Source organism: Ghiorsea bivora, assembly GCF_000744415.1.
In the GTDB taxonomy this organism is placed as follows: domain Bacteria; phylum Pseudomonadota; class Zetaproteobacteria; order Mariprofundales; family Mariprofundaceae; genus Ghiorsea; species Ghiorsea bivora.
Genome location: NZ_JQLW01000009.1, coordinates 1 through 220,354, shown reverse-complemented (window position 1 = coordinate 220,354; position 220,354 = coordinate 1). Strand labels below are relative to the sequence as shown.

Annotated in this window: 214 protein-coding genes, 5 tRNA genes, 1 other RNA gene, 4 pseudogenes and 2 riboswitches; of the genes and pseudogenes, 163 read left to right on the top strand and 61 right to left on the bottom strand. The window is 42.5% G+C overall.

The features are described 5' to 3' along the window. Positions 1 to 528: 528 nt before the first annotated feature. The 7 genes from cobA to DM09_RS08270 are packed head-to-tail and all read right to left on the bottom strand — an operon-like array spanning position 529 to position 5,718. The gene (gene cobA, locus DM09_RS08300) at positions 529 to 1,284 is read right to left on the bottom strand and encodes a uroporphyrinogen-III C-methyltransferase (RefSeq protein WP_081881160.1); all 756 of its coding nucleotides are present in this window, start codon (positions 1,282 to 1,284) and stop codon (positions 529 to 531) included. Then, positions 1,284 to 1,931 carry a CbiX/SirB N-terminal domain-containing protein gene (locus DM09_RS08295; protein WP_038249758.1) on the bottom strand — a complete coding sequence of 216 codons (648 nt, stop codon included), beginning with the start codon at positions 1,929 to 1,931 and terminating at the stop codon, positions 1,284 to 1,286. Before DM09_RS08295 ends, cobA begins: the two co-directional genes overlap by 1 nt. Next, a complete protein-coding gene (gene cobO / locus DM09_RS08290; RefSeq protein WP_038249756.1) occupies positions 1,931 to 2,467 on the bottom strand; it encodes a cob(I)yrinic acid a,c-diamide adenosyltransferase in 537 nt (178 codons plus the stop codon). The genes DM09_RS08295 and cobO overlap by 1 nt, the downstream gene beginning before the upstream one ends. Further along, positions 2,454 to 3,200 (bottom strand): ABC transporter ATP-binding protein, encoded by a 747-nt coding sequence (locus DM09_RS08285; RefSeq protein ID WP_038249752.1) that lies wholly within the window; start codon positions 3,198 to 3,200, stop codon positions 2,454 to 2,456. Before DM09_RS08285 ends, cobO begins: the two co-directional genes overlap by 14 nt. After that, entirely contained in the window at positions 3,197 to 4,153 is a 957-nt protein-coding gene (locus DM09_RS08280) for a FecCD family ABC transporter permease (protein ID WP_038249750.1), read from the bottom strand. The genes DM09_RS08285 and DM09_RS08280 overlap by 4 nt, the downstream gene beginning before the upstream one ends. Beyond that, positions 4,140 to 4,949: a helical backbone metal receptor gene (locus DM09_RS08275; protein WP_232507788.1), complete on the bottom strand. Its 810-nt coding sequence runs from the start codon at positions 4,947 to 4,949 to the stop codon at positions 4,140 to 4,142. Before DM09_RS08275 ends, DM09_RS08280 begins: the two co-directional genes overlap by 14 nt. Further along, the gene (locus tag DM09_RS08270; RefSeq protein ID WP_038249748.1) at positions 4,933 to 5,718 is read right to left on the bottom strand and encodes a zinc ribbon domain-containing protein; all 786 of its coding nucleotides are present in this window, start codon (positions 5,716 to 5,718) and stop codon (positions 4,933 to 4,935) included. The genes DM09_RS08275 and DM09_RS08270 overlap by 17 nt, the downstream gene beginning before the upstream one ends. A 204-nt stretch (positions 5,719 to 5,922) precedes the next feature. Beyond that, a riboswitch (cobalamin riboswitch) is annotated at positions 5,923 to 6,067 on the top strand. A 213-nt stretch (positions 6,068 to 6,280) separates the two neighbouring features. Here DM09_RS08270 and DM09_RS08265 point away from each other — a divergent pair. Both DM09_RS08265 and DM09_RS08260 read left to right on the top strand, forming a co-directional pair. Next, positions 6,281 to 9,019, top strand: a pseudogene (locus DM09_RS08265) (ribonucleoside-diphosphate reductase subunit alpha); the annotation flags it as partial. Positions 9,020 to 9,032: 13 nt separating this feature from the next. Then, entirely contained in the window at positions 9,033 to 10,145 is a 1,113-nt protein-coding gene (locus DM09_RS08260) for a ribonucleotide-diphosphate reductase subunit beta (RefSeq protein WP_038249740.1), read from the top strand. A gap of 6 nt (positions 10,146 to 10,151) precedes the next feature. Here the strand turns inward: DM09_RS08260 and DM09_RS08255 are convergent, their stop codons facing one another. Then, the gene (locus tag DM09_RS08255) at positions 10,152 to 11,051 is read right to left on the bottom strand and encodes a LysR family transcriptional regulator (RefSeq protein WP_038249738.1); all 900 of its coding nucleotides are present in this window, start codon (positions 11,049 to 11,051) and stop codon (positions 10,152 to 10,154) included. Positions 11,052 to 11,142: 91 nt separating this feature from the next. Here DM09_RS08255 and metE point away from each other — a divergent pair, with 91 nt between their 5' ends. From metE to DM09_RS08220, 7 genes are all read left to right on the top strand, one after another. Continuing rightward, positions 11,143 to 13,425: a 5-methyltetrahydropteroyltriglutamate--homocysteine S-methyltransferase gene (metE, locus tag DM09_RS08250; protein WP_038249736.1), complete on the top strand. Its 2,283-nt coding sequence runs from the start codon at positions 11,143 to 11,145 to the stop codon at positions 13,423 to 13,425. A 267-nt stretch (positions 13,426 to 13,692) separates the two neighbouring features. Then, positions 13,693 to 14,376: a cell division ATP-binding protein FtsE gene (locus DM09_RS08245; RefSeq protein WP_038249733.1), complete on the top strand. Its 684-nt coding sequence runs from the start codon at positions 13,693 to 13,695 to the stop codon at positions 14,374 to 14,376. After that, complete coding sequence (locus tag DM09_RS08240; protein ID WP_051938321.1) at positions 14,373 to 15,281, top strand: cell division protein FtsX; 909 nt, start codon at positions 14,373 to 14,375, stop codon at positions 15,279 to 15,281. The genes DM09_RS08245 and DM09_RS08240 overlap by 4 nt, the downstream gene beginning before the upstream one ends. A gap of 15 nt (positions 15,282 to 15,296) precedes the next feature. Next, a complete protein-coding gene (gene hslV / locus DM09_RS08235) occupies positions 15,297 to 15,836 on the top strand; it encodes an ATP-dependent protease subunit HslV (RefSeq protein WP_038249841.1) in 540 nt (179 codons plus the stop codon). Between the two features lie 15 nt (positions 15,837 to 15,851). Next, a complete protein-coding gene (locus DM09_RS11160) occupies positions 15,852 to 16,493 on the top strand; it encodes a CPBP family intramembrane glutamic endopeptidase (RefSeq protein ID WP_051938320.1) in 642 nt (213 codons plus the stop codon). 20 nt (positions 16,494 to 16,513) lie between these two features. Then, positions 16,514 to 17,134, top strand: a complete 621-nt coding sequence (locus DM09_RS08225) for a hypothetical protein (protein WP_051938319.1) — start codon at positions 16,514 to 16,516, stop codon at positions 17,132 to 17,134. A gap of 11 nt (positions 17,135 to 17,145) precedes the next feature. Further along, entirely contained in the window at positions 17,146 to 17,676 is a 531-nt protein-coding gene (locus DM09_RS08220; protein WP_157753672.1) for a diacylglycerol kinase, read from the top strand. A 113-nt stretch (positions 17,677 to 17,789) separates the two neighbouring features. Here DM09_RS08220 and DM09_RS08215 read toward each other — a convergent pair whose 3' ends face one another. Further along, positions 17,790 to 18,461 carry a protein-L-isoaspartate O-methyltransferase family protein gene (locus tag DM09_RS08215; protein ID WP_038249730.1) on the bottom strand — a complete coding sequence of 224 codons (672 nt, stop codon included), beginning with the start codon at positions 18,459 to 18,461 and terminating at the stop codon, positions 17,790 to 17,792. 137 nt (positions 18,462 to 18,598) lie between these two features. On the opposite strand from DM09_RS08215, the gene DM09_RS08210 reads away from it, so the two are divergent. The 9 genes from DM09_RS08210 to tolB all read left to right on the top strand — a co-directional run bounded on the left by DM09_RS08210 (position 18,599) and on the right by tolB (position 29,895). Beyond that, positions 18,599 to 19,558, top strand: a complete 960-nt coding sequence (locus DM09_RS08210) for a calcium/sodium antiporter (protein ID WP_038249728.1) — start codon at positions 18,599 to 18,601, stop codon at positions 19,556 to 19,558. 194 nt (positions 19,559 to 19,752) lie between these two features. Beyond that, positions 19,753 to 21,267: a B12-binding domain-containing radical SAM protein gene (locus tag DM09_RS08205; protein ID WP_038249726.1), complete on the top strand. Its 1,515-nt coding sequence runs from the start codon at positions 19,753 to 19,755 to the stop codon at positions 21,265 to 21,267. A gap of 79 nt (positions 21,268 to 21,346) precedes the next feature. After that, positions 21,347 to 22,771: a two-component system sensor histidine kinase NtrB gene (locus DM09_RS08200; RefSeq protein ID WP_038249723.1), complete on the top strand. Its 1,425-nt coding sequence runs from the start codon at positions 21,347 to 21,349 to the stop codon at positions 22,769 to 22,771. A gap of 88 nt (positions 22,772 to 22,859) precedes the next feature. Next, positions 22,860 to 24,317, top strand: a complete 1,458-nt coding sequence (pyk, locus tag DM09_RS08195) for a pyruvate kinase (protein ID WP_051938317.1) — start codon at positions 22,860 to 22,862, stop codon at positions 24,315 to 24,317. A gap of 18 nt (positions 24,318 to 24,335) precedes the next feature. Then, entirely contained in the window at positions 24,336 to 24,536 is a 201-nt protein-coding gene (locus DM09_RS08190; RefSeq protein ID WP_038249720.1) for a SlyX family protein, read from the top strand. Between the two features lie 62 nt (positions 24,537 to 24,598). Next, entirely contained in the window at positions 24,599 to 26,092 is a 1,494-nt protein-coding gene (gene guaB / locus DM09_RS08185) for an IMP dehydrogenase (protein WP_232507787.1), read from the top strand. Positions 26,093 to 26,096: 4 nt separating this feature from the next. Next, the gene (gene guaA / locus DM09_RS08180; RefSeq protein ID WP_038249717.1) at positions 26,097 to 27,656 is read left to right on the top strand and encodes a glutamine-hydrolyzing GMP synthase; all 1,560 of its coding nucleotides are present in this window, start codon (positions 26,097 to 26,099) and stop codon (positions 27,654 to 27,656) included. A 33-nt stretch (positions 27,657 to 27,689) separates the two neighbouring features. Next, the gene (locus DM09_RS08175) at positions 27,690 to 28,397 is read left to right on the top strand and encodes an FKBP-type peptidyl-prolyl cis-trans isomerase (protein WP_038249713.1); all 708 of its coding nucleotides are present in this window, start codon (positions 27,690 to 27,692) and stop codon (positions 28,395 to 28,397) included. Positions 28,398 to 28,617: 220 nt separating this feature from the next. Then, on the top strand, positions 28,618 to 29,895 hold the full coding sequence (tolB, locus tag DM09_RS08170; protein ID WP_038249710.1) for a Tol-Pal system beta propeller repeat protein TolB: 1,278 nt from the start codon (positions 28,618 to 28,620) through the stop codon (positions 29,893 to 29,895). A 44-nt stretch (positions 29,896 to 29,939) separates the two neighbouring features. On the opposite strand, the gene DM09_RS08165 is transcribed toward tolB, so the two are convergent. The 3 genes from DM09_RS08165 to yhbY are packed head-to-tail and all read right to left on the bottom strand — an operon-like array spanning position 29,940 to position 31,641. Next, positions 29,940 to 31,094: a M24 family metallopeptidase gene (locus tag DM09_RS08165; RefSeq protein ID WP_038249708.1), complete on the bottom strand. Its 1,155-nt coding sequence runs from the start codon at positions 31,092 to 31,094 to the stop codon at positions 29,940 to 29,942. Then, positions 31,091 to 31,360, bottom strand: a complete 270-nt coding sequence (locus tag DM09_RS08160) for a BolA family protein (RefSeq protein ID WP_038249705.1) — start codon at positions 31,358 to 31,360, stop codon at positions 31,091 to 31,093. Before DM09_RS08160 ends, DM09_RS08165 begins: the two co-directional genes overlap by 4 nt. Beyond that, positions 31,357 to 31,641 carry a ribosome assembly RNA-binding protein YhbY gene (gene yhbY, locus DM09_RS08155; protein WP_038249704.1) on the bottom strand — a complete coding sequence of 95 codons (285 nt, stop codon included), beginning with the start codon at positions 31,639 to 31,641 and terminating at the stop codon, positions 31,357 to 31,359. Before yhbY ends, DM09_RS08160 begins: the two co-directional genes overlap by 4 nt. A 59-nt stretch (positions 31,642 to 31,700) precedes the next feature. Between yhbY and DM09_RS08150 the strand changes: the two genes are divergently transcribed. Together DM09_RS08150 and DM09_RS08145 are read left to right on the top strand one after the other, a co-directional pair. Next, positions 31,701 to 32,600, top strand: coding sequence for a diguanylate cyclase (locus DM09_RS08150; RefSeq protein ID WP_051938315.1), 900 nt, complete (start codon positions 31,701 to 31,703; stop codon positions 32,598 to 32,600). 58 nt (positions 32,601 to 32,658) lie between these two features. Further along, positions 32,659 to 32,853 carry a hypothetical protein gene (locus DM09_RS08145; protein WP_038249701.1) on the top strand — a complete coding sequence of 65 codons (195 nt, stop codon included), beginning with the start codon at positions 32,659 to 32,661 and terminating at the stop codon, positions 32,851 to 32,853. Here the strand turns inward: DM09_RS08145 and DM09_RS08140 are convergent. Further along, positions 32,843 to 33,277 (bottom strand): NUDIX domain-containing protein, encoded by a 435-nt coding sequence (locus DM09_RS08140; RefSeq protein ID WP_051938314.1) that lies wholly within the window; start codon positions 33,275 to 33,277, stop codon positions 32,843 to 32,845. The two genes, DM09_RS08145 and DM09_RS08140, sit on opposite strands and share 11 nt — an antisense overlap. Before the next feature lie 98 nt (positions 33,278 to 33,375). On the opposite strand from DM09_RS08140, the gene hisS reads away from it, so the two are divergent. The 21 genes and pseudogenes from hisS to DM09_RS08045 all read left to right on the top strand — a co-directional run bounded on the left by hisS (position 33,376) and on the right by DM09_RS08045 (position 49,654). Next, positions 33,376 to 34,614: a histidine--tRNA ligase gene (gene hisS / locus DM09_RS08135; protein ID WP_038249698.1), complete on the top strand. Its 1,239-nt coding sequence runs from the start codon at positions 33,376 to 33,378 to the stop codon at positions 34,612 to 34,614. Between the two features lie 81 nt (positions 34,615 to 34,695). Then, a complete protein-coding gene (locus tag DM09_RS08130; protein ID WP_038249697.1) occupies positions 34,696 to 35,652 on the top strand; it encodes an AAA family ATPase in 957 nt (318 codons plus the stop codon). Between the two features lie 22 nt (positions 35,653 to 35,674). Beyond that, positions 35,675 to 36,574, top strand: a complete 900-nt coding sequence (locus tag DM09_RS08125) for a DUF58 domain-containing protein (protein WP_038249695.1) — start codon at positions 35,675 to 35,677, stop codon at positions 36,572 to 36,574. Next, complete coding sequence (locus DM09_RS08120) at positions 36,571 to 37,083, top strand: DUF4381 domain-containing protein (RefSeq protein ID WP_051938313.1); 513 nt, start codon at positions 36,571 to 36,573, stop codon at positions 37,081 to 37,083. Before DM09_RS08125 ends, DM09_RS08120 begins: the two co-directional genes overlap by 4 nt. After that, positions 37,080 to 37,247, top strand: a complete 168-nt coding sequence (locus DM09_RS11605; protein WP_157753670.1) for a hypothetical protein — start codon at positions 37,080 to 37,082, stop codon at positions 37,245 to 37,247. Before DM09_RS08120 ends, DM09_RS11605 begins: the two co-directional genes overlap by 4 nt. Beyond that, complete coding sequence (locus tag DM09_RS08115; protein ID WP_038249692.1) at positions 37,240 to 38,229, top strand: vWA domain-containing protein; 990 nt, start codon at positions 37,240 to 37,242, stop codon at positions 38,227 to 38,229. The genes DM09_RS11605 and DM09_RS08115 overlap by 8 nt, the downstream gene beginning before the upstream one ends. After that, a complete protein-coding gene (locus DM09_RS08110) occupies positions 38,229 to 40,067 on the top strand; it encodes a VWA domain-containing protein (protein WP_051938312.1) in 1,839 nt (612 codons plus the stop codon). Before DM09_RS08115 ends, DM09_RS08110 begins: the two co-directional genes overlap by 1 nt. After that, the gene (locus tag DM09_RS08105; RefSeq protein ID WP_051938311.1) at positions 40,061 to 41,746 is read left to right on the top strand and encodes a BatD family protein; all 1,686 of its coding nucleotides are present in this window, start codon (positions 40,061 to 40,063) and stop codon (positions 41,744 to 41,746) included. Before DM09_RS08110 ends, DM09_RS08105 begins: the two co-directional genes overlap by 7 nt. A 12-nt stretch (positions 41,747 to 41,758) precedes the next feature. Beyond that, positions 41,759 to 42,655, top strand: coding sequence for a D-hexose-6-phosphate mutarotase (locus DM09_RS08100; RefSeq protein ID WP_038249691.1), 897 nt, complete (start codon positions 41,759 to 41,761; stop codon positions 42,653 to 42,655). A 210-nt stretch (positions 42,656 to 42,865) separates the two neighbouring features. Then, positions 42,866 to 43,123, top strand: a complete 258-nt coding sequence (locus DM09_RS08095; protein ID WP_038249689.1) for a hypothetical protein — start codon at positions 42,866 to 42,868, stop codon at positions 43,121 to 43,123. A 12-nt stretch (positions 43,124 to 43,135) separates the two neighbouring features. Beyond that, positions 43,136 to 43,423 carry a hypothetical protein gene (locus tag DM09_RS08090; protein WP_038249686.1) on the top strand — a complete coding sequence of 96 codons (288 nt, stop codon included), beginning with the start codon at positions 43,136 to 43,138 and terminating at the stop codon, positions 43,421 to 43,423. Beyond that, positions 43,405 to 43,599, top strand: a complete 195-nt coding sequence (locus tag DM09_RS08085) for a hypothetical protein (protein ID WP_157753668.1) — start codon at positions 43,405 to 43,407, stop codon at positions 43,597 to 43,599. Before DM09_RS08090 ends, DM09_RS08085 begins: the two co-directional genes overlap by 19 nt. Before the next feature lie 16 nt (positions 43,600 to 43,615). After that, a complete protein-coding gene (locus DM09_RS11600) occupies positions 43,616 to 43,798 on the top strand; it encodes a hypothetical protein (RefSeq protein ID WP_157753666.1) in 183 nt (60 codons plus the stop codon). Positions 43,799 to 44,211: 413 nt separating this feature from the next. Beyond that, positions 44,212 to 44,469, top strand: coding sequence for a helix-turn-helix domain-containing protein (locus tag DM09_RS08080; RefSeq protein WP_051938310.1), 258 nt, complete (start codon positions 44,212 to 44,214; stop codon positions 44,467 to 44,469). After that, complete coding sequence (locus DM09_RS08075; protein WP_038249682.1) at positions 44,463 to 45,809, top strand: type II toxin-antitoxin system HipA family toxin; 1,347 nt, start codon at positions 44,463 to 44,465, stop codon at positions 45,807 to 45,809. Before DM09_RS08080 ends, DM09_RS08075 begins: the two co-directional genes overlap by 7 nt. Before the next feature lie 55 nt (positions 45,810 to 45,864). After that, entirely contained in the window at positions 45,865 to 46,104 is a 240-nt protein-coding gene (locus DM09_RS08070) for a helix-turn-helix domain-containing protein (RefSeq protein ID WP_038249680.1), read from the top strand. A 445-nt stretch (positions 46,105 to 46,549) separates the two neighbouring features. After that, a complete protein-coding gene (locus DM09_RS08065; protein WP_051938309.1) occupies positions 46,550 to 46,924 on the top strand; it encodes a hypothetical protein in 375 nt (124 codons plus the stop codon). Between the two features lie 136 nt (positions 46,925 to 47,060). Next, positions 47,061 to 47,672, top strand: coding sequence for a DUF6088 family protein (locus tag DM09_RS08060; RefSeq protein ID WP_038249677.1), 612 nt, complete (start codon positions 47,061 to 47,063; stop codon positions 47,670 to 47,672). After that, entirely contained in the window at positions 47,672 to 48,655 is a 984-nt protein-coding gene (locus DM09_RS08055; RefSeq protein WP_038249675.1) for a nucleotidyl transferase AbiEii/AbiGii toxin family protein, read from the top strand. The genes DM09_RS08060 and DM09_RS08055 overlap by 1 nt, the downstream gene beginning before the upstream one ends. Before the next feature lie 37 nt (positions 48,656 to 48,692). Further along, positions 48,693 to 49,286, top strand: a pseudogene (locus DM09_RS08050) (type I restriction endonuclease); the annotation flags it as partial. A gap of 68 nt (positions 49,287 to 49,354) precedes the next feature. Continuing rightward, positions 49,355 to 49,654, top strand: a complete 300-nt coding sequence (locus DM09_RS08045; RefSeq protein ID WP_038249671.1) for an IS3 family transposase — start codon at positions 49,355 to 49,357, stop codon at positions 49,652 to 49,654. A gap of 167 nt (positions 49,655 to 49,821) precedes the next feature. Here the strand turns inward: DM09_RS08045 and DM09_RS08040 are convergent. From DM09_RS08040 to DM09_RS08015, 6 genes are all read right to left on the bottom strand, one after another. After that, a tRNA-Lys gene (locus DM09_RS08040) sits at positions 49,822 to 49,897 on the bottom strand. Between the two features lie 62 nt (positions 49,898 to 49,959). Then, positions 49,960 to 51,240, bottom strand: coding sequence for a phosphoribosylamine--glycine ligase (purD, locus tag DM09_RS08035; RefSeq protein WP_038249668.1), 1,281 nt, complete (start codon positions 51,238 to 51,240; stop codon positions 49,960 to 49,962). 113 nt (positions 51,241 to 51,353) lie between these two features. Further along, positions 51,354 to 51,794, bottom strand: a complete 441-nt coding sequence (smpB, locus tag DM09_RS08030; RefSeq protein WP_038249665.1) for an SsrA-binding protein SmpB — start codon at positions 51,792 to 51,794, stop codon at positions 51,354 to 51,356. 17 nt (positions 51,795 to 51,811) lie between these two features. Further along, on the bottom strand, positions 51,812 to 52,465 hold the full coding sequence (locus DM09_RS08025) for a site-2 protease family protein (protein WP_038249662.1): 654 nt from the start codon (positions 52,463 to 52,465) through the stop codon (positions 51,812 to 51,814). Between the two features lies 1 nt (position 52,466). Further along, positions 52,467 to 52,886, bottom strand: coding sequence for an HIT family protein (locus tag DM09_RS08020; protein ID WP_038249659.1), 420 nt, complete (start codon positions 52,884 to 52,886; stop codon positions 52,467 to 52,469). Further along, on the bottom strand, positions 52,883 to 53,572 hold the full coding sequence (locus DM09_RS08015) for a nucleotidyltransferase family protein (protein WP_038249654.1): 690 nt from the start codon (positions 53,570 to 53,572) through the stop codon (positions 52,883 to 52,885). The genes DM09_RS08020 and DM09_RS08015 overlap by 4 nt, the downstream gene beginning before the upstream one ends. 117 nt (positions 53,573 to 53,689) lie before the next feature. On the opposite strand from DM09_RS08015, the gene rpmB reads away from it, so the two are divergent. Beyond that, positions 53,690 to 53,881, top strand: a complete 192-nt coding sequence (rpmB, locus tag DM09_RS08010; protein ID WP_038249651.1) for a 50S ribosomal protein L28 — start codon at positions 53,690 to 53,692, stop codon at positions 53,879 to 53,881. Positions 53,882 to 54,125: 244 nt separating this feature from the next. On the opposite strand, the gene DM09_RS08005 is transcribed toward rpmB, so the two are convergent. After that, on the bottom strand, positions 54,126 to 55,064 hold the full coding sequence (locus DM09_RS08005) for a M23 family metallopeptidase (protein WP_232507786.1): 939 nt from the start codon (positions 55,062 to 55,064) through the stop codon (positions 54,126 to 54,128). Between the two features lie 156 nt (positions 55,065 to 55,220). Between DM09_RS08005 and DM09_RS08000 the strand changes: the two genes are divergently transcribed. The 4 genes from DM09_RS08000 to prmC are packed head-to-tail and all read left to right on the top strand — an operon-like array spanning position 55,221 to position 58,871. Then, positions 55,221 to 55,643: a hypothetical protein gene (locus tag DM09_RS08000; RefSeq protein WP_038249644.1), complete on the top strand. Its 423-nt coding sequence runs from the start codon at positions 55,221 to 55,223 to the stop codon at positions 55,641 to 55,643. 9 nt (positions 55,644 to 55,652) lie between these two features. Continuing rightward, positions 55,653 to 56,975: a glutamyl-tRNA reductase gene (hemA, locus tag DM09_RS07995; RefSeq protein WP_038249640.1), complete on the top strand. Its 1,323-nt coding sequence runs from the start codon at positions 55,653 to 55,655 to the stop codon at positions 56,973 to 56,975. Further along, positions 56,956 to 58,026, top strand: coding sequence for a peptide chain release factor 1 (gene prfA / locus DM09_RS07990; protein ID WP_038249637.1), 1,071 nt, complete (start codon positions 56,956 to 56,958; stop codon positions 58,024 to 58,026). Before hemA ends, prfA begins: the two co-directional genes overlap by 20 nt. Beyond that, the gene (prmC, locus tag DM09_RS07985) at positions 58,026 to 58,871 is read left to right on the top strand and encodes a peptide chain release factor N(5)-glutamine methyltransferase (RefSeq protein ID WP_038249634.1); all 846 of its coding nucleotides are present in this window, start codon (positions 58,026 to 58,028) and stop codon (positions 58,869 to 58,871) included. Before prfA ends, prmC begins: the two co-directional genes overlap by 1 nt. 49 nt (positions 58,872 to 58,920) lie before the next feature. Here prmC and DM09_RS11660 read toward each other — a convergent pair whose 3' ends face one another. The 8 genes from DM09_RS11660 to DM09_RS07950 form a co-directional block, all read right to left on the bottom strand. Beyond that, positions 58,921 to 59,094 (bottom strand): hypothetical protein, encoded by a 174-nt coding sequence (locus DM09_RS11660; RefSeq protein ID WP_198401660.1) that lies wholly within the window; start codon positions 59,092 to 59,094, stop codon positions 58,921 to 58,923. A gap of 106 nt (positions 59,095 to 59,200) precedes the next feature. Beyond that, a complete protein-coding gene (locus tag DM09_RS07980; RefSeq protein ID WP_038249632.1) occupies positions 59,201 to 59,764 on the bottom strand; it encodes a urate hydroxylase PuuD in 564 nt (187 codons plus the stop codon). Between the two features lie 86 nt (positions 59,765 to 59,850). Continuing rightward, on the bottom strand, positions 59,851 to 60,156 hold the full coding sequence (locus DM09_RS07975; protein WP_038249630.1) for a 4a-hydroxytetrahydrobiopterin dehydratase: 306 nt from the start codon (positions 60,154 to 60,156) through the stop codon (positions 59,851 to 59,853). Positions 60,157 to 60,185: 29 nt separating this feature from the next. Then, positions 60,186 to 61,202: a DNA alkylation repair protein gene (locus DM09_RS07970; protein ID WP_232507785.1), complete on the bottom strand. Its 1,017-nt coding sequence runs from the start codon at positions 61,200 to 61,202 to the stop codon at positions 60,186 to 60,188. Positions 61,203 to 61,254: 52 nt separating this feature from the next. Continuing rightward, the gene (tadA, locus tag DM09_RS07965; protein WP_038249625.1) at positions 61,255 to 61,725 is read right to left on the bottom strand and encodes a tRNA adenosine(34) deaminase TadA; all 471 of its coding nucleotides are present in this window, start codon (positions 61,723 to 61,725) and stop codon (positions 61,255 to 61,257) included. A gap of 1 nt (position 61,726) precedes the next feature. Then, positions 61,727 to 62,548: an ABC transporter permease gene (locus tag DM09_RS07960; RefSeq protein WP_038249623.1), complete on the bottom strand. Its 822-nt coding sequence runs from the start codon at positions 62,546 to 62,548 to the stop codon at positions 61,727 to 61,729. Positions 62,549 to 62,551: 3 nt separating this feature from the next. Beyond that, complete coding sequence (locus DM09_RS07955) at positions 62,552 to 63,922, bottom strand: PhoH family protein (protein ID WP_038249620.1); 1,371 nt, start codon at positions 63,920 to 63,922, stop codon at positions 62,552 to 62,554. 22 nt (positions 63,923 to 63,944) lie between these two features. After that, positions 63,945 to 65,639, bottom strand: a complete 1,695-nt coding sequence (locus DM09_RS07950) for a carbon starvation CstA family protein (protein ID WP_038249618.1) — start codon at positions 65,637 to 65,639, stop codon at positions 63,945 to 63,947. A 48-nt stretch (positions 65,640 to 65,687) separates the two neighbouring features. On the opposite strand from DM09_RS07950, the gene DM09_RS07945 reads away from it, so the two are divergent. Then, complete coding sequence (locus DM09_RS07945; RefSeq protein WP_038249613.1) at positions 65,688 to 66,575, top strand: peptidylprolyl isomerase; 888 nt, start codon at positions 65,688 to 65,690, stop codon at positions 66,573 to 66,575. A 46-nt stretch (positions 66,576 to 66,621) separates the two neighbouring features. Here DM09_RS07945 and DM09_RS07940 read toward each other — a convergent pair whose 3' ends face one another. Continuing rightward, positions 66,622 to 68,187 (bottom strand): protein adenylyltransferase SelO, encoded by a 1,566-nt coding sequence (locus tag DM09_RS07940; protein WP_038249604.1) that lies wholly within the window; start codon positions 68,185 to 68,187, stop codon positions 66,622 to 66,624. 10 nt (positions 68,188 to 68,197) lie between these two features. Further along, entirely contained in the window at positions 68,198 to 68,524 is a 327-nt protein-coding gene (locus DM09_RS07935; RefSeq protein WP_038249603.1) for a DMT family transporter, read from the bottom strand. Between the two features lie 33 nt (positions 68,525 to 68,557). Between DM09_RS07935 and rsmA the strand changes: the two genes are divergently transcribed. Next, complete coding sequence (rsmA, locus tag DM09_RS07930) at positions 68,558 to 69,343, top strand: 16S rRNA (adenine(1518)-N(6)/adenine(1519)-N(6))-dimethyltransferase RsmA (protein ID WP_038249601.1); 786 nt, start codon at positions 68,558 to 68,560, stop codon at positions 69,341 to 69,343. A gap of 216 nt (positions 69,344 to 69,559) precedes the next feature. On the opposite strand, the gene DM09_RS07925 is transcribed toward rsmA, so the two are convergent. The 3 genes from DM09_RS07925 to DM09_RS07915 form a co-directional block, all read right to left on the bottom strand. Beyond that, positions 69,560 to 69,883 carry a DUF6172 family protein gene (locus tag DM09_RS07925; protein WP_038249600.1) on the bottom strand — a complete coding sequence of 108 codons (324 nt, stop codon included), beginning with the start codon at positions 69,881 to 69,883 and terminating at the stop codon, positions 69,560 to 69,562. A 164-nt stretch (positions 69,884 to 70,047) separates the two neighbouring features. Continuing rightward, entirely contained in the window at positions 70,048 to 71,769 is a 1,722-nt protein-coding gene (locus tag DM09_RS07920; RefSeq protein ID WP_038249597.1) for a bifunctional protein-serine/threonine kinase/phosphatase, read from the bottom strand. Positions 71,770 to 71,824: 55 nt separating this feature from the next. After that, a complete protein-coding gene (locus tag DM09_RS07915) occupies positions 71,825 to 72,634 on the bottom strand; it encodes a formate/nitrite transporter family protein (RefSeq protein ID WP_038249590.1) in 810 nt (269 codons plus the stop codon). A 259-nt stretch (positions 72,635 to 72,893) separates the two neighbouring features. On the opposite strand from DM09_RS07915, the gene DM09_RS07910 reads away from it, so the two are divergent. From DM09_RS07910 to DM09_RS07760, 31 genes and pseudogenes are all read left to right on the top strand, one after another. Next, entirely contained in the window at positions 72,894 to 74,162 is a 1,269-nt protein-coding gene (locus DM09_RS07910) for an alginate export family protein (protein ID WP_038249588.1), read from the top strand. A 204-nt stretch (positions 74,163 to 74,366) separates the two neighbouring features. Further along, complete coding sequence (gene dcd, locus DM09_RS07905) at positions 74,367 to 74,936, top strand: dCTP deaminase (RefSeq protein ID WP_038249586.1); 570 nt, start codon at positions 74,367 to 74,369, stop codon at positions 74,934 to 74,936. 7 nt (positions 74,937 to 74,943) lie between these two features. After that, on the top strand, positions 74,944 to 75,816 hold the full coding sequence (metF, locus tag DM09_RS07900; RefSeq protein WP_038249584.1) for a methylenetetrahydrofolate reductase [NAD(P)H]: 873 nt from the start codon (positions 74,944 to 74,946) through the stop codon (positions 75,814 to 75,816). Positions 75,817 to 75,881: 65 nt separating this feature from the next. Further along, a riboswitch (SAM riboswitch) is annotated at positions 75,882 to 76,026 on the top strand. A 155-nt stretch (positions 76,027 to 76,181) separates the two neighbouring features. Further along, complete coding sequence (thrC, locus tag DM09_RS07895) at positions 76,182 to 77,426, top strand: threonine synthase (RefSeq protein ID WP_038249813.1); 1,245 nt, start codon at positions 76,182 to 76,184, stop codon at positions 77,424 to 77,426. Positions 77,427 to 77,570: 144 nt separating this feature from the next. Then, positions 77,571 to 77,849, top strand: a complete 279-nt coding sequence (locus tag DM09_RS07890; RefSeq protein ID WP_038249578.1) for a ubiquitin-like small modifier protein 1 — start codon at positions 77,571 to 77,573, stop codon at positions 77,847 to 77,849. Between the two features lie 139 nt (positions 77,850 to 77,988). Next, complete coding sequence (locus DM09_RS07885; protein ID WP_038249574.1) at positions 77,989 to 78,231, top strand: NIL domain-containing protein; 243 nt, start codon at positions 77,989 to 77,991, stop codon at positions 78,229 to 78,231. Between the two features lie 28 nt (positions 78,232 to 78,259). Beyond that, positions 78,260 to 79,192 carry a cysteine synthase A gene (gene cysK / locus DM09_RS07880; protein ID WP_038249571.1) on the top strand — a complete coding sequence of 311 codons (933 nt, stop codon included), beginning with the start codon at positions 78,260 to 78,262 and terminating at the stop codon, positions 79,190 to 79,192. A gap of 8 nt (positions 79,193 to 79,200) precedes the next feature. Further along, a complete protein-coding gene (gene moeB, locus DM09_RS07875; RefSeq protein WP_038249568.1) occupies positions 79,201 to 80,022 on the top strand; it encodes a molybdopterin-synthase adenylyltransferase MoeB in 822 nt (273 codons plus the stop codon). Between the two features lie 119 nt (positions 80,023 to 80,141). Beyond that, entirely contained in the window at positions 80,142 to 82,475 is a 2,334-nt protein-coding gene (locus DM09_RS07870) for a sulfurtransferase TusA family protein (RefSeq protein WP_038249566.1), read from the top strand. Between the two features lie 5 nt (positions 82,476 to 82,480). Further along, positions 82,481 to 85,102 (top strand): DASS family sodium-coupled anion symporter, encoded by a 2,622-nt coding sequence (locus DM09_RS07865; RefSeq protein ID WP_038249564.1) that lies wholly within the window; start codon positions 82,481 to 82,483, stop codon positions 85,100 to 85,102. Between the two features lie 15 nt (positions 85,103 to 85,117). Next, positions 85,118 to 85,816, top strand: a complete 699-nt coding sequence (locus DM09_RS07860; protein WP_038249560.1) for a phosphoadenylyl-sulfate reductase — start codon at positions 85,118 to 85,120, stop codon at positions 85,814 to 85,816. 9 nt (positions 85,817 to 85,825) lie between these two features. After that, on the top strand, positions 85,826 to 86,326 hold the full coding sequence (locus DM09_RS07855; protein WP_038249558.1) for a DsrE/DsrF/DrsH-like family protein: 501 nt from the start codon (positions 85,826 to 85,828) through the stop codon (positions 86,324 to 86,326). Positions 86,327 to 86,337: 11 nt separating this feature from the next. Then, positions 86,338 to 86,556, top strand: a complete 219-nt coding sequence (locus DM09_RS07850; RefSeq protein WP_038249556.1) for a sulfurtransferase TusA family protein — start codon at positions 86,338 to 86,340, stop codon at positions 86,554 to 86,556. Positions 86,557 to 86,567: 11 nt separating this feature from the next. Further along, positions 86,568 to 87,476 (top strand): sulfate adenylyltransferase subunit CysD, encoded by a 909-nt coding sequence (cysD, locus tag DM09_RS07845; protein ID WP_038249555.1) that lies wholly within the window; start codon positions 86,568 to 86,570, stop codon positions 87,474 to 87,476. A 146-nt stretch (positions 87,477 to 87,622) separates the two neighbouring features. Beyond that, positions 87,623 to 88,903, top strand: coding sequence for a sulfate adenylyltransferase subunit CysN (cysN, locus tag DM09_RS07840; protein ID WP_038249550.1), 1,281 nt, complete (start codon positions 87,623 to 87,625; stop codon positions 88,901 to 88,903). 130 nt (positions 88,904 to 89,033) lie between these two features. Next, positions 89,034 to 89,711, top strand: coding sequence for a DUF2461 domain-containing protein (locus DM09_RS07835; protein ID WP_038249546.1), 678 nt, complete (start codon positions 89,034 to 89,036; stop codon positions 89,709 to 89,711). A 61-nt stretch (positions 89,712 to 89,772) separates the two neighbouring features. Continuing rightward, on the top strand, positions 89,773 to 89,985 hold the full coding sequence (locus DM09_RS07830) for an exodeoxyribonuclease VII small subunit (RefSeq protein ID WP_038249543.1): 213 nt from the start codon (positions 89,773 to 89,775) through the stop codon (positions 89,983 to 89,985). Further along, positions 89,985 to 90,875, top strand: coding sequence for a polyprenyl synthetase family protein (locus DM09_RS07825; RefSeq protein ID WP_038249540.1), 891 nt, complete (start codon positions 89,985 to 89,987; stop codon positions 90,873 to 90,875). The genes DM09_RS07830 and DM09_RS07825 overlap by 1 nt, the downstream gene beginning before the upstream one ends. Beyond that, entirely contained in the window at positions 90,875 to 92,749 is a 1,875-nt protein-coding gene (gene dxs / locus DM09_RS07820; protein ID WP_038249538.1) for a 1-deoxy-D-xylulose-5-phosphate synthase, read from the top strand. Before DM09_RS07825 ends, dxs begins: the two co-directional genes overlap by 1 nt. Beyond that, positions 92,746 to 93,477, top strand: a complete 732-nt coding sequence (locus DM09_RS11155; RefSeq protein ID WP_051938307.1) for a hypothetical protein — start codon at positions 92,746 to 92,748, stop codon at positions 93,475 to 93,477. The genes dxs and DM09_RS11155 overlap by 4 nt, the downstream gene beginning before the upstream one ends. A 68-nt stretch (positions 93,478 to 93,545) precedes the next feature. After that, a complete protein-coding gene (locus tag DM09_RS07810) occupies positions 93,546 to 93,725 on the top strand; it encodes a hypothetical protein (protein WP_038249535.1) in 180 nt (59 codons plus the stop codon). A gap of 3 nt (positions 93,726 to 93,728) precedes the next feature. Beyond that, positions 93,729 to 94,535: a CDP-diacylglycerol--serine O-phosphatidyltransferase gene (gene pssA, locus DM09_RS07805; protein WP_038249532.1), complete on the top strand. Its 807-nt coding sequence runs from the start codon at positions 93,729 to 93,731 to the stop codon at positions 94,533 to 94,535. Between the two features lie 209 nt (positions 94,536 to 94,744). After that, a complete protein-coding gene (locus tag DM09_RS07800) occupies positions 94,745 to 96,289 on the top strand; it encodes a 2-isopropylmalate synthase (RefSeq protein ID WP_038249530.1) in 1,545 nt (514 codons plus the stop codon). Between the two features lie 39 nt (positions 96,290 to 96,328). Continuing rightward, positions 96,329 to 96,619 (top strand): GIY-YIG nuclease family protein, encoded by a 291-nt coding sequence (locus DM09_RS07795; RefSeq protein ID WP_038249528.1) that lies wholly within the window; start codon positions 96,329 to 96,331, stop codon positions 96,617 to 96,619. A gap of 96 nt (positions 96,620 to 96,715) precedes the next feature. Then, entirely contained in the window at positions 96,716 to 97,147 is a 432-nt protein-coding gene (rnhA, locus tag DM09_RS07790) for a ribonuclease HI (protein WP_099098497.1), read from the top strand. 101 nt (positions 97,148 to 97,248) lie between these two features. Beyond that, a complete protein-coding gene (locus DM09_RS07785; protein WP_038249522.1) occupies positions 97,249 to 97,800 on the top strand; it encodes a septation protein A in 552 nt (183 codons plus the stop codon). 16 nt (positions 97,801 to 97,816) lie between these two features. Beyond that, entirely contained in the window at positions 97,817 to 98,326 is a 510-nt protein-coding gene (locus tag DM09_RS11800) for a type IV pilin protein (RefSeq protein WP_081881157.1), read from the top strand. Positions 98,327 to 98,473: 147 nt separating this feature from the next. Then, a pseudogene (locus DM09_RS11865) lies at positions 98,474 to 98,575 on the top strand (type IV pilin protein); the annotation flags it as partial. A 488-nt stretch (positions 98,576 to 99,063) separates the two neighbouring features. After that, positions 99,064 to 99,738, top strand: coding sequence for an ATP-binding cassette domain-containing protein (locus DM09_RS07770; protein ID WP_051938306.1), 675 nt, complete (start codon positions 99,064 to 99,066; stop codon positions 99,736 to 99,738). Then, complete coding sequence (locus DM09_RS07765; RefSeq protein WP_157753664.1) at positions 99,725 to 100,531, top strand: ABC-2 transporter permease; 807 nt, start codon at positions 99,725 to 99,727, stop codon at positions 100,529 to 100,531. Before DM09_RS07770 ends, DM09_RS07765 begins: the two co-directional genes overlap by 14 nt. Before the next feature lie 2 nt (positions 100,532 to 100,533). Continuing rightward, entirely contained in the window at positions 100,534 to 101,205 is a 672-nt protein-coding gene (locus DM09_RS07760; RefSeq protein WP_051938305.1) for a hypothetical protein, read from the top strand. A 9-nt stretch (positions 101,206 to 101,214) separates the two neighbouring features. Here DM09_RS07760 and DM09_RS07755 read toward each other — a convergent pair whose 3' ends face one another. The 6 genes from DM09_RS07755 to DM09_RS07730 all read right to left on the bottom strand — a co-directional run bounded on the left by DM09_RS07755 (position 101,215) and on the right by DM09_RS07730 (position 104,388). After that, positions 101,215 to 101,562: a hypothetical protein gene (locus DM09_RS07755; protein WP_157753662.1), complete on the bottom strand. Its 348-nt coding sequence runs from the start codon at positions 101,560 to 101,562 to the stop codon at positions 101,215 to 101,217. 153 nt (positions 101,563 to 101,715) lie between these two features. Continuing rightward, positions 101,716 to 101,916 (bottom strand): DNA gyrase inhibitor YacG, encoded by a 201-nt coding sequence (locus tag DM09_RS07750; protein ID WP_038249513.1) that lies wholly within the window; start codon positions 101,914 to 101,916, stop codon positions 101,716 to 101,718. Continuing rightward, on the bottom strand, positions 101,913 to 102,635 hold the full coding sequence (locus DM09_RS07745; RefSeq protein WP_232507784.1) for a hypothetical protein: 723 nt from the start codon (positions 102,633 to 102,635) through the stop codon (positions 101,913 to 101,915). The genes DM09_RS07750 and DM09_RS07745 overlap by 4 nt, the downstream gene beginning before the upstream one ends. 56 nt (positions 102,636 to 102,691) lie before the next feature. Continuing rightward, positions 102,692 to 103,327, bottom strand: a complete 636-nt coding sequence (gene can, locus DM09_RS07740) for a carbonate dehydratase (RefSeq protein WP_038249503.1) — start codon at positions 103,325 to 103,327, stop codon at positions 102,692 to 102,694. A gap of 3 nt (positions 103,328 to 103,330) precedes the next feature. Beyond that, entirely contained in the window at positions 103,331 to 103,594 is a 264-nt protein-coding gene (gene grxC, locus DM09_RS07735; protein WP_038249502.1) for a glutaredoxin 3, read from the bottom strand. Positions 103,595 to 103,602: 8 nt separating this feature from the next. After that, on the bottom strand, positions 103,603 to 104,388 hold the full coding sequence (locus DM09_RS07730) for a ComF family protein (protein WP_157753660.1): 786 nt from the start codon (positions 104,386 to 104,388) through the stop codon (positions 103,603 to 103,605). A gap of 19 nt (positions 104,389 to 104,407) precedes the next feature. Between DM09_RS07730 and DM09_RS07725 the strand changes: the two genes are divergently transcribed. Further along, on the top strand, positions 104,408 to 105,538 hold the full coding sequence (locus DM09_RS07725; protein ID WP_038249499.1) for an aminotransferase class I/II-fold pyridoxal phosphate-dependent enzyme: 1,131 nt from the start codon (positions 104,408 to 104,410) through the stop codon (positions 105,536 to 105,538). 68 nt (positions 105,539 to 105,606) lie between these two features. Here the strand turns inward: DM09_RS07725 and yaaA are convergent, their stop codons facing one another. Beyond that, on the bottom strand, positions 105,607 to 106,368 hold the full coding sequence (yaaA, locus tag DM09_RS07720) for a peroxide stress protein YaaA (RefSeq protein WP_038249495.1): 762 nt from the start codon (positions 106,366 to 106,368) through the stop codon (positions 105,607 to 105,609). A 164-nt stretch (positions 106,369 to 106,532) separates the two neighbouring features. Here yaaA and DM09_RS07715 point away from each other — a divergent pair, with 164 nt between their 5' ends. Further along, entirely contained in the window at positions 106,533 to 107,285 is a 753-nt protein-coding gene (locus DM09_RS07715; RefSeq protein WP_038249492.1) for a sensor histidine kinase, read from the top strand. A gap of 8 nt (positions 107,286 to 107,293) precedes the next feature. Here DM09_RS07715 and DM09_RS11150 read toward each other — a convergent pair whose 3' ends face one another. From DM09_RS11150 to DM09_RS07690, 5 genes are all read right to left on the bottom strand, one after another. Beyond that, positions 107,294 to 108,724, bottom strand: coding sequence for a GGDEF domain-containing protein (locus tag DM09_RS11150; RefSeq protein WP_051938303.1), 1,431 nt, complete (start codon positions 108,722 to 108,724; stop codon positions 107,294 to 107,296). Positions 108,725 to 108,854: 130 nt separating this feature from the next. Beyond that, the gene (locus tag DM09_RS07705) at positions 108,855 to 110,396 is read right to left on the bottom strand and encodes a flagellar hook protein FlgE (protein WP_038249488.1); all 1,542 of its coding nucleotides are present in this window, start codon (positions 110,394 to 110,396) and stop codon (positions 108,855 to 108,857) included. Positions 110,397 to 110,425: 29 nt separating this feature from the next. Next, positions 110,426 to 111,091 carry a flagellar hook assembly protein FlgD gene (locus DM09_RS07700; RefSeq protein ID WP_038249486.1) on the bottom strand — a complete coding sequence of 222 codons (666 nt, stop codon included), beginning with the start codon at positions 111,089 to 111,091 and terminating at the stop codon, positions 110,426 to 110,428. A gap of 10 nt (positions 111,092 to 111,101) precedes the next feature. Then, on the bottom strand, positions 111,102 to 112,817 hold the full coding sequence (locus tag DM09_RS07695; RefSeq protein WP_038249484.1) for a flagellar hook-length control protein FliK: 1,716 nt from the start codon (positions 112,815 to 112,817) through the stop codon (positions 111,102 to 111,104). 65 nt (positions 112,818 to 112,882) lie between these two features. After that, entirely contained in the window at positions 112,883 to 115,753 is a 2,871-nt protein-coding gene (locus tag DM09_RS07690; protein WP_038249482.1) for an ion transporter, read from the bottom strand. A 118-nt stretch (positions 115,754 to 115,871) separates the two neighbouring features. Here DM09_RS07690 and DM09_RS07685 point away from each other — a divergent pair, with 118 nt between their 5' ends. From DM09_RS07685 to DM09_RS07560, 26 genes are all read left to right on the top strand, one after another. Continuing rightward, the gene (locus DM09_RS07685; RefSeq protein ID WP_038249480.1) at positions 115,872 to 116,303 is read left to right on the top strand and encodes an FxsA family protein; all 432 of its coding nucleotides are present in this window, start codon (positions 115,872 to 115,874) and stop codon (positions 116,301 to 116,303) included. 196 nt (positions 116,304 to 116,499) lie between these two features. Then, complete coding sequence (locus DM09_RS07680; RefSeq protein WP_038249477.1) at positions 116,500 to 119,310, top strand: SLBB domain-containing protein; 2,811 nt, start codon at positions 116,500 to 116,502, stop codon at positions 119,308 to 119,310. Next, positions 119,310 to 120,284, top strand: a complete 975-nt coding sequence (locus DM09_RS07675) for a Wzz/FepE/Etk N-terminal domain-containing protein (protein WP_038249475.1) — start codon at positions 119,310 to 119,312, stop codon at positions 120,282 to 120,284. The genes DM09_RS07680 and DM09_RS07675 overlap by 1 nt, the downstream gene beginning before the upstream one ends. Next, complete coding sequence (locus DM09_RS07670) at positions 120,277 to 121,680, top strand: mannose-1-phosphate guanylyltransferase/mannose-6-phosphate isomerase (RefSeq protein ID WP_038249462.1); 1,404 nt, start codon at positions 120,277 to 120,279, stop codon at positions 121,678 to 121,680. Before DM09_RS07675 ends, DM09_RS07670 begins: the two co-directional genes overlap by 8 nt. Before the next feature lie 4 nt (positions 121,681 to 121,684). Beyond that, on the top strand, positions 121,685 to 122,089 hold the full coding sequence (mntA, locus tag DM09_RS07665; RefSeq protein WP_099098495.1) for a type VII toxin-antitoxin system MntA family adenylyltransferase antitoxin: 405 nt from the start codon (positions 121,685 to 121,687) through the stop codon (positions 122,087 to 122,089). Continuing rightward, a complete protein-coding gene (gene hepT / locus DM09_RS07660; RefSeq protein ID WP_038249459.1) occupies positions 122,077 to 122,508 on the top strand; it encodes a type VII toxin-antitoxin system HepT family RNase toxin in 432 nt (143 codons plus the stop codon). Before mntA ends, hepT begins: the two co-directional genes overlap by 13 nt. Before the next feature lie 133 nt (positions 122,509 to 122,641). Further along, positions 122,642 to 122,950, top strand: coding sequence for a nucleotidyltransferase domain-containing protein (locus DM09_RS07655; protein ID WP_038249456.1), 309 nt, complete (start codon positions 122,642 to 122,644; stop codon positions 122,948 to 122,950). Beyond that, entirely contained in the window at positions 122,947 to 123,408 is a 462-nt protein-coding gene (locus DM09_RS07650) for a hypothetical protein (RefSeq protein ID WP_051938301.1), read from the top strand. Before DM09_RS07655 ends, DM09_RS07650 begins: the two co-directional genes overlap by 4 nt. Next, on the top strand, positions 123,401 to 123,589 hold the full coding sequence (locus DM09_RS07645; RefSeq protein WP_038249453.1) for a hypothetical protein: 189 nt from the start codon (positions 123,401 to 123,403) through the stop codon (positions 123,587 to 123,589). The genes DM09_RS07650 and DM09_RS07645 overlap by 8 nt, the downstream gene beginning before the upstream one ends. A 202-nt stretch (positions 123,590 to 123,791) precedes the next feature. Continuing rightward, a complete protein-coding gene (gene wecB / locus DM09_RS07640; RefSeq protein ID WP_038249450.1) occupies positions 123,792 to 124,913 on the top strand; it encodes a non-hydrolyzing UDP-N-acetylglucosamine 2-epimerase in 1,122 nt (373 codons plus the stop codon). Beyond that, positions 124,903 to 126,135 (top strand): UDP-N-acetyl-D-mannosamine dehydrogenase, encoded by a 1,233-nt coding sequence (gene wecC / locus DM09_RS07635; protein WP_038249447.1) that lies wholly within the window; start codon positions 124,903 to 124,905, stop codon positions 126,133 to 126,135. The genes wecB and wecC overlap by 11 nt, the downstream gene beginning before the upstream one ends. Before the next feature lie 9 nt (positions 126,136 to 126,144). Continuing rightward, a complete protein-coding gene (locus tag DM09_RS07630; RefSeq protein WP_038249443.1) occupies positions 126,145 to 127,401 on the top strand; it encodes a flippase in 1,257 nt (418 codons plus the stop codon). Further along, positions 127,398 to 127,907 carry an acyltransferase gene (locus DM09_RS07625; protein ID WP_051938300.1) on the top strand — a complete coding sequence of 170 codons (510 nt, stop codon included), beginning with the start codon at positions 127,398 to 127,400 and terminating at the stop codon, positions 127,905 to 127,907. The genes DM09_RS07630 and DM09_RS07625 overlap by 4 nt, the downstream gene beginning before the upstream one ends. Before the next feature lie 52 nt (positions 127,908 to 127,959). Beyond that, positions 127,960 to 128,949, top strand: coding sequence for a sulfotransferase family protein (locus DM09_RS07620; RefSeq protein ID WP_038249440.1), 990 nt, complete (start codon positions 127,960 to 127,962; stop codon positions 128,947 to 128,949). Further along, positions 128,942 to 130,369 carry an O-antigen ligase family protein gene (locus DM09_RS07615; RefSeq protein ID WP_038249438.1) on the top strand — a complete coding sequence of 476 codons (1,428 nt, stop codon included), beginning with the start codon at positions 128,942 to 128,944 and terminating at the stop codon, positions 130,367 to 130,369. The genes DM09_RS07620 and DM09_RS07615 overlap by 8 nt, the downstream gene beginning before the upstream one ends. Next, the gene (locus tag DM09_RS07610) at positions 130,366 to 131,463 is read left to right on the top strand and encodes a glycosyltransferase (protein WP_081881153.1); all 1,098 of its coding nucleotides are present in this window, start codon (positions 130,366 to 130,368) and stop codon (positions 131,461 to 131,463) included. The genes DM09_RS07615 and DM09_RS07610 overlap by 4 nt, the downstream gene beginning before the upstream one ends. Further along, positions 131,460 to 133,178 carry a carbamoyltransferase C-terminal domain-containing protein gene (locus tag DM09_RS07605; RefSeq protein WP_038249429.1) on the top strand — a complete coding sequence of 573 codons (1,719 nt, stop codon included), beginning with the start codon at positions 131,460 to 131,462 and terminating at the stop codon, positions 133,176 to 133,178. The genes DM09_RS07610 and DM09_RS07605 overlap by 4 nt, the downstream gene beginning before the upstream one ends. A 3-nt stretch (positions 133,179 to 133,181) precedes the next feature. Beyond that, positions 133,182 to 133,904: a WecB/TagA/CpsF family glycosyltransferase gene (locus DM09_RS07600; RefSeq protein WP_038249426.1), complete on the top strand. Its 723-nt coding sequence runs from the start codon at positions 133,182 to 133,184 to the stop codon at positions 133,902 to 133,904. A 264-nt stretch (positions 133,905 to 134,168) separates the two neighbouring features. Then, positions 134,169 to 135,818 carry a glycosyltransferase family 4 protein gene (locus tag DM09_RS11145; protein ID WP_051938298.1) on the top strand — a complete coding sequence of 550 codons (1,650 nt, stop codon included), beginning with the start codon at positions 134,169 to 134,171 and terminating at the stop codon, positions 135,816 to 135,818. 83 nt (positions 135,819 to 135,901) lie between these two features. After that, the gene (locus tag DM09_RS07590) at positions 135,902 to 136,621 is read left to right on the top strand and encodes a transposase (protein WP_038249423.1); all 720 of its coding nucleotides are present in this window, start codon (positions 135,902 to 135,904) and stop codon (positions 136,619 to 136,621) included. A gap of 137 nt (positions 136,622 to 136,758) precedes the next feature. Continuing rightward, positions 136,759 to 137,004: a ribbon-helix-helix domain-containing protein gene (locus DM09_RS07585; protein ID WP_038249420.1), complete on the top strand. Its 246-nt coding sequence runs from the start codon at positions 136,759 to 136,761 to the stop codon at positions 137,002 to 137,004. 2 nt (positions 137,005 to 137,006) lie between these two features. After that, a complete protein-coding gene (locus DM09_RS07580) occupies positions 137,007 to 137,354 on the top strand; it encodes a type II toxin-antitoxin system RelE/ParE family toxin (protein WP_038249419.1) in 348 nt (115 codons plus the stop codon). Between the two features lie 184 nt (positions 137,355 to 137,538). Further along, positions 137,539 to 137,727: a hypothetical protein gene (locus DM09_RS07575; protein WP_157753656.1), complete on the top strand. Its 189-nt coding sequence runs from the start codon at positions 137,539 to 137,541 to the stop codon at positions 137,725 to 137,727. Positions 137,728 to 137,821: 94 nt separating this feature from the next. After that, positions 137,822 to 138,067 carry a type II toxin-antitoxin system antitoxin VapB gene (vapB, locus tag DM09_RS07570; RefSeq protein WP_038249417.1) on the top strand — a complete coding sequence of 82 codons (246 nt, stop codon included), beginning with the start codon at positions 137,822 to 137,824 and terminating at the stop codon, positions 138,065 to 138,067. A 3-nt stretch (positions 138,068 to 138,070) separates the two neighbouring features. Beyond that, complete coding sequence (gene vapC, locus DM09_RS07565) at positions 138,071 to 138,472, top strand: type II toxin-antitoxin system tRNA(fMet)-specific endonuclease VapC (protein WP_081881161.1); 402 nt, start codon at positions 138,071 to 138,073, stop codon at positions 138,470 to 138,472. 345 nt (positions 138,473 to 138,817) lie between these two features. Then, positions 138,818 to 140,017, top strand: coding sequence for a Fic family protein (locus DM09_RS07560; RefSeq protein WP_051938296.1), 1,200 nt, complete (start codon positions 138,818 to 138,820; stop codon positions 140,015 to 140,017). Positions 140,018 to 140,439: 422 nt separating this feature from the next. Here the strand turns inward: DM09_RS07560 and DM09_RS07550 are convergent. Then, positions 140,440 to 140,516: transfer RNA gene (locus tag DM09_RS07550), tRNA-Arg, on the bottom strand. Positions 140,517 to 140,637: 121 nt separating this feature from the next. On the opposite strand from DM09_RS07550, the gene DM09_RS07545 reads away from it, so the two are divergent. The 7 genes from DM09_RS07545 to DM09_RS07515 are packed head-to-tail and all read left to right on the top strand — an operon-like array spanning position 140,638 to position 147,544. Then, complete coding sequence (locus DM09_RS07545) at positions 140,638 to 141,441, top strand: ABC transporter ATP-binding protein (RefSeq protein ID WP_038249409.1); 804 nt, start codon at positions 140,638 to 140,640, stop codon at positions 141,439 to 141,441. Between the two features lie 14 nt (positions 141,442 to 141,455). Next, a complete protein-coding gene (locus DM09_RS07540; RefSeq protein ID WP_232507783.1) occupies positions 141,456 to 142,223 on the top strand; it encodes an MlaE family lipid ABC transporter permease subunit in 768 nt (255 codons plus the stop codon). A gap of 12 nt (positions 142,224 to 142,235) precedes the next feature. Next, complete coding sequence (mlaD, locus tag DM09_RS07535; protein WP_038249403.1) at positions 142,236 to 142,688, top strand: outer membrane lipid asymmetry maintenance protein MlaD; 453 nt, start codon at positions 142,236 to 142,238, stop codon at positions 142,686 to 142,688. Between the two features lie 8 nt (positions 142,689 to 142,696). After that, on the top strand, positions 142,697 to 143,296 hold the full coding sequence (locus DM09_RS07530) for an MlaC/ttg2D family ABC transporter substrate-binding protein (protein ID WP_157753654.1): 600 nt from the start codon (positions 142,697 to 142,699) through the stop codon (positions 143,294 to 143,296). A gap of 37 nt (positions 143,297 to 143,333) precedes the next feature. Beyond that, complete coding sequence (locus DM09_RS07525; protein ID WP_081881151.1) at positions 143,334 to 146,366, top strand: YhdP family protein; 3,033 nt, start codon at positions 143,334 to 143,336, stop codon at positions 146,364 to 146,366. Between the two features lies 1 nt (position 146,367). After that, positions 146,368 to 147,096, top strand: a complete 729-nt coding sequence (gene dnaQ / locus DM09_RS07520; protein ID WP_038249395.1) for a DNA polymerase III subunit epsilon — start codon at positions 146,368 to 146,370, stop codon at positions 147,094 to 147,096. Between the two features lies 1 nt (position 147,097). Continuing rightward, positions 147,098 to 147,544 (top strand): arsenate reductase/protein-tyrosine-phosphatase family protein, encoded by a 447-nt coding sequence (locus DM09_RS07515; protein WP_038249393.1) that lies wholly within the window; start codon positions 147,098 to 147,100, stop codon positions 147,542 to 147,544. A 66-nt stretch (positions 147,545 to 147,610) separates the two neighbouring features. Here DM09_RS07515 and DM09_RS07510 read toward each other — a convergent pair whose 3' ends face one another. Continuing rightward, on the bottom strand, positions 147,611 to 149,053 hold the full coding sequence (locus DM09_RS07510; RefSeq protein WP_038249391.1) for a glutamate synthase subunit beta: 1,443 nt from the start codon (positions 149,051 to 149,053) through the stop codon (positions 147,611 to 147,613). After that, positions 149,046 to 153,683: a glutamate synthase large subunit gene (gene gltB / locus DM09_RS07505; protein ID WP_038249388.1), complete on the bottom strand. Its 4,638-nt coding sequence runs from the start codon at positions 153,681 to 153,683 to the stop codon at positions 149,046 to 149,048. Before gltB ends, DM09_RS07510 begins: the two co-directional genes overlap by 8 nt. Before the next feature lie 215 nt (positions 153,684 to 153,898). Here gltB and DM09_RS07500 point away from each other — a divergent pair, with 215 nt between their 5' ends. The 29 genes from DM09_RS07500 (at position 153,899) to DM09_RS07360 (ending at position 185,018) form a co-directional block, all read left to right on the top strand. Further along, on the top strand, positions 153,899 to 154,357 hold the full coding sequence (locus DM09_RS07500) for a MarR family winged helix-turn-helix transcriptional regulator (RefSeq protein WP_038249386.1): 459 nt from the start codon (positions 153,899 to 153,901) through the stop codon (positions 154,355 to 154,357). 36 nt (positions 154,358 to 154,393) lie between these two features. After that, positions 154,394 to 154,846, top strand: a complete 453-nt coding sequence (locus tag DM09_RS07495) for a hypothetical protein (RefSeq protein ID WP_198401658.1) — start codon at positions 154,394 to 154,396, stop codon at positions 154,844 to 154,846. An 81-nt stretch (positions 154,847 to 154,927) separates the two neighbouring features. Further along, entirely contained in the window at positions 154,928 to 155,800 is an 873-nt protein-coding gene (locus tag DM09_RS11400; protein WP_081881150.1) for a c-type cytochrome, read from the top strand. 190 nt (positions 155,801 to 155,990) lie between these two features. Continuing rightward, positions 155,991 to 156,455 (top strand): DUF3565 domain-containing protein, encoded by a 465-nt coding sequence (locus tag DM09_RS07485; RefSeq protein WP_038249384.1) that lies wholly within the window; start codon positions 155,991 to 155,993, stop codon positions 156,453 to 156,455. A gap of 191 nt (positions 156,456 to 156,646) precedes the next feature. Continuing rightward, positions 156,647 to 156,731 (top strand) — tRNA-Leu (locus DM09_RS07480). A 74-nt stretch (positions 156,732 to 156,805) separates the two neighbouring features. Further along, positions 156,806 to 158,140: a trigger factor gene (gene tig / locus DM09_RS07475; protein ID WP_038249381.1), complete on the top strand. Its 1,335-nt coding sequence runs from the start codon at positions 156,806 to 156,808 to the stop codon at positions 158,138 to 158,140. After that, positions 158,137 to 158,751, top strand: a complete 615-nt coding sequence (gene clpP, locus DM09_RS07470) for an ATP-dependent Clp endopeptidase proteolytic subunit ClpP (RefSeq protein WP_038249378.1) — start codon at positions 158,137 to 158,139, stop codon at positions 158,749 to 158,751. The genes tig and clpP overlap by 4 nt, the downstream gene beginning before the upstream one ends. A 2-nt stretch (positions 158,752 to 158,753) precedes the next feature. Next, positions 158,754 to 160,019 carry an ATP-dependent Clp protease ATP-binding subunit ClpX gene (gene clpX / locus DM09_RS07465; protein WP_038249376.1) on the top strand — a complete coding sequence of 422 codons (1,266 nt, stop codon included), beginning with the start codon at positions 158,754 to 158,756 and terminating at the stop codon, positions 160,017 to 160,019. Positions 160,020 to 160,208: 189 nt separating this feature from the next. Further along, entirely contained in the window at positions 160,209 to 162,590 is a 2,382-nt protein-coding gene (gene lon, locus DM09_RS07460; RefSeq protein WP_051938294.1) for an endopeptidase La, read from the top strand. Between the two features lie 84 nt (positions 162,591 to 162,674). Then, positions 162,675 to 162,947, top strand: coding sequence for an HU family DNA-binding protein (locus DM09_RS07455; protein WP_038249371.1), 273 nt, complete (start codon positions 162,675 to 162,677; stop codon positions 162,945 to 162,947). Positions 162,948 to 163,025: 78 nt separating this feature from the next. After that, positions 163,026 to 163,101 (top strand) — tRNA-Val (locus tag DM09_RS07450). 1 nt (position 163,102) lies between these two features. Then, positions 163,103 to 163,179, top strand: a tRNA-Asp gene (locus tag DM09_RS07445). A 40-nt stretch (positions 163,180 to 163,219) separates the two neighbouring features. Further along, positions 163,220 to 163,795 carry a ribosome biogenesis factor YjgA gene (gene yjgA, locus DM09_RS07440; protein WP_051938293.1) on the top strand — a complete coding sequence of 192 codons (576 nt, stop codon included), beginning with the start codon at positions 163,220 to 163,222 and terminating at the stop codon, positions 163,793 to 163,795. 139 nt (positions 163,796 to 163,934) lie between these two features. After that, positions 163,935 to 164,888 carry a class II fructose-bisphosphatase gene (gene glpX / locus DM09_RS07435; protein ID WP_038249368.1) on the top strand — a complete coding sequence of 318 codons (954 nt, stop codon included), beginning with the start codon at positions 163,935 to 163,937 and terminating at the stop codon, positions 164,886 to 164,888. Positions 164,889 to 164,930: 42 nt separating this feature from the next. Beyond that, positions 164,931 to 166,916, top strand: coding sequence for a transketolase (gene tkt, locus DM09_RS07430; protein WP_038249365.1), 1,986 nt, complete (start codon positions 164,931 to 164,933; stop codon positions 166,914 to 166,916). Positions 166,917 to 166,946: 30 nt separating this feature from the next. Beyond that, on the top strand, positions 166,947 to 167,948 hold the full coding sequence (gene gap / locus DM09_RS07425) for a type I glyceraldehyde-3-phosphate dehydrogenase (protein ID WP_038249362.1): 1,002 nt from the start codon (positions 166,947 to 166,949) through the stop codon (positions 167,946 to 167,948). Positions 167,949 to 168,061: 113 nt separating this feature from the next. Continuing rightward, the gene (locus DM09_RS07420; protein ID WP_038249359.1) at positions 168,062 to 169,240 is read left to right on the top strand and encodes a phosphoglycerate kinase; all 1,179 of its coding nucleotides are present in this window, start codon (positions 168,062 to 168,064) and stop codon (positions 169,238 to 169,240) included. Beyond that, positions 169,240 to 170,688 carry a pyruvate kinase gene (pyk, locus tag DM09_RS07415; RefSeq protein WP_038249355.1) on the top strand — a complete coding sequence of 483 codons (1,449 nt, stop codon included), beginning with the start codon at positions 169,240 to 169,242 and terminating at the stop codon, positions 170,686 to 170,688. The genes DM09_RS07420 and pyk (DM09_RS07415) overlap by 1 nt, the downstream gene beginning before the upstream one ends. 34 nt (positions 170,689 to 170,722) lie before the next feature. Then, on the top strand, positions 170,723 to 171,760 hold the full coding sequence (gene fba, locus DM09_RS07410) for a class II fructose-bisphosphate aldolase (RefSeq protein ID WP_038249353.1): 1,038 nt from the start codon (positions 170,723 to 170,725) through the stop codon (positions 171,758 to 171,760). 85 nt (positions 171,761 to 171,845) lie between these two features. Continuing rightward, positions 171,846 to 173,693 carry a polysaccharide biosynthesis protein gene (locus DM09_RS07405; RefSeq protein WP_038249350.1) on the top strand — a complete coding sequence of 616 codons (1,848 nt, stop codon included), beginning with the start codon at positions 171,846 to 171,848 and terminating at the stop codon, positions 173,691 to 173,693. Between the two features lie 2 nt (positions 173,694 to 173,695). Next, positions 173,696 to 175,840: a replication restart helicase PriA gene (gene priA, locus DM09_RS07400; protein ID WP_051938292.1), complete on the top strand. Its 2,145-nt coding sequence runs from the start codon at positions 173,696 to 173,698 to the stop codon at positions 175,838 to 175,840. A 93-nt stretch (positions 175,841 to 175,933) separates the two neighbouring features. After that, positions 175,934 to 176,791, top strand: coding sequence for an HDOD domain-containing protein (locus tag DM09_RS07395; RefSeq protein ID WP_232507782.1), 858 nt, complete (start codon positions 175,934 to 175,936; stop codon positions 176,789 to 176,791). Between the two features lie 24 nt (positions 176,792 to 176,815). Then, entirely contained in the window at positions 176,816 to 177,697 is an 882-nt protein-coding gene (locus tag DM09_RS07390) for an MBL fold metallo-hydrolase (RefSeq protein ID WP_038249344.1), read from the top strand. A gap of 166 nt (positions 177,698 to 177,863) precedes the next feature. After that, the gene (locus tag DM09_RS07385; protein WP_038249343.1) at positions 177,864 to 178,646 is read left to right on the top strand and encodes a hypothetical protein; all 783 of its coding nucleotides are present in this window, start codon (positions 177,864 to 177,866) and stop codon (positions 178,644 to 178,646) included. After that, entirely contained in the window at positions 178,640 to 179,467 is an 828-nt protein-coding gene (locus DM09_RS07380) for a type II secretion system protein N (RefSeq protein ID WP_038249340.1), read from the top strand. Before DM09_RS07385 ends, DM09_RS07380 begins: the two co-directional genes overlap by 7 nt. Positions 179,468 to 179,477: 10 nt before the next feature. Continuing rightward, complete coding sequence (gene gspD / locus DM09_RS07375) at positions 179,478 to 181,460, top strand: type II secretion system secretin GspD (protein WP_051938291.1); 1,983 nt, start codon at positions 179,478 to 179,480, stop codon at positions 181,458 to 181,460. Positions 181,461 to 181,463: 3 nt separating this feature from the next. After that, positions 181,464 to 183,017, top strand: coding sequence for a type II secretion system ATPase GspE (gspE, locus tag DM09_RS07370; RefSeq protein ID WP_038249338.1), 1,554 nt, complete (start codon positions 181,464 to 181,466; stop codon positions 183,015 to 183,017). Positions 183,018 to 183,019: 2 nt separating this feature from the next. Then, positions 183,020 to 184,225 carry a type II secretion system F family protein gene (locus DM09_RS07365; protein ID WP_038249336.1) on the top strand — a complete coding sequence of 402 codons (1,206 nt, stop codon included), beginning with the start codon at positions 183,020 to 183,022 and terminating at the stop codon, positions 184,223 to 184,225. Positions 184,226 to 184,391: 166 nt separating this feature from the next. Continuing rightward, the gene (locus tag DM09_RS07360) at positions 184,392 to 185,018 is read left to right on the top strand and encodes a hypothetical protein (protein ID WP_038249334.1); all 627 of its coding nucleotides are present in this window, start codon (positions 184,392 to 184,394) and stop codon (positions 185,016 to 185,018) included. A gap of 220 nt (positions 185,019 to 185,238) precedes the next feature. Here the strand turns inward: DM09_RS07360 and DM09_RS07355 are convergent, their stop codons facing one another. After that, positions 185,239 to 185,667 carry an Hsp20/alpha crystallin family protein gene (locus DM09_RS07355; protein WP_038249332.1) on the bottom strand — a complete coding sequence of 143 codons (429 nt, stop codon included), beginning with the start codon at positions 185,665 to 185,667 and terminating at the stop codon, positions 185,239 to 185,241. Positions 185,668 to 185,843: 176 nt separating this feature from the next. Between DM09_RS07355 and DM09_RS07350 the strand changes: the two genes are divergently transcribed. Genes DM09_RS07350 through DM09_RS07340 form a run of 3 tightly spaced genes read left to right on the top strand, consistent with a single transcriptional unit; the run spans position 185,844 to position 188,163 of the window. After that, the gene (locus DM09_RS07350) at positions 185,844 to 186,899 is read left to right on the top strand and encodes a hypothetical protein (protein WP_051938290.1); all 1,056 of its coding nucleotides are present in this window, start codon (positions 185,844 to 185,846) and stop codon (positions 186,897 to 186,899) included. Further along, positions 186,899 to 187,429, top strand: coding sequence for an FMN-binding protein (locus DM09_RS07345; protein ID WP_038249330.1), 531 nt, complete (start codon positions 186,899 to 186,901; stop codon positions 187,427 to 187,429). Before DM09_RS07350 ends, DM09_RS07345 begins: the two co-directional genes overlap by 1 nt. Further along, positions 187,426 to 188,163 carry a PepSY domain-containing protein gene (locus DM09_RS07340; RefSeq protein WP_081881149.1) on the top strand — a complete coding sequence of 246 codons (738 nt, stop codon included), beginning with the start codon at positions 187,426 to 187,428 and terminating at the stop codon, positions 188,161 to 188,163. The genes DM09_RS07345 and DM09_RS07340 overlap by 4 nt, the downstream gene beginning before the upstream one ends. 6 nt (positions 188,164 to 188,169) lie before the next feature. Here DM09_RS07340 and DM09_RS07335 read toward each other — a convergent pair whose 3' ends face one another. Beyond that, positions 188,170 to 189,339, bottom strand: a complete 1,170-nt coding sequence (locus DM09_RS07335; protein ID WP_038249327.1) for an NnrS family protein — start codon at positions 189,337 to 189,339, stop codon at positions 188,170 to 188,172. Between the two features lie 592 nt (positions 189,340 to 189,931). Between DM09_RS07335 and DM09_RS07330 the strand changes: the two genes are divergently transcribed. Continuing rightward, the gene (locus DM09_RS07330) at positions 189,932 to 191,149 is read left to right on the top strand and encodes a c-type cytochrome (RefSeq protein WP_038249325.1); all 1,218 of its coding nucleotides are present in this window, start codon (positions 189,932 to 189,934) and stop codon (positions 191,147 to 191,149) included. Position 191,150: 1 nt separating this feature from the next. Here the strand turns inward: DM09_RS07330 and gcvA are convergent, their stop codons facing one another. Beyond that, the gene (gcvA, locus tag DM09_RS07325; protein ID WP_038249322.1) at positions 191,151 to 192,029 is read right to left on the bottom strand and encodes a transcriptional regulator GcvA; all 879 of its coding nucleotides are present in this window, start codon (positions 192,027 to 192,029) and stop codon (positions 191,151 to 191,153) included. A gap of 98 nt (positions 192,030 to 192,127) precedes the next feature. Here gcvA and leuC point away from each other — a divergent pair, with 98 nt between their 5' ends. The 3 genes from leuC to DM09_RS07310 all read left to right on the top strand — a co-directional run bounded on the left by leuC (position 192,128) and on the right by DM09_RS07310 (position 195,093). Beyond that, entirely contained in the window at positions 192,128 to 193,540 is a 1,413-nt protein-coding gene (leuC, locus tag DM09_RS07320; RefSeq protein ID WP_038249319.1) for a 3-isopropylmalate dehydratase large subunit, read from the top strand. Positions 193,541 to 193,634: 94 nt separating this feature from the next. After that, positions 193,635 to 194,273, top strand: a complete 639-nt coding sequence (gene leuD, locus DM09_RS07315; protein ID WP_038249316.1) for a 3-isopropylmalate dehydratase small subunit — start codon at positions 193,635 to 193,637, stop codon at positions 194,271 to 194,273. 46 nt (positions 194,274 to 194,319) lie between these two features. Next, complete coding sequence (locus DM09_RS07310; RefSeq protein ID WP_038249313.1) at positions 194,320 to 195,093, top strand: hypothetical protein; 774 nt, start codon at positions 194,320 to 194,322, stop codon at positions 195,091 to 195,093. A 19-nt stretch (positions 195,094 to 195,112) separates the two neighbouring features. Here DM09_RS07310 and DM09_RS07305 read toward each other — a convergent pair whose 3' ends face one another. Further along, entirely contained in the window at positions 195,113 to 196,261 is a 1,149-nt protein-coding gene (locus tag DM09_RS07305) for a class I SAM-dependent methyltransferase (RefSeq protein WP_051938289.1), read from the bottom strand. Positions 196,262 to 196,323: 62 nt separating this feature from the next. Between DM09_RS07305 and DM09_RS07300 the strand changes: the two genes are divergently transcribed. From DM09_RS07300 to ssrA, 3 genes are all read left to right on the top strand, one after another. Continuing rightward, the gene (locus DM09_RS07300; RefSeq protein WP_038249310.1) at positions 196,324 to 197,274 is read left to right on the top strand and encodes a class 1 fructose-bisphosphatase; all 951 of its coding nucleotides are present in this window, start codon (positions 196,324 to 196,326) and stop codon (positions 197,272 to 197,274) included. 103 nt (positions 197,275 to 197,377) lie between these two features. Beyond that, complete coding sequence (locus DM09_RS07295; RefSeq protein WP_051938288.1) at positions 197,378 to 198,154, top strand: uracil-DNA glycosylase; 777 nt, start codon at positions 197,378 to 197,380, stop codon at positions 198,152 to 198,154. Positions 198,155 to 198,217: 63 nt separating this feature from the next. Next, positions 198,218 to 198,569: a transfer-messenger RNA gene (gene ssrA / locus DM09_RS11395) on the top strand. A 107-nt stretch (positions 198,570 to 198,676) separates the two neighbouring features. On the opposite strand, the pseudogene DM09_RS11595 reads toward ssrA, so the two are convergent. Both DM09_RS11595 and DM09_RS07290 read right to left on the bottom strand, forming a co-directional pair. Then, a pseudogene (locus DM09_RS11595) lies at positions 198,677 to 198,946 on the bottom strand (integrase core domain-containing protein); the annotation flags it as partial. 88 nt (positions 198,947 to 199,034) lie between these two features. After that, positions 199,035 to 199,487 carry a response regulator gene (locus tag DM09_RS07290; protein WP_038249305.1) on the bottom strand — a complete coding sequence of 151 codons (453 nt, stop codon included), beginning with the start codon at positions 199,485 to 199,487 and terminating at the stop codon, positions 199,035 to 199,037. A 167-nt stretch (positions 199,488 to 199,654) separates the two neighbouring features. On the opposite strand from DM09_RS07290, the gene DM09_RS11385 reads away from it, so the two are divergent. Continuing rightward, positions 199,655 to 201,490, top strand: coding sequence for a hybrid sensor histidine kinase/response regulator (locus DM09_RS11385; RefSeq protein WP_081881147.1), 1,836 nt, complete (start codon positions 199,655 to 199,657; stop codon positions 201,488 to 201,490). Between the two features lie 4 nt (positions 201,491 to 201,494). Here DM09_RS11385 and DM09_RS07280 read toward each other — a convergent pair whose 3' ends face one another. Then, complete coding sequence (locus tag DM09_RS07280; RefSeq protein WP_051938287.1) at positions 201,495 to 202,256, bottom strand: YdcF family protein; 762 nt, start codon at positions 202,254 to 202,256, stop codon at positions 201,495 to 201,497. Between the two features lie 14 nt (positions 202,257 to 202,270). After that, positions 202,271 to 202,825 carry a DJ-1 family glyoxalase III gene (locus DM09_RS07275; RefSeq protein ID WP_038249302.1) on the bottom strand — a complete coding sequence of 185 codons (555 nt, stop codon included), beginning with the start codon at positions 202,823 to 202,825 and terminating at the stop codon, positions 202,271 to 202,273. Positions 202,826 to 202,959: 134 nt separating this feature from the next. Between DM09_RS07275 and DM09_RS11140 the strand changes: the two genes are divergently transcribed. From DM09_RS11140 to DM09_RS07230, 9 genes are all read left to right on the top strand, one after another. After that, positions 202,960 to 203,565, top strand: a complete 606-nt coding sequence (locus DM09_RS11140) for a hypothetical protein (protein ID WP_051938286.1) — start codon at positions 202,960 to 202,962, stop codon at positions 203,563 to 203,565. Positions 203,566 to 203,903: 338 nt separating this feature from the next. Beyond that, positions 203,904 to 205,298: an aldehyde dehydrogenase family protein gene (locus DM09_RS07265; protein WP_038249300.1), complete on the top strand. Its 1,395-nt coding sequence runs from the start codon at positions 203,904 to 203,906 to the stop codon at positions 205,296 to 205,298. A gap of 14 nt (positions 205,299 to 205,312) precedes the next feature. Then, complete coding sequence (locus DM09_RS07260; RefSeq protein ID WP_198401657.1) at positions 205,313 to 206,968, top strand: acetolactate synthase large subunit; 1,656 nt, start codon at positions 205,313 to 205,315, stop codon at positions 206,966 to 206,968. 27 nt (positions 206,969 to 206,995) lie between these two features. Then, complete coding sequence (locus tag DM09_RS07255) at positions 206,996 to 208,201, top strand: multiheme c-type cytochrome (protein ID WP_157753650.1); 1,206 nt, start codon at positions 206,996 to 206,998, stop codon at positions 208,199 to 208,201. Positions 208,202 to 208,457: 256 nt separating this feature from the next. Continuing rightward, positions 208,458 to 210,896: a leucine--tRNA ligase gene (gene leuS / locus DM09_RS07250; RefSeq protein ID WP_038249295.1), complete on the top strand. Its 2,439-nt coding sequence runs from the start codon at positions 208,458 to 208,460 to the stop codon at positions 210,894 to 210,896. Then, positions 210,893 to 211,393 (top strand): LPS-assembly lipoprotein LptE, encoded by a 501-nt coding sequence (locus DM09_RS07245; protein ID WP_038249293.1) that lies wholly within the window; start codon positions 210,893 to 210,895, stop codon positions 211,391 to 211,393. Before leuS ends, DM09_RS07245 begins: the two co-directional genes overlap by 4 nt. Positions 211,394 to 211,397: 4 nt before the next feature. Beyond that, positions 211,398 to 212,378, top strand: a complete 981-nt coding sequence (holA, locus tag DM09_RS07240) for a DNA polymerase III subunit delta (protein ID WP_038249290.1) — start codon at positions 211,398 to 211,400, stop codon at positions 212,376 to 212,378. Further along, complete coding sequence (locus DM09_RS07235; RefSeq protein ID WP_051938285.1) at positions 212,371 to 213,780, top strand: phosphomannomutase/phosphoglucomutase; 1,410 nt, start codon at positions 212,371 to 212,373, stop codon at positions 213,778 to 213,780. The genes holA and DM09_RS07235 overlap by 8 nt, the downstream gene beginning before the upstream one ends. Next, positions 213,767 to 215,236, top strand: a complete 1,470-nt coding sequence (locus tag DM09_RS07230; RefSeq protein ID WP_038249287.1) for a hybrid sensor histidine kinase/response regulator — start codon at positions 213,767 to 213,769, stop codon at positions 215,234 to 215,236. The genes DM09_RS07235 and DM09_RS07230 overlap by 14 nt, the downstream gene beginning before the upstream one ends. 36 nt (positions 215,237 to 215,272) lie before the next feature. On the opposite strand, the gene fliS is transcribed toward DM09_RS07230, so the two are convergent. From fliS to DM09_RS07205, 5 genes are all read right to left on the bottom strand, one after another. Further along, the gene (fliS, locus tag DM09_RS07225; RefSeq protein ID WP_051938284.1) at positions 215,273 to 215,722 is read right to left on the bottom strand and encodes a flagellar export chaperone FliS; all 450 of its coding nucleotides are present in this window, start codon (positions 215,720 to 215,722) and stop codon (positions 215,273 to 215,275) included. 136 nt (positions 215,723 to 215,858) lie between these two features. Next, positions 215,859 to 216,242, bottom strand: a complete 384-nt coding sequence (locus DM09_RS07220; protein ID WP_038249284.1) for a hypothetical protein — start codon at positions 216,240 to 216,242, stop codon at positions 215,859 to 215,861. Then, a complete protein-coding gene (fliD, locus tag DM09_RS07215; protein WP_038249282.1) occupies positions 216,242 to 218,578 on the bottom strand; it encodes a flagellar filament capping protein FliD in 2,337 nt (778 codons plus the stop codon). Before fliD ends, DM09_RS07220 begins: the two co-directional genes overlap by 1 nt. After that, a complete protein-coding gene (locus DM09_RS07210) occupies positions 218,578 to 218,982 on the bottom strand; it encodes a flagellar protein FlaG (protein WP_081881145.1) in 405 nt (134 codons plus the stop codon). The genes fliD and DM09_RS07210 overlap by 1 nt, the downstream gene beginning before the upstream one ends. Positions 218,983 to 219,105: 123 nt before the next feature. Beyond that, complete coding sequence (locus tag DM09_RS07205; RefSeq protein WP_038249280.1) at positions 219,106 to 220,266, bottom strand: flagellin N-terminal helical domain-containing protein; 1,161 nt, start codon at positions 220,264 to 220,266, stop codon at positions 219,106 to 219,108. Positions 220,267 to 220,354: the final 88 nt, after the last annotated feature.

Genomic DNA, 220,354 nt, shown 5'->3' with positions numbered 1-220,354 from the left:
CTGCAACAACCCTGCAACAACCCTGCAACAACCCTGCAACAACCCTGCAACACGCTCTGTGTTATAATAATCATTTGAGGGGTGTTTACATGGATTGTGGGGCGCTAAGTGATGAAAAGACAGGTAGTGTCAGAATTTTCGGAAAGTTAAAAATGAAGGTGTTGCCCTCATAAATAGCAGATTCACATCGTGTGTGTACACCCATGTTTTGAAAATTGACTGTACTTAAAATTTAGATGTACGGGGGGGTATAAGTTACACTATCATGATAAAGTGATGGTTTTACTTTGGTGAGACTGTAAATTAGATTGTGTATCAGCTTATATTCCCCAAGGAGATAAGCTGATACACAAAACTGTTTACACTCTAGAGATGAACAAAAAATCATTAGTGAATATATTTACCATCAAATACATCACCCTGAAGATACTCATCATGAACGGTTTACAGACGAATAGTTACAAGAGTCATATTTCCAATATGCGAATGTTTAGGTGAATTCAATAATAAAGTCGTGAACCTATCTTTTTAAGCTTTATTTCGCCAATCAATCCGACAATCTACCACATCACCAACCACCACAATCGCAGGTGATTTGGCAATAATTGTTTTAGACTTGGCTTGAGATAATGTGCCAGTATCGCATGTTTCGTCTTGTGTTCCTGCGGAATGAATGATGGCGATGGATGTATTTGCGTTTAATCCTGCATCAATCAAGCGAGTGGCGATTTGGGGTAAATTTTTTGCACCCATATAAAAGACCAATACAGGAAAGGCTTTAACCAATGCTTTCCAATCCATACGGCTGTTTTCACTGGCTTCGTGTCCTGTTAGAAAGGCAAGTGATGCATTTACGGTTCTATCGGTTACAGGGATACCAGCAAGAGCAGGGGCGGCAATGCCTGATGTGATACCAGGGATAATACGGAAAGGGATATTGGCAGCCGCCAAAGCGCGCATTTCTTCACCGCCACGACCAAAAACAAAGGGGTCACCACCTTTAAGACGAACCACACGTTTACCTTGCTTCGCTAACGCAACCAATGTGGCGCAAATATCTTCTTGGCTGGTGGATGGACGTCCACCACGTTTACCCGCACAAATACATTCTGCATTTGCATCTGCCAATGCCAGAATTTCATCCGATACCAAAGCATCATACACAATCACATCGCAATCGGAGATGAGTTTATGTGCAGCAAAGGTCAATAAACTTGCATCGCCAGGCCCTGCGCCCACCAATGCTACTTCACCAGTATTTAAGGGGCTATCCAACTTCTTCATCATGTATCCTTTTCTCTTTGCTTCAAGACACCCTGCTTCAATATATCTGCAACCAAAGCTGCAAAGCCTTCCGTTTCAATCAATGCAGGTTTGATTTCAATGTCCATATCAATGTCTGCTGCCAATGATTTACACATATCTAAGCTATGCCCATCAAACAACAACACAGGCTGCACAATTACTTTTTTGACACCTTGCGCTTTAATGTTTTCCAATACACTGCTGACATTTGGCGTACCATGCAATGCAGACATCGCAGCCATGGAGCAACCCTTGGCTTGTTTATATAATGCAGCAACAAGCTTTTCAAAACCTGTGAATTGATAGACGACAAATAACACATGAATGCGTTTGGATGTTTGCGTAAGTTGCTCGACAAGCAGCTTGGTGATGTCATCGGCCTTTTCTGCAAGTGCTGGCAGTTCACTGGCTTTGGAAGCTTGCATCAGCGCAGGCACATCTTGCCTTAAATGTTTGCCATGCCCCAAAAATAGCGGCAATACGTCTGTATCTTTGGGTAAGATCTTATCGGATAAAAAAGCCACATCAACGTGTTTTTCCAAGATGGATGCGACTTGCCTTGCCAAAGCATTCACTTGCTCTGCATGTTTGGCATGGCTTGAGCCGTGGGCAAGCAGGGTATACATTAAAATTCAATACCTTGCGCAGCTTTGATGCCTTTATCAAAAGCATGTTTGATGGGTTTCATCTCTGTCACCGTGTCGGCATATGCAACCACTTCTTCGGCTGCATTGCGCCCAGTAAACACCAAATGCATCCAATTTGGGCGCTTGGCTTCTAGGAAATCAACAATCTCTTTGCCATCCAACCAGCCATAACCACAGCAATAATTGATTTCATCCAAAACCACCAAATCAAATTCATGGGATGCGATTTTTTCTTGGGCAAATGCCCAAATTTCTTGGGTGGTTTTAATATCTTGTTCAGGATTTTTGGTGTCCCAAGTGAAACCATCACCCATGGCGTGCCACTCAATATTATCAAATTGGGCAGCAGCTTTTTGTTCCCCTGTTTTCCATTGCCCTTTGATAAATTGAATCACACAAACTTTCATGCCCCAACCCGCAGCGCGAAACACCACACCAAATGCAGAAGATGATTTACCTTTGCCTTCGCCTGTGTTGACCACCATCACACCTTGTCTATTTTCACGTTTCTTCATATTTATCACCTTCTATATTATAACTTGGCATAAGGTTGCGCCCAGAACCTTGCAGTTTGACTTTAAAAATAGGTTCAAGCTTATCTGCTGTAAGTAAGTCTTGGGCTTGTCCGACTTGTACACCACCTTTGCCATCCAATATGACCACCATATCTGCCACTGTTGCTGCTTGTTGCAAATCATGCAGCACGGTAAAAATTAAACGACCTTTTTTAGCTTGTTGTTTTATCAGTTTTAGGCAATCCACCTGATGTTTCATATCCAAGTGAGCAGTGGGTTCATCCATCAGCCACACAGGGCAGTCGCGCATCATCAATGCTGCAATTTCCACCCGTTGCCGTTCACCACTGGATAGCTCGCCCAAAGCGCGATGTTTCAGTGGCTCTAGTTCTAGGTAATTCAATGCCTCTGCCAACTTATCTGCTCCATCTGCTGCTGCAAGCTGCAAGCGTTGCTGCACAGTTAAACCAAATTCTGTGGGCGGCAATTCGCCTTGCCATGCCACAAGCCCAGCAAGCTCAGCGTGTGTGCAGTCGGCAATGGGTTTATCATCAAAGCGAATGCTTCCTTTAAAATCAGTGAGCAAACCCGATAAAGCCAATAATAGTGTGGATTTTCCTGCACCATTGGGCCCTAAGACCACCACAACATCTCCCCCTTTGACTTGGATGATCAAATTGGAAATCAACTGTTTGTTGCCGCGTTTAAGGTTTAAATTATGAACTTTAATCATGTGTTCCGCTTTAAAAGAAGCCATAGGAATACAGGTACACCAATCATCGCCGTAAGCACGCCCACAGGCAGCTCGGCTGGGCTAATCACGGTGCGCGCTGCGGTGTCTGCCAACATCAACAATACGCCCCCGCCAAATGCCGAAGCAATCAATACACTTTTGTGCAATGAGCCAAATAATAAACGCATTAAATGCGGCACAACCAAACCGACAAATCCAATCGTGCCTGCTGCAGTCACGGCTATGGCAGTCACGGCTGAGGCAAGCAATAATAAAAAGGTGCGTAATCGTGGCACATTCACCCCAAGTGATGCGGCATGTTTTTCACCCAATAATAACTTATCCAAAGCCAATGAAAGGACTAAACCACAAACCAACGCCAAGACCCAAGTCAATAATAGCGACCAAACAGGCAATGCAGAGTTCGATAAATCACCCATCATCCATGCATAAGCTCTTACCACGCCGCGCTCAGGCAACAATGCAATCAACAGCATTAAAATCGCAGCCCAAAATGCAGCCAAAACCACGCCTGCCAGTAGCAAACGAACCGAGCCCAAATGTGAAAACGAAAGTACAATCGCAATGCCCACCCACGCGCCAATAAATGCGCCCAAAGATACTGCCCAAGTGGTATCGGGCATCCATGCCATCGCAGACACTGCCCCCACTGCTGCACTTCCTGCCACACCCAAAACATAAGGCTCTGCCAAGGGGTTGCCTAAAAGAACTTGAAACCAAGCTCCTGCCAGTGCCAACATGCCACCAACCGCAAATGCAGTGAGCAATCTAGGCGAACGCAGCTCCCAAAGAATGCGTGAATCCATTTCATTACTTGGGTTAAATGGGTTAATCCAGTGTTCGCCCATACCTAACAAGACCCAAGCAATCGTGATGCTTACAGCCAACAGGGTTATCAGTAATAACCAAGGGTTTTCCTTAATGTTTAACATTCAATTGCTCTTGCAGGTATTCCATACCATCCAATAATCGAGGACCTGGTCTATGTACAAGGTCAGGGTTGACTGTAATGACCTGAATATCTTCACCCAACCACTTGTGCCAAAAAGCAGTTCGTTTTTTGAGGTCTCGATTTTCTGAAGGTACAATAATTAGTTGCGGTTTGGCTGCAATTACAGCTTCAACATTTACTCGCGGCGCTTCAAGTGCAACATCGCCAAACACATTAAACAAACCAAGCTGGGTTAATACATCATCAATAAACGTATGTTGCCCTGCGGTTAATAAAGGGTCTGCCCAAATTTCATAAAATACAGGCGTTTTTGTCTGCTGCCTTTGAAGTTTATCTAATCGTTGCTGTAAATCATCAGCCAGTGTTGTGGCTTGTTGCTCATGTCCCGTGCGTTTGCCCAAGCGGCGAATATCGGCAATCACTTCATCCACCTTTTGTGGATAACTTTGCACGATTTTTACACCCAGTGTTTCCAGCAGCTTGATACCTGGTGTTTGTATATTCATCACAATCGCCATCGTCGGTTTTAAAGCCATGGCAGCTTCCACATTAATACGATTGTATGCGCCCACTCTAGGTAGCTTTTTTGCAGCTTCTGGATAATCGCAATAACTTACAGACCCCACCACATCTTGCCCTGCGCCAATGGCATACAATGTTTCGCAGATATGTGGTGCTAGGGCAAGTATACGCTCATTCGCTATCGCAGAGGTTGTGGTGAGCAACCAAGTTACAAAGAAAAAACTATAGGTAAAAAAATTATAGTTTTTGCGCACTTTTTCTCTGAGAGGGCACAGCATGAAGTAATATATATTGTGTGGTTTGCGGGGCTTCTTCAATCAACAGTAAAAAACCGCGCGTGGATAACATGGGTACAGGGGTTTTATCAACAGGTGGTGACATAAAAGGTACCTTTTGCAAGGTTTCTAAGTCCGCTGGTTCAGTGATGGGGGATACCATTTCAATATTTTGACCAATTTGGGTGACAAAAGTGATTTTGATTTCAGGTGGGGGTAGGGCGGTGCCCACAAGGTTTTGTACTTGCCCTTCAATCACCAACGCCAAGCTACCATCTTTGCGTTTGAGCCATTGGCTTTGTACTGTATTAGCGATGATTTTCCAGTCTCTATCCAAGATGGGGGCATCTTGGTTGGTTTCTATGCTTACAGCACGGGCAATACTATTGAACTTCCAATGTTCCCATTGCACTGCAATGCCCGTAAATATTAAAGCTGAGAGAATGAGAATCATCCATAACCAAATGTATTCTTTTTTGCCGCCCATACCTGCTTGAATGAGGTCTTTTACGCCAAAGGTAGGGGCGTGTTCCTCTTGTTTTTTAAAGACCCCTGCCGTTTTATTGCCTTCAGCGATTTTGTTGCCATATGTATCAAATTCAGTATTGCAGCGATGGCATACCAAAATGGCATTTTTAATAATCGCACCTACTTGATAAGCAGCATGGCATTCAGGACAAACTATACGCATAGGCGAACTCTGACAAAGTTTAACCAGCTTGCCTAGGGAAGGTCTGAATAAAAGCATAAATTCGCACCTTGTGCCCGAAATGTCCAAACTCTGCGTTGCAAATCTTCGCAATAGACCTGTGATTACGGGCGATTTACGCCTTGATTTTGAATATTTCGAATCACAGTCTGCTTCATTGATCAGGCCTTCCTTAGCAAGTGGGGTCTTTCTCCCATTGATAGATGCAGGATGTAGGGCTTGATTTATAAAGTGTGTACCATATATTGCGCCATGTTATTTGGTTAAGCACTATATCATGTGTTTATATGTTTCATAAAGGGAATCTGGTGTAAATCCAGAACTGTCGCGCAACGGTAATAAGGCATAAGCCTTAAAGTCCGATACCTGCCAAATGATGCGCTGATTGAATCAGCATTGTATCCCAACCTCGCGTCAAGGTTCAGGGTGGTAGTAAAAATGGGTTTCCTCCTTTTTTCTTTTATTGCTGTTCTTCCTTTTTCGCCTGTTGGATGAAAAAAGAGGGAGAACCTGTATGCAAAATGAAATCGTTATATTATCTGAGGCTCAACAGCCCGTATTGACACCAAATCAAGCATCTAGTGATAGCTTTGACTGCTTGGTGATGCGCCGCAATGGTAAAGTTACACCTTTTAACCAAAGTAAAATTATGGTGGCGATTACCAAGGCATTTTTAGCTGTAGAAGGTAGTGCTGCGGCAGCGTCTGCACGTGTGCATGAAAATGTAGAAAAATTAACCGTTCAGGTGGTTAAAGTATTGTTACGTCGCCTGCCTGAAAACAGCACCATTCATATTGAAGATATTCAAGACCAAGTGGAGCTAGCCTTGATGCGGGAAGGGCATCATAAGGTGGCACGCGCCTATGTGTTATATCGTGCTGCACGGGCAGAGGAGCGTGAAACCAAACAAACAGAAGACGTGGGTGCAAAGGATAAGACGCTACATATAACAACTGAAGATGGTGTGCGTAAACCTTTGGACATGCAACGCTTGCAAACCCTTTTGGATGAAGCGACACATGATTTAGAAGGCGCAAACCAACAAGCTTTGCAGCAAGCCATTGAGCGCAACTTATTTGATGGCATGAAAGAAGCTGATTACCGCTTGGCATTGGTGATGAGTGCCAGAGCCATGATTGAGCAAGACCCCGCATACAGCGAAGTGGCTGCGCGTATTCTTTTGGATAATGCACGTTATGAAGCATTAAGTTTTATTGAAAACATGCCAACATATGCATCACAACAAGACATGCAAAGCCGGTATGCTGAGTATTTTCCTGCCTATATTCATAAAGCCGTAGAACTTGAACTCTTGGATGAGGAATTAACCCGCTATGATTTGCAAGCTTTGGGGCAGACACTTCAGGCAGATAAAGACCACACATTCAACTACTTGGGTTTGCAAACCTTATATGACCGCTACTTTGTACATTCAGGCAGCATTCGTTTTGAATTGCCACAAGCCTTTTTTATGCGTGTTGCTATGGGTTTAGCCATCAATGAAGTGGATAGAGAAGAACGCGCCATTGAGTTTTACAACTTATTATCGTCCTTTGATTTTATGAGTAGTACCCCGACCTTGTTTAACTCAGGCACATTACGCCCGCAAATGTCATCCTGTTATTTGACCACGGTACCCGATGCTTTGGATGGCATTTATGATGCACTCAAAGATAATGCCTTGTTATCCAAGTATGCGGGTGGCTTGGGCAATGATTGGACATCAGTACGTGGTTTGGGTGCTTATATTAAGGGTACAAATGGAGCATCACAGGGGGTGATTCCTTTCCTTAAAGTTGCCAATGATACGGCAGTTGCAGTCAATCAAGGTGGTAAACGCAAGGGAGCTGTGTGTGCTTATCTGGAAACATGGCATATTGATGTGGAAGACTTCTTGGATTTAAGGAAAAATACAGGTGATGAACGTCGCCGTGCCCATGATATGAATTCAGCCAACTGGATTCCTGATTTGTTCATGAAACGCGTTGCCAATGAAGAAATGTGGACACTCTTTTCTCCTGAAGAAGTACCCGATTTGCATAGTTTGACGGGTAAAGCTTTTGAAGCAGCATATAAGGCTTATGAAGCCAAGGCGGCGCGTGGTGAATTGCGTATTCACAAAGAAGTCTCTGCCTTGGAATTGTGGCGTAAGATGTTGGGTATGTTGTTTGAAACAGGGCATCCTTGGGTCACCTTCAAAGACCCGTGTAATATTCGTTATACCAATCAACATATGGGTGTGGTCAATTCATCCAACCTTTGCACGGAAATCACGCTGCATACCAATGCCTCTGAAATTGCGGTATGTAACCTTGGCTCGGTGAATCTTGCCCAACATGTGAATGTTGATGGCACAGGTTTGGATGAAGATAAACTGAAAAAAACGATTACCACAGCCATGCGTATGTTGGATAATGTGATTGATTATAACTTTTACAGTGTGCCGCAAGCACGGAAATCGAACTTGCGGCATAGACCTGTAGGCATGGGCATTATGGGTTTTACAGATACCTTGCATCAGCTAAACCTTGCTTATGCCTCAGAAGAAGCAGTGGAATTTGCTGACCGCTGTATGGAAGTGGTAAGTTATCATGCGATTCAAGCTTCCAGTGATTTGGCAGCAGAGCGTGGTCGTTATGCCAGCTTTGAAGGCTCACTTTGGAGTAAAGGCATTTTGCCTATTGATTCGATGGCACTGCTTAAAGAAGAACGTGGTGAGCAATATTTACAAGTGGATGAATCAACCACCAAAGATTGGGATAGTCTTCGCCAAAAAGTGCAGCAACAGGGCATGCGTAATTCTAATGTGCTTGCCATTGCACCCACGGCAACCATTGCCAATATTTGTGGCGTATCGCAAAGCATTGAGCCCAGCTATCAGAATTTGTATGTAAAATCGAATTTATCAGGTGAGTTTGTGGTGATGAATAATTATCTTGCGGATGACCTCAAAGCCTTGGGTTTGTGGGATGAAGTGATGATCAATGATTTGAAATATTATGATGGTTCGGTGCAAGCCATGGAGCGTGTGCCTGAGCATATCAAAGCCAAATATGCCACGGCTTTTGAAATTGATTCACGTTGGTTGATTGAAGCGGCTTCCCGTCGTCAGAAATGGATAGACCAAGCGCAAAGCCTGAATCTTTATATGGCAGAACCATCGGGTAAGAAGTTGGATAACCTTTATAAACTGGCATGGGTACGCGGCTTGAAAACCACTTATTACCTTCGTTCTATGGGTGCATCCCATGTTGAGAAAAGTACAGACAGTATCACACAGGTGGATGATGAGCCGAAAGTTTGCTCTATCCTCGATCCTGATTGTGAAGCGTGTCAATAAAGGGGGTATGACGATGTTAAATTGGGATAACCCACTTGATACAAATAGCCATAAAAGCAAGGTTGCACCTGCGGTTCAAAACAGTTCACCTGAAGCCAGTGTGGAAGATATACCACAGCAAGATTTACAACCCATTCGCCCAGAAGATAAGCGGGTGATTGGTGGCATGAGTGATATTAATCAGCTTGCGCCTTTTCGTTACCCTTGGGCATGGCAGTATTTTTTAAATGCCAATAAAAATCATTGGACACCTTTGGACATCAATATGAACCAAGATGTGCATGATTATCATCATAAACTAACGCTGGAAGAAAAACATGTGTATGAAAATGTACTCGCGTATTTGACCACATCCGATATTTTGGCGATGCGTAATATAGGGCTTGCGGTGATGGAGAAAATGACAGCACCTGAGCTACAAATTTACCAAGCGCGCCAAGTTTATGAAGAAGCATTGCATACTTGGACATACCAACATTGTATTGAATCCATTGGCATCGACCAAAGCGAAATTTATAACCGTTATCGCGTTGTACCTGCGATTAATCACAAAATTCAGATTGCGAATAAACGTATGAGTTCGGTGTTGCGTTCAGATATTGATTTTACGGACAGGGATGAGTTGCATAATTTTGTGCTTTCTTACCTTTTCTTTGCGGCTGTGTTTGAAGGAAGCTGGTTTTACAATGGTTTTTCACCCATTTTTTCATTGCAACGTCGTGGTTTGATGAAGGGTACTGCTGAGCAATTGCAATATATTATGCGTGATGAAGTGATGCATGCGGGTTTTGGTATTCGTGTGGTACGCCAAATTATGCGCGAAGAAAACCTTGAGTTGGATAAAGATATGGTGCGTGAAATGTGGTTAGAGGCAGAAGAAGCTGAGTTGGGTTATGCTAAGTTTTTATTGCCTGAGCCAATTCTGGGTTATTGCGCTGAAGACCATATCAATCAGTTTCGTTTTATTGCCAATCGGCGTGCCAAGCAGTTGGATATGGAGCAACCCTTTCCCAATGCAACCAATGCTTTGCCGTGGTTGGATGAACAAGCCAACCTCAAGAAAGAGAAAAACTTCTTTGAAACACGAGTCACGGAATATCAAACGGGAGGCGGTTTAACTTGGTGACACCACTTATTCATGCCGCTGAATCGCTTGCGAAGCCAATGCAATAAAGCTTTGGACAAAGGGTAACTTTTGGTCTGAATGACGCACGGCTGCATAAAGCATGCCGTGTAACCCTTGCTCACCAAGAGGGCATGAATGTATGCGCCCTGATTGCATAGGTTCATGCAATACCCAATCAGGAAGAACTGCTACACCTCGTTTGCTCGCAACCAATTGTAACATCATTGCCGTCAATTCAGCGCTGCGAACGGCAAATGGTTCAATGCCAGCAGGTGTAAGAAAGTGTTTGAATATGTCCAGCTTGTCGCGCGGAACAGGATAGGTAATGAGTGTTTCACCCACGAGGTCAGAAGGTTGAATATAAGGTTTTGTTGCTAATATATGATCTGGCGAGACGGCTAATCTGCCTTCATATGGAAACAAGGGTTCAAAGGTAATCCCTTTCGCTTTCACAGGGTCAGAGCTGATAACCAAGTCTATTTCACCTTGTGATAAAGGTGGTATAGCATCAAAACTCATGCCCATGCGTAAGTCAACTTCAATGTCTGGCCATTGCTTGCGGTATATATCCAATGTACCAATTAACCATTCAAAGCAGGCATGACACTCAATGGTGATGTGCAATCGCCCTAGTTCGCCACCCGCTATACGTGATAGTTCGTATTCAGTTTGAATAATTTCGGGTAAAACATTTTTTGCCAAATCAACCAAACGTTGCCCTGCGATGGTTAAACGAAGTGGTTTACAGCCGCGTAAAAAAAGCTTTGTATTAAAGTGAGATTCAAGTGATTTGATTTGGTGTGATAATGCAGATTGTGTAACATAAAGTTGCTCTGCCGCATGAGCTAATGAAGGACTTTGGGCAATGATTTGCAGGCTGCGAAGGTGTCTGGTTTCGATAAACATGAATTATCCTCATAATAATTATTATTTTCATGAACTTGATTGAATCCTCTGATATAAACATGTTTCGTGCAACATATTTCGGAGGCACGACATGGCAACAACACATAACCTTGGTTTCCCACGCATTGGGGAACAGCGCTCATTAAAAATTGCATTAGAACAATACTGGAATGGCTCAATGACTGAGCATAAGTTATTACAAACAGGTAAAAACTTGCGAAAAAACCACTGGAAAATACAAAGGGATGCAGGTATTAATTATTTACCCGTTGGCGACTTTTCATGGTATGACCATGTGCTTGATACATCTGTGATGCTGGGGGTAGTTCCAGAACGTTTTGCTTGGGATGGTGGCGAAGTTGATTTGAACACCTACTTTAGAATGGCGCGGGGCAGAGCGCCATCAGGAGAAAGCGTTGCAGCATGTGAAATGACCAAATGGTTTGATACGAATTACCATTATATTGTTCCTGAATTTGCTAAAAACCAAACGTTTTCACTTTCATCGAATAAGCTGTTTGATGAAGTTGCCGAAGCCCAAGCCTTGCAACTTAATGCCAAGGCAGTGGTGTTGGGGCCATTAAGCTATCTTTGGTTGGGTAAGGTGAAAGGTGAGCCTTTTGATAAACTTGAATTGTTGGAACGAATTATTCCTATATACCAAACAATATTTAGCCGTTTGAAAGCACAGGGTATCAGTTGGGTGCAAGTGGATGAACCCATCTTGGGTTTGGATTTAGATTCATCATGGCAACAGGCATTTGTCCAGTGTTATCAACAGTTAGCCACTGATCGCCCCAAGCTTTTACTGACCACCTACTTCCATGAACTAAGGGGTAACCTTGCATGGGCATGTCAGCTTGAGATAGATGGACTGCATATTGATGGTATACGCGCAGCCAAGGAGGTGGAGCAGGTAGCAACAGCGTTACCAGAAGACTGTGTCCTTTCGCTAGGATGTGTGGATGGAAGAAACATATGGCGCACTGATTTACAGCAAACATTAGAAACCCTTCAACCCTTGAAAGATAAGCTTGGGGAACGTCTATGGTTGGCACCATCATGCTCGTTGCTGCATGTTCCCATGGATATTGAATGGGAAACGGCACTTGATCCTGAAATTAAGTCATGGTTGGCATTTGCCAAACAAAAACTGGGTGAACTCTCCGTATTGCAACGTGCCTTAAATCAAGGGGAAACAAGCGTTAGCAATCATTTGCAGCAATCCACCGATGCTTGTACACGGCGAAAGAAATCAAGCAAGGTGCACCGTTTAAGCGTTCAAAAGCGTTTGAGTCGTATGAGTAAGGCAGTGCAGAAGCGCCAAAGTCCTTATGACAAACGTGTTAAACTCCAGCATGAATGGTTAAAGCTTCCTTGCTTCCCAACAACAAGCATTGGCTCATTTCCGCAAACAACTGAAATACGTCAACAACGAAGAGCTTTTAAAAAAGGTGCTTTAGACGCTGAGACTTATCGTGTGTACATGCAGAAGGAAATTGAAAAAGTCATACGTTTTCAAGAAAACATAGGTTTAGATGTATTGGTACATGGTGAACCTGAACGCAATGATATGGTAGAATACTTTGGTGAGCAGCTTGATGGTTTTGCTTTCACGCAACATGGATGGGTTCAATCTTATGGTTCTCGCTGTGTGAAACCTCCTATTATTTATGGTGATGTTGCTCGCCCTGCGGCAATGACAGTAGAATGGAGTACATATGCTCAGTCATTAACCGATAAACCTGTGAAAGGCATGTTGACGGGACCTGTGACTATCCTGAACTGGTCGTTTGTTCGCGATGATCAGCCACGAAGCGATACCTGCTTACAAATTGCTTTGGCATTGCAAGATGAAGTTTTGGATTTGGAAAAAGCAGGGGTTCGTATTATTCAAGTGGATGAAGCAGCTTTGCGTGAAGGTTTACCATTGCGAAAATCCGATTGGGATGACTACCTTGCGTGGGCGGTCAAAGCATTTCGAGTCACCGTTTCGGCAGTGAAAGATAACACACAGATTCATACCCATATGTGTTATTCTAATTTTAATGATATTATAACATCAATTGCAGCTATGGATGCAGATGTGATTACCATTGAAACATCACGTTCTGACATGGAGCTTTTGGATGTGTTTAAGTCATTTGCATACCCCAATGAAATTGGTCCAGGGGTATATGATATTCATTCTCCCAATATTCCTACCAAGGAACAAATCGTTTTGTTAATCCGGAAAGCTGCTGAGCGTATTCCTGCCACGCGTCTTTGGGTGAATCCTGACTGTGGTTTAAAAACGAGAGGTTGGAGTGAAGTTGAGCAGGCATTGACCGTAATGGTAGAAGCCGCTGTATTGTTAAGACAAGAATTTGCATAAGATTTTCTACTGTACAATGCAGAGATAGGTTCATATTTATGTGAATAATAAGAGGTGTCGATTGGTCGGCACCTTTTTTTATTATTGTTTGTTGGTCAACGTAAGTTTTTGGTAGTTATATCGAAAGTTATGAAGCATAAAATATTCTCTTAAAAATGCAGATGATGTGTGATGGTCTGGTAAGGTTTTACTTGAGTCTGTATGAGGCTGTAGGGATGTTATGAATCACCTACTGACAGCATCACTTTGTGCAGCTACGCTTAGCCCATGAGCCAAGAAGAAACAATCATACATATGAGTAATTTGATGATGCGGTACAAGACGGGGAAAGTTGCGCTATCGGGATTAAATATGGATATTCCACAAGGAAGTTTTGTTTATCTTGTGGGTGAGAGTGGGGCAGGTAAGTCCACTTTATTACGCATGTTGTATGGTGGTCTTCGCCCAACATCTGGGCAGTTGGAAGTGCAAGGTACGAGTATTCGAGGGGCATCCGATGCGCAGATTCGTGAGCTTAGGCAACGTATTGGTATTATTTTTCAGGGTAATAGGTTGTTGAATGCGCGCACCGTGTTTGAAAATGTGGCGATGCCGCTGCGGGTGCAAGGTTGGGATGCAGAGCGTTTGTTGCCGCGTGTGAGAAAGGTGCTTTCTTTTGTGGGTTTGGAAGATCGATTATGGTCTTATCCTGAAACGCTTTCCGGCGGTGAGCAACAGCGGGTGGCGATTGCTAGAGCTATGCTTGCTAATCCTCCCATGATTTTAGCTGATGAACCAACAGGTAACCTAGATGATGATACTGCACGTCATGTGTTGGATTTACTCATGGCGCTCAACAAGTTGGGGACAACAGTATTGATGGCAACCCATGATTTGCATTTATTAACTTCACACCCTGGGCTGGTGATGCAATTGCACCAAGGGGCATTGATGACGGGGCAATCATCATGAGTAAAGCCGTGAAAAAAAATAAAACCAAGAAAAAAGAGCCGCAACATAAAACATCCATGCGTTTACCGGGTGGCTGGCAATTGCCTCCTTTGGGTATTCATCAAGTTTTGGCGTTGGTGATTGTGGCGGTGGCATTGTGGTCTGTTGGTCTGGTATGGTTAGCATTGCAAGGTGGGCAACAGTGGGTGGGATCCTGGCAGCAAGATATTCAGGTGCATGTATATGTAGAGCAGGAAAATAAAAAACAAATCAACTCTTTGCAAGAACACTTGAAAGAAATTACGGGTGTTGAAGATGTGCGTTTGGTTGCCAAAGAAGAAGCTGAGGCATGGATGGAAAAGTGGTTGGGTGGTAGTGACTTGGATGCCAGTAGCTTTACCAAACATTTACCAGAAAGCTTTGAAGTTACTTTAACGGAGCCTAGAGAAGCAGGGGTATTGCAGCGTATAAAACAAGTTGCAGAAGAATACTATGGTCAAGTCAATGATGATGAGCTGGAGTTGGTAGAAGCGGGTGATATTTTAGGTACAATTGAAAATTTAGCTTGGTTTGCGACTATTGTTTTGGGCTTGGCGATGGCGTTGATTGTGTCCAATACACTACGTATGATTTTATTGGCAAGAGCCGATGAGGTGCATTTGATGCGTTTGATGGGTGCCAAGGAATGGTTTGTACGCCTTCCTTTTGTTTTGGAAGGTTTGTTGCTTGGTGCAGGCGCAGGTTTTTTTGCATGGCTACTGATATGGCCGCTGTTATGGTTTACCGCAGATTGGCAATTGAGTTTGGCTATTGATTTAAGTGGTTGGGCAATGTTCTTACCACTGGTGTTGGGTGGTGCTGTGGTGGGTTGTATGGGTGCGCTGATTGCGACAGCTAATATTGTATCTCCAGAAAGTGAGGCTTAGGTAATTGATATGACAATGGAAACTTGGAAAGCAACAACGATTTGCTGTGTGCGTAAAGGTGATGACGTTGCCATTGCAGGTGATGGGCAAGTATCTTTGGGTGATACGGTGATTAAACATGGTGCTAAAAAGGTACGGTCGATTCGCGATGGTAGTATTTTAACAGGTTTTGCAGGTTCAACTGCCGATGCCATGAACTTATTTGAAAAGTTTGAAGCCAAGCTGGATGAACATGGTGCTAACTTAACGCGTGCGGCAGTGGCTTTGGCTAAAGATTGGCGCACCGACCGAGTGTTACGCAAGCTTGAAGCGATGATGATTGTTGCAGATAAAGAACGTACTTTAATTATTTCGGGTAATGGTGATGTGTTAGAGCCTGATGAAGGTGTAGCTGCAATTGGTTCAGGCGGTTCTTATGCAAGGGCTGCAGCAACAGCTTTGGTACGTAAGAGTGATTTGGATGCTGAAGCTTGTGTGCGTGAAGCGATGAAGGTGGCTGGCGATATTTGTATTTATACCAATGATCATGTGACGGTTGAAGTTTTAGGCGCATAACAGTACTTGTTTCCCATGATGTTAAAACATAGACCTTTTCCTTTGCTGCCCTATCGATTTTTATTATGGGGGTTGGTCTCTTATATTGTTATTGAAACACTGGGTGTTTTAGTTTTGCAATATGTGGATGGTTTTCAAGAACAAACAGTGATTGTATTGATGCGGCTATTGGAGTTGGTAGCGTTTATTATTTTTATTCGTCAGTTTAACGTGTTGTCAAACTTGGGTTTACAAATGCCTAAGCAGTATGCTTTGTTGGTTTTTCTTAAGTTTGCAGCAGTTTGTAGTTTAGGGGCAGCTTTGTTGTATGCATTGCAACCTGTATGGTTTGTTTATATTGCATTGCCTGCATGGTTGCATGGGATAACGGGGTTATTATTGATGGTGGTGCTTGCACCTATTGTTGAAGAGTTAATATTTCGAGGGTTACTTTATAGGATGTTGCGGGAGCGATGGGGTGTATGGCTTTCTGTGACTGTAAGCGCAGCTTTCTTTTCTTTGATTCATCATGGTATGCTTCTTTCCCCGCAGCTGATTGGTGGTATTATTTTTGCACTAGCTTATGAATGGAGCAGGTCACTGTGGGTAAGTATAGGTTTACACATGGGTGCAAATGCTGCGGTTTATGTGTTGGTTGTGTTAGGCTTAGCCGCCTAAGTTAAAAGGAGTGATAAGCGATGGGTAAAAAGATGTTTTGGCTATTGATGGTAGCGGTTGTTGTTTTTGGTGTATTGGCTGCAACACGTAGTATTTGGCAAGACCCTGCTGAGCAAACATGGATGAAAAGCGTTATTCCTAAGGTTAATATTTTGCCTAAAGAAAAAAGTGAGGCTTATGCACAAGCATGTGCATCTTGTCATATGTTATACGCCCCAAGTATGTTGCCTGCTCGCTCTTGGAAACAAATGATGTTGGAGTTAGATAATCACTTTGGTGATAATGCAGAGCTTGAAAGCTCGGTTCGAGAAGAGGTTTCTGCATATCTACAGCGTAATGCAGCAGATAAAGTGGAAAATATTTATGCTCAGCCTATGTTGAACTTATTAAAAGATGATGAGACACCACAACGCATTAGTGATACCGCATATTTTAAACTTGTACATGATATTGTACGTCCAGAAATGGTGAGTGGTAACCCTGATGTAAAATCGGTTGCGCGGTGTGAGATTTGTCATTATGAAGCAATGGATGGACGCTTCAGTCGTTTTTCTGTTCGTATTCCTAACTATTATAAAGAAGGAACTTGGCACAAGGTAAGAGAAAAAAGCAGTGAAAGTGGGAAGGCGGTGCAACAATGATGATTGCGGGTATGAAAAAAGTAGTTGGTTTATTGGTATTATGTGTTTGGGCAACTACGGCAAGTGCAGTGAGTATTGCAAGGGTGGAAGTAGCACCACTTGAGACCAGCAAGGCATACCAACAAGCATGTGCAGCATGTCATATGTTATATGCACCAAGTATGTTGCCAGCGCGTTCTTGGGAAAAAATCATGTCCAATTTAAACAATCACTTTGATGATAATGCAGAAGTGACTGCTGCGGTGAATGCGGAAGTAACTGCATATTTGAAACGTAATGCTGCGGAAAATGATGAGCGTAGATACGCAAAATCCATGTTGGGATTATTAAAAGATGGTGAAACACCAGACTATATCAGTGATACCAAATATTTTAAGCTGATGCATGATGCTGTGAAACCCAAAATGGTGTTAGGTAATCCTGATGTGCGTTCTTTTGCGCGTTGTGAAGCCTGTCATAGTCAAGCCCAAGAAGGGAAGTTTAATAGTATTGAAGCTAGAATCCCTAATTATTTCAGAAAAGCTGGGCGTTTTGTACATTAAACCTTTTGGCTAATTTTGCGTTAGATGTGTTGCTTTGAAAATGTAAAAGGCACGCAACAAAATTTATTGTTGCGTGCCTTTTTAATGCAGTGTTTTTTCTTAGGTGGCGATGTTTAAAAGATAAACTCGCGTTCTTTTGCTATGCCTTCCATAGGCAATAGTCGAGTTTCAGTGATGCCAGTTTTAATGTCCATGCCATTGATGAATTGATGAAGCTCTAGGGTAACAATATCTTTGCCAATAAAAGCAATAAGTTGCCCATTTTCTTTAAGTAATGCTTGGATATGGTTGGGGATGGTTTCTAGGGCTGCGCCGAGTACAATGACATCAAAGTCTTTGCCAATATTGGCAGCTTCTAAGGCAGCTTCATCCATAGCATTCACATGGACAACTTTAACATTATCAGCACCATTTTCTTCTAGGTTTTTCTTGGCTAGATTGACCAACTCTTCATGAATTTCACAGCTGACCACTTCACTGGCTTGTAGGGCTAATAAATGCGTGAGGTAACCTGTGCCTGTGCCAATTTCTAGTACACGTTCAGTGCCTTTGAGAGCAATAGCTTGTAAAATTTGGGCTTCTTGTAAAGGCGTTAACATCTCTTGATTGCAGGGTAACGGCACAGAGCCTTCCATGTATGCAAGGCTAACCACATGTTCAGGAACAAACTTTTCGCGGGGTGAATTTACAAGCATATCAATAAGCTCAGGGTTCAAAACTTTACAACAGCGAATTTGATATTCGACCATATTGCGACGTGCTGAGTGAAGTGTAGCTGCATCCATTCTGTTAAAACCTCCCAAGGCTGAAAGGGGAAGCATGCAGGATGAAAGGCGATGATTCAAGTTCAACTTTTTATTGGGTTCGCAATTTAAGCCTAGATGGTTAAGATGCGTGCTTTGTAAATGAAAGGAGAGTGTGCATGCTGACTGCCAGTATCGTGATTATTGTTGGTCTTGTATTGTTGGTGTGGAGTGCCGATCGTTTTGTGGAAGGAGCATCGGGTATTGCAAAAAACTTTCAAGTATCGCCACTAGTGATTGGTTTAACAATTGTAAGTTTATGTACTTCGCTTCCTGAAATGATAGTGGCAGGTATTGCGGCAATGGAAGGCAACAATAACCTAGGTATTGGTAACGCCATTGGCTCAAATATTGCAAATATCGGCTTGGTGTTGGGTGTAACTGCGCTGATTGCACCGCTTGCGATACAGTCGCATATTTTAAAACGCGAAATTCCTGTTTTGTTTTTAATCATGTTTTTAGCCTTGGTATTATTTTGGGATGGCGAGTTAAGTCAGGTTGACGGCATCATACTCTCTCTTGGTTTGTTTGGTTTTGTTTTTTGGCTGTATAAAATTGGTATGAAAGAACGAGATGCGGTGCTGGAAGCTGAATTTCAAGGTGTTATTCCTGAAAATATGGATATGAAAACATCGGTGATGTGGTTAATCATTGGTTTGCTTGTACTGATTGCGAGTTCACGAATGATGGTTTGGGGCGCAGTGGAGATTGCTACCATGCTTGGCGTGAGTGACTTGGTGATTGGTTTAACCATTATTGCGATTGGTACAAGTTTACCTGAGTTGGTGGCATCGATTGCCAGTGTACTTAAAAATGAGGCAGAATTAGCCGTTGGTAATATTATTGGCTCCAATATGTTTAATATTCTTGCCGTTTTAATGATGCCTGCATTGCTTAGCCCGGGTAAATTTGATGCACCGATTTTAGAAAGGGATATTCCTATTATGTTTGCATTTACGGTTGTTTTGTTTTTGATGGCATATGGGTATAAAAGGGCAGGGCGGATTACCCGTTGGGAAGGCGGTATTTTGCTTTCCAGCTTCTCGGGATACCTGTATTTATTATACCTTCAAAGTTAAAGTGATTTTTTAATAGATTCTTAATTATTAGGGGTTATGTTTCGCAGTATTGAACAATGGCACTCTACGTGCTATAGTGAAATAGGGGCCTGTCAATTTCCCCCCCCCCCCCCCCCAATTGGCAGGTCCCGCTTTTTATAAGCTTAGCTAAAGCATTGCTAGGTTTTCTTGGTAGCCAAGGCTATGATCCCTATATGAAAAACAATATCTTATTAACAACACTTAATGCGCGTTATACACATAGCGCGATTGGTTTGCGTTATCTTTATGCCAATATGCAAGAGCTGATGCCTGATACGTCTATCGTGGAATTTACAATTAATGATAATATTCAAGATATTGCAGAGAAAATTTTGACGGTGAAACCAACCTTGGTGGGATTGGGTGTTTATATTTGGAATGCAGAGCAATGCGCTGATTTGGTTGAAACCTTAAAAAAGATTTCACCAGAAACATTGATTGTTTTGGGAGGGCCTGAAGTTAGCCACTCGCCTTTACGGGTGAACTTTGATGCAGCAGATTATATTGTACAAGGTGAAGGTGACTTGGCCTTTTATCAACTTGTGAAAGCTATCAAGAGTGGTTTAGCACCAATTGAGCGTATTATTCAAGCACCATTGCCTGAGATTTCTGAAATTAAGCTGCCATATGATTATTATACCGATGAAGATGTGTCCAATCGTTATATTTATGTCGAAGCCTCCAGAGGCTGTCCTTTTCAATGTGAGTTTTGTTTATCTTCAATGGATGAAAAAGTACGCAATTTTGATATTGATATATTTTTACAAGCTTTGGGTAAATTATGGCAACGCGGGGTGCGTAACTTCAAATTTATTGACCGAACATTTAACTTGAATGTTAATATTGCCTCACGTTTATTGGATTTCTTTTTAAGTAAACCAACACCTTATTTTGTACATTTTGAAGTTATTCCTGATCATTTTCCTGCGGCATTAAAAGAACGTATGACCCAGTTTGAGCCTGCAACACTTCAGCTTGAGATAGGTATTCAAACATTAAATTTGGGTGTGGCTAAAAATATTCACCGTAATTTAAAAATGAAAAAAATTGAGGAAAACATCCACTTTCTTGAACATGAAACATCCGCACATATGCACTTGGATCTTATCGTTGGTTTACCAGGTGAAGATTTGGCGAGTTTTGGGCGTGGTTTAAACCAATTGTGGGCGATGAGTGCTTCTGAAATTCAAATTGGTATTTTAAAGAAGCTCGCTGGTACAACTTTACACCGGCATGATGACTTATATGGCATGGTCTATGCAGATAAACCACCTTATGATATTCTAAAAAATAATGTGCTTAGCTTTATAGATATTCAAAATATGAAACGCTTCGCTCGGTTTTGGAATTTATATTATAATAGTGGAAACTTTAAACAAAGTATTGTGTTTTTGTGGTCCGATGGCGATGTTTTTCAACATTTCTTTGCCTTTTCTTTATGGGTGTATGAACAAACGAACAGTACATGGAAAATATCTTTAGAACGCTTAGCGCAACTCTTATATATATATCGTACCCAAGTTCAGCAGGCTGCAGAAGAAGATGTGGCAGCATTGTTGCTTAAAGATATCATGAAGCTTGAAGGGCGTAAAGTACCAAACTTCTTAAAACCATTTGCAAAAGGTTTAGATGTACATAGGCGTTTGGTAAAGGGTCATAATAAAAGGCAAATTCGACACCTGTCATAATTAATATAACACATGGCTGAGAAAAAGAAGGGGGGCTAGACAAGGTGACATTAATCACGTTCTATGCTATAACAACCTTATGAAAGAAGATTGTTTGGCGTATCCTTGTTTTGATAAACGCATTGCTTATGTGCAAGTACTGGCGAAGGCGATGTTGGTGGCTATTGTACTTTTTATTCTTTTTTTTGAAGTGTTGTACTTTTTTTATATGCAAGAAAAAGTCCGTGTTATTGATCTGTTAACCGCTGAGCAGTTGTCGCAAAGTATGCAGAATTATACGCAAAGTTTGATGGTGTATGTGTATGGGGTTGGTGCCTTAATTGTGTTGTTATCTTGGTTTATTGCATTCTTTTTTGAGCGTAGGAAAAACATGCGTGAGTATTTGTTTATGTTGTCCAATGCTGTGCAATATTCAGGTGAAGCGATAGCCATTGTTGATGTGAATGGCTTGATTCAATATGTAAACCCTGCATTTACTGCCTTGACAGGTTATGCGGCGCACGAAGCCATCGGTCAACCAGCATTGGACTTGTTGAGCAGCCCAGCTCAATCAGAAAAGCAATTTAATGAAGTGTTAGATATGTTGAAGCGTGGGGAAGCTTGGCATGGAAAACTTGTGAATAAAAAGAAAGATGGTCGTTTCTACCCCGTGAGTACATCCATTTCTCCTGTGCGAAATGTTAAAGGGGTGGTGACGCATTATGTGGTTTTGCAAAACGATGAAACTTTAAGTCAAAAGTTGCATGAAAAAGAAATTCAAGAAGAAAAAATGAAATCGCTTGCCACAGCTGTTGGTGGTATAGCGCATGAATTTAACAATATTCTAACTGGAATTATGGGCACTGCATTTTTGATGAAGTTGAAAGAGCAAGATCAAGATTTAAAGGACAAGCTGGAGACCATTGAAGAGCTAGGCGAGAAAGCGGCAGCGATGGTGCAGCAAATGTTGGTTTATGTGGGGCATGAACTGCAAGCACACACCCATGTTTATATTAATTTAAATAAACTTGTTCAAGCCAGTGTAAATGTGTTTAATCAAGAAACCGGTATGCATTGCCAATTCCAAGCATGTAAAAACGATGTGATGATTAAAGGTGATGTGGCTACATTAAGTGATGCTGTGATGCAAATATTACGCAATGCAAAAGATGCTGTTGCACAGGTCGAATCACCAGAAGTGGTGGTGAATGTTGAGGTGATGCATGCAGATGCTGCAATACAATATCATCCCAATACTGCTAAAGCATATGCTTGTATACGTATTATGGACAACGGACCTAAGGTTCCGCAAGAAATTAAAGAAGCTATTTTTGAACCTTTCTTCACTACCAAGGATGTAGGGAAAGGTACAGGTTTGGGGCTATCTGCGGTTTATGGTATTGCGAAAGAACACCATGGGTTTGTAACCCTAGACGATTCATGTAATTTAGGTTGCACTTTTTTATTATGCATACCTATACATCAAGAAGGTGATGATACAACGTTTATGGGTGAAGCACTTTAATTTGCAGCCGTGTGTTAGCTCTAGTTGAGTAAGTGGTCAAAATAACAGTTTCCTGTTAAGCTAGTCATGCTTGGTTGAGGAGGGTTTGATGAAGTTAGAGCCTAAAATGAAACTGCTCAAACACAAACGTACCAAAATCATTGCTACGCTTGGACCTGCTTGCGCCGATGAAGATAGTATACGCCAGATGATTCAAAAAGGTGTGAATATGTTTCGTTTGAATATGTCACATGGTGAACACGCTGAACATTATGCAAGTTATCAAATGATTCGTAATATTGCAGCAGCGTGCGAAAAACATATTGCAGTGCTTGTAGACTTGTGTGGTCCTAAAATACGCACGGGCACATTTAAGAATAATCAAATTTTATTGGTCAAAGGTGATGGTGTGACCATTACCATGCGTGATGTGGAAGGTAAACCTGGTCTTATTCCTTCGCAATATAAAAGTTTAGCGTATGATGTTGCTGTTGGTCAGCGTATATTTTTAGCTGATGGCGTGATGGAGTTGGTGGTGGAAAAGGTGGAAGGTACGGAAGTGTATTGTCGTGTTCTACAAGGCGGTATGCTGAGTAATCATAAGGGTATCAACCTGCCTGATTCAGTGGTGTCTGCACCCTCGATGACCGAAAAAGATTATGATGATGCTATGTTTGCTGTGGGTTTAGGTGTAGACTTTTTAGCCCTGTCTTTTGTGCGTCATGTGGATGATATTCATTTGTTACGGGCATGGCTGGAACAACAGGGTTCAAATATCGGAATTATTGCCAAAATCGAGCGTCCAGAAGCTTTGGACGATGCTTGTGCAATCATTGAAGCGGCAGATGCAATCATGGTGGCGCGCGGTGATTTGGGTGTGGAGTTACCACCAGAGCAAGTGCCAATTACCCAAGATATGTTGATTAAAGAAGCAAGGAAACAGTGTAAACCGGTGATTGTGGCAACGCAGGTTTTGGAATCCATGATTGAACACGCACGACCCACACGCGCTGAAGCAACAGATATTTTTCATTCGGTAAGCAGCAGTGCCGATGCGATTATGTTATCGGGAGAAACTGCGGTGGGTCATTATCCTGTTAAAGCTGTGGAAATGATGGCTAGGGTGATAATCAATGCTGAAGCATATCTGTGGCATCAAGGAGCTTTTTGTTCGGCAGCGGTAAAAGGCAAAGCACACCAGTCTGCTTTGCCTTTTGGTAACGCTGTAGCTCGCTCAACATCGTTGTTGTCACGGGATTTGATGGTGCATGGTATTGTGGTGTTGTCAGAATCGGGGTGGACAACAGTGACAGTAAGCTCTGAGCGCCCAGAAGCACCAATATTGGCAGTGACCAGTAGTGAGGAGACATGTCGGCGGATGAGTTTGATTTGGGGTGTGATTCCAGTGTTGGCTGAGGTGGAGGATATGGGGAACCATGTGGCGCTGGCGAAAAGGTTGGTGCAAACATATAGCTTGGCAAAAAAAGGTGATCCAATTCTTTTGGTGCAAGGTTTTCATCGTGATGAAGCCAATAATTGCCCATCGATTATGGTATTGAAAGTGTAAAGCGGTTAATGTTTTGCCATGGAAGATAGAATTATTCGTTTAGAGACCAAAAGTGCCTACCAAGAACACTTGATTCAAGAGTTGAATGAGGTGGTGATAACACAGCAAAATCAAATTGATGCTTTAACCAAGTCGTTGCATCAACTTCGTGATTATATGCAAAATAATACAGAACAACAAAGTTCCCCCGATCAGGAAGCGCCACCTCCACATTATTGAAACTTGTGTAATGTGTATGCTATTTATAGTATGCGGCTGACTTCAAGCCTAGGAGGAAGTCAGTGTCTTCATTAACCCCACTTTCAGGAAATATTATTGAGGAAGCATATACATTTGACGATGTGTTGCTTGTGCCTCAAGCCAGTAATGTGTTGCCCGCAACTGTTTCAACACAAGCCCGATTTACCAATAAAATAACACTGAATATCCCTGTGATTTCCGCAGCTATGGATACAGTCACCGAATCAGGCACTGCTATTGCCTTAGCCCAAGAAGGTGGCATTGGCGTGGTTCATAAAAATTTAACACCTGAACAACAAGCTGATGAAGTGCGCAAAGTAAAACGTTATGAAGCTGGTGTGGTGCAAGAGCCATTAACCGCTCGTGAAGACATGACATTAGAAGAAGTGCGTAACTTAGCCCTCTCTTGTGGTTTTTCTGGTTTCCCCGTGTTGGACGGACATGGTAAATTAACAGGTATTATCACCAACCGTGATATTCGCTTTGAAAATGATACGCGCAAACATGTGTCAGATATGATGACCAAACGCGAAAAACTTATCACCATTACTTCAGGCACGAGCATTGAGAAATGCAAACAACTATTCCGTGAACACCGTATTGAAAAACTACCTATGGTGAACAAAAACGGTGAGCTTTGCGGCATGATGACGGTTCGCGATATTGAAAAAGCATCTGAGCATCCTAATGCGGTACGTGATGACTTGGGCAGGCTTTTGGTTGCTGCGGCCATGGGCGTTGGCGAAAAAGAAGTGGCGCGTTTTGAAGCTTTGCATGAAGCAGGTGTAGATGCTGTGATTGTCGATACGGCTCACGGGCACTCGCAAGGCGTGATTCAACAAATTGAAGATTTGAAAAAACAATATGGTGATGATGTGCAAATCATTGGCGGCAATATCGCCACGGCTGAAGCGACCAAAGCATTGATTGATGCAGGTGCGGATGCAGTGAAAGTGGGTATTGGTCCGGGTTCAATTTGTACAACACGTATGGTGGCGGGTGTAGGTGTGCCACAATTGTCGGCCATTATGGCGTGCGCCAATATGGCAGCCAGTGCTGGTGTACCTGTGATTGGTGATGGCGGCATTAAATTCTCCGGTGATTTTGCTAAAGCGATTGCTGCGGGTGCATCGACTTGCATGTTTGGTTCTATGTTTGCAGGCACAGATGAAGCACCGGGCGAAAAGATTTTGTTCCAAGGGCGTACGTATAAGTCTTATCGTGGTATGGGTTCGATTGGCGCGATGGAATTGGGCAGTAAAGACCGTTATTTCCAAGGTGATGTGGATGAAGCGATGAAACTTGTGCCCGAAGGTATTGAAGGCCGCGTGGCATACAAAGGCCCAATTGGCGACACATTGCATCAATTGGTGGGTGGTTTAAGAGCATCCATGGGTTACGTGGGTGCGGCAACCATTGAAGCTATGCATAAAAAAGCCAAATTTGTTCGTATTACAGGCGCAGGTCTGCGAGAATCGCATGTACATGATGTGACCATTACCAAAGAAGCGCCAAACTATAGAATGGAGTCTTAACTTAATGAGTAACAGCAATGATAAGATTCTGATTTTAGATTTTGGTTCACAATACACGCAGTTGATTGCGCGTCGGGTGCGCGAGGCAGAAGTGTTCAGTGAAATTCATCCGTGGGATATGGATGAGGCAGCGATTCAAGCTTTCCAACCATCGGGAATTATTTTGTCTGGTGGTCCGAATTCTGTAAATGATGAAGATACTTTTGCAGCACCTACATGTATATTTGAGATGGGTGTACCTGTGTTGGGCATTTGTTTTGGTATGCAAACCATGGCGGCACAATTGGGTGGTGCAGTTGAAGAAGGTGTTACGCGTGAGTTTGGTTATGCAGAGCTTGTCACTTCGGGTGATTCAAGTTTGTTACGCGGCATTGAAGATAAAGCGGGTGGCTTGCTTGATGTTTGGATGAGCCATGGTGATAAAGTTACCGCATTACCTGAAGGTTTTAAAATTATTTGTAGCAATGATGCAACGCCGATTGCAGGTATGGCGGATGAAGCGCGTAAGTTTTATGCCTTACAATTCCACCCCGAAGTTACACATACCAATCAAGGTACTGCGATTTTATCACGTTTTGTGCATGAAATTTGTGGTTGTGCTAGAGATTGGAATATGCCGCATTATATTGATGAGGCTGTGGCTAAGATTCGCGAACAAGTGGGCGATGAAGAAGTGATTCTTGGCTTATCAGGTGGTGTGGACTCATCGGTGGCTGCAGCTTTGTTGCAACGCGCGATTGGTGACCAATTGACTTGTATCTTTGTGGACAATGGTTTGTTGCGCCTTGATGAAGGCGAGCAAGTGATGGACATGTTTGCGGGTAATTTGGGTGTTAAAGTTGACCGGATTGATGCTGAAAAAGTGTTTTTGGATGCTTTGGCAGGTGTGTCTGATCCTGAAGAAAAGCGTAAAATTATCGGAAGAGAATTTGTGCATGTGTTTCAAGCTGAAGCAGAGCGTTTACCCAATGCCAAATGGTTGGCGCAAGGTACGATTTACCCCGATGTAATTGAATCAGCAGGCGGAAAAAATGGTAAGGCGAAAACCATTAAGAGTCACCATAATGTAGGCGGGTTGCCTGATACACTTCACCTCAAGTTGCTTGAGCCATTGCGTGAATTATTCAAAGATGAAGTTCGAGAATTGGGTGTAGCATTGGGTTTACCGCGTGAAATGGTGTATAGACATCCTTTCCCAGGTCCTGGTTTGGGTGTACGCATCTTGGGCGAAGTGAAAAAAGAATATGCCGATTTATTGCGTAGAGCAGATGCTATTTTTATTGAAGAATTGCGTGCTTCAGGTTGGTATGACAAAACATCGCAAGCTTTTGTTGTATTTTTACCTGTCAAATCAGTAGGTGTGATGGGTGATGGGCGCACTTATGAGTGGGTTGTATCATTGCGCGCAGTAGTGACACAAGATTTTATGACAGCGCACTGGGCAGAGTTGCCATACAGTTTACTGGGTAAAGTTTCAAACCGTATTATCAATGAAGTTCGCGGAATTAATCGGGTCGTTTATGATGTATCGGGTAAACCGCCAGCAACCATTGAGTGGGAATAAGTGTTAAATATTAAAAAATGTAAGGGGAATCATATGAAAGTTAAAATTGCAGTTGCCATGGTTGTATTGGCAGGACTATCGGCATGTAATAATGAAAAATCTGAACAAACATCCGTAGTATTGGACAATGAAGTAAAGAAATTTAGTTATGCTATGGGTATGGATGTAGGGCAATCCATCAAAGGTTTGGGTGCAGAGGTTGACCAAGCGGCATTAAATGCGGCTATTAACGACGTGTTATCGGGCTCACCTTTAAAATTAGAAGCAGCTGAATCCACTAAAATCAAACAAGATTTCTTCCGTAAGAAACAAGAAAAACAAATGGCAGAACGCAAAGCTTCGGGTGCGGAAAATAAAGCTAAAGGTGAAGCTTTCTTGGCTGAAAATGCAAAAAAAGAAGGTGTAACCGTTACAGCAAGTGGTTTGCAATATGAAGTGATTAAACAAGGTGATGGTGTTAAACCCAAACCTACGGATACGGTTAAAGTACATTATCAAGGTACATTGCTTGACGGTACAGAGTTTGATTCTTCATACAAACGTGGCCAACCTATTTCTTTTCCTTTAAATGGTGTGATTAAAGGGTGGACAGAAGGTGTTGCTTTGATGCCTGTAGGTAGTAAATATAAATTTTATATCCCATCCGACTTGGCTTATGGTGAGCGCGGTGCAGGTGCTAAAATTGCACCGAATTCAACGCTGATTTTCACTGTTGAACTTTTGGGTATTGAGAATAAATAATGCATATAAAGGCAGTCAATATTGTTGGCTGTCTTTATGTTAGGAAGGTATGAACAAGTTATGAATTTGCATCTTGTGTCCAGTGCACCCAAATTCTGCGTTGTGCGTTTAAGCAATAGCCTAGCTATTACTTGCAACACACGTCTAGATTTTGAGTGCACTGAACCACAACCTGCTTTGTCCATGACTTATTCAGACCTTCCTTAGGTTGGTATATATCATGAGAATGTTTGTGCTTGGGTTTGTGCTCGGGTTTTATATTTCATCAGCTTCGGCTGTTGAGTTTGAAGTTTATCAATCATCCTATAAACCGCTCAACTTGGCGCTTTTGTTAGATGCAAAGCCTGCTAATCGTGAGCAACAACAATTCTTATCGCATGTTATTTCGCAAGACTTGAGCTCAAGTCGTTCGTTTAAAGTGATGGACCCTTTAAGTTTTTTGAGTGATGCACAACAAGTGCAAACGCATATTGATTATGCAGATTGGCGTATTATTGGTACGGATGTGCTGGTTGTGGCGAAACTTCAAGACACAGGTGACACTTGGTCGGTTGCTGTCAATATTCATGATCCTTTTGGTCAGAAAGGTACAAAACCTCTGGATAGCCAGGTTATTACGCAGTCCAAAAGTAAGCCGTTAAGAATGCTTGCACATCGGGTGGCTGATTATATTTATCATCAGCAAACAGGTTTACCTGGTTATTTCACCTCATATATTTTATTTGTTAAAAAAGAGAATGGTCAATCTGATTTAATGTTGATGGAGCACGATGGCGAAGCATTGCAACGCGTGGGTAAAAATTTCACGCTTTTATTGTCGCCTGATATTTCTCCAGATCGCACCACAGTCGCTTTGAATACATATGTGGGAAATAAACCGAGACTAGAATTCTTTCATTTGGATACGGGTAAACGTACCACTTTTGCAAGCTTCAAAGGTTTGAACAGTACGCCTGCATTTTCACCCAATGGACGTTTGGTTGCTGCTGCATTATCGTTTACAGGTAATAGTGAAATTCATATTTATAATATGCAGACCAAGAAATGGCGACAATTTACTAAAAATGCTGCCATCGATACAACACCAACATGGTCGCCAGATGGCAAGTGGATTGCCTTTACCAGTAATCGCAATGGTTCCCCCCAGATTTATATCAAACCTGTGAACGGTGGTGGTAAAGCAAAACGCATTAGTTTAAAGGGTAATTATAACACATCACCTGTGTGGGCACCCATTGGTGACAGAATTGCGTTTGTCACCAAGAAAAACTGGGAGTATGCAATTGCGACAGTGCATGTCGATGGTACTGGATTACGTTATTTGGCAACAGGTAACCGCATCGAGTCACCAGCATGGTCTCCCAATGGGCAAATGATTTTATACTCTGCGGATGAAGCAGGGCGTAAACATATTTACAATGTACCCATTTGGGGTGGTGAAGCGAGAAGGGTTACGCCGCTAAACATGGATGCTTCTGACCCTACTTGGTCGAAGTAAATCGACGACAAATAAAGAGGTTTTTGTTAAAGCATTTTTAGTGCTTAAGCAAGCTCTAAAGCACGGTGGAAATTGGTAAGATTATCGCACCCATGATCACGAACGACTACCAAATCTTCTAAGCGAACCCCGCCAATGTGTTCATAATACAACCCCGGTTCAATGGTAATCACCATGCGTGGTTCTAATATTGCGCCATTGCTAGAGACGCGTGGTGCTTCATGAATATCCAAACCAACACCATGTCCTGTGCCGTGAAAGAAACCACCTTGTTTGCCATTGACCATGCCAGTCTTAAAACCTTGGGCATCAAAGTGAGCAGTGATACTGTTGTGAATATTCGCCGTATCCACACCCGCCTGCACCATGTTTAATCCCATATCTTGCCCTTCAAGCACGGTTTGATACATGTGTTTGAGTTCGCTAGATGCTTTGCCTTTGACATAGGTGCGTGTCATATCACCCCAATAACCAGACGTGACCAAACGGGGAAAAATATCAATGATGATGGGTTGGTTCGCAGAAATGACACCTGAACCCATATCATGTGGGTCTGCAGATTGTTTGCCGCAAGCGACAATGGTATGCGAGGGCACTGCACCCTGCCCAATGAGGAAAGTTTCAATCACTGCACGAATGGTTTCAGATGTCACCACTTCGCCAGCACATTCATGCTCAGCAGGGAAAGTGACTAAACCATCATTGTTAATACCACATGCCATGATAAATTGTTCAGCTTGCAACATGCTTTGTGCTGTTAATTTCTCGGCATGGGTGAGTTGAACAATTTCATCTTCGGATTTAATAACACGCTCAGGAAACAAACTCGCAGGGCTAGGTGATACATGAAACCCTAATGCTGTCAGTTCTTGCGCATACAAATAAGGAAAGTCGGCAGGCACAGTGATTGTTTTAACATCATGGTTTTGTAAAAAGGCTGCAGCTGCGGTGCTTAAACTACGCTGCCAACCATTGCTTTTGGCTTTATCGTGCCAAATTGTGTCCAAGTGAACTTCATCCAATTTGGATTGAACCTTGGCTCTGTCGACTTCTAGGGGTGATAATAAACCGTGCCAAGTCGTTTGTGAATCATGCTCTAAACCAATCACGATAAATGCATCAGGCACAAATAAACCAGATATATATAACATATCTGCATGATGTTCAGAGCCTGAAATAAGAAGTTTGGCGTTACTCATAAGTTTTCGTCAGGTGTTTGTGCTTTGATACTTAAGGCATGAATCACTGCTGGAAATAAATGTTGGGTTGCTTCATTGACCATGCGATGGCGTTGCACTTTATTTTTACCTGTAAATGCCTTGTCTACGATGTGCACTACATAATGACCACCACCGCTTTTCGCACCTTCATGCCCAGCATGCAGGTGTGATTCATCGATAATATCCAATTGTGTTGGTGAAAAGGTCTGCATTAATGCCTGCTTGATTTTCTCTGTTCCACTCACGTTTGTTTGTCTTCCTTCTTTTTGCGGTAAAATACAAAGGTTTTCCCGATTTTATGAATCAGTTCGGCTTGGGTTTGTTGCCCAAGTAATGCAGCTGCCTTGGCGCGCTCATCTCTATCATCACTTTGAATCTGAACCTTAATTAGTTCATGAATATTTAAAGCATTATTGGTTTCTGCGATTAAGCTCTCAGACACACCATGTTGCCCAACTTGAATAATCACTTTAAGGTGGTGTGCTTGTGCTTTTAGCTCGCGTTTTTTATTATTATCTAAACTCATGAGCGAAGGATAGCGTTATCTTGGTATTTTTGGTACAAAATATGATTAGGGAGAGCATTATGACGAGACTTAACACTGCTCACAGCTTAAAACACCTTCGTGATGACCCTAGCCGCGTGGTTGTTTTGGGCGCTGGGCGAGATGGTGCAGCGATGGTGCGCACCTTTCAAGATGAGAGTTTAATGAAAATTATTGCTGTTGTGGATGTGGATGAACAAGCACCAGGTATGATACTTGCCAAAGAATTTGGCATTAAAACGTACACAGATGTTGAAGAAGCCCTGATGGCATCAGCACCTTGTCTGGTGTTTAACCTTACGGGTAATGAAATGGTTGAAGAAGTTGCAGCTAGCATCTTGGGTGTGGGTGGGGTGATTGGTGGAGCAGCATCACGGTTTGTGTGGCGTATGGTGACAGACTTAAAAGAAACCAAAAATGATTTGGAGTTTCAAGCAACCCATGATGTATTAACCAATTTGGTTAACCGCCGTTATATGCTGGAACAATTGCAGCTTGAAGTAGGGCGCTGCAAACGTTATGGCATTGCCTGTTCTGTGGTGATGGTGGATTTGGATAATTTTAAGCAAGTGAATGATCAGTTTGGTCATGCAGTTGGTGATGAAGTTTTGCGCGTTGTTAGTGCGCGAATTAAAGCCAACCTTAGAGCTACGGATACGCTTGCGCGCTGGGGGGGTGAAGAGTTTTTGGTGTTGTTGCCGCATACTGATAAAATAACGGCAGTAAATGTTGCCGAAAAAAGTTTGGATGTTGTACAAAAATCCCCAGTGAAATGTTGTGACATAAAAGTGGAAGTGAGTTTTTCTGCTGGGGTGGCTTCTTTTGAAGAATTGGATGACAACTTACCTGTAAAAGAGATATTGGACGTACTTCTTGGCAATGCTGACAAACGTTTGTATCAAGCAAAAGAAGGTGGACGGGCACAAGTGGTGAGTGGTTGACGCATGTTTTGTGATGGCTTACGCTTGAGTGAGCAGTTTGCGCTGAAGGAGAAAGGTTATGAAAACAAAACGTTTGGTATTATTGCTTGGCATGGCAGCACTACTCGCATCTTGTGCAAGCAGTGGGAAACCATTGGTGTATAAACATCCTGAAACGAAAAGTATTGTACTATTACAAGGTGATACCTTGAAGTGTGAACCTTTATTTCGTCAGGCAGGCTTTCGTAAAGTGGAAACGGGGTCTATGGAATAGGGCACAAACCTTCATGGTAACAATCTAAAAGCATGGTAACCAATGCTTGATTTGCTTTAGGCATGGTTTGTTTTGATAATTCAGATAATGGACACCACATATATGCGCTTTCTGCATGTAGTGTGGTGTCTTTTTTTATGTTTTTTGCTGTTCGGCAAAAGAAGAAGTAAAAAGCAAGGTTGCGGTCATCATAAACATGGCTGTGTTTCCCAATATGTCGCCACAGCCTACCTTTAAGACCTGTTTCTTCCTTAAGCTCGCGTATTGATGCATCTAAAGGTGTTTCTGAAGCTTTGATTTTTCCGCCAGGGAAAGACCAAACATCAGGGCAATGCACATCAGGCTTTCGTTTTAAGAGTAAAACATCATCATTTTCGTTCAACACGGCAATAAGGGTGATTAAAGCATCAATTTTTTCTGGCATAATTTTTCTTTTCTACTTCCCTTTTGTTGATTGTCGGTGTTTGGCGTATAGTTTGCGGCAAACACTATACGATTAAGAATCATAACGGGTAATTCATCATGGCAAAGCAAAAATTACAAAGTATTCGCGGCATTCACGATGGTTTACCAGCACAAGTGAGTAAATGGCGATACATTGAAGAGGTGGCTAGAGATATATTTTCATCGTATGCTTTTGCTGAAGTACGTTTGCCTATTTTAGAACCAACGGCCTTGTTTGTACGCTCGGTGGGCGAAAAAACCGATATTGTATCCAAAGAAATGTATGCGTTTACTGACCAAGGTGGGGACAATATTTGTTTGCGCCCAGAAGGCACGGCAGGTGCAGTGCGCGCTTATTTGCAAGCAGGTCTAACAAGAGCTGGCGCACAACGCTGGTTTTATATGGGTCCTATGTTTCGCAGAGAACGTCCGCAAAAAGGACGATTACGTCAATTCCAGCAAATTGGTGCGGAATTTTTTGGTGCATCAGCCGCTGTTGAAGATGCGGAAGTGTTGGCAATGGCGCAGCGTTTCCTCGATACATTGGGCATTGAACAAACACGTCTTGAAATTAACTCCTTGGGTTGCACAACATGCCGCCCTTCATACCGCGAAGCTTTGCTGACATTTTTGCAGCGTAAAAAAGATGCTTTGTGTGAAACATGCCATGAACGTATGGACAGCAACCCCTTGCGGGTGCTTGATTGCAAAGTGAAAACCTGCCAAGCAGCGCTGACGGATGCACCTGAAATGGTCAACCATTTGTGCGAAGTTTGTGAAACCCATTTTTCAGGTCTTCAATCAGGTTTAAAAGCATTAAACGTGAAATACACCATCAATCCGCGCATTGTTCGTGGTTTGGATTATTATAATCGCACAGCATTTGAGTTCATCACAGACCAGCTGGGCGCACAAGGCACGGTATTGGCGGGTGGGCGTTATGATGGTTTGGTTGAATCTTTGGGGGGGCCTGCCACACCTGCCATTGGTTTTGCCGCCGGCATGGAACGTTTGGAAATGTTGCTGCCTGATAGAGAAGCCAATCAACCTGATGTTGCTGTGGTGGCGTTGGGTGATGCGGTATCGGGATATGCCTTGCAACAAGCAACGAAACTTCGTGAAGCAGGTTTGTCGGTGGTTCATTGCGGTGGTGGAAGTGCCAAACGCCAATTTAAAATGGCAGACCGTGAAGGTGCAAAGTTTGTGGTTACCATTGGCGAAGATGAGATGAAAGCGGGTAAACTTATGTTGAAAAATCTAAGTACAGGTGAGCAGCAACAGTTAACATTTGATGCCATCATTCAAGAGATATCTTAGCATCATCTTACGTTCATCTTCTCTTGAATATGCTTTGCCCTCGGCTTATATGATATACATAACATTATTCGTGGGGTAAGCATGGACGCAAAGCAAGTTTTTTCAGCACTGCAGGGCAGCATTGAACAACAGATTATCGGGCAATCGCATTTGACCAATCGACTGCTGATTGCTTTGCTTGCCGATGGACATTTATTGGTGGAAGGTGCACCAGGGTTAGCCAAAACGCGAGCGATTCATGTACTTTCCGAACATATTGAGGGTGATTTTCATCGGGTACAATTTACTCCTGACTTGTTGCCATCTGATTTGACTGGTGTGGAAGTCTATCGCCCACAAGATGGAAGCTTTCATTTTCAAAAAGGACCCTTATTTCACAATCTTGTGCTTGCTGATGAAATCAATCGTGCCCCTGCCAAAGTGCAAGCGGCATTGTTGGAAGCTATGGCAGAACGACAAATTACAGTGGGGCGTACGAGTTATCCATTGCCCGATTTGTTTTTGGTGATGGCAACGCAAAATCCTATCGAGCAAGAGGGAACATACCCGCTGCCAGAAGCCCAACTTGACCGTTTTTTATTGCATGTAACCATTGATTATCCAGATGCAGCATCTGAGCAAAAGATTTTGCAGTTATCTCGTGCTGAAGCCAGTGAAAAACCGAAAAAACCTGAAGTGTTGCTAAATCAAGACACCCTTTTTCAAGCGCGTAGAGAAGCATTAAACATTCATGTTGCGCCACAGCTTGAGACTTATATCGTACAATTGATGATGGCAACCCGAGCCAATCATACGCAAGTCGGTGTGGTTAAACATTTGCAATATGGTGCAAGCCCTAGGGCAACCATTGCGCTGGATAGATGTGCTAGAGCACATGCTTGGTTGGATGGGCGAGATTTTGTTGCCCCTGAAGACATTCAAAGCATGGCATTGGATGTATTGCGTCATCGCTTGTTGCTGAATTATGAAGCTGAGGCATCAGGTTTGACCACGGATGATGTAATTCATCAGTTGATTGCAGAAGTTGCTGTTCCTTAATCAAGGAATCGCCGAATAAATCATGTCTGCCACCCATATTAAATTATCTGAACTGATTGCCATGCAGCATCAAGCTGCATCATGGGCAGTGCGGCGCAAATATATTCGCGCAGCCATGAGCGGTGCGCATGTGTCTCGCTTACGTGGGCGAGGCATGGAGTTTGATGAAGTGCGTGTGTATCAGCCCGGTGATGATGTGGGTAGCATTGATTGGAAGGTGACAGCACGCAAAGGTGTGACTCATGTAAAGTTGTATCGAGAAGAGCGGGAACGCCCCGTGTTGGTGTGTTTGGACTATCGCAACAGTATGTTTTTTGCGACCCAAGGCGCATTAAAATCGGTGGTGGCAACACAGGCGGCGGCATTGTTGGCATGGCATGGTATTGGGCATGGTGACCGCTTAGGAGGGATGATTTTTTCAGGTGAGTCGCATGCTGAAATCAAACCCATGCGTGGTAAGCGAGGTGTGTTGGCATTGTTACATCAATGTAGCCAACATCCTGCTTGGCAACATAGAACACAAACGGCGATTCAAGCCGCTTTGGATGCGCTGACGCGTAAGCTGCGTTATACCAGTAAACACGGTAGTCTGATTTATATCTTGAGTGATTTTCGTGGGTTAAATAAGCAAGCCATTGCCGATTTAGTACAATTGGCAAGGCATAATGATGTGGTGCTGATTTCTGTGGTGGATCCATTGGAGCAAAGCTTTCCCAAGTCGGGTACATATCCTGTGTTTGACGGCAAACAGTATTTTCAGATTCAAGCCACACCGCAGCTTCGCCAGCAATGGCAAGCAAGTTTTGAAGCCCATCAAGCCAAGTTGGATGAATTGCAAACCCAATATGGTATCACACATATCACACTGCACACCGATGATGCTATCGCTGATACGCTTGCGCAAAGGCTGCGACTACGATGAACCAAGACCCGTTGCAGCAACTTAAAGATATTCATTTACCTGCGCCTAGCCCTTGGTGGGACTGGGCAATCGGTTGGTGGATACTGCTGGCACTTGCAGTGGCAGCGTTATGGTTTGTGATGCCCAAGTTATGGCGCAAGTGGCAAACATGGCGTAAGCAACGCATGCTCCAACATACCATACATACTGAGTACCAACGCATTTGTGATGCCTATGCAAGACATCAACAAACACAACAATTGGCGGCGGACATCAATACATTGCTACGTCGAGTGGCACTAACGGTTTTCCCCAAGCAGTCAGTTGCAGGTTTGATTGGTGAAGATTGGCTTAAATTCTTAGATCAAGTTTGGCAAGACAAAGCTACATCTTCATTTTCTGAGCAACCGTTTGCGGATATGTTGTTGCATGGCGCATATCAACCCGATGGGGTGATGAGTGAGCAGCAAGCTCAAGCTTTGTGTGACTTGGTTCAAGCATGGCTTAAGGAAGTTCTGAACAAGTCATGAACGTATATATTGTATCCAGTACACCCAAACTCTGCGTTGTGAGTTTGAGCAATAGCCTTGCTATTCCATGCAACTCACGCCTTGATTTTGTATGCCCTGAAATACAATCTACTGCATCCAGACTTATTCAGAACTTCCCTAAGGCGGTCAAACATCATGTTTGAGTTTGTATGGTGGTGGATGTTATTGCTTTTGCCCTTGCCTTGGCTGGTGCAACGATGGTTTGCGGCAAAGCAAGAAGATGAGGTGGTGCAAGCGGGTTTATTTGTACCCTTTGCCGATGACTTAAAAGCGATAAGTCAAAGCCAAACCAGCCATCATCAACATCGTAAGTATAGATTTCTTTTGTGGCTGGCATGGTTGTTTTTGCTGTTGGCAGTGGCGCGTCCGCAATGGTTGGGCGAACCTGTGGAGTTGTCACGAAGCGGTAGAGATTTGATGTTGGCGATTGATTTGTCGGGCAGTATGCAAACCCAAGATTTTGAGCTTTCGGGGCAGTCTGTGGACAGATTGACCGCCACCAAAGTCATCGCCAGCGACTTTATAACACGGCGAGAAGGCGATCGTGTGGGGCTGATTTTGTTTGGTGCCCAAGCATACTTACAAACGCCACTGACGTTTGACCGCAAAACAGTGAATCAATTTTTAAGTGAAGCAGCCATTGGTTTAGCGGGCAAAGAAACCGCGATTGGTGATGCTATTGGTCTGGCAGTCAAACGCTTGCAGCATGTAAAAAATGCATCGGATTTGGTATTGATTTTACTCACCGATGGGGTGAATACCGCAGGCGCACTCAAGCCTGAAGAAGCGGTGAAATTGGCAAAGAAAATAGACTTACGCATTTATACTATTGGCATGGGTGCAGATAGAATGGCTGTGCGCTCATTTTTTGGCACACAAATGGTGAATCCTTCTGCCGATTTGGATGAAGCCATGCTACAAAACATTGCTGATGAGACGGGTGGCAAATATTTCAGAGCCAAGGATACGCAAGGTTTGCAGCAGATTTATAGCCTCATTGATAAGTTGGAACCTGTGGCTAGGGATAGCAAAACATTCCGCCCTGTGCGTGTATTGTTGATGTATCCACTGCTCATAAGTTTTGTTTTGTTGTTGCTTATACTTGGTTTAAGGAAGTGGGGGTAATGATGGATTTTCTTCATAATTTTCATTTTTTGCGCCCTTGGATGTGGTTGTTGCTGATTCCTGCTTTGGCATTGTTGTATGCTCGCAATCAACAAGCTGGTATGGGGGCATGGCAAAAGCTGGTTGCCCCTGAGCTGTTGGCATATTTGCAGGTAGGGCAAGCTCGCGCAGCATCCAAATCAAACATTTTGGGTTTAGCCATGCTGCTTATCTTGATGGTAGGGGCATTGGCAGGGCCTGTATGGCAAAAGCTGCCACAGCCGATTTACAGCCAAGACTCTGCCTTGGTGGTGCTGTTGGACTTATCCGCATCCATGAACGCACAAGACATCAAACCCGACCGCTTAACCCGCGCCAAACAAAAGCTGACCGACCTTTTGCATCAGCGCAAAGAAGGGCAAACGGCATTGGTGGTGTTTGCAGGTTCAGCCTTTGTGGTAACACCACTCACCGATGATAACGCAACGATTTTATCCCAGCTTCAAGGTTTGACCACGGATATTATGCCTGTGCAAGGTGGCGATATAGATGCAGGGCTTGTCAAAGCCAAGCAGATGTTTGTGCAAGCATCCATGCAGCGTGGCAATATTTTGCTGCTTACTGACTCGGATATTTATTCTGAGTCTATGGTTAAGCAAGTCACGCAAGCAGGGTTTCATATCCATGTGATTGGCGTAGGCACACTCGATGGCGCACCCATTCCGCAAGCTGGCGGGGGCTTTATCAGCGATGCTTCGGGGCGCATGGTGATTGCCAAGTTGGATGAACAACGCTTGCAACATTTGGCATTGCTTGGACAGGGTGCATACCATCGCTTAAGCATTGATGATTCGGATATCACCATGTTGACACAACCTTCTGTGCAAGAGCGCCTTCAAGCCAGCAAACCACAAACGGATGCCAGGTTTGATGTTTGGCAAGAAGAAGGGCATTGGTTATTGCTCTTGGTGATACCTTTGTTGGTATTGATGTTTCGCCGTGGTGCGCTGTTGATGCTGTGTTTTATGCTTTGGCAGCCTGCTCCGTCAGATGCTGGTGTGTGGCAAGATTTATGGCAAACACCTGACCAACAAGCGCAAGCTTTGATGCAGCAAAAGGATTATGCCAAAGCGTATCAAACCTTTGAAAATCCAGCATGGAAAGCTGCGGCTGCATACCGTAATCAGGATTACCAAGCGGCAGTTGCTGCATTTAAGCAAATGAAACAGCCACAAGCCGATGATTGGTATAATTATGGCAATGCCTTGGCGCGCGTGGGTAAGTTGGATGAAGCCATTGCCGCATATCAACAAACCTTAAAACTTAACCCCAATCATGCCGATGCCCAAGCCAATAAAACACTGGTTGAGAAACTGAAAGAACAACAAGAACAGCAGCAAGATAAGGACGAAGATAAGAAACAAGACAGCGAAAAACAGGGTGACTCAAAGCAAGGTGATGGTGGTCAATCTCAGAAGAAGCAACAAGAACAAAAGGATAAAAGTCAGCAAGGCAAGACTGAGGAACAACAACAAGCACAGCAAGGTCAGCAGGGAAAACAGGGGCAAGACCAACAACAAGCACAGCAGCAGTCTAGTAATAGCAAGAACAACCAAGACAAAGAAGGTAAACCAACCAAGGCTGCACAGATGAATCAAGACCAAGGTGATGCCAAAGAAAAAGATAAGCAGGCGCAAGCCTTAGTATCGGATGAGCAGCCTAAAAGTGAGGCGCAGCAGGCATTTGAGCAAACCTTGCGTCGTGTGCCCGATGACCCGTCAGGGTTGCTGCGGCGTAAATTCTTATATCAATATCAGCGGCAAGCAGGACAAGTGCCGCAGCGAGGTCAGGCATGGTAAAATGGTATGTGAGTTTGATGTTGGCGTTGTTTGCTGCTGTGCAAACGGCATCTGCCGAGGTGAGCGCAGAGCTGAATCAATATATTGTGCCTTATGGTGAGTCGGTGCAGTTGACCATTACAGTCGTGGGCGATGCCGGTGGTGAGCCAGATATAACGCCCTTAAAACAAGACTTTGATATTTTGGGGCAAAGCCAGAGCAGCAATTACAGCTTTATCAATGGCAGCATGAAGAGCAGTAAAACATGGACGTATGGTTTGATGCCTAAGCGAGAGGGCATGGTGCAAGTGCCTGGGATTCAAGTGGGTCAAGCCAAAACGCATGCCCTGATGTTGAAGGTGATAAGCGCGCAAAGCCAACCCAAGTCAGCGCGTAAAATTTGGTTGGAATCCTCTTTGTCCGACCACGATATATGGGTGCAAGCGCAAACGGTGTTAACCATTAAATTGATACGGGCTGTGAACTTGTCGCAAGCGGATTTGAGTGAGCCTGATATTCCTGATGCTATTGTGCAGCGCATGGGGGATGACCACAATTATGAAGCTGTGGTGGATGGGCGAAGGGTGATTATCAATGAGCGAAAATATGCCGTTTTTCCACAAAAAGCAGGCGATATCACCATTCCTGCGGTGCAGATGGATGGGGTGATAAGCAATGGTCGAAGTATGTTTAGTCAAGGGCGTTCGATTCGTTTGCGTAGTGAGCCGCTGACCCTGCACGTGCAACCCAAACCCAATACATGGAAGGGTGGGCTGTGGCTGCCTGCCAAATCGCTGGCCCTACAAGAGCAATGGCTGGATGATCCTGTACCCACTTATCGGGTGGGTGAGCCATTTACGCGGGTGATTGAATTGCAGGCAGAAGGTTTGACGGCAGCGCAGTTGCCAAGCTTGTTGCAAGATAAATCGGTGCAAGGGTTTAAGCTTTACCCCGATAAACCAGAGTTGGATATGCAGGTGAAAGATGGGAATATATTGGGTATTCGTCGTGAAAAAGTTGCCATGATGCCAACCCAAGCAGGTAAACTATGGCTGCCAGAAATTCGGGTGGCATGGTGGAACACCCAAACCCAGAGTATTCAACATGTCATCATTGCAGGGCGTGAGATAGAGGTATTACCTGCGGTGGGGCAACAAGGGAAAGGCGTAGCAGCGCAACCACCTGCTGCGACACCAGCACAAAATAATGTGCCTGAAACTTCGGTGGAAGAAGTGCCACAGCAAGTTCAAGCCCAGCCATCAAGCTTTTGGCAATGGGTTGCTTGGGGGTTGGCGGGATTATGGCTTGTCACGTTAGGCTTGTGGTGGGCATCAACACGCAAACGAGCTGCAAGCAAACAGCAAGTCAGTGAGCCAGATGTTTCCATTAAACTTTCCAGTGTAGAAAAAGCACTCAAACAAGCATGTCAGGGTGATGATGCGAAACAAGCAATGAAGCTGTTGCCAGCATGGGGTGCTGCATACTTTAAGGATGAGAACATCCAATATTTGGCGAAACTCAAGGGGCAGTCGCAAGCCTTGGATGCTGCTATTGCAGACTTGGAAAGACACTTGTATGCCGCATCAGCATCGAGTGTATGGTCTGGGCAACAACTATGGGATGCGATTGCATCATTGTTGCATGGTGAGGCAAAAAACAATAAGCAGAAGCATAGCCTTCCTGACTTATATCCCAGTTAATCAGGAGACATGATGCCGCAATCTTTGCAAGCTTTACAACAGTGTATCAGCGATAAATATACTCAGGTTCGAGTGTCTGAATATGGTCTAAATATCTTGGACATCAATACAAAGCTTTGCTCGGCAAGCATGGCATTGCAAGGCGCACACGTGATGACGTGGCAGCCCAAAGGTGAAGCGCCTGTTTTGTGGTTATCGCCTGATGCCAAGCTGGAGAAGGGTAAGTCCATTCGTGGCGGTATTCCGATTTGTTGGCCGTGGTTTGGCGACCATGAAACAGAATCTACATACGCAGCCCATGGTTTTGCGCGCACCGCAGACTGGGAGCTGATAAGCACGGCTGAATTATCAGGTGGTGAGATAGAAGTGGTGATGCATTTATCCGACACACGAACACCACAATGGGCTTACGATACACCAGCGGAAATCAAGGTGGTTTTTGGTCATCGCTTAACGATAACTTTAACCACAACCAATCAAAGCAAATCATCGATTCAACTTAGCGAAGCCCTGCACACGTATTTTCAAATACAAGACGTGCGAGACATTGAAATTCACGGCTTGGATGGCTGTGAATGCTTGGATAAATTACAAGCTTATCAGCGTCAAACTCAGCAAGGTACGGTTCAATTTAGCGGAGAAGTGGACAGGATTTATATCCATCAAACGCAAGATATTATGATTCAGGATAAAGCCTTGCAGCGAAGCATTCGCATTACCAAGCAAGGCAGCCAATCCAGCATTGTATGGAATCCTTGGTTAGACAAATGCAAAGCCATGGGTGATTTGGGCGGCGACAACGCATTCCTCAATATGGTATGTGTGGAAAGTGGCAATGCAGCAGAGAATACAGTTGCGCTTGAAGCAGGTGAGGCACACCGAGTATCTGTGACTTACAGTATCGCCTAAAAAATATCTGTGATTGCCGCCTAACGCTAGGGCAATCGCATTAACACAATCTGGAAGCGCGACTTTAGTCGCGCAAGCATTGCCTCGGGCGCGACTAAAGTCACACTTCCAATGACTGCAATGGTATCGTAATGCAAATGCCCTATGCCTAACCCCTTGATTTATTGACACCTATCTTTGGCAAAGCCTATAGTATGGAAGTGCTTCGATATGACAGCCGAGTTGAAGAACTGGGTATTTGAATGGATTGGCAGGTCATCGCGTTCAATGGGCGAGAATGATTCACAGTCTAAGCATATCATGGGTGCCGTGGGTGCTGCGACACGTTCTGCTGAAAGTTCGGCAGGTGCAGGTGCTAGGGGTAGTGCGGATCCGAATAAGGGTAATAAGAGTGGGAAAGACCCTACGCCAAAGGGTGGCGGTCAGGATCAGGGTATTAGCGCACAAGTTAAACAGGTGCATAAGTAAAAGGAGATTGGTATGAGTCATTTTCAACTGGGCATGGATATTGGTGACGCACACGCTAGGCGGAAGCAACGAAACTATGATAATAATGAGATTGATAAGGCAAACGCTGTTATTGAGAGGTGTGCAGTTAGGCTTGAAAAATCCGAACCCCTAGCAGAAGACTATAAAGCATGGTTAGAAAGCAAGAAGTCAGACGGCCCTGATCAGTTTTTTTCGAAATCTACGCTGAAATGCGTCCAGACTTGCGCGATGCCTCAAAGACTAGCCTTGAGCAAAAGCGGGTGTTTAACTTACACTTGATTGCATGGGCTGAATGGTGGGTTGAGTCTGTACGAGGCTCTGACTTGGTTGCCAAAGAGAAGGCACCTAAGCTTAGGGGTTTATCTGAAATGATGAATGACCCTAACTTTAATGCACCAGCGGCATCCAAGGCGTTGGCAGACATTGCAAAGGCTTTAGTTATCAGAAGGGCTTAGTGACCCGCGTAAGTGGGTGAAGAGGCGCGTTGATGGCATGTGGTCAGATGCGGAATGGCAGAAGAATAACCCTGCCGTGCCTGTGATGGCATCCCTTCGTCCGCATATGCCTGCGATGGAAAAGCGTATTAAAGACGGTGATTTTGAGAATCCATTAGATTTTAACCTTTATGGCATTAAAGATATGATGATGGAGTGATGGGTGTATATCCTTGGCTAGTTTGAAAGGGTGTCTTTTTTAACAAGCCGTTTACTTAACGTGTTGAAACTGACTGTGTATAACTAATAAGTCTAAAATGATTTCAAATACTTACACTCATTTTAGACTTGGGGAAATATTTAGTTCCAAGCTTCTTTGAGCTAAGTGACTGTTTTCATTATGGGTAATTACATACAAGGTATGCTTTTCAACTCAACAAGTAAACGGCTTGCTTTTTTAAGGCACCTTTTTTGTTTCAAGAGATTGAGGGGTCGTGAGACTGAGAGGTCGGGTCTTGCTTTGCGCATTTAGCATTGTTTAGACTAAATATATTCTATTTGCATATAAGACCTTTTAAGGTCTATATTTACTTTAGACCTTAATCGTTCTAAGGTTTGTCTTGAGGTGAAGATATGGCATACAAAATTTCTACAGCAACCCAGCTCTCCGATATACTTAAGAGCAAGCGAAAAAGCCTTGGCTTGACCCAAGAAAAAATGGGCAAAAAGCTTGGTGTATCTCAGCGAGTATATGCTAGAAATGAGGCGCACCCTGAGAAAGTGAATTTTGGGCGTATTGTGGATATTCTTGCTGAATTGGATATGGACTTGATTGTGCGTGAGCGTCATACAGACGGTGATGACATCGCAACCGATACAGAATCATGGTAATACAACGCAAAACGCAAAACCGACAAGCCTTGAATGTATGGATGAATGGTGTGTTGGTGGGCACTTGGCTGGTTTCCAAAAACAAACCACAGCAATTTCAATATGCAGAATCATGGCTGACCCATCCATCTCGGCGGGTGTTATCTTTATCTATGCCCTTTAAACCTGGTAACTCAGCTTTCACGGGTGATGTGGTTGAACATTATTTTGATAATTTATTGCCAGACAGCGAAGCCATTCGTCAAAGGATTCAACAGAAGTTTACGACCAAAGATAGGTCTCCTTTTGCACTGCTTGCAGAGATTGGGCGTGATTGTGTGGGAGCCATCCAACTGCTTCCAGCGGGTGAAGAGCCTACAGGCTGGAATCGTATCCAAGTGACCCCGCTTTCTGAAAAGGAAGTTGAAAAGCAGCTTCATGCCGTTGTTCATAAGCCTATGGGTTCTGACAGCCATGATGATTTTCGTATTTCTATTGCGGGTGCTCAAGAAAAAACGGCGCTGACTTGGCATAACAATCAATGGTGCTTGCCTTTGGGGGCGACCCCCACAACACATATATTTAAGCTACCACTTGGTTTGGTGGGCAATATGCGTGCGGATATGAGCACATCCGTTGAAAATGAATGGCTATGCTCAAAAATTATGAATGCTTATGATATACCTATTGCCTCATCTGAGATAGCTCAATTTGGTGATAGCAAAGTATTGGTGGTGGAACGCTTTGATCGCAAGCTTGCTGGGGATGGTCAATACTGGTTACGCTTGCCGCAAGAGGATATGTGTCAGGCATTAGGGAAACCACCATCGCTGAAGTATGAGGCAGACGGTGGTCCTGGTATGGTTGATATACTGAAGCTGTTGCGCGGCTCGTGGTTGTCCAAGCAAGACAGGGTTCATTTCTTTAAAGCACAGGTTCTTTTCTGGATGCTTGCGGCAACGGATGGTCATGCCAAAAACTTTAGCTTTTTTCATGAGAAGGATGGGATGTATCGCATGACACCCATTTACGATGTGTTGTCGGCTTGGCCAATCATGGGCGAAGGCTCTGGTCGCTTGAGTTGGCATGATGCAAAGTTGGCCATGGCGTTTCGCACTAAAAACAAGCATTACAAACTGAAAGATGTTTCACCGAGACATTTTTTTGATGTTGCAGATAAAGTTGGCTTGGGTGATGAAGTGGGTGAAATGATTGACGAGATTTTAGTGACAACGCCTAAGGTGTTGGCAGGTGTGGAAGCAATGTTGCCAGTAAGTTTTCCGCAACCAGTAGCAGAGTCCATATTCAAAGGTTTAGCAGAATCAGCAGACAATATTCGGGCGTATATGACAGTACGTTAAACGTGTTTATTTTCCTTGGGATATTCCCAAACGGTAATGAATTTATTGCTTATCCATGGTTTCATGCTTAGAGCTACCGTACGGGAATATTCAAACAACTGAGAAGTTGGGTGGTTTGGTGCGTGCGTGCCGAAAAGAGCAGCAAGTAATGCAAGCTGAACTTGCAGCACTTAGCAGCGTGAGTATGCGCTTTATTTCTGATTTAGAGAATGGAAAACAAGCCATAGAACTGGGTAAAACACTACACGTACTTCAATGTTTAGGCTTGGATACTGCTGTTACCCCTCACAACTAGGAAAAGAAACACCAAGCAAGCACACTAACCACCAAAGATAAGCAGCCATGAGTATGTCATTGCAGGTATATTTGATGGAAACACATGTGTGTTTTACGCTTGAATCAAAAGAACCCTTTTTCCTGAATAATTCATTTCTTTGATTTTTTTGCATCTTTAGTTTACAGATACTATCTGTGGTCGGCGAAATATGCCGATAATAGAGTTATATGCAAACTAAGGATGTCAATCAGCATATCGAATTTTTGAACGTAAAGAGTCATCACTTGTAAGCTTTAGCCCTTCTTCATGGCTATACTCCCCAATCAATGTTGAGTATATCTATGGTGATAGCACTTCAGGTGAGCTACTTTCAGTCAGTAACCATTGGGAGGATGAAAGCCTATCCAACTACCTAAGTAGTATTCAAGCCCCCATACAATCATGGGAAACACTTGAGAAAAGGATGCAGCAAGAATGCAAACACCTTACTTTCACAGGGGATGCATTTAGTCCATTGCAGCCTCAGCCTTTTGTGTCGGGAGCATGTACTAGGATTGTAGTTCTTCTAAAAGTTCTGGACGAATATGCCCAATGTTTTGATAAGGCAGGTAAAAGAACGAATAAGGGTGATAAAGCGTGTTTTTCAGACTCATCATCTGATGAAAAAGTAAAGTTCAAGAATGAGTTGTCCTTCACTTTACCCAATGGAAGTAAAGAGCTTTGTCCTTTGCATGGTAAAGTTAAAATACCTCAATTAAGAATTCATTTTGCTTGGCCAGAGCAAAAAGGTGCAAATATTAATATTGTGTATATTGGTCCGAAGATTACCAAAAGATAATATGAGAGAGCTGCCAGGTCAGGTATTGCTTTTCGCATTGATGTGAATGTTTGGGCTGGCATTTTCTCTTAAATTCTTGCTTTATAAATTCAGAAGAAGTACCTTATTTTTCTGAAAAAATATTTTGGTGATAATCATGCAAAGCATTGAAGATAAAATAGTTTCAAGAATATATGGTCGCGGAAGGGGTTGGTCATTTAGCCCGAATGATTTCGCGGGTGACTTCTCACGCACAAATATTGATAAAGCACTTTCAAAGCTTACGAAGCAAGGAACAATCCGCCGCATTTATCGTGGGATTTATGATTACCCTAAATACAGCGAACTACTCAAACAAAACCTTAGCCCTGATTATGATCAGGTAGCCCAAGCATTTGCACGTAAGTTTAACTGGCGCATTCAACCTACAGGTGATGCGGCTTTAAACTTATTAGGGCTTTCCACGCAGGTTCCCGGTCGTGCTATATATTTATCGGATGGACCTAGCCGTAGTTATGCAATTTTAGATACATTTACCTTAGAGTTTAAAAAGTCAGCTTTGAAAGAAATCGGTTTTAAAACCCGTGAAAGTGGGTTGGTTGTGCAAGCATTGAAAGCTTTGGGTAAGGAGCGTATTGATGAGCATGTTATCACTACTTTAAAAGAGCGTCTTGATGCCAAGGTGCGTAAGAAGGTGCTTAAAGAGACGGTCACTGCAACAGGCTGGATTTACGATGCTATCAAACGCATCTGCAAGGAAGGAAGCTGATGGATAAGGTTGCCCTGCTTTCGCTTGAAGAGCGTAAAGAGCTGTTTTCTGAAACGGCTGCTCAGAAGAATATGTCGGCTGCTGTAGTTGAGAAAGATTTCTGGGTGTGTTGGTCGCTTTCTAAAATATTTGCACATGATGAGCTTGCAAAGCAATTGATGTTTAAGGGTGGCACGAGTTTATCCAAAGTGTTTCACTTGATTGAACGCTTTTCTGAAGATATTGATTTGATTCTTGATTGGCGAATTGTATCGGGTGAAGACCCCAATGATGAACGCTCAAAATCTAAGCAGGACAAGTTTAATAAAGCCACCAACAAAAATACTCAGGTTTATATTGCAGGTGATTTGTTAACAATGGTGAGGAGTGTAATTTCACCAGTATGCTCATGTGTTATCGCTGAGGATGATTCGCATGTCATCAATATTCAATACCCTGCCGCATTTTCTGATGAATATCTTAGACCTGAAATAAGGTTAGAAATTGGGCCATTGGCATCTTGGTTTCCATCGGATAAATATACGATTCAACCCTATGCAGCAGAAGTATTTCCTGATGTGTTTGACCACGCAGGTTGCCAAGTTAAAGCAATCAAAGCTGAGCGCACTTTTTGGGAGAAAGTGACGATACTTCATCAAGAAGCACATAGACCTAAAGGTAAGGTTCAGCCTGCGCGTTATTCACGGCATTATTATGATTTGGCAATGATGGCGAACTCTGATGTGAAAGATGAAGCCTTAGCCTCAATGGAGCAGCTTGCAAATGTGGTTGCTTTCAAAATGCGTTTTTATCCCAGTGGTTGGTCGCACTATGAAACTGCTGTGCCTGGTACTTTAAAGCTGATTCCTACTGAGCATGTGCTAAAAACATTGAAAAGTGATTATATTGGCATGCAAAACATGTTCTTTGGTGCTTACCCTCCATTTGATGAGATGATACAAACATTGAAAGGTTTGGAAGATGAAATCAATAATATGTCGTGAAGGGTTGGCTTGTGTTTGAGGAAGGGGAGTAGGTATTATGGGCAAGGCGAACGAATTAACATTTCAGAATGATATGATTAGGCAATTGGTGGCGAATGGTTGGCTGCTCGGCAAGCCTGAAAACTATAATCGTGAGCTTGCCTTGTATGAGGAAGACTTGCTTGGTTTTGTGCAAGATACGCAAGCAGAGCAATGGAAGAAATACTGTAAGCTTTACCCCAATAATCCTGAACAAAAATTCGTAGGACGTGTTGCCCAACAACTGGATAAAGCTGACCCCAATGCAGCCCATAAAGAAATACGAACCTTTGGCACGCTTGGCGTACTTCGCCACCCCATCAAAGATAGAGGCACGCGCTTTAACCTTTGCCAGTTCAAACCTGAACATGATTTAAACCCTGATACTTTAGCGCGATATGAGAAAAACCGATTAAGAGTTGTGCCAGAGCTTGTATATTCACCTTGGGCAACGGATGAATACGAGGCTGAAACGGGTGCAAGAGCTAAGAAATGACGCATTGATTTGGTGTTGTTTGTGAATGGCTTGCCCGTTGCCACTTTAGAGCTTAAATCTGAATTTAAACAAGCAGTGCAAAACGCCATTAACCAGTATAAAACAACGCGACCACCCATTGTGTAGTGGTCTAGTGATTGTATAGGATTAGAAAAGGGTAATAATCCAAACTTAGGAGATTACCCATGAGTCAGAGGAAACGAACGACATATACGCAGGAATTCAAGCGAGAAGCAGTTGATTTAATACTTGAGCAAGGCTATTCGATAGCCGAAGCCTCTCGCAACCTTGGTATTAACTACAACATGTTGAGTCGCTGGAAGATTGAACGGGAAAAGAACGGAGAACATGCCTTTCCCAGCAAAGGTCATATGACACCCGAACAAGCTGAACTTGCTCGATTAAAAGCAGATAACAAACGCTTACGTATGGAGCGTGACATCCTAAAAAAAGCCACGGCCTTCTTTGCCAAGGAAATGAAGTGAAGTACTGCTGTGGTTAGAGAAAGTTAAGTGAGGCACTCTTAGGAGTGTCTTTTTTTGTGGCAATTAAATTACGAGTTATAAGCTGATGAAGTTATGCGCGTTGGCACAGATATGACACATATGGAAGCATAAAAAAAGGGGCTACTTTCGTAACCCCTTGTTTTATATGGTGCGCCCACTTGGACTCGAACCAAGGGCCCACGGATTAAAAGTCCGCTACTCTACCAACTGAGCTATAGGCGCATTGTCTTTCAACGCGGCGAAGTATGGTGTTCAAATTCGCGCTGTCAAACATAAAAATTCGACTAGGAGTTTTGCTCTCTTTTAATGGCGCGATAACCAATATCTTTGCGGTAGAAACCACCTTGCCAGTCAAGGTTTTCTAAGGCTTTGTAGACTGTTTGTTGGGCTTCTTGCACGGTGTTGCCTAAAGCTGTTACGCCAAGCACACGACCACCACTATTGATGATAGAACCATTTTGTTCGGCAGTGCCTGCATGGAACACGGTTGTGCCTGCGGTTTCAACGGCATCAAGCCCGCCGATAACTTGTCCTGTTTCGAAGTTTGCGGGGTAGCCGTCTGAGGAGACAACGACGCACAATGCTTTTTTATCGTCCCATTCAAGCTTCACACCGCCTAAACGTGATTCCGCAGCAGCAAGCAAGACTTCACCCAAATCAGATTTAAGGCGGCTCATCAATGGCTGACATTCAGGGTCACCAAAACGCACGTTAAACTCTAAGGTTTTGATGCCTTTGTCCGTTAACATCACACCAGCATACAAAGTTCCGATAAAATTGGCACCGCGTGTTTTAAGGGCGGCAATAATGGGTTTGGCAATGGTGTTTAATACTTCTTGCTCGACTTCGCTTGTGACGCACGGTGCAGGGCTGTATGCGCCCATGCCGCCTGTGTTAGGGCCTTGGTCGCCATCCAATAAGGCTTTGTGGTCTTGGGATGATGCCAAGGGTAAAATCGTATCACCTGACACGATGAATAAACATGAGGCTTCTTCACCCTCTAAAAATTCTTCAATCACTACTTGCGAACCCGCATCACCAAAGCTGTTGCCAGACAGCATATCATTGCTTGCTTCAATGGCTTCTTCTTCGGTTTGGGCGATAATCACACCTTTACCCGCTGCCAAACCCGATGCTTTAATCACAATAGGTGCGCCGATTTTACGAATGTAAGCGGCAGCTTGCTCAGGGTCGGTATGGGTTTCAAAAAATGCGGTGGGAACACCCGCTTCATCCATCAAAGCTTTGGAGAATGACTTACTGCCTTCCAACTCTGCGGCAGCTTGGTCGGGACCATATACAGCAAAACCTTCAGCACGAAGTTTATCAGCCAAACCTAAAACCAAAGGCACTTCAGGGCCAACAACAATAAGTTTTGGTTTTTCTTCACGGGCAAGTTTCATCAAACCATCAATATCTTCTGCACCAATATTGATACAACGTGCTTCACGTTTGATGCCTGGGTTTCCTGGCGCACAAATCACTTCGCTCACAGATTCAGAACGATTGAGTTTCCAACACAATGCGTGTTCGCGTCCGCCGCCGCCAATGACCAATACTTTCATATCTCTTGCTCCTAGATTTAAACCATAGCTACGTCGAATGTACTCATTTACGAGCAGAAAACGCCGCGCTTTCTTCTTGCTCTAGTTTAAATCTAGGGCAAGAGGAGGTTTGTTTACATTTTATATTTGCGTTGCAAGTCGCGTTTGACATCGCGCTCTTTGCTGTCTTGCCGCTTGTCATACAATTTTTTACCGCGTGCTAATCCAATTTCAATTTTGGCATAACCACGTTCATTAAAATAGATTTTGAGGGGAACCAATGTCAGCCCTTTCTCTTTTAATTTACCAATGAGTTTTTCAATTTCTTTTTTGCGCAGTAAAAGTTCTTTGGTGCGCGCAGGGTCAACGGGATTGTTGCGCGATGCAGGTTTGTAAGGGCTGATATGACAACCAATTAACAACAGTTTGTCATTGCGAATCACGCAATGGGCTTCCTTGAGGTTGGCCTGCCCAGCGCGTATGGATTTCACTTCAGGACCAGTTAAAATCATGCCTGCTTCGTAGGTTTCAAGGATGTGGTATTCGTGCCGTGCACGTTTGTTCAAAATTGCCATGAGACGAATGGTATGAATTAAAGGGCTAAAGTCACCAAAGCTTTACTTAAACCGAAAATGATTGGTCCAAGCACGGTCTGAAATACGCCCAACATCAATAAACCAATGATGATAAAAAAGCCATACGGCTCAAGGCGGGAAAGTTGATATGCCCAAGGACCTGGTAGTAAGCCTACGGCAACACGCCCGCCATCTAAGGGTGGTAGAGGAATGAGGTTAAAGATAAACAATACAACGTTGATAAGGATGCTTGCCTGACACATCATCGCCAAAGGCTCAGAAAACCAACGAGAACCATCAGGCATGTGAAATGCAATCCAAAGTATAAGCGTGGATATGAGCGCAAGTGCAAGGTTGGTGAGTGGTCCTGCAAGGGCAACCCATACCATGTCGCGTTTAGGGTTGCGCAACTTATTGAAGTTGATGGGTACAGGTTTAGCGTAACCAAACAAGAAAGGTGCGCCCACAATCAATAAGGCAACGGGGATAAGTATGGTGCCAATGGGATCGATATGGCTGATAGGGTTGAGTGTTAACCTACCCATCCAACGCGCGGTATCATCGCCAAGTTTGTTTGCAACCCAACCGTGGGCGTATTCATGCAAAACAATCGCCAGTAATACGGGCAAAGCCCAAATGCTGATGTTGTGTAAAATTGCGGCAATATCCATGTTATTTTTTAACCTCTTTTAGTGTGGGTAAATGGGCTTTGATGTGTTGAATGACAATATCATGCTCATCATCACGATAAGCAATAGTGGGGTGCACACCCCAAACAGGCTTGGGCCAAGCGATATCATTTTTATAGCGTGCTATATGATGAATATGCAATTGGGGAACCATATTACCAAGGGCTGCAATGTTGATTTTATCTGCTTGAAATGCTTGTTCAATAGCGGTGGCAAGTAAGGAAGATTCTATGATGAGTTGTTGCTGCTCATGGGGTGGCAAGTGATGAATCTCGGAAATATTCTCACGTTGCGGCACCAAGATAAACCAAGGGTATTGGCTATCATTGATAAGCAATAATAAACACAAATCAAATTGCCCGAGTATGAAACAATCTTGTTTAAGTTGGGGGTGTAATATCATAATGCCTCTTGGCTATAATAGAAATGGGCTTGGATGAGGTCGCGTGGTCGACCAATATCAAACCAGTGTCCACGATGAACCATGCCTGTGCAATGTTGTTTTTCAATTTGCTCACGCATGGGCTCAAGCAGTGAGAATTTGGTCTGACTTGGGTATGTTAACAAAGCTTCATCACGCCAAACGGATACACCTGAAAAGGTATAAGGCGTAGGTTGCGCTGTTGAAACCAAACCGTTTTGCAATGAAAAGTCACCTTGGGTATTGTGTTTTGGGTTGGGCACAAGTGCCAAGGCACAGCCTTGTGCAGGGCAGGTTTGTTCGAGGTCTTGTATGTTTGTATGTGCCATAATATCAGTATTGTGAATCAAAACTGTTTCACCAGAGGGTAATAAATCAAGTGCGGTGCGTGCGCCACCACCTGAATCGAGGAGTTGCTCTTCATATGAATAATATATATTGGCATTAAACTTTGCGCCATGACCGATGTACTCTTGAATTTGCCTTGCATGGTGGTGTACATTAATGGCGATGTCGTGGATGCCATTGCTGACCAAATGGCGAATAACACGAGCAATGGCAGGTTCACCTGCGATAAGCATTAAGGCTTTGGGCTTATGTTGGGTAAAGGTTTTCAAACGTGTACCTTTACCTGCAGCAAGTATGATGGCGCGTTGTATTCCAAACATGGCGATATATTGCCGTTTGTAGTGCTGTGCGTCTATGATATCTAGCGAATAAAATTTAGTGCTTGTAATCTTGCAAAGCCTGATTAAAGTGCGGCTCGGTTTTACTGGAGGTTTATCATGGCAAAGCGTTGTGAAATTTGTGATAAAGGCCCTATGAGTGGCAATAATGTGAGTCATGCTCATAATACGACACGTCGTCGTTTTCTACCAAACTTGCATAATGTTCGTGCAGTTGTTGGTAGCAATACGAAGAAAATTCGTGTATGTTCAAGCTGCTTACGTTCAGGTAAAGTTGTAAAAGCAGCATAACCCGCACTTTAAGTTTAAGTCCTATTTAAGAAAGGTGCCAGTTGAAAAGCTGGCACCTTTTTTTATGTGTATTTGTTTTTAGTTTCAGTTTTTTTATGACTAGTTTGGTTGATGTTGTGTCTCCACAACTTAGAGGTATCACTTACGTTGTGTGTTTACGTAATAAAGTGCTTATTTGGTTTGATAAGCAGGAATTTCATACGTTTTGTAGTGTTTTGATCCGCGATCGAATATAAGGATTTTTTTAACTTCTAGGGATGAACTTTTCAGGGTTTAATGCTTGGCTATTGCGGCGTACTTCATAGTGAAGGTGTGGTCCTGTAGAACGCCCAGATGAACCAACACGACCTACCATTTGCCCAGCTTCGACAACATCACCCACAGTAATGGTGATGGCTGACATGTGTCCGTAACGGGTGCGGAAACCATAACCATGTTCAATTTCTACGAGGTAACCATAACCTTTCATCTTGCCTGCATAGACAACAATGCCGCGGCTACCCGCCAATACAGGTGCGCCTAAGCGGTTGGCAATATCAATACCACGGTGCATAGCTTTTTTTCCAGTGAATGGATCCGTACGAATTCCAAAATATGAACTTAACCAGCCACCTTCACTTGGCCATGTGTGTGGGCGCGCATTTTTTTCGTCAATATTATCTTGAAGTATATAATCCACTGCCATGAGTTGTGTGTTGAGCGATGATATTTGTGCATCAATATATTTCACTTGGTCAAACAGTTGGATGTCTGCTGTATGATTTTCATCGGGTATGCGTGGCCCTCCAAAAGCTGGTTGCACATCAAAGTTAAACTCAGATTTTGCCAGTGCTGGGGTTGCTTCAACCAAGCGTTTGCCTAAGGAGTCCAGCCGCGATAGGCGGGCTTGCATTTGCCCTAAAGAGCGCGCGTACACTGACATTTTGTCTTCTTCTTCTTTTAATTGTGTTTCAAAGTCGGACTTTAATTGGGCAAACCGTTGCCGTTCTTTTTGTATGGTTGTTTGTGATAATATGAGATTATCGCGAAGTTTGTAGTTCGAAAAAATACCGTAAATGCCTAGAAAACCGAAAGAAAGCAATAGGAGAGCTGACAAGATTACAAGGCGTAACCTCATCTTGCTTAAACGGTATGTTTTGGTTTGCCCAGTATCAGGCACCAACATGATTGAAAAATGGCTCACAAACACAGTCTCCTATTGGTAAATGTTAGCAGGATTGCGGTTACTAATAAAGACACCTTAGTTCGTCAAGTTTGGCTGTGGCAGAATGCCGCATTTAAAGGCTTATGTATATTGGGTTTGACATGAGGTGAGGTGAGGCATCATGCTTGGCTTTCTATGAGTAAACTATCATCAACACCTACCTATTATATTCGGCGTTCTGCATTCCAATCCATATTGCATCAAGCTTTGACGCAGCAAGAAGGGCAAGCTTTTTTTGGGTTGCTTGGAAGTATAACGGAGCAAACGAACACACTTGATAAAGTGATGGGTTTAACATCAATACAACAAGTGGAAACTGCGCTACAACAGTGGCAAAGCGATGGTATTGTCTGCGTGGGTGTGTTTCTGATGCAGGGCGCGGTATTATGTGATACGATATATAAACATATGCCAAATCCATATGTGCACCTTTCCGTAAAATTGGATGAAAAGGGTAGGTTAGATCTTTTGGCAGACTTGTGTGATCAGACGAAACATAAACAAAGTGTTTTGCCGCTAAGTTTGATTGAAGATGGACAGCAAGTCAGCTATGCATAGGTTCGCCGCATGAGAATCTGTCATATTGGCTTAAATTATAAGACTGCACCTGTTGAACTGCGGGAGCGTTTGGCTGTCCCCGAAGCCGATATTAAAGCTATTTTGCGCTGCAAAATTGCCAATCCTGCGATTCGTGAAGCGGCTTTGTTATCCACATGCAACCGTGTTGAGATGACGTTGGTGACGCATGATCCCGATGCGGCAATTGCAGTTGCCCATGAATGGTTTGCTAAAAAAGCAGGTATGCCTTTGTCAGATGTGATTGAACATTTGTATGCACATACGACAGATGCAGCGATTCGCCACTTATTTTCTGTTGCGTCAGGTTTGGATTCATTGGTTTTGGGTGAACCACAAATTTTGGGTCAGGTTAAAGCGTCTTATGAATTGGCATTAGAAGCCAAAACAGCAGGGCATATTTTGCACCGTTTATACCAATCTACTTTTGCAGCGGCGAAACGCGCGCGAAGTGAAACATCGATTGGTAGGCAAGCTGTGAATATTTCTTCGTGCGCTGTGGAGCTGGCGAAACGTATCTTTGGTGACTTATCAGGAAAAACAGTGTTGTTGGTGGGTGCTGGTGAAATGGCTGAGCTTGCGGCAACACATTTGAAAGCCAATGGTTGTACTGAAATTTTGGTTGCCAACCGAACCCTAGAACGCGCCCGTAAACTGGCGCTTGAATTTGAAGGTCATGCTTTAACCATGGATGAACTTCCGCAATATATGGATAGGGCTGATATTGTGATTTCAGGAACGGGTGCATCGACATATGTGCTTTTGCCTGAAGATGTGAAACCTGCGATGAAAAAACGGGGTGGGCAGCCGATGTTTTTGGTGGATATTGCTGTGCCGCGAGATATTGACCCGCGTATTGCCGATATTGCGGGCGCTTATGTTTATGATATTGATGATTTGCAACAGGTGGTGCAAGGTAATCAAAAGAATAGAGAAAAAGAAGCAGAGCAAGCCAAAGTATTGTTAGAAGAAGAGGCTGTGGCATTTTCCGCATGGTTGAAATCATTGGAATCAGTGCCTTTGATTCGCGGTATTCAGCAGCAAGTTGAAAAAGCGAGGCTTGAAGAAATCGAAAAATCCAAGCGTTATCTCAAAGGTTTAAGTCCTGAGCAAGAAGAAGCAGTAGAGCGTTTGAGCAAAGCATTGATGAAACGCTTTGTGCATCCAACCATGCAAACGCTGAAAACATTGCCCGATGATATTGAAGGTGATTTGTTGATGGGGGCAGCTAGCCGTTTGTTTGCTGCAGAACCCGTGCATGATATAAAGAAAAAAGATAAACCTCGGGAGTCCGATGAACACGCGTCTGGATGAGATTTTAAGAAAAAAGAATGACCTGTCTGTGATGATGGCAGACCCCGAAATCACATCAGACCCCAATAAATACACCAAGATTTCCAAAGAATACTCTGCCATTGAGCCTGTGGCTGATGAAGCGGAACGTTACTTGTCGCTTGAGCAGCAAATCAAAGATAATCAAGAAATGATGGCAGAGGAGGGCTGTGACCCTGAGCTGAAAGATATGGCTCAAATGGAAATCATTGAGCTGAAACAAGAGCTTGAAGCCAGCAAAAAACGCTTGGATACTTTATTATTACCCAAAGACCCCAATGATGACCGCAATGTAATTCTTGAAATCCGTGCAGGTACGGGTGGTGATGAAGCGGCTTTGTTTGCCGCAGATTTATTTCGCATGTATAGCCGTTATGCTGAGCGTAAAGGGTTTAAAGTATCCATTTTGACCAGTAGTGATATTGGTATTGGTGGTTACAAAGAAATCGTGGCGCAAGTGACAGGTACAGATGTGTTTGCTGTGTTCAAGTTTGAATCGGGTGTGCATAGGGTGCAACGTGTACCTGAAACGGAATCGGGTGGTCGTGTTCATACTTCCGCTTGCACAGTGGCGATTTTACCCGAAGCTGAAGAAGTGGAAATCAATATTCGCACGGAAGATTTGCGTATTGATGTGTATCGCGCCTCGGGTGCGGGTGGTCAGCATGTAAACAAAACAGAATCTGCTGTGCGTTTAACCCACCTTCCATCAGGTTTGGTGGTCACCTGCCAAGATCAAGCCAGCCAACATAAAAATAAAGCCCAAGCCATGAAAGTATTGCAAGCAAGGTTGCTCGACAAAGAACAATCCGAAAAAGACTCCGAGCGAGCCGAAGCGCGTAAAGACATGGTGGGTTCTGGCGATAGGTCACAACGCATCCGCACTTACAACTATCCGCAAGGGCGTGTTACCGACCACCGCATCAATCTCACACTGTATAAACTCGACCAAATCATGAATGGTGAAATGGATGAGTTGATTGAGCCTTTGATTACACACCACCAGGCGGAGTTGCTTGCTGGTCAGAGCTAATGAATCCCCGTTTATTGCTACAACAATCTGCCTTACAATTAGAACAAACTGGTGTTGATGCACCACGGAAAGATACAGAATTAATGCTTATGGAAGCTTGGGGTGTCTCGGCAACGGGTTTGATTATTCGCGCCAATGATGAAGTGCCTGAAGTCGTGATTGAGAAATTTAATGTGATGTTGAAGAGACGACTGAATCGTGAACCACTGGCTTATATTTTGGGTAAGAAAGCATTTTGGAAGCATGATTTTGTGGTATCCAAAGATGTGCTTGTACCTCGCCCAGAAACGGAACACTTGATTGAAATAGTGCTCAAATATCGACCGCAACAAGGTGAAAGCTTACAAATTTGCGATATTGGTACGGGTTCGGGATGTATTGCGGTGACTTTGGTTGATGAATATGAGAACAGCCATGTGACTGCATGTGATATTTCGGACGCTGCATTAAGTATTGCCCGAGAAAATGCCAAACAAATTGGTGTTTATGATCGCATGACCTTTTATCAAGGTGATTTATATCAAGCATTACCAGATGGTTCGAAATTTGATGTCATTGTGTCTAATCCGCCCTATGTCAGCCAGGATGAAATGCATGATTTGGAAGCTGAATTAAGCTTTGAGCCGCGTTTTGCACTGACTGATGAGTCTTCGGGTTTAACGCTGTTGGATACCTTGCTCAAGGATGCACATTTGTATCTTAAAGATAATGGGTTGTTGGTATTAGAATCAGGTTTGTGTGGTATGCCAGATACGCCAAACATGCTGAATAAACTTGAAGATTATCATGATTTGGCAGGTAACTTCCGAGGTTCTGTGTTTCAAATGGTTGAAACAAAGACATAAAAAAAGACGCTCGAATGAGCGCCTTTTGTATACCCTTGGAAAGGTAAGATTATTTATCTACTGAGCAAGATAATTCTTCTTCAATTTTTCCAGCTTCTACTTCTTGAATAATTTTATGGTAGTGCTCATTGACTGGGCAACCACAAGTATGTTCAGAAGTTGCATGCAAGCGAGCTTGTTCTATATGCCATTGTGCAACTTTTAGATGTTGATCAACATTCATGTTTTTATACCTTCTTTTTAAAATTTATTGAGCAAACTCAACACAGGCAAAACCTAGCGAAAAGTTTTATTAAATAAAGCCACCTTGTATGCGTGGCTTTACGTATTTACCCAAAAATTTGGAAGTGTGTTGATGAAAACATCAAGAATAACATTGGGATTGAAAGCAATGTGTTGATGCGAGAAGCCATCAATGCTTTTTTGCCCGCTGCTGCTTTTTCATCGGCAGTTGCTTCAACCATGCCAATCACTTTCTTTTGGTTAGGCCAAATGATGAATGTTACATTGAACCACATGATGATTGCAAATGTTGCACCAATCATAATATCAACTGTAATCCCTTTGCCTAAGCTTGCGAGTAAAATGATACCGAAAAGCAATGTTGAATGTGCACCCATGCGGAACCAGAATAAAGCACGGCGAACAATGCTGCCTTCTTTAAAGATGTCGGCTTTGGTTTCAGCTGTTACACCACCCAAAGATGGTACTTGCACGAAGTTAAAATAATACAATAAACCAATCCAGATAATGCCTGAAAGAACGTGGAAATAGCGTGAAAAATCATAAAATTCAGGTAAAGATCCACCTGTGCCAACGGCCGCACCTAAGATAATAGCTAGCAGTATAAAACCAGCAATGATTGTTTTTTTGTGATCTGTTAAAAATCCCATAATTTCTCCTCGAAATAAGCATGTTAATATCAGCCCACTATAGTTGGTTTTGCAATTTTTGTCTTCTTAAAGACAGTAAGGTTATTTTAGGGGCATTTTATGATGTTTTCAATAGCTTGTGCTAAATCAAAGTCGCGGGTTGAAATACCGCCAACTTCATGTGTGGTTAAGTTGATTTCAACACGGTTGTATACATTAAACCATTCAGGGTGATGGTTGGCTTTTTCAGCAAGTATGGCAACTTGGCTCATAAATCCAAAAGCTGTAATAAAATTATTAAATTTGAATGTTTTGTGCAGCTTTTCATCTTGAATATTCCAAGCGTCTGTGCACTGTTGGTTTAAAGCTTGCAATTGCGTGTTTATTTCTGATGCGTCCATTTTTTTATTCATGTTTGCCCTCTTCTTTATTTCGTGTGTGTTTAAGAGGTTAGCAGAAAAGGTTGCTTTGCGCATTCTTGTCCATTGATTATCAACGAGAGTTGATGTTCTCCAGCATAATACTTGCGGGTGGATATGGGTTTGAAGCTGAATGATTTTTGAATGGTTTTAGATGTTTCTTTGAGGCTTGATTCAGATATTTTGAATACTTTGCGTGTCGTTTTTCCATTGGCTTTCATGAAGTCGATGGCAAATTCTAAACGCAGTTTTCCCAATGGTTTATCGCTGTTTAGGGTAGCTGAGAATTTAACCTTACCACCCCATGAAACTTGTGGTGAAACTTTAAAGCTCTGAACTTGAACATGCTCGGCAGGTGTAAAGCCAAACAAGGCTAATGTTTCAGGGTGAGCTTGTTTTAAAAGTGTGCGGCAAGCGTGTTTGACCAGCCAATCTGTATCAGCATCAAAACCCAACCAAGATTTGGCAATGTCACACACGAATTGTGGGTGGTCTTTGGCGATGTCATTCAAATTGTTCGCCACACTACGCCGTACATACAGGCTTTCATCATGTTTAAGTTGCTCAAGGATTTCTAAAACAGGGCTTGGATCTTGCACAAAAGCGGGCAGCTGCATTGCCCAAGGCAGACGTGGGCGGCAGCCTTCCGATGCTAGGCGGCGCACATGTTCATTCTTATGCTTTGCCCATGTTTGCATGTGTTGCATGGTCTCTTTGGGATATTTTATAATAAACGGACGAATGGCAAATTCGGATGATGAGTATTGGGTGAAATGCTCTAGTGCATCCATAGAAATATCGTAATGATTGATGCCATACAGTTCAGCATATTCAGGAAAAAACATGTGTGTAAAAGTATTGGAAAACTGGCTTGAAGCTGCTTTGAGTATGGGAATAGCTTGTTCATAGTCGGGTAAACATTGATGTAATGATTCTGTAATATGTCGCATGCGTTGTTTGAGTTCTTTGTTTTCCCAGTTTCTATCAAAAATGAGTGCGTTAAACTTCTGTGTATCAAATACTGGGTATGTTTGAACCATTGCCTTGTTTAACGAGTAAAAAAAGGTGTCATTATATAGATTTTTCAGAGGTTCAGGCATTCTTTTTCTTTAAACGTTTGGCTTTGAAGAAGGCGCGCAGTTGTTGGCTGCATTCATCTTGTAAGATACCTGAAATGATGTGGGGTTGATGATTTAAACGCTTATCGGATAAAACTTGATAGAGTGAAGACACCGCACCTGTTTTGTTGTCCTCTGCGCCATATACTACAGTGCCAACTCTTGCATGAATGATAGCGCCCGCGCACATCAGGCATGGTTCTAGGGTGACATATAAGATGCTGTTTAATAAACGATAATTGCCGATAGATGCAGATGTTTTGCGTATCACTTCGATTTCAGCATGGCATGTTGCATCATGTTTGTTGATGGGTGCATTGTGGGCTGAAAATACTTGCCCATCATCTGTAATCAAAACTGCACCTACAGGCACTTCATCCATGTCTGCTGCAAGCTGTGCTTGGATCAAAGCAAGTTGCATATAATCTTCGTGATTTTTGTTCATTTTAACGTTTTAGTTTGGGGTCAAATACATCTCTCAAACCTTCACCCAGTAGATTGTAACCCAAGACGGTAATTAAAATTGCTAAACCAGGATAGACCGATAACCACCATGCAATTTGAATATTATCTTTACCTTCAGTGAGCATATTGCCCCAAGATGCGGTAGGTGGCTGCACACCAAGCCCTAAGAATGATAAACCTGATTCAATCAATACGGCACCTGCAATGCCGAGCACGGCAGACACCAACAATGGCCCCATCGCATTGGGCAACATATACGACCAAACCATGCGCAAAGGTGGTGTGCCAATACTTTTTGCAGCCAGAACAAATTCACGCTCTCTTAAACTTAAAAATTCGGCGCGAAGTAAGCGGGTGACACCCATCCAAGAGGTTAAACCAATGATAATCATGATATTCCAAATGGATGGCTCTAAAAATGCAATCACAGCTAAAATAAGAAAAAAGGTGGGGAAACATAAGACCATATCTGTCCAACGCATGATGATGTTGTCCCAGATACCACCTGCATAACCTGCAATAGCACCCAAGATGGTGCCTACCAAGAGCGCAATGCCCACAGCGACCAGCCCAACCAGCAATGAAATTCGTGCGCCATACAAAAGCCTTGAGAATACATCACGACCCAAAGTGTCTGTGCCACACCAATGTTCGGCGGATGGTGGCAGCAACATATCACGAATCACGATATGGTCAGGGTCATAGGGCGCAAGCCATGGCGCAAGAATGGCAATGGTAGCGACGAAGACAACAATCATTGCCCCAGTGAGCATTAAAGGGTTGGACTTGAGTGTTTGTAGCAAAGTTTATAATACCTCAGCAGCGTATGCAGCCAAACGCGAACGTTCACTGGCTTGCAATTGCACATGTCCTGAAAATTCCCAATCGGAGAATTGTTTGACAGCCAAGGTTAGGCCATTGGTTTGTGAGGTTAGGTAAGGGGTGTCGATTTGTGCATTGTTGCCCAAAATAATGATTTTTGAGCCTTCTCCCATGCGTGTGACCAAGGTTTTCATTTGATGTGGGGTGAGGTTTTGTGCTTCATCGATAATCAACCATGTACGGCTAAATGTGCGACCTCGGGCAAAAGAAAGTGCGGCAATTTCAATGCGATGTTGCCCCAATACGGATGAAATATCCGTAGTTTGTTCGTCCAAGAGGTAAGCCAAGTTATCGGTAATCGCACCCATCCAAGGCTCTATTTTTTCTTTTTCTGTGCCCGGTAAAAAACCAATATCTTGTCCCATAGGTACAGTAGCGCGGGTAACCAATATTTTATCATACAAACCCATATCTAGGGTTTGGTGCAAACCGCAAGCCAGTGCCAATAATGTTTTACCAGAGCCTGCCACACCCATGAGTGCCACCAAATCCAAATTGGCATCCATGAGTAAGTTCATGGCAAGATTTTGCTCAGCATTGCGTGCTTGAACACCCCAAATAGCATGGCGAGAGCTACGGTATGAACAAATGTCTTCAAGTGTTACACGCCCATCATCTTCAATCTTGGTACAACGAAGGGAGACCTCTAAATCTCCAGGTAAAGCGATAAAGTTGTGCAAGTGAGGCAAGGTTAAATCTTTGGGCCAGCACACCTCATAACGATTACCAAACTCCACATCACTGACCACCATATCTTTTGCCATGGCTTCCCATGACTCATGCGACAAAGTCATGATGCCTGTAGATAAAACATTGATGTCTTCCACCACACGGTCAGAGCGGTAATCTTCTGTTTTTAAGCCTAAAGCACGGGCTTTGATGCGTAAATTGATGTCTTTGGAGACCAAAACGACCTTTTTCTTGGGGTTTTTCTGCTGCAAACGCATGGTGACTGCGATAATACGATTATCTGCCATGCCGTGGGTAAACGAGTCGGGTAAACCATCGGTTTTATCATCCAACTCGAAGAATAGTCGACCACCACCAGCTAATTCACAGCCTTGCGATAAATCATCTTGTTGTGCGCTTAACATATCCAAGGTGCGTGAAGCTTCGCGAATATTACGCGCAATTTCATCCATGCCACGTTTCACCTTGTCCATTTCTTCCAAAACGACCACGGGTATGACCACATGATGTTCATCAAAACGTAGTAATGCATTGGGGTCATGAATCAATACATTGGTGTCTAGAACATAGATATACGGTGTTGCCTTGGGTTTAGAAGTTGGCATAGAAGAAGCTCCTCGTTTGCTTTTATGTTTGTTGTGTACGCTCGTTTTTAATCTTTTTTACCACCAGCAGTGCTTCAATCAACACCCACACTGCCAATGCAAATATGCTGAAGCCAACAGCGGCAACTGTCCACTGCTCTTTTTCAATCGCGCCTATCATACCCATAATCATACCTGCGATGGTAGTACCTAGCACCAATAACATGGGCAGTAATGTATAAAGTATAGGTTTCTTTTTGCGGTATAGATAGATGGTCACCGTAAGCAATGTTAGCCCAGCTAAGATTTGGTTGGTGGTACCAAACAATGTCCACAAGAATAATCCTGCGGGTTTACCATCCATTTCAAAGAAGGCGAAGAAACCCATGGCCGATACGGCAAGCAAGGTGGCAACATAACGGTTATCAAACCACTTGAAATTGATGGTTTTACCGATTTCTTGGATATTAAAACGTAAAAGTCGTGCGCCAGTATCCACTGAAGTCATGGCAAAGCCGACCACAACTACGCTAATAAATGCTGCGGCATAATCATAAGGGATACCCAGTTGATGAATAAAGTTGGCATTACCTTGGATAAACACGCCAAGTTTTTGATGTAAACCCACAGCTTGTCCCCATGAGCCATAAAATGCTTCCCAGTCGCTGCGGGTGGAAAATGCACCTGCGGTTGTTGCCAACACAGCAAGCAATGCTAATAAAGACTCACCAATCATGCCACCATAACCAATCAAGGGTGCGTCCGTTTCTTTGTCCAATTGTTTGGAAGATGTACCCGATGCCACAATGCCGTGAAAGCCAGATACAGCGCCACATGCAATCACGATGAATAAGAAGGGAAGCATGGGTGGTGCCCCCTCTGGATTAGGGTTGATCGCAGGGGCGACCCACTCTGGGTCTAGCATGAAAAAGCCAATTAACATCATGGCAAGCGCAAGGTATAAAAGCAGGGAGTTTAAAAAATCTCGGGGTTGCAGTAAAAGCCAAACGGGAAGCACACTGGCTAAAAAGGCATAAGCCAAAAGTGACCAAGTCCAATCTTTGGCGGTAAAACCCGTGACTGGGTTATCCAATCCCCACCATGTCGTGACCAGCATGGCGACAAAACCTAAACCAATCAAAGGCCAAACAGGTAAGTTCTTTTTGTATACCAAAAAGCCAATCACCATAGCAATAAGCATGAGTGAATAAGTGGGAAATACGGCTTCTGGGTGTGCAGTAGGGGCAATGTTTGCAGCATCAGGTGCAGCAAATAGTCCTGAAATTACAAGTACGAATACACCCATCGCCAATGCTACAAGGAAGAAAATAACCAATAAAAATAATAGGCGCGTGCGCGGTGAAATCACATCTTTGGCGATCGTGCCCACACTTTCCCCTTTGTAGCGAGAGGAAAGTATTAAAGCGGAAAAATCGTGAACAGCACCAATGAGTAGTGTACCAAAGACCACCCAACATAAAGCGGGTAACCAGCCCCAAATCACAGCAATAGCAGGACCAAGCATGGGGGCTAAGCCTGCAATGGATGCATAGTGGTGACCAAACAAAATGTATTTATTGGCAGGCACATAATCAATACCATCATTCATGCTGTGTGCGGGTGTGATATTAGAATCATCAAGTTCAAAAACCTTACGCCCAAGCACTGCTTTGGCATAAAAGTGGTAAAAGATAAGGTATAAACTTAAGACCACGATGGCCATAACCGCTGGTGACATGAAAACTTCCCCTTTTTATTACAGAAATATGGCGATACGCTAGCGCACATGAAAAGTATTGCGAATTCTAGAGTGCTACCCAAGCAACAGCTGATGTTGATGTTTATCTTGATATTGTTGTCATTATCAGGCTGTGAAAATAAAAGTATGGATAAGGGTGTATCTCAGGTAAATAGTCCTGTGGTTGCTGTGGTGAGTGGCAAAGAGATTCATGATATTGATATTGATTATGAAATTTTAAGTATGCCTGAATCCATGCGACATCTGATGCAAGATGAAGAAGCCAGAGCAAAGATATTACATGTGATGATCCAGCGTGAAGCTGTGGCTCAAAAGGCGAAGGCAATGGGTTTGGACAGGGATCCTTTGGTTCAACATCGTATCCACCAAGCGCAAAACTCAGTGTTGATTCAAAGTATTCGAGATTGGCAACAACAAGATGTTGCCGTGTTTAATGATGCGCAAATTCAAGCGTATTACGATAAACATATGGATGACTTTAAAATCCCTGAGCAAATTCATGTACGGCATATTTTGTTGTCGGATAAACAAAAAGCATTGGAAGTTTTAAAAATGTTAAAACGTAAACCCGATAGCTTTTCTGCTTTAGCTGCGCAGTTTTCTATTGATGATAGCAACAAAGGTCGGGGTGGCGATTTAAACTGGTTTGCTCGGGGAACTATGGTGAAACCTTTTGAAGATGTTGCTTTTGCTTTGAGTGAAAAACGTCGTATTAGCCAGCCAGTAAAAACCAAGTTTGGTTGGCATATTATTGAATGGTTGGGTAAAAAAGAAGGTAATACCCCAAGTGTGGATGATGTGAAAGACGAAGTGACGAGTATTCTACGCAAAAAGGCATTGGATACTTGGATTAAACAACTGATGGATGAAGCTGATATTTCAGTGTTGAAAGCAGAGTACCAAATCAAAAAGTAAGCCAAGCAAACCTTGAATATGGGTTTATGCAGAGCTTATCAAGTTTTTAGGAGCTACAAGACAACATAGAGCAACCTGCTTTTTCTTTCGCCCAATCAGGACGTTTTTGGGCATATTTATCTTCAAACTCAGGTTGTTCGGCATACGGTTTTTTCAAAACCTCAAACAATTCATGCAGCATGAATACATCGCCGCTGTCGGCTTTATCAATGGCAAGCTGGGCTAAATAATTGCGTAATACATATTTGGGATTCACAAGATTCATGGCTTGTTTTCGGTTGGCATTGTTGTCACTTTGTATATGTTTCAAATAATCGTTAAACCAATCTTTCCATATGTTACTCGCATAAACTTCCCAATCATCACCATAAAAAGCAGGACTAATGGTTTGGATGCACTGTTCGATTGTGTTTTGCGCTGAAATATCGGCAAGTTTTCTGAAGAATATTGTCATATCCGTTTCGATTCGTTCTAAATTGTTCATCAGTTGCTCAGCCAAAGCTTCATCAAAGGTATTTAAACCTAATTTTTGTTGCATCATCGTTTGCCACGCTTTTTTATAGGCAGGGGCATAAGCATTGAGTGTATCTTGCAAAGGTGTTGTATCGCTAAACAAAGGGGCAATGGCTTGTGCCAATTTCATCAAGTTCCAGTGGGCGATATGGGCTTGTTTGCCAAAGGCATAGCGATGATTGGTTGCATCGGTGGTATTGGGTGTCCAATCAGGATTGTAATCTTCCAGCCAACCATAAGGCCCATAATCAATGGTAAGCCCATGAATCGACATATTATCGGTGTTCATTACCCCATGTACAAATCCCACGCGTTGCCAGTGTATAATCATGGTTTTGGTTGTATCACAGACTTCGGCGAACCAACGTGTGTAAGTGTCCGTATTGATATTATCATCTTGAATCAAATGGGGGAAATAAGTGCGAATGGTGAAGTCCAGAAGTGTTTTTAATGTTTTAAGGTCGTTGCGTGCGGCAAAGATTTCAAAACTACCAAAGCGTAAAAAAGAAGGTGCAACGCGGCAAACTACAGCGCCGTGTTCGTATTCAGGATGACCATCATAAAACATATCACGCCATACTTGGTCGCCAGTGGCACACAAACTTAAAGCACGGGTCGTCGGCACACCCAAATGAAACATTGCTTCACTGCATAAAAACTCACGAATGGATGAGCGAAGCACTGCCAAACCATCTGCACTTCTTGAATACGGTGTTTCACCCGCACCCTTGAGTTGCAATGTCCAGCGTTCACCTTTGTTGTTGATGACATCGCCTAAAACAATGGCGCGACCATCACCCAGTTGTCCTGCCCAGTTGCCAAATTGATGCCCGCCATAACACATGGCGTAGGGTTTCATATCATCGAGAAGGGCATTGCCTGAAAAGACTTGGGTAAACAGGTCAGAATGACAGTCTTTATCACTTAAATCTAAAAGTTCAGCCACTTCTGGACTATGAATCAATAGCTTGGGTGCAGCCGTGGTTTTGGGGGAAACAAAGGAGTAACAAGCTTCAACGACTTGGCGGCGAACACTGTGGGTGACAGGGTCTGCTGGAAGCTTGTCAATAAATGTATGGTCAAATCTTAAATGTTTCATAGTGAGATGTTTAATGGTTTGCTCCGCTTAAATGAAGACCAACGACACCCGCAATGATGAGAAGGATACTGAAAAACTTCATCAAACTTGCCGTTTCATTGAATAAATAAATACCTAACACTGCAATCAAAGCCGTGCCAAGCCCCGACCAAATGGCATAAGCCATGCCGATTTCAAACTTTTTTAAAGCAAGGGTAAGCATGGCAAGGGATGATAAAAAAAGCACAGCCATCAATATCGATGGTACGATTTTTGTAAAACCTTCAGAAAATTTCATAGCTGTGGTGCCCGCAACTTCCAATAAAATGGCAGAGATGAGAAAAAACCAATGTTGCATAGATGTTTACTCCTTGATTTGTATAGTAGCCCCATGTCAAAACCTACACACGATGGTAAATTTCGCGCCAATAAAGCATTGGGGCAACACTTTTTGGTCAGTGAGAAAGCAATCCGAACCATTGCAGAAGCAATCCCTGTTGGCGAGAGCGCAATTGAAATTGGTCCAGGACCTGGTGCAATCACCACATCGGTGTTGGCAAGAGTATCCCAACTTACGATTATTGAAAAAGATGACCGATTTGCACAGTTTTGGCAGGAAAAGACAAATGAATATCCCAATTTAAAAGTTGCACATGGTGATGTGATGGAGGTGTTGTCTGATGTTGTGGCAACAGACAACCCGCAATGGATAGTTGGTAATCTTCCTTACAATATCAGTGGGCCTTTAACGGCTTTATTGGCATCGTTTTCTTTATCTGGCGGTATGGTTTTGATGTACCAAAAGGAAGTAGGGCAACGCATCACGGCGGAGTCGGGGACAAAAATATATGGTGGTTTATCCGTACTCGTACGCCATTTTTATGAGCCTAAGAAACTGATTGTTTTGCCTCCAGGTGCATTTAATCCACCACCTAAAGTACATTCTATGGTTATTCGTTTGCTGCCCCATGGTAGAGCACCAAAATGCAGTTATGAGGCACTACAAAAGACAGTAAGGCAGGGTTTTGCCCACCGTCGTAAAACAATTTATAATCAGTTTCGTGGACAACTGACACAGGAAGATTACCTAAGCATTGGTATCGACCCCAAAAAACGCCCTGAACAACTTGATTATGATGATTGGGTGCGAATTACACTAAAGTTAGGGAAGGTCTGAACAAGTCATGGACAAAGCAGGTTGTAGTTCAGGGTACTCAAAACCTAGGCGTGTGTTGCAAGTAATAGCTAGACTATTGCTTAAACGCACAACGCAGAGTTTGGGTGCACTGGGCACAAAATGCGAGTTCATGACTTGTTCAGACCTTCCTTAGCTACTTCTAATAACAATGTGTAATCTATAGGCGCAACTTGGACACAGGGTTGCGTTGTCATCTTATGTTTCATGCTCTGCGTCTTCTATTTCTTCACGCACTGGTTTGGGTGGTCTATGTCCTGCTTTGGCTAGGATTTCAATATAAAAGGATGCCAAACCTTGGGCTTCAGCATCATTGATGGCTTTGGAAAGCTCTGTTACGTCCAACACCTTGGCTTCATCGGCATTTGCGCCAAATTTACAATCAAAGTCCCATGTATCAAACCCTTCAGGCAGCGCCTTTTTACGCTCACGTTTGATATAACGTTTAATGTCACTGCGCACAGCATCAATAAGCCTTGCATATTTGGTTTTTGGATGGGTTAAGTTAAATGTTTTTTTCATGGGTATCCTTGGCTGCTATGAAGCAAAAAATGCAACCTATCAAATCTATTCATGAAGTCACAAATTAATATATTTAAAGCTCATGAGGGGGCATCTGTTTCTTTAGGTGATGAAATGGTAGATTTCTCCATTTCGTTTCACTGCCGTCGAAATGACAAGTAAAGCTAGCGAGCAAGAAGAAACACAATAATCAAAGCCAAAACCAAGGAAACCGATTTCCAAAAAAGAACAGGGCTTCGCTCAATCAAAGGCGGGCGGGTTTTGTTGAGAAACTTCTGGTTGGGGTGACGTAGGTCAAACACAAACTCCGTGATTTCATCGTAGCGTTGATATGGGTCTGGGTGCACAGCTTTACGAATGGCTTCATCTACCCACATAGGGATTTCCCTGTCATCATCCAATACCGATTGATAAACCAATTTCTTCTGTGCATTTTTGGTGCGCGACTTGGCAACTTCTGTGCCGTAGGGGAAACGCCCTGAAAGCATTTGATAAGTAATCACTGCCAATGAATACATATCCGAGCGTGGGGTTCCAGGCTCACCAAGGAAATATTCGGGTGCTGTATATTGGGCTGTGCCGAGCACATGTTGTTGTAGAATGGGGTTGGTTATTTCTAAAATGCCAGCCACGTGAGTTGCACCAAAATCGATGATTTTCACTGTGCCCGTTTTATCTATCATGATATTTTCAGGCCTTAAATCTTGATGCAACATTTCCAGCCTATGAAAGGCCTGCAAACCTTTGGCGATTTGTTCCATAATACCACGCACGGCTTCCATGTCTGGGTTGGGGTTATCAATCATCCATTGGGTGAGGGTCTGACCATCAATAAATTCCGTGGCGACGTATAAATAATTATGGGCTCTGTTTTGTGGGCAAGGCTTGAGCACATGAGGGTTGTTGATTCGCCTTGCAATCCATTCTTCCATCAAAAAGCGTTCTAAGTATGCAGCATCACCCCTGAGGTCGATAGACGGTGTTTTGATAATCACGGGTTCGCCTGTCTCAACATCTTTAACAAGGTAAACATGGCTTCGGCTGCTAGCATGAATTTTACGCACCACTTCATAACCATCAAATACCGTTCGGGCTTCTAATTCAGGAGGGAAGGGGAGAGCTGTGAGCTGCTGATACACTTCCTTGGCATCTTGTAGGGGTAGCATATCAATGCGAACAATTTGAATGGTTAAATTATCATCACTGCCTTGTGTCAAAGCATGGTTTAAAATGACTTCGGCTGCCTTATCTAAGTCGGTACTGTGTTCTTCAATGGTTTTGGTCATGAAAGCGTTGCTAACAAATTCATAAATACCGTCGGTGGCTAAGATGAAAATATCATTTTCAGCTAGTGGCACACTTTGGTGGTCGATATCAAGATGTAAATCAATGCCTAAAGCGCGGCTTAAATAACTTTTACCTTGGGATACAGGCACGCGATGGTCTTGGGTTAATTGTTCTAAAGAATCATTGTGTAGATGATAAATGCGAGTGTCGCCGACATGAAATAAATAAGCAGTGGTGGATTTAAGAATTAAAGCACTAAAGGTGCAAACATAACCTCTATCTTTGGCTTCATAACAGTAACGGCTTTGTTTGGTTTGTGCATGCAACCATGAATTCATGGCTAGAATCACTTGTTGCGCCGATTTATGCACCGACCATGCATCGGAAGTGCAATAATAATCGTCTAAAAAACCAGTCACTGCAGATTCGCTGGCAATTTGGCTCACATCGCTGCTACTGATGCCATCTGCCAAAGCAATGGCAATGCCTTTGGTTGTTAGTTGGGGTTCTTTGGGGATATAAGCACCGTGAAAGTCTTGGTTGATAGGTTTTTTACCTTTATCAGAATGTTGACCTATCGAGACTTGAAGTTGTTTCATGGGCTTATGATAAAAGCACCCCTGCTACAATAGCAAGGATGCTTTCAAACAATTGTTAAGCGTTACGCTGTGGAGAAGTTTTAACGTGGGTGTAATACAGTGGCAAACCAACCAATACAAAACCACCAACGATATTACCCAACACAGTTGGAAGTTCGTTCCAAATCAAGTAGTCAGCCAATGTAAAATCACCACCCATAATCATAGAGAATGGGAACAAGAACATATTCACGATGGAGTGCTCAAAACCCATAAAGAAAAACAGCATGATAGGCATCCACATGGCTAACATTTTACCTGTTGCAGATGTAGAAATCATGGCACCAACCACACCCATAGATACCATCCAGTTACACATCATACCGCGGAAGAAAATAGTAAACCAACCGCCAATACCGTGTGATTTGTAGCCCAAGGTTCTTGCTTCACCGATATGTCCCACTTTTGCAGCGATTGCACCACCATCAGTATCAAAGCCGTAAGTCAAAATAAATGCCATGGCAAAAGCCACCATCAATGCACCGCCCAAGTTACCAAGGAAAACCAAACCCCAGTTACGCAAGACTTGTTTTACGTCAACCCCAGGTCTTTTATCGAGAAGGGCTAGGGGTACTAATGTAAAAACACCTGTTAATAAATCAAATTTCATCAAATAAAGCATAATAAAACCAACGGGAAACAATACCGCACCCAATAGTGGTGAGCCCGTTTTCATGGCAACGGTGATGGCAAATATGGCTGCCAATGCCAACATTGCACCCGCCATAAATGCACGGATAAGTGTATCCTTGGCAGACATAAATATTTTGGATTCCCCTGCATCTACCATTTTGGTGACAAATTCGGATGGTTCTAAATAAGACATGTTTTATTCCCCTTTGTTAGGTAACGGCTGTTTTGCCGTATTCTGTTTGTTAGGGGTATAGCAAGCGGCATTCCACTGCAAAAGCATGTTACTGCAACAACCTTTATTCTATTATGGCTATTTATCCATCAATGTAAGCCTATATTTTAGGCATGTCACACGAAGAAATGCTGTGGAACACAGTGAAAGCACAAAACAACATTCGGAATACGACTTGCTCAGTCTACGAAAAATAAAGAAAACGTTGTAGAGGGTTAATATGTTGAAAAAGGGTGTGGTATGGATGGTGGTTTCATTGGTGATAGGTGGTTTGCAAGCTGGGGCATCAGAATGGCAAACATCGGTTGATTTGCGTGAGCGTTATCAATCGTTTGATAACTTTGATTTTAATTCTTCAGTAGATAATAACGCTTGGGAGTTGGATACAAGGTTGTATATCAAAGCCAAACGCGATTTTGACAATGGCTTCTCTGTCTATTTACAACCGCAAGCAGTTAGTATCACACAGCATACTACTGCAGCGGGCACGCAAAAGCTCTCTCAAGCTGACCTTTTGCAAAGTTATCTTGGTTATGAGTCAGGTACATTTTCCGTTCGTATTGGTCGGCAGCAGCTTGTGTATGGCGACCAAAGGTTATTAGGGCATTTGGGTTGGAAAGATGTGGCACGTACGTTTGATGGTATTAAAGCAGGTTATAAATCGGGCGATATTGCGGTGGATGCTTTTGTGGTGAGCCCTGCAGATATTGTTGCCATGACACCAAGCAGTACTTCACCACGTGGTGCATCTTTGGTGACATGGGATAAGCGGGTGTTAACGGGGGTATATGGCACTTATCATTTGAATAAAAAAACAGGGGCAGATGCCTACCTTATCAATTGGAAGCATAATGATGGTATTGGGCGTAATATGAATACCTATGGTACGCGTGGGTTTGGCGTGTGGGGTGCTGTTGATGCAACAGTAGAAGCTGTGTTTCAAAGTGGAACTTGGGTGACAGGTGTATCACAACGTGCATCTGCCTATGCAGCGAAAGCAGGTTATATGATAAATGCATGGAAAACGCGTTTCGGTATTGAATATGATTATAGCCCTGGTGATGATAATACAGATGTGACCATGCATAAAAACTTTGTGTTTCCCTTCCATACCAACCACGCGCATTATGGTGAAATGGATAGGTTCTCTTGGGCAAACATGAAAGATATTCGTTTATCGGTGAAAACTTCACCTACGCAACACCTTACACTGCACGGTAATGTGCATTTTTTATCTTTGGATAAAGCGCAAGGTGATTGGTTGAATGTTGCGGGTACTGGTGTGTTGTATGCAGGCAATGCTGCTTATACAGAAACAGATGCGGGTACTGAGATTGATTTGAAGCTTGTGTATAAAGTTGCCAACATGAAAGCTTTAATGATTGTTGCCAACTATGCTGTTTTTAATCCAGGTGCCGCAGTTCAAGAAAGAACGGGCGCTAAAGACTCGGCTGCATTTGCTTATTTGATTGCCAATTATAAGTTCTAAGTCAGACATAGCTTGGACAAAGCGACTGTTATTCTGCACGAAGTTGAGGAATTTTAGATACCTTCATGTTGGTCGGCATGACATTTTTACAATGTATTCCTTTGCGAAACTTTGTGTCCTCTGCTGTTCAATAGATTAGAGAGTGACAACGCGAAATAAATCAGCAGGTTTCGCAGTCAGTTTTTAGTTCATTAGAGGTAAGGCATGGCAATCAAATCAGACAAATGGATTCGTAAAATGGCGCAAGAGCATGGTATGCTTGATCCTTTTGTGGATGGTCAAATCAAGAAGAATGCGAAAGGTGAAGGTGCGATTTCTTATGGTTTGTCATCGTATGGGTATGATGTGCGTTGTTCTGATGAGTTTAAAGTGTTTACCAATATTCATTCGGCAACGGTTGATCCCAAAAACTTTGATGACAAAAGTTTTGTCGATATCAAGTCGGATGTTTGCATTATTCCTCCCAATTCTTTTGCCCTTGCGCGCACCGTTGAATATCTAAAAATTCCGCGCAATGTGTTGACCATTTGTTTAGGAAAATCAACGTATGCGCGTTGTGGTATTATTGTAAATGTAACGCCTTTAGAACCAGAGTGGGAAGGGCATGTGACTTTAGAGTTTTCTAACACCACAACATTGCCAGCTAAAATTTATGCCAACGAAGGTGTGGCGCAATTTTTATTCTTTGAATCGGATGAAGAATGTGAAACCTCTTATGCAGACCGTGCAGGTAAATACATGAAACAACGCGGCGTGACAGTACCAAGGTTATAGTAGATACATGTTATTAGCAGATATATTGGCAGCAAAAAAGAAAGCGGGTGAACCATCGATATCGTTTGAGTTTTTTCCGCCGAAAACAGATCAAGGTGAGCAAAACCTGTGGCAGTGTATTCAAGAGTTAACACCCTTAAACCCCGCTTTTGTTTCAGTGACTTATGGGGCAGGTGGTACCACCCAAGATCGCACGCTTCGTATTGTGGAACGTATTAAAAAAGAAACGACTTTGGAGCCCATGGCACATTTAACTTGTGTAGGGTCAACGCAGGCTGACTTGGCTGCATTGCTTAATCAATACAAAGCAGCGGGGATGAAGAATATCCTTGCATTGCGTGGTGATGCACCCGAAGGGCAAGATAGCTTTCAGGCAGTACAAGGTGGTTTTGCTTATGCTACGGATTTGGTGAAGTTTGTACGTGAGCAGCAAGCTTTTTCTATTGCTGTTGCCACTTATCCTGAAGGTCACCCCGAATCTAAGGGTGGTGTGGCAGATGATTTGAAATACCTTAAAATGAAACAAGATGAAGGTGCGATTGCTGCCATTACCCAATACTTTTTTGATAATGACCATTATTACCGTTTTTGTGAGCAAGCAGAAAAGTTGGGTATCACTATTCCGATTATCCCGGGCATTATGCCCATTGCCAACTATGAACAAATTGTACGTTTTTCTGCCATGTGTGGAGCGAGTATCCCTGATTGGGTGCATACACAAATGAGCCCCATCAAAGATGACTTGGGTGCGGTCAAAGAAATGGGTATAGAGATTGCTACCAAACAATGCCAAGACTTATTGGCAAATGATGTTGCAGGTTTACATATTTATGCGCTGAATAAATCCGAAGCTAGCCTTGCAATTTACCGAAATTTATAAGACAAATCTTTTTGCTTGCGTTTTAAAAAATACTACCGATAATTCGGCGTTACATATTGGATCCGATTTTATCCAGAGCAGTGTAGGGTTACAGGCCCGTTGATACTGCGGCAACCGCCTCAAGTTTTATCCTAGGAGATAGGGCGAGAAGGAATGGTGCCAATGCCTGCCTAGTTTGGTTATGAATAAACATTCTAGGAGCGATGATGTTCGGGTTGTGAGTTTATTTGCACCCTACGTGCGTTTTCTTTCAACCTTCGCTTATCGCGAGGGTTTTTTTGTTTTCGGATTCCGTATAAAAAGTTTGATTAAAAGAAAGAATAATGTTCCGCAAAGAAGGACGCTTTTTTGCACAGGAGATAACATTGAGTGAAAGTATAGTTCGAGCCCTTAAATGCCGCGAGTGTGGTCAAGAATATCCGATTGAACCGACCCACGTTTGTGAGTTTTGTTTTGGTCCATTGGAAGTGGTTTATGATTATGAAAAGCTTGAGGGTAAATTTACCCGCGAGTTGATTGAGTCACGTCCACAAAATATGTGGCGTTATAAAGAGCTTTTGCCGATTGATGGTGAACCAAAAGTGGGCGCAAACAATGGTTTTACACCATTGGTGAAAGCGGATCGTCTTGCCAAAGCTTTGGGCGTGAAAGAGCTTTATATTAAAAATGACTCGGTTTGTTATCCAACATTATCATTTAAAGATCGTGTGGTGGCAGTGGCATTATCCAAAGCTGTTGAGTTTGGTTTTAAAACTGTGGCATGTGCATCCACGGGTAACCTTGCGGGTTCTGTGGCTGCGAATGCGGCAGCAGCAGGTTTGGAGTCGTATGTATTTATTCCAGAAGACTTGGAGCAAGGTAAAGTGCTGGGTGCAGGTATTTTCGGCACCAATATTATTGGTATTAAAGGTCAATATGATGATGTGAATCGTTTGTGTTCTGAAGTGGCAGGTAAATATGGTTGGGCATTTGTGAATGTGAATGTGCGTCCATTTTATGCGGAAGGTTCTAAATCTATGGGTTATGAAATCATGGAGCAATTGGGCTGGAAAGCACCAAAACACGTGGTTGTGCCTATGGCATCCGGTTCACTTTGCACCAAAATTGATAAATCCATCAAGGAATTTATCAAACTTGGTTTGATTGAAGATAATGGTACCGCGGTTTATGGTGCACAAGCTACAGGCTGTTCACCGATTTCTAAGTCAGTGAAAGATGGTACAGATATGATTCATCCTGTGAAAGCAGACACCATTGCCAAGTCTTTGGCGATTGGTAATCCAGCAGATGGTTTTTATGCCAACCGTGTGATTAAAGAAAGTGGTGGCTGGTGTGAAGACGTGAGTGATGAAGAAGTCATTGATGCGATGAAGTTACTTGCAGAAACGGAAGGTATTTTTGCAGAAACTGCAGGTGGTGTGACTTTGGGTTGTACCATTAAATTGCTTGAATCAGGTAAGCTACCTAAAGATGAGTCCATCGTAATTTGTATTACGGGTAATGGTTTGAAGACACAGGAAGCAGTCATCAATGAAGTGGCGAAACCACGCGTGATTGGTGCATCTTTAAAAGAGTTCGACGTATTGGCAGAAGCCGACGGCGTGAAATAAGTCAGCATGTATATTTGAGCGATTGCTGCAATTAAGGTGCTCATGTGCAAATACGCACACTGCACGCCTTGCATTTGCACTCGTAATAAATACTTCATGCTGAGGTTTAAAGTAAAGTTAATAATATTTTGATAGGAGTATAACATGACAGTAGCAGTTCGTATCCCAACCCCACTACGTAAACTTACCGGTGGTGCAGATGAAGTGAAAATTGAAGGCACAACGATTGGTGAGTTGATTGATAACTTGGAAGCAGCACACCCAGGTATGAAAGAACGTTTGTGTGATGATAACGGTGAAATTCGTCGTTTCGTAAACGTATATTTGAATGACGAAGATGTGCGTTTTCTAGACGGTCGTAATACGGCGCTTAAGGATAATGATGAAGTATCCATCGTGCCCGCCATCGCTGGTGGCTGCTAAACTAAAGCTATCTTTTTATCCCATTGCGGCGTTAAGATAAGTGCTGTGATGCTCACATATTAGAAAAGTATGCTGGCCTTCTCGCACTTACCATGCCTTGCATGAGAACAAAAATATAACTTTAGAATAGGTGGATGATATGAAATTACGTGTGTATTTGAATTTTGACAAAGAAAAAGTAACTGAACCAGTGATTTGGAAATTGGCGAAAGAATTTGATGTTATCACCAATATTCGTACAGCGGAAGTCAAAGAAGATATGGGTTTGGTTGGACTTGAAATTGAAGGTGAAACAGAAGTGGTTGAAGCTGCTGTGAAGTGGCTTGAAGCACAAGATGGTATACATGTGGAGCCTATTGAGCAGGGTATTATTGAAGGTTAATTCTTCAAGCTTGGGCAAGGAGTAGGTTATGGCGATTTATAACAATGCAGCAGAAGCCGTTGGCAATACACCACTGATTCGTTTGAATCGCATTGGTGCAGACTTGGATGCTGAAATATTGGTGAAATGTGAGTTTTTTAACCCGCTGAATTCGGTCAAAGACCGTATTGGTAAAGCCATGATTGAAGATGCTGAAGCCAAAGGCCTACTTAAAGATGGTGGTACGATTGTAGAACCAACTTCAGGGAATACTGGCATTGCATTGGCATTTGTGGCTCGTGCGAAAGGTTACAGATGTATTTTAACCATGCCTGAGTCAATGAGTATAGAGCGCCGTAAGCTTTTGAAGTTGCTCGGGGCTGAATTGGTATTAACACCTGCGTCGCTGGGTATGAAGGGTGCAATTGCCAAGGCTACAGCGTTGGTTACAACGATTGAGAATGGTTTTATGCCGCAACAATTTGATAACCCAGCGAATCCTGAAATTCACCGCCAAACCACGGCTGAAGAAATTTGGAAAGATTGTAGTGGTAATGTGGATGCGATTGTCGCAGGTGTGGGTACTGGTGGTACAATCACTGGTGTTGCAGAAGTATTAAAATCACGCAATAAAGATTTTAAAGCGATTGCGGTAGAACCATCAGACTCACCAGTGCTTTCAGGTGGTGAACCATCACCACATAAAATCCAAGGTATTGGTGCTGGTTTTATCCCTAAGAACTTGAATAGGGATATTGTGGATAGTGTGGAGCAGGTGAGCAATGATGATGCTTTTGCCATGGCACGTCGTTTGGCAGATGAAGAAGGTATTCCGGGGGGTATTTCTTCAGGTGCAGCAGTTGCTGCAGCATTACGTGTAGCGGCTCAGGGTGAGATGAAGGGAAAACGTATTGTTGTGATTCTACCATCCATGGCAGAGCGGTATATGAGTACAGATTTATTTAAGAATATTGAGGTTTAAGGGTTAACATGATTGATTTTACAGAAGAACAAATTGAACGCTATTCGCGTCATATTATCCTGCCAGAAGTAGGTGCTGAAGGGCAAAGTAAACTGCTTGAGTCTAAAGTGTTTATGATTGGTGCTGGTGGCTTGGGTTCGCCTGTAGCCTATTATTTGGCAGCAGCAGGCGTGGGTACGATTGGTATTGCTGATGCAGATATTGTGGATTCTTCAAACCTACAGCGCCAAATTATTCACAATACCAAACGCGTTGGTATGCCTAAAGTGGAATCAGCCAAACAAACCATGCAAGAGCTGAACCCTGATGTGAAAGTGAATGTGTATAACTATTTTGTAACTGAAGAAAATATTCGCGACATTATTTCTGAATACGATTTAATCATTGATGGCTGTGATAACTTCCCAACGCGTTTTTTGGTGAATGATGCATGTTATTTTGAAAAGAAACCTTTGATTTCTGGCGCGATGTTCCGTTTCGAAGGGCAAGTGGCGACTTATAAACCCCATGTGCATAAAGAAGGGCCATGTTACCGTTGTTTGTATCCAGAGCCACCACCAACAGGTTTGGTGCCATCATGTTCTGAAGCGGGTATTTTGGGTGCGCTTGCAGGCGCTGTGGGTACAATTCAAGCTGTAGAGGCCGTAAAAGAATTGTTGGGTATTGGTGAATCATTATCAGGTAAGTTGATGACTTTTGATGCCTTACGTATGGAATGGAAGAAGCTTAAACTTCGTAAAGATCCACAATGTCCATTGTGTGGTGAGAATCCAACGATTACAGATTTGGTCACTTATGAACAAGCTTGTGAATTGAAGTTTGGCGAATAACTAAGACAACAGCTTTAAAGTAATTTAATGCATGAAAAGCGTAGAAATGACTTTCTGCGTGCAGGATGCTTGTGCTTAAGTTTTCGTGTAAACTTGAGTAGGAATGAGAGGTAAAAAAGATGAGTACATTTGATTTTGCACAAACCACAGATGTGGACGAATTTGAAGCAGGTTATAAGGCATTTAAGGCTGGAACGATGCCCGAAGAAAGGTTTACCCCATTCCGCTTGCAGATGGGTGTGTATGGTCAACGCCAAGAAGGTGTACAAATGATTCGTGCCAAATTCCCTGGCGGTGTATTAACGCCTGCGCAATTGGAAGTCATGGGTGAGTGTGCAGAATTATATGCAGGGGCGATGCCTACTGATGGAACACTAAAAGAAGCGCCTGAAAAAGTTGCGCATATCACCACACGCCAAGATATTCAGGCAAACTTTGTGGCACTTAAAGATGTGGTACCTTTTCTGCGCAAAATGGATGAAGCAGGTATTACGACACGTGAAGCTTGTGGGAATACCGTGCGCAATGTGTCCACTTGTTTCTTGGCAGGAAAATGTCCTGCTGAACATGCGGATGTGACAGTTCATGCACGTAAGTTTGCTGAATATTTTTTACGACACCCGCTGGCGCAACAGTTTCCACGTAAATTCAAAGTGACTTTCTCAGGTTGTGCTACTGACTGTGGTTTGGCTGGTATGCATGATGTGGGTTATATTGCGAAACACCAAAATGGAAAAGCAGGTTTTGAAGTGTGGGCGGCAGGTGGTTTGTCCTCGCAACCTATGCCAGCCATCAAGTTAGAAGATTTTATTGAAGAATCTGATGTGTTGATTGTGGGTGAAGCTTTGATGCGTATGCATTTTAAATATTCTGACCGCAAACGCAGAGCCCGTGCGCGCCTGAAATATGTGGCACAAAAATTAGGCGAAGAAGGGTTTATCGAAGAATACAAGAAACAGCGTGCGGTGATTGAAGGTACATTACCTGATGTGGTATTTGAAGGTACCAACTGGCGTTTGCCAACAGGTGATATGCCTTTTTCTGAAAGCGGTATTGTTGCGCAACATGATGGCAAAACATCAATCCTTTTAAATGTTTTTCGCGGTGATTTAACTCCCTTGCAATGTCGCGCTGTAGCTCAAGCTGCACGCTTGGGTGGAAGCAATGAATTGCGTGTGACTACAGAGCAAGGTTTAGTGATTGTGGATGTGAATCCAGAAAAAGTGGATGATGTGGTTGAAGTGTTGGGTAATGCCGATCTCCGCACATCTTATGCACGAGGTATCTCGGATATTACAGCTTGCCCAGGTACAGAAACATGTCGTTTGGGTATTACTTCCAGCCGTGGTTTGGCGCAAGCTTTGCAGCCTTTGATGGTAGATTTAAAACAAGATAGTGCGTTGGCTGGTATTACGATTAAAGCATCAGGCTGCCAGCATTCATGTGGCCGCCATCATATTGCTGATTTGGGTTTTCACGGCATGGCGAAAAAAGTTGCAGGGCAACCTGTACCACATTACCAGTTGCATGTGGGTGGCTCGGGTGTGGCGGGTGGATCCTTTTCTTTTGCCTCAGACTGGGTGCCTGCCAAACATGCGCCAGAAGCGGGTATTGCCGTACTTCAAGCTTATAAAGATGGGCGTAAAGGTGATGAATCGGTTCATGACTGGGCAGAACGTTTGGGTAAAGAAGGTTTATCTGAGATATTGGCTCCATACAAGGCTGATGCAGGCGAAGTGGACGGTCTGATTTATGACTGGTCAGAAAATGAAGCATTTAATACCAAGGGCAATAAAAAAGGTGAGTGTGCAGGTGCTGTGTTATCCATGTCCGATGCATTGATATCTGAAGCAGAGTATGAGTTAATGATTGCCAAAGCGCATGCCGATGCCATGTTCTGGGCGGAGTCACAAACAGCACTTAAACGCTCTTTGGTTTCAACAGTACGTGCATTTTTGGTTGCTTACGGCGAAGCGCCTGAAGATGATGCAGAAGTGTTTGGTTTATTACTTGCAAATGCAGCAACAGATACAGAATTGATGAAGTATTACAATGCTGTGCAAGCAGCTATGATGAGTATTGATTTGTCTGATCCAGCATCTGGTGTGACCAAACTCAAAGAAGCGCAATCAGCTTTTGTAAGCTTGGCTGAAAAACGTTTTGCTGCAGTGCCTGAAAGTAGCGAGACTTCAGAACAAGATGCTGGTAAAGTTGTAAGTGATGAAGAAGTAACAACATTAGATTTATCTGGTGTTGCATGCCCTATGAATTTTGTCAAAACAAAAATTAAGTTGGCGAGCTTGCCTATGGGTGCTCGTCTCGTTGTAATTTTGGATGATGGTGAACCCATTGAAAATGTACCGTTATCTTTAGAGGAGCAAGGGCAAAGCGTGTTAGAGAAAAAACAAATCTCAGATACGCAATGGCAAATTGTGGTTGAAAAAACTACTTAACCACAATGACTGACGACCTACACCCATTCTCTAACCCTGGGCGAACTAAGCTTTCTTTGGTGAGTCGAGGTTTGGCATTGCCCAATGGTTTGCCTCAAGCTTCACGTTGGCTTGCACAAACCAATGGTGCAGAAACGGTGTTGGATTTACGGTTACCATCGGGGCACTTTTGCTCTGTGCCTGTGGGGCAGCCTTATACGGAAGACAGTGGTTTTTCACTGCTTTCCGTAGATGGAAACAAGGCTGTGCTAGCATGTGGTGGTGAACAAGAGGTCGTAGAATTAATAGAAGCCCCCGCATTTTATAAACAACGTACGCGTAAGGGTTCACGTATGGGTAGTTTTGCCTCTTTGCATGATAAGCTTCTAATATTACAACCATTTATGGGCTGTGGATTTTTTGCTAATAAAAGTGATGCATGCGCATATTGTCAGTATGACTCTATGTTGAATGAAGCAGAACCACCACTGCGAGACCCTTTAGAGCTGGTAGAAGTAGTGCTGGCTGCTTTGGCTGAGCGCGATATTGATACGGTGTATTTATACAATGGTTTTTCACCTACTGCTGACGTGGGTTTATCCAAACTATTGCCAGTGATTGCATTACTACGTCGACACTTGGGACATAGACAGATTGCTTTAGAAACCGTTGCACCTAAAGATTTGTCCGTGATTGATGCGCTTTATGCTGCGGGTTTGGATATTTTCATCTGCAACTTGGAAGTTTTTGATGCCACGCGCTTTAAAGAAGTTTGCCCAGGTAAAGCCAAGCAGGGCGGACAAGATGTAATCCTTAAAGCTTTAGAATATGCACGGCGTATTTTTAGACCAGGTACTGTGGTGAGCCACTTGATTGTAGGTTTAGAGCCTGTGGCATCGACAGTTGATGGTATGAAGGTACTGGTGGATAAAGGCATTGTACCTTTATTGATTCCATTTCGACCACTGCCCAATACCCCATTGGAACACCAAAACATTTCTACGCTAGATGATATCGAAGCTGCGTTATTAGAGCAGTATGCATTACTGGAAACTTCTAATATACCTTCACATCGATTAAGAGATATGGGGCGTGTTTTAACCCCTATGGAAAGTGGTGTGTTAGATAGCAGCCGTACTGCAACTTTAGCAACACGCTGGAGCACCTCACCTTTGGGGCGTAAGGTTGATGGTTGGTTAGATGGTCTTCGACGCCACTTAAGGCGCAAAGAGGAAGGCAGGCAAACGCAACCCATCCACCGGTTGTTATTTACGGAAATAGCACCTTTTATGGCGCTAATGGCGTTGGCTATAGCGTTTGTTTGGGGGGTATATAGTGGCGCGCCTGAAGGGTTGAGTACTTCTGCTTTTTATGCGTTGCTGGTCTTTTTATTGTGTTTGGTATTATGGGTAACTCAGCTGCTTCCTTTGCCTATTACTTCATTGTTGGGGCTGGCCTTGTTACCTGTTTTGGGGGTATTGCCTGCAAGTGCTGTGTTTGCATTTTTTGGTAACCCAGCAGTATTTTTTATTTTGGGTGCCTTTATGCTGGTTGCGGGTGTGATGCAGAGTGGTTTGTCCGAACGTTTGGCATTGCTTGTGTTGAAAAAAACAGGTGGTAGTTCCAAACGTTTATTGATGGTGATGTTATTTTTGCCTGCATTGATGGCATTTGTGATGCCTGAACATGCAGTGGCAGCTCTGTTTTTGCCTATAGCATGGGAAATTGTGCGAGCATTGGGTTTGCGGAAAGGTCATGTTTACGCACAAGCTATATTTTTTGCCTTGGCATGGGGGGCAATTATTGGTGGTGTGGCAACCTTGTTGGGTGGCGCTAGAGGACCATTGGCTTTGGCTTTGCTTGGTGAGTTAACAGGTGAAAGCTTTTCATTTATGCAATGGAGCTTGGCAGCTTTGCCGCTGGTGATTGGTGTGTTGTGTGTGGCAGCAATACTTTTGTTACGCATGGTGTCGCGTGTGAAGCTGGATATGCAAGTGGTACAAGATAAGTTTGCTGAAAGGCGATTGGAGATGGGTGTATTAACCTTTAAAGGCTGGATGATGAGCTTTTTAATGTTAGGTACTGTGATTGCATGGTTGTTTGCAGGACATGCCAGTGCGCTAGCGAGTATTGCACTGGTTAGTGTAGTGTTGATGTTTGCTTTACGATTGGTGGATTGGAAACAAGTGGAAACCCATGTGCAGTGGGGTGTAGTGTTGATGTATGGTGGGGCGATTGCTATTGGTAAAGCATTGTCAGATACAGGTGCCGCAACATGGTTGGCGCATACACTTATTCCTGGTGACATGATGGGTTTAGCACTCATCGCTTTATTGGTGTTGATTACACTGTTATTCACGGAAAGTGTGAGTAATGCAGCGGCTGTAGCGATTGTTTTACCGATTGCCATGCCTGTTGGCGCTGCTGTGGGCATAGAACCAGTAGTGATTGCGCTAACAATAGGTATTATTGCAGGTTTTGCTTTTATGTTACCCATGGGTACACCACCCAATGCTATGATTTATGCCAGTGGTTATGTGAATCCTATACACATGCTTAAATATGGTACGATTTTATCACTAACAGCGTTATTTATGTTTTTAGTGGTCATAAAATATTGGTGGCCAGTGATAGGGTTTTATTATTGATGTTGGGAGTGAAAAATGAATATATTGGCTGATAAGGTGGAGTATACATTAGGATTGTTGCAACAGGCGGTAGCAGACTATGCTGGTGATGTTGTATTTGCCTGTAGTTTTGGTGCGGAAGATGTGGTGTTACTAGACCTTCTGGATAAACATCATATTCCGATTCGGGTTATCAGTTTGGATACAGGTCGTTTGCCACAAGAAACCTATGATGTGATGCAAATATGGCGTAAGAAAAGCAGCTTAGATATCGACATATACTTTCCAGATGCAAGAGAAGTGGAAAAGATGATTAAACAGGACGGTGTGAATTTGTTTTATGACTCGGTAGAAAAACGTAAGTTATGCTGCCATGTACGTAAAATTTTACCTTTAAAGCGGGCTTTAAGTGGCGCGCAAGCATGGGTGACAGGTCTTAGACAAGAACAAGCTGATTCACGAGCAAATATGCATGCTGTGGAAGATGATCAGGCATTTGGTATTAAGAAATTTAATCCTCTTATCATGTGGACAGCGCAAGATGTGTGGGATTATATCAAAAGTCATGATGTGCCTTATAATGCGCTGCATGATCAATTTTATCCATCGATTGGTTGTGCGCCGTGTACGCGTGCTATATCGGTGGGAGAAGACCCTAGAGCTGGGCGTTGGTGGTGGGAGCAAGAAGATGCGGTGGCAGAATGTGGTTTGCATGCCAACCCGATCAAGAAGTAGGAGATTGAAATGAGTGAAAAAGAAGAAGCCAAACAAGATAAGAAAGACTTAACCATTGTATGTTTCAGTGGTGATTTTGATAAAATATTGGCTGCATTTGTCATGGCGACTGGGGCTGCGGCAACCAATCGAAAAGTAACCATGTTTTTTACCTTCTGGGGTTTAAATGTGCTCAAGAAAGATTTTGGGCGTAAAGCCTTGGGTAAAGGCATTTTGGCTAAAGTATTTAACTTTTTATTGGGTGGACGCAATAAACTTCCGCTTTCACGTTTGAACTTTGGTGGTGCTAGCCCCAGCTTGATGACCAGCATGATGAAAAAACATAATGTGGCGACTTTGCCAGAGCTGATTGAAGCAGCACATGCGCTTGGTATTCGTTTGTTGGCATGTGAAATGGCATTGCATATTTTAGAATTGGAGCGAGATGATTTGATTGAAGAAGTTGAAGATGTAGTGGGTGTTGCCACCTTCCTCAATGAATCAGAAAATGGACACATTATTTTTGTATAGGAAGAAAGGTTATGAATTTTTTAGATATTACCAATGAGACTTGTCCCATGACTTTTGTGAAAGTGAAGCTACAATTAGCCAAGATGGATAAAGGTCAAGAGTTAGAAGTTATTTTGAATGAAGGTGAACCCTTGCAAAATGTTCCTGCCTCTTGCGAAGAGCAAGGGTTTGAAGTGTTATCCATTGAAGCAGTGGGTGATGCTAAACACCGCGTGATTATCAAGAAGTAATTGAGGTAGAGATGAGTAAACATAAGTTAACCCAACTTAAAGCGTTGGAAGCAGAATCGATTCACATTATTCGTGAAGTGGTAGCTGAGTTTCGTAATCCAGTGATGTTGTATTCGGTGGGTAAGGATTCGTCAGTTTTGGTGCATTTGGCGCGTAAAGCTTTTTACCCAGCGCCTTTGCCTTTTTCACTATTGCATGTGGATACGGGTTTTAAATTTCAGGAAATGTATGAGTTCCGTGATAATTTTTGTGAAGAAATTGGCGCTGATTTAATTGTACGCCGCAATGAAGACGCGATTGCTAAGGGTATGAACCCTAAAGAGTTTGGTGTAGCTAGGTGTTGTGGCGCATTAAAAACTGGAGCATTGTTAGAAGCCTTGGAAGAAGGTGGGTATGATGCCGCTTTTGGTGGTGCACGCCGCGATGAAGAAAAATCACGCGCTAAAGAACGTGTATTTTCTATGCGTGATGAATTTGGTCAGTGGGATCCGAAAAACCAACGTCCTGAGTTATGGAATATTTATAATGGTAGGATTCATGATGGTGAATCGGTGCGCGTATTTCCAATTTCCAATTGGACAGAAATGGATATTTGGTCGTATATCCGCGAAGAGAATATCCCCATTGTTCCTTTATACTTTGCCAAAGAACGCCCTATGATTGAACGTGGTAACATGCTGATTCCGTATTATGAAGAAAATAAAGATCAGTACCTAGAAGGTGAAGAACCGAAAATGATCATGTCACGGTTCCGTACCTTGGGCTGCAGCCCATGTACAGGTGCGGTGCGTTCTGATGCAACGAATATGGATGAAATTGTGATTGAAGCAGCAGCATCGCGTCGTTCTGAGCGAGAAACACGTATTATTGATCATGGTTCTAACAGTATGGAAGACAAGAAAAAAGAAGGTTACTTCTAGAAAAATAATGCATATCACCTTTTAAGCATCCAATAGCAGCATCAAGTATGCTTATGTGCAAAAGCACACTACGCTTGCTTGCTTTGCTCTTGAACGCTTGAGAAGCAATCTGAATCATTTTTAGTGGATTAAATAGGAAAGAAAAAATGACTAAAGCAAATTTTGACATCGTAAAAGAAATTGAGCTGCTGCGTTTGGTGACAGTGGGCAGTGTGGATGATGGTAAATCAACCTTGATTGGTCGTCTTCTGATTGATACCAAGGGTGCATTTGAAGATCAATTGATGGCTGTGCGTAAGAAGAAGGGTACAACCACTATTTCTTCAGCTGCAGAAATTGATTTGGCGATGTTGACCGATGGTCTTTCAGCCGAGCGTGAGCAAGGTATCACCATTGATGTGGCATACCGTTATTTTGCTACGCCCAAACGTAAATTTATTATGGCAGATTGCCCAGGGCATGAACAATATACGCGTAATATGGTGACGGGTTCATCCACTGCCAATGCTGCGATTATTTTGATTGATGCACGTCATGGTGTGTTGGCGCAGACCAAACGTCATACCCATATTTTGGGTTTGTTGGGTATCCCGCACTTGATTGTGGCGGTGAATAAAATGGACTTGGTGGATTATGACCAAGCTACTTTTGAGAAAATTCGTGAAGAAATGGATGAATATTGTGCCAAACAAGGCATTAAAGATTTGATTTGTACACCCATGTCAGCACTTACGGGTGATATGGTGACCATACGTGGTAATCATATGGATTGGTATGAGGGCAATACATTGCTTGAGACTTTGGAGTCTTTGTCTGTGTTGGATGATTTGGACGAAAAACCCTTCCGTATGCCTGTGCAGTTGGTCAATCGACCACAAACAGCAGATTTGCCTGATTATCGTGGTTTTATGGGTACGATTGCATCGGGAACAGTTAAAGTTGGTGATGCAATTTCAGTGGTGCCATCAGGCCTAAGCTCTACGGTGAAAGAAATTGTCACCTTTGATGGTAATTTAGAAGAAGCGTTTGCGCCACAAAGTATTACTTTAACGCTGAATGATAATATTGATATTTCACGTGGTGATATGTTGGTGCATACAGGTGAGGAAACCACAGGTGAGAAATCATTAACCGCTAATGTGTGTTGGATTGGTGATGAACCATTAGAAAAACGCAAAAAATACGTGATTAAACATACAACACGTCAAGTCAAAGCCTTGGTGGATAATGTGGACTTCAAGCGTGATATTCATTCGCTTGAGAAGCAAGATGCCGATGCATTGGCGATGAATGAAATTGGTCAGATTACATTCAAATTACAACAGCCGTTAAACTGTGATTCGTATCAAGATAATAGAGCAACGGGTTCATTTATTATCATCGACGCATTCACAAACAATACAGTCGGCGCAGGTATGATAGTCTAATCACTTGCCTATTGTCCCAATTCTATTCCATAGCTGCATCAAGCGTGCTCACTTACAACTCGTAAGCTGCGCGCGCTTTCTTTGCTCTAAAACAGGATTGCAACAATATTCTGCGTGATTGAGGTATCCGATGGCATTTGGTGAAGACACATTCTTATTTTTACGGCAGTTGTCGGAGAATAATAACCGCGACTGGTTTAATGAGCATAAAGATGAATATGAGGCATGTGTACGTGAGCCTGCATTTTCATTTATAGAAGCAGTTGCACCCAACCTTGAGAAGCTGTCGCCACATTTTATGGCGAAAGCCAGTAATATGGGTGGTTCGCTGATGCGGGTGTACCGTGATGTGCGTTTTTCTAAAAATAAAACACCGTATAAAACGAACATAGGTATTCAGTTTCGTCATGAGCAGGGCAAAGATGTGCATGCACCTGGGTTTTATGTGCATATTGAGCCCAGTCGTGTATTTATTGGTGTCGGCAAGTGGAGCCCGCATGCAGACGGCCTAAAAATGATTCGTCAGCATATTGATACATTTCCCCAAAGCTGGCTGGATGCAAAAAGTGATGAGAAATTCCTTAAACATTTTAAGCTTAGTGGTGAATCCTTAAAACGCGCGCCCAAAGGTTATCCCTTAGACCACCCCATGATTGAAGAATTAAAACGTAAAGACTTTATCGCGATTGCGGATATTCCACCTGAATTGGTATTGGAAGAAGACTTTGCGGACATAGTGATGGGTTATTTTGAGCTTGGCGCACCTTATGTAAAAGAGTTGTGTAGGGCTGTCCGTGTGCCGTTTTGATTGGGCAGCATTGACCCTAACCCTTAAAGCTTTAATGTTAGCTTTTTAAGATGCGGGGTATATGGTGAGCAAAGACAAACATCAAGATTTATCATTTGAGCAGGCTCTGGATGGTTTAACAACCATGGTAGAGAAGTTGGAGTCTGGAAAACTATCACTTGAAGATAGTGTGAAAGCCTTTGAAGAAGGTGTGATATTAACGCGCCAATGTGAAAAGTTACTGGATGATGCTGAGCAACGTCTACAAATTCTTGATGCAGATGGTGAGCGTTGATGAAAGCCCCTAATTTTCTTTTTGAGCATGCATTATTGGTCGAAGATTTTTCTAAACAAACGCTAGAAGCAAGGCGTTCACATGTGCCTTCCCGTTTATTGGATGCTATGTTATATTCTTTATTAGCAGGTGGTAAACGTGTTCGACCTGCGCTGGTCTTAACATGTTATGAGGCTTGTGGTGGGCAAAATTTGCAAACGGTTATACCTGCTGCGGCAAGTATTGAATGTATGCATACATATTCATTGATTCATGATGACTTGCCTTGTATGGACGATGATGACTTTAGACGCGGTAAACCCACGTGTCATAAGCAGTTTGATGAAGAAACGGCAGTGCTTGCTGCTGATGCCTTACAAGCATTAAGTTTTGAGCTGCTCGCAGATTTGGATGCCGATGCATATACACGTTTAGCTTTGATTAAAGATATGGCTCTTGCGGCTGGCTGCCAAGGTATGGTGGGTGGTCAAATGATGGATATTTTGGCGGAAAACCAAAGGGTGGATAATGTTTTGCAAGTGGAGCGTATCCACTTGCACAAAACGGGTGAACTGTTGCGTTGGTCATGTGAAGCGGGTGCGAAATTAGCAAATGCATCGGATGAACAGTTTCAAGCATGTTCGCGGTTTGGTAAGGCAGTCGGGCTTTTGTTTCAAATCGCTGATGATATTTTGGATGCCACAGCAACGAGTGAAGCCTTGGGTAAAAGTGCCGGTAAAGATGAGGCGCAAAACAAGGCAACTTATGTATCGGTATTGGGTGTGACAAAAGCAAGAGAGTTGGCGGGTGAACTGTGTGAAATTGCACTGCAAGCCTGTGAACCTATGCAAGGTGAAGCAGGGCATCAGTTAAAAAGCTTGGCTACTTATATTTTAAAGCGAGGGCAATAATGTCAGATACGAAAAACTTGGACTTATTGCACGCCATTGATGGTGTAGATGCTTTAAAACGCTTGAAAACATCGCAATTACCAGAACTGTCGCAACAAATGCGTGATTATTTGATTGAAACTTTAGCCCCGATTGGTGGGCATTTGGGTGCAGGGCTTGGCGTGGTGGAATTATCAGTTGCTTTGCATTATGTGTTTGATTCACCGCGAGATAAAATTGTTTGGGATGTCGGGCATCAAGCCTACCCGCATAAAATTCTTACGGGTCGTTTGCAAGGCATGCCGACCATGCGTCAATATGATGGTTTGAATGGTTTTACCAAACGCAAAGAATCCGAACATGATTGTTTCGGTGCGGGTCATGCTTCAACTTCGATTTCAGCAGCTTATGGTTTTGCTATCGGTAGAGATTTGCAACATCAACATAATCATGCGATTGCAGTGATTGGTGACGGTTCGTTGGGTGGTGGCATGGCTTTTGAAGCTTTGAATCATGCTGGCGGCAATGAGAATAATTTGTTGGTCATCCTGAATGATAATGAAATGTCGATTGCACCCAATGTGGGTGCAATGTCATCGTATTTGGCGCGTATTATCACCGATAAAAATTATACCCATGCTAAAGAAGCGGCGAAAAAGATTTTAAATAAAGTGCCTGCAGTGTTTGATGTTGCCAAACGTTTGGAAGAACATGTCAAAGGCATGATTACACCGGGCACATTGTTTGAAGAGCTTGGTTTTAGATATATTGGCCCTATTGATGGGCATGATTTTGATACCTTGCTGCCTACCTTAGAGAATTGCAAAGATTTAAAAGGCCCTGTGCTTTTGCATGTCTTAACTAAAAAAGGTTTGGGTTATGAACCCGCGGAAGAAGACCCGGAAACTTGGCATGGTTTGGGCCCGTATTGTTTGAAGTCGGGTACACCTGTTAAAAATGCCAATGCACCTAAAACATATACCCAAGCGTTTGGGGATACATTGATTCATTTGGCACAAGAAGATGCATCTATTGTTGCCATTACTGCAGCCATGCCTGGTGGTACAGGTTTATCGAAGTTTGCCAAAATGTTTCCTGAGCGTTGCATCGATGTAGGAATTGCTGAACAACATGCGCTTACTTTTGCGGGTGGTTTGGCTTGTTCGGGCATGAAACCTGTGGTGGCAATTTATTCCACGTTTTTACAACGCGCTTACGACCAAATCATCCATGATATTTGCATTCAAAATTTGCATGTGGTGATGTGTTTGGATAGGGCAGGTATTGTGGGTGCTGATGGTGCTACGCATACGGGTATGTTTGATATTGCCTACCTCAGATGTTTGCCGAATATGACCATGATGTGCCCTAAAGATGAAATTGAACTCACACATATGCTTAAAACAGCATTGGAAGATATCGATGGCCCTGTGGCGATTCGTTATCCGCGTGGTTCGGGTTTGGGTTTAGAATCTGAAACACCAGCATTAATACCTGTGGGTAAGGCAGAGGTGATTGAACAAGGAAAAGATGGTTTGATTGTATCTGTGGGGACACGTTTCTCTGATGCGAAAGCTGCTGTGGAAACGCTAAAAGAAGAAGATAAGAAAGACTTTGCATTGCTAAACTTGAGGTTTGTCAAACCTTTGGATGTTGATGCCATCATCAAACATTTGCCCAAGCATAAACCCTTGGTTGTGGTTGAAGAAGGTGTGGGTGAAGGTGGAATAGGCGAGAAGATTGCTGTGGAGGCGTTAAAATCGGGTTGGTCGGGCGCATTTGTGCATATTGCCATGCCAGATGTCTTTCCAGAGCACGGGACGCAAGCTGAGATTTTACGTGACTTGAAACTGGATAAAATGGGTATTGTTGAACAAGTGAGGGGGGTATTATGAAAATATTCATGGTTATGTTAGCAGTGATGAGTTTGGCTGCGTGTACTCAAGAAAGTAATGAGCAAACAACACCAGCCGCAGCAAAGGTGAAACCCATTGAAAAAGAGCAGGTGAAGATAAATACGACTACAGTGCCTGTGCCTGCTGATAAAGTGATGAAAAAAGAAAAACCTGCCGATACAAATATTGTTCCAGCACCTGTTAAAGAGACAACTGTAAAAAAAGAAAGAGTCAAACCTAAACCTGCTGCCAAAGCCAAGGAAACAAAACCAGTCGTTACAACTGTTGCAAAGAAAACACCTGAAGTTGCGCCAGCCCCAAGCCCTAAAGTTAAAAAAGTTATTGCACCACGCGTACAAGGTAAAGGACCCATTAAAAGTGAGCCCAGCCCTGCGCCAAGCGATATCATGCTTAAATCAGAACCCATAATGGATATGGCTAAAGCGAATGCATTAACGAAAAAATGTAAATCTTGTCATGCAACAAATAAAGATAAAGTCGGGCCATCATGGAAGAAAATTCAAGCAGCTTACGGCTCAGCTGACACTTTGGCTGCAGTATTTGAAAGTGGCTTTGCTGTGGAAAACAGGCGCGTTGTTGCATTTGATGTGAAGTGGAAGAAAAAAGCGAAAACCATGACAGCCCAGTATAAAAACTTGATAAAAAAACAGGTTGGCAAAGGTAAGTTTACATACAACGCGTTGGCTGCAGCAATTTTTGCCAAGTAAGTTTGTTTTGTTTATCCCCTTTTTGCTTTTAGATTGCTTGTTTAGGCTTTATTTGTAGGCTTTGCCATATGAATAAGCAAACTTCTTTATCTTCTAAAGCAAATCAAGGGCGCGCGTGCGGTGTTATTCCTTTTGCGCCAGATAGTTTCTTATTTGTTGTTGGTTCAGGGATTGCAGTCATAGGTTCTTATGGTTTAATATGGACAATGGCTGCAATGATGTTGGCGCGTAAAAAGGAAACTGTTTAACCCATGGAAGATAAAAAAAACCGCCCAGTGCATACCATTAAACGTAGAGGAATCTACGTATTACCAAGTATGTTTACCTTGCTTGGTCTGCTTTGTGGCTTTTATTCGCTGGTAAGCACGATTCAGGGCAACTATGAAAATGCTGCTTGGGGTATTATTGGCGCTGCTATTTTTGATATGTTGGATGGGCGTGTTGCACGTTTATTGAATGCGGAAACTGCATTTGGTGCTGAGCTTGATTCTCTGGCTGATATGATGTCATTTGGGGTTGCACCTGCGGTATTGGTTTATCTTTGGGCATTAACGCCTTATGATAAACTGGGTTGGTTGGCTGCCTTTTTGATTGTTGCTGGATCGGCACTTCGTTTGGCGAGGTTTAATGTGCAGCTTGCAAGCCAAGATAAACGTTATTTCCAAGGTTTACCTACACCTGCATTGGCCATTTTTATGGCATCGGGTGTGTTGTTTTATTCATCTTTTGATGCCACGCCATCGAGTGGTTTGTGGTTGGTTCTTAGTATTGCTCTGGCTTGGCTTTTGGTGAGTAATGTTCGGTTTTTGTCGGGTAAAGATATTGATTTAAAACAAAAACGTTCGTTTGCAGTGCTGGTGAGTATTTTAGCCGCTGTGGTGCTGCTGGTGATTGATCCACACCGTGTACTATTTTGTGTGTTTTTGGCGTACTGTGTGCATGGTCCGATTATGAGTGTATGGCAGGGGCAAAAAGCGGCACGTTTGCGTTTGAAGAAACGATTGGCGCGAGCCAAAGCAAAACAACCAGTAAAAACTGACGTTGACAATAACGATTAAAGCAGCGCATACTCCGCGGCATGAAATGTTTTAACCTGTACCTGCTCGTAGAACTCGACACAACATTATTGTGCCGAACTGGCTCGTACACCGACTGAATAGACACGTTTTTATTTAGTATTTGAAGTTTCGAGCCACGGTTATCCCCGTGGCTTTTTTGTTTTTAGCCCAAGGGTTTGATGAAAAGATTGGGTTTAAGGAGAAGTTTTATGTCTGACCGTTTATACATATTTGATACCACCTTGCGTGATGGTGAACAATCACCTGGCTGTTCAATGAATATTGAGGAAAAATTACGTATTGCCCATGCGCTTGCGGCATTGGGTGTGGATGTGATTGAAGCGGGTTTCCCTGTGGCTTCTCCAGATGACTTTACAGCGGTAAACCGAATTGCAGCCGAAGTTCCCAATGCGATGATTGCTGGTTTGGCTAGAGCGCACCCTAAAGATATTGATGGCGTGGCTGAAGCGATTAAACCCGCAGGCGATAGAGGGCGTATTCATACGTTTATCGCAACCAGCCCGATTCATATGGAAGCAAAATTGAGAATGAGCCCTGATGAAGTGGTGGAGCGTGCAGTAGCTGCGGTGAAACAAGCACGCAACTTGGTAGCAAATGTTGAGTTTTCAGCAGAAGATGCAGGGCGCTCTGATGATGATTTTTTGTGTAGGATTGTAGAAAAAGTGATTGATGCAGGTGCATCGGTTATCAATATTCCTGACACTGTGGGATATATGACACCTGATGAATTTGGCCGTAAAATCAAGTTGTTGCGTGAACGTGTACCCAATGCTGATCAAGCGATTTTTTCTGTGCATTGTCATAATGACTTGGGTTTGGCTGTGGCAAACTCTTTGGCTGCGGTGGAGAATGGGGCAAGGCAAGTGGAGTGTACCATCAATGGTTTGGGTGAACGCGCGGGTAATGCGGCGTTGGAAGAAATCGTCATGATTTTGAAAACACGTGCAGACCGTTATAACATTGATACAGGAATTGATACCACCAAAATTGTGCAAACCTCGAAATTGGTTTCACAAATCACAGGTATGCCGATTCAAGCCAATAAAGCGATTGTGGGTGCAAATGCCTTTGCCCATGAATCGGGTATTCATCAAGATGGTGTCTTAAAACATAAAAAAACTTATGAAATCATGACCCCTGAATCTGTGGGCTGGAATACCAATCGTATGGTATTGGGTAAACATTCAGGGCGGGCTGCATTAAAAGCACGCTATGTTGAATTGGGTGTTACGCTTGATGATGAGCAGTTGGTTGCTGTGTTTGAGCGTTTCAAAGCGTTGGCAGATAAGAAAAAAGATATTTTTGATGAAGATTTGCAAGCGATTTTGAATGAAGATGCTGAAATCAATACCGAACATGTGAAACTTGTGGCTTTGCATGTGGCATCAGGCACGAAAGATGCACCAGTGGCGGCAGTGAAATTGGATATTGATGGTGAAATATTTGAGGCTACTGCCAAGGGTGATGGCCCCGTGGATGCAGCATTTAAAGCCATTAAATCTTTGGTGGAACCCAATGGTAAACTTTTGTTGTATTCAGTGAATGCAATTACTGCGGGCACGGATGCGCAAGGTGAAGTGACTGTGCGTTTGCAAGATGGTGAGCGTATTGTGAATGCACAAGGTTCAGACACCGATATTGTGGTGGCATCGGCTAAGGCTTTGATCGCAGCATTAAATAAACTTCCCAATATGCACGCTAGAGAAGTGCATGCGCAATATAGTGGCGTATAAAAGGTCCGTCATTCCAGCGTAGGCGAGAATCTATATGTGATGATAAAACAACCATGCGTTTATATTCTAGCAAGTAAAAAGCATGGAAGGTTGTATGTTGGTGTAACGAGTAACTTGGTTCATCGTGTTTGGCAACATAAGAATGATTATATCGAGGGGGTCACTAAAAAATATAATGTACATATCTTGGTTTATTATGCGCAATATGAGACTATGGTGTCCGCCATTACTCGTGAGAAGCAAATGAAGAAGTGGAATCGTAATTGGAAAATAAGGTTAATTGAAGAGAATAATCCGAATTGGGATGATTTGTGGAATTCAATTCATTGATGATGTGTTGGTTAGTGGATTCCCGCCTTCCCCTAGGGGATACTCTCTTGCTTCGCAATTCACCTAATCGCGGGAATGACGAGGGAAGTGGTGATTATGCGTAATAAAATTATCGCTTATACCGATGGTGCATGCTCTGGAAATCCTGGCCCTGGTGGCTGGGGTGTTTGGCTTAAAGCGGGGCATCATGAAAAAGAATTGTGCGGTGGCGAAAAAGATACCACCAATCAACGCATGGAATTACAAGCGGCCATTGAAGCGCTTAAAGCTTTAAAAAAACCATCTTCAATTACAATTGTTACTGATTCTAAGTATGTATTGAACGGGATTACCGATTGGATTCATGGTTGGAAGAAAAAAGGTTGGAAAAATAGTAAAAAAGAACCTGTAGCCAATCGTGAACTATGGGAAGCTTTGGATGCCTTAAATCAAATTCACGATGTGGATTGGCAATGGGTGAAAGGGCATTCGGGTGATGAAGGTAATGAAAAAGCGGATGAACTTGCAAGGCAAGGTATTCCCATTTAAGCGTCATTCCCGCAATTCACCTAAACGCGGGAATGACAGAAAGAGTGTTGGTTAACCTTCGTGGGTATGACGGTAAGAGACGAAAAAAGGATAATTAGATTATGAAAATGTTGATTGATTTTTTGCCTGTGGCGTTGTTTTTCATTGTGTACAAGATGGAAGATATTTATGTGGCAACGGCGGTATTGATTATTGCCAGCGCGATTCAAACTGTGGGTGTACGTTTGTGGAAAGGCAAGTTTGAGCAAAACCATGTGATTACATTGGTCCTAGTGGCTGCGTTTGGTGGTTTAACGCTGTTTTTACATGATGAGATGTTTATTAAATGGAAACCATCGGTGATCAACTGGTTATTTGCAGTCGTATTTTTGGGCAGCATGTGGATTGGCAAAAAAAATATTATTCAACGTATGATGGGCGGGCAGGTTAACTTACCGCAACATGTATGGTCCACATTAAATGTGGCTTGGGCTGTGTTTTTTATCTTTTTAGGTTTTTTAAACCTGTATGTGGTTTACAACTACGATACCGATACTTGGGTAAACTTTAAATTGTTTGGACTGATGGGTTTAACCGTTGTTTTTATCATTGGGCAAAGCCTGTATATGGCGAAATATATTGAGCCCGATGATTCGAGTGATGGTGGTGTTTAAACGCTAGGCACAACTTTTGCTTGAAATAGCTATGAAAGAAAAAGGTTTTACCTTAATAGAATTAATGATTGTGGTTGCAATTGTCAGTATTTTGGCTTCTGTAGCAATACCAATATTTGCTAAGTTTCGCATCAAGGCATTTAATTCAGTAGCTATTTCTGATATCCAGAATGGTATAAGAAAGATTGAAACGTTTAAGTCTTTTGGTTCTAAACTTCCTGATAGTCTTCCTTTGTTTACAGGGCAGGGTTTAACTGTGTTAACCGATGGGACAACTACAGAGCCTTGGTTGGTTTCTGATCAAGTGTCTGTTTTATATATTAAAGGTGTAGGCGGTTATTGTTTGCTAGCCAAGCATTTTTCTGGAGATATTGTGTATATGGCAAGCAATGCTTCTACTGTTCCCGTTGCATTAAAAGCTAGTGCAAGCCAAGGTGTGAAGCTGAATAGTTTAGGTGCCACACCTGTAACCCAAGACTGTTCGAATATGACCAAAGCAGCGATTGCGAACATTACCTTAAACTGACAAATCAGGGTCTTGATACTGACAAAAAGTGTCAGTTTGTTGTGGTTGATTGTGTATTTATAAGCTATGAGCTTGGCATCATGGTTGCTGCATGCTAAACACAGGCTAAACAAGACTGTTTAAAAAAAAGAAAGGGGAGATTTCAATATGAATCTTAAACAAAAAACACAAAAAGGTTTTACCTTAATTGAATTGATGATTGTGGTTGCGATTATTGGTATTTTGGCATCGATTGCGATTCCACAATTTGCCACATTCCGTATTAAAGCGTTTAACTCAGCAGCAGCAGCAGATGCTAAAAATGGCGTTACTGTGACTGAAGGTTTTTACACAGATAACTATGTCTATCCAGATACAGTAGCAGCAACATTTGGTGCAGCTCCAATCACCCTAACATCCAGTGGTTTAACAGGTGTTGTGAATGCAACATGGAATATTTCTGATGGTGTAGGCGCAGCTTTCACAAAAGGTGCAACAACTGGATATTGTATTCGTGCTAAACATACTGGTGGTAACCAAATTTTTATGGCAAGTAATGCAGCACCTGCACCCGTTGCTTTGACTGCAGCGGCAACAGAAGGCGCTAAATTAGATGCTACAGGTGGTACACCAGCAACGACTGATTGTTCAGGTCAAACAGGAACAATTATTAAAGCTTACGCTGTTAACTAAACTTATATTTTTCATGAAAAGGCTCCTTCGGGAGCCTTTTTTTTTCTAAAAGTTAGGGGTGTAAGATGAATATCATAGCCTTACAAAAACATTACCAAGAAAAGTGTGTGCTGGATTTGCAACGTTTAACACTACAATCTTCATTTGCCCATGGTTTGTTGGGCGCTAACGGTGCAGGAAAGAGCACGCTGATTAAAATTTTGATGGGTTTGGTGTATGCAGATGGCAAACCTGATGTGGCTTTGGAATCAGTGTCTATGCTGCCTGAAAATCCGTATTTACCTATCCACTTGTCGGCTTACCAAATTGTGTCCCATGCCTGTAGTGTGCAAGGTGCATCGCAGGCTGTGGAATCCTTGCTTGAAGAGGTATGTTTAAAACCAGAAGCATGGCATCAACCGATTCGTACATATTCCAAAGGCATGAAACAACGCACAGCCATTGCTTATGCGCTTGCAGGGCAACCTGAATGGTTGATTTTAGATGAACCTATGAGTGGTTTAGATGCTATGGGCAGGAAACATATGTTGGATGTGTTTATGCGGAGAAAGCAAGCTGGGACAAGTATTTTGATGTGTAGCCATGCGGTGACAGACTTGGTTCGTCTGTGTGACCAAGTGCATATTATGGCGCAAGGTAAGATGTGTGAAACAATGGATATCAAAGCGCATAATATGCAAGAAGTTGAAGATTTGGAGCAACGTTTGATACACTGGAGTCATGAACATGCTTTGGATTAAGTTGGCAAAATTAACTTGGTTGGAGCTTTGGCAAAGCCGAAGTTATAAAATGATATTGCTGATAGCGCTTGTAGCACCTGCTTTTGCCGTGGTGATGGGTGCGTTGTTTATGGTAGATATTGGCAAGGTCTATATGGATGCGATTGCTGCATCAGCGCAACTGATGATGATTGCTTTTTTGATTTTTGTGGTGGTTGTGTTGCTTAGCAAAGATATATTTGAACGGGTTTGTTATATATTGCTTACACCACCCGTGAGACGAACCGATTATTTCGCTGGTAGATTTGTAGGTTTTGTTTTTGCTTTTATGATGCTTTTGTTGGCATTGTTTGTTTCTTCGCTCATTGTGGCTGTATTTTATATTGGTGCCAAACCTGAATTTTATCAATCTGGTTTTTCTTGGATTACGTTGGCACAAATGATGTTCTTTTATGCTTTTCAGTATATTGCTGTGTTGGGTTTGGTATTCTTTATTGCATCATGGGCCTCTGGTGATGCAGAGATGATGTTGTTTGTGATGGCTTCTTTGGTGTTTACTTGGATTTTCCCGCCTGTGTTACAAGCCTTGCAAAGCCCAGATGTGATGGCTGAAACACCAGCATTCATTATGCCAGTATTGGATGCGGTGTATGCCATGATTCCACATTTGAATGGCGCAGATATTGCGCTGCAACTGGCGCATGGTGATGCATTGAGCCTTGTGCAAATGACTATGTATGTTGCAGAACATAGTTTGTATGCTGTGGTATGTTTCATGATGGGTTTGATGTTGTTTAAGCGGCGAGATTTATAGCCATGGCAAAGAAGTTGCAAATTTTACCTATATTCGTTTTATCTGTTTCATTGCTGCTTTTGTTGGTGGTGCGTGAGCAGTCTGAACACATACATGGTAAGCAGCAGTTACATACATGGACATCGTCTTCTTCCCCCAGAGCTGAAATCATAATCGCAGGGCCATTGCGTGGTATTATGGCTGATTTTCGTATGTTGGATGTGTTTGCAATTTATTATGAAGCTACACAGCATCAAAAGAAGCAGGTTTTGCAGTATTTACCTGTGTATTTGAATCGAGCGCAAAATTTGGACCCTAAGTTTTTTGATGTGTATCGGTTAGCGGGCAGTATTTTGGCTTATGATGCCCATATGCCTGAAGCGTCGGTGGATTTATTACGCAAAAGCTTTGATCCACGTCCTGAAGTGTGGGAATTTCCTTTTTTTGCAGGTTTCATTGCGCACGACTTGCTGCATGATGATAAGCAGGCTTTTGAGTTGATGTCTGTAGCAGCCAATCGCAAAGATGCACCGCCGTTTTTAGTGACATTGGCTTCTCGATTTTTAGCGTCAACAGCAACCCCACAAGATGCCATTGCTTTTCTTCAAGGTATATTAAAGGTGATGCCTCCTGAATATCAAGCTGGTATTAAAAGAAGGATACAGGAGCTTAGCCAAGGTTCAGCCAACAAGTGAGCTGAAGTTTTACTGACCAAGTAACATAAAGCTCCAAAACAAAATGATGACTGCGGAAGTCATGTCTCTGCCCCAAGCCAACCATAACCACCATGATGTTTGTTGGTGGTCTGCTTGCATAAGTTTGTATGCTGCACGAAATGAATGAATTAGAAACAAAACACCCAATACCCATGCTGATTCATGTTTTTGTAAGGTGGAGACTGAAAACATGGCCATCAAGCTCACCCAAAGCGTTGCATCCAGAGCTTGTTTGAAGCTGGATACTTGGTACAACATGCTGTCCATAGCCACTGCGACAAGCAACTGAATCACAATGCAGGTTAACCATGTTGGAATAAAAATATCGTATAACATGGGGTTTTGAAAGATCAGTGTGGGTAAAGGCCATAAGAGTACGGGTATAAAAAGTACTGTATGGGTGAGAATGTATGCGAGCCTTAAATGTTTTTTGGGTGTGTTGGGATTGGGTATATTTTTTTGGGGCATGGATGAAGTGTTTTGCATGGTTTAATGGATACTATGCTGAGGCTGTGTCTCATCCAGTGGTTGTTCGTCACTGATGCTATCACTTGGAATGGCATAAGCATCGCTGGCCCAATTGCCCAAATCTTGGGTCTGACAACGCTCGCTGCAAAAAGGAAAGTTTTCACTGCCGTATTCCACAAGTGTTTTACAAATAGGGCATTTGACCGTGATTTTTTTATTCATGATATGGGTACCGCCATGAGTGCATATGTTTGATTGTGTGTAATGTCGTGTTCGACCTTGCCGGGTGACCATTGGGAAAACCTAAGGCGTATCACAGCGCGAAAGCCTGAACAACTGGGTACGATGCCTTGGGCAACAGCTTGTTCAGGCACACCGATAATCACCAAACCAATATCATCTTGTGCTGCCAAGGTGATTTGATCATAACCTGCATGGGCAGTACGTTGCTGCCAAGGCACATGGGCATGTAACATGGTGTTGAGATGTTCAATAGCTTGAATCATGGGCTCAATAATGCTGTAAAGTTGTTGTGCATGTTCACTATTGTGCCAAAAGGGGTGAATCAGCTGAGGTAAGGAGAGTTTATGTCCAAGCAAGTCTTGTTTGCGCACACTATCTCTATAAGCTGTTAACCATGCATCAGCATTTAAGAAATCTATGCTTGATGATGTGCTACTGCGTATTTTTTCGGCTGAAGTTGCAACTTCATGGCAAGCTTGAATCAATTTCTTTTCAAATTCAGGGTGTTTTGTGGCTAAATTTTTAAAGTGTTTTTGCATGCTTGAAAATAAACTGATGATATTGGGGATTGCAGGTTTTTTATGTCCATCACCGACAAGCAAAGCATGAATTTCATTGCTTGCAGTGAGCCATAAAAAGGGTGATTGGTTTTGCAATGCTTGTTGCATACAACGCAAAGCATCACGCAGTTCAATCAAAGATTGCATCCGTGGCGTGAGTGCAAAAGAAATGGGTATAAGCTTTTCAGTCATCTTTAGAGACGAGGTACGGAGCGGAATACAGGCGCGATATCACCTGCTGCATGACGTGATACCTGTAAATTATGAATAAGACCTGTGCCAAGTCGGTACACCCAACCATGAATACTTAAAGGACGACCTTTTTCCCATGCACTTTGTATAATGCGGGTGTGTGATAGGTTTTCCACTTGTTTGATGACATTAAGTTCTGTCATACGGTCTGACATTTCTTGTGGGGATAAATCTTTTAAATCATCGTAATGCTGGTGAAAATTATCACGAATACCACGAATCCAGTTGTCCACGATGCCAAAATGTTGCGAGGTGATTGCAGCTTCCACACCGCCACAATCATAATGCCCAGTCACAATAATATGTTCTACTTTCAATACATCTACGGCATATTGTACACCCGATAAACAGTTTAAATCGGTATGGTGTACTTGGTTGGCAATATTTCGGTGTACAAAAATTTCACCCGGATCCAAACCAACGATTTCATTGGCAGGTACACGGCTATCTGAGCAGCCAATCCACATATATTTGGGTTTTTGTTGCCCTGATAGGCGATCAAAAAAACCAGGCGACTTTTGTTCACGTTGATTGGCCCATGTTTTGTTGTTTTGCAGAAGCTGCTCAGGTGTTGGCATGGTTTATACTAACCAAGCGTCAAGCTGACCTTTTTTATCCAGTGCATAAAGTTCATCACAACCACCCACATGTTGATCATTGATGAAAATTTGTGGAATGCTGCGCCCACCATGGCTTCGTTTCATCATTTCAACACGTTTTTCAGGCTCTTGTTGCACATTGTATTCAATGAAATCCAACCCACGTTGTTCGAGAAGTGATTTGGCACGCACGCAGTAAGGGCAGTAATCGCCAGAATAGATTTCAATTTTTGCGTTGCTACTCATATGGTCTCCTAAGTATTGCTCGGTGTTCTAGCCAAGGCAAAGGCAAATATGGGATGTTGTGTTTTTTTCATCACCTTACAAGCATGGCGCAGCGTAGCACCTGTGGTTAAAATGTCATCCACAACCCATATTTTACCTTGTACATTGTAGTTATCCAACTGTATTTGGTAGTCGTTTGCAAGCATGAAAGCCTTACGCAAATTGCTCAGACGTTGTTTGCCTTTGAGGGCAGATTGTCGGGTATGGTTGCCTGTGCGGCGAAGCAGGGTGTGGCAAACTTGGCTTGATGTGATTTGGGCAATGCGTTGGCATAAATCGGCACTGTGATGCAAACCTGAACGCCGCATGCGTGATAAAGGCATGGGCACAGGGATTAACAAGTCATGGGGGGAGAAAACCTGTTGTAATGTTTGCGCTGAAGATTGGAGTAACCAGTGTAAACCTGCGCTTTGACCTTGTAGTTTCCAAGCCAATAACGCCGTACGAACCGTATCACGGTAAACAAATACATTACGGGTATGCTTTTGGGGTGGAGGCTGTGTTAAACAATGTCCACAAGGGCCTGGAGCAAGTGATTTGGGCAGGGTAATACCGCAACGATAACAAGTGTTTATTGGCGCAAGATGAATGTCTTGCAAACAATCGGCACAGCAGCCGTATTGTTCTGGCAGGTTGATGTTTGCTGGTTTGGTGTTTATGGCGCGTGTAGCATGGACTTTTTTGCAGGTAGGGCAGGCAGGCGGGAAAATATAGGGTTGTAGGTGTTGAAGTAAACGCGTTGACAGCCTGAACATGACAAGGAATATAGCGAACATGGTTGATACAGGCAATTGGTTTGATGTAATTTCAGAGACACAGCAACGTAAACTTTTAGCGAGTCAACGTGATGGGCTGTGGATTGAGGTTCAAGGGCAAAGACTGCTCAACTTTGCATCTAACGATTATTTGGGTTTGAGTACAAACCATCAAGTGTGTGCTGCGGCAAAGGCTGCCATCGATACTCATGGTTTGGGTAGCGGTGCATCCAGACTGGTATCGGGTGATGACCCTTTGTTGCATGAATTTGAGCGCGAATTTGCAGCGTGGAAAGGGTTTGAAGCATGTTTGATACTTGGTTCAGGTATGTTGGCAAACATGGGTTTATTACCAGCCTTGGCAGATAGGTTTACACATATATTTAGTGATAAATTGAACCATGCTTCGTTGGTGGATGGGGCAAGGTTGTCGGGTGCAAAAGTGCACCGTTATCCCCATTTAGACTTGAACATATTGGAAGCACAGTTGCAAAAAAATACAGCAGCTAAACGTATGATAGTTTCTGATGGTGTATTTAGCATGGATGGTGACGCTGTTGATGTGCAAGCCTTGTTAGACTTGGCAGAGACTTATGACACGATTGTAGTGATTGATGATGCGCATGGCACGGGTACGGCAGGTATAGATGGCAAAGGGCTTGTTGGTCAAGCTGGGTTGGCTGGGCATGTACGTTTGCTTGAAGTGGGTACATTGGGTAAAGCATTGGGCAGTTATGGTGCGTATATTTTGGGTACTTCTTCTATGATTGAAGGTTTAAAACAGCGCATGCGTACTTTGATTTATTCCACCGCATTGCCTGTATGTGTATTGGCTGGCGCTCAAGAAGCTTTAAACATCATCAAACAAGGTGATTTCATCAAAAAATTACATCATAATATCGACTTTTTTCTGCAAAACACACAAGGGCTTCACTTGTTACCATCTCAAACCGCCATTCAACCCATCATGTTGGGTTCAGATGCTCAAGCTTTGCATGCGGCGAAAGTGATGCGGGAGGCTGGTTTTTTTGTGCCTGCAATCCGCCCACCCACGGTGCCGCAAGGGCAATCTAGGCTTAGGATAACACTATCAGCACAACATCAACAATCAGATATTCAAAGGTTGATAGAAGCTTTAAGGGAGCTTTGAATAAACCGCGGGAGTGACGGTGTATTTTTAGTGGGTATGGTGGGCTCAAGTCTTATTCAAAAACGTCCTTAGCCTCGGCTAAATACCCAAGTTTTGTTGTCGGATAGGTTAGGGTTGTAGATATAACCATCTAGGTCAAAGTTTTTGATGGCTTGTACATCGCTGATACGGTTTTGGATGATGTATCTTGTCATCAGACCACGTGCTTTTTTGGCATAAATACCAATGACTTTATAAGTACCTGCTTTGTTTTCTTTAAAGGTCGGCGTAATGATATTGGCTTGCAGCAACTTGGGTTGAATCACTTTGAAATATTCGGTGGATGCAAGGTTAATCAGCGTATCATCTGCTTCAAGCTCTTGGTTGAGTTGTTCGGTGATGCTATTGCCCCAAAAGTCATAAAGGTTGTTACCCTTGGCATTGCTCAGTTTTGTTCCCATTTCAAGGCGATAAGCTTGCATCAAGTCCAGCGGGCGAAGTATGCCATACAACCCTGATAATATGCGCAAATGGGTTTGGGCAAAAGCAATGTCATCGCTGGATAATGTTTGTGCATCCAAACCTTGATACACATCACCCGCAAAGCTAAACAATGTTTGTTTGGCATTGTCCGCTGTAAACGGGGTGTGCCAATTTTGGTAGCGTTGCACATTCAAATCAGCAAGTTTCATACTTAATTTCATGAGCGAAGCAATATCAAAAGCATCTTTTTCTTGTAAAATAGCAATCAATGTTTGCGCTTGTTGCAAAAAGATAGGCTGTGTATAGGGAAAGTTTTGCAGCACTGGACCTTCATAAAGTTTTTTTGCAGGTGAAATAACAATACGCATGATAAGCTATCCTTGATGTGAATGATGACAAAGTTTACCGCTGCTTGTTTTAAAAGTCTTGCTTTGCGGATAGTAAAAAATTTTGACGAAAGTAATATGATGGGCTATTAATAGATTAATAATAACAATGCAGTTGTTGGTATGTCATGGAACGGAGTTATTTCATGTTATTAAACACAAGTGAAATTACAGTCAAACGAGAAAATAATATGCGTAAAACCATGCATGTTTTTTCGCATGATTTACGTAATCCTTTGTTAAATATTCAAGCGTTGGTGCAGGAAGCAACCACACTGATTCAAGATGCAACCCAAGCCGAGCGAACAGGAAGCAAGGAAAGTTTATCTTATATTTTAGGTCGCGAGCTTCCCGAAATCCTTGAATTGTTAAACCATAGTGCCAGTCGTATGGATGATATGGTGTTGGGTGCCAATGAAATTTACCATTGTTTATTTGATGAGCTTGAATGTGAGTTTGTGGATATGCATACGGTATTTATGCGTTGTTTTGCCCAATTAAAACTCGCCGATGATCATTTGGAAATGGACTGTGTAGGGTTGCCTGCTGTTTATGCAGATGTTTTGGCTGTTAAACGTGTGGTTTGGGAGCTGCTATGCAATGCGAAAAAAGCGATTGATGCCAGAGAAGAACCCTATTCACGTCTCATTACGGTGCATGCAAAACATGAAGCCAATATGATTGTGTTTACAGTAGAAGATTGTGGCTGTGGTTTGGAAGCGCATGAAGAAAAAAGTGCGTTTGAATCTTTTTTTACGGGTAAACATTTCGCAGGTAATACGGGCATGGGTTTAACACGCGCTCAAGCTTTGGTTGAGCGTCATGGTGGACGCATGAGTATTGTTAACCGTGAAGGTGGCGGCGCTGTGGTAAGCTTTTCCTTACCCAAATCACCTTGAAGCATGTTTTAAGATTTAGTGCTGGCTGCATGTACGGTGGTTTCTTTGATATAACTATTGGCTAAAACTTCTTTAAGACGCACGCAACCTTTACCTGAACTTTTGGCTTGGTATAATGCATCATCGGCTAAAGTGATGAGCTCTTGGCTATTGGTGATGGTTGCAGGTAACACACAGGCGACACCAATGGATAGGCTAACTTGGATACTTTCATAACCTTTAATCTTGATTTGTTTGACAGAATCCATAATACGGCAAGCTATATTTTCTAAAGGTAGGGTTTTACCAAGCTCCCCTGGTAAAAGTGCGATAAATTCATCGCCGCCATAGCGGGCTACAATGTCATAAGCGCGTAGATGTTGGCGTATATGTTCGGCAATACGTACCAATAAAATATCACCCACTTCATGACCATATTGATCATTCATGAGTTTAAAGAAATCAACATCAAAAAACATACAGCTGAGTGAACTTTGTTGTCCGCGTTCTAAACGGTTAAACTCTTCTTCCATACGAAGTGCAAAGTGACGGCGGTTATAAATACCTGTTAAAGGGTCGTGAATGGCTTGATATTCTAATGCTTGATGTTTTTTTTGGGCTTGAATGGCGAGGTGTAGGTGGGATGATGTGACTTCTAGCAACATGCGAGTATTCACATCTAATGGTTTATGATGTTCGACCAATATCACGGCAATCAACGCATGTTGGTCAAACAGTGGAATAGCCAAGTTAAATGTTTCATCGACAAATGGGATGTATAAAGCAGGTGAAAGGCTGACAAAAGCTTTATCTTTATGCTCTTGTGCTGTGAAGTGTTGTTGTAAATGCAGAACAAAGTCTTGGGGTACAGGCGAAGGAATCGGCTTGTCTAAAATACCAAAACATTCGCTATCCACACCTTTGATCACGATGGTTAGGGCCTTTTGAGCTTGTAAACTTTGATGTATGCCCTTTGATGCATGTTTGATAACATCGGCTGTATTGTGATGCTCTTCCAGTTTTAAAGAAAGGTCTAACATGGCATTCAGTAATTGAAGGTGTAGGTCTTTATCTTTGATGCATTGCTGTTGTTGATGTTCTTGGTTCACCAAGTCAAATAAAAGTCGTGAGCTCTTGTCAGAAATCACTTCTAATTTCTCGCGTTTGCGTTTGGCTTGAAGCAAAACTTGGCGCAATTCTGTATTGGCAGTGACATCGATAATAATATCACCTGTAAAGTTATGAATAGCTTGTAAAGCATTGGTATAGGTTGGAATACCCAGTGTACGTGCATGTTGTATGGCAACAGCTTGTTCATCCATATCGATGACACCGTCAATATATAACCAATCACTGTATTGGTAAAAGAGATTGAGCAAAGCATTGCCACCATTACCGCCACCTAAAATGAGTATGTGTATATCACCTTGTTGCAGTTGAATGTGGGGTAAATTAGACATGTTTAACTTCTAACAAGTTTCATGGCGCGTGTAAATAGTTTTGTGTGCCTGCCATTTCATGATGTATGCGTCATAAAAAAGCCTGTTTGCAAAAAAAACAAACAGGCTTGATGTATGAAGTGCGTTGTTATTAACGTTTAATTTGCATTAAAGACGATAACATTTGGTCTGTGGTTGAGATGGTTTTTGAGTTTGCTTCATAACCACGTTGTACCACAATCAATTTTACAAATTCACCCGCCAAATCCACATTGGATTGCTCCAAACCATAAGGGGTGATAGAACCCATACCACCATTACCTGGTTTTTCCAAGATGGGTGAACCTGAGGCAATGGTTTCTTGTTGCAGGTTGTTACCCACATGGTTAAGCACAGCATCATTGGGGAATTTTGCCAATGCGACTTGATACAATGAGCGGCGTTGTCCATTGGTGAATACACCAAATACACGACCCGTGGAGTCGGTTTCCAATTTATCCAAGAAACCTGATGCATAACCATCACGTACGATTTGCCGGGTGGCAAATGTACCTGCCATTTGTACCGTACCATTTAAACCATCACCAAGAATAGCTTGTTGGTCATTGGTGGTGGCATCACCAAAGTTGAAGTTGATGGTGGATACTGCAGCACTGTTCCAAGGGAAGTTGATACCAGGGCCAACTTCAGTGACCAATTCACCTTGGCTACCAAAGACAAGCTGGTTACTCGCAGGTGCAGTGAGCACATTACCTGAGGTAACATTGGTGCCCGCAGGGAATGTGCTGGTATTGACTACAACAGAGCTGCCTAAAGCCGCGCTGACTGTTTGCCCTGCCAAGACATTAATACCATTGATGGTGACAGCTTGGTCAAAGGTTGCATCACCTGAAATTTCTGTGCCTGCTGGCAAGGGCAATGCAAGTGCTGGGTTGGTGGTGTTAAAATTGGTTGCGGTATTTCCCACAATCACTTGTTGTCCTGGAATACCACCTGAAACATCAGCGCCATCCACGCCAGCCTGCCAGCTCCAAGTATTATTGGCTTCTTTAATATAATAAACACTGACCGCATGTTGTTGGCCTAATGAATCATAGATATTGGCTTCAGCTTTGTAGTGGTAAGTTGCTGCATTGTTGGGATCAAAAGCAACACCTGCATTATAGGTTGCTGCATTGGAATCAAGGGTTACACCCACATCAACATTGGTGGTGGGTTGGGCTTGGGATGCCAGCCCGCCAAAGGTGATGTCGGTAATATTACCTGTGGCATCACCTTGTTCATTGGTTGCCCAGCCTTGAACCACAAAACCTTGCCCATCAATAAGGTTGGAGTTTTTATCCAAGATAAATGAACCTGCGCGGGTATAATAGGTTTGTCCACTGGCAGGGTCTTTGAGGGCAAACATACCATTGCCATTAATCGCCATATCGGTAGCGCTGGTGGTATTCTGAATCGACCCTTGTTGCTGGTCGCGTGTAATCATACCGATGCGCACACCATTACCCACTTGGTTGGCGATGTTGGAGCGTGTTACACCAACGGTTTGTGATAAAACATCGGAAAAGACCACGTTTTGTGATTTGAAACCCAAAGAGTTGATGTTGGCGATGTTATCACCAATCACGCGAACACTTTCACCGAAAGCTGATAGTCCACTGGAACCTGTATAAAGTGCGTTGTAAATACCCATAATAATCTCCTATATGAATGTGTTAAAAATTAAACTCTTACTTCTGTGACATTGGCAATGCTGGTTGGTGTTCCACCGACAATGAGTTGTATGCCTGCAGAAGTCATACGAACGGCATCAACAACACCTGAGCGTTGAATCGATGCGGTCACGGCTTGGCCTGTAGCATCAAAGGCGGCAATATCAATTTTGTAGTCGCCCACTGAGACAGGGTTGCCGAAATCATCTTTACCATCCCAACTAAGTTGCTGATCACCCGCAGGCATTGCAGATAAAGACATATTACGAACAGGTGTGCCCAAACTATCACTGATGGTGATATATACATTGCTGGCATTATTATCCAAACTAGCGTTAAAGGGTTGGTTTGTTCCTGTATACTGAATATTACTTTCGTTAATCATTACTGTGCGACCTAAATAACCCGCTGAGGCTGTATCCAAATTACTGCTAGAACCACCTTGGCTTGCTGCCATTTGTTGCAAATACTTATTGGTATCAATTTGTTGTTCTACCATATTGAACTGCGCTAGTTGTGAGGACATTTGTGAAGAATCCGTGGGGTTTAAAGGGTCTTGGTTTTCCATTTGCGCAACCAGCATTTTAAGGAAAACTTCTTTGGTTCCTAAGTTTTGTGTGCCACTTGGCGCGGGGGCGGGTTGTGCACCATATGTTGATGAAATTTCTAAAGGCATTGTAATTCTCCTATGCTAAGATACTGAGGTGACCTTGTGCTGCGAGGTTCACGCCTATTCTTGTATTTTGTTCGTCATTGGAATGGGTAAGTATGGTGGCATCTAGAGCATTACCGGTTGTGCTAGTGTTGGATGCCTGCTGGTTACCACCTTGTTGCTGTCCGCCTTGCTGGTTCATCTGCATGGAAAAACTTCCCAAATCTAAACCTTGTTGTGCCATGGCCAGCCTTAGTTGTGGCATTTGTTGTTCAAGCGCTTGTTTTGAGGCGGCTTGGTCAACGGTAAATACCACTTGTATGTGTTTGGCTTGATCAATTTGGATGGAAACCTGTACTTTACCCAAATTGGCAGGTTCTAGCTGTAGCTCTAAGCTTGTATTACCCGTTTTGGCAGATTTTACAATTTCCAACATGGTGTCTGCGGGGGTAAATGTACGCTGTGATTTATAGGCAAGTTGCGCCTGGAAATCCAAACCTTTGGCATTTTTATTGTCCGTTTTTGTAGCGTCCAATAAAGACATGTCGGCATCACGTTGATTGGAGTTTAAATCCTGTTGTGATGCTGCATTGTTGTCCGCTGCTGCCATACTGATTGCATTGGGACTAGTCGCAGCAACAGTATTTGTGTTTGTTGATTGTGTTTGTTGTGTTTGACTACTTGTGCGCTGTTGGACGGCTGCAATGGCAGCTTGGCTTGTTTTGATGCCATCGTTGGCTTGCTCTGAACCCGTGTTGATTGGATTGGTTTGTTGCGATGCCGTTTGTTGTGTTGTGATTTGTTGTTCAATCTGTTTGTTTTGTTGCATGCTTAACGACTGTTCACCCGTTTTGTTTTGTGATGCGTTTTGCATGGTGGCAGCAAAACGTTCTGTATGTTGCTGTGTTATATTTTGGGAAGCCTGATTTTTTTTGTTTGAAGCTTCGGCTAAAAGTTCTGGTGTTGTTTGTGCGGATGAAATTTGTTCGGATGAAATATTTGGGGTCGTGGTTTGGGATGTTACACGGCTGGTTTGTTTGGTTTGTTGTTCAGCGACAGCACCACCACTTTTAGGGGTATTGATAAACAATGGTGTAACCCGCGTTTCTTGTACGGATGCAATGGCATCGCTGGCATCAACATTGTTGGTATTTGTAGGTGTGTCCTGAGTGAATGTGTTGGTTAAACCTTTAGTTGTGACAGATGTTTTGTCAGCTTGTGCTAAAATGTATTGTACATTTTTATCGGCAGTTTGCGTATCATGGTTTTGTTGCAAGATGTACTGTAGATTTTTATTTACGGTTTGTGTTTCATCTGTTTGAAGCAAACTGTGTTGCCGATTTTTATTTGCTGTTTGTGTAATGTTCGTTTGTGTTAAAGCATGTTGTGAATTTTTACTGCTTAGCTCTTTTTTATCTGTTGAACCCGTGTTTTTAGCCTGTTGTAAAATATGTTTAATTTTTGCATCTATGTTACTGGTTTGGCTTAAGCTGTGTTGTAAGTTTTTGTTGCCTTGTTGATTGGTTAAAGACTGGTTTTTGGTTTTGCCTTCTGATGTGGATAAAACTGTATTTTTATGACTACCTTGTTGCACAGTTTGTTTAGCAGAACCCTGGGGGGCACCTTTTTGTAACATAGCCAACAAAGTTGAGAATAAAGTTTTGTTTGTTTTAGCGCCTTGATGTTTACCTTGGCTGATGCTGTTTGTGCCAGCGCTAGCTTCTGTGGATATGTTATTGGTATTTATCATACCATGGTTAAAGCAGAAGGGGTGCCATGATGACAACCCTTTGTTTTCAACAGTTTAGGTGTGATTCATGCGTTGGTAGGGGAACTTTTTTCCGTATCAGGGGTAATGTTTGCCCCAATCACAATCAGCTCGGCAATATCATGCCTGTTAAACTCCCAAGAGCGTCTAGAGATAGGATTGCCAAAAGGATTGATGATAATTTGATGTTGGCGTAAGCAATGAAAATCACCTTCCCTTGGAAAAACACTGCGAATCATATTTTGCAGAGGGTCATCCCAAGAGAAAGCATGATTGAGGCGGTAACCAATCCAAATAAAACCTTGTTTTAATAAAGAGGCATAAAGTGCTTCGGGTTCATCGGGTAATGTTTGATGCACATCCATGGTGTAGAGCTCTAGCGCATCATGGTTACCATCTTCAGACATGAGATCATGAATCACATGGCGTAATACCCGCTTCATTTGGTATACATCATCATTTTCTGCTGTGTACATATGGAAGCTGGTATGGGCGACATAAGCACCATAAAACTCATCAGGTACCACAAGGTGCACTTCGGTAGGCAAGGTGAATCTGTCCAACTCCTCTTGAAGAAGCCGCGCTTGGTTGCGGTCTGATAATACGGGGTAAATTTTAGGTCGTGATTGTTCTGTATGAATCATGCTAATCATATGGGACAACATGGTTGAAATCACGGTGTATGGCTCTTGCTCAGATGCTTGGGGTTGGGATAAAATTATGTGTGTAAATGTTTTTACATAATCGCGTAACACTTCCATATCTGAGAAATCCCAAGCCTGTACTGAAATGGATATTTTATCGCCGCCGCTTTGTTCGCTTAAACGTCGTTGAAGGTAAGCCTTCTCATCCATAAGTTTCTCTTCAGGTAAGTTGTCCAATAAAACAACTTCGATATGTTGGTAATCAGGCATTAACCGTTTAAGCAATAAAGGTAGACTATCTACCCAGCCAGTGATGAGTAAACGCAGCTCTGTTACAGGGCGATGTAAGCTAATATGAAAGGTTTCATCTGTTGCTTCTTGAGCAGCTTCAGGGCGATGTAACACATAATGCAGTTCGCCATGCAGCGCATTTTCATTGATAGCAATGCCAACCACAGCTTTGACCACAGTTCTTTCGGCAGTAGGCAGTTGATAAATGGGTTGGATTTTCCAGTTGTCATCAATGATTGCCAATAAAATAACCCCACGTTTTAACAAGTCTTTTGCGGCTTGAATGATATTGGAGCTATGTTGTCCATCGGGGGTAAAAAGCAGTGTTTGCCCATGTTGTTGCCGTATTTCAGCAGACCATTCGCAAACTTGCATCGCCGATTCTTCCGTTCTTTCAGGAATCATTAAGCGGCTAACAACTTGGTCAAAATCACTGTATTGTAGAATGTTTTTAAAGGCATTGGCACGAAAGTCCGCAGCAGACAAAATCACGGTTGGTTTACTGTATTGACCTTGGTCATCCCAGCCGACTTGTAACATATGTTGATGTTCAGATATCCTAGGTTCACTCATGCCTGGCATCGCAATGCTTAAATAAATATCAGGGTGCATTTTGCGAATAGCCAATAAAGAAAAGAAACTTTCGGATAAGGTTTCGGCGGTGCTTTTGTCATCAGGGATTAATACCAAAGCTTGGCGAGCAGCAGATAGGTTGACGCGTTTGAGGTCTTCAAGTTGTTTGCTGTTTCCTGTGCGGTAGGTGACCCATTTTTCTTCAAGTAGGGTATCGTGCATCTCATCACTCTCTTGTAATAAGACCAATTTAAGTTTGGAAAAAGAACGTTCAGATACCAATCTTAGATGTGTAATAATATAGGGCGCAACATCACTCCAACCAATCATGACCATGTGTCGGGTGACGGCGAGACGTTCATTGCGTAGTTTTGTCATCAAGTCGGAAACAATGCTGGCACCAATACCAATAAAGAAAGCGAAGATGAATACACCAATCACAACGGCGACAATCGAGAAGATAGCAATGGATGCATTGTCAGGGTAGGCGACAGAGTTTCCGGGGTCAGTAAAGAGACGGAAAGCAAACCAAATGCGAGCAATCATGCTGTCATCTTGCGGGTCAACCGTACCATCTTGGGTAAAATCAAAACCGGGGAGTAAGAATTTACCAAAAATGCCGCCAGCGATAGAAATTACGGCAAGTACCAAAACAATCAGGTTGATTTCCTGCATAAATTGCCCTTCGCGCATCACATCTTTTAAATTGCGAATAATCACTAACCATGGGCGTAAAAGGCGGACAAGACGCATCATTCTTAAAGCGCCACCGTAGGGGATAATGGCAAAGGCAGGTATCATCACAAAGGTTGCAATCACGTCCAACCACCAAAAAAACCATTCCAAGTTTTTTTCTTTGCGTGTTTCAAAGCTCATGTTTCGCATGATAAGGTAGCGTAATGATAACTCGACAGCGAAGAAGATAATAATCACCCACATCAGCGTATGGGTGGCAAAGAAAGAAACCATGATGATGAGTGAGGTAAACATGCCATAAGTAGGTGAATACATCGCACTTTCTAGGTCAAAATAACGGAAAACACGTAAGGTTCGCATTAAATATACAGCGCGTAAAACACGCACCAAGGCAGCATCTTCTGCTTGGAATGGAATGTCAAAAATCGTAATCAATAAGGAGGCAACACCAATGATATCAAGTATAAGAAATAAACCGTCAATTTTTCGATTCAGCGATGTGCGGTAAGGGTTGGTTCGTGTTTTATGTAACATAATGGTAATACGGGCACCAATTTCAACAACAAAAATGGTAAATAAAATGGCTGCCAACCAAGGTTCATGCGTAAAAGATAAAGCAACCAAACCTATCATCAAAAAACCAAACCTTGGATGCATTAAAATCCATTCAATATGGTAATATAAAAGATTTTTATCTAAAGTTTTGCTTTTCATAATTGTTGGTTCCTATATGTCGTTGAAGGATGGAGTAATCAGTCAAAAAGCAATAGTGATGCCACTTTTAGATAGGCCAAAGCTTGCATTATGTTGGTGGTGGCCGTATACATAGCTTATGATGCGTATTTTCTTTCTTTTATTTGTGTTGTTACCCCTTTTAGAACTTTATGTTCTCATTGAAGTAGGTCGTGGTATTGGTGGTTTGACGACCATTGCCCTTTGTTTATTCACTGCAATTATCGGCGGCTTATTGATTCGTATTCAAGGTATTCAAACCTTGCTTAAAGCACGGCAAAGTATGCGTCAGCATGAGCTTGCTGAGCAGGGGATGCATGGCGTGATGTTGGTGATTGCTGGGGTGATGCTTTTTATTCCAGGGTTTATTAGTGATACATTGGGTTTTTTACTTTTGGTGCCAGCTATTCGGCGCTGGTTGATAGGTAAAACATATAAACCTTTCCCACACCACATGGATGTTTCGGGCAAACACCATAAGCGTTACCCTAATGTTGAAGTGATTGATGTAGAAATTATCAAAAAAGATTAAGATTTTATCGTTGTGTTATAAGGTTATGCCATGAACTTCAGGTATGAAAACCGGAATTTCCTTGGTTTTAAATCTTGTTCGACTTTAGCATTGTTGAATTTTTCTAATATATTTTTCTTGCTTTATTGACGATGGAATACTATTCCATAGGATGTTGGCAAATAGTTATTTCATCATGGGGTTAGGGTTCTTTTTAATGCAAAATATAATTCGTTTGTTTTTTTTCATCACCATGGGTTTGGTGTCGATGGCAAATGCGCATGGCGCAAGTTTGTCAGCAGATCAATTGCGTATGGTGGAGCAGTTGTCGCCCCAAGATAAAGCATCGCTGGCTAAACAATACGGTGTGAATATTCCGAGTAAACCTTCTTCAGTTGCTATCACGAATCCTGAAACTGTTGCGCCTCGTGCCGTGGGTAGGGGGATATTGGAGTCAGGACCCGTTAAAAGCGCAGATGCGAAAAAAATTGAACAAGATGTTGCACAGTCTTCACAAGTTGAAATGCCAATTGAAAAAACTGGTGGTCAGCAAGGTGCTGATAAAATAGAGCTTAAACGTGCGTTTTCTGATTTTGTTCGGGAATCAAAACCACTACAAGTGAATACCAATAACCTCAAGCAATTTGGGTATGACTTGTTTGCAGGTGCACCGACCACCTTTGCGCCAGCTACAGATGTGCCTGTTCCTGCAGAATATGTTTTAGGTCCTGGTGATGAGCTAGAAATTCAGCTTTTCGGACAACAGAATGATGTGTTTACTTTGGTTGTCGATCGTGAAGGTAGTGTCGCGTTTCCTAATATTGGGCCACTCACTTTGGCAGGTTTAAGCTTTTCAGAAGCCAAAGCTTTCCTTGCTGAACAAGTTGGCGATAAAATGGTTGGTGTGTCAGCCAGTGTGTCTATGGGTAAGTTGCGCTCTATTCGCGTGTTTGCATTGGGTGAAGTTGAGCGCCCTGGTTCGTATGTGGTGAGTGGGTTGGCGACCTTATCCCATGCGCTGTTTGTATCAGGTGGCGTGAAAAAAATAGGGTCGTTGCGCCGAGTTCAATTGAAACGTCAAGGGAAGTTAGTATCCACTTTAGACTTATATGACTTTTTGCTTAACGGTGATACCAGTAAAGATGTGCGGCTGTTACCTGGTGATGTTGTGTTTGTTCCCCCGATTGGGAAAACGGCAAGTATTGCTGGAGCGGTGGTTCGCCCTGCGATTTATGAGCTCAAGGGTCGCACAAATGTTGCAGCTATGGTTCATTTGGCAGGTGGTTTTTTACCCAAAGCCTATCATGAAGAAGCTTTATTGGAGCGTATTAACGACACAGGCAATAAATCGGTCAAAAGTTTTACTTTGTATGGCAAAGGTTTAAAAACAGTGGTGCAAAATGGTGATGTGATCAAGGTATTTTCATCATTGGATTTTGAAGAAAACCCCGTCATGTTGATTGGTAATGTGAAACGTCCTGGTAAATATGCTTGGAAACAAGGTATGCATCTCAAAGACCTTGTGAAGAATGAGCAGGCATTATTACCAGAAACATTTATGGATTATGGTTTGATTGAGCGAGAAGCAGAAGGAAACCGTGAGCCAGAGCTTCTTCGCTTTAATGTGCGTGCTTTATTAACACAAGGTGGTGATGATAATGTATTGTTAAAACCGCGTGATAAAGTATTTATTTTTCATCGTTCACACTTCCGCATAGCACCCAAAGTAAAAGTGGTGGGCAGTGTGCAAACACCAGGCGATTATGCCTTGAAGAAGAATATGCGTATGCTTGATCTTGTGCTTGCCGCAGGTGGGCTGCTTAGGGATGCTTCTTTGGGTAAAGTTGAGCTTTATCGCACCAATCCTAATACCCATGATGTTTCTATGTTGAAGGTATCGTTAGATCAAGTGATGCAAGGTGATAAAGCGGCAAACTTAGACTTGCAGGATTTGGATCGTTTGGTCGTTCATTCGGTTTGGGAGAAAAAGCGTAAATATAGTGTGCAAATCACAGGCGAAGTGATGAATCCGAAAGAATACACCTTTGTGGATACAGGCATGCGCTTAACAGACTTGGTGTTTGCAGCTGGTGGTGTGACAGAAAAGGCTATGCTTGGTAAGGTGGAAATCACAAGGTTTGATATTATAGATGGCAAAGCGCGTGAGTCTAAACACTTTGATGTAGATTTGGCTAAAGCATTGGCTGGTGATGAGTCTGCGAATATAATGTTACAGGCGCATGATGTGGTGACGATTCGGCAGGTGAGTAATTGGCGGGCATCTGAGCATGTGACATTGGCAGGGGAGTTTTTATACCCTGGTTCTTACCCTGTAGAGGATGGTGAAAAACTTTCTGATTTGATTGAACGAAGTGGCGGTTTTTCAGATAAAGCCTATTTGAAAGCGGCTGTGTTTACCCGCGAATCTATTCGGCAAGAACAACAAAAACAAATTGATGAAATGACATCACGTATGGAAGTAGAGATTGCACAAGAAGAACAAGCCATTGCTTCCTTGGGTGATGCACAGTTGATCAAACATAAACAAGCTGCGTTACTGGCTGCAAAACGGGTGTTGGAGCAAATGAAAGCAACCAAAGCTCTAGGTCGTTTGGTCATCAAACTTGAAGACATTCGTAAGCTGAAGAAAAGTGATTTTAACTTAACCCTGCGTGATGGTGATCAACTTTATGTGCCCAAGAAACCTGATCAAGTGATGGTGGTTGGTCAGGTGTATAACACGACAGCATTATTATATCGTAAGAAGTATGATCTTGAAGATTATGTGGGTGCCGCTGGTGGTATGACGCGTTTTGCTGATGAAGATAGGGTATATGTGGTGCGAGCCAATGGGTTTGTGGAACGAGCGAGCGCTTGGGGTAGTACATATATTCACCCTGGTGATGCGATTATAGTGCCTGAAAAGCTTGAGCAGTTTAGCTTATTGGATAGCACCCTAGACTGGTCGCGTGTGCTGATGCAAGTCGGTGTTGGTTTGGCTTCTATGAAAACGATTGGTATATTTTAATGCGTAAACAAAATGAACAAACCAATGCTGAATCACCAATCTTAGATCCACGTATGCTGCAAGCCATGTATGGTATGCCCTATGAGGAAGATGAGATTGATTTATTAGAATATTGGCAGCTTATTTGGAAGAAACGTGTGTTTATTTTTGCATCGGCTTTCTTGGCTGCAATATTGGCAGCAGGTATTTCGTTGACCATGCCCAATATTTATAGAGCTGAAACATTGTTGGCACCTGTGGGTGGTGAAGAAAGCCAAGGTGGTTTATCCTCGATGTTGGGTGGTTTGGGCGGTATTGCTTCATTGGCGGGCGTATCCTTGGGCGGCAGTAGCTCCATGGAAGAAAATATTGCTGTATTAAAGTCGCGAGAGTTTATTTGGGGTTTTGTGAAAGATGAAAAGCTGATGCCCATTCTTTTTGCAGATGATTGGGATGCTGAAAAAAAACAATGGATAGCCGAAGACCCAGAAGACCAACCGTCGCTTTGGGATGCTTGGCGGCTTTTGGTGGAGGGCGGCATATTGGCAGTGAATGTCGATAAAGACTCGGGTTTGGTGAGATTATCGATAGACTGGGAAGACCCTGAATTGGCAACGGTATGGGTAACGAAGTTGGTGACACGCATCAATGCTTATTTGCGAGAGCAGGCCATTTTGCAAAGTGAACAAAAGTTGAAGTATTTGAATGATGCATTGGCTGAAACCCAAATTGCGGAAAATCGACAAGCTTTGTTTGAGTTAATTTCCGCTGAACAAAAACAAACCATGTTAGCCAATACACAAAAAGATTATGTGTTTCGGGTGATTGATTCCGCCGTGGTTCCCGATGAAAAAATCAAACCCAAACGTTCTATCATTGTGTTGCTCACAGGATTTGTGGTTGGGTTCCTGGCGGTTGTGTTTGTTTTTATTCAAGAGGGTTTAAGAAAACGCAAAGAAGAGGATTGCAAAGAAGAGGAGCAAACCCGTGCATAAATACCAAGCTGTAGTGCTTGCAGGTGGTTCAGGTACACGTTTGTGGCCCATGTCTAGGCAGCAATTACCCAAGCAGTTTTTAAAGCTGACAGGTGAAGACTCATTGCTTGCAGCCACCATTTCACGGTTGTCGCCTAAAATTAAGCAAGGTGATGTATGGGTGGTGACCAATGAAGCTCATGCCACGGGTGAAGCATTCTCAGAATTGGATCATTTGCATACCATTCTTGAGCCTTGTGCAAGAGATACTGCACCTGCCATAGCCCTAGCTGCGGCTTTGTTGCAAAAAGATGGTGATGATCCCGTCATGTTGGTATTGCCAGCAGATCATATTATTCAAGATATCCCAGCCTTTCACCAAGCTTTAGATCAAGCTATTGCCGCTGCAGAGCAGGGTAAGTTGGTCACTTTTGGCATTGTGCCAGAGCATCCAGATACAGGTTTTGGCTATATCCAAGCTGAAATGTCGCATGCAGACACAGCTTTGCCAGTGAAACGGTTCACGGAAAAACCTGATTTGAAAACAGCTAAAACATTCTTGGATGAGGGCGGTTATTTTTGGAATTCAGGCATGTTTGTCTGGAAAGCATCGGTGATTTTAGCTGAGCTTCAAAAGTATCAGCCAAAGATTGATGTTGTATTGCAAGCCATGCAACAAGCTTGGGTTGAGGGTGAAGCTTGGCAAGAAGTGGTGCGGCATCAATTTAAGGATATGCCTTCGATTTCAATTGATTATGCCGTGTTAGAGACATCGGATAATGTGGTGATGGTGCCTGTATCCATGGGTTGGTCAGATGTGGGCAGCTGGGATGCAGTGTTTGATATTGCGGATAAGGATGAGGCAAACAATGCTGTGAGCGGGCATGTGATTGCGATTGATTGTGAGCATAGTTTGTTGCGCAGTGAATCGCGTTTGATTGCAGCAGTTGGGCTTAGAGACATCATTGCTGTGGAAACACCCGATGCCATTTTATTATGCCCCAAAGGTGAAAGTCAGCGGGTGAGAGAAGTGGTGGCAGCGCTTAAACATACAAGCGGCACAGAGCTTCTTGAGCATGTAACCGTCAAACGCCCTTGGGGCAGTTATACGGTATTGGAAAATGCTGAAGGTTATAAAATGAAGCGTATTGTGGTGGAGCCTGGTGCAAGTTTAAGTCTGCAGCGCCATCAGCATCGCTCTGAGCATTGGATTGTTGTCTCTGGTACCGCAACCGTCACGCGTAATGATGATGTGTTTACCGTAGCAAAAAATGAAAGTACCTATATCCCCATTGGTGAAAAACACAGGCTTGCCAATAAAGGAAAAATACCTTTGCAAATGATTGAAGTGCAAGTGGGGGAATATTTGGGTGAAGATGATATTGAGCGATTTGATGATATTTATGGGAGGGAATGAGCATATGACGCAGCATGTTGCACAGCAAACATACAAGCCATTGCTGCAATATTTGCAACAACATCCCGAAATTCAGCAAGCTATTCTTTTTGGCTCATTGGCTCGTGGGCAAGCACATGCAGAGAGTGATGTTGACTTGGCAGTTGCTTTGGATCATGTGTTGGATGTCGATGAAAAGATACGTATGGTTGAAGATATTGCGCTTGTGATGGGCCGCGCTGTAGATTTGGTTGATCTTAAGGTGGTTGGAGAGCCTTTGTTGGGGCAAATCGTGTTGCATGGAAAGCAGCTTGTTGGCAATGCGACGATGTTTGGCAATTTACTTAGCCAGCATGTTTTTGAACAAGCTGATTTTATGCCATATCGCCAGCGTATTTTGGATGCGCGGAGGGCTGCATGGATAGGTTAGTTGTTGAAGAAAAGCTAGAGTCTTTACGCAAGTGTTTATTGAGAATTGAGGAGAAATGTCCACAGGATGTTGCTCAGTTGATGAATGATGTAGACCTACAAGATATTATCACATTGAATTTGACGCGAGCAGTGCAGTTAAGTGTTGATATTGCAGCGCATTGGATTGCAAGTTTGGAAGAAATATCAGCACCGAATACCATGGGTGGCATGTTTGATGCGTTGGCACAACATGGTCATTTGGATGAAAAGCTTGCTGAGCGTATGCGGAAATCTGTTGGCTTTCGGAATGTTGCCGTGCATCAATATGAGGCAATAGATTGGCAGGTGATGTATGCTATTTGCCAATACCATTTGGGTGACTTCACACAGTTTGCCAAGGTCGCTTATGCTGCTTTGCAGAAAAATAATGATCGTTAGTATGTGTTTTAGCTATAGAAAATCATTAATAGATAAGCTGAATCAAATTGTGATTAAAAGCGCGAATCAAGCCCTGACCCCTAGTGCTTTAAAACTGTGGCTTGGTACTTGAAATGATGAATGTGGTGTTTTTATGCGCTTAACTGCATTTCAAGTTTCGCAGATTCAGCAAAAGGTGCCTATGTTTTTCGGGGAAGGTTCGCATGTGTGGCTTTTTGGTTCTCGGGTTGATGATGGACAAAGGGGTGGCGATATTGATTTGTATATTGAGCCGAAGATACAGGATGCTACTGCACTTGTTGATGCCAAGTTAAAGTTTCTGCTTGAAATGCACAGGGTGTTGGGCGAACAAAAGATTGATGTTGTGTTGAATAGGCGTAAGCATGATGCGGGTTTACCCATATATCAGATTGCGAAAGAAACAGGGGAAATGTTGTTGTGAAGTCTACTGTATATACTGAAACATTAAGTATCTGCCAGCGTCATGCTGATAGGTTGGTTTGGGCAATGCAGGCGATGGAAAAGCATTTACCTTTTTCAGCAGATACTTTGGGGCAGTTGACAGATGTTGAGATGGCAATTCTAGATCAGTTTACTGTGCGTTTTGCGAAACTTCAGGATGTGATGGGGGCAAAGCTGTTTCCTACAGTATTGGATTTGGCAAAAGAACCTGGTGGGCTGGATGCTTTTGTTGATAAGCTGAATCGTTTGGAGAAAATTGGTGCTATTCCTTCGGCAGAGCAGTGGCTGATGTTGCGAGAAATGCGCAATGCGTTTTCACATGAATACCCTGATGACCCAGACATGCAGGCTGCGATTTTAAATAAGGCTTTCTCTCTTGCAGGTGAGTTGCTTGCTACACTTCGTGCGGTGGAAGCTTTTGCGAGCAGATATGTTTAATGATGTACTGGCGGTTTCAGACAATAAAATAGCTGCTGCATTCAATTTAGCTGTATTGAGGGTTAAACACGGAAAAGAAGAAAAATTTATGGGTGGTTTAAGCATAATATCCGCGAAACAAGACCTGACCCTAATGCTTTCAGTTTGCCAAGGTCGCTTATGCTGCTTTGCAGAAAAATAATGATCGTTAGTATGTGTTGTAAATATGGAAGGGCATCGATGGAAGGGTGCTGAGCCATGAATAAAACCGAGATACAACAAAAGGGCTCTGACCCCTTTTGTATTTACAAATGATTGAAGTGCAAGTGGGGGAATATTTAGGTGAAGATGGTATTTATGGAAGGGGGCATTATGAGCTATTGCCTTAAAGAGAGGCTAGTTTAATGAGAAAGATACTTGCAGTTTTTGGAACACGACCTGAAGCAATAAAAATGGCACCTGTGATTAACCTTCTTGCCGCTCACCAAGCCATTGAAGTTAAGGTTTGTGTTACAGCACAGCACAGAGAGATGTTAGATCAGGTACTTAATCTTTTTAAAATCGTACCCGAATATGATTTAAACTTAATGAAGTCAGGGCAAGACCTTACCGATATCACCAACCGTGTTCTGGTTGGTATGCGTGATGTGTTGAGCGAGTGGAGGCCCGACTTTGTTGTTGTTCACGGTGATACTTCGACAGCAATGGCAGCCAGCTTAGCCGCGTTTTATGCGAAAGTTCCCGTTGCACATGTAGAGGCTGGACTTAGGACGAATGACATTTATTCACCTTGGCCCGAAGAAATGAACAGACGGCTGGTGGGCAGGCTTGCAACAATACATTTTGCACCAACACAAGTAGCTAAAGAAAACCTCTTGTCGGAAGGTTGCTCTGAATCCTCTATTGTGGTTACCGGGAACACAGTTATTGATGCTTTACTTAATGTGGTTCAAAGGCTTGATGCAGATTCATACCTTAATGCTAATATTGGTAAGCATTTTTCCTTTTTACAAAAACAGAAAAGGATGATTTTAGTTACGGGTCATAGAAGAGAAAATTTCGGGATGGGTTTTGAGAGTATTTGTCATGCTTTGTTAGAAATAGCGAAGCATGACAATGTGGAAATTGTATACCCTGTACATTTGAACCCCAATGTGCAAGAACCTGTGAAACGTATTATTGGTGATTGTTCAAATATTCACTTGATTGAACCTCAGGACTACTTGCCATTTGTGTGGCTGATGAAGGAGTCATATCTTATTTTGACAGACTCTGGCGGCATTCAAGAAGAGGCACCATCGCTTGGCAAACCTGTTTTGGTGATGAGGGATACAACAGAGCGCCCAGAAGCAGTCGATGCTGGCACGGTTCGACTTGTGGGAACAAACCAAGAAAAAATCGTGTCAGAAGTCTTTAGGCTTTTAGACAATCAGGAAGCATATAAACAAATGAGTAAGTCCCACAACCCTTATGGTGACGGGATGGCTGCTAGGAAAATTTGTGAGGTTTTAAGTCGTGAACAATAAAGTAACTACAGTAACAATGATTGGGTTGGGTTATATTGGTCTTCCAACAGCGGCGTTATTAGCCAACAGGGGCTATCGGGTGCATGGTGTAGATGTTGATAAACATGCAGTTGATATTATTAACCAGGGAAAGATTCATATTGTTGAGCCAGAATTGGATACATTTGTTCATTCTGCTGTGAACTCTGGAAAATTAACTGCCAATATGGTGCCTGCTGAAGCAGATGTCTTTATGATTGCAGTACCAACACCATTTCATCATGATAAAATGAATGAAATGACAAACTCACCCATTCCTAATATCGACTACGTCATTTCAGCTACAAAGGCGATAGCACCATATATTCGTAAAGGAAACCTGATTCTTTTGGAATCAACTTCACCTGTCGGAACAACGGATAAAATGGCTCAAGTCCTTCAAAATGAAGGTGTGGATATTAATGAAGTCTATATTGCACACTCCCCCGAGCGTGTGTTGCCAGGGCATATTATGCGCGAACTGGTTGAAAATGACCGTGTGGTTGGTGGAATAAATGATGAGTCGACAAAGGTTGCTGCTGAATTTTACAGAACCTTTGTGGAAGGTACTGTTTTAGAAACCAATGCGAAAACTGCTGAAATGGCGAAGCTTACAGAAAACTCATTTAGAGATGTAAATATTGCTTTTGCTAACGAATTATCCATGTTATGTGATGATTTGGATATTGATACGCGGGAATTGATTGCATTAGCTAATAGGCATCCAAGGGTAAATGTTTTAAACCCTGGTTGTGGGGTGGGTGGGCATTGTATATCCGTTGATCCTTGGTTTATTGTCGATAAGGCGAACGGCAAAGCCAAAATGATTGAGCAAGCCAGAAGAACCAATGATTATAAAGCAGATTGGGTTATTGAGAAGGTTAAAAATGCAGCCTTGGTGTTTGAAGCTAAGAATAACAAGAAACCTGTTGTTGCATGTATGGGTCTTGCATTCAAACCTGATATTGATGATTTGAGGGAGTCACCTGCGCTTTATATTACCAAAGGTTTAATCCAAGAAGGGTTGGATGTTTTAGCTGTAGAACCGAATATTGAAAACCATAAAGATTTGGATATTACAGCTCCTAATTTAGCAGTAGAAAAGGCGGATATTATTGTGTGTTTGGTTGCACATAAAGGTTTTGATGATTTTGATGTGCTGACTAAAGAAGTATTTGATTTTTGTGGTGTTTTGAAGAGCTAACTTGTATATATGAAAGATATTTTAAAAGGCTCTGCACTTATCTTTATTTTCAAGGTATTGGGGGCAGCCTCACTTTTTGGTGTGCATTTAATCATTGCTAGGCATTATGGTGCTTCAAGCCTAGGTGTATTTAATCTGGTATTGGCACTGATTACCTTTGGGACAGTGTTTTCGAGACTGGGTTTGGATATGTATGTGCTGAGGGTTATCCCAGAAATTGAAAATGATAAGATATTGGCTGCGGGGTTTATTCAACAAGTATTCAAGCTTTTGTTTGTTGGGTCTATTGCATCCATGTTTTTCCTCATGCTGGCTTCGTCATTATTAGACCAATATATTTTTAAAAGTTTCGATGCAAAGAACTATATTTTTGCATTGGCTCTGTTGATGGTTCCGTTTACATTTTTTAATGTTATTCCTGAAATATTTAGAGGGTTTCAAGATTTGAAGGTTTATTCCTTGTATAGGAATGTTTCACAGAATTTACTTTTATTAATTACATTGGCAGGCTTTATATATTTATTGGGTAATAAGCCCGACCCCGTATGGGTTCTTTACATGGTCTTGGTCGGTATTACGTTTGTTATGACGTTCCACTTATACAGATTCCTGAGCCATAAACATGTGAATATTTTTAGAGTAGCTTCATACGATAGAAAAATATTAAAGTATTCGTATCCTATGTTATTTACAACATCAATGATGTTTTTAATGGGGAATGTGGATAGTTTTATGATTAGTTATTACCTTGATGAAACGCAAGTAGGGATATATGCAGCATGTTTAAAGCTCTCTCTGCTTGGGACATTTGTACTGGCTTCAATCAATGGCTTTATTGCGCCCAAAATATCGAAGGCGTATGTCAAACAAGACACTTTTGAAATTAAACGGATATACTATAGTTCAGTTAAAATAATACTGATGGCTGCTATTCCATTGTCTTTACTTCTCATTATATTTTCTGATTTTTTTTTAGGGCTATTTGGAGAAGAGTTTTCTTTGGCATACATTGTATTATGGATAGTGAGTGGAACCTTTGTTGTGTCTAGTGCTTTTGGTCCAATAGGTTATTTATTGAACCTGACAGATTCGCAAGAACTTGTTGCGAAAGTCATATCAATTTCTCTATTAGTTAATATGATTCTAAATGCAGTACTGATTCCGTTGCTTGGTTTAATAGGAGCTGGAGTGGCTACTTTGACTTCGACACTTTTATGGAATGGTAGTCTATTTTACTATGCGCGAGTACATGGAGTTTTGAGGTGAATTTTTATAAGTCTAGCTATATCCCTTTGGTCGATGAGGTGGCATACTTTTTGTACCGACGGGCTATAAAATTTCACAACTTGCTTATACGAAGAAACGTTAAAGGTATTAGTTCAAAAGCAAGAATTGGTTCGTTGTGTACCATTGAGAAGAATGTATTTATTGCTCAGGGGACATACCTTGGCGAGTACTGCCAACTTTTTGCAGGTGTAAATTCAAAGATAGTGATTGGTGAATATTGCGCAATTGGAAACAATGTTAAGATTAAGGCGCGTACGCATGATTTTAAGAAATATACTCCTGATGAAAATGGTCCCAACATTAGAAAAGAAGAAGATATTTTGATTGGGAACCATGTTTGGCTTGGTGATAATGTATTTATCAGAGAGGGAATACATATTGGTGATGGTGCAGTTGTTGCTGCAAACTCAGTTGTGACAAAAAACATTGGTTATAATGAAATTTGGGGCGGCGTACCCGCTAAAAAGATACGAGATATAACATGAGTTTAATGGATATTAAAAGGAGCCCTCATATTTTTGAGTCTTGTAGATAAATTTGAATAAAATAAAAAATAGCCGAAATATAAATCAAACCTTAATAAAAGCTAAGTTACCTTTAGTGATGGTTACATATGCTGATAGAGTAATACAGCTATTGAACCTATGGCGCTTTAGATACCCTCTTGCCTGCAGGATAAAACGAGAAGTCAGCGAACCTTTTTTTATCATAGGTTGTGGTCGCTCTGGGAACACCCTTCTTCGATCCATGCTTTGTGCGGGCGAACAGGTCTCAATTCCTCCAGAATCATATGTTTGGCCCAGAATTATTCGCTTGTTTAAAGCATACTCCCATTTGCCGTGGGACAGGTTGTCAGCTCTAATTATCGGTGAGTTTGAAGCATATAAAGAGTTTTATACGTGGGATATAAACCTTGCTTTGGCTCATAGAAAAGTGAGGTCTTTACCTGTCCAAGAAAGAAGCTTATCGTCAATTATTGATGTTGTTTATCAAGAGTACAATCTCCAGAAAGGAGATGGTTACGTTCGATGGGGAGAGAAAACACCAATTAATACAATTCATATCGGGAAGGTATTTAATGTTTTCCCCAAGGCGCAGTTTGTTCATATTGTACGAGACCCACGAGATGTGGTTTGCTCTTATGTGTCAGCGGGTCTTTATGACTCGTATAAAGATGCAGCGAAATTTTGGAAAGCATCGGTTTGCAATGCTCTTTCATTGTCTAGGAAAATACCAGCGGAACAGTTTCTTCAAGTCCGATATGAGGACTTGGTACGTGAGCCAGAGCCAAACCTTTCGTGTATATGTAGTTTTTTAGGGATAAAGTATAGCCCTGCGATGAATGAGTTTTATAAGGCGTCTGATAAACTTGGAGATGTTGGCACGCATAATCATCACGATAATATTTCAAAGCCGCTTACCACATCTTCAATTGGAAAGTACACAAGTATTTTGTCCCCTGATGAGGTATTGACTGTTGAACAAGTGGTAGGAAAAGAAATGCTTAAATACTTTAAGTATGCGTAATAGTCTTTCGATAGGTAAGAGAGGGGCAGGCTCTGTTTTAGCAGGTGTAAGGCACAGGGCTGGTGCATTCTTAGCGATTTGTGTATTTATTATAGTATTAAATATCCAGGGTGTTTTGGTTAGAAATACAGGTGTTTCATTTCTTAACAGTATAGATGAACTTTTTTTACTGATTTTGTTTTTGTTTTTGAGCGTTGCTTACTTATATAATGGAACATTCCACATATCTCTTGAAAAGCACTTTAAATATTTTTTGCTGTTTTTATTTATATCCGTTGCGTCAGTTTTTTTAAATTCTAATAATGTACTTTATGGTGTTTTTGGATTTATCGAAGTTACAAAAGGATATATGGCTTATGTAATAGGAAGGCACCTTTTGCTAAGCCATAAAAAAATAATTTTGTTAGAAAAACTTGTTTTAGGCCTTATTTTGCTCCATATCTTTGTTGGCTTCCTTCAAGAGTTGCTTGGTGGCTCCTTATTAAATTTTTTTATAGACCGGGTGGATGTACGTTATGGTATAACGAGGGTATCGGGCCTATTTACATCTGTAAATGTTTATGCTGATTACATGGTCTTCTTTTTAGCATTAATTCTTGGTTATAGGATTGTAGGGGTTAAAATTTCACGCAAGAAGTTTTTTGCTCTTATAGGTATCGGCGTGGTTGGAATAGTATTGACCGTATCTAGACAGGCAATAGCTGGCTTGATGATTGCTGTGATGCTATCAGCACTTCATATCTATGGTGTTTCTTTATTTGTAAAGTTAAAGAAATTGCTAGTTTTTTTTGTAATCATGATTGTAATTATTTTTGCAGGTATTACTTCAAATGCTGGCAACAAACAATACACGGTTATACCCGAGGGTGAATACCTTAGGTACTATGCCACCTTTAAATCATTAGAAATATTAAGTGATCATCCTTTTGTAGGTGTGGGTGGGGGCTACTTTGGTGGTTCAACGGCACGTATTTTTAATAATAGTAAAATATATGATGAGTATGATTTTAAATTCGGTGGTTTTTCTTTTGAGGAAATGGCAACGATTGATACATTATGGCCACAAATTTGGGCTGAGTATGGTTCTTTAGGGCTTCTGTTCTATCTCTTTATTTTCTTGTCAATTTTAAGGTATAATAAAAAATGTTTTCATGTGGCGCCACGAGGTGTCAGAGCATATTGTTGGGCACTACATGTCATTGTGATTTATTTATTGGTAACCTCATTTGCTGGACCAAAGCTAACAAACCCCGTGATAGCTTGTTTCTTTATGCTACAGATAGGGCTAGTCCAAGCCTTTATTAAAAATAAAATTTTACTCCAAATTGAGGTCAACACTATACGCTATGTTTCAATGAAACATCAACAGAAAGGATTTCTTGAAAGCGAGTCTCCAATAAGGAGAATAAAATATGAGTGATATGTGTGAAAGGAAGTGAGGTGAGAATACTGACGATTTCTCCCATGTACCCCGATGAAAGGTTTCCTGGTTTCGGGGTGTTTGTGCACGGTCTTGAAAAGGAAATAAGTCGGAATCACCCCGTGTTATTTATACATGCGGTACGAACATATTGCGCCGGATCAAAATTTAAAAGGATAGCATCTTATCTTTGGTGGGTGTCTCGTGTGTTTATGGTAGGGTTGTTTGGAAGGTATGATGTTATCCATGCACATACTGTTTATCCAGCAGGTTTTTTGGCAGTGCTTATTTCATTTGTTCGCAGGAAACCTGTACTTATTACAGTGCATGGGTCTGATATATGTCTTGTTGATTCTAAAAGAAGCTATGTGAAATGGATGACAAGATTTGCATTTCGCCGTGCAAATTGCGTTCAGGTGGTTAGTCAATTTATTAAAAATAAAGTGATAGATTTTGATGCAAGCGTCATTAAAAAGGTGTTTGTGCAAAGTATGGGCGTGGACACACGTGTTTTTTTTCCAGAAGAGAGCGTTGTTCAAGATGATGATTTGAAATTAATTTTTGTTGGTAATTTGGTTAGGGAAAAAGGATGGAAGACAGCATTTAAGGCAGTGCATTTATTACACAAGCGAGGAGTTAAATGTACGCTGAATGTCTATGGGGATGGTAGGGATAAAAAGACAGCGATTGAATGGATTAAAAAAAACAAGGCTTCCCAATATATTTGCTTGCATGGCGCGGTAAAACCAAAGGCTGTCGCTAAAGCAATGCGATCAGCTAATGTATTTATATTCCCATCAATGTATGAAGAAGCTTTCAGTTTGGTTACTGCAGAAGCTTTAGCGAGTGGATTGCCTGTAGTGGTATCATTGAAAGGAGCACTTCCAGAATTGGTTAAAGATAAAAGTGAGTCATGTATGGTTGAAAATTACGAGGACTTTGAAGCTTTTGCTGATGCGTGTGAAAGGGTGATTAAGTCTAAAAAGAAGTTGAATGAGAACCCTGAAAGTTTGCTAGATGCTGCAAATTCAATATGGTTTTCATCTAGAAAAGTTATTGGCGTTTATAAGAAGATGTTAGAGGGTGAAAAATGAAAGTATTAGGTATTCATGATGGACACAATGGTTCGGCGGCACTGTATGAAGACGGTGTGATTCTTGCCGCAATTCAAGAAGAGCGTCTATATTATCAAAAGAACTGGACAGGTTACCCCGAGCAGTCAGTTAAGTGGGTGCTTGAGTCAACAGGTACAGCACCATTAGATATTGATGCAGTTGTGTTTAATGGTCACCATATGCCTAAAAAACTTTCGAAAGATGAAATGATTGAAGCTCATAAACTCAGATGGGATATGAAGGCTAAGGTAAAATCTTTTCTAAAGAAAGGAGTTGTAGGGCAGAAATTTACTGAGGCTAGACAGAAAGAGCGTATTCAAGATGCAGTATCCTCTGGATTTTTGGCATCTCAAGTTGAGTTTATCGATCATCACAAGTGTCATGCTTCTGCGGCATATCATGGCTGGGGAAGGTATGATGAGCCAATCTTGGTGTTAACCTGTGATGGTGCTGGAGATAGAATTTGTGCGTCGGTAAATATTGGAGAGAAAGGTAAACTAACCCGTATTTCAAGCGTGCCTGAGACTGAGTCAATAGGAAGTCTTTATGCTTGCATTACGACCGTCATGGGGTTTGCTCCTTTAGAACATGAGTATAAATTGATGGGGATGGCTCCTTATGCTGATCCTAAGTATGCGAAACCAGTGGCAGATATTTTTAGAGAACATTTTGCGTTTAACCCAGATGATAAGCTAACATGGAAAAGGGTTGCTGGGTCACCGCCTCCATATTTTGGGTATTGGTATTGGCGAGATAAACTCGCGGGTATCCGCTTTGACTCTATAATGGGAGGACTTCAAATTTTTGCTGAGGAGTTCATTGCTCAATGGGTTGAAAACTGTATTAAACATACGGGAGCTAGTAAGGTGGCATTGGGTGGCGGCTTTTTTATGAATGTGAAAGCCAATAAAGTTATAATGGAATTAGATGCAGTTACAGATATGTTTGTATTTCCATCATGTGGTGATGAAATGAATGCTCCTGGTGCTTGTTTTGCCTATGCTTCAGATAAGGGCGAGGGAATGGGTATCCCCGCACTTGAGAATATTTATTGGGGCCCTTCTTATACGGATGATGAGATTAAAGGGTGCCTAGATGCATATAGCCGAAAAGATGAGGTGATAGCTGAGTATTTTGGGGAGAAAGTAAACTCGAAGGTAGCCTCGCTATTGGTTGATGGGGAAGTAGTTGCTCGTTTTAGCGGTAGAGAAGAAATGGGTGCTAGATCTCTTGGTAATAGAGCGATTCTTGCAAATCCTACAGATTCAGAAGTCATTACACTGATCAATAAAATGATTAAAAAAAGAGATTTTTGGATGCCTTTTGCGAGTTCGATTAAAATAGAACACAGGCATGACTATTTAGTGAACCCTAAAGATGTTAGCTCACCATATATGATTCTTACATTTGATACTACGGATGAAGGTCAGGAGAAGTTGCGGGCAGGAACACACCCTCAAGATAAAACAATTAGACCACAAGAAGTTAGTCAAGCTAGCAATCCTGACTATTGGGATTTAATTAATAAGTTTGAAAAGTTGACAGGGCAAGGTGGAATTCTTAATACCTCTTTTAATCTGCACGGGCTACCAGTTGTGCATACGCCTGAGCAAGCACTGGATGTTTTTTTAGATTCAGGTCTTACTTCTTTGCAATTGGAAGGTTACTTGGTGAGAAAGGTTAACGGAGAATAAAAGGTGGTATGTCAAAAAAGAGTTAAGATAGCAGGGCTAGAGGTTACGCCCTTTCAAAGTATGGATGATGCACTGGGCTCAATTTTTAATACTGATGGATCTGTTAGGTCAGCATTTGCCTTGGCAATGAATGCTGAGAAAGTGATGAGCTCTCGCTCGCACCCTGAAGTGAAAGCGGTATTGGAACTGGCAACGCTTCGTTATGCTGATGGTACAGGTGTTGTTTGGGCGCTGCGTAGAAAGGGTGCTGTGTCAGTGAAAATTGCTGGTTGCGAGCTTTGGGAGCAAGTCATGAAACGGGCAGGTGAAAGTGCTAGTTCGGTATTTCTCGTTGGTGCAGAACAGTTTGTTTTAGAGTCAACTGTTGACAAGCTTAAAAGGTTATATAAGGTTAATATTGTGGGATATGAAGATGGTTTTTTTCAATCAGAAAAAAATCTTCTTGATAAAATAACACACCTTAAACCTAATATCATCACTGTTGCCATGGGCTCACCAAGACAAGAAAAGTTTATTTCCAAGTGTCGCGAATTACATCCAAATGCTTTTTATATGGGTGTGGGTGGAACTTATGATGTTTTTACTGGTAAAGTGCTACGTGCCCCTGCATGGGCATGCAGAAATCATATTGAATGGCTTTATCGGCTATTTCAAAGTCCAAAAAGAGTCAAAAGGCAGCTGCTACTTATTCCCTTTATGCTTTTGCTGCTCTCTGGAAAATTGTGAGAGAGTGTAAGTCTTCTTTTACTTTAAATCAAAGGGTCAGCCAGCTTGATTTAGGGAAAAATACTGGCCAAAGAGGGTATTAATCAAGCTGATGCCTTAATTTTTCTTCAAGATATACAGAGCTTATCGTTGACAAAAGTTGGTGCTGATATTTCGAACATTGCGAATAATGCCTATACATGGGAGATTGTCGCCCAACGAATACTTTAAGCTGATTGTAGTGGTCCAGTAAAAGTATAGATAGGGGAGATTTAAGGGGATATCGTGGCGTTTGAAGATTTAGGACTTTTGTTTTTTACGGCATTGATTTTGTCGTTATTTTTAACACCTGCAACGATTACTTTAGCGCAAAAGATAGGTGCCATGGATTCGCCTGTGGATAGAAGCGTGCATGATTGCATTATGCCACGTATGGGCGGGCTGGGTATGGCCGTAGCTGCTATTGTTTCATTATCATTATTTGTAGCGTTAAACCAAATTTTGATTGGTTTCTTGTTGGGCGTGGTGATTATTGTTTCTACCGGTGTATTGGATGATCTGCATGGCATTAGCCCTGCCAAAAAGATGTTGGGTCAGATTTTAGCCAGCATAGTATTTTTAGAGCTTTCAGGTTTAAGTTTGAATACATTAGGCAATGTGCTGGGTTTTGGTACGATAGATTTTCCTCCAAGCATTGCTTTTTTGGCTAGCCTCTTTTGTATGGTGGGTCTTATTAATGCCTTTAATTTATCCGATGGTTTAGATGGGCTTGCGGCAGGCATTACGATTATCGCAGCATTTTTTATGGGTACCTTTGCGCTTGAAAGTCAAAACTGGCTTTTATTGTTTGTGCTTGTGGCATTTACGGGGGCTATCTTTGGATTTCTTAAATTTAACACCTACCCAGCCAAACTTTTTATGGGCGACACGGGAAGTTTAACGCTGGGTTTTTTTATGGCATCAGCGCTTATGTTTCTGGTTGGTTTTGAGGGTGCAGTTAGTGTGCCACCAATATCGATAGCTATTATTCTGGCGCTTCCAGTTTCAGATACCTTATTGGTGATGTCGCGGCGTATTTTGCAAGGCAAAAGCCCTGTGTCGGCAGACAGAACACATTTGCATCATCGGCTATTGGCTGTGGGATTTTCGCATTCTGCTGTTGTGACCATGATTTATCTTTTGGCTTTCTTTTTTGGTTTGCTGGCGTTGGTCTTACATGAGTACCCAGAATGGTTACAATTGGTCATAGGTTTAGGTGTGTGCGTGATTCTGTATGGTGTGCTGAGCCTATGCGAGTTATGGGGTTGTAATGTGCACAAATATTCATTTGCCTATAAGCGGCAAGGGGAGCGTATAGACCTTGCGACCATGATGGGCAAAAGTATTAAAGGATTAAGGTTTGCTGTGCTTATCGGGTTGCTTTTTCCGTTGCCTTTTGTTGTGGCAGTCCCTGAAGCTACACACAACTTGCTTTTGGGTGTATTTGTATTGCTTTTATTGGCTTACCCTTGGAAAGAGCATACCCAACGTTTAAATATTGTTTATGGTTTGTTTTACTTAACAGGTATTACAATTTTATTTGTGTGGAATATTTCCTCTTATCAAGGTTTTTCATTTTCATGGTATGTCGTTGCCTTTGTGGTTGTTTTATTCATTTGGTCCATGTTTAAAATTATATTTAAAGGGCACAATGAGGTTTTGATGACCTCGGGTTTGGAAATTATTTTACTGTGTGTTTCATGGTTTGTTCCGTTTACTATTTTACCTGTGTTGGGTGTTTCAGAAGAAATGATGGCTGCCGCTAAGGCAGCGTGTTTACAAGCTGTACCATTATTGATCGCTATGAAAATTGTGATTCGTAAACATCCTGACCGAAATCACCTGCTTTTAGTTGGTTTGTTGGTTATTCTTTTGCTGATGTTGGTTGTGTTGTAAAGGTTAAAAAATAAAAATCAAATCAAGGCAAATCAAGGGGTCAGCCAACTTGATTTACGGCAAGCGTTTGGTATATTTTGATCATGGCTAGGTTACCTCGTATTGTTATCCCAAATCATCCGTTGCACATTATGCATCGTGGAAACAATAAGCAGGATATTTTTGAATCTAAAAAAGATATGCATCGGATCAAAGAGGATATTGCAGAGGGTTTGGTTAAAACGGGTTGTCGGCTGCATGCCTATGTCATTATGACGAATCATTTGCATCTCCTTATTACGCCGCCAGATAAAAATAAGCTTAGTACATTTATGCAGACAATGGCGAACCGATATGTTCGATATTTTAATGCTTCACGCCATAGAACGGGAACCATTTGGGAGGGGCGATTTAAGTCGTGCTTGATTGATAGTGAGACCTATCTTTTTGCGCTTTATCGATATATTGAAATGAACCCCGTTAAAGCACATATGGCTGAAAAGCCTGATGCCTATCTATGGTCAAGTTATCGGCATCATGCACTGGGTGAGAAGGATGACTTAATTACAGAGCATCAGTTATATCAAAATTTGGGAGCAAACCCTAGGCAGCGGGCTAAAAGCTATAAGGATATTCTAGCTGTGCAAAATAGCCCTGAACAAGATCTGCAAATCACAGAAGCTACAATGCGGGGAGAGGTTTATGGTAGTAGTGAAACACATGTTAAGCTTGGCAGGCTAATTTCTAGACCTACCAAGCTGATTGCGCATGGGGGAGACAGGAAAAGTAAAAACTATAGGGTAATCCAAAATCAAGCTGGCTGACCCCTTGATTCTGTAAGAAAGTATTGCTTGATGATGTCATTGTTCACGGATTTACCTTTCAGGCGCAGTAAAATATATTGAACATTATCTTTACATGCGTTATGGTCGAGTAAACTTGAAGCAGGAGGTGATTGGAAATGACTGCCACAAATATCAATGTAAGAATTAAAGGTGAGTTACAAGCGCATCTGCAACAGCAAATTGGGGAACATGGACTGTATGACAATGCTAGCGAATATATACGTTTTCTGATTCGAAGTGATTTAAAAAGTAGAAGCGAGTCGTGGGCGTGGTTGAAAAGGGAGTTAGAGCCTGCTTTGAGGGCAGATGAGGGTGCATTCCTTGCGGTTACGGCGGAAGATGTCATTCAGCGTAATAAATAGTGGTGTCCACCTATCTGTTTTTTCCACCTGCTGATAAATCACAGGATGATATATGGCGCTACAGTTGCGGTGCGTGGGGAGAAAAACAAGCTGAGAAATATATCATAGGCTTACACCATCACCTGCAATTACTATCAAAAGAAAAAGAGATTTGGCGAGCTCTTCCTGCAAACCTTGTCGTTCCTCAAGACTTGGATTTGAAGGTATATTTCAGTCAATATGAGCATCATTACCTATTTTTTCGTGAATTGTCTATAGGTGCAATAGGAGTTATGACGATATTGCATGAAAAATCCGATATGCCTGTTCGTCTTTGTGAGGATTTGAGGAAAATTGGCGTAGTGGGGTAGTATGGGGTCGGATCAAAGTAAATCATTGATAGATATTAAGAAAGAAATATCCATTACTGATGTGGATAAATATGACTGGCAGGTTGCTAGGAAGGGAATAATGCAGTTTTATAAGGAAGTTCTGAAGTGAGTATACAACACGTTGGGGTTCTACCCCGATTTCCATGAGATTGTGGACGGTGTCGTGCATTCATACCCGTTTTCTGAGGTTTATCCTCAAGCCAAAGTTTGTCGCTGCGAGCATCATTATATTTTCTACATTCATCCAGATGATAGGCAGCCTGTTATCATCGTTGTATTACATGAACGCATGGATATTTTGGTGCAGCTTAAAAAACATTTGATTGGTACGACCTTCGGACAAGGTAAATAGCAATCAAGCTGGCTGACCCCTTGATTTCCTGATTTCTTAGTTGACAGTGTGAAGCTGTGGTATATATTTTTTGATATATATCAGGAGATGTGTGATGAATACAGCTAAGATTTTTCAAAATGGACGCAGTCAAGCTGTCCGACTACCGAAGGAATTTCGGTTTGAAGGTGATGAAGTTTTTGTTCATAAAGTGGGGAATGCAGTGGTGTTGCTACCTATTCAACACAGTTGGGACACCTTGTTTGAGTCGCTCAATCAATTTTCTGAAGATTTCATGTCGGATGGGCGGCAACAGCCTTTGCCTCAGCAACGTGATTTTTCCTGCTTCGATAAAGGTTGAATGATGTATATGTTGGATACCAATATTTGTGTTTATTTGATTAAACATAATCCGTTTCAGGTGCGTGCACGATTCGAAAAATTGCAGCCTGGTGATGTTTTGCTCTCATCAATCGTATTGGCTGAGTTGATGTATGGCATATCGAAGAGCCGATATAAAGAACACAATCTGGCTGCGTTAGAAATGTTTCTTATGCCTTTGGAAGTGATGCCGTTTGAAGAACATGCAACAGGAATTTATGGTGATATTCGTGTGGAACTTGAGCGTTCGGGTCAGATGATTGGTGGCAATGATTTGTTTATTGCGGCTCATGCACTTGCCCTGAACGCCACTTTGGTGAGTAATAATGTGAAAGAATTTTCTCGTGTACCCAAGCTCAGCCTTGAGAATTGGGTGGATGAATAAGGCGAAGCCCCTACTGCATTATAGTTGCACGTTTTATCATGGAGTATAGAGGTGGTGAGAAATGGCTGTCCCACAATCAAGCTGGCTGACCCCTTGATTTCTATCAAGCTGGCTGACCCCTTGATTTCTGATATCCTTGATTTCTTGTCCTGCTTCCCCGCCTATTGTATTAAAGGAGCAGGTTAATTTTGGATGCTTATTGATTGGCACACTCAATCAATAAAAGGCAAATTACTTTTAAAACAAGGGCAATGTCAGTGAAATACTTTTTAGACTGACAATATTTCGCCATAAAATGTCAGTATTTTGATTGCTTTTACTGACATCCCATATACTGTTTCATTTATGAAGTGGAATTGGCAACAAAAAAACTGGCCTGATTTTATATACTCTGGCAAAGCTCTTGATGAATTCGAGCGCGTTTTTTTGGTTGAATCTTCCAAGTTGGTGGGTGCTACGGCAATTATTAATGAAGAAGAGGGTAGGAAATTCACGATTGACCTTATGAGCGAAGAGGCTTTGAAAAGCTCAAAGATTGAAGGTGAAATCCTAGACCGTGATAGTGTAAGCTCATCATTGTTACGTCAACTTGGGTTTGCTCCTCAATATAGTGATCATAGAGCCAACGATAAAGAAAAAGGCATTGCTGCACTGATGGTGGATAACTATGAGACTTTTGACCAGCCCCTAAGCCATGAAATGATGTTTAACTGGCAATCGAATATTATTGCAGGGTCATGGAGAATCCAAGATATTGGCAAATATCGAACCAGTAAAGAGCCTATGCAGGTTGTGTCAGGCTATGAAGGTCATTACAAAGTTCATTTTGAAGCACCACCTGCAGTTAGTGTTCCAAAGGAAATGGATGCTTTTATTGCGTGGTACAATGATTCGTCACCCCAAGGTACAAACCCCATTTCACCGCTGATTCGCGCAAGCATTGCGCATATTTACTTTGTTTCTATTCATCCTTTTGAGGATGGTAATGGTCGAATTGGTAGGGCATTAAGTGAAAAGGCATTAGCGCAGTCTATTGGTAGACCTGCATTGGTTGCCTTGTCGCATGCGATTGAGAAGAACAGAAAGGAATACTACAAACAATTAGAGCAGAATAATAAAGAACTTACGATTGATTTATGGATGTCTTTTTTTTCTAAAACTGTTCTACAAGCAGTTAATCACGCACAAAAGCTTGTGCGATTTACAGTGAATAAAACACGGTTCTTTGACAACGTTCAACAGCAAACCAATGAAAGGCAAGCCAAAGTCCTATCGAGGATGGTTGCAGCGGGCATGGATGGCTTTGTGGGTGGCATGAGTGTGAAGAAGTATATGAAAATGACAGGAGCAATTGAACGGACAGCTATCCGAGATATTCAAGCACTTGAAAAGCTTGGTGCGTTTACCAAAACAGGCAAAGGTAGAGGCGTGCGATACTGGCTAAATTTAGGTGAAGAGTTTGAAACCGAAAAGAACAAGTTTCTAAGGGAACAAAAAAGCACTAAACGGTTAAGTGGGATACCCTCAGAAAGTAGACATCCATAAAGGTTTTCTACTTATAAATGCAGACACTTATGGGTGGATTACCGGTTACCTAAGCTTTCTTGTTGTGTTGCGGCATCACACCATTTCTTGCTTTCTCAGGATGATGCAAATCAATTGATTGCAAGGCAAAGAGAAATTATTGAAGATCATTGGTTGCAAGTTTGTGATGAAGCTGGCTTAAGTGAGGTTGAGCGAACTAGTCTTTGGAGAAGGCAAATTTTAAATCCTTTTGCTTTTGAAGGTTGAATGCTTAACCAAGAAACCCTAAGTGGATTGTTCGCCCATCCTTTGGGAAGATCTTGTGACCAAACTCGATTTAAATCATTGATAATGGAAACAAGAGGTTTGGTCACAAAATGGTCACAAATTTCTTCCAGAAGAAGAATCTATCATTTGTAACTTGTTGATATTAAAAATAAAAATGGTGCACCCTAGTGGATTCGAACCACTGGCCCCGAGCTTCGGAGGCTCGTGCTCTATCCAACTGAGCTAAGGGTGCATTTGTTGCATGTTCGCAATATAGTGTAGGGCTTTGATAAAGCAAATATGCACATGAATATTTTTTAAGTTGCGCCTTATACTATAGAAGGTCTATATTCCGCTTATGGTTAGGTTTATTTATGATTAAAACACAAGCCTTAGTGCGGGCTTTTGATGGCGTTAAAGCCTTAGATGGTATTGATTTGCATATCGAAAAAAAGAAAGTGACAGTAATTATGGGTGGCTCAGGCTCGGGTAAAACCACTTTATTGCGGTTATTGGCGGGTTTAGAGGCACCTACCTCTGGCTCGGTTTTGTTTGCTGGCGAAGATTTAACCAAGGTGAGCAAAAAACGTCTGTATGAGTTGCGTATGCGGGTGGGTATGGTATTTCAATACTCTGCCTTGCTGAATTCTTTGAATGTGTATGAAAACGTGGCATTTCCTTTGCATGAACATACAGCGTTGGATGAAAGTGTGATTCAAACCATGGTGACCATGAAATTAGAACAAGTGGGTTTGCGTGGTTTTGAATGTATGATGCCTTCGCAACTTTCAGGTGGCATGGCCAAACGTGTGGCATTTGCACGGGCATTGGTGATGGACCCAGAGGTTGTTTTTTTTGATGAACCCACATCAGGTTTAGATCCGATTTCCGCGGGTGTGGTGAGCACATTAATCCATGAAACAACAGCCAAAACACGTATGACATCTGTGGTGGTTACCCATGATGTGCAAGCTGGTTTGTCCATTGCCGACCATGTGATTTTGTTATGGCAGGGTAAAGTGATTGCTGAAGGTGATGCTGAAAGTATCCAACAAAGTGAAGACCCAAGAGTACAACAGTTTATTAAAGGTGAACCCAATGGCCCGATTCCTTTTTCGCGCAGTCAAACTGCTTATATTGATGACTTGATGCATAAACCTGGCTGCGTAAGGATATGATGATGGAAGGCATTGTGAATATAATCGGACAGCTTGGGCGCAATGTGATGCAAAGTATTGCTAAGCTTGGTGATGCAACTTTATTTGCATTGGCAACATTACGTCTTTTCTTTGCTAAACCTTGGCAGGGTAAACATTTTGTGATGCAAATGTATGCGGTGGGTGTTGGTTCATTGATTATTATTGTCATCACAGGTGCGTTTACGGGTATGGTATTGGCTTTGCAGGGTTACCATATGTTGGTGAAGGTTGGTACGGAAGCTTTGCTGGGTCCTTGGGTTGCTTTATCACTTATTCGTGAGCTGGGCCCTGTGCTAGCAGCGCTTATGTTTGTTGGGCGGGCGGGTTCAAGTATTACGGCTGAGATAGGTATTATGCGGGTGACCGAGCAAATGGATGCTTTGGAGATGATGGCGGTGAATCCGCAAGCAAGGGTGATGTTAACGCGTATTATTGCGTGTGCGATATCCTTACCATTATTGGTGGCTATTTTTGATATGGTTGGGCTGTTTGCAGGTTATTTGATTGGTGTGGAAATGCTGGGTGTGAATGGCGGGGTGTATATTGGAGAAACCATCGATAAGGTTGGCATGATCGATATACAGGCAGGTATAACCAAATCCATCTATTTTGGATTGTTGGTCGGCATTATTTGTACATATATGGGACAACGGGCGACAGCAACGACCGAAGGTGTGGCTAAAGCCACCACGCGAGCTGTGATGCTTTGTTCGGTGATGGTATTGATTCTCGATTATATTATTACATCGTTTTATCTTTAGGAGATGCAGGCTATGAGTGGATATAAAAAGATTGAAATGGTCGTGGGTATTTTTGTGCTTATTGGTGTGATGAGCATAGCTTGGTTAGCCATTGAGTTGGGTGGCGTTGGTGGGTTGGGCAGCAATGGTTATAAACTTGTGGCTGTATTTGATGATGCTGGCGGCGTGCGTAAAGGCAGTGATGTGATGCTTGCGGGTGTACCCATAGGGCAGGTGGTTTCAGTAACACTGAAAGATAATGAAGAAGCTGAGATGGTTTTTAATATTAAAGAAGGTGTATTGATTGCTTCAGATGCTACTGTTTCGATTCGTACCAAAGGGCTGATTGGTGAGAAGTTTGTGCGTGTAAACCAAGGCTCTGAAGAAGATTATTTGGCAGAAGGTGATGAGTTTGAAGATACAGAGTCTGCGATTAATATCGAAGATTTGATCAGTAAATATATTTTTAGTGGAGAAACAAAATGAGAATATCCATGAGAAAGATGATATTGGTATGGGTGATGGTTTGTGTGATGCCTGCGCTTGGTTTGACCAATGAAGATGATCCAAAAACTGTTGTTGCATCAACAATCCAATCGATTATTGATGTGTTAGAAGCACGTGCAGATAAAGATAGTATTAGCGATGAGGACAGGGAAAACATTCGTAAGGTGGTTGCGGGTAAGTTTGATTATCGCGAAATGTCGCGACGCAGTGTGGGTAAACCATGGAAAAAGATGACAGCTGAAAAACAAACTGAATTTACAGAGCTGTTTCGCCAAGTATTGGAGTATTCCTATGGCAATCAGTTGGCAGGTTATCACGGGCAGAAGGTTGTTTTTGAAAAGGCAGACTTCAAAAAAGATAAAGCTAGAGTGAAAGGTGCTGTGATTGATGATAATAAAACCATACCCATGGAATATCGATTGCATCAAACGCCGACAGGCTGGCAGGTTTATGATATTAAAATTGAAGGTGTAAGTATGATTACTACATTTCGTAAAGATTTTAAGTCGATTATCAAAAAGAAAGATGTTGATGGACTGATGCTTACCTTGCAACAGAAAATTGATAAATTAAAAGCCAAAGGTTAGGTCATACGCTTTTTTTGTTCAGTTTTTTTGAATCATCATGTTAAAACTTTGTTTGATTCGGGGCTGCCGCATCATGTTGATGCTGGCATTGTTTGCGCTGTTATCCCTAGCTTTACTTTTTATTTCTTCACCGAATATTAATAATTTTAAGCCATATGTTGAATCTAAGCTTGAAAAAACACTGCATGCTCAAAAGGTGGATATAAGCCAACTACAGTTGGCTTGGCATGCAGGACCGGTGTTTGATATAGGGCAGGTGTTTATTGTTGCCCCGTCGTTTGTGGTTGAAGATGCAAATATTCGGCTGTCTTATGATTTATTTGATATCTTTTTAGGAAGTTTAGCACCTGAAGTGATGATGCAAGGTGGTCATATTGGGTTGAATCTGGATGTAAAAAGTGAACAAAATTCCCAACCCCTGAATGTAAAATTCACACTTGAAGACATGGATATTTCATGGACTTATAAGCAAGAAAAACAAGTGCTGTACGATGCAAACCTATACATCAAACCTTTTGCACAGGATGTGCTGCTACAAGCCAAAGGTTTGCTGGTGCACGTTGTGATGGATCAAAACTTCTTACCAACATTGGTGCGTTTAAATATTGAAGATTTTTCTGGTTTACCGAGATCTTGGCTGGCTTATGCACAAGGTTTATCTGCCGTTCATTTTAAGCTACAAAAGCAGGGTAAGTTGGCGTGGCAATGGGACTTCGATATTCAAGGTAATCAAGCTTTAGTTGCGGTAGATGCAGTACATTTACGGGTGCCTTTTGAACATTTTATGGGGCAAGGTGATGTGCTTTTACAGCAGGATAAAAGCTTATCATTGCGTATGTTTCATGCAAAAAAACTACAATGGAAAGCCAAGGATAGTTTTGCCAATGCGCAGCTCACATGGGAAAATGACAACTTACATTTGCAAGTTTTTGATGCTGCAACCACCATGCCTAAGCTTTGGTCTTGGTTGTGGATGTTGGGCGGTGATGATTGGCATGATTGGTTGACGGGCATGCAGCATGGCAGGGTTGAAAATGTTCATGGCAGCTTAGATTTACCATGGTCCAAACCATTACTTTCGGGTTTGGCTAATGCCCAATTTTCTGATATGACATACCATGTGAAGACACAAGTATCAGGTGCGGATATTGCTTTGGGTTTGGCAAATGATTATTTGTACCAAGTCAAAGCTGATGTTGAAGTCGATGAACAAAAATTACATGCCGTGATTCATCAGGCGGATTTGAATGGTGGTATAGGTTTGGTCTCGGGTGATTATCAAATTACTTGGAAAACATTGTTGATGGAAATCAATGCAAAGGGTGTTGCCGATGTTGGTAAACTGCATACATGGTTAGCGCCAAATTCAGCCCAAGCTTTACACTGGGGTGAATCACCTGCCAAGGCAGAAGTGCAGATGTCTTGGTATGCCAACAAGAAAGAGCCAGAAAAAACCATTGTTCATTTTTATCCTGATGGCAAAGCGTGGGTGCTTAAACCCAATGGTATTGTTTTGAAAGTTGAATCAGGCATGGCTGTTTGGGATTATAATCGTGGTTTAGATTTGAACAATATGCAGGTCAGTACGCCTTGGTTTGATGGTAAACTGAGTATGTTCCTCGATAAACAACAAGCTTGGGCTTTGGATCATTTGTCATTAACGGGTTTTGCGCCTTTGGCAAAACTGACCCATGATTTTTCTTTGCCGATTATAAAACCGCAAGGTGAAACAACATTTGTGCTTGATTACCAAGACCAGCAATGGAAAGCAAACTTTGATTTAGAGAAAAATACTTGGAAAAGTTTTGCAGGGTTTGCCAAACCAAAAACCAATAAATTATTTTTAAACTTGAAAGGTAATCCAACATCAAAGGGTTTATTGCCTATACATATGCGGCACATGCAAGTGGAACAGGATGGGTTTAATCTTGATGGTGAATTGACGATTACACAGGATAAGTTGGACTTTAATTTTAGACATATTCAAACAGCATTGTTTGATGGAAAAATGCGCTTGCTTTTACCGCTGGATTCACAATTGTCATGGGGCATTGAAGCCAATGCTAGCTTTATAAATAAAAAACTCTTGCAACCGTATTTGCTAGAAACACCAGATACAGTAGTAGATACGACATCACGCCCGTGGCAAGTGTTTGTGCAGACCAAGACATTTATTTGGGATAAAAGTAAACTGAAAAACGTACAATTTCAGTTTAATTCGAATAGGCATGGTACGGGTACATTTAGCGCAGCCACAGCTGACATTGGTGCATCCCACCTGCAAAATGTTCAAGCTTCTTTTACCATGTTGGAACACGGTAAAATTGATTTGCATTATTTGGAGGCTGATGGCTCTGATCAACATGTGATGATATCGGGCTCGGTTAGCCCCAAACCCGATGATGTGTTTGCTTGGCAAGGTTTGGCATTGTTATCGGGTAAGTTTGGTACCCTCATGAAACAAGCTGAGCTGGATCAGCTATTTAAAGAAGGTGATATGCAATCACTGTTTTTGGGTAGTGGTGCGTTTAAGCTGGGTGAACCTTGGTGGCGCGGTATGCAAGGAAGCCTGCGTTTACGTATTGATGATGGACGTATTATGGAGGGGGGCACCTTGACCCACCTTTTGGCAGCAATAAGTTTGGTTGATTTGCCCAAATACTTTGTGTTGCAGCGGGGAGATATTGTAGGTGAAGGTTTGTTTTATGATAAATTACAAATTGAAGCTGATTTTGATGCCGAAATATTACATATTAAACAACTGGCATTAAGATCATCGGCATTGGATGCTGGCGGCACCGGAAAAGTGAACTTGGATACAGGTGATTTGGATATCCTATTGATTGCAAGGCCTTGGCAAAATATTGAGGCGATTATAGGTAACATACCCTTTTTAGGTTTTATTTTGGCAGGAGAAGATAAAAGTTTTTTGCGTAAAGTGTACCGTATTCATGGGCCAGCTTCGGATGCGGCAGTGGATGAGTTGAACCCTGAAGATGCGGGTTTACCCCAATCGGGATTATTAGAAACTTTATTTTCATTGCCCAGTCGTTGGTTTGGAGAGCAATAAGATGCGTTTAATTATGTTGGATACAGAAACCACAGGTCTTTCACCGCAGCAAGGTGACCGTATGGTGGAAATTGGTGCAGTCGAAGTATGCAATAGAGATATGAGACAAACACGTACTTTCCATCAGTATATTAATCCTGGTCGAAAAATACCTGCAGAAGTGGTGCGTATTCATGGTATTGATGATGCTAGAGTGAAAGATGAGCCACGTTTTTCAGCTATAGCACAAGATTTTTTGGATTTTATCCAAGGTGGAACATTGGTTATCCATAATGCACCTTTTGATTTGGGTTTTATTATGAATGAGCTTGAGGCATGTGGTATGCCGAATATTCATGATATGCCAGTGATTGATACATTGGTGATGGCAAAGAAACAGTTTCCACGGCAAAGAAACAATTTGGATGCCCTGTGTGACCGCTTTGAGATTGCACGTGGTCACCGCGAACTGCATGGCGCATTGTTAGATTCCGAACTATTGGGTGAAGTGTATTTGGCCATGACAGGGGGCAAACAGTTTTCTTTGGGTATGGATACAGGTGTGAAACCCGCCTCAGAATATGTGCAACTAGCCTCAGCGCAGCGCGAAAGAAGCGAACAACGAGAAACAGCACAATTGATGCGCCGTCCAGCGATAAACATTCGTGAAGAAGATAAAGTAAGGCATCAAACCTTGATGCAACGCATTGCCAAAGAAAGTAATGAACACGTTTTATGGAGAGAAGGATAATATGTTTTTACCAACACCAATCATGATGGTTTGCGCAGGTAATATTTGCCGTAGCCCATTTGCTGAATTTTATATGCGTAAGCAACTTGAAGAAAAAGGGTTGCAAGGTGAAGTGTTTAGCCGAGGGCTTTTGATGATGCAGGGTAAACAAGTGCCTGAAAAGGGGCTGAAGATTGGTTTGGAGTTTGGCGTGGATATGTCATCACATATGTCCTCTGCATTGCTTGCGCCTGATATGGACAGGGCAGCGCTGGTATTGGTCATGGAACCCGAACAACGGACACATCTTATGCAGAAAAGACCTGAACATGTGGGTAAGGTGATGATGTTATCCCAGCCTTGCGGTGGCAAAGTGATTGATGACCCTATGGGTAGATCAGAAGAAACATTTCGCCGTGTATATGGTGAAATTGCAGATTGCGTGGATAGGTGGGTTAGCCGCTTTTAACTTTTTTAAACATTAACAGTATATCAAAGGTCGCAATGCAGCGACCTTTGATATATTTGAACCGTTTTAGCGAGGTAAGTCTGTTGAGCCCATTAAGAACGTATCTACGCTGTGCGCAGCTTGCCTACCTTCACGGATAGCCCACACGACTAAGGATTGACCACGGCGCATATCACCTGCGGCAAATACTTTGTCTAAGTTTGTTTGGTAATCGTCTGTGTTGGCAGCCACATTACCACGCTCATCTTGAGCTACGGCTAATTCTTCTAACATACCTTCGTGTACAGGGTGTACAAAACCCATGGCAAGGAATACTTTATCAGCTTTGAGTGTAAATTCAGAGCCTTCAATTTCAGTCATCTTCCATTGCCCATCATCATCTTGTGACCATTCTACACGTGCACAAACAATACCTGTCACTTTACCATTTTCACCAATGAAACGTTTGGTGGTCACTGAGAAATCACGTTCACAGCCTTCTTCTTGGGATGTGGAGGTGCGCATTTTTAGCGGCCAATCAGGCCATGTAATCAGCTTGTTGGGTTCTTCTGGCGGCGCAGGCATAATTTCAAGTTGGGTAATTGATACCGCACCTTGCCTGTTGGATGTACCAATACAATCCGAACCTGTATCACCACCACCAATCACCACCACATGTTGGTCTTGGGTAGTAATAAATTCATCGTCAGGAATATCATCACCCAATACACGTTTTGTTTGTTTGGTTAAAAATTCCATGGCAAAATGAATGCCTTGTAAGTCACGTCCTTGAATGGGTAGGTCGCGTGGTTTTTCCGCACCACCCGTTAATACAACAGCATCAAATTCATCAAGCAATGATTTGGCAGGAATATCCACACCAATATGTTGGTTGACTCGGAACTCAACACCTTCAGCTTGCATTTGTTGCATGCGGCGGTCAATCACCGCCTTATCAAACTTGAAGTTTGGAATACCATAACGCATCAAACCACCAATGCGATTTTCTTTTTCAAACAAAACCACATCATGACCCACACGTGCCAATTGTTGCGCACATGCCATACCAGCAGGCCCTGAACCTACGATAGCAACTTTTTTACCTGTTTTTGTTTCAGCAGGTTCAGCTTGAATCCAGCCATTTTCAAAACCTTTCTCAACAATAGCAAGTTCAATATTTTTGATGGTCACTGCATCACCAATCAAGTTGACTGTACATGCTTCTTCGCAAGGGGCAGGGCAAATACGCCCTGTGAATTCAGGGAAGTTGTTGGTGGAATGCAATGTATCCAAAGCTTCTTGCCAAAGACCATGATAAACCAAATCATTCCAGTCAGGGATGATATTGTTCACAGGGCAGCCATTATGACAAAATGGAATGCCGCAATCCATGCAGCGCGCACCTTGGGTTTTTAAATCTTCTTCACTGGGTAGTTTTGAAAACTCTTTAAAATGTACAACACGTTCTGCAACGGGTGCATAAGTCAGGTTTTGACGTTCAAATTCTTTGAAACCTGTTGGTTTACCCATGAGCTGACTCCTTCACTTGTTTGGTTTTTTGCTCGGCTTCGCGCTCAGCAAGCGCACGTTTGTAGTCCACAGGAATAACTTTTACAAACTTCTCTAATGAAGCGTCCCAATTGTCTAAAATTTCTTTACCACGTGTTGAGTTGGTGTAATGCACATGGCGTACAATAAGTTGATGCAATATTTTCTCATCATTTTGGCTTAGGCTATGACGAATATTCACTTTACCGTGGGTTTCTAAATCGCCACCCAAATGATAGTTGGCTTCCAAAGCCGTATCTTCAGACAATACAGGCTCTAGGCTGACTTGTGCCATATTACAGCGTTGCTCAAACGCGCCTGATGCATCAAACACATAGGCCATGCCGCCTGACATACCCGCAGCAAAGTTGCGCCCTGTTTCACCAAGAATAACAACGGTACCACCTGTCATATATTCACAGCCATGGTCACCCACGCCTTCAACAACAGCAACAGCACCCGAGTTGCGCACTGCAAAACGTTCACCTGCAATACCATTAAAATAAGCTTCACCATCCACAGCACCAAACAACACTGTATTACCCACAATACTGTTTTCTTCTGCTTTGATGGGTGTTTCTTCAGGTGGACGAATGGTGATGCGACCACCCGATAAACCTTTACCTACATAATCATTACCTATACCCACAAGGTCGATGAAGACACCACGAGCTAACCATGCACCCAGAGATTGACCTGCTGTGCCTTTGGCATGAATCACAATAGTATCTTCTGGTAACCCAGCATGACCATATTTTTTGGCAACTTTACCCGAAAGCATGGTGCCAAAACTTCTGTCTACATTGCAAATATCTGTATGAATAACCACAGGTGTTTTGTTTTCAAGCGCAGGTTTGGATTCTGCGATGAGTTTATTATCAATCAAAACATCCAAACCATGATCTTGTTTTTGGTTATGTGATTTATTATCGCTAGATTCTACTTGGTGGAAAATAGGTGATAAATCAATACCTTCAGATTTCCAATGACGTACGGCATCATCAGTATCCAACATGTCCACACGACCAACCATTTCATCAAAGGTTCTAAAACCAAGTTCAGCCATGATTTCGCGTGTTTCTTCAGCTACATACATGAAGTAGTTGACCACATCTTCAGGTTTACCCACAAACTTTTTGCGCAGCTCGGCATCTTGTGTTGCTACACCCACAGGGCAGGTGTTGAGATGACATTTACGCATCATGACACAGCCCTCAGCAATCAAAGCAATGGTACCAAATGCAACTTCATCAGCGCCAAGCAATGCGGCAATGGCAACATCACGACCTGTACGCATTTGTCCATCGGCTTGTAAACGTGTGCGACTGCGCAAACGGTTTAATAACAATGTTTGTTGGGTTTCAGCCAGCCCCACTTCCCATGCAGAACCTGCATATTTAATCGATGTCATGGGTGATGCGCCCGTACCACCATCATGACCTGCAATCACCACATGGTCAGCATGTGCTTTAACCACACCCGCTGCTACTGTGCCCACACCAATTTCAGATACCAATTTTACTGAAATATCAGCATCGGTATTGGTGTTTTTAAGGTCAAAGATAAGTTGTGCCAAATCTTCAATGGAATAAATATCATGATGAGGTGGTGGGGAAATTAAACCCACACCCGGTGTAGAGTGGCGCACTTTACCAATACGACTATCCACTTTATGTCCTGGCAATTGACCACCTTCACCAGGTTTTGCGCCCTGTGCCATTTTGATTTGGATTTGATCAGCGTTTGCTAAATACTCAGCGGTTACACCAAAACGACCGGATGCAACTTGTTTAATGGCTGAACGCATAGAATCACCATTGGGCAATGGTGTGAAACGTTCAACTTCTTCACCACCTTCCCCCGTGTTGGATTTACCACCCAAACGGTTCATGGCAATCGCCAGTGTGCTGTGTGCTTCATGTGAAATCGAACCAAAGGACATCGCACCTGTGGCAAAACGTTTGACAATATTGGTTGCTGGTTCAACTTCACTCAAAGGAATGCTATTGCCTTTGTTGAACTTAAACAAACCACGCAAAGTAATTAAGCGACCTTTTTGGTTGTTAATCATATCTGCAAACTCTTTGTACAATGCATAATTATTGGTACGCACGGCATGTTGCAGTTTGGCAATGGTTTCAGGGGTAAGTGCATGTTGTTCGCCACGTACACGCCATTCGTATTCACCACCCACATCCAATGCTTTTTTGTGAATCATGGAGTTGCCATACGCCAACTGATGACGCATCACGGCTTCCTTTGCAATTTCATCAAGGCCTACACCTTCAATTTGGGTGGCTGTACCTTTAAAGTATTTATCCACAAATTCCGAAGATAAACCAAAGGCTTCAAAAATTTGTGCGCCACAATACGATTGGTATGTAGAAATACCCATTTTGGACATGACTTTGTATAAACCTTTGCCTACAGCCTTGATAAAACGTGGTTCAATATCTGAGACAGCAATATCACTAGGCAAATGCCCGTCGTTATGCATATCAATCAATGTTTCAAAGGCTAAATATGGGTTAACGGCTTCTGCTCCAAAACCTGCAAGGGTTGCGAAATGTTGAATTTCACGGGCAGAACCTGTTTCAAGCACAAGTCCTGTTTCCACACGCAAACCTTTGCTTATCAAATGCTGGTGTACTGCTGATGTGGCCAACAATGCAGGGATGGGAATATGTTGTTCATCCATATCGCGGTCAGATAAGATGATGATGTTAAACTTATCCAATACAGCGCGTTCAGCTTGTTTACATAAACTTTCAATGGCAACACCCATACCAGCAGCACCTGAATCAGCGGGGTAACACATGGACAAGGTTAATGTACGGAATTTACCTTGGGTGGCTTGATGGATGTTACGGATTTTTTCCAAGTCTTGGTTGGTCAAAATCGGTTGATGTACTTCCAAACGTAAGCTTGGTTCTTCATCGTCCAAACCAAGCAAGTTGGGGTTGGGACCAATAAACGATGTTAAACTCATCACCATTTCTTCACGAATCGGGTCAATGGGTGGGTTGGTCACTTGGGCAAACAATTGGCGGAAATAGTTGTACAATGGTTTGGCACGATTGGACAATACCGCATGTGGTGTATCATTACCCATAGAACCTGTGGCTTCCATGCCTGTGATTGCCATGGGTGCCATCAAAAACTTGAGGTTTTCTTTGGTATAACCAAAGGCTTGTTGTTTATTTAATAAGTCATCATGTTGGGGTTGTTTGACCTCAACATCCACATTTAAGTCTTCAATTTGAATTTGGGTTTCAGCCAAGATTTTTTTGTAGTCGCGTTCAAGTGCTAGGGCATCTTTGATATCTGAATCATCAATAATACAGCCTTCTTCCAAGTCGATAAGGAACATTTTACCGGGTTGTAAACGCCATTTTTTGATGATTTTTTCTTCAGGAATATCTAAAACTCCCATTTCGGATGCCATCACCACCAAATCATCATCCGTAATCAAATAACGGGCAGGGCGAAGTCCGTTTCTGTCTAATGTTGCGCCAATTTGAATACCATCGGTAAATGCAACGGCAGCAGGGCCATCCCAAGGCTCCATCAATGCTGCATGATGTTCATAAAACGCTTTGCGTTTTTCATCCATTAAGTTGTTGCCAGACCAAGCTTCAGGAATCAGCAGCATGGCAGCGTGGGTGAGTGAATAACCACCCATAACCAAAAGCTCAAGCGCATTATCAAAACATGCAGTATCGGATTGATTTTCAGGAATCAAAGGCCAAACCTTATCCAAATCATCACCCAAATATTTAGATTTCATAGAATGACGACGGGCATTCATCCAGTTGATATTACCACGTACGGTATTGATTTCACCATTGTGTGCCACCATGCGGAAGGGATGGGCAAGCTCCCAAGATGGGAAAGTATTGGTGGAGAAGCGTTGATGTACCAATGCCAAGGCAGATTTCATGCGAGCATCGGATAAGTCGGTAAAATATGCACCCACTTGATGCGATAAAAACATACCTTTATACACAATAGTGCGGGAGGATAAAGAATTCACATAAAATTTGGCTTTATCATCAAACGCTTTATCAGCAATTTGATTTTCAAAGATTTTACGAATCACAAAAAGTTTGCGTTCAAACGTTTGTTGGTCAGCACACTGACTGCCTTTGCCTACAAAAATTTGACGCGAGACGGGTTCACATGCCAATACACTTTCGGGTAAATCAGCATGGATAGGATCAACAGGCACATCCCGCCAACCTAAAACGGTTTGACCTTCAGCGATGATGGTATCTTCAATGATTTTTTCGCAAGTTGCACGGTGTGTTTCATCTTGTGGCAAGAAAATCATACCTACGCCATATTCACCTGTGGCAGGTAATGTAATATCCGAATCAGGGGCAACGGCTTGGAAAAAATCATCAGGAATTTGAATGAGTATGCCTGCGCCATCACCTTCTCTAGGGTCTGCGCCTGCGGCACCCCTATGGGTTAAACGGAGCAGGATTTCTAAGCCTTTTTCAACAATATCATGACTTTTTTGGTTTTTAATGTGGGCAACAAAACCAACACCACATGCGTCATGCTCGTGTTGTGCGTTGTATAATCCTTGCTTTTTCGGCATTTGCGTCATCAGCGGCTCCAATAAGAAAAATGTTTCACTTTTTTACATCTGTTTTTAAAAGGGTGCGCATCATAATCAATTTCTATGCTTTTGTCATGGATGAACCTCTGGTGTTTCTGAATAAAGAAATAGGTTGCGCGGGTAGTGTTACACAATGGTTGTATTATAAAACAGTTGCATATGTAAACTAAATAATTTAATGTTGGGTTTTAGGGAGAATAGTTATGGCTGAACTTCAAGACTTTAAGCTGGAGCAGGCGCTAGGCTTTCATATCAACCGTGTATCTTATTTGATGACGGAAGAGGTGGAAAAACGCTTTGCTAAGGCGGGATTAAATATTGTAGCGCAGGATTTTGCGATTTTGATTCGTTTGTTTAGCGGCGGTGTCATCAGTCAAACCAATATCGTGGATCTGATGATGCGTGATAAAACAACCGTGACACGTCGCTTGGATGGACTCGTGAAGAAAGGGTTGATTGAGCGGTTACCCAATGAAAAAGATAGGCGGCGTTTTGATATTGGTATCACAGATGCGGGTAAGGCAGTGCTGGATATTGCTTTTCCCATTGTTAGCGGTTTTCAACGTGAACTCGTGGCTGATGTCAGTGATGAAGAAAAAGAGACTACGATAAAAACCTTGCGTCACTTGATGCTGTATTTGATGGAAATTAAGGATAAATAGGAGTGTTTGCATGGATGTGAAACATAAAAAGGTGTGGTGGCCAATGCGCTTGGTGCTTGGGTGGTTCGCACCGAAGTGGCAGTAAATACCAATGAAATCATCACCACAACAGTTGCTCCCGTGGATACAACCACATGGAATGCAGCTTTGGGTTTGGATCATAATGCCAACAACTGGTTTATCAGTGCTCAGGTTTTTGTGCGCTATATTCAAAACTGGGATAAAATCATGCTTGAAAAGGTAAATTCAAGTTTTTTCACTTTGTTGGCATCGACAGACTATATGAATGATAAACTTAAACCTGAAATGATTGCCTTAATCAGTTATGCAGAGGGTAGCACGCTGATTCGCCCGAAAGTATCGTATGAATTTAGTGATGCGGTGTTAGGGCGGGTAGGGGTTGATATGTTTACAGGTGATAACGCAGATTTCTTTGGGCAGTTTGCAAACAACGATAGGTTTTACACAGAAATAGAATACACATTTTAATGTTTGTTTTATTGCATTGTTTTATGTTGTGAAACATTAAAGTCTAATATATTGATATAGATTGATAATAAAGGGGAAAATATGAAAAAAATAATGATGCTAGCCATGGTTTTTGGTTTGATGTTTACGCAAGCACAAGCCGCTGAAACGACTTTTGAAGAAGGCAAAACTTTGTTTCAACAAAATTGTTTGATGTGTCATGATGCACAGTTGGATCCTGCGCAAGCGCCGCCTATGTTTGGTGTGCAAATGAAATACAAGATGGCAACATCCGATAAAGCAGCGTTTGTGGCAAAAATAACGGATTTTGCGACCAATCCAACCACAGATAAAGCGATACTGAAAGAGCCCGTAAAGATACTGGGTGTGATGCCAAATATGGGTTTTGAAGAAGCTGATGTGCGCAAAATTGCAGCTTATATTCATGATGAAACTTTTGCACCCCCTTGTAATCATTGGAAACATGCTGCTGAGCGATTTAAGAAACAGGGTAAGATGGCGCTGTATAAAAAACACCAGCAAAAGTATGATGCCATGTGCTCGGCTGCTGATGTACAACCTAAGGTTAAACATGCCAAAGCGCAAAATACAGCAATCACAGCAGAACAAGGTTCTTTGCAGGCTGTGATGCAACAAATCGGTATGGATTACGCAGCACTTGATCATGCGATTTTACAAGAAAATTTTACAGCAGCGGCAGAAGCTGCGCATGCCATTGCTTTTCATGAAACCCCTTCATTGGGCACAAAGATGAAATTGATGGCTGGTTTGCGCACTGAGATGAAAGCTTTTAAGAAAGCTGATGGCAAGGTTCATCATTTGGCTTTGGATATTGAAAAGGCGGCTAAAGCCAAAGATATGAAGGCTTTGATTGCCAAACAGTCACAAATGTTAAGTGCGTGTATGGCATGTCATCGTAGTTTTCGTAGTCGTGTGATTTCTATATTGCATTAAGGAAATGCTGATTTATTAGCATCTTGCCAAACATCAGGACGAGAAAGGAAAAGCGTGGTTTTCCTTTCTCTTACAAATCAAATGCTTACGCTATTGATTTGGCAGCCCGTCCATGGGCTGCACGGAAGCACTGAATAAATCAGCGTTTCCTTAAAGGCTGTTGTAACAAACATCAGGAGTATATGTTGCCATGAAACGAAAAATTGTAGGTTACCATCAAGATGAAAAGGATGATTGGGTTGCAGATTTGGATTGTTTTCATGGGCAACATGTGCGCCATGAGCCACTATTTTTCAACCGTCCATGGTCGGCAACGGCAGAAGGGCGAAAAAGTAAACTTGGGGAAATACTTGATTGTAAACGGTGTGATGTTTTGGAGTTTCCAGAAGGTTTAAAGGAATACAAACGAACGCCTGTTTTTACGCAAGATACTATCCCTAAAGGTTTGCTTAAACATCATACAACCAAGTTGGGCACATGGGGCAAGATTCATGTGTTGGAAGGCAAGCTTTTATACAACCCAGAAGGGCGTGAAAGTATTACCCTTTTGTCGAGCCAAACTGCCAATATCCCTCCTGAAATGCAGCATGATGTTGCAGCAGATGGTTCAGTGCGCTTTTATGTTGCTTTTTATACTCTGCCAATAGAAGTATAAACGCTGCGTTATTGGTCTTGAAGGAGTGAAGTGGTGCCAGTATCATAGGGTATGGTTGGATTAACCATGTGCTTGGTAGGCAAGCTTTATGAGAAGCTTATAAGGTAGCGATGATAAAATGTTGATTTGGAAAAATGACATGGCATAATGCGCCACCTTGTCGATGCAATCATGGTTGGCAGGTTACATATGCGAGGGTGGCGGAACTGGTAGACGCGCTGGATTTAGGTTCCAGTGTCTTACGGCGTGAGGGTTCGACTCCCTCCTCTCGTACCATACACGTCAATGCGCTCCATTACTGGGGCGCATTGATTTTTTGTACATACTTAATATTCCTTTCGGAGGCTTAAATGATTCAAACTGAAGTCAAAAAACTTGGTGAAAATGAGCATGAAGTAGAGGTTAGTTTACCCAAGTCAGAATACGATAAGGTGTATGCCGCAGAAAGAAATAAATTGATGGGTCAAGTGAAGTTGCCAGGCTTTCGCCAAGGTAAAACACCAGGTCATGTGATTGATAAACAGTTTGGCCCTAAGATTCATGAAGACACCGTTTCTCAACTTTTACAACAACATTATGTGGCAGCCATTGAGTCGTCAGGGCTAACACCTGCACTTCAACCTGAGTTGTCCTTGCCTAAGGTTCAGCCTGATGACCAATTTGTATTCACACTAAAAGTTGATACTTGGCCTGAAGTAACCTTGACGGACTTGTCGAAGTTAAGCATTGAAGCAACAGAAGTGACTGTTGATGATGAAGATGTTAAAGGTGTGCTTGAGCGTTTATATAAATCACAAGTAAAATATGAAATCACAGAAGACCGTGCCGCTGAGACTGGTGATCAGTTGCATATTGATTTTGAAGGTTTCATTGGTGATGAAGCTTTTGATGGTGGTAAAGGTGAAGATGTTGCGCTTGTATTGGGCGAAGGTCGCTTTATCCCAGGCTTTGAAGAGCAGTTGGTTGGTAAAAAAGCAGGGGATACATGTACTGTTGAAGTAACTTTCCCTGAAGATTACCAAGCACCGAACTTGGCAGGAAAAGAAGCTCGCTTTGAAACAACAGTGAAAAGTGTTGGTGCGGCAGTTACAGCCAAAGATGATGCAGAATTGGCTGAACTTTTGAACTTTGCAGATGCCGAAGCCATGTTAAAAGATATTCGTGAAGGTTTGGATAAAGAAGCAGCCAATGCGGCCAAAGGTGCTACGCATGATTCGGCACTCAAAGCATTGTTGGAAGCCCACCCCATGACCTTGCCAGAAGGTTTGATTGTTGAAGATATGAAAGCAACCACAGCGCGTGTGGTGCAAAATATGAAACAACAAGGTATGGATGCCAGCGAAGAAATGTTGGCGGATGAAGCGTTCCGCCAAGAGGTTCGTGAGCGTTCAGAGCGTGGTTTGAAATTGTCTGTTTTGTTGCAAAACGTGCGTAAAGATTTTGATATTACGCTGACAGATGAAGAAATTGATGCTGGTGTTGATGAAATGGTCATGGCATACCCAGAAAATATGCGTGATGATTATGCGAAATACATTCGTGATAACCAAGAGCAAATGGGTGCGTTGAAAGACCGTTTGTTGGAACAAAAATGTATTGATTATGTTGTATCACAAGCCAAAACAAAAAAAGTGAAAAAGACTTTGGCAACATGGCAAGCAGAGCAGGATAAGGCGCAATCATGAATCTCGTACCTATGGTCATAGAGCAAACTGCTCGCGGCGAACGTTCGTATGATATTTTTTCAAGATTATTAAAAGAACGTATTATTTTCTTAAATGGTCAAGTTGAAGATAATATGGCGAACTTGATTACAGCGCAGTTGCTTTTTTTGGAATCCGAAGGACCTGATAAAGATATTTATTTATATATCAATAGCCCTGGTGGTGTGGTGACAGCGGGTATGGCGATTTATGATACCATGCAATATATTCGTTGTGATGTATCTACATTATGCGTAGGGCAAGCAGCATCCATGGGTGCACATTTATTGGCAGCTGGTGCGCCGGGTAAACGTTACGCATTACCCAATGCGCGTATTATGATTCACCAACCTTTGGGTGGTTTTCAAGGTCAGGCAACGGATATTGAGATTCATGCCAAAGAGATTTTGAAGCTTAAAGATGACTTGAACCGTATGATGGCGAAACACACGGGTCAGCCATTGAAAAAATTGTCTGAAGATGTGGAACGCGATTATTTCTTGTCAGCAGAGGCTGCTTGTGAGTATGGTATCGTCGATAAAGTGTTAACCTCTAGGGACGATGTGCCTACTTCAGGGGCAAGCGAGGGCTAAAGATGACAGCTTCTTCCAATGGTGATTCAACATTATTCTGTTCTTTTTGCGGAAAAAGTCAGCATGATGTGAAAAAATTAATTGCAGGGCCAACGGTATTTATCTGTGATGAATGCATAGAGCTGTGCAATGATATCATGATTGAAGAAATGTCCGATGAAAAAGACAGTGAAACTTCATCCGCCAACAAAGGTTTACCCAAACCCAAAGAAATCAAAGAATTTTTAGATGGTTATGTGATTGGGCAAGAAAACCCTAAACGTTTGTTATCGGTGGCAGTGTATAACCACTATAAACGTATGAAACATAACGAAAGTAGTGATGTGGAAATTTCTAAAAGTAATGTTTTGCTTTTAGGACCTACAGGTTGTGGTAAAACACTACTTGCGCAAACCTTGGCGCGTATTTTTGATGTTCCTTTTATTATTGCTGATGCGACAACATTAACCGAAGCGGGTTATGTGGGTGAAGATGTTGATAATATTATTGTTAAACTGCTACAAGCAGCTGATGGTGATGTAGAAAAAGCACAGCGTGGTATTATCTATATTGATGAAGTTGATAAATTAGCCAGAAAGTCTGATTCGCCTTCCATTACACGTGATGTATCGGGTGAAGGTGTGCAGCAGGCATTGTTGAAATTGATTGAAGGCACGATTGCTTCGGTTTCACCCCAAGGTGGGCGTAAAAATCCACAGCAAGAGTTTACCCAAGTCGATACCAGTAATATCCTGTTTATTTTAGGTGGTGCATTTGCAGGCCTAGAAAAAATCATTGAAGCCCGTGGTAAAACACGTTCGATTGGTTTTGGTGCAGCTGTGGATATGGAAGATGATATTGGTATTGGTGAACGTTTAAAAGGTGTTGAACCCGAAGACTTGATTAAGTTTGGTTTGATTCCTGAGTTGGTTGGACGTTTGCCAGCTGTGGCAACACTGACCGAGTTGGATAAAGCTGCTTTGTTGGAAATCCTTACAGAACCCAAAAATGCATTGGTTAAACAATACCAAGCTTTGTTGAAGTATGACAATGTGGATTTGGCGTTTACCAAAGATGCTTTGGATGCGATTGCCGATAAAGCAATTTTGCGTAAAACAGGAGCACGTGGTTTGCGTGCAATTATGGAATCGGTGATGTTGGATGTGATGTATGACGTGCCAACCATGGATAATGTTGAAGCATGTAAGATTACAGCGGATGTTGTTGAAGGCAAAGCTGAGCCAGAACTGGTTTATAAGAAAAAACAAAAAAATATAGAAGTTGCTTAGTTATTCACAACTTTGATTTTTAAAGCCTCGTCAATCGAGGCTTTTTTCGTTTTAGGGCTTGAAATTGTCCCTATAAAACATTATCAATAATATTCTGTGGCGCAATATCGTTTGCGTCTTAATGTAATGAAAAAGAGGTGCCCATTGGCTGAAGTAGATGTTTCTCAATCGAATGAATCTGGAGATAATATGACAACACTTCCTGTGTTGCCGTTGCGTGATATTGTGATGTTTCCCCACATGATTGTTCCTTTATTTGTGGGTCGCGAAAAATCGGTAGCAGCACTTGAAGAAGTCATGAATGCAGGTAAAAGTATTGTATTATTAGCCCAGAAAAACCCTGAGGATGATGCGCCGGATTTGGATGCGTTATTTCAGATTGGTACCTTAGGTAATATTTTGCAAATGCTTAAGTTGCCTGATGGTACGGTGAAGGTTTTGGTTGAAGGTCAGTCGCGCGTACGTGTCCATGATTTAACAGAAGATGTTTGTTTGCGTGCGCGTTATGAAGTATTACCTGAAGCGGATGAAGATGAACGCGAGCAGGAGCAGGTGGCGCGTACTGTTATCAATCAATTTGAATTGTATGCAAAACTGAATAAAAAAGTTGCACCTGAAGTTTTGGTTTCGATTACGGCTGTGGATGATGTCGATAGATTAGCCGATACCATTGCTTCTCATTTGAATTTAAAAGTTGCCGAAAAACAAGCATTGCTTGAAATGACTTCGGTGATTGAACGTCTGGAAAAACTATTTGCCATCATGGAAGAAGAGATGGACATGCTTCAGGTGGATAAACGTGTACGGTCACGTGTGAAGCGGCAAATGGAGAAAAGCCAGCGCGAATATTATTTGTCTGAGCAAATGAAAGCAATTCAAAAGGAATTGGGTGAAGATGATGCTCAATCGGATTTGGATGAAATTGCGCATAAAATTGAAACCATTGGTTTAAGCAAAGAGGCAAAAGAAAAAGCTGAAACGGAATTAAAACGTTTGAAAATGATGCCGCAAACCAGCTCTGAAGCAACAGTATTACGGGGTTACTTGGATTGGTTGGTTGATTTGCCTTGGAAGAAACGTTCACGGGTACGAAAAGATTTGGAAGCTGCAGAAGCTGTGTTGGATGCGGATCATTTTGGTTTAGAAAAAGTGAAAGAACGCATTTTGGAACATTTGGCAGTGTTACAGCTGGTGAAAAAAATGAAGGGTCCTATCCTTTGTTTTGTGGGACCTCCTGGCGTTGGTAAAACATCATTAGCGAAGTCGATTGCCAGAGCAACACGACGCGAATTTGTACGCATGAGTTTGGGTGGTGTACGTGACGAAGCTGAAATACGTGGGCACCGTCGTACATATATTGGTTCGATGCCAGGCAAAGTCATCAAGTCTATGAAAAAGGCAGGTACCAAAAACCCGCTGATTTTGTTGGATGAAATTGACAAAATGGGTGCGGATTTCCGAGGAGACCCATCGGCTGCCTTGCTTGAAGTCTTGGATCCTGAACAAAATAATACGTTTAATGATCATTATTTGGAAGTGGACTACGACTTGTCAGATGTGATGTTTATTACAACATCCAATAGCATGAATATCCCCGCGCCTTTGTTGGATAGAATGGAAATTATTCGCATTTCAGGGTATACAGAAGATGAGAAGTTAGCCATTGCTAAGAAATATTTGTTGCCCAAACAGGTGAAAAACCACGGTTTAAAAACTGAGCAGGTTTTGTTAAGCGATGATGTGATTCGTGAGATGATTCGATATTATACCCGAGAAGCAGGTGTGCGTGGGTTGGAACGCGTTTTGGCTAAGGTATGCCGTAAAATTGCTCGCCAAATTGTGGTGTCAAAAAATAATCAAACCCAAACGATTTCTGTGGATAACTTAGAGGATAGCTTGGGTGTTAAACCATACCGTTTTGGTTTGGCTGAAGCCAAAGATGAAATTGGTGTGGTCACTGGTCTAGCGTGGACAGAAGTTGGTGGTGAATTATTACAAATTGAGACTGCATTAACACCTGGCAAAGGTAAGTTGACGGTTACAGGGCAGCTTGGTGATGTGATGCAAGAATCTGTGCAAGCCGCACTAACGTATGTGCGATCTCGCGCCGCCTTGTTGGGTTTAAAACCTGATTTTCATCAAAAAGTGGATATTCATGTGCATGTACCCGAGGGTGCTATTCCCAAAGATGGACCATCTGCTGGTTTGGCCATGGCAACATCTTTGGTCTCAGCGCTGACTGGCATACCTGTGCGTAGAGAGGTTTGCATGACGGGTGAAATTACCCTGCGAGGTAAAAGTTTGCCTATTGGTGGGCTTAAAGAAAAGCTACTTGCAGCGCATAGGGGAGGATTAACAACGGCTATAATTCCTGAAGAAAACAGGAAAGATATGAAGGAAGTGCCTGATAATGTTAAAGATTCTATAGAAATGCATTTTGCAGAGAATATGGATGATGTATTGGAGCACGCTTTGGTGAGATTGCCCGAGGCTATGAAATTATCTGCAGAATTTGCGCCCGGTATGGTTGCTGGTATATACTTAAATGAAGATGGGCCTACGGCGCATTAGTCACATAAAAACAAAAAACCGTTGACGATATATAAGCATACTGTTTTAGTTCGCAGCGTATTTTTTAAATCTTGGAGGGTAAGAATGAAAAAAGTAGAATTGATTAATCATGTAGCTGAATCAGCAAGCTTGAGTAAAGCTGATGCTGGTGCGGCAGTAGACGCAGTGTTAAGCGGCATTACTGGCGCATTGTCTGCAGGTGATAGTGTAAGCTTGGTAGGTTTTGGTACATTTTCTGTAACAGAACGTGCGGCACGTACAGCGCGTAACCCTCGTACTGGTGAGCCAATCCAAGTTGCAGCTTCTAAAGCGCCTAAGTTTAAAGCTGGTAAAGGTCTTAAAGACGCTGTGAAGTAAGGGTAAAAATAAACGCTTGCAATGTGAAATTGTGGCGTTAATGTTCGCCCACTTTTTGTGGGAAGACCCTTAAAAAGCGGGCGCTTAGCTCAGTTGGTAGAGCACCGCCCTTACAAGGCGGTGGCCGCAGGTTCGAGTCCTGCAGCGCCCACCATGGAGCGGTAGTTCAGTTGGTTAGAATGCCGGCCTGTCACGCCGGAGGTCGCGGGTTCGAGTCCCGTCCGCTCCGCCATTATTAAAGCCTCTTGGGTAATCCTCAAGAGGCTTTTTTTATGTCTTTTTGTATGTTTAATGTCGAAAAACAAGACTTCTTCTTTTCTCGCGCTACAATTTCTTTCCATATGATAGATACTTTTGAAGATGAACCTGAATATGAACGCCCAAACAAGTCAGAGCAGAAACGTGAGGTGCAAGTTTTTCTAGACTTGGCAAAGAAGCTGGAAACGTTGTCTGAGCAACAGTGGTATGATATTGCACTGCCAGAGCAAGTGATTGATGCCTTGCAAACATTAAAAGAAATGCCACAAAAAGGTGCCAAGAAACGTCAGTTTAAACTAATCGCAAAATATTTACGTGATATTGATGTGCATGCTGCTTTGCTTGAAATTGAGAATGTTGAGCAAGTAAAAACGAAGGTAAACTTAGAGTTTCATCGTGTTGAGCGCTGGAGAGATAGGTTGTTATCTGAAGGTGCGCCTGCTTTGACAGCATTTTTGGCTGAGTATTCAGATGTGAATGTGCAGCAGTTGCGGCAATTGATCAGAAATGCAAACCAAGAAGCCAATAAAAACAAGCCGCCTAAGTCTGCGAAATTATTGTTTAAGTTATTAAGAGAGTGGGTGAAGTGAGTTTTACGTGGTATAAAATCGCTAAGGAATAACCTTTCAAGGGTCGATTTTTACCTGACTTCTGGTTATAGTGCGCCACCTTGGCACTTCTTCATGAGGGAAGTTCATTGTAAAACACACAATTATTAGGGGAAGATGAATGTCCACTGTTGCAGATCTAAAGATTGATTTGGTAGAAGTTTGTGAGGCCGCAGCGCGTGCTTGTGCACCGTATGTTGGCTCTGGTCAAAAAGACGAAGGTGATGGTCTAGCCGTTGATGCGATGCGTAAACGTATCAATCAAGTGAACATGAAAGGTTTGATTGTGATTGGTGAAGGTGCCAAAGATGAAGCCCCTGCACTTTATGACGATGAAGAAGTCGGTACTGGTTCTGGTATTGGCGTGGATATTGCCGTTGACCCGATTGAAGGTACCAATCTTTTTGCACGTGATGCGGCAGGTTCGATTGTAACTTTGGCTGCAGCACCTGCTGGTACGATGTACCGTCCTGGATCATGTTTCTATATGGAAAAACAAGTATATCCCAAAGCTGCGCGCGGTAAAATCGATCCCACAGCATCTGTTGAAGTGCGTTTGACGCAGTTGGCGAAAGCTTTGAATAAAGATATTAAAGAAATTACGGTGTTTGTATTGGATAAACCACGTCATGCACAGCTGCTTAAAGAAATCTACGCATGTGGCGCTAAGGTTCGTTTGGCAACAGATGGTGATGTGAATGGTGCAATTCAAGCTGTGTTGAATATGGGTTCTGATGCATTGTTTGGTATTGGTGGTACACCAGAAGGTATTGTGACGGCATGTGCAGCAAGGGCTATGGGCGCTGAAATGTTTGGTCGTATGGCACCGCAAAAAGATTTTGAAATTGAATTGTGTAAAAAAGAAGGTATTGATACTGAGCGTTATTTAACACGTGATGAATTGGTAACCTCTGATGATTGCATGTTTATTGCTACAGGTTTGACCAGTGGTGAGTATGTTGACCATGTAAAAGTAGGTGCCGATGTTGATGGTAAGTATATGACAACAGATACTGTCGTACTTTCGGGTTCTGTGGGTAACATCCGTCGTGTACAAACGACTTTGCACGTCTGAGTTCTGTTTTAATCGTTTTAATATAAAAAGTAAGAGGTAAATATGAGTAATAATCGTAGACACTTGGCTAATGCTGTTCGTGCGTTGGCAATGGATGCAGTACAAAAAGCAAATTCAGGTCATCCTGGCGCACCTATGGGCATGGCAGATATTGCCGAAGTTCTTTGGAATGACTATATGAAACACAATCCAACCAACCCTAAATGGGCTGACCGTGACCGTTTTATTCTTTCTAATGGTCATGGTTCAATGTTGATTTATTCATTATTACATCTTACAGGTTATGACCTTGGTATTGAGGATATTAAACAATTCCGCCAATTGCATTCGCGTACACCAGGTCATCCTGAGTATGGTTATGCACCAGGTATTGAGACAACGACTGGCCCATTGGGTCAAGGTATTACCAATGGTGTTGGTATGGCGCTGGCTGAAAAAACATTGGCAGCGCAATTTAATAAACCAGGTCATACAATCGTTGACCATAATACTTATGTATTTTTGGGTGATGGCTGTTTGATGGAAGGTATTTCTCACGAAGCATGTTCTTTGGCGGGTACACTTGGTCTTGGTAAACTGATTGCGTTCTGGGATGACAATGGCATTTCTATTGATGGTGAAGTAGAAGGTTGGTTCACCGATGATACAGCAAAACGTTTTGAAGCTTATGGCTGGCAAGTGATTCGTGATGTTGATGGTCACGATGCAGATGAAATTAAACAAGCCATTGAAACTGCAAAAGCAGAAACAGGTAAACCAACCATGATTTGCTGTAAAACAATCATCGGTTTTGGTTCGCCAAATAAAGCAGGTTCTCATGATTGTCATGGTGCGGCTTTGGGTGATGAAGAAATTGCATTGGTTAGGAAAGAGCTTAACTGGGATGCTGCACCATTTGAAATCCCTGCTGATGTTTATGAAGGTTGGGATAATAAAGAAGCGGGTAAAGCTGCTGAATCAGAATGGGATAAGGCTTTTGCTGCGTATGCTGCAGAGTATCCAGATGAAGCTGCTGAGTTTACACGTCGTATCAATGGCGATTTGACTGCAGATTGGGAAACAACAGTTGATGCATATATTGCTGAAGTTGCTGCCAAAGGTGAATTTATTGCTTCACGTAAAGCATCACAAAATGCGATTGAAGCTTTGGCAAAAGTAACACCTGAATTTTTGGGTGGTTCGGCTGACCTTGCTGGTTCTAACTTAACACTTTGGTCTGGTGCTAAACCCGTGATTGACCATGCTGATGGTAACTATGTGAACTACGGTGTGCGTGAGTTCGGTATGGCTGCGATGATTAATGGTATTTCTTTGCATGGTGGATTTGTACCATATGGCGCAACATTCTTGATGTTCTCTGAATATGCACGTAATGCATTGCGTATGGCTGCCTTGATGAAACAAGGTCATATTGAAGTATTTACCCATGACTCCATTGGTTTGGGTGAAGATGGTCCTACCCATCAACCTGTAGAACAAACAGCAACCTTGCGCATGATTCCAAATATGGACGTATGGCGTCCATGTGATGCCGTAGAAACAGCAGTGGCTTGGAAAGTGGCTGTGAAAAACACCACGCGTCCAACCTCATTGATTCTTTCACGCCAAAACTTGGTACACCAAGAGCGCAGTGCAGATCAAATTAAATTGATTGAACGTGGTGGTTATATCTTAAAAGATTGTGAAGGTACGCCAGATGTGATTGTTATTGGTACAGGCTCTGAGCTTAACCTTGCTGTTGAAGCTGCTGCTGCATCGGATAAGAAAGTTCGTGTTGTTTCTATGCCTTCAACCAATGTGTTTGATGAGCAAGATGCAGCTTATAAAGAATCTGTATTACCTGCATCGGTTACTTCACGTGTTGCTGTTGAAGCTGGTGTCACAGGTTTCTGGGCAAAATATGTTGGTTTGAATGGTAAAGTCATCGGTATTGATACCTTTGGTGAGTCTGCACCAGCAGGTGAGTTGTTCAAAATGTTTGGCTTCACTGTAGAAGCAGTTGTTTCTGCAATCGACGAAGTCGCTTAAGTTTCTAAAAAAGAGAGAGGAGAGAGTAACATGACAATTAAAGTTGGTATTAATGGATTTGGTCGTATTGGTCGCATGGTTTTTCGTGCAATTAAAAAGGACTTTCCTAATTTGGAAGTTGTAGGCATTAATGATTTGTTGGATAATGATTATTTGGCATACATGCTTAAATATGACACGGCACATGGTCGTTTTGATGGTGAAGTCACTGCAATTGATGATACATCATTCACTGTAGATGGTAAAAAAATCCGTCTTTCAGCTGAGCGTGATCCTGCTGCATTGAAATGGGATGAAATTGGAGCAGAGCTTGTGATTGATTGCACAGGTTTCTTCTTAACCCAAGAAAGCTGCCAAGCTCACATCACTGCTGGCGCTAAGAAAGTGGTTCAATCTGCACCATGTAAAGATGGTGGCCCTATGTTCGTTTATGGTGTAAACCATGAAGACTACAATGGCGAAGCGATTATTTCTGCAGCATCTTGTACCACCAACTGCTTGGCACCAATCGCGAAAGTGATTAATGATAACTTTGGTTTGAAACGTGGTTTGATGACAACTGTGCATGCTGCAACTGCAACACAAAAAACTGTGGATGGTCCTTCTATGAAAGACTGGCGTGGTGGTCGTGCTGTGTTTGAAAATATTATTCCATCTTCAACAGGTGCAGCGAAAGCTGTGGGCGTAGTGCTTCCTGAATTGAATGGTAAATTGACCGGTATGGCTTTCCGTATCCCTTCAGTGGACGTTTCAGTTGTTGATTTGACTTGTGAGTTGGATAAATCTGCTTCTTATGAAGATATTTGTGCAGCAATGAAAGAAGCTTCTACAGGTTCTTTAAAAGGCACACTTCAATATACAGATGAGATGGTTGTATCGTCTGATTTCCGTGGAATCAGCGCATCTTCAATTTTTGATGCTGGTGCTGGTATTGCATTGGATGACACATTCGTGAAAGTTGTATCTTGGTATGACAACGAATATGGTTATACATGTAATATGCTTAGATTGGCTGAGCACGTAGCTAAATAAATCATAAGTAGGGCTTTGACTTCGGTCTTAGCCCTACGTTTGTTTTTGTTTGTTCACTAGAGTAACCAAAAACAAACGTTTAATAATATAAAGTAGGTGAAAGAGGAGTAAACATGTCTGTTATCAAAATGACCGACCTAGATTTGGCAGGGAAACGTGTTCTGATTCGTCAGGACTTAAATGTGCCGATTGCTGATGGTAAAGTTACATCGGACAAACGAATTCGCGCATCATTGCCAACATTAGAGCACTGCATTAAAGCGGGTGCAAAAGTGATGGTGATGTCTCATTTGGGTCGTCCAACGGAAGGCGAAGCTGCAGCTGAGTTTTCATTGGCACCCGTTGCTGCACATATGTCAGGTCTTTTAGGGCAAGACGTTCGATTGGTTACAGATTATGTTGGTGCTGATGTTGAAGTGGCAAACGGTGAAGTTGTTTTGCTTGAAAACGTAAGATTCAACGTTGGCGAAAAGAAAAATGATGAAACTTTATCTAAACAATACGCAGCTTTGTGTGATGTGTATGTGATGGATGCTTTTGGTACAGCGCATCGCGCACAGGCATCAACCCACGGTGCAGGTCAATTTGCACCGACAGCATGTGCAGGACCTTTGCTTGCAGGCGAACTTGAAGCTTTAGGTAAGGCTTTGGATAACCCAGCGCGCCCTATGGTTGCGATTGTCGGTGGCTCTAAAGTTTCTACAAAACTAACCGTTCTTGAATCATTATCTAAGATTGTGGATCAATTGGTTGTGGGTGGCGGTATCGCCAATACATTTATTGCCGCAGCAGGTAAACCTGTAGGTAAATCTTTGTATGAAGCCGACTTGGTGGATACATGTAAAAAATTAACAGCTGATGCACAAGCCAATGGTGGTTCTATTCCTGTACCAACAGATGTTGTGTGTGCCAAAGAGTTTTCACCTACGGCTGAGGCCACATTGAAAGGTGTGGATGAAACCCTTGAAGATGACATGATTTTTGATATTGGGCCTGATTCAGCGGCTGAGCTTGCTGAAATCATCAAAAATGCTGGTACAGTGGTATGGAATGGTCCTGTAGGCGTATTTGAATTTGATCAGTTTGGCGAAGGCACCAAAGCGATTGCAATGGCAATTGCTGAGTCTCAAGCATTCTCTATTGCAGGCGGTGGTGATACACTAGCAGCAGTTGATAAGTATAATATTTCTGACAAGGTATCTTATATCTCAACAGGTGGTGGTGCATTTCTTGAGTTCTTAGAAGGCAAAAAACTACCCGCAGTAGAAATGTTAGAAGGTCGTGCAAAATAATGACAGAACATATTCGTAGAACCAAAATTGTAGCAACCTTAGGCCCTTCTTCTGAATCACCAGAAATGCTAGAAAAAATGATTGCAGCGGGTGTGAATGTTGTTCGCCTAAACTTCTCTCATGGTACACCAGAAGATCACCAGTTGCGCGCTGATAATGTACGTGCAGCAGCTAAAAAACTTGGCGTTGTGGTTGGTGTACTTGCTGATATGCAAGGCCCTAAGATTCGTTGTGGTAAATTCAAAACGGGTAAAACCATATTAAAGGTTGGTCAAAAGTTCATTCTTGATGGTGCAATGAGTTTGGATGAAGGGACTGATGAGCGTGTTGGTTTAACTTATAAAGAGCTTGTTACTGATGTTGAACCTGGTGCGCGTTTGTTGCTCAATGATGGTCTTTTGGTGATGGATGTAGATAAGGTTGTGGGTCAAGAGATTCATTGTACGGTTGTTGTTGGTGGTGTGTTGTCCAACAATAAAGGTATCAATCGTGCTGGCGGCGGTTTATCTGCTGATGCATTAACTGAGAAAGACAAAGAAGATATCAAAACAGCATGTGCGATTGGTGTGGATTATATTGCGATTTCTTTTCCTCGTGATGGTAAAGACATGGAATATGCACGTTCTTTGGTGGAAGCTGAAGGTTCAAATGCGGGCATGGTTGCTAAAGTTGAGCGTGCAGAAGCTGTACTTGATGCGAACCTTAAAGCAATTATGGAAGCATCGGATGCGGTTATGGTTGCGCGTGGTGATTTGGGCGTAGAAATTGGTGATGCAGCTGTGCCACCTGTGCAAAAGAAAATGTTGCGTATGGCACCTAAATATAACTGCCCCGTGATTGTAGCCACGCAAATGATGGAATCGATGTGTGAAAACCCGATTCCAACACGGGCAGAAGTGAATGATTGCGCCAATGCTGTACTTGATGGTACGGATGCTGTGATGTTATCGGGTGAGTCTGCAGCAGGTCGTTATCCTGTTGAAGCTGTAGAAGCCATGCATAGAACTTGCATTGAAACAGAGAAGCAACGTGTGATGCCTTCTTCGCAAACACGTGACCCTAGGTTCCCTCCGCATTCAGTGGATGAATGTATTGCGCGTCAAGCGATGGAAGTAGCCAGAGAAATGCCAGTTAAAGCGATCGCATCATTCACGCGTTCAGGAAATACTGCTTTGTACATGTCTAGACATTTGGGTGATGTGCCCATTTATGCAGTGACCTCTGAAGATAGTACTTTGGGGCGTGTGACTCTATTCAGAAATGTTACGCCACTTCGTATGGATATAGACTATGGTCCAACCGATGCGCCCAAGGCAACACTGGATATTCAAGCGAAAATGCTTGAGGAAAAAATTGCAGGTAAAGATGACTTAATTATCATGACATTTGGTACACCTATGGGTGAATCAGGTGGTACCAATGCAATGAAAATCATTAGTTTAAAATAAGTAAGAAAACTTTAAATAAGGAAAGGAGTACAACATGGCATTAATTTCATTACGTCAACTATTGGATCACGCTGCTGAAAACGATTACGGCATGCCAGCATTCAATGTCAATAATATGGAGCAAGTTCATGCAATTATGGAAGCTGCAAATGAGGTGAATTCACCTGTCATTATGCAGGGTTCTGCAGGCGCACGTAACTATGCAGGTGAACCCTTTTTGCGTCATATGATTGATGCAGCTGTGGAAATGTATCCACATATTCCTGTAGTGATGCATCAAGACCATGGCTCTGAGCCAGCAGTATGTTTGCGTTCAATTCAGTCTGGTTTCACATCAGTCATGATGGATGGTTCATTGATGGCTGATATGAAAACTCCATCATCATTTGAATACAATGTAAATGTCACCAAAACAGTTGTTGATATGGCACATGCAGGTGGTGTATCTGTTGAGGGTGAGCTTGGTTGTCTGGGTTCTTTGGAAACAGGCATGATGGGTGAAGAAGATGGTCATGGTGCTGAAGGCGCTTTGGACATGGATCAACTGTTAACAGGTGTTGATGAAGCTGTAGATTTTGTAGATCAAACAAATGTTGATGCTTTGGCTATCGCTATTGGTACTTCTCACGGTGCGTATAAATTCACCAAACCACCTACTGGTGAAGTATTACGTATCGACCGTATTGAAGAAATTCACGCAGCATTGCCAAATACGCATCTTGTCATGCATGGTTCATCTTCTGTGCCACAAGACTGGTTGGAAATCATCAATGCGCATGGTGGCGAAATGGGTGAAACTTATGGTGTACCTGTTGAAGAAATCGTTAAAGGTATTAAATCTGGTGTACGTAAAGTAAACATTGATACAGATTTACGTATGGCTTCTACAGGTGCAATTCGTAAACACTTGAAAGAAAATCCATCAAACTTTGATCCACGTAAATTCTACAAAGCTGCTAAAGATGCCATGAAAGACATCTGTAAAGCACGTTTTGAAGCATTTGGTTCTGCGGGTCAAGCTTCAAAAATTAAAGTGAAATCTTTAGAAGAAATGATTGGTTTCTATAAATAACTTTCTTTTTTATTAAGGGTTACATAATGTTAAAGGCGAGCTATCTAGCTCGCCTTTTTAATTGAAGGATAAGGTTGGTGCGTAAATGAAAGACTTACTTTATATCTGGAAAAGCCGTTGGTTTGCTTTTGTCCATGACATGTTATGGGTTTCATTAGCTATTTATTTAGCTTTTTCTTTCCGCTTTGATTTTGGTGCTATTCCAGAACGTCATATCGAAGCTGCATGGCATATGTTGTGGGTTGCACTATTGGTTCAGGCATTCAACTACTGGTACTTTGGTTTATACCGAGGCATTTGGCGTTTTGCATCATTACCTGACTTAACGCGAATCATGCAGTCTGTTCTTTTTGGTTCTTTGTTTACATATTTTATATTGTTCACTTGGATCAGACTGGAAGGGGTTCCACGTTCAACGCTTGTCCTGTATCCTATCTTATTGATGGGTGGTTTAGCAGGCATGCGGTTATTGTATCGTTGGATAAAAGATAGACGATTAAGTTTATCATCGGTAGCTGGAAAACGTGTGCTTATATTAGGCGCAGGAAAAGCAGGCGAGTTATTGGTTCGAGATATTTTAAATTCTGATAAATATATACCTGTTGGTTTCCTTGATGATGAAAAAAAGAAAAAAGGCTGCGATATTCGTGGTGTTCCTGTCTTGGGTGACTTTGCTAGCTTGGCAACGTTAATTCCAGAATTAAGTATTGATGAAGTGTTGATTGCTATGCCATCTGCCGAACCTAAATTATTACAAAATATGGTGAAAATATGCGCTGACTTACATGTTAGGTGTAGAACTGTTCCTACTTTAGAAGAATTAGACCATCAAAAACCAGATATAGGAAGTTTACGGAATATCCATTTGGAAGATTTATTGGGTAGAGATGAGATAGCATTGAAAAATGATGTGGTTGCGCGTTTTATTCAAGGTAAACAAGTGATGGTCACGGGTGCAGGTGGCTCCATTGGTTCAGAGTTATGTCGCCAGTTACTTTCATTTAATCCTGGTCAGCTTATTTTGCTGGATCATGCAGAGTTTAATTTATATCAAATTGATAATGAGCTACAGGGGACGCTTAATTATAAGTCTTGTAGCACAGTTTTGGGTGATATTCGTGATCATGAACGCATGGAATGGATATTTTCGAACTTTAAACCTGATATCGTTTTTAACGCTGCAGCGTATAAACATGTGCCGCTTGTAGAGGCAAATCCAGCAGAGGGCATTAAAACCAATGTGTTGGGGACTTGCATGCTTGCTGACCTTGCAGCAATGCATGCTTGTGAACACTTTATCCAAGTATCCACAGATAAAGCAGTTAATCCCGCCAATGTGATGGGAGCAACCAAACGTATGGCAGAAATATATTGCCAAAACTTGAATAAACGGTGCGATACTGCCTTTATTACGACCCGTTTTGGTAATGTGTTGGGCTCAGCAGGCAGTGTTGTACCGTTGTTTAAAAAACAAATTGAGAAGGGTGGGCCTGTGACTGTGACGCACAAGGAAATTACCCGTTATTTTATGACTATTCCTGAGGCAGTCTCATTGATTTTACAAGCGGCAACTATGGGTTCAGGCGGTGAAATCTTTGTTTTGGATATGGGTGAACCTGTAAAAATCAAAGATATGGCAGAGCAAATGATTCGTTTGGCAGGTTTGGTGCCCAACAAGGATATTGATATTGTCTATACGGGTTTACGCCCGGGTGAAAAATTGTTTGAAGAGTTGTTTCATGAGGCTGAATCGCTGCAGGGGACAACCCATGCTAAAATTATGCTGTCTGATGTTCGTGAAGTAGATTGGGATGAAGTACAGCAACGACTCGCTGCTATTCGTGAGGCATGTGCAAATCGGGATGTGCCAGCCTTGATTCAATTATTGCAGCAGCTTGTGCCAGAGTTTACCCCTGACAAACGTTTGCTGTAACCATGCTAGCGCATGAGAATCCTCGCATTTATATTCGCGCCACTGTGTTTGCACCGTTATGGCAAAGCTTTGATTATGTTTGGTCTGATGCTTTAGGTGAACCCCAAGTTGGCATTCGGGTTGTTGTGCCTTTTGGGCATAGCAAACGGGTCGCTGTTGTTGAGCAAGTGTTTGAACAGGATGCTAATAAACAAGAAGCAACGGCAGATTTAAAACAAGTTTTAGATCGTTTAGATGATAAAAGTTTATATGCTGATGTTTATTGGAACTGGTTGCAGCGGGCGAGTAGTTATTATTTGCGTACCACTGGGGAAATGTATGAATTAGCCTTGGCATGGGCGGCGTTAGACAAACAACGGCGTTTTAAATGTTTGGATCGCGCGTTGCTATTGGATTTTGATCATGATTTGGCGTTGGCATTTACCAGTAAACGGGTTATTTCATTGGCGACGATTAGCAAACATTGTGAAGTTCATGCTGTGCAGTGGCGGGTGCTACAAGCTGTGCAAGCAGGCGTGCTTGAGGAAGTGTGGGAACAACCGCAGGATGATGCAGCGTGTGTAAAAACACGCTTGCAGTTACGTGCATCGCAACAGCAAGCAGTGGATGAATTATGTGAACATCAACAGTTTTACCCCGCGTTATTGTTTGGACGAACAGGCTCAGGGAAAACTGAAGTTTATTTGCAAGCTGCCGAAAAATTAGTGGCACAAGGTAAACAGGTGTTGATATTGGTGCCTGAGATTGGTTTGACACCAATGTGGAAACAGCGTCTGTCCGAACGATTTAAACATGTTTCAATTTGGCATTCAGGATTAACTTCGCGTGAGAAAATTGCTGTGCGCCATGGTTTAGAGAAGACACAAGTTCTTTTGGGTACACGTTCGGCTTTATTCTTACCCTTGCAGCATCTTGGTATGATTGTGATTGATGAGGAACATGACACCTCATTTAAACAGCAAGATGGTGTGATGTATTCGGCAAGAGACATGGCATTATTATTGGCACAAGCCTTGAAAATTCCAATGGTGTTAGGTTCGGCAACACCCAGTTTGGAAAGCTGGCGACAAGTGAAAGAAGGCAAGATGTCATGTTTTCGTTTGACTGAGCGTGTGCACCAGCATACACAAATTCAGCCTGAAATTATTGATATGCGTGGCTCAACATCGGTATTATCACCACTGCTTATACAGCGCCTTGAGGAAACCTTTGCGCGTGGCGAACAAGCGATGTTGTATCTCAATCGAAGAGGCTATGCGCCAGCCTTACAATGTACGGCCTGTGGTTATGTGCCACAATGTTGTTTGTGTAGTTTACGTTTAACCTTACATCGCAAAGAAGGGGTATTGCGCTGTCATACTTGTGACTACAAAGAGCGAGTCAAACAAACGTGTGAGCAGTGCGGTGAAAAGGCTTATTTACCACTTGGCTCAGGTACAGAGCGGTTAGAAGATGTGTTGCAACAAGCACTTCCTGATGCAAAACTTGCACGTTTCGACCGTGATGTCATTCGCCATGCAAAAGATTTGACGCGGGTATTAACACAATTCGAAGCAGGTGATATCGATTGTTTATTGGGTACGCAAATGTTGGTCAAAGGGCACCACTTTCCTAATGTGACCTTGGTTGGTGTGATCAATGCTGATTTGGGCATGAATTTGCCCGATTTTCGTGCATCAGAGCGTTGGTGGCAACAAATGACGCAGGTGTTTGGGCGTACTGGCCGTGGCGCACAAGCAGGTAAAGTGGTGGTGCAAACATGGAGCCCTGATGCATCGTGGTTTGATAGGTTAGATGAAAGCAGGGCAGAAGAAGTTTTAGACGAAGAATTAAGTCTTCGCCAGCTGACACATTTCCCACCCTATGCCCGATGGGTGCGGGTTGTGTTTTCTGCGGGTTACCATGAAAAAGCGATTGTGGCAGCACATCAATTTGCCAAAGCATTACAAAGCTGGGATGAAGTGAAGGTGAGTGGTCCTATGCCGTGTGCTTTGGAACGTTTATCGGGGCGTTTTCGTTTTGAATTGATTATTCGTGATGAAGTAAGGAAACATTTGCCATGGCAGCTATTACCCCTTATCAAAAAGTTACGTATTCCTTCAGGTGTACGTCGAAAAATTGATGTGGATCCGCAAGACCTGATGTAAATGATTACTCATTTGTACATCTGAGAAGTGGCGATGTTCTTGCTTATCATGATTGGCGTGTATGTGAGCTGCAAAACGTGAAAGGTGAGGATGATGAACCCAGTGGATAACAATGTACAAGAGAATATACAACGCATGGTTGAGGCCATGCCTGCATTTCCGCGTAGTGTACATAAAGTGTTAGAGCTTACTTCGGATATGAACTGCGCGCCCAAAGATATTGTGGAAACCATAGAACATGACCCCGTGATGACGGCTAAAATGTTAAAGTTGGTCAACTCTGCCTTTTATAGCTTACCGCGAAAAATCACATCGATGAAACATGCTGTGATTTATATTGGCATTAATACTGTAAAAAACCTTGCGCTGAGTATTGCGACTGTGGGTATGTTACCTGCACATAATAAAGCAGACTTTGATATGTCTGATTTTCTACTACACTCTTTGGTGACAGGCGCGATTGCGCGCAAGTTATCAACATTTGTCAACAGAGAAGGTTTTGATGTGACTGATTTTTTTGTTGCAGGTTTATTGCATGACTTTGGTAAAGTTGTTTTTGTGCAAGCCATGCCTGAAACCTTTCTACGAGCCAAACAAATGGTGGAAGAGCAAGGTGTGTCTTTGATTGAAGCAGAACAGCGTTTGTTTGGTGCTAACCATAGTCAAGCGGGTGCTATTTTAGGTCAACAATGGAAATTTCCTGAGGCATTGGTGCAAGCCATTGCCGAACATCATCAGCCAGATATGGCATCGAATGTATTGCGTGATTGTGTGTTTGCTGCCAATCAAATATGCAAGTCAAAACACATTGGTCATGCAGGTAATACGCAGGTTGAACCATTTTCAACATCCATGATACAACGTTTTGATTGTGATATCGAAAGTCTGTTGGATAAACTGGGTGATTTGCAGCCTATGATTGATGAGGCAGAATCTTTTGCCAGTTTGTAAGCTAGTATACAAAAGGGATGGGGTATGCAGATAAAATTTTGGGGTGTACGTGGCTCTATACCATCTCCAGGTCCAAATACAGTTCGTTATGGTGGTAATACAACATGTATTGAAATTCGTGCGGGTGATGAGTTGATTATTTTGGATGGTGGCACGGGTATATTTCCGCTTTCTCAAACGCTGTTTCCTGAGTTACCAAGGCATATACATATTTTTATTACCCATTCACATTGGGACCATATTCAAGGGTTGCCATTTTTTGTGCCTATCTTCATCCCCGGTAATGATATTCATTTGTATGGGGCTTCTGACCCTGTAACTCAGCAAGGGGTTGAACATTTATACGATGTGCAGTTGCAATACAGTTATTTCCCCATTCGTGAAGCAGAGTTGAATGCCAATATGCATTACCAGTCTTTGTTTCCTGGTGAGGTGGTGCAAGTGGGTGATGTCACGATTACCTGTGTACTGATGAACCACCCAGTGACAAACTTGGGTTACAGGGTTGAATATCAAGGTAAGTCGATGTTTTTTACAGGGGACCATGAGCCACCCTACAATTTGTGCAAACCAGGCGAAGAAGATTGGGACGTTTATGAAGATTTGATTCAACAAAAAACACAGGACATGGATACAATCATGCAAAATGTTGATGTGTTGATTGCAGATGCTTCATATACAACGGATGAATATGGACAAAAACAAGGGTGGGGTCATGGTACATATGACACATGTATAGCTATGGCTAAACGTGTTGGTGCCAAACAATTGTATTGCACACACCACGAGCCTATGCGGTCGGATGATATGTTAGAAAAAGTATTTGAAGAAGCCGTGGCGCGGTGTTCGCTGGATATGGATTTTGGTGTACAACTGGCAAAGGAAGGATTGACGATTCAAGTTTAGCTAAGTTCGAGTAAGTTTGGATGAAGCAGCTTGTGGTTTTAGGGTATTCAAAATAAAGGCGTGAGTTTAGATGTTCTGGATGCAAGATATGAATTTATGACTTATTCTGAGTCTATTTAACTGTAAAATGTGGTAAAATGATGTGAAGGGTGCTTGAATACGCCTTATGTCATGGGTACACAAAATCATATATTTATTATTGGCTTATTTATTGCCGTTGTCGGTTGCGCAAGCTATAGAATTTGATGCACAAGTAGAACGTGTCCTATGGCGCTATCAAGAAGAAGGAAAGGAAGTGACCACATTTAATCAGCTGCCCAGTAAAGCGGATGGAAGTGGTGCATTGTTTAAACTTCGGCTAAGCTCAGAGCGTAATCAAGATTGGTTTTTTGCTGTGAGTGCGGCACTGATGGGTAGTGGTTCTCCTGCTGCGGAAACTTGGAACAATGGGCAGGTGAATGATTTAAGTATGCGGCAACAAGATGTGCGCTTGGATATGCAATATCGAATGTTGGGCGCTAGGTTTGGCATTTGGTTGGCGCAACGTGAGCAAAAACAAACACGTGATAATTTTGTGGTAAACGGGGTTGCTACGGTCGTTGCGGGGGCGCCGATTGATGAAGTGGTTAAAAGCCAATGGGCTGGTTTATCCCTCACCTCAGTCGGGGGTAATGTGGGTCAATTTGAGACGCGTATTGATGCAGCTTTAGCCTTGGATATGAATGTCACCAATCCATTGTTTACAGCGCCATTCAGCAAGAAAAATGGTTATCGAACAGGTATTCACTTTCGTTGGACATTACCCAAATCAGAAGTTGGTGTTTCAGGATTAAACATCACGTTGCGTTATGAATACCAAGACATTGGTGGAGAAAACACCGTGAATAATGGCTTTTGGCCATACAACCGTTGGCAAATGGTATCCATGGGGCTGATGTACGCATGGTAATGTCATGGTTACCACGTTGGACTGAATATGTACTGGTTATACTTATGGCTTGGTTTGTTTCAGGTTTATGGGTGAGTCATCCGCAACCTATGAATCATCAATCGCCCATATTGCAAGAACAACCCCATGAAACATCGGCAATGGATGTTCTTTTTCAGGATGTTTCCCTGTTTGGTCAGGCTGACATCAAAGATAAACCTGTAGATAAACCTGTGACAGTGGTTGTCAGTAAACTCAATATCAAATTGGTGGGTACGGTTGTCGCAGGCAAAAAGTCTGCAGCCATGGTGAGCATAGTTGGCGGTAAAAAGCAGCAGGTATTCTTTTTGAATGAAGAAGTGCAACCTGGTGTGCGACTCACACAAGTTGAGGCAGCAGCTATTGTTGTTGATAACCGAGGTAAGATGGAACGCATTACTCTTGAAGCGGGAAAACCCTTGGTGAATATTCCTAATGCCCCAGTGCAAGCTGCACCGCGATTGGCAGGCCCTAAACTTCCCCTAACCAACCGCCGACTCAGTAAACAAAAGTTACAAAAACAAATGCGTAATTTTTCGACACTATTAAGCCAAGCGCGTGTCTCACCCCATTTTACCAATAAAAAACCCGATGGTTTTATGATTAGTGAGATTGTAAAAGGTTCGCTGTATGAAGAAATTGGTTTGCTGAATGGTGATATTATTAAAAAAGTGAATGGTGAATCGGTCACGGGTGCAGAACAAGCGATGCGAATGTATCGTGAGTTACAGAATGCAACATTTATTGACGTTGAAATAGAGCGAAATGGTAGCTTGCAACAATTAAGCTATACCATCCAGTAAGAGGTTGAAGATGCAAATTTTGCAAAAAATGAAGTGGATTGTTTTGGTGATGAGTTTGGTGATGGGGGTAACCTTTGCCCATGCCGAAGGCGTAACCATGAACTTTAAAAATGCTGATATCCGAGCATTTATTGAATTTGTATCAGGTTTTTCAAATAAGAATTTTCTCATTGATAATCGGGTTAAAGGTAATGTGACCATTGTATCACCCACGCCGATTTCAGAAGATGAAGCTTATGATGTGTTTTTATCGGTTTTAGAAGTAAATGGTTTTGCAGCGGTGGACAGTGGCTCGGTGATTAAAATTGTGCCACGCGCAGAAAGCAAACAAAAGGCTGTGAAAGTCCGTGAGTCAGGCAGAGCACCACGCAATGATGAAGTGATGACCCAAGTGTTGCGACTTAAATATGCCGATGCACAGCAGTTGGTCGCCTTGCTTCGTCCTTTAATTTCTCCCAACAGTCATTTGGTGGCTTACCCACGGGGAAATATGTTATTGCTAACGGATTCTGCGAGTAATATTCGTCGCATTCAGAATATTTTGAAGTTGGTGGACAGGCAAGATGCGGTTGGGGTACAAATTTTCCCTCTAAAACATGCGTCAGCGGATAAATTAGCCAAAACATTGTCGGGTTTGTATGCCAAAGCAGGGCCGAATAGCCCTAATTCAATTAAAGCATTATCGCATCAGCCTGGAAATATCTTGATTGTCGTTGCAGCACCGCAAATGATTAATGAAGTGGCGGAAGTGATTCGTAAGTTGGACATTAAACCCAAGCCTGATTCAGGGCGTTTACAAGTACGTTATTTGCAACATGCTAACGCTGTAGATGTCGCCAAAGTTTTAACTGAACTTGTCGGTGGCGGTGCAGCCAGTGCAAAAGCTGTACCTACACAAAAGGTTTTGTTTACAGGTGATGTGAAGATTGTGGCAGATCCAGCCACCAATGCACTTTTGATTACAGCCGACCCCAGCGATATGAATGCGATGAATGGTATTATTGATAAATTGGATATTCATCGTTTACAGGTGTTGGTTGAAGCTTTGATTGTTGAGGTTTCTGCAAATGTGGGTGAACAATTTGGTGTAGAATGGCGTAGTGCGAGTGACTTTACAGGCACGGGTACATCTACATTTGGTGGCACCACGTTTTCCAATGCGGCAGGCACCAATATTAATTCGGTTGCAGCCAACCCATTTTCAACGGGTTCAGGTTTGGCAGTTGGGGTGACAAAAGGAACGGTGAGTTTTGGTGGTGTGAATTTTTTAAACTTGGGTGCCTTAGCTCGTGCGCTTTCAACCAAGTCTGATACCAATGTATTATCTACGCCGAATCTTCTGACCATGGATAATGAAGAGGCTGAAATTATTGTGGGTCAGAATGTTCCTTTTTTAACAGGTCAAAACTCAACCCAAGGCGGCACAGCCAACCCATTTCAAACCATTGAACGTAAGGATATTGGTTTAACCTTACGTGTAAAACCTCAGATATCAGCGGGAGATACGGTGCGCTTGGAATTGTTTCAAGAAATTTCCAGCATTGATTTGAACCCTGGTGTGCAAGGTGCTGATTTAATTACCAATAAACGCTCTGTGAAAACTGTGGTGTTGGCCAATGATGGTGGCATGATTGTATTGGGTGGGTTGATGCGTGATGATGTGAATGTGTCGATTCAAAAAGTACCATGTTTGGGTTCTATGCCTGTATTGGGTGAAGCATTTAAGTTTACTGAAAATAGTCGTAAAAAAACCAATTTGATGATTTTCTTGCGTCCGCATATTATTAAAGATGCCAGTGATATTCAGGCAATCACCAATGGCAAGTACAATGATATTAAAGATTTATATGAAAAACCGCTTCAAGGTGGTTCTATTCTCTTTCCGCTTGAACCGAATCAAATGCCAGATTATTTGAAACCCATACCAGGTTTGCATTTGGAAGAAGGTTTACCCGCACATACTTCGGGTCGAAAAAAAGAAACTCAAGAGTAAACGATGCAACATTTGAATAGAATCAGCAGTGATCAGGTGGATGAAACGCGTTTGATGCATTTTTCATTGCCTGTGCTGCGAGCAGCCATGGTTCTTCCTCTTAAACCAACATCTGAGATGCGTAATCCTGTGGCAGTTGCGGAAGAGTCTGTGCATACAGCATCTTGGCCTTGGGCATTGTTGGATGATTGCAGACGTGAGTTTTCTGAAGAAGTACAGCCCGTATTGGTGCCTAAAGATGTGATTCTTGTGGCACTTAACCAGGCGTTTGATATGGCAAGTGCTTCCGCGGAACAAATGCTTGAAAACCTTGAAGATGAAGAGGTGGGGCTTGCCAAAGAGATTGAAGAAATTGGTGACCTTTTAGAATCTGAAGATGATGCGCCTGTGATTCGTTTGGTGAATACATTGTTATCCCAAGCGCTTAAGGATAGAGCATCGGATATTCATATCGAACCTTTTGAAGCGCAGGTTTTGGTGCGTTTTCGTATTGATGGGGTATTGCATAGCATTGTATCTCCACCGAAGCGGGTGCAATCGGCGATGGTGAGTCGCATTAAAGTGATGGCTGGTTTGGATATTGCTGAGAAACGTCATCCTCAAGATGGTAGGTTTCGTGTTAAAGTTGCAGGGCGTGAAGTGGATGTTCGGGTATCGGTATTACCCACAGCACATGGCGAACGTGTGGTGATGCGTTTGTTGGATAGAAGCCAAACATTATTAACCTTAAATGATTTAGGCATGAGCAAAACGCAGCATGCGATGATGAGCAAAGTGATTAAAGAACCGCACGGTATTATTTTGGTTACAGGACCAACAGGCTCAGGTAAATCGACCACACTTTATGCCTCCTTGATGGAAGTGGATAGAAAGAATCGCAATGTGATGACCATTGAAGATCCGATTGAATATCAGTTGGAAGGCGTGGGTCAAATGCAGGTGCAACCCAAAATCGGGGTAACTTTTTCAGCAGGTTTACGTTCTATTTTACGTCAAGACCCTGATATTGTGATGATTGGTGAGATTCGAGATTTGGAAACAGCAGAAATTGCCATTCAAGCGTCTTTAACTGGGCATATGGTGTTTGCGACTTTGCATACCAATGATGCGCTTTCGGCTGTTGTCCGTTTGCAAGATATGGGTTTGGAGTCGTATCTGGTTGCTTCTTCATTGGTGATGGCGCAAGCGCAGCGTTTGGTGCGTAGGTTGTGTGAGCATTGTAAAACACCTAGAGACATTGCCGATGATGAGTGGAAAGCCTTGGATATTCAGCCCAGTGATATGGTTGATACCACGGTGGTTTATGATGCCAAAGGCTGTGAACAGTGTTTAGATACGGGTTATGTGGGGCGTGTGGCTATTTATGAATTGATTCCTATCACGCAAAGTCTTCGCAATGCAATCCATGATGGTAAAGGTCTACCTGCTTTACGCCGAATTGCTGCCAAAGAAGGGGCGGTTTCATTGCGCCAAGATGGGGCGCGACATATTGCAGCGGGTATTACCACTTTTGATGAAGTATTGATGGCAACACGCGCTGATGTGGTGGTTGATTAAAGGTGGCGATCTTTGCTTATGATGCTTTGGATGCGCAAGGTAAGCGTAAAAAAGGTCAAATAGACGCTGAATCAGAGCGGGCAGCTCGTAAACTTTTACGTACACAAGGTTTGATGGTGCGCAAGCTTGTTTCAGTTGAGCAAGTACAAAAGCAAACGGCAAATGGTAAAACAGCAGCCAAACTAAAACCTGCTGAAACAGTGAACTTTTTACAGCAACTATCCACCCTTATTGATTCAGGTATGCCGTTGGTGGAAGCATTATCATCGATTGCCGAGGGCATGGAGAATGCGCGCTCTATGCAGGTGGTTTCATCGGTGCGTCAGCAAGTGGTAGAGGGTAGCTCGCTGGCGGATGCATTGCGTATACATAATTTTGATGATGTGATTTGTAATATGGTGGAAGCTGGCGAAGAAACGGGTCAGTTGGATGCTGTTGCAACACGTTTGGCAGAGCTTTTAGAACGTAGGCAAGCATTAAGCCAAGAGCTTTTATCTGCCACTTTATACCCTGTTATTATTTTGGCTTTTGGTGTTGTTGTGATGTTATTTCTTTTGGCAGTGGTGGTACCGCAAATTGTGACAGTATTTGAAAGAGCAGGTGGAGATTTGCCTGCTTTAACGGTGTTTGTTATTGCCACTTCGGAGTTTATTCGGAACAATGGTTTGGTATTAATTTTATTGTTTAGTGCTTCGGTATTTACTTATATCATGGCAATGAAGAAAGAGGTTATGCGTTACAAACGCGATAAACTTCTGCTTAAAATACCTGCTTTATCATCGTTGTTACTCAAAACGAACACATCGCGTTATACCCGAACTTTAGGTATGTTACTTGAGGGTGGGGTGCCTGCCTTAGCTGCAATGAAGATAGCCCAACAATCGATTACATTGTTACCCATGCGGGAAGCTGTTAGTCAGGCAAGGGATATGCTGCGCGAGGGTTCATCTTTGGCCGATGGTTTGAAAACGGGTGGTTTTGTGCCTTTGCTTGCGTTGCGCATGATTGCTGTGGGTGAACAATCAGGTACGCTGGACAGAATGTTGATTCGGGTTGCAGACAATTACGATAAAGAATCGTCGCGCAATATCAAACGTTTACTTACGATTATGGAGCCTATGTTGGTCATGGGTATGGCAGTTGGCGTGGGTACATTGGCCATGGCAATCCTATTGCCGATTGTAGAAATGAATCAACTTGTTCACTAAGGAAATGCTGATTTATTGGCATCCTGTCAACATCAGGACGAGAAAGGAAAAGCGTGGTTTTCCTTTCTCTTACAAATCAATCGCTTAGGCTATTGATTTGGTAGCCCGTTCATGGGCTGCACAGAAGCACTGAATACATCATCAGTGCTTAGCTAAGAGGTATAAGATGATTAAATATATTGTTGGTTTATTGTTTTTATGCATGCCTATATTGGTTCAGGCTGCACCTGAGCAGGTATGGCAACAAAGCATGCAGCTGGCACAAAAAGGTCAGGATAGGCAAGCCATTGCGCTATTGGAGGGTGCGATATTGCAATCAGAGCAGTCTACGGTGTGGACGCAGCGTTTTGATATTGCCAAGCGCCTTTTAAAATTAAGACGTGATGCAAAGGTCAATAGCACGTACAATACTTTAATCCCCAACAGTCGTAACCAGTATGATATATTGATGCAAGACTGGTTGCAGCAGCATCCTATACCTGCAGTTGAAGATTCTATCATGCCTGGTTTATTGGCAGCCATTATACCTGGGGCTGGTCATGTTTGGCTTGGACGGTGGCGTGATGCGGGTGTGGCAGCGATGTTGGTATGGCCACTTCTTATTCTTACATTTTGGGCAGCAAGGCGCGATATGGGGCCTGTGACTGTATTTTTTGCTTTGATTACAGCTTGGTTATGGTCAGGCACGGTGTTTTCAGCCACATCTTTGGCAGAGCGTGGTGATTTTGAGCTCTATTATGCATGGTGGCAAGAGGCTTGGGTGGCTTCAGGTTTACCTTCGAAACCTTGGTGAAATCATAATGAGATGCTGATTTATTGGCATCCAGCCAAAAATCAGGGCGAGAAAGGAAAAGCGCGGTTTTCCTTTATCTTACAAATCAAACGCTTAGGCTATTGATTTGGCAGCCCGTTCATGGGCTGCACGGAAGCACTGAATAAATAAGCGCTTCCCATAAAAAAGCCCCGTACGAACGGGGCTATAAGCGGAAGTTTATACAATGCTTCCGTAGCAGTTATTTGATGGCAATGGCTTTTGGTTTTGCGCTTTCTAATTTTGGTAAGCGAACATGTAATACGCCATCTTGCATGCTGGCTTCCACGGCATCAGCATTGACATTACGGGGTAAGCTAAAGCTGCGTGTAAAGCGACCGTAAGCACGTTCAATGCGGTGCGCGTTTTCTTCTTTCACGTCTTTTTCGTAACGCCGTTCACCAGATATACTCAATACACCATCTTTTACTTCAATCGTAATATCTTTTTTATCGATGCCAGGAAGTTCTACATGCATGTTGAGTGCATCATCAGTTTCACGAATATCAACCGCAGGTATCCATTGCTCAGTGTTTTGTGTGGTTGAAGGTGTGACATCACCGAATATATCACCCAAACGATGTTGTAATACTTCTAAGTCTTGCCAAGGTGTTTTACGCATAAGTGTCATTTTAGTACCTCCTTCTTTTCAATGTAAAAACTATTATGCGACCTTCTTGTTTAAAATATATGGTCAGCTTTTTGAGGATTCAAGGGGGAGTCTTTGAGCAAAAATAAAAAAACTATTGCAAATGATAATCATTATCACTATCGTTCCGCCTTGTTAAAATATAAGGAGAAAATAAAATGGAAAAAATGATAAAAACAGCATTGTTATTTATGACACTGCCCATAGGAGCATCGATAGCGATGGCGAATGAAAGTAAAATTGCGGAACTTGAATCGCAGTTGAATGCTTTGGCCGATTATGTGGAATCGCAAAGTGTTGCACCATCGAAGACTTCACTTGGTGGATACGGTGAGATGCATTACAACAACCGACAAAACGGCAGTAATGAACTGGATTTTCATAGGTTTGTTTTATTTGTCGAGCATACGTTTTCAGACCGGATAAAGTTTTATTCTGAACTGGAATTAGAGCATGCGATTGCGGGTTCAGGTCAAGTTGGTGCGATAGAGCTGGAGCAAGCTTTTTTACAGCTGGATCAAAACTTTGGGTCGATTAAAGTAGGTATGTTTTTGATGCCTGTAGGTATTGTTAATGAAACCCATGAGCCGTCAACCTTTTATGGTACAGAGCGCAATCCCATTGAGAAATATATTATTCCAACCACTTGGCGAGAAGGTGGGGTGATGTATTCAGCGAATTCGCTTCATGGATTGTCGTGGGATGTGGCTGTACATTCTGGGCTTAATACAACAACATCAGTGCGAGCAGGTCGGCAAGGTGTAGCCAATGCTGTGGCTGATACAGTAGCATATACGGGGCGTTTGCAATATACAGGTTTGGCAGGGTTAACAGTAAGTGCAAGCATCAATCAGCAAGAAGATATGGATCAGCAGACAGGTGGTTTGGGTGCTGCAACCTTGGTTGAAGGGCATGTTATTTATCAGTTGGCTGACATCAAGCTTACAGCTTTATTTTCCAATTGGCGCATTGAAAACGGTGTGGATACACAAGGTTCTGTATTGGAGGCCAGTTATAGACCATCTTCTTCTTGGGGTGTATTTGTTAGGCAAAATATATGGGATGACACAGGTGCTGGGGATAAAGTCCAATATGATGTTGGTGCCAACTATTGGCCGCATGAAGATGTCGTATTTAAATTTGATGTGCAGCAGCAGAATACGTTAGCTGGCAACCAAGATGGTTTTAACATGGGCCTGGGTTATCAGTTTTAATGCGTACCTTTTTTGTATTTATGTTGTCGGCATGGAGCTTAGCTGGTGCATTTAGCCCTGCTCATGCCGATAACATATATTTGGATCCCATGTCTTTTGTGAAAACACAGTTTTCAGGTCATCCTCCCAAGGCGAAAGTGATTTGGTTGGACAAAACACTAAAAGCCAAGCTCGCAGCGATATTGCAACACGAGTATACGGGTTTACGTATCCGTTATTGGCAAGATAATCAAGGTGTTCACAAGACTGTGTGGGTACTGAATGAAATCGGCAAAGAAAAAAATATTACGTTGGGTGTAACCGTGATAAACAAAAAAATAAAGATTGTAAAAGTGTTAGCATTTAGAGAATCGCGTGGCTGGGAAATTAAACATGATTTTTTTACCCAGCAGTTTAAAGATGTATTTTTAAAAGATGATAAAAGTTTAAGCCATACTATTGATGGCATTACTGGGGCAACACTTTCAGTGCGTGCGGTAAAAAAGATGACAACTATGGCTTTGTTGTTGGATAGCTTGGTGCAGCCATGAGATTCACCGGTTGGAGTAGAAGCACAATGGTGCGCGTACATAGAAGCATCGCTATTGTTTCAGTATTCATTATTATGTTTACGGCAATCACAGGTTTTTTATTGCAACATGCAGAAGATTTTAATTGGCATCAAAAGAGCATTGAGCAAAGTTGGTTGTTGGATTTGTATGATGTGCAACCAGCAGTACCCACCACTTATCAAGTGGTGAATAAACCCAATGCGTATGCTACGCAACTGGCACATCAATGGTATATAAATACCCAGATGCTTGCAGTGTCAGAAGGGCAATTGAAAGGGGCTGTTTACCTTCAACCCTTTTGGGTTTTAGCCAATGAAAATCGATTGTACTTGTATTCGAATACATTCGAACTGGTGGAACAGATAAGCCCTGAATTGGATGGTGTGATCACAGCTATTGGGGCTGAGGGTAATAAGCTTGTGGTCACTACAGCCTCCGCGACTTATCAAGCAGATGAAGGTTTGATTTCTTTTGAAAAAGAAAGCAAAAAACAGCATGGGAAAGTCTCTATGCGCGTGCCAACGCCACCTGAGCATATGGCAATCTTACCACGTCGAGTCAGTGATATTCGTTATTTACGTTTGATGCAAGATTTGCACGGAGGTCGCCTTTTTGGTCTGCCACACTGGCTTATTCCTGACTTCACAGCTTTTTCATTATTGTTTCTAAGTATTTCTGGGCTTTTGATGCGCAAGAAACGTCGTGCTATTTAAAGAGTGTCATTGTTTGGGTTTGAGCAGAATAGGGGCATAGGTGATGGTGAAAATAGCAAACGCAGCTACCCAAAATATTTGGGAGAGCCCTATCAAGGTTTCATAATTCCAAATATTGAATAGAGGCAATACAACACGGATAATGGCGCTGCATAAAATAGCGGCAAAGGCATAGATTAAAGCTTTAGGAGGTTCATACACATTACGCCCTGTGTGCGCCAAAGAAACGCGAGACATCATGCCAATGGTTAGCATACCAATGCCACCAACTGTAAAGGCGTGAATTGCCAGTAGCTTAGGAATATCTAAGTTGGCAAAGTAGGTGAGTGCAAAAAGTGCAAAACCCAATGTAATCATCCAAGAAGACAGATAAATACTCCACAATAAACCTTGCTGCCAAATGATAGGCTGATGCCAGCGAATTAGGCGGTAGGCATTGAGTGTGAATAAGATAAGGGAGAGATAAGCCGATGCTGCTTCATGTTCAATAAACACTTCATTGATAGCAAAAGCGAGAAAAACAAACAGGTTAGGGATATCCACCCAGCGGGTGTTGAATAATTTGACGGCATCGTTAGTGGCGCGTTCAATAAAGAAGGGAATGACACGCCGACCCATGGTCAGAATCAGGGCAAGGATGATATACATGGCTGAAAAAATACCCCAAACCACACCATTTTCCATATAACCCAATGCACCCGCGTAAAACATGATATTGCACAGTGTAATCAGTAGCACTTTGGCGATAATGCCGATTTGATGCCATTGTTTGGTTTTGATAATACGATGAAATAAGATGTAGGTGAGCCATAGGGTGAATAATGAATCAAAAATGGCTGCGATTTCAATCCATTGTGTACCAAACAAAAAGCAAAACCTTGCAATCAACCAAAAGCTAAACAACAGTAGCAGAGACTTGCCTTCTGCAGTAACAGTGCGTGTCCAAGTGCGTACGGAAGTGAGTAAAAAACCTGCAATGACCGCCATGGCATACCCAAATAACATTTCATGGGCATGCCATTCATATTGAGAAATAGCATCCAGTGTAATATCCATTTGGAAAATATAAATGGCTGACCATAAAGCCATAGTGAGCATGGCAAAAAAACCTGCGCCCAAGAAAAAAGGGCGGAACCCGACTTCTAACAAGGCAGTGGTGGGTTTATCGGATAACATATGACAACTTTAAACAGCTTGGTTAGGAAATGAAACAGCGAGTATTTTTGATATGTATGCATACGAAGACCAACTTAGATTAGATTGGGTTATTGTATGGGCATTGATGATGTTGCATATGACTATTGTAAGTTATTAAAAATATTAAGATAATTTAATTTAAATTTTATGATTTCTATCACATTATTGTCATGTTGTATGGTTATACTTGCCCTATCTTGACGTGAAAGGAGATGATTATGCGTACAGTAACTAAGAAGTTGGGTAAAGTTTTATACCGTGATGGACCAGCGATTGTGGCAACGGCTCTTTTTGCGGTATTGTTTGTAACAGAAGTAACTGACCAAACAAGCTAAGATACTTTAACCCTATGTTTTTATACCTCCAAGTCAACTTGGGGGTATTTTTTTGCAGCTAAATCATTGGTAGGGGTTGAAACTGCTTTGTGGATTCAATTTGTAAACGGCTTTGCTTATATTAAAAGGTATTTGGAAAAAACAATGCTATTGAAGTATTTACAATGTATAAACGTGGGATAGGGGTGAAAATGAACCCGAACATATTCAAGATGGTGATACTAAAGGAGAGTAGTATGCGACTTCATTCATGGCGATTTTATTTAAGGGTGATGGTGCTGCTACTTTTACCAAACATGTCATGGGCTGCTTCTGAGCAAGTTGTGCGAAGCATCGCATCCACTGATTCGGCATACCCAAAGCTGAATATGGAACAAGCCAAACACAGCTTAAAACAAATTCAGCATGGTGAATATTTGTTAAAAATGGGCGATTGTTTTACATGTCATACCGATGAAGCAAATGATGGTAAACCTTTTGCTGGTGGCTTAAAAATCGCAACGCCATTTGGTGATTTGTATGCGCCGAATATTACGCCAGATAAAGAAACAGGTATTGGTAAGTGGTCAGATAAACAATTTGTGCAAGCTGTGAGAGAAGGCATTGCGCCCGATGGTTCATATTATTACCCCGTATTCCCCTATAATTATTTTCATAAAATGAGCGAACAAGATGTGTTAGATATTAAAGCCTATTTGGACGTTGTGCCAGCTGTGCATCAAGAAAATCATGCACAAGAAATGGACTGGCCATTTAATTATAGGTTTTTGCAGTTGGGTTGGCGTTTGTTGTATTTCACGTTTGAAGACGATGGTTTTGAACCAGATGCAACGCACTCAAAAGCTTGGAATCGGGGTAAGTTTATTGTTGAAGGTCCTGGGCATTGTGCCTTGTGCCATACGCAGTTGAATTATTTTGGTGTGCCTAAAAAAGATTACTATTTAGCAGGTACGTTTGTTGAGGGTTATTATGCGCCAAATATTGCAGCCCAAGGGCTTAAAAATCTAAGTAAGTATCAAGTGGTTGATATATTCAAAAAGAATGAAATGCCAACCCATGGTGAACTTTCAGGGCCTATGCGTGGTGTGGAACACAATAGTTTACGTTTCCTTACAGATACAGACCTGCTTGCAATAGCGACTTATCTTAAAACAATACAAAGCAAGGTACCTAGCGTTGAAGTGGATATGGGTAAAGATTTCACATTGCAAGATGGTAAAAAATTATATGAATCGAGCTGTGCAATGTGTCATGATGATGGACTGATGGGTGCACCGCGTTTGGAAAAGCACATATGGTTGGTGTTGTTGGATCAAGGACGGAAGAAATTACATGAGGTAACGATTCGGGGAAATGGTGATATGCCAGCCAAGGGTGGTTGTGATGAGTGTTCGAATGGGCGATTAAAAGCGGCCGTTGACTATATGATACAGCAGGCACTTGAAGAAAAGTAAATCAAGCGTTATGGCTTTGTTTGACGAGCCAAGCCTGCAAATGCTGGATATGTGAGTTTGAGTTTTTCTTTTGTGGGTAGACCAAATAATAAGCGCTTTTATCGGCTAAGGTTTGTGAGAAGGGGGTGGTCAAACGCCCTGCTTTAATATCTTCAGCCACCAAAGATGGGTCAACAATTGCGATACCCAAGCCGTCAACAGCCGCTTGAATAGCAAAATTTCGTGTTTCAAAGGTTTGTTCATGTTCTGATTGGATATTTAAGTTCAAAGCTTTTAGCCACATTTGCCAGTCATCGGGTCTAAGCCTTGCATGCAATAAAGTATGATTGGCTAAATCTTGTGGTGTTTTCAGTGCTTTAGCCAGCTTGGGATTGCAGACTGGGGTAAAAGTTTCGGTAAATAAATATTCAGCATGTAAGCCTTTCCAATTACCATGCCCCGAACGAATGGCGCAATCAATGCCTTCTTTTTCAAACGCAACTTCGTGTACCGAGGTAGAAATGCGTACTTCAATGTCAGGGTATTGCTTTTGAAAGCTGGATAAACGTGGAATAAACCAGCGCATGGCAAAGGTGGATAACATGCTGATGTTTAAGATATGACTTCCAGAACTTGTATCTAACTTCTGCAAGGTTTGTTGAATTAAACTAAAAGACTGTTCAAGATCTTTGTAAATTAAATGCCCTGCATCTGTTAAAGATAACCCAGCCTTGCTGCGTTGAAATAACCGAACTTCTAATATGTCTTCCATATTTTTTATTTGATGGCTCAATGCAGAGGCTGTGACAAAGAGTTCAGCAGCTGCACCTTTAAGTGTACCGTGTTTCCCCACTGCAACAAATGCTCTTAAAGCATTGAGTGATGGCATGGGTTTATTCATGAGTTTTTCTCAACCATGAGCCTAGATTATTTCATTTTTCTTTAAAGGCAAGTATTGCTAAGCTTGCCCAACTCAGAAATTGGGTTGAGGTGAATAACATGGCAAAAACATTATTTGAAAAAGTTTGGCAACAGCATGTCGTGAGTGAAAACGATGATGGTTCGGTATTATTGTATATCGACAGGCAATTGGTGCATGAAGTGACCAGCCCGCAAGCTTTTGAAGGTTTGAGAATTGCAGGCCGCAAACCTTGGCGCACCAGTGCATCGGTGGCAACACCTGACCACAATGTGCCGACTACAGGTTTGGAGCATGGTATTACCGACCCTGTTGCCCGTACCCAAGTTGAAGCTTTGGATAGCAATTGCGAAGAATTTGGTATTACAGAATTTAAGATGGGTGATATTCGACAAGGCATTGTGCATGTGGTTGGCCCTGAGCAAGGCTTGGTGTTGCCCGGCATGACGGTGGTATGCGGCGATTCACATACTTCAACACATGGCGCATTGGCAGCTATTGCCATGGGTATAGGTACATCCGAAGTGGAGCATGTTTTAGCCACACAAACCTTGATTCAAAAAAAACCCAAAGTGATGCGTATCAATGTGGATGGCGATTTGCCTGAAGGCATTACAGGCAAAGATGTTGCCTTGTATATCATTGGTGAAATCGGCACAGCAGGTGGCACAGGTTATGCCATTGAATTTGCAGGGGATGCGATTCGCCAATTATCCATGGAAGGGCGCATGAGCTTGTGCAATATGACTATTGAAGCAGGTGCACGCTGCGGCATGGTGGCCGTAGATGATATTACCATTGATTATGTCAAAGGTAGACCATCAGCTCCTACGGGTGAGATGTGGGATAAAGCAGAAGTTGCATGGCGAGACCTGCATTCTGATGCTAATGCGGTGTTTGATAAAGAAGTAAACTTGGATGCTGCGAATATCGTGCCGCAAGTAACATGGGGAACCAGTCCAGAAATGGTAGTGCCAATTACTGCAAGCACACCATCTTTGGATGATGCCAAAGATGAAGTGCAACGCGAAGGTTGGACGCGCGCATTTGAATACATGGGTTTAAAAGAAAATACACCCATGCAAGATATTGCCGTGGATAAAGTATTCATCGGCTCTTGCACCAATGCACGTATCGAAGATTTTCGTGCGGCGGCAGCTATTGCCAAGGGTTATAAAGTGGCGGACAATGTGAAGCTTGCCATGGTGGTGCCGGGCTCTGGTTTGGTGAAAGCGCAAGCTGAAAGTGAAGGTTTGGATAAGATATTTATGGATGCAGGTTTTGAATGGCGTGCGCCAGGTTGTTCCATGTGTTTAGCCATGAATGCAGACCGTTTGGATGCTGGTGAGCGTTGTGCATCAACTTCAAATCGCAACTTTGAAGGCAGGCAGGGTGCTGGAGGGCGTACACACTTGGTGAGCCCTGCGATGGCAGCTGCGGCAGCGATTAAAGGTCATTTTGTGGATATTCGGGATTGGAAAGAAAACGCGTAAGTAAGTAGAGATGCCTCGACCATACTCGGCATGACAGAGTATTGGTTTTTTGGTCACCCTGAGCGAAGTTGAAGGGTCTAAGAAGGAGTTAAATATGCAAGCATTTACAACATTAGAAGGTTTGGTCGTGCCATTGGATAGGGCAAATGTGGACACCGATGCGATTATCCCCAAACAATTTTTAAAATCGATTAAACGTACGGGTTATGGCCCATTTTTATTTGATGAATGGCGTTATGAAGATGTGGGGCAGCCTGAAATGGATTGCAGTAACCGTCCAATTCGCCCAGATTTTGTATTGAATCAGCCGCGTTATAAGGGTGCGCAAATCATGTTGGCGCGCGAAAACTTTGGCTGTGGTTCATCAAGGGAACATGCGCCTTGGGCGATTGCCGATTATGGTATTTCATGTGTGATTGCACCAAGCTTTGCAGATATTTTTTATAATAACTGTTTTAAGAATGGTATTTTACCTGTGGTGTTAAGTGATACTGAAATGGATGTGTTGTTTGCAGAAACCGAAAGCAATGAAGGTTATACATTAAACGTAGACTTAGAAACACAAACGGTGACCACACCAAGTGGACAAGTATTTCATTTTGAAGTGGATGATTTCCGTAAACATTGTTTGTTGAATGGTTTGGATGATATTGGTTTAACCTTGCAGCAAGCCGATAAAATCAAAGCCTACGAAGAAAAGCGCAAAGCTGATGCACCTTGGCTATTTGCATGATGTGTTGAGCTTGGCTAAAATATGGTGACGTATGTAGGAGGTGGTTATGCGCAAACATCTTTTATGGTTGTTACTTTTATTATTGGCAAGTTGTAAAACGCAAGTTGCAGGTTTACAACAAGACCCATCGTTTACCGAGGATAGTTTTCGTGCTCACCCGATTGTGATTGCAGGTGCGGTGGATGTAAGCCAAGCAGTTGATGCGAATCAGGTGATACATCAAGGTGAGTTGTTGCAACAATCGCTGGTGAAAATGCAGAAAGGTGTGAAGCTGATTTCAACACGCAGCTTGGTGGAAAAGATTGGTCAGCAGGATATGCTTCAACTGTGGCAAGGTTACCAAAAGCAAGGTGTGTTTCCTGAACCTGTGATGCAGAAGATTCATCAACAATTCCCTCAAGCGCGTTATCTCATGATAGCCAAAGTGATTCGCAATCAGCCTCGTCAATATCGTGAAACAAGCGAAGAAGATGTGGTGGATGAGATGGGTAATCCGACCAACCGTTACCGTAAAATTATTGCCCAAGTTGCAGAACGCATGATGTCGGTTTCATTGTTAGTGTATGATATGAAAACCAAAGTGAGAGCATGGTATGGTCGGGTTGATGATGGGGACAGTGTCGCCAATGAGTCGTCGGATACTTTTCGCAAGGATAATAGCTTTAGTGAGTCGGTTACAGCAGGGCTAGTGAGTGGTTTTGTGGGCAATCTTACAGGTGGCGTTTTGGGCTTAGCGGAACCTGATATGCCCCCTGTACCACCCGTAGACCCCATTTTAATGCGTATTTATGAGGGTTTTGCGGAGAATATGCCCGATTGATAATCTATAAATTGACAACCTATAAAGTATGTAAGCGGTCAAAGCTTGGTGAGATCAGACTTTGACTGCTTGTTTCATCCAAACCTTTGCCTTGAATCAACAGCTTAAATGATTCGCCCATGCCTGTAGGTAGCATTAAGCGTTTGGCATGGGTGATTTGTGCTATGTTTTCTACACTTGGATGTTGTGCAAGTTTTTGAATGTTATCTTGCACGGCTTTGGACTCCGCCAGCCATGCGCCTTGGGTGGTATATGCGATGCTTTTTAGCCCCACGGATTCACCAGATTTTTTTAATGCCGTGAAGTCCACATGGGTAGTGATGTCACAAACGCCAGGTGATAGTTTGAGCACATCGTCCACTACTTGATGCTGATAATGCCCCATCAATGTGCCGCCGATTCGGGCAGGGCGATAGTATTCTTTTTGCGTATAACCATAATCAACCGTGAGTACCACGGCTCGTTGCGCTATATGGCTAATGGCTTGTTGCCAAGGTTGTAAATTGGGGTTGAATTCGCTGATATATTCTTCTGTCCAAGATGTTTGTATATGTTGAGGGATAGCTGTGTTGATGGTTTGCAAATCTGTCCAAATAAACTTTCCACCATCCCAATCTACACCACGTTCTATGGTTTGCTGTTGTTTGAATGAAAAAGTTTGAACAGGAAAAGCATCAGGCAGTTCATTGCTAAACATGATAAGGTTTTCTATGGGATTGATGTCTTCTAGATTTGCGTGTTGTTGGATGTTAAATTCATGTTTGCTGAAGTTGTTTGCTTGTCGCTGGCGCAGTTGTTCGCTGGTCTCAACGGCAATAATTTGTGAGGGAAACAACCCTTGTTGCTTAAGTTGTGTTAAAGTATTGCACAATAAATCACCATTACCACCGCCTTGCTCCAGCAAGGTCCAGTCGCTTGGCTCACCCATAGTATGCCATGCTTTGTTTATACTTTCAGCAAAGCCCAAGGATAACCAATCCCCCATGGCGGTCGCCGTGGTAAAGTCACCTTCTTTGCCAAAGATGCGTTCGCTTTCATAATAGCCTAGCTTAGGTTGATAAAGGGCAGCTTGCATCCAATCGTGAAAAGATATTGCACCGCCTTTTGTTTGCATAAGCGCAAGGATATGCTCAGTAAGTGCGTAAAGGCGTTGATGTTCATTATTCATGGTAATATTCTCTTTTTTGGGCTAAAATGCGGCACACTTAATTTCTCGGGGAGAACTGTAATATGCCAACAACACTTAGTCGAATCGCAAGCGAAGGAAAACATGGGCATGATATGATGCCAATCATTCAGGGCGTGGGTCGCGCGGCGATTGAAATCTCTGCTTTATTGCGTGGCGCAGTATTCCGTGGTGCTTTGGGTGCTGCTGGTGCTGAGAATGTGCAAGGTGAAGAACAACAAGTTTTGGATGTGTTGTCTGATGAAATTTTCTTGGAAGAAATGCGCTCCACTGGTTTTGTTTGCGCGGTAGGCTCTGAAGAGCAAGAAGAATTATTGGTGATTGAAGAGTATACCGATGCTGATTATTTGGTATTGGTTGACCCACTTGATGGTTCATCAAATTTGGATGTGGATGGCCCAGTAGGTACCATCTTTTCCATCGTAAAACGTAAATCAGCCAACTCTGAGCGTCCGCATGTGTCTGATACACTTCAAGCAGGTTCTGAAGTGATTGCTGCAGGTTATGTTTTGTATGGTCCATCAACCATGCTTGTTTATTCTGTAGGTGAAGGTACACATGGTTTCACCTTCAACCCAGCATCAGCTCGCTTTGAATTGAGCCATGATAATATTCGTATCCCTGAAACAGGTGGTTATTACTCCGTAAATGAATCCAATGCTGATCAGTGGTCAGATGGCATGGGTGAGAAGCTTGAGAATTTGAAAAAAGATACAGGTCTTGGTATGCGTTATGTGGGTGCAATGGTTGCCGACGTACACCGTACATTGCTTAAAGGCGGTGTATTTTTGTATCCAGCCGATGGTAAAAACACTACGGGTAAACTTCGTTTGTTGTATGAAGCAATTCCAATGGGTTTTGTGATGGAACAAGCAGGTGGTAAATCGATGAGTAAAGATATGTTGGTGTCTGAAGTGCAACCTGAAGCATTGCATCAACGTGTGCCAGTATATCTAGGCTCAAAAACCTACGTTGATGGTTTGTTGAAAGGCTAAAATGCTTGATTCCGTCGTTTCTCACTTTTGCGGTAGCGCTGCTACAGCTTCAAGTTCGAGCCTAGGACTAAAGTATTTTATCGGTCAATAAACATAACTACTGATGAAAGATAATTTTCAACAGATTTATTTAAAGGAAATCGGTGTGCAAACGCCGATTTCTTTGTTTGTGCCTTCTTCAACGGAAACAAGCTTAGAAAATAAAGTAGTTGATGAAGTCGTACAATCAGAGCTGTATGCCAAACCTGCGCAAGAAGCTGTTATTACCGTTGCCGAAGTAGCGGCTGTTGCTCAAAAACCTAAAATAGCACCAAATGTATCCAAAGTTGATGATTTGAGTGCATTGCAAACACAAGTGGAAGCTTGTGTCAGCTGTGATTTAGCGAAATCAAGGAATAAAGTGGTGTTTGGCAGTGGTCATCAGCAAGCTGACTTGGTATTTATTGGTGATGCACCAAGCCGTGAAGATGATGTTGCAGGGCAACCCATTATTGGCTCTGCAGGGCAATTATTTACCCGTATGTTGGCATCGGTTGGTTTGGATAGAGACAGTGTATATGTGATGAATGGTGTGAAATGTCGTCCACAGCATGGGCGAACGCCCAAACCTGAAGAATTTGCAGTTTGTGAACAGTGGTTGGTTCACCAGCTTGATATGTTGCAACCCAAATTGATTTGTATGTTGGGCAGAGTTGTTGCACATACCTTGCTTAAAAATGAAGCATCCCTTGCCGATCTAAGAGAAGGGCAGTTTGATTTTCGGGGTATTCCTGTACTGGTGATTGATCATCCATCCTATTTGCTTCGCTCTCAGCAACACAAACGCCGTGCGTGGGCTGATTTAAACCGCTTGAAAGCTTACTACCAAACACTTATATAGTTGATATGCGTGAAGTGATTGCGTCATGCTTGGTGGCGTGTAGGCTTTCGCGCTCACCCATAAGGGGGCGACATGGTTTCGACAGAGATTCTGAACCCTTAGGTGCATGTCGGGTAGGTACGCCCGTTACCCAGGCCAATTTGCAATAATTGCAAACGACGAAGTAGAACTAGCTTACGCTGCGTAAGTTACCCTGCTCTTGAGTTGTCCATCGCTTGAGAATCCAGGGTCAAACAGATGGAATCGCTATTTGGGAAGTGGAGACTCGTGCTTGCCAAGGTTAAATAGTAACGAGACGACCTATTGAAGCCCTTGTCCGTTAGGTTTTCAGTAGGTGCTATAATAACGGACTAAACATGTAGAGCCTCTGGCTGATGGTTTTTGGACGTGGGTTCGAATCCCACCGCCTCCACCAAATAAACAAAGTCACCCGACAGGGTGGCTTTTTTATTTGAGGTTGTGTCATGGGTGAGCCCCCTGATGGGTTCGAGTAATCGGCAGGACAGCTGATTACTGTAGTGGCTAAGTCAAATTGGCCATTTTATAAGAGCGATTCCAGAATATTTTTTCTTTTTGGTTTGGTGTCAAGCCGAGATTATGGGTATGCGGTCTGACATTGTTGTAGTACCCAATAATATAACGCCAAATGACTTGCCTCGCATGCCCCAAGGATAGAAGCCCCACTTCAGGAATCCATTCGGTTTTCAAGCTTCTGAAGAAGCGTTCCATCGGCGCGTTATCCCAACAGTTACCACGCCTACTCATGCTTTGTTTGATTTGGTATCGCCATAATAACCACCACGATCTGAAGAGTGAGGGGTAGGAGCCCCGAATGTAATCCCACCGCCACCCGACAGGGTGATTTCTTATAGTGATCGAACTATTCACTTTGCTTGTACATCGGACAAACATGATCAATAGCAAATTCACATTGTTTAGAATATTTATTTTTAGTTCCTGTTCTATGGGTGTTTTCACAAGATAATAATGAATCTAGAATGGAAATTAACTTTTTGGGGTTAAAAGGTTTATCCAGTGTGTAGCAAGTCTGACTTATTGCTGAAATATGATGCTGTTCATCGGGGTTTCTAGTGCATACAATGATTTTTTGTAAGGGATATCTTTTGCGAATTTCTAGTGTTAAATCATAACCATTGATGCCAGGCATGGTAACATCACTAATAATGGCAGTGGATTGTATAAAGTTGGGGGAATCTAAGTAGCTGAGATAATCTTCACCAGACGCAAACCCTATGGATTTGTACGCTGTAAACGCAATGAAATCTTTAAACAAATCACGAATCATTGCTTCATCATCAATATAATGAATCATGAAATTAAATTAATAGAAAAGTATAAAAAAAAATCAATAGTAGAAATTAGTCTATATGAGAGCTATGTGTATTTGAATAAATAACTTTTGGCACTTTGCTTGCGTGTTAGCTATAATCTAGAAATACTACTTTAAGGTGTTGAACATGCGAGAGATCTGTTGATTAAATGAAACGTATTTTTATGGGGTATACAGCTGGTAAAGCTCAAGGTGTTACGTTTCAATGCCAAGTGATAAAATTTATTGCTGGAATTGCTGCACCTATAGTGATTTTATTTTCAGGCATTAACTTCTTCAATGATGATACAACGTTGGCTTTAATTGAAATTATTGTTTCAGGATTGTTTGCTTATTGTGCATTAGCCCCATGCAATGGAAAAACATTGTTGATACGTAGTTACCTTTTGTTATCCTTGGTTATATTTATTATGTTTACCGTCTTTATTGATGGTGGCCTCGCTAAGGGCGGTTCGGGCTGGAGTTTGTTTTTCCCTTTTTTAGCAGCCATGTTAATGGGGCTGCCACGGGCTTGGTATTGGATTATAGGTTATGCATGCCTTTTGATAGTGGCTATAACCCTCCATTTTCATAATTATTACATTTTACCTTATGAAAATGATTATTTATTATACTTCTTTTGTTTGTATATTGCTTCTTCATTGTTTGCTTCGGGTTTAGAAGCTCAGTTTGAGAAGTTACATGTCCGTTATGAAGGGACGATTGAAGAGCTTAATCGTTTACGTGAAAACTTAGAACAACATGTGCAAGAGAGAACAGGCGCTTTGCAAAAGGCTAATGTGCAGCTAAAAGAGGAAGTTGAAAAGCATAAGGAAACAGCCCTATTTTTAAAAGAGAGTGAGCAACGGTTTTTCCAAGCACAGAAAATGGAAACTATGGGTACATTGGTGGGTGGCATTGCTCATGATTTTAATAATATGTTGGCTGGCATTAATGCCAATTTATTTATGATTAAACGTAAAACCAAAGAAGATAAAGATATACAAAAACGCACAGTTGATATTGAGCGTTTGGTGATGCGGGCATCGGATATGGTCAAACAGTTGTTAACTTTTGCTCGTAAAGATCATGTTGAGTTGGTGTCGTTTGATATGGTATTGTTTATGAAGGAAGCGTTTAAACTTGCAGAAGTTTCTATATCCGACAAGATACAAATGCGGCTTGAAAACTATGAGCAACCGCTGCTTGTGCGTGCCAATGCAACGCAGTTGCAGCAAGTGTTGATGAATATGGTGAATAATGCACGTGATGCCATGAAGGGTATGGAAACACCTTCGATCATTGTAAAAGTTGAGAAGTATTTTCCTAGCACACGTTTTAAGCAATATAATCCAGACTTAACAGCAGCATCTTATGCTACATTTACGGTGATTGATAATGGCCAGGGCATTGCACCTGAGCAAGTGGATAAAATATTTGAACCATTTTATACGACCAAAGAAGTGGGAAAAGGGACAGGGTTAGGTTTGGCCATGTGTTTTGGGGCAATTCAAAGCCATGGTGGTAAGATTCAAGTACAAAGTGAAGTGGGTAAAGGCACGGCTTTTAAAGTGTTTATTCCTATTGATGATACGGTTACAGCCGAAAAACATTTTGATGATTCAGGTACGGTATCTGTGGGTTTGGGTGAAATGATTTTGTTGGTGGATGATGATGTTACCTTGTTGAAATCACAGAAACATGCATTGACGGCTTTGGGTTATGAAGTGCTTGAAGCAAAACATGGCAAACAAGCGGTGCAATTATTTGAGCAGTATCAAAGCCAAATTAGTTTGGTGGTGACCGATGTGACTATGCCTGTGATGGGCGGTGTTCGCGCGGTGCAAAAGATGCGTGCGATTCAAGGTGATTTACGGGTTATTTTTGTGACGGGTTATGATAAAGATAATACATTGGATGAATTACCTAGCATGGATGAGTGCATTTTAGAGAAACCATACACCATGGATAAATTAAACAAGATGATACAGCAACAGCTACGTTAGTTGCTTAATCGTACTTAAGCTTATACCAAAACAAACCTAAGTATTCATGTAGTGCATCACCGCTGTCACCTAACCTGTCCCAACGTGGCAAAAAGCTGCGTATATCATAAGTAGCTTGGTCGGTGAGGTAATCGGTAGGTGCGGGAATCACGGTTAAACCTTGTTGTTCAAAACACCAGACAGCCCTAGGCATATGCCAAGCTGATGTGACTAAAATGACACTGTTGATGTTTTTCTTTTTGAGCAGAGCCGTAGTAAAAGTTGCATTTTCCCAAGTGGTGTTGGCTTGGTTTTCTTCGTAAATATGGGTGGCATCAATGCCCAATGTTATCAACCAGTATTTCATGACACTGCTTTCACTGGCAGCGTGTTCATTTAGAGGTGTTCCACCCGTTGCATAGATAGCTAGCCCAGTGTGTTTAGCAATTTGTGCAGCATAAATGGTACGCATCATACCAAATCTGCTTAAGGTGTCCTGATATTGATAATCGGGTGCTTGCTCTTGCACACCGTTGCCTAGCAAAACAATGGCAGTGTTATTAGGCAGAATTTGATTAAAACTATAAGCTGGATATTGGTATTCTAAAGATGATGTGAGTATATTGCGAACAGGGGCAGTGCTGAATAACCAAAGCAATATCAAGCATGCTAAAGTAAGCTTTTTTCCCCATCGTTTTTGCCAAAAGTAGATACCAATCAAGCCCAGTAGAATGAGGCTTGCTGGTGGAATGAGTAGTTGGGCAATGGATTTGCTGAGTAATAACAAGTTTATGCCTATGCTTAGGCAACAATGGATACGCGAATGTCTTGGCTTTGTTGCTGTCCACATAATTGAGCAACAAGAGCGAGCGCAAACTCAATGGCAGTTCCCGCACCACGACTGGTGATGATATGTTCATCTTTCACAACAGCTTGTTGCTTATATTTTGATGAAGGTTGTTGTTGCTGCATTTCTGCTTCAAAGGATGGGTAAGATGTGACTTGTTTGTTGGCTGTTAAGCCAAAATGAGCCAATGCAACGGGAGCAGCACAAATCGCAGCTATTATTTTTTGTTGGGCAGCCTGTTTGCACATCATGTCTTTGATAATATTGCTGTCTTGTAGCAATTGCGCGTTGGGTAAACCGCCCGGTAATACAATCATATCCCAAGCCTTGTTCACGCAATCTTGAATATGTTGGTCTGCATGAAGCGTGATACCAGAGCGACCAACAACGGGTTTTCCATCAAGGCTAGCCATACAGACTTCGACATCAGCACGCCGCAAAATATCAACAATGGCAACCAATTCGATTTCTTCTACACCCGTGGTAAATGGTATAAGTACACGTTTCATGTTCGCTCCTCGTTCTCATTAAATTATAAGACAAAGTTTAGAATCATTGTAAGGCTTAGCAAGTAACACCGACTACATGGTTAATCAGCATCTCAAGTATGTTGAAAAATGATAAGTAGGATGAGGAGAGTACAATGTTGAAAAAACTAATGTTAATCATGGCTTTAGGGCTAATGTTTGGTGTTTCAGGCACTGCCATTGCTGGTTCTAACCCATGCAACCCATGCAGCATGAATAAAATGAAACATAACCCATGCAGCATGAATCCATGCGATATGAAAAAACATCATAAAATGAACCCATGCAACCCATGCAGTATGAAAAAACATCATAAAATGAATCCTTGTAATCCTTGTGGTATGAAGAAAATGAACCCATGCAGCATGAATCCTTGTTCAATGGATGACACACAAAAAAAGATAAGAAGTGGTAGCTTCAAGAATTTCCAACAAGCTGCCACTGCGGGCAAAAAATTATGGGAAGACGAAACACTAGGTAAATCAGGATTGGCATGTCTATCTTGTCATTCAGGTTATAGTGATTTAAACCTAGAAAAACGTCAGAATTATCCCCATTACGTTAAAATGGTTGATGACGTGGTTACACTCGACCAAATGATTAACTATTGTATGTTAAATCCGATGCAAGGTGAGCAACTTGAGCGTAATTCCAAAGAAATGACTGCTATTGCAGCATATTTTCGCGCATATCGCATGAAATACCTAAGAGAAAATAAATAACATCAATATGGGGATGACTGTGCGGTTATCCCCTAAGGTGTTTCATAACTAGCTCTGTGATGAATATATAACCCGCAAGAGGTTTGGCGATTTGTCTTGGTGTTTATGTTGTATTTCCTGTGTGCGGATGTCTATTTTCTTTGGGTATTTAGCTTGTGTCGTGCAACCAAATACCTACCTCATAAGCATGATAACACATTATTCACGTTTACAAATGTGTTTTGAACCCTCAAAATAAGTCAGAATGTGTGAAACATGATGTGCATGCTATGCTGTATGGTATTGGTGTAGTCGAATCCTCAAAGGCATGATGGTCACGCGCATGGTGGAGGTAAGTGATGAAAGAAAATACATTGAAAGTATTCGCACCTTACAATGGTGAACAATTGGGTGAAGTGCCTTTATCCGATGCTAAGGCAGTAGAGCAAGCGCTTGAACTTGCATCGCATACATTTAAACAGCGAAAAAATTGGTTAAGTGTTTCAGAACGCCTAAGCATACTGGGTAAGTTTGCTGATTTGATTGAACAGCATGGTGATGAACTGATTTTAACCGCAGCGAAAGAGGGCGGAAAACCTTGGATGGATAGCCAAGTAGAGCTGGTGCGTTGTATAGATAGCATTCGGATTTGTATGGATACCTTACGCACCCAAAGCCCAGAAGGTGTGGTCATGGGTATCAATGCTGCATCTGAACATCGTATGGTGACACAAAGCTTTGAGCCTATCGGTGTGGTGGTGGCAGTGAGTGCTTTTAATCACCCGCTTAACTTGATTGCACATCAAGTAGGACCTGCGGTTGCCACAGGTTGCCCAGTATTGATTAAACCCGCAGGAGATACACCTTTATCGTGTTTGGCTTTGCTTAATTTATTGTATGAGGCTGGTTTGCCCAAGTGCTGGTGTCAGTTTGTATTACCTGAAAATAGGAAACTTGCAGAGCGTATGGTGACGGATGAACGGGTGTCATTTTTTAGTTTTATTGGCAGTGCCAAAGTGGGATGGTCGCTGCGTTCAAAACTAGCAGCAGGGACACGTTGTGCGCTTGAACATGGCGGTGTTGCACCTGTGATTGTTGATGAAACGGTTGATATTGAGCGAATATTACCTAGCTTGATGAAGGGTGGGTTTTACCATGCAGGGCAGGTGTGTGTGTCTGTGCAAAGGGTGTTTGTGCATGCCTCTTTGGCGCAAGATTTGGCACAAAGAATGGCTGAAGCGGCACAGAAATTAGTGGTTGGCGACCCCAGTGATCAACAGACAGAGGTGGGTCCTTTAATTCGAGCCAGTGAAGTGACAAGAATAGCAGAGTGGGTAGATGAAGCTGTGGCATCAGGTGCAACCTTAATGTGTGGTGGCACAGTGTTGGAACACCAAAGTTATGCGCCTACCGTTCTTTTGAACCCGCCTGTGGATACAAAAGTGTCTACATTAGAGGTGTTTGCACCTGTGGTTTGTGTTTATGCTTATACGGATGTGCATGATGCGATTGCCCAAGCCAATGCTTTGGATGTGGCATTTCAGGCTGCGGTATACAGCCAAGATATAGATAACGCGATGTATATAGCACAGCAATTGGATGCATCGGCTGTGATGGTTAATGACCACACTGCATTTCGTGTGGATTGGATGCCCTTTGCAGGTTTACGTCATTCAGGTTTGGGTGTGGGTGGTATTCCGCACACCATGAAAGATATGCAAACCAACAAAATGATTGTCTTAAAAACAGCTTGAAGGGGAAAGAAATCATGAATGCATCTGAATTGCTCGTTGCTTGCCTCGAAGAAGAAGGTATTCGTTATATTTTTGGTGTACCGGGTGAAGAAAATGCTGATTTCATGATGGCATTGGAAGCTTCAAACAGCATTGAATTTATTTTAACACGTCATGAACAAGGTGCAGCTTTTATGGCAGAAGCTTATGGGCGATTAACGGGTACACCCGCTGCATGTTTAGGCACATTAGGTCCAGGGGCAACGAATTTGATTACAGGTGTTGCCAATGCCAATATGGATAGAGTACCAATGTTGGTATTAACGGGGCAAGGCGCATCTACACGGCTGCATAAAGAATCCCATCAAATTATGGATGTGGTGAAAATGTTTGAACCTGTCACCAAGTGGGCAGTATCCATATTGCACCCAAATAATATCCCTGAAATTGTAAGGAAAGCAGTGCGTCTTGCGCGCAGTGAAAAACCGGGTGCTTGTCATATCGAATTGCCAGAAGATGTGGCGAAAATGGAGGTGTCTACACAACCCATGTCACCACGTCGATTTGTACGCCCTGTGGTTGCTCAAGAACAAATTGAATGTGCATTTGAGGTATTAAAACAAGCCAAACGCCCTGTGATTCTTGTGGGTAATGGGTGTGTACGGCGTGATGCAAGCCAACAACTGCGTGAACTTTGCGAGCAAACGGGTATTGGTGTCATCAATACCTTTATGGCAAAGGGCTGTGTGGATTTGGATGCAGAATATTGCCTGTTTACCGTTGGTTTACAGGCAAGAGATGTGATTTCTTGTGCTTTGGATGCTTCTGATTTGGTGATAACACTGGGTTACGATATGGTGGAATATCACCCCAAACTTTGGAATGCACGCTTGAATAAACGCATTATCCATATTGATTTTGAACCTGCTGAAATTGATGCGTTTTATCACCCTGAAATTGAATTGGTGGGCGACCTTGCACACACCCTTGAAGCTTTTAATCAGTGCATACAAACACGTGGAGGTACTGTGGTGCGCGATTTATCGCAACAGCATCATGTGCGTCAAGCCATGTTATCGGATTTACATGCCCATGATAATGATGACACGCAAGGACTGATTCGCCCACAAAAAGTGCTTGCGGATGTGCGCCAAGTGATGGGTGCAGAAGATATTGTATTGTCTGATGTGGGCGCACATAAAATGTGGATTGCGCGGCATTATCAATGCCATGAACCCAATACCTGCTTGATTCCCAATGGTTTTTGTTCCATGGGATTTGCTTTGCCTGCGGGTATAGGTGCATCTTTGGTTTATCCTGAGAAACGGATTTTATCCATTTGTGGTGATGCTGGTTTTTTGATGAATGTACAAGAAATGGAAACGGCAAAACGTTTAAATTGCAATCTGGTGGTGATGATTTGGGAAGATCATGCATACGGTCTCATTGCATGGAAACAGCAAAACCAATTTGGTAAACATACAGATTTAAACTTTAATAACCCTGATTGGATGCTGTTGGCACAGTCTTTTGGTTGGAAAGGATTATCTGTTACCAATAGCGTGGATTTGTTAGCAACACTTGAGCAAGCCTTTCAATTTAAGGGTCCTTGTTTGTTGGTTGTGCCGATTGATTACCGTGAAAACATGATTCTCACCGAACGTTTGGGTGATATTGCATGCCCAATTTGATGGGAATGAAGGTGTATTGGAGCCTATTTGTTACGCTATAAAGTCGTTCAAATGGTATTGCTGATTTTACTTGGTGTGTTTGTCGCAGCAGCTGGTTGGCAAAATAAATTATTGAACTTTTGGGATCATCCAAGTGCAGCAGCAGAGCAACACCATGATTGGTCAGCTTTAGAAAAAAACATGCGCCCTGAAGCTTGTGCCCAGTGTCATGAAAGTCAGTTTAATGACTGGAAAAAGAGTTTGCATGCCAAGGCATATTCTCCTGGTTTGGTGGGTCAGTTTGCAAGTATGGGGCATGAGGCAGGCAGTGACTGTTTACGCTGCCATGCACCGCTTGAACAGCAATTGTTTGATTCAGAAACTCAGATGTTAACTTCTTTAAAAACACTACGTCAATTTCCGCAGGGCGTGAGCTCAACTGCAGATTTAGATGCCAGTGAAGCCCAGCTACCTCTCCGACATTCAGGAGTAAGTTGTGCAGTATGCCATGTGCGAGAAGGGCAACGCTTTGGTCCACCACGAAAAGGCAGTCAACAAGAAGGTTTTATAGCTGGTGTAGCGCATGGCGGTTTTATTGCGAGTCAAAAGTTTGAGCAGTCGGCTTTTTGTGCCGAATGTCATCAGTTTCCACAGACGTATGCCATCAATGGTAAACCTTTGGAAAACACTGTAAGGGAATGGCAGCAAAGTAGATTTTCTCAAGAGGGACAACACTGTCAAAGCTGCCATATGCCAGACAGAAAACATCAGTTTAAAGGTATTCATGATCAAGAATTTACGCGAAAAGCTTTGGATATAAGTGTATTCATTAACAAATATGATTTACCAGTGCTACAAATAACATCCAAACATATTGGTCATGCTTTTCCTACTTATGTTACGCCCAAAGTAACCATACAAGCCAAGGTTTTGGATAAGATGGGTAAGGTACTGCAAACTTGGCAGTGGGACATGGTGCGCGAAGTGTTTTTTGCTGAGGGCTGGCAAGAAAGGAAAGATACACGGTTGATGCCTAGTGAAACACGAGTATTTACTGTATCTAAACTTAATGAACAAGCTGTGCAGGTATTATTTGAAGTGATAGTCATACCAGACCAATTTTATAAAGGTGTATATCAAAGTTTATTATTGGATAATCCTGAAGAAGATGCCAAAGCATTGATTCAGCGGGCACTGCAACAGGCAGAGCAAAATGATTATCTGCTGTATGCCGAGCGTATAACGGTTCTTTAAGTAAGCTTTAGGGTAACTGTAGTCATGTGTGCATTTAAACAGCATTATTACTTTCTTGTTTTATCAAGTCAGAGATCTTTTTAGCTATTATAAATAGGTCTGTAAGCAAGAAAGATGTTTATCTTTGCATAAAATATAATCGATACTTTTATTCATGTTGTTATTGCCTATGATATGCATTCTAAATTTAGGCGTACACTTTTAAGTAGTGTATAAAAAGAGGTTTTAGGTGTCAGAAAAGTTATACGCTCCCCAAATGATTGAAGATAAATGGCAAAAGCTTTGGGATGAAGCAGGCATTGATATTGCTCATGAAGATCAAGCTGATACACGCCCGACCTACTATTGCCTAGAAATGTTTCCTTATCCATCGGGAAATTTACACATGGGACATGTGCGTAACTACTGTTTGGGTGATGCTGTTGCACGTTATAAACGTATGCAGGGGTTTAATGTATTGCATCCGATTGGTTGGGATGCGTTTGGTTTGCCTGCGGAAAATGCGGCGATTAAACATGGCAGACCACCTGCGGAATGGACGTATGCCAATATCGAACAAATGCGCGGTCAGCTCAAACGTTTGGGTCTTTCCTATGACTGGAGTCGCGAAATTGCGACCTGTAAACCTGAATATTACCGTTGGGAACAATGGATGTTCACCAAACTGATGGAAAAAGGTTTGGCGTACCGCAAAGAAGCTGAAGTAAATTGGTGCGACCCATGTCATACAGTGCTTGCCAATGAGCAGGTGGAAGATGGAGTTTGTTGGCGTTGTGATACACCTGTGCATAAAAAGAACTTGGCACAATGGTTTATTAAAATCACGGATTATGCGGATGAATTGTTAAATGACCTTGACGAATTAAAAGGTTGGCCTGATAAAGTGGTGGGTATGCAGCGCAACTGGATTGGTAAATCTTCGGGTGCGGAAGTTTCTTTTCAAGTCGAAGGCAGCGATGAAACTTTAGATATTTTTACCACCCGCCCAGACACGCTTATGGGTGTAACTTATATGGCAGTAGCAGCCGCTCACCCTTTGGCACTTCGAGCTGCTGAAAATAATGCTGAACTTGCAGCCTTTTTAGAAGAATGCAGCACGATTTCAACCAAAGAAGCTGATGTGGCAACCATGGAAAAGAAAGGCATGGCATTGGGGATTAACGCGATTCATCCGATTACGGGTGAAACAGTGCCTGTTTGGGTGGCAAACTTTGTGTTGATGTCGTATGGCACGGGTGCGGTGATGAGTGTACCAGCCCATGATGAGCGTGATTATGATTTTGCGAAGAAATATGGTTTAGATATTAAACAAGTGATTACGAATGCTGCTGGTGATATTGATGTGAGTGAAGCTGCATTTACTGATGCGGGTGTGCTCATCAACTCGGGTGAGTTTGATGGTTTAAAATCAGGTAAAGCCAAGAAAACCATTACGCATTGGTTGAATACACATGGTAAAGGTGAAGAGCGCACACAATTCCGCCTAAGAGATTGGTTGGTATCGCGCCAGCGTTATTGGGGTACACCGATTCCTGTGATTCACTGCGATGATTGCGGCACTGTGGCTGTACCTGAACAAGATTTGCCTGTGGTGTTGCCTGAACATTTGCAACCAACAGGTGGTGCATCACCTTTGGCAGACTGTGAAGAGTTTGTAAACGTGGATTGTCCACAATGTGGTGAGGCTGCCAAACGTGAAACCGATACGTTTGATACCTTTATGGAATCCTCTTGGTATATGAATCGTTATACCTCGGCAAATTGTGATACAGCCATGGTGAATGCTGATGCGATGGAAAAATGGTCGCCTGTTGATCAATATATTGGTGGCGTTGAACATGCGGTTCTTCACTTGTTGTATGCCCGTTTTTACCATAAATTGATGCGGGATATGGGATTGTTTGATGGGGATAAAGTAGGCTCTGAACCATTCAAGAATCTTTTAACCCAAGGCATGGTATTGCTTGACGGTACCAAGATGTCCAAGTCCAAGGGTAATACGGTTGACCCCAAAGACATTATTGAAAAATACGGTGCAGACACTGCACGACTATTCACCTTGTTTGCCGCACCGCCTGAGCGTGATTTGGAATGGAGCGATAAAGGTGTGGAAGGGGCAAGTCGCTTTTTAAATCGTGTGTGGGTATTGCTGGATAAAGTGGGGAACACTTACCAAGGTCAAGCTGATGCAAAAGCCACCAAAACATTGCGCCGAACCATTCATACCCATATTCAGCGTGTGACCCATGCTTTTGAGCAAGGTTTTGCATTTAATGTGGCCATTGCTGCCATGATGGAATTATCCAATGCGTTAAATGCCTTTGAAGCTCGTGATGATGAAGGTGTTGCCGTGTTTGAAGAAGGGGCGAGAGCCTTGGTGACCATGCTTGCACCACTGGTGCCACACTTTGCTTGTGAATGTGGTGAAAAATTAGGTTTTGAGACGATTGCTGTGATGGCAGCTTGGCCAGAAGTTGATGAATCGGCTTTGGTGCAAGATGAAATCAACTTGGTGGTGCAAATTCAAGGCAAAAAACGTGGTGAGATTATTGTTTCCCCAGATGTTAGCCAAGATGATGCTCTCGCTGCAGCACAAGCCGATAAAGTTATAAGCAAGTGGTTGGAAGGCAATCAAATTGTTAAAGTGATTTTGGTCAAAGGTAGGTTGCTTAATATTGTGGTAAAACCTGCATGAGACGCATTTTCACCTTATTTTTTGCACTACTGTTGAGCAGCTGTGGTTATCATTTGGTAGGGCAGGGTGATGGCAGTGTGATTCCCAGTGGTGTGCAAAGTGCATGGTTAGAAACAGGAAGCACTGCTCAAGAACAGGCGCTACGTTTGGAGCTTGCGGCATTGTGGCAAGAGAATGAACATTTGCCTGTTTTGGATGATGTGAAACCAAGCCAAACGCATATCACTGTGCGCCTAGAGCAAGTACGAGAGACATTTTCACCGATTGGTTTTGATGCGGCAGGTTTGGCAGTGCAGTATAGGTTAAGTATTTCTGCAACATTACGCATGTATCAAGATAACAGTCTTATTTGGCAAGCGCGCGGCATTTTAGTTTCAGCGGACGTGTTTGCAGGGGATGACCCCAGTGTGATTGAGTCAGAGCGGGCGCGGTTGACGAAACAATTACAAACATCATGGGCAAGGGCTGCTTTGGCACGTTTGCAGTCTGGGTTTTAAGGGGGTGCAAGTTTCGCCACAAAAGCTTTTGCCTGCAGAGCATCGCAGTTATTACCTTTTTGGGGAAGATAGAGATGCACTGTTGGAGTCTGCAGAGGCATTGTTGGCTGCAGGTGAAGCTGATGCTATACGTTTACGGGTCGATGTTTCTGAACTGGAGCGAATTGAAGTAGAAAGTCGCTCACAAGGCTTATTTGGGCCTCAAGCCTGTTATGCCTTGGTGCGTAATGCAGAAACGGCAACACCCAAACAGTCTGAACATTTACTCAAGATGGCGGCGACTGTCGCACCTGAAAACCGTTTGATTCTTTGTGCCGCTGATATTACATGGAAAAAAGCCATGCATAAAAAAATGTTGGCAGAATCATTGGTGGTATCGGCTGAATTTCGTTTGCCAACAGCGGCTGATTTTAAAACTTGGTGCATGACATACATTCAACAAGAAAATTTGTATGTTGAACATGATGTCTTGGATATGATTACAGAACGTTTGCATGGAATGCGGGAAGCAGTCAAACAATTGGTGAAACGTATGAAGTTGTATGACCATGATGAAGGGGTGAAGTTTGATGCCAAACTTGTGGGTAAACTGCTTGGTGAGCATGCACCTGAAGATTTGGATGATTTTTGTCATGCTACAGCCATGAAAGATGTGCGCGCTATCAAGTTGTTACGTCACTTGTTAATCAATCAACAGGTATCGGATGTGCAGTTGTTAACGTGGTTAAGTATGCGTTTGAACCAAATGTTGATGTATTTGTGGTATCAAGCCAAGGGTGAGCGTAGCCCTATCCAAGCTGCGCGTATATTTGGTGCTGCACGGCAGCATATTGCCCAAGAAGTGCGGCAGTGGACAGCGCCTGAATTGATGCAAGTACTGCAAGCGGTGACCCAAGCCGAGAAATTGCTTAAGGGGGCTTCGATTGAATCAAGAATCATGGTATTGGAGCGCTTAACCCTGCGTTTGATTACGAACCATGACTAAATCTTGCGTATCCCAAGCTTCAGTAGCGAATTTTCCACATCAGGTATTTCGTGAATATGATATTCGCGGCATTGCAGGTGAGGAAATTACTGAACATTTTGCTTATACATTAGCCATTGCATATGCTCAGTTGTTACCCAAAGATGTATCGCAGCCTGTGGTTGTAGCGCGTGATGTTCGTTTGTCAGGCTTGGATCTACAGCAAGCGGTGATACGTGGTTTAATGGCGCAGGGTATTGATGTGATTGATTTAGGCATGGTGCCTACACCGATGGCATATTATGCTGTATATCATCTGCATACAGCTGGTTGCATTATGGTTACAGCCAGTCATAACCCTTCAGCATACAATGGTTTTAAATTGATGTTGGGGCAAGAAAGTTTTCATGGTGCATGTTTGCAAAAATTAAAACAAATCATGTTAGAAGAACCCATAAATAAAGCTAGGAAACAGGCTAGCTTACAATACCAAGACTTAAGCCAAGTATATACAGATTTTGTAACAAAAGATTGTGCATTAGCAAGACCTTTAAAAGTGGTTATTGATGCTGGGAATGGCCCTGCAGGTTTGGTTGCCGCACCTGTATATCGTGGTTTGGGTTGTGAAGTTATTGAATTATATTGTGAACCTGATGGGCGGTTTCCCAATCATCATCCTGACCCTACTGTTGAAGATAATATGCAAGATATAGCCGCAAAGGTCTGTGAAGTCGGCGCAGATTTGGGTATTGCTTTTGATGGTGACGGTGACCGTATTGGTGTTGTGGATGAACAAGGGCATATCATTTGGGGTGATATGTTGCTATTGCTCTTTGCGCGTGAACTTTTGCTTTCCCACCCAGGTGCAACGGTGATTTCTGAAGCCAAGTCATCACAGTTATTATATGATGACATTCAAGCGCATGGTGGTGAGGCGTTGATGTGGCGGACTGGGCATTCATTGATGAAGGCAAAGATGAAACAAACGGGGGCTTTGTTGGCGGGTGAAATGAGTGGGCACTTCTTTTTTGCAGACAGATATTTTGGCTTTGATGATGCGATATATGCTGGTGCAAGATTGATGCAGCTTTTGGCTGCGCAAAGTTTGCCTTTATCTTTTTTATTGCATGATTTGCCGACCAAAGTAAGCACCCCAGAAATTCGTGTGATTTGCTCGGATGCTGAAAAGTTTGCTATTGTTGCCGCGGCTATACAATATTTTTCTAATGCTGGTTATGCGATGAATACCATTGATGGCATGCGATTGTACCATCACGGTGGTTGGGCACTGCTTCGTGCATCGAATACGCAACCTGCGCTTGTGTTGCGCTACGAGGCAGATGATGCTGCGTCATTACAAGCATTAAGAGCCTTGTTGGAAGATTGGTTAAATCAAAGGAGAAGCAACTGTGGCAAGGCATGATGTTAAAAATGAGCAGTTGCAACATGCGTTGCAAAGCCTTTTTGAACAAGGCCGAGACCCTATGTTTATTGCTGATGAAGATGGGAATATCACACATGCCAATCCAGCGTTCCATCAATTGTATCAATACAGTGCAGCTGATATTTCCAATATGGATAGCTTTAGATTATGGCAAGACTCTTTTCACGATGAAGCATATTACCAAAATTTTTTAGAGACGATGAAGGTGGAAAAACATTGGGCAGGTGAGCTGCATATTGCATCGAAAAGTGGTGAAATTATTCCAGTATGGACACAAATTATTGCAGTGGATGATTGTTTTGCTATTACGCAAGTGGACCTACGTGAGCGAGATAAAGTAACGCGAAAAATGGAACAGTTTTCACGGCTGCAATCATTGGCTACATTGGCTGGTGGCGTTGCCCATGAATTTAATAATATTTTGGGTGGTATACAGGGACACTTGTACCTATTTAAACGCCAGTTACAGGCGATAACGGATAAAGATAAAGACCGTTTTTTGCGTATTGATACGTTGATGACGCGAGCATCTGTTTTGGTGCAAAATTTATTGGCATTTTCTAAACAAAAACCGACCACTGTATCAGAAGTAAACCTGCAACGGTTGCTTCAAGAGACAGTGTCAATGTGTAAAAAAAGTGTGGATGCAGGCATTACATTAACATTGCATACAGCAAATGAAGCTATCGTTGTGCAAGCCGATGCCGTGGTATTAAAACAACATATTTTTGAGCTTATCAGTAATGCACAGTCTGCAATTTTGCGTCAGCGTGTACAAAAAAATAAGTATGGTGATGATGAAAAAATATGCATTGAATTGCGGCTTGCTTCGCCAGATATGGCTGAAATTTTGGTGCAAGATAATGGGGAAGGTATGCAAGATGCCGTATTGCACCATTGTCTGGATCCATTTTTTACTACAGAGCCTGTGGGTAAAGGTACAGGGCTGGGTTTATCCAGTGCTTTATCATATGTTGAGCAACTACAAGGTAGTTTAGAGGTGGAGAGTGTATTGGGTGAATATACAAAAGTACGTATATTACTCCCTTTGCAGATTGAGCCTGCACAAATATTAACAGAGAAAGGCTGTGTGTTACTGATTGATGATGAACCTGATTTAAGAGACTCCATTGAAGAAATTCTGGTTTACCATGGGTATAAGGTTATCACTGCCAGTAATGGTGTTGAAGGTTTGGATATTTGGCGAGCACAACAAACTGATATTGATGCGATAGTGATGGATATTGTGATGCCAAATATGAATGGTATTGAAATGGCAACAGCTTTACGCAAGGAAAATCCAACGCTTCCGATTTGTTTGACCACAGGTTACTCGCAACAAGTTGTACCTGAGCATTTACATGTAAACTTGATTCGCAAGCCCTTAAGCCCAGATTTATTATTAGAGTTTTTAGAGGCAACTATTCCAAAATAAAAATGCCGACCACAGGGGTCGGCATTGATGTTTCCGTTACGCAGCATACCCTAGCAGAGGTGTTGTTTGTGCGGGGGATACCACAGCAACAGCGTCATTAAATTTATGCTGACTGCGTGCTTTTTGTTCCATATTGAGTTGCAGCCAACCTGCATGCAAGGTTTCAACAAGCCCCATGACTTCAACAATATGCTCAACTTTTCCTGAACACATACCAGCGGCGAGCTTGTCCATCATGTATTTGTATAAATTGGCGAGATTCACCGCAATATCTTCACCTTGTTCAAAATTAAGGCTACTTGAAAGCTCGATGATGGCTTCCATGGCTCTGGCGGTGTGGTCAGCCTCTTGTCCCGTTTCACCTGCCTCAATACATAATTTAGCGCGTCCTAATGATTTGTATAAGGCATCATAACTGAGTAATACCAAGCCCAAAGGACCTGCTCCTTCAATTTGTTTACCTTGGTAAGCTTTGTATCCTGACATATTGCCTCCGTGCTGAATGGTTTATTTTTACCGCGATCTTCGCAGCTGTGGCTAGCCACTTGTTGCACCTTTTCATTGTGATCCTGATGTATATTTATATCGGCAAAACGCCAAGATAATTTAGTAAAAAATGAAATTATTTTTGTTTGGGGTTATATAAAGCTTGTGAGGCTTGTAGCTGTGCTGTTTGTTGAAGTTTTGAGATACCTTGGTCAATACTTTTAAGGTCATCGGCAGTTTGTTGCATGTGTTGATGTATAGTGCGCATAATGCGTCGTTGCTGTGCGGATAAATGTTGAAATTGATGTAGCAATGCAGAAGGTAATTCGCTTTTGTTTTGCATACTTGATTTGAGAAGGTCGATCGCATTTTCATAGCTTTGTATATCTCGTGCTAGTTGTTGCCAGCGTTGCTTGTGAACAGTGAGCATCAGTGAAGAAAGTTTTTTTTCACAATCGTTAAGCGCATGCAAAACGGTTATGTTTTGTTCATCGAGCTTAGGCACAATATGTAAATACATTAGTTTTTAGCATTAATTGCTTGGGTTTGTTCAGTTAAATAACTACCCGTAGCATTGAGTGAGTTCATGGCTTGTTCCATGGCGAGGAATGAGCGAGTTAAAGATGTACGTTTTTTCTCCATTTGTAATTCCAAAGATGTAATGCGTTCATCAATGCTGAGAAAGGTTTGTTCCGATGATTGAATACTACTTTGGAAAAAACCTGAGAAAGGATTTGCATATAAGTCCATGGTTCCTTGAAAAGCTGCTGCTGCACCCATGCCAATGGTAAGGCTGGCTGTAAATGGTGTTGTTGCAGTGCCTTGGTATAAGATACCAATACCATCAGCACTACCTGCATTACCAACCAAAACTTGTCCACTGCCTGTGGTGGTTTCACCATTGATGGTGCCTGCAACATCGGTGCCTAAGATAGGGCTTGCACCAGTATCGGCTATGCCAAGTGCGGTTGCACCGAGCACACTGAAACCATTTTTAGCACCATAATTGGTATGTTGTACGGTGACTGTGTTTCCACTGGCAATAGCTTCTAAACTCATAGCAAAACGGCCTTCGGTACTTGCGGGTGTTGTATCTACACCAAAGTTGGTGCTGCCAGAAGAAGTGAGGCTCACAGATAATAAACTGTCTCCTGATGTGCTATCTTGCACTTGAATACGCCCTGTAGCATCAATGCTTGCTGTCACTTGTTGGTTGAATGCTGATTGAATGGCAAACAATAAATCAGAGACTGTGTCTTGACTGTTATTCAGAATATTAAATGTTTGGTTGATGCTCACACCAGTGCGGTTGGTGCCTGCAATGGTAATCGTATCACCCGTAGCTGCGCCTAAGTTGGCAAATGTGGTGGCACCTGTGGCTGCCAAACCTGTACTGCTGTCAATAAGTGCTTGGTCAAATACGCGGGTTTCAGTAATGACACGAGCGAATTCCGTATTCATTTTGTTGATAATATTGGCTTGGGTATCACCTGCGGCTAAGTTGACAATACCTTGTCTTGCATTGCCTGCTTCAGTAAAAGTAATGCTTTGTGCAGCAGCCAGTGGTGTGGTCACAACATCGGTTGTGCCGACGACATTAGCACGTGTTGCAACCTGAGAAATGTTGACGGCATAGTTGCCTGAAAGTGTATGGTCTCCAGCGACCAAGAACTGCATGCCAGATGTGCTGGTTGTGCCGTGGGCTACAAATAAATCGCGAATAGTTGCAGGGTCATTGTTCAGGAAGTTACTAAAAAGGTTATCATTGATTTGTAACACGCCATATTGATCAGGTTCTACACCAATGCGTACCAACGAGTTGCGATCCGAGGCTAACCCTGGAACGCTGCGTAATAAACCAGAGGTAAGGTCACCTTTCAGTGAGGTTAATAGGGCTTCACCTGCCAATACACCATTGTCACCTGTTGTCGCATCTACAGTATATTGTGAATCCAAAAAACTAACCAATGCATTATAACTATCGACAAAGCCTTGAACTTTGTTTTGTAAATCGATGGTATCAATGCCAATCGACATATTGATGGTGGTGGTGGGGTCTGCTTGTTTTAGGGTGAAGGTTAAACCCACAATGGCATCACTGATGGTGTTGCTGCTGCGGGTAATATTTAAGCCATCAATATTGATAATAGCATCTTGTGCAGCTTGCAGGGTTTGCGCGGCATTGGTTTGACCTGCAGCACCAAGATTTAAACCAGCCAAGGCTCCGCCAGCATCTAAGGCTGTGCCTGTAAGGGTAAAACCTGCAGCACCAGTGTCGTCAGCAGCTAAAACCAAGCGAAAGTCGCCTGTAGCAACTTTAATCACAGATGCTGTAACACCTGTAGAAGCAGTGTTGATATTATTGGCAATATCATTAAGTGAATCAGCTGCATTCACATTGATGGTGGTGCCATTGACTTGAAATGAGCTGGTGGCAAAATTTAAGGCGATGTTTTGATCGGTGACAGTATTACCAAAACCATCTAAAACTGCTGTGCTTGATGAAATTCGCTCTGCTGCAGCCAGTTGTTGCACAACAATATTGTGATTACCTGCCGTAATGGAATTGTCACCTGCGACATCAATTAAACTCGATGCAGGTACAGCCGCGTTGCTGCTGTTTAGTGTTGCAGTATAAGCCAAAAATGTATCTTGATCACTCATGGATGAGGATTGTGTTTTAAAAGCATTCACCAATGTGCTTAATTCACTAAAAGCAGCCTGCTTGGCAGTTTCAGCGTCTTGTTTTTTGCGTAACTGTGCGATTTCAAACTTTTGTGCGCCAAGCAGTTCATCGACTGCACCTTTGGTGTCGAAGCCGGCAACAATGCCTGATAAACCTGTAACCGTAGCCATTACGCTTGTTTATCCAATAATAAACCAACCAACTCTTTCATTGCCACTTGATGCTGAATGAATTCTTTGGATGGTATTTCGCGAATTACTTCGCCACTTGTGCTGTCAGTGATTTGTACAAATAACTGCCCTAGTTTTTCTTCATAGGTAAAACTGACAGATTCATTACTGCCGGCAAAACTTTGATTGGCTTGTTGTACGGCTTGTTTTAATTCTTGTTCGCTCACCATGGGTTCAGGTTGATTTTGTACAAATTGTGTTGTTACAGCTTGGGTCTGTGCTGGTTGTGAAACAGCAGCTTGGGGTGCTACTTTGGGTTGAAATACTTGAACTGAGGGTGCAGAAGAACCAGGAATAGAAACAGCCACGGCACTAGCAGTTGAAATTGATTTGATAGCTTCCATGACTTACCTCCTTTGTAAGATTGGACTTCTTGCTTAAAACGCTTAATCCCCCCTCCACCAGATTCACCGTGAACCTACCGAAGAGGGGACCTAGCTTTACGTTAGCTTAGACTGATTCAGAGCTTACCTGAACAAAGTCATCACATTTTGCGCTGCTTGATTAGCTTGCGCAAGCATGGATGTACTTGCTTGGGTAAGGATTTTGTTTTTGGTGAAATCAGCCATTTCAGCAGCCATGTCCGCATCACGAATTGAAGAAACAGAAGCTGTTGTTTGTTCAATACTTGTTGCAATATTAGACTGAATGAATGCCACTTGGTTTTGTGTTGCACCAAGGTCGGCACGTTGTGTTACCAATGTGTTTAATGCTGCCTTTGCAGTATCGATGTAAGCTTGTGCATTGGCTTGTGTGGTTAAGTCACCAGTACCAAGACCCAAAGCTGCTGTGGTATAAGATTTGGTCAAATCCACAGTGACTTGGTTGTTAGCATTGTTGTCCGCACCCACTTGGAAAGCCAAAGCTGCAGCATATGTGGCACCTGTGTTAGCACCCACACCTGCTACATCTTGATTAGTCACAGCTACGGTATTGGTTTCACCGCCAGTACCCGCAGCAGCAGCTCCAAAGGTAACACTTAGTGTTGAACCATCAGCCAAGGTAAGTGATGATGTAGCATTTGCAGAAAAAGCCAGTGTCCCTTGTGCTCCACCAGCTGCATTGGTAATGGTTAGGTCACCATTTGCAGCGGCTGTAAGTGTGTAAGTTTCATTGACAGCTGTGCCTGATGCAGTTGTAATGGATGATGTTGTTACGCCTGTGTTAGTACCTGCAGTGAATGCACTGTCAAATGTAACGCCGGCATCAACACCATTCATTAAGTTCACACCATTGTAGTTAGTAGAGTTTGCAATTTTATCGATGGCTGATTCCAATTTGATACGTTCTGCATCCAATTTACCCAGTTCACCTGCGTTGTTTGCAGAAGAAGCTTGGGTTGCCAAGGTTTGGATACGAACAACCATGTTTTGGATTTCATTTACACCAGCGTCTGCCATTTTTGTCATTGCTTGTGCTTGTGATGCGTTGAGTGATGCAGCTTTCAAACGTTGTGTTTGACCATCTAATTTAGATGCTACTGCATAGCCTGATGCATCGTCTGCCGCGTTGTTTACACGGAAACCAGAAGACAAACGTTCTAGCGATTTGTCCATCGCTTTGCTGTTTGCGTTCAAGTTTTTTAGTGCAGTCATTGCTGCGTTGTTGGTTTGTACTGTTAATGCCATGATTCTCTCCGTAGATTACTTGTATTTTTTTACCCGTAAACGACCTCATGCCCTGTTACGTTTGCATCTTGCAGTTGGTAAAAGAAGC

Coding starts and splice junctions, on each gene's coding strand:
- cobA (WP_081881160.1), bottom strand. CDS start 1,284: ATGAAGAAGTTGGATAGCCCCTTAAATACTGGTGAAGTAGCATTGGTG.
- DM09_RS08295 (WP_038249758.1), bottom strand. CDS start 1,931: ATGTATACCCTGCTTGCCCACGGCTCAAGCCATGCCAAACATGCAGAG.
- cobO (WP_038249756.1), bottom strand. CDS start 2,467: ATGAAGAAACGTGAAAATAGACAAGGTGTGATGGTGGTCAACACAGGC.
- DM09_RS08285 (WP_038249752.1), bottom strand. CDS start 3,200: ATGATTAAAGTTCATAATTTAAACCTTAAACGCGGCAACAAACAGTTG.
- DM09_RS08280 (WP_038249750.1), bottom strand. CDS start 4,153: ATGTTAAACATTAAGGAAAACCCTTGGTTATTACTGATAACCCTGTTG.
- DM09_RS08270 (WP_038249748.1), bottom strand. CDS start 5,718: ATGCTTTTATTCAGACCTTCCCTAGGCAAGCTGGTTAAACTTTGTCAG.
- DM09_RS08260 (WP_038249740.1), top strand. CDS start 9,033: ATGTTAAATTGGGATAACCCACTTGATACAAATAGCCATAAAAGCAAG.
- DM09_RS08255 (WP_038249738.1), bottom strand. CDS start 11,051: ATGTTTATCGAAACCAGACACCTTCGCAGCCTGCAAATCATTGCCCAA.
- metE (WP_038249736.1), top strand. CDS start 11,143: ATGGCAACAACACATAACCTTGGTTTCCCACGCATTGGGGAACAGCGC.
- DM09_RS08245 (WP_038249733.1), top strand. CDS start 13,693: ATGAGCCAAGAAGAAACAATCATACATATGAGTAATTTGATGATGCGG.
- DM09_RS08240 (WP_051938321.1), top strand. CDS start 14,373: ATGAGTAAAGCCGTGAAAAAAAATAAAACCAAGAAAAAAGAGCCGCAA.
- hslV (WP_038249841.1), top strand. CDS start 15,297: ATGGAAACTTGGAAAGCAACAACGATTTGCTGTGTGCGTAAAGGTGAT.
- DM09_RS11160 (WP_051938320.1), top strand. CDS start 15,852: ATGATGTTAAAACATAGACCTTTTCCTTTGCTGCCCTATCGATTTTTA.
- DM09_RS08225 (WP_051938319.1), top strand. CDS start 16,514: ATGGGTAAAAAGATGTTTTGGCTATTGATGGTAGCGGTTGTTGTTTTT.
- DM09_RS08220 (WP_157753672.1), top strand. CDS start 17,146: ATGAAAAAAGTAGTTGGTTTATTGGTATTATGTGTTTGGGCAACTACG.
- DM09_RS08215 (WP_038249730.1), bottom strand. CDS start 18,461: ATGGATGCAGCTACACTTCACTCAGCACGTCGCAATATGGTCGAATAT.
- DM09_RS08210 (WP_038249728.1), top strand. CDS start 18,599: ATGCTGACTGCCAGTATCGTGATTATTGTTGGTCTTGTATTGTTGGTG.
- DM09_RS08205 (WP_038249726.1), top strand. CDS start 19,753: ATGAAAAACAATATCTTATTAACAACACTTAATGCGCGTTATACACAT.
- DM09_RS08200 (WP_038249723.1), top strand. CDS start 21,347: ATGAAAGAAGATTGTTTGGCGTATCCTTGTTTTGATAAACGCATTGCT.
- pyk (WP_051938317.1), top strand. CDS start 22,860: ATGAAGTTAGAGCCTAAAATGAAACTGCTCAAACACAAACGTACCAAA.
- DM09_RS08190 (WP_038249720.1), top strand. CDS start 24,336: ATGGAAGATAGAATTATTCGTTTAGAGACCAAAAGTGCCTACCAAGAA.
- guaA (WP_038249717.1), top strand. CDS start 26,097: ATGAGTAACAGCAATGATAAGATTCTGATTTTAGATTTTGGTTCACAA.
- DM09_RS08175 (WP_038249713.1), top strand. CDS start 27,690: ATGAAAGTTAAAATTGCAGTTGCCATGGTTGTATTGGCAGGACTATCG.
- tolB (WP_038249710.1), top strand. CDS start 28,618: ATGAGAATGTTTGTGCTTGGGTTTGTGCTCGGGTTTTATATTTCATCA.
- DM09_RS08165 (WP_038249708.1), bottom strand. CDS start 31,094: ATGAGTAACGCCAAACTTCTTATTTCAGGCTCTGAACATCATGCAGAT.
- yhbY (WP_038249704.1), bottom strand. CDS start 31,641: ATGAGTTTAGATAATAATAAAAAACGCGAGCTAAAAGCACAAGCACAC.
- DM09_RS08150 (WP_051938315.1), top strand. CDS start 31,701: ATGACGAGACTTAACACTGCTCACAGCTTAAAACACCTTCGTGATGAC.
- DM09_RS08145 (WP_038249701.1), top strand. CDS start 32,659: ATGAAAACAAAACGTTTGGTATTATTGCTTGGCATGGCAGCACTACTC.
- DM09_RS08140 (WP_051938314.1), bottom strand. CDS start 33,277: ATGCCAGAAAAAATTGATGCTTTAATCACCCTTATTGCCGTGTTGAAC.
- hisS (WP_038249698.1), top strand. CDS start 33,376: ATGGCAAAGCAAAAATTACAAAGTATTCGCGGCATTCACGATGGTTTA.
- DM09_RS08130 (WP_038249697.1), top strand. CDS start 34,696: ATGGACGCAAAGCAAGTTTTTTCAGCACTGCAGGGCAGCATTGAACAA.
- DM09_RS08125 (WP_038249695.1), top strand. CDS start 35,675: ATGTCTGCCACCCATATTAAATTATCTGAACTGATTGCCATGCAGCAT.
- DM09_RS08120 (WP_051938313.1), top strand. CDS start 36,571: ATGAACCAAGACCCGTTGCAGCAACTTAAAGATATTCATTTACCTGCG.
- DM09_RS11605 (WP_157753670.1), top strand. CDS start 37,080: ATGAACGTATATATTGTATCCAGTACACCCAAACTCTGCGTTGTGAGT.
- DM09_RS08115 (WP_038249692.1), top strand. CDS start 37,240: ATGTTTGAGTTTGTATGGTGGTGGATGTTATTGCTTTTGCCCTTGCCT.
- DM09_RS08110 (WP_051938312.1), top strand. CDS start 38,229: ATGATGGATTTTCTTCATAATTTTCATTTTTTGCGCCCTTGGATGTGG.
- DM09_RS08105 (WP_051938311.1), top strand. CDS start 40,061: ATGGTAAAATGGTATGTGAGTTTGATGTTGGCGTTGTTTGCTGCTGTG.
- DM09_RS08100 (WP_038249691.1), top strand. CDS start 41,759: ATGCCGCAATCTTTGCAAGCTTTACAACAGTGTATCAGCGATAAATAT.
- DM09_RS08095 (WP_038249689.1), top strand. CDS start 42,866: ATGACAGCCGAGTTGAAGAACTGGGTATTTGAATGGATTGGCAGGTCA.
- DM09_RS08090 (WP_038249686.1), top strand. CDS start 43,136: ATGAGTCATTTTCAACTGGGCATGGATATTGGTGACGCACACGCTAGG.
- DM09_RS08080 (WP_051938310.1), top strand. CDS start 44,212: ATGGCATACAAAATTTCTACAGCAACCCAGCTCTCCGATATACTTAAG.
- DM09_RS08075 (WP_038249682.1), top strand. CDS start 44,463: ATGGTAATACAACGCAAAACGCAAAACCGACAAGCCTTGAATGTATGG.
- DM09_RS08070 (WP_038249680.1), top strand. CDS start 45,865: ATGGTTTCATGCTTAGAGCTACCGTACGGGAATATTCAAACAACTGAG.
- DM09_RS08065 (WP_051938309.1), top strand. CDS start 46,550: ATGCAGCAAGAATGCAAACACCTTACTTTCACAGGGGATGCATTTAGT.
- DM09_RS08060 (WP_038249677.1), top strand. CDS start 47,061: ATGCAAAGCATTGAAGATAAAATAGTTTCAAGAATATATGGTCGCGGA.
- DM09_RS08055 (WP_038249675.1), top strand. CDS start 47,672: ATGGATAAGGTTGCCCTGCTTTCGCTTGAAGAGCGTAAAGAGCTGTTT.
- DM09_RS08045 (WP_038249671.1), top strand. CDS start 49,355: ATGAGTCAGAGGAAACGAACGACATATACGCAGGAATTCAAGCGAGAA.
- purD (WP_038249668.1), bottom strand. CDS start 51,240: ATGAAAGTATTGGTCATTGGCGGCGGCGGACGCGAACACGCATTGTGT.
- smpB (WP_038249665.1), bottom strand. CDS start 51,794: ATGGCAATTTTGAACAAACGTGCACGGCACGAATACCACATCCTTGAA.
- DM09_RS08025 (WP_038249662.1), bottom strand. CDS start 52,465: ATGGATATTGCCGCAATTTTACACAACATCAGCATTTGGGCTTTGCCC.
- DM09_RS08020 (WP_038249659.1), bottom strand. CDS start 52,886: ATGATATTACACCCCCAACTTAAACAAGATTGTTTCATACTCGGGCAA.
- DM09_RS08015 (WP_038249654.1), bottom strand. CDS start 53,572: ATGTTTGGAATACAACGCGCCATCATACTTGCTGCAGGTAAAGGTACA.
- rpmB (WP_038249651.1), top strand. CDS start 53,690: ATGGCAAAGCGTTGTGAAATTTGTGATAAAGGCCCTATGAGTGGCAAT.
- DM09_RS08000 (WP_038249644.1), top strand. CDS start 55,221: ATGAGTAAACTATCATCAACACCTACCTATTATATTCGGCGTTCTGCA.
- hemA (WP_038249640.1), top strand. CDS start 55,653: ATGAGAATCTGTCATATTGGCTTAAATTATAAGACTGCACCTGTTGAA.
- prfA (WP_038249637.1), top strand. CDS start 56,956: ATGAACACGCGTCTGGATGAGATTTTAAGAAAAAAGAATGACCTGTCT.
- prmC (WP_038249634.1), top strand. CDS start 58,026: ATGAATCCCCGTTTATTGCTACAACAATCTGCCTTACAATTAGAACAA.
- DM09_RS11660 (WP_198401660.1), bottom strand. CDS start 59,094: ATGAATGTTGATCAACATCTAAAAGTTGCACAATGGCATATAGAACAA.
- DM09_RS07980 (WP_038249632.1), bottom strand. CDS start 59,764: ATGGGATTTTTAACAGATCACAAAAAAACAATCATTGCTGGTTTTATA.
- DM09_RS07975 (WP_038249630.1), bottom strand. CDS start 60,156: ATGAATAAAAAAATGGACGCATCAGAAATAAACACGCAATTGCAAGCT.
- DM09_RS07970 (WP_232507785.1), bottom strand. CDS start 61,202: ATGGTTCAAACATACCCAGTATTTGATACACAGAAGTTTAACGCACTC.
- tadA (WP_038249625.1), bottom strand. CDS start 61,725: ATGAACAAAAATCACGAAGATTATATGCAACTTGCTTTGATCCAAGCA.
- DM09_RS07955 (WP_038249620.1), bottom strand. CDS start 63,922: ATGCCAACTTCTAAACCCAAGGCAACACCGTATATCTATGTTCTAGAC.
- DM09_RS07950 (WP_038249618.1), bottom strand. CDS start 65,639: ATGTCACCAGCGGTTATGGCCATCGTGGTCTTAAGTTTATACCTTATC.
- DM09_RS07945 (WP_038249613.1), top strand. CDS start 65,688: ATGAAAAGTATTGCGAATTCTAGAGTGCTACCCAAGCAACAGCTGATG.
- DM09_RS07940 (WP_038249604.1), bottom strand. CDS start 68,187: ATGAAACATTTAAGATTTGACCATACATTTATTGACAAGCTTCCAGCA.
- DM09_RS07935 (WP_038249603.1), bottom strand. CDS start 68,524: ATGCAACATTGGTTTTTTCTCATCTCTGCCATTTTATTGGAAGTTGCG.
- rsmA (WP_038249601.1), top strand. CDS start 68,558: ATGTCAAAACCTACACACGATGGTAAATTTCGCGCCAATAAAGCATTG.
- DM09_RS07925 (WP_038249600.1), bottom strand. CDS start 69,883: ATGAAAAAAACATTTAACTTAACCCATCCAAAAACCAAATATGCAAGG.
- DM09_RS07920 (WP_038249597.1), bottom strand. CDS start 71,769: ATGAAACAACTTCAAGTCTCGATAGGTCAACATTCTGATAAAGGTAAA.
- DM09_RS07915 (WP_038249590.1), bottom strand. CDS start 72,634: ATGTCTTATTTAGAACCATCCGAATTTGTCACCAAAATGGTAGATGCA.
- DM09_RS07910 (WP_038249588.1), top strand. CDS start 72,894: ATGTTGAAAAAGGGTGTGGTATGGATGGTGGTTTCATTGGTGATAGGT.
- dcd (WP_038249586.1), top strand. CDS start 74,367: ATGGCAATCAAATCAGACAAATGGATTCGTAAAATGGCGCAAGAGCAT.
- metF (WP_038249584.1), top strand. CDS start 74,944: ATGTTATTAGCAGATATATTGGCAGCAAAAAAGAAAGCGGGTGAACCA.
- DM09_RS07890 (WP_038249578.1), top strand. CDS start 77,571: ATGACAGTAGCAGTTCGTATCCCAACCCCACTACGTAAACTTACCGGT.
- DM09_RS07885 (WP_038249574.1), top strand. CDS start 77,989: ATGAAATTACGTGTGTATTTGAATTTTGACAAAGAAAAAGTAACTGAA.
- cysK (WP_038249571.1), top strand. CDS start 78,260: ATGGCGATTTATAACAATGCAGCAGAAGCCGTTGGCAATACACCACTG.
- moeB (WP_038249568.1), top strand. CDS start 79,201: ATGATTGATTTTACAGAAGAACAAATTGAACGCTATTCGCGTCATATT.
- DM09_RS07870 (WP_038249566.1), top strand. CDS start 80,142: ATGAGTACATTTGATTTTGCACAAACCACAGATGTGGACGAATTTGAA.
- DM09_RS07865 (WP_038249564.1), top strand. CDS start 82,481: ATGACTGACGACCTACACCCATTCTCTAACCCTGGGCGAACTAAGCTT.
- DM09_RS07860 (WP_038249560.1), top strand. CDS start 85,118: ATGAATATATTGGCTGATAAGGTGGAGTATACATTAGGATTGTTGCAA.
- DM09_RS07855 (WP_038249558.1), top strand. CDS start 85,826: ATGAGTGAAAAAGAAGAAGCCAAACAAGATAAGAAAGACTTAACCATT.
- DM09_RS07850 (WP_038249556.1), top strand. CDS start 86,338: ATGAATTTTTTAGATATTACCAATGAGACTTGTCCCATGACTTTTGTG.
- cysD (WP_038249555.1), top strand. CDS start 86,568: ATGAGTAAACATAAGTTAACCCAACTTAAAGCGTTGGAAGCAGAATCG.
- cysN (WP_038249550.1), top strand. CDS start 87,623: ATGACTAAAGCAAATTTTGACATCGTAAAAGAAATTGAGCTGCTGCGT.
- DM09_RS07835 (WP_038249546.1), top strand. CDS start 89,034: ATGGCATTTGGTGAAGACACATTCTTATTTTTACGGCAGTTGTCGGAG.
- DM09_RS07830 (WP_038249543.1), top strand. CDS start 89,773: ATGGTGAGCAAAGACAAACATCAAGATTTATCATTTGAGCAGGCTCTG.
- DM09_RS07825 (WP_038249540.1), top strand. CDS start 89,985: ATGAAAGCCCCTAATTTTCTTTTTGAGCATGCATTATTGGTCGAAGAT.
- dxs (WP_038249538.1), top strand. CDS start 90,875: ATGTCAGATACGAAAAACTTGGACTTATTGCACGCCATTGATGGTGTA.
- DM09_RS11155 (WP_051938307.1), top strand. CDS start 92,746: ATGAAAATATTCATGGTTATGTTAGCAGTGATGAGTTTGGCTGCGTGT.
- DM09_RS07810 (WP_038249535.1), top strand. CDS start 93,546: ATGAATAAGCAAACTTCTTTATCTTCTAAAGCAAATCAAGGGCGCGCG.
- pssA (WP_038249532.1), top strand. CDS start 93,729: ATGGAAGATAAAAAAAACCGCCCAGTGCATACCATTAAACGTAGAGGA.
- DM09_RS07800 (WP_038249530.1), top strand. CDS start 94,745: ATGTCTGACCGTTTATACATATTTGATACCACCTTGCGTGATGGTGAA.
- DM09_RS07795 (WP_038249528.1), top strand. CDS start 96,329: ATGATAAAACAACCATGCGTTTATATTCTAGCAAGTAAAAAGCATGGA.
- rnhA (WP_099098497.1), top strand. CDS start 96,716: ATGCGTAATAAAATTATCGCTTATACCGATGGTGCATGCTCTGGAAAT.
- DM09_RS07785 (WP_038249522.1), top strand. CDS start 97,249: ATGAAAATGTTGATTGATTTTTTGCCTGTGGCGTTGTTTTTCATTGTG.
- DM09_RS07770 (WP_051938306.1), top strand. CDS start 99,064: ATGAATATCATAGCCTTACAAAAACATTACCAAGAAAAGTGTGTGCTG.
- DM09_RS07765 (WP_157753664.1), top strand. CDS start 99,725: ATGCTTTGGATTAAGTTGGCAAAATTAACTTGGTTGGAGCTTTGGCAA.
- DM09_RS07760 (WP_051938305.1), top strand. CDS start 100,534: ATGGCAAAGAAGTTGCAAATTTTACCTATATTCGTTTTATCTGTTTCA.
- DM09_RS07755 (WP_157753662.1), bottom strand. CDS start 101,562: ATGTTATACGATATTTTTATTCCAACATGGTTAACCTGCATTGTGATT.
- DM09_RS07750 (WP_038249513.1), bottom strand. CDS start 101,916: ATGAATAAAAAAATCACGGTCAAATGCCCTATTTGTAAAACACTTGTG.
- can (WP_038249503.1), bottom strand. CDS start 103,327: ATGCCAACACCTGAGCAGCTTCTGCAAAACAACAAAACATGGGCCAAT.
- grxC (WP_038249502.1), bottom strand. CDS start 103,594: ATGAGTAGCAACGCAAAAATTGAAATCTATTCTGGCGATTACTGCCCT.
- DM09_RS07730 (WP_157753660.1), bottom strand. CDS start 104,388: ATGTTCAGGCTGTCAACGCGTTTACTTCAACACCTACAACCCTATATT.
- DM09_RS07725 (WP_038249499.1), top strand. CDS start 104,408: ATGGTTGATACAGGCAATTGGTTTGATGTAATTTCAGAGACACAGCAA.
- yaaA (WP_038249495.1), bottom strand. CDS start 106,368: ATGCGTATTGTTATTTCACCTGCAAAAAAACTTTATGAAGGTCCAGTG.
- DM09_RS07715 (WP_038249492.1), top strand. CDS start 106,533: ATGTTATTAAACACAAGTGAAATTACAGTCAAACGAGAAAATAATATG.
- DM09_RS11150 (WP_051938303.1), bottom strand. CDS start 108,724: ATGTCTAATTTACCCCACATTCAACTGCAACAAGGTGATATACACATA.
- DM09_RS07705 (WP_038249488.1), bottom strand. CDS start 110,396: ATGGGTATTTACAACGCACTTTATACAGGTTCCAGTGGACTATCAGCT.
- DM09_RS07700 (WP_038249486.1), bottom strand. CDS start 111,091: ATGCCTTTAGAAATTTCATCAACATATGGTGCACAACCCGCCCCCGCG.
- DM09_RS07695 (WP_038249484.1), bottom strand. CDS start 112,817: ATGATAAATACCAATAACATATCCACAGAAGCTAGCGCTGGCACAAAC.
- DM09_RS07690 (WP_038249482.1), bottom strand. CDS start 115,753: ATGAAAAGCAAAACTTTAGATAAAAATCTTTTATATTACCATATTGAA.
- DM09_RS07685 (WP_038249480.1), top strand. CDS start 115,872: ATGATGCGTATTTTCTTTCTTTTATTTGTGTTGTTACCCCTTTTAGAA.
- DM09_RS07680 (WP_038249477.1), top strand. CDS start 116,500: ATGCAAAATATAATTCGTTTGTTTTTTTTCATCACCATGGGTTTGGTG.
- DM09_RS07675 (WP_038249475.1), top strand. CDS start 119,310: ATGCGTAAACAAAATGAACAAACCAATGCTGAATCACCAATCTTAGAT.
- mntA (WP_099098495.1), top strand. CDS start 121,685: ATGACGCAGCATGTTGCACAGCAAACATACAAGCCATTGCTGCAATAT.
- hepT (WP_038249459.1), top strand. CDS start 122,077: ATGGATAGGTTAGTTGTTGAAGAAAAGCTAGAGTCTTTACGCAAGTGT.
- DM09_RS07655 (WP_038249456.1), top strand. CDS start 122,642: ATGCGCTTAACTGCATTTCAAGTTTCGCAGATTCAGCAAAAGGTGCCT.
- DM09_RS07645 (WP_038249453.1), top strand. CDS start 123,401: ATGTTTAATGATGTACTGGCGGTTTCAGACAATAAAATAGCTGCTGCA.
- wecB (WP_038249450.1), top strand. CDS start 123,792: ATGAGAAAGATACTTGCAGTTTTTGGAACACGACCTGAAGCAATAAAA.
- DM09_RS07630 (WP_038249443.1), top strand. CDS start 126,145: ATGAAAGATATTTTAAAAGGCTCTGCACTTATCTTTATTTTCAAGGTA.
- DM09_RS07615 (WP_038249438.1), top strand. CDS start 128,942: ATGCGTAATAGTCTTTCGATAGGTAAGAGAGGGGCAGGCTCTGTTTTA.
- DM09_RS07605 (WP_038249429.1), top strand. CDS start 131,460: ATGAAAGTATTAGGTATTCATGATGGACACAATGGTTCGGCGGCACTG.
- DM09_RS07590 (WP_038249423.1), top strand. CDS start 135,902: ATGGCTAGGTTACCTCGTATTGTTATCCCAAATCATCCGTTGCACATT.
- DM09_RS07585 (WP_038249420.1), top strand. CDS start 136,759: ATGACTGCCACAAATATCAATGTAAGAATTAAAGGTGAGTTACAAGCG.
- vapB (WP_038249417.1), top strand. CDS start 137,822: ATGAATACAGCTAAGATTTTTCAAAATGGACGCAGTCAAGCTGTCCGA.
- vapC (WP_081881161.1), top strand. CDS start 138,071: ATGTATATGTTGGATACCAATATTTGTGTTTATTTGATTAAACATAAT.
- DM09_RS07560 (WP_051938296.1), top strand. CDS start 138,818: ATGAAGTGGAATTGGCAACAAAAAAACTGGCCTGATTTTATATACTCT.
- DM09_RS07545 (WP_038249409.1), top strand. CDS start 140,638: ATGATTAAAACACAAGCCTTAGTGCGGGCTTTTGATGGCGTTAAAGCC.
- mlaD (WP_038249403.1), top strand. CDS start 142,236: ATGAGTGGATATAAAAAGATTGAAATGGTCGTGGGTATTTTTGTGCTT.
- DM09_RS07530 (WP_157753654.1), top strand. CDS start 142,697: ATGAGAAAGATGATATTGGTATGGGTGATGGTTTGTGTGATGCCTGCG.
- DM09_RS07525 (WP_081881151.1), top strand. CDS start 143,334: ATGTTAAAACTTTGTTTGATTCGGGGCTGCCGCATCATGTTGATGCTG.
- dnaQ (WP_038249395.1), top strand. CDS start 146,368: ATGCGTTTAATTATGTTGGATACAGAAACCACAGGTCTTTCACCGCAG.
- DM09_RS07515 (WP_038249393.1), top strand. CDS start 147,098: ATGTTTTTACCAACACCAATCATGATGGTTTGCGCAGGTAATATTTGC.
- DM09_RS07510 (WP_038249391.1), bottom strand. CDS start 149,053: ATGGGTAAACCAACAGGTTTCAAAGAATTTGAACGTCAAAACCTGACT.
- gltB (WP_038249388.1), bottom strand. CDS start 153,683: ATGACGCAAATGCCGAAAAAGCAAGGATTATACAACGCACAACACGAG.
- DM09_RS07500 (WP_038249386.1), top strand. CDS start 153,899: ATGGCTGAACTTCAAGACTTTAAGCTGGAGCAGGCGCTAGGCTTTCAT.
- DM09_RS11400 (WP_081881150.1), top strand. CDS start 154,928: ATGAAAAAAATAATGATGCTAGCCATGGTTTTTGGTTTGATGTTTACG.
- DM09_RS07485 (WP_038249384.1), top strand. CDS start 155,991: ATGAAACGAAAAATTGTAGGTTACCATCAAGATGAAAAGGATGATTGG.
- tig (WP_038249381.1), top strand. CDS start 156,806: ATGATTCAAACTGAAGTCAAAAAACTTGGTGAAAATGAGCATGAAGTA.
- clpP (WP_038249378.1), top strand. CDS start 158,137: ATGAATCTCGTACCTATGGTCATAGAGCAAACTGCTCGCGGCGAACGT.
- clpX (WP_038249376.1), top strand. CDS start 158,754: ATGACAGCTTCTTCCAATGGTGATTCAACATTATTCTGTTCTTTTTGC.
- lon (WP_051938294.1), top strand. CDS start 160,209: ATGACAACACTTCCTGTGTTGCCGTTGCGTGATATTGTGATGTTTCCC.
- DM09_RS07455 (WP_038249371.1), top strand. CDS start 162,675: ATGAAAAAAGTAGAATTGATTAATCATGTAGCTGAATCAGCAAGCTTG.
- yjgA (WP_051938293.1), top strand. CDS start 163,220: ATGTCTTTTTGTATGTTTAATGTCGAAAAACAAGACTTCTTCTTTTCT.
- glpX (WP_038249368.1), top strand. CDS start 163,935: ATGTCCACTGTTGCAGATCTAAAGATTGATTTGGTAGAAGTTTGTGAG.
- tkt (WP_038249365.1), top strand. CDS start 164,931: ATGAGTAATAATCGTAGACACTTGGCTAATGCTGTTCGTGCGTTGGCA.
- gap (WP_038249362.1), top strand. CDS start 166,947: ATGACAATTAAAGTTGGTATTAATGGATTTGGTCGTATTGGTCGCATG.
- DM09_RS07420 (WP_038249359.1), top strand. CDS start 168,062: ATGTCTGTTATCAAAATGACCGACCTAGATTTGGCAGGGAAACGTGTT.
- pyk (WP_038249355.1), top strand. CDS start 169,240: ATGACAGAACATATTCGTAGAACCAAAATTGTAGCAACCTTAGGCCCT.
- fba (WP_038249353.1), top strand. CDS start 170,723: ATGGCATTAATTTCATTACGTCAACTATTGGATCACGCTGCTGAAAAC.
- DM09_RS07405 (WP_038249350.1), top strand. CDS start 171,846: ATGAAAGACTTACTTTATATCTGGAAAAGCCGTTGGTTTGCTTTTGTC.
- priA (WP_051938292.1), top strand. CDS start 173,696: ATGCTAGCGCATGAGAATCCTCGCATTTATATTCGCGCCACTGTGTTT.
- DM09_RS07395 (WP_232507782.1), top strand. CDS start 175,934: ATGAACCCAGTGGATAACAATGTACAAGAGAATATACAACGCATGGTT.
- DM09_RS07390 (WP_038249344.1), top strand. CDS start 176,816: ATGCAGATAAAATTTTGGGGTGTACGTGGCTCTATACCATCTCCAGGT.
- DM09_RS07385 (WP_038249343.1), top strand. CDS start 177,864: ATGTCATGGGTACACAAAATCATATATTTATTATTGGCTTATTTATTG.
- DM09_RS07380 (WP_038249340.1), top strand. CDS start 178,640: ATGGTAATGTCATGGTTACCACGTTGGACTGAATATGTACTGGTTATA.
- gspD (WP_051938291.1), top strand. CDS start 179,478: ATGCAAATTTTGCAAAAAATGAAGTGGATTGTTTTGGTGATGAGTTTG.
- gspE (WP_038249338.1), top strand. CDS start 181,464: ATGCAACATTTGAATAGAATCAGCAGTGATCAGGTGGATGAAACGCGT.
- DM09_RS07360 (WP_038249334.1), top strand. CDS start 184,392: ATGATTAAATATATTGTTGGTTTATTGTTTTTATGCATGCCTATATTG.
- DM09_RS07355 (WP_038249332.1), bottom strand. CDS start 185,667: ATGACACTTATGCGTAAAACACCTTGGCAAGACTTAGAAGTATTACAA.
- DM09_RS07350 (WP_051938290.1), top strand. CDS start 185,844: ATGGAAAAAATGATAAAAACAGCATTGTTATTTATGACACTGCCCATA.
- DM09_RS07345 (WP_038249330.1), top strand. CDS start 186,899: ATGCGTACCTTTTTTGTATTTATGTTGTCGGCATGGAGCTTAGCTGGT.
- DM09_RS07340 (WP_081881149.1), top strand. CDS start 187,426: ATGAGATTCACCGGTTGGAGTAGAAGCACAATGGTGCGCGTACATAGA.
- DM09_RS07335 (WP_038249327.1), bottom strand. CDS start 189,339: ATGTTATCCGATAAACCCACCACTGCCTTGTTAGAAGTCGGGTTCCGC.
- DM09_RS07330 (WP_038249325.1), top strand. CDS start 189,932: ATGCGACTTCATTCATGGCGATTTTATTTAAGGGTGATGGTGCTGCTA.
- gcvA (WP_038249322.1), bottom strand. CDS start 192,029: ATGAATAAACCCATGCCATCACTCAATGCTTTAAGAGCATTTGTTGCA.
- leuC (WP_038249319.1), top strand. CDS start 192,128: ATGGCAAAAACATTATTTGAAAAAGTTTGGCAACAGCATGTCGTGAGT.
- leuD (WP_038249316.1), top strand. CDS start 193,635: ATGCAAGCATTTACAACATTAGAAGGTTTGGTCGTGCCATTGGATAGG.
- DM09_RS07310 (WP_038249313.1), top strand. CDS start 194,320: ATGCGCAAACATCTTTTATGGTTGTTACTTTTATTATTGGCAAGTTGT.
- DM09_RS07305 (WP_051938289.1), bottom strand. CDS start 196,261: ATGAATAATGAACATCAACGCCTTTACGCACTTACTGAGCATATCCTT.
- DM09_RS07300 (WP_038249310.1), top strand. CDS start 196,324: ATGCCAACAACACTTAGTCGAATCGCAAGCGAAGGAAAACATGGGCAT.
- DM09_RS07295 (WP_051938288.1), top strand. CDS start 197,378: ATGAAAGATAATTTTCAACAGATTTATTTAAAGGAAATCGGTGTGCAA.
- DM09_RS07290 (WP_038249305.1), bottom strand. CDS start 199,487: ATGATTCATTATATTGATGATGAAGCAATGATTCGTGATTTGTTTAAA.
- DM09_RS11385 (WP_081881147.1), top strand. CDS start 199,655: ATGAAACGTATTTTTATGGGGTATACAGCTGGTAAAGCTCAAGGTGTT.
- DM09_RS07275 (WP_038249302.1), bottom strand. CDS start 202,825: ATGAAACGTGTACTTATACCATTTACCACGGGTGTAGAAGAAATCGAA.
- DM09_RS11140 (WP_051938286.1), top strand. CDS start 202,960: ATGTTGAAAAAACTAATGTTAATCATGGCTTTAGGGCTAATGTTTGGT.
- DM09_RS07265 (WP_038249300.1), top strand. CDS start 203,904: ATGAAAGAAAATACATTGAAAGTATTCGCACCTTACAATGGTGAACAA.
- DM09_RS07260 (WP_198401657.1), top strand. CDS start 205,313: ATGAATGCATCTGAATTGCTCGTTGCTTGCCTCGAAGAAGAAGGTATT.
- leuS (WP_038249295.1), top strand. CDS start 208,458: ATGATTGAAGATAAATGGCAAAAGCTTTGGGATGAAGCAGGCATTGAT.
- DM09_RS07245 (WP_038249293.1), top strand. CDS start 210,893: ATGAGACGCATTTTCACCTTATTTTTTGCACTACTGTTGAGCAGCTGT.
- DM09_RS07235 (WP_051938285.1), top strand. CDS start 212,371: ATGACTAAATCTTGCGTATCCCAAGCTTCAGTAGCGAATTTTCCACAT.
- fliS (WP_051938284.1), bottom strand. CDS start 215,722: ATGTCAGGATACAAAGCTTACCAAGGTAAACAAATTGAAGGAGCAGGT.
- DM09_RS07220 (WP_038249284.1), bottom strand. CDS start 216,242: ATGTATTTACATATTGTGCCTAAGCTCGATGAACAAAACATAACCGTT.
- fliD (WP_038249282.1), bottom strand. CDS start 218,578: ATGGCTACGGTTACAGGTTTATCAGGCATTGTTGCCGGCTTCGACACC.
- DM09_RS07210 (WP_081881145.1), bottom strand. CDS start 218,982: ATGGAAGCTATCAAATCAATTTCAACTGCTAGTGCCGTGGCTGTTTCT.
- DM09_RS07205 (WP_038249280.1), bottom strand. CDS start 220,266: ATGGCATTAACAGTACAAACCAACAACGCAGCAATGACTGCACTAAAA.